Raw genomic sequence first — 226560 nt, 5'->3', positions numbered from 1 at the left:
CCGAATGCGTCGCCGGCCTCCAGCGCGGCGGCGAACCGGCGCTGCGCTTCCGTTCCGACGGAAGCCGTGCGGCTGGTCCGGGGCCGGGTGTGGTCGCGACTCTGTCTGGCAGGCTTGCGGGCGAGGGCGGGCCGCCGGCCGAACCGCTGGGCGGGGAACCTGGCCTCGGCGACGCGCGTGATGGCACCCGCGCGACCGGCACAGCGCCTCGTGCAACGGCCGGCCCCGGTGAAGTCACGTCCGACGGCGCGGTCCTGGCAGATCCACGTCCGGTGACGACCGGCTTCGGGTCCGACGACGACGCCCCCACCCCGGCGAGAAGCCTCGGCGGGATGGGGGCGTCCCACGCCAAGGCAACCAACCACGGGGATGCGCGCGACGACAACGCCCGCACCGAAACACGCACCCCGGCGAACGGCCCGCGCGGCCTGGACCCGGCGGCACCCCGCGTCGTGCTGACTGATCTTGGGGATGCGCGCGACGACAACGCCCGGGCAGAAACACGTACCTCGGCGAGCGGCCTGCGCGGCGAGGCCCTGGCAGCGCAGGCCGCCGAGCCAACCAACCTCGCGGATGCGCACGAAGGCAATACCCGCGCCGAAGCACGCACCTCGGCGAGGGGCTCGCGCGACGAGGCCCGGGCAGCGTCACACGGCGAGGCAACCAACCACGGGGATGCGAGCGACGACAACACCCGCACCTCGGCGAGCGGCCTGGTCCCGGCAGCACCCCGCGTCGTGGCGACTGATCTTGGGGGTGAGGCGGCGGGCCGGGTGTGGCTCGAGCGGGACGGGGAGCCGGGGCCGCTCGACGATCTTGTGCTGGAGCGGTTCGCCATCGCCGCGCGGGTGCTGGGACCTGCGCCGCAGGGTGCGCCGCCGCATCTGGCGGATCCGGCGTTGGTGGAGCTGGTGCTGGGCGAGCGGGCGGCGGAGGAGGACCGGGCGCGGGCGCTTGTGCTGCTGGGGCTGGACGTCGGGCGGCCGTTGCGAGTGGTCGCCGTCGGGACGGAGGACGGGCGTGACCCGGGCGCGGCGGCGGTCGCGCTGGTTGCCCGTGGAGGCACGTCGTTGGGGGCGCGCGTCGCGGTGGTCGGGGAGGTCGCGGCGGTGTTGGTGCAGCCGCGGGAGGGGCCGGGCACGGTGGTGAGGTTGTTGGAAAACGCACTTTCTCTGCGCGCTCGCGAACGTGGGTCGTCCGGAAATGTGCGGGTGGGCGTGGGCGACGCCGCCTCCGGGCTCGACGCGCGGCGGTCCTGGCTGCAGGCGCGGCTGGCCGAGCGTTTCGCCGTGCCCGCGACGGAGCCGCTCGTGGTCCACGAGAACCTCGGGTCGCTCACCCTGCTGGCCGAGATCCCCGCCGACCACCTGCGCGCCCAGCCCGACGTCCGCGCCCTCGACGCCCTCGCGCCCCCGGACCTCGAGGCGCTCGAAGCCTTCTGCCGCACCGGTTCCCTGCGCCAGGCGGCCGTCGCGCTGCACCGCCACCACAGCTCGGTCGCCACCCGCCTCGCCCACGTGGAGGACGCCCTCGGCTGGCCACTGGACGACCCCGCGAGCCGCTTCCGCACCCGCCTCGCCCTGCTGGCACGCCGACTGGCCCATCGCACCTGACCGGCCACGCTGGCTCACTCCGTTTGCGCAGCGATTGGCCCACCGCACCTGACCCGCCCCGCCGTCCCGCCCTTTCGGCACCCCGCAGCCGACCACCTTGCACTGCCGGCAAGCCGCCTCGCGCACCGCACCAGACCCGCCACGTCGGCCGCCCTTCTGGCACACCACAACCGACTGGCTGCGGCCAACTCGCCCTGCGGGCACGCCGTCTCACGCACCACACCTGACCCGCAGTGACCGCTGGGCCCGCTGGCACGGCGATTGGCACACCACACCTGAACCTCCGCGGCCGATCGGCGTCCCGGCACACCGCCTCGCCCACTGCACCAGACCCGCCGCAGGCACCTCGCCTCGCCGGCACACGGCGCCTGGTCCGCCGCAGCTGGCTCGCCGTGCTGGCACGGCGCCGCATCCGCCGCACCTGATCAGCCGCGCCTGCTCACCCCGCTTGCGCGGCGATTGGCCCACCGCACTTGACCCGCCCCGTGCTGGCCGACCGCAGCTGACCAGCCGCGGCAGGTCCTCGAAACCAAGCCGTGCAACGAAAACGCGGCGCCCAGGTCATCACCCGGGCGCCGCGTCATCTACAAGGTCGTCAGGTCAGTTCCACGCCCAGCGCCCGCGCCAGGACGGCGCGGGATTCGGCGGCCTCGCGGCGGGTGATGGTCGCGTGGCGGACCAGGGCGGAGCCGTGGAAGGTGCCGGGGAACAGGTGCAGTTCGGTGGTCACGCCGGCGGCCAGCAGGGCTTGCGCGTAGGCGATGCCCTCGTCGCGCAGGGGGTCGAACTCCATGACGGAGATGTACGCCGGCGGCAGGCCCGCCAGGTCGGTCGCGCGGGAGGGGGCGGCGTAGACGGGCACGCCGTCGGTGCCGCGGACGCCCGGGCCGAGGTAGCAGTCCCAGCTGAGTTCGGCGTTGGGGAGGTTCCACAGTGGAGTGTCGTCGAAGCGGCGCATGCTGGGCGTCTGCAGGCGGTCGTCGACCTCCGGGACGCCGAGGAACTGGAACGCGATGGCCGGCCCGCCGCGGTCGCGCGCCAGCAGGGCGAGCGCGGCGCACAGGCCGCCGCCCGCGCTGACGCCGTGGATGACCACGCGCTCGGGGTCGATGCCGAGCTCGTCCGCGTGCTTGACCGACCACACGAGTGCTGCGTAGCAGTCCTCGAGGCCCGCCGGGTACGGCGCCTCGGGCGCGAGCCGGTAGTCCACCGAGACCACGACCACCCCGAGGTCCCGCGCGAGCTCGACCACGCCCGCGTGATCGGTGTCGACGTCGCCGACGATGAAGCCGCCACCGTGAACGTTGAACAACAGCGCGGGCGAAGCGATGTTGTCCGGTGTGTAAATCCGAACAGCCACATCAGGCGCACCCTCGGGGCCGGGCACGGTGGTGTCGCGCACGGTCACGCCGGTCTCGTCGACGTCGCCGACCAGCTCGGCCGTCATCTCCTTCATCTTTTCCCGCGCCGACACCAGGTCCCGCAGATCGCCGGTGTCGGGGATCATCGGGAGAGCGGCGGCGATCTCGGGATCGAACGCGTAGTCCATACGCGCCTCCAGGAGTGCGGGTGCCGTCCATCCTCCCGGTTCTCACCCGCTGCCTTCATCCGCCAACCGTCGCCGACCGGCGACGTCGGGCCCGCCACGCGGCGGAGGTCAGCCCAGACGCCGGGACACGGCCGCGCCCACGCCTGTGAAATCGGCGATCGCCAGCCCGAGCGAACCGCGCCCCGTCGCGCAAGACCAGCCCAACCGGGGCGTCCGCGTAGCTGCCCGGCGGCGCCGGAACGCCACTGCGGTCACGCCCGTGAGGTCGGCGATCGTCAAGCCCGAGCAAACCCGCACCCCCGCGCAAGACCAGCCCGACCGCAACATCCGCGCCGCCGACCAGCGGGGCCGGGTCCGCCACGCGGCGGAGGTCAGCCCACGTGACGGAACACCGCTGCGCCCGCACCCCGTCGCGCAAGACCAGCCCGACCAGAACGCCCACGCCCCCGACCAGCGGGGCCGGGCCCGCCACCCGGCGGAGGTCAGCCCACGTGACGGAACACCGCTGCGCCCGCACCCCGTCGCGCAAGATCAGCCAGACCGGAACGCCCACCTCTCCGGCCGGCGCAACCAGGACCGCCACGCGGCGGAGGTCAGCCCACGTGCCGGAACACCGCCGTCGCCACTGCGGCGTCCGCCGCGCCGACGCCGGTGAGGTCGGCGATGGTCAGGCCGGTGCGGTCTGGCACGCCGTCGCGCAGGATGAGGCCGGCGGGGACGTCCGCGTCGGTGGCGGCGGTGCCGGCGCGGACGGCGGTGCCGAAGTCGCCGTGGGCGAGGCATTGTGCGTGGTCGTCGGTGGCGATGGTGGTGGCGTGGGTGAACAGGCCGGGCGGGAGTTCAGCCTTGCCGGGCAGGTCGGTGCCGATGCCGGTCACGTGGGCGGCGGTGAACGCCTCCGCCGGAGCCACCGGGGTGGTCGACGCCGTCGCGGTGATCACGCACGGTGTGGCCGCGGCTTCCTCCGCCGTCGCGGGCACGGCGGTCAGGCCAGCTTCGCCCAGCTCGGCGCACAGCTTGCGGACGGCCTCGGGACGCCGGCCGCACACCCGCACGCGGGTCAGCGGACGCAGATCCGCGAGCCACTCGACCTGCAGCCGCGCCTGCAGGCCCGTGCCGAAGACGGCCACCTCGTCGACGTCCGGCGGGGTCAGCGCGTGGGTGATCAACGCGCCGGCGGCGGCCGTGCGCCACGCCGTGAGCCAGCCCTCGTCCGCGAGGATCGCGGCGGGCACGCCGGTCGACGCGTCGAACACGAGCATGAGGCCGCTGTTGGTCGGCAGGCCGCGCTCGGCGTTGCGGTAGAAGCCCGACGCCACCTTCACGCCGAAGTGCGAGGCGCCGTCGAGATAACCGGCCTTCACGTGGCAATCACCCTCGGCCTCGGGGAACCACATCGCGATCGGGGCGGGCATCTGCGCGCGGCCCTCGGCGTGCGCGATCAACGCGCCGCGCACGGCGTCGAACACCAGCCCCCGCGTCGCCACGGCCTCGATCTCGGGCAGCCCCACCACGTCCGGCGTCATCGTCGCTCCTCCAGGAACTCCGCCCACGCGGCCAGCCCTTCGTCCGGACCACGACGGCCCACGCCGACGCGGAACCGGTCGTCCGGCGTCGCCGTGAGGTCGGATCGGTAGATGCTCGCCGGCAGCAGCAGCACTCCGCGCTGCTCGACGAGCTCGGTGCACATCGCCTCGACACCGTCGGCGCCGAGGTACCGCGGAAAGCACACGCAGCCACCCTGCGGAGGTGCCCAATCGAACAGATCTTGGTAATTTTCGAAAAACGCGTCGAACTTCGGCACGTTCTCCGCGATCACCGCTCGGTTGCGCGCCAGGATCGCGTCCCGCGCGCGCAGCCCGATCAACGCGAGCACCTCGCTCGGCGCGGAGTTGCAGATCGACGTGTAGTGCTTGGCCCGTTCGAGCCGCCGCAGGATTTCCGGGTCACGGCAGGCGATCCAGCCCACGCGCAGGCCCGGCAGCCCGTAGGCCTTGGACATCACGTTGAGCGAAAGCGCCGACGCGGACAGGTCGGCGGCCTGCGGCAGCGTCGCCGCCGGGTCGGACTCCAGCCCGCGGTAGACCTCGTCGCTGAACAGCAGCACGCCGCGTTCCTCGCACAGCCGCACGAGCCGCGTCCAGGTCGCAAGGTCCGGCACGGCGCCGGTCGGGTTGTTCGGGAAGTTCACCGACACCAGGCGCGTGGTGGGCCGCAGGTGCCGCTCGATCTCGTCGACGTCGAGCGCCCAGCCGTCCTCGGGCCGCAGCGCGACGCCGGACACCTCGCCGATCGAGAGCGGGATCGTCTCGGCCGCCTGGTAGTTCGGCGTGATCACCACGCTGTGGTCGCCCGGTTCGAGCAACGTCCGCATGGCCAGGTAGAGACCTTCTTCGGCGCCGGCGAAGCACAGCACGTGCTCGGGTCCGACACCCGCGTAGGTCGCCGCGATCTCCTCGCGCAGCGCGGGCAGGCCGTAGGTCTCGGTGTAGCCCAGCGCGAGGGTCTCCCAGCGTTCACGGCCGTCGTCGTCGGCCAGCGCCAGCAGTTCCGCGACGGTCATCGTCTGCACGTCGGACGCCGTGAGGTGGTGGCGGGCGGTGAACTCCCAGCGGGAGAAGTACGTCTCCAGGCGGAAGTCAGGAAGCGTCGGCATCGGGCTCCTTGCGCATCTCGGCGAGCAGTTGGTAGGTGGCCGAACGGGAGATGCGCAACGCGCGGGCGACCACGGGCACGGATCGGCGTTGCGCGAACACGCCGGCGCCGTCCAGACGTGCGAGAAGCACCAAACGCTGTTCGCGAGTCAACATCTCGGCCGGGGTCGCGTGATCGCGAACGAACTCGCCCACCACGTCGTTGAGCGTCTCGGTCCAGTCGCGCTCGAACAACGCCTGCGGCTGACCGGTCACCGGAGCCGCGAATCCGGACAACAGCTGCGCGGCCTGGTCGAACGCGGTGCGGTCGACGTTCACGCACAACACCACCTCGGCGTTGCCGTGTTCGTCTCTCACCACGGCGCTCACACTCGACAGCCGCCGCCCGTCGGGCAGCGACTTCGGGTACGGGCCGTAGACGTCCTTCCCGGCTGGGCGCAGGCCGTCGAGCTCGCCCAGCAACGACGGATCCCCGGGTTCCCGACCCGAGAACGCGTTCCAGATGCCGAGCACACAGTCCGTGCGCGGGTCGTGCAGCACCACCTCCGCGTGCGGCGAAAGCAGGCGCACGATCGCCTCGCACACCGGCGCCCAGCGCGCCGTCCTCCCATCCATGGCTCTGGACACTACATCCAGCGTGGACGAAGAGTCCAGCCGCCCACTGTACCGAACCGTACACTTCGTTCTGTACGATCCAGTACAGACAGTCAGGCAGCCGACGGAAGGAACACGCGTGCCCGGTCTCTGGAGTCCAGTCGACGTCGGCCGCATGCGTTTGCACCACCGGCTGGCACTGTCGCCGATGATGCGCAACCGCGCCCTGCCCGACGGATCGCCCACCCCGCTCGACGCCGAGTACTTCGCGCAACGAGCGTCGCTCGGCCTGCTGATCACCGGCGGCACACAGCCCTCGGCCGACGGCCAGGGGTTCCTGCTCAGCCACGGCTGCCACACCGACGCGCACATCGCCGGCTGGCAGCTGGTCACCAAGGCGGTGCACGACGCGGGCGGGCACCTGTTCGTCCAGCTCATGCACGCCGGCCGCGTCGCACACCCCGACAACACGCCGCACGGCCGGACTCCGATCGCACCCTCGGCCATCGCCGCGGGCGTCGGCATCCACACCCCGAGCGGCAACCAGCAGGTACCGCCACCGCGCGAGCTGTCCACGGCCGAGGTCCGAACGACCGTCGACGACTTCCGCCGCGCGGCCGCCGCCGCGATCGAGGCCGGCGCCGACGGCGTGGAAGTCCACGGCGCCAACGGTTTCCTCGTGCACCAGTTCCTCTCCGCCAACGCCAACCACCGCGCCGACGCCTACGGTGGATCCATCGCCGGCCGCACGAGGTTCGCCCTGGAGGTGACCGAGGCCGTCGCCGCGGAGATCGGCGCCGACCGCACGGCCGTGCGCCTCTCCCCTGGCCTGCGCGGCTTCGGCATCGACGAGGGCGAGACCGGGCCGGCGACCTACACCCACCTGGTCCGCGCCCTCGCCCGCCTCGACCTCGCCTTCCTCCACGTCACGCACCACGGCGACGACGCGCTCCTGGCCGAACTGCGCACCGCGTTCCCCGGCCCGCTGCTGCTGACCCGCCCGGGTGCCGCCGTCGAAGAACGCGCGGCCGACGTCGAAAGCGGCCTCGCCGACCTCGTCACCCTCGGCCGCCTGGCGCTGGCCAACCCCGACGTCGTCACGCGCCTGCGGACCGGCGCCGCCCTCACCGCCCCCGACCCCGCCACCTTCTACGGCGGCGGCGCCGAGGGCTACACGGACTACCCGACGCTCTGAACCAGCCCGGCGAGCTCCCGCCACTGCGGCAACGCCAACCCGTCGACGCCCACCACGTGCAGGGCCACGTGGTCCGCGCCCGCCTGGAGGTGTTCCGCCACACGCTTGCCGATCGCGTCGACCTCGCCCCACGCCAGGACGCTGTCCACGAGCCGGTCGCTGCCTCCGTCGGCGAGGTCGGCCTCGGTGAACCCCTGCGCCAGCAGGCTCTTGCGGTAGGCCGGCGCGCCGAAGAACCCGGCGAGGAATCCCCGCCCGGCCGCCCGGGCCTTCGCCGGGTCCCGCTCCAGCGCCACGGCCTGGTACGGCGCGAGCAGCGGCCCGGTACCCAGCAGTTCGCGTGCCGTCGCCGAGTAGTCCGGGGTGACGAGGAACGGATGCGTCCCGCCGGCCCGACGCCGCGCCAGGCCGATCATCTTCGGCCCCATCGCCGCGAGGATCAGCCGGCTCGCCGCGACCGGCTCCGGCTCGGCGTCGAGCTCGTCGAGGTAGGCGGCCATGTCGTGCAGCGGGCGGTACTCGTGGCCGTGCTCGGCGGCGGTGCCCGGATCGCTCACGCCGAGACCGAGCAGCACCCGGTCGCCGTACGCGCCGCTGAGCCGCGCGTGGCCCGCGGCCAGCTCCTTCGCCGGGTGGCGCCAGATGCTCGACACCGCCGGCGAGACCGTGAGCCCACGGGTGGCTTCGAGCAGCCGCTCGAGGTCTCCCACCATGTCGCCGCCGCCCAAGCCGGGGATCCAGAGCGCGCCGAAGCCCAGCTCGTCGAGCTCGGCCGCGGCGTCGGCGATCCCACCCGGCGCGGCCGTGCGCAGCTCGACGCTCCAGACGCCGACCCTGCCGATGTCGAGGGTCATACCTGGTTCGCCCCGCCGTCGGCGAAGAGCTCGGTACCGGTGACGAAGCTGCTTCCGTCGGTCGCCAGGAACAGCGCCACCGAAGCGATCTCCTCCGGCCGGCCCATCCGTCCCAAAGGGACGGTCGATGCCAGCGCGGACCCGAGCTGCACGGCCGCTTCACCACCGCCCACGAGCCCCGAGATCCCCGGCGTGTCGACCGGGCCCGGGCTGATCGAGTTGACGCGGATCCCGCGCCCGCTCAGCTCCTGCGCCCACGTGCGCGCGAACGAGCGCACGGCCGCCTTCGACGCGCCGTACACACCGAAAGCCTCGTTGCCCTTGGTGCCCGCGGTGGAAGCGGTCAGGATCACCGAAGCGCCGTCCACCAACAGAGGAAGCGCTTTCTGGACTGTGAACAGCGTGCCCTTCACGTTGGTGCCGAAGATGTCGTCGAAGTGCTTCTCGGTGACCTGCTCCAGCGTGGCGAACTCGCCGCCGCCCGCGTTGGCGAACAGCACGTCGATCGGCCCGCCGACGGTTTCGTACAGCCGGTCGAGGTCGGCCAGGTCGGAGCTGTCCACCTGGATCCCGGTCACGTCGCCGCCGATCTCGGCAACGGCGGCGTCGAGCACGTCCTTGCGCCGCCCGGTCACGAAGACGCGCGCGCCCTCGGCGGCGAACAGCCGGGCCGTCGCCAGCCCGATCCCGCTCGTGCCACCCGTGACGACGGCGGTCTTCCCCTGTAGTGCGTTCATCGCTGTGTTTCCCGTCCGTGTACTCACCCGGCCCAGGCGTGGTCGTTCCGCTCGGCCGGTCTCCGCGGGACAATGGGGCCCCTTCGCTCCACCGCCGACCACTACGACAGATTACGGGACATGTCACCTAAAAGCAAAGACAGCCCCTGGCTCGACGCACGGCAGCAGCGCGCCTGGCTCGCCTACATCCGCGTCCAGCTGCGGCTGAGCTACGAGATCAACCGGCAGCTGCAGACCGACAGCGAGCTGTCCATGCCGGACTACGACGTGCTCACCGCGCTCGCGAACGCGCCCGGCGAGCGGATGCAGATGACCGCGCTGGCCAACCAGATCGGCTGGGAACGCAGCCGCACCGGCCACCACGTGCGCCGCATGGCGACGCGGGGACTCGTCGACGCGCGCACGTCGAGCACCGACCGGCGCGCGACCGAGGTCACCTTGACCGCACAGGGCCGGGAGCTCGTGGAGAAGGCGGCGCCGGGCCACGTCGAGCTGGTGCGCAACCTGTTCTTCGACGGCCTCCCCGCCGAGCTGCTCACCCCGCTGACCGAGGCGATGGAGAACATCTACGCCAACATCCTGGAGCGCGGCACGCTGCCCCCGCCGTGAGACTGCCGCTGCCGCAAGGAAAAGCCGTCCCTGCCAGTGGCACACGGGTTTTCCCGTCCGGTGGACCAGCCCAACCGGCGTGAAGTAAATTCGGTTTTCACGCACGGTCCGCCAGCCTGCGCCCTGTTCTCAAAGTCGTGGACGAAGGGCAGCTCATGCACCGGAAGTTCGTTCGTTGCCTGGCGGCCGCGGCCGCCACCGCCGTGGTGATCGCCACCGGCCCGGCCGCCTCCGCCCGGCCGGCCACACCTGCGGCCCCGACCGCGCCGGCCACCTTCACGCACCCCGGCGTGCTGGTGAGCCGGGCCCAGCTGGACACCATGCGCCAGCGCGTGCAGGCCGGCACGCAACCGCAGAAACAAGCATATGACTCGATGATGGGCTCGAAGTACGCGTCGCTGTCCTACACGCCGCACCCGCGGGCCGTGGTCGACTGCGGGCCCAGCTCGATGCCCAACAACGGCTGCACCGACGAGCGGGAAGACGCGATCGCGGCGTACACGCAGTCCCTGGCCTGGTACGTGACCCGCGACGTGCGGTACGCCGACAAGGCCATCCAGATCATGGACGCGTGGTCGGCGACCATCAAGGACCACACCAGCGACAACGCGCACCTGCAGACCGCGTGGTCGGCCTCGACGTGGCCGCGCGCGGCGGAGATCATCAAATACGCCTACGGGACCTGGCCGAACTCCGGGCGGTTCGCCACGATGCTGCGCAACGTGTACTACAACGAGATCCAGGGCAGCGACGGGCGCACCGGCAACTGGGAGCTCAGCATCGCCGAGGCCATCGTCGGCATCGGCGTGTTCCTCGAGGACAAGACGATCTACGACCGCGGCATGTCGATTTACCGCAACCGCGTGCCGGCGTTCATCTACCTCAGCTCCGACGGCGCCCTGCCCAAGACCGTGCCCGGCAGCGGCCTGAACACCCGTGACCAGATCGTCGGCTACTGGCAGGGCCAATCCACCTTCGTCGACGGCCTCACCCAGGAAACCTGCCGCGACTTCGTCCACACCGGCTACGGCATCGCCGCGATCGCCGAGGTGGCCGAGACGTCCCGCATCCAGGGCCAGGATCTCTACGGCACCGACATCGGCGAGCGGCTGCGCCAGGCGCTGGGCTTCCAGACCAAGTACGAGCTCACCGCTCCCCCGTCGTGGCTGTGCGGCGGCACCGTCAAGCGCGGTCTCGGCCCCGTGACCGAGGTCGGGTACAACGCGCTGCACAACCGCCTCGGCATCGCCATGACCAACACCCAGGCCTACACGACGAGCCACCGCCCCCAGGGCAGCAACAACCTGTTCGTCTCGTGGGAGACCCTGACCCACGGCGACAACCCCGCCTGACCGGGCCCGGTTCCGGGGCCGCCTCGCCGGGCGCGGCGGCCCCGGAATCCGCGAAACTTCCGGCCGCCGGCCCGGCGAGGTGCTACCAAGAGCGCATGAGAAAAGCGCTCGCCTGCACGTTCTTGCGGCTCGCGGCGGGCTGCTCGATGCCGCCGCAACCACCTCCGCCGCCGCCCGAGCCGATCGTCACGCCGCCTTCCGTCTCGACGGTCCCGGCCGAGCCCACCACGACGACGTCGGCTGCACTGGCCGCGAAAGACGGGTCCGACCTCACCGCGTGCCGCGACGGCTCGTGTGACGTCCTCATCCACGGTTCGGTGACCGTGCCGCTGGACGCGCGGTTCGGCACGCGCCGGCTGACGCTCACGTTGTCCCCGCCGGACCGGCTGGACTTCGCCGTCGACCGCACCGAGCTGCCCGACATCAAGGGCCACTTCCGCGGCGAGGGGTACGTGAGCCTGGCCAACCGGATCACCGTCACCGTGCTGGACGTCGACCCCACCGGGGCCGTGATCCGCGTGTCGCCGTCGAGTGAATCGTCGCAGGACAAGGTCTGGGGAGACGACTCGAGCTTCGATTGAGCGGCATATGTAGTCGTTGACTAGATTGTTGTCGGTGACTACATTGGCGGACGTCTACCGAAAGGACTCCGTCGTGCTTGCTCCCACCCAGACCTGGTTCGTCACCGGCGCGGGTTCCGGCTTCGGGCTCGAGGTCACCGCCCAGCTGCTGGCCGGCGGCCACCGCGTCGCCGGCACGAGCCGCGAGCTGAGCCCGGCCTTGAAAGAGCTCGCGGGGCAGCACGGCGATCGACTGTGGACCGCGGAGCTCGACGTCACCGACTCTCGGGCCGTCCACGCGATCGTCGAGCAGGCCTTCACCGAGCTCGGCCGCATCGACGTCGTGTTCTCCAGCGCGGGCTTCGGTGCGCTCGGCGCCGCCGAGGAGCTGTCGGACGAGCTGCTGAACCGGCAGCTCGCCGTGAACCTGCTCGGGCCCATCCACCTCACGCGCGCGATCACGCCGTGGCTGCGCGCGCAGGACGGCGGGCGGATCATCCAGATGTCCAGCTCCGGCGGTCACGTGCCCGACCCGGGCATGAGCGTGTACAACGCGTCGAAGTTCGGTGTCGAGGGGTTCTTCGAGTCGGCGGCGGTGGAGCTGGCGGCGTTCGGGATCTCGGTGACGCTGATCGCCCCGGGCGGCACGCGCACGGCATTCAACGCGAACATCGCGCAGGCCGAACCGCTGCCCGCCTACGCGGACGGGGTGCTCGGCCAGGTGCGCGGCGCGCTCGCGGGCGGGATGGACGAGACCACGCTGCGCCACGCCGTCGCGGGCGATCCGGCGAAGATCGCGCGCGCGATCATCACCTCCGCGAGCACCACACCCGCGCCCCGGCGGCTGGTCTTCGGCGCTGCGGCCTACGAGGCCATCACCACGGCGTGGCGGCACCGCCTCGAAACGCTCACCGCGCAGCGCGACCTGGCGCTGAGCACCGACGCCGACGACGTGCTCGCCGACCGCACCTGACGCGTCAGTCTTCGAGAGCCCCCGGTCCGTTGCGGTAGGCGACCTTCGCCGGGTCGACGACGTGGCCGTCTTCGTCGACGAAAGCCAGGTGCACGGGCCGGTCGTCGGTGGTGTCGACGTAGACCGTCGCCGGGCCGTGGCCGGTCGGGAGGTACTCGTCACCCCACTCCGACAGCGCGGCCAGCACCGGCAGCAGGTCCTCGCCGACGGTCGTGAGCACGTACTCGACGCGGGCCCGCTGCCCCGGCTCCTGATACGGCCGCCGGGCCAGGATTCCGGCCTCGACCAGGGATTCCAGCCGCGACGCGAGCAGATCCGTCGGCACGCCGATCTTCTGGAACTCGGCGAAGCGGGTCCGCCCGCGGAACGCCTCGCGGACGATCAGCAGGCTCCACTTCTGCCCGAGCACCTCCAGGCTGCGCGCGATCGAGCAGCGGCTGTTGGTCGGGATCGCCATGGCCTTCATGACCCCATCGTACGTCACACTTGGCATTTCGGAGTCAGCTTGCTAGCTTGGAATTACCAAGCAAGAGATCCGGAGGAAGTCATGACACGTCTGCAGGATGCGGTTGTCCTGGTCACCGGGGCCAACGGCGGGCTCGGCATCGAGTTCGTCAACCAGGCGCTGGAGCGCGGGGCCCGGCGCGTGTACGCCACCGCGCGCACCCCGCGCCAGTGGGACGACGAGCGAGTGGTGCCGCTCGCCCTCGACGTCACCGACGAGGCCTCGGTCGCCGACGCGGCCGCGGCCGCCTCGGACACCACGGTGGTGGTGAACAACGCGGGTGTCAGCGGGCGGCAGAGCCTGCTCACCGTGCCGCTGGCCGAGGTGCGCTCGGTGTACGAGACGAACGTCTTCGGTGCACTGGCCGTCGCGCAGGCGTTCGCGCCCGTGCTGGCGGCCAACGGCGGCGGCGCGCTGGTCGACATCCACTCGGCGCTGAGCTGGCTGGCCAAGCCGGGCGCGTACTCGTCGAGCAAGGCGGCGCTGTGGCAGATCACCAACTCGCTGCGGCTCGACCTCGCCGACCAGAAGACCCACGTGCTCGGCGCGCACCTCGGCTACACCGACACGCCGATGACCAAGGCGCTGACGGTCGAGAAGGAAGACCCGCGCGACATCGTGGCGGCGATCTACGACGGCCTGGAAGCGGGCGCGCTCGAGGTGCTGGCGGACCAGACGTCGCGGGACATCAAGGAGAACCTGTCCGGTCCGGTGGAGGCGCTGTACCCGGAGCTGACCGCGACGGTGTGAGCCGGCGGGTGTGCGTCCTGTTCGAATCCGCACACTGGTTCCCACACCCAGGGCCACGCTCCGAGTCCACTGTGGAGCGGGTGATGTTCTAGATGTTCGAGGTGTTCGCAATCGGACGTTCGGAATCGCACGTGCGCTGTGCAACAACTCCCGGTGCGCTGTGAAGCAAGTCACAGGCGGCCTCCGTGCCTACGTTCGGTCGGCAACAACCGGCACCACGTTCCCCGGAGGCCACCATGACCCACCACGAAACGGCGGGGTGACGCCGTGGAATCCTCGATCGCCGAGCACTTGCGCGTCGACCGGGTCCACCCGCGCCGCAAGCCGGACAGCTTTCAGCCGCCGTACCCGTCGTTCTCCGCGCGCTTCGGCCCGGCCGTCGACCAGGTGGTGATGGCGTACCTCGGTGTGCAGTACCGAACACCGGAGCCACCGTCGGTGGTGGTCACCGCACTCGCGGCGCTCGATTCCGCACATTCGGGCGAGCACGCGCCCGATCACCACGACCGGGCGCGATTCGTGGACGAGGCCGGCTACGCGACCGTGCTCACCACGTTCTACTGGACCGACCCCGCCGAGTACGACCGCTGGGCGAAGGCCCGCGAAGCGTGGACCGGCCCGCAGCACCGGTCCCCCGACGCCGGGTTCTTCAGCGAGGTCGTGCGCCCCACCGTGCGGCGGTTCGAGACGTTGTTCTCCAGCGACCGCACCGAAGGCGTGTCCGTGGCCGCCGAGAAGCTCAGCGGCGAGATCCACGAACACGGCTACTGGGGCGGCGCCCGCGACCGGCTGCCGGTCGCCCAGACCGACCGGCTCGAACCCGGCGCCCGGCCGGCCGCGGCGACCGATCCGGAGACCGGCGTCGTCACCGTGCGGCCGCAGGGCAACCTGTGCCTCATCCGCTCCGGGCAGGAGTGGACCGAAACCGAGGGCGACGAACGCGGGATGTACCTCGGCGACGTGGAACCCGTGCTGCGCGCGGGGATGGAGTTCCTGCGCGACGACGGGCTCGGCATCGGCTGCTACGCCAACCGGTACGTGCGCGTCACCGACGAAACCGGTGCCGAAACGGACAAGAGCTACGGGATGAGCTGGTGGCACAGCCTCGCCGAGCTCGAGGCGTGGGCCGAATCGCACCCGACCCACGTCGCGATCTTCCGCGCCGCGATGAAGTACCTGTCCACGATGGGACCGGCGGCACGGCTGCGGCTCTGCCACGAAGTCACCGTGACCGACGCCGACGAGCAGGAGTTCCGCTACCTCGGCTGCCACGACCGCACCGGCTTGCTTCGCGCCCTCCGGTGAGCGCTCCCGGTGCGCCGCCCCCGGCCGGGCGGCGCACCGCGCAGGCCGTCAGGCCGGGTCTTTGTGGAACCGGCCGTCCTTCATGATGGCGTGGAGCTTTTCCTTGTCCTGCAACACGGTGATGTCGGCGAGCGGGTCGCCGTCCACGAGCAGCAGGTCGGCGAGGTAGCCGGGCTGGACCTTGCCGAGCTCGTCGCCGCGCAGCATGATCTCGCCGCCCTGCGCGGTGGCGGCGATGATGGTCTCCATGGGCGTGAACTCGAAGCGCTCGACGAAGTGCTGCAGGTCGCGCGCGTAGGTGCCGTGCGGCGTCCAGGCGAAGCCGTAGTCACCGCCGGGCAGCACGCGGATGCCGCGCCGGTGCATCTCGATCATCGCCGCCGTCGCCTTCTCCAGCTCGCGCTTGTAGCCGACGGCTTCGGCCGCCTCCTGCGGGAACCCGAAGTCGGCGGCTTCGTACAGCGTCGCGACGAGCCAGTTGACGCCCGGCGCCACGAACACCCAGTCCTTGGCCTGCTCCAGCAGATCCATGCCCTCCGGGTCGGTGAAGCTGGCGTGGTAGACGATGTCGACGCCGTGGCGCACGCACATCTTCACGCTCTCGGCGCTGCGCGCGTGGGCGCACACCCGCTTGCCCCGCCGGTGCGCTTCGGTGACGGCCATCGCCACCTCCTCGTCGGACATGTAGGTGTCCTCGGCGCGCTGCGTGCCGGTGATCTCCTCGCCGGTCATCGACAGCTTGATCTGGTCGACCCCGATCTCGATGAGGCGCCGCACGGCTTTGCGCATCTCGTCGGGCCCGTCGGCGAACCAGGTGATGCCCTTCACGAGCTCACCGCCCGTCACGGCGATCTCGGGTCCGTTGGCGAGGTAGCGCGGGCCGGGGATCCGCCCGGCGTTGATCGCGTCGCGGCACACGACGTCGAGTCGGTCCTTCGCCGACGCGGCGCCCAGGCACATCGTGTAGCCGGAGTCCAGATAGGACTTGGCCGACTCCACGGCGAACAGCAGGTGCTCCTCCACCGGCAGGGCGGCCAGGCCGTCGAGGTCGGCGCTGTTGTTCCAGGTGAAGTGGGTGTGGGCGTCGCACAGCCCGGACATGAGCGTGCGGCCGCGGCCCTCGATCACCCGCGAGCCCTCGGCCGCGGCCGTTTCCACGGTGCCGACGGCGGTGATGCGGTCGTGGTCCACGAGCACGTCGCCCCGGTAGGGCAGCGCGCCCGTGGAGTCCAGAATGGACACGTCGCGGAACAGGGTCTTGTCGGCGGTGAGCGGCACGGTGGTTCCTCCTCGTCGTTGAGGCGCGAAAACGGTGTGGTTACAGGAACTTCAGCAGCATCGAGGTGACGTCGGCGGCGGCTTCCAGCGCGGTCCAGTGCCCGACGTCCGGCAGCACCTCCACGTTCGCACTGCCGTGGGCGGCGGCGAGCGCCTCGCTCACGGCGGGCGGGCCGACCTTGTCGTCGGCGCCGGTGATCAGCAGCAGCGGCAACGCGGGGTCGACGGGCCCGGGGTCGGTCGCGGCCGCGAGCGCTTCGCAGTTGCGGGCGTAGCCCTCGGCGTCCTGGCGCATCACGAGCTCCCGCACGAACGCCGCCACCTCGGGCTTGTCGCGACGGGTGGCTTCCGACAACGCGTTGGCGACGACGCCCGGGGCCACCGCTGCGGTGCCTTCCGCGCGCAGCAGGGCCGCGCGGTCGTGCTGGGCCTTGCGGCCGGCCTCGGGCGGCTCCGCGACGGCGCCGAGCAGCGCCAGCGCGGTCACCTTGTCCCGGTGACGGGCCGCGAAGCTGCGGGCGACGAGCGTGCCCATCGAGTGCCCGACCACGGCCGCGGACGCGACGCCGACCTGGTCGAGCACGGCGGCCAGGTCGTCGGCGTGCGACTCGATGCCGATGCCCTCGCGCAGGCCGGAGCGCCCGGCGCCCGCGGAGTCGACGCGGATCACCTGGTGGCTCGAGGCCAGCGCGCCGGCCTGGACCTGGTAGAAGTTGCCGGTGCCGCCGAGGCCGTGCACGAGCAGCACGGCGGGGCCGCTGCCTTCGACCTCGACCGCGAGGTCCGTTCCGTTGATCTTCATGCGGGCTCCTTTCGGTACGGGATTCAGGCGACAGGGTTGGGGGCGACCCGGTTGCGCAGCACGCCGAGACCGGTGATGGTCACCTCGACGACGTCGCCGCCGGCCAGGAACTTCGGCGGGTCGAAGCCGATGCCGACGCCGGCGGGCGTGCCGGTGGCGATCACGTCGCCGGGCAGCAGCGTGATGCCGGCCGAGAGGGTCGCGATCAGCTCGGGGATGTCGAAGATGAGGTCCTTGACCCGGGCGTGCTGGCGGCGTTCGCCGTTGACGGTGGTTTCGACCTCCAGCGCGGTCACGTCGGGGATCTCGTCGGCGGTCACCGCGTACGGGCCCATCGGGCAGTGCGTGTCGAGCGACTTGCCGAGCAGCCACTGGCGGTGGTCGCGCTGCAGGTCGCGGGCGGTGACGTCGTCGAGGATCGTGTAGCCCCAGACGTGCTCCGCCGCGGCCTCGCGGGTGATGCCGCGGCCGCCGCGGCCGATGATCACGGCGAGCTCGCCCTCGTAGTCGAGCTCGGAGGTGAGGCCGGTGTGCGGGTCGATGTCGTCGTCGGGGCCGATCACGGCCGTGGTGGCCTTGGAGAACAGGATCGGCCGCGTCGGCAGGTCCTCCGAGCGGTCCGGGCTGTCGTAGCCGCTGCGGCCGAACTCCGCGGCGTGCTCGCGGTAGTTCTTGCCGACGCAGAAGATGTTGCGCCGAGGCGTGGGGAACGGCGCGCGGAGCCGCACGTCGGCGAGGGGTACCGGCGTGCGGTCCGCGGCCTGGTCGGTGAGGATGGTCCCGACCTCGCCCCAGCGTTCGACGGCGCCGAGGAGCGTTCCGCCCGGCACGAGATCGGTGACGTCCTGGACCTCGCCTTCGCCGGTCACGACCCCGACGCGGTCGGCGTCGCCGGTGGAGTTCCGGGCGGAGAAGGTCACCAGCTTCATGTGAGACCAATCTGAACCAATGTGAACCAATATGGACGTGATCGACCGTACGCGGTTCGGTACCTGTTGTCGATATGCAGGACTTGTTCTGGTCCCGACTGGGTTTATTGGTCTCGATTGGTCTCAATTCGTCCGGTAGAGTGCGCCCATGACCACGGTGGAACACGCCCTGCGCGCGCTGCTCGACGAAGGCGCGGCCGACGGCAGCCTCGGCCCGGGCGCCAAGCTGCCCACGGAGCGCGACCTCGTGCAGCGGCTTTCCGCCCCGCGCAGTGCCGTGCGGCGCGCACTCGACTCGCTGGAGCGCGACGGGCTGGTGATCCGGCACGTCGGGCGGGGCACGTTCCTCACCGACATCGCGGCGCAGCACGTCGAGCCCGCGCCCGCCGACACGAGCCCGGCCGAGATCATGCAGGTGCGCCAGCTACTGGAACCGCAGGTCGCGACGCTGGCCGCGCGGGTGGCCACGCAAGCGGACCTCGACCGGATCGGGACCGCGCTCGGCGCGGGTGCGGCGGCCGGGGACTTCGAGGGCTTCGAGCGCGCGGACGCCGGGCTGCACCGCGCGATCGCCGTCGCCGCCCACAACGGGTTGCTGATGAACATGTTCGACGTGATGAACACCGCGCGCTCACTGCCGGTGTGGGGCAGCCTCAAGCGGCGTACGTCCACACCGGAGCTGCGGTCGTGTTACCACGACGAACACACGTTGATCGTCGAAGCGCTGCGGGACCGGGATCCGGTGAGCGCCGGCGAACACATGCGGCGTCATCTCCAGCACGTGGCCGACACGCTGCTGGGGCGCGACTGAGTTTTACCGGACCGAATTCCCACGTGTGAGTCCGTGTTCGCCGGGTATCCGCCTCGTGTTCGAATCCCACCACGAGGAGATGGCGAAATGACGCAGACGGAACGGACAACCACCGACGCCGGTATCCCGGTGGAAAGCGACGAACATTCGCTCACCTTGGGCCCGGGCGGACCGATCCTGCTGCAGGACCACTATCTCATCGAGCAGATGGCGCAGTTCAACCGCGAACGCGTGCCCGAGCGCCAGCCGCACGCGAAGGGCAGCGGCGCGTTCGGCCGGTTCGAGGTGACGGCCGACGTCAGCGCGTACACGAAGGCCGCGGTGTTCCAGCCGGGCACGAAAACGGAGATAGTGGCGCGGTTCTCGACGGTTGCGGGCGAGCGCGGCAGCCCCGACACGTGGCGCGATCCGCGCGGGTTCGCGCTGAAGTTCTACACGAGCGAAGGCGTGTACGACATGGTCGGCAACAACACGCCGGTGTTCTTCGTGAAGGACCCGTTGAAATTCCAGCACTTCATCCGTTCGCAGAAACGCCGGGCGGACAACAACCTGCGCGACCACGACATGCAGTGGGACTTCTGGACGCTGTCCCCCGAGTCCGCGCACCAGGTCACTTGGCTGATGGGAGACCGTGGTGTTCCGCGAACATGGCGGCACATGAACGGTTACAGTTCGCACACCTATCTGTGGGTGAACGCACAAGGCGAACGGTTCTGGGTGAAGTACCACTTCAAAACCGATCAGGGCGTGGAGTTCTTCACGCAGGACGAGGCCGACCAGATGGCGTCGGCGGACACCGACTACCACACGCGTGACCTGTTCGAGGCCATCGCGCGCGGCGACCACCCGAGTTGGACGCTGTCCGTGCAGGTGATGCCGTTCGACGACGCCGCGGACTACCGGTTCAACCCGTTCGACCTCACCAAGGTGTGGCCGCACGGCGACTACCCGCTGATCGAGGTCGGCCGCATGACGCTCGACCGCAACCCCACCGACCACCACGCCGAGATCGAACAGGCGGCGTTCGAGCCCAGCAACCTCGTGCCCGGCATCGGGCCGAGCCCGGACCGGATGCTGCTCGGCCGGCTGTTCGCCTACGCCGACGCGCACCGCTACCGCATCGGGCCGAACTACAAGCAGCTGCCGGTGAACGCGTCGACCTCGCCGGTGCACAGCTACAGCAAGGACGGCGCGATGCGCTACACCAAGGTGTCCGACCCGGTGTACGCGCCGAACTCGAAGGGCGGCCCGAGCGCCGACGTCGAGCGCTACGGCACCCCGGCCGGCTGGCACGCCGACGGCGAGATCACGCGCTCGGCCTACGTCGACCACTCCGAGGACGACGACTGGGGCCAGGCGGGCACGATGGTGCGCGAGGTCCTCGACGACGCGGCGCGGGAACGTTTGGTTTCCAACATCGTCGGTCACTTGCTGAACGGGGTGAGTGAGCCGGTGCTGCAGCGGGCGTTCGAATATTGGCACAACGTGGACAAGGACCTCGGCGACCGCATCGAGTCGGGCGTGCGCGCGAAGGCCGACGAGAAGGACCCGAAGGCGGCGGAGCAGGGCAACCCGGCGCGCCGGACCATGCAGCGGAAGGCGTGATTCCGTCCACTTCGGACTCGTGAGGTTCACGGGGCCCGGCGGAAAATCGGACGGGGTCCGCCGGGCCCGGCCGGTAGAGTGCGCGTCCATGGGTCACCTGGAGGTCGCGCACCTCGACTACTCGCTGCCCGATGGGCGGCCGCTGCTCGGTGATGTGTCGTTCCGGGTTGCCGACGGTGCCGTCGTCGCGCTGGTCGGCCCCAACGGCGCCGGGAAGACGACGCTGCTGCGCCTGCTCTCCGGTGAGCTGAAGCCGCACGGCGGCACGGTGACGGTGTCCGGCGGGCTGGGCGTGATGGGTCAGTTCGTCGGCTCGGTCCGCGACGAGCGCACCGTGCGCGACCTGCTGGTGTCGATCTCGCCCGAGCGCATCCGCACCGCCGCGGCGGCCGTGGACGCGGCCGAGGAGCGGCTGCTGACCGTCGACGACGAGGCCGCGCAGATGAAGTATGCGCAGGCGCTGAGCGACTGGGCGGAGGTGCGCGGCTACGAGGCGGAGACGACCTGGGACGTTTGCACCACGGCCGCGCTCGGCGTGCCGTACGAGAAGGCGCAGTGGCGGCTCGTGCGCACGTTGAGCGGTGGCGAGCAGAAGCGGCTCGTGCTGGAGGCGCTGCTGCGCGGCCCGGACGAGGTGCTGCTGCTCGACGAGCCCGACAACTACCTCGACGTGCCCGGCAAGCGCTGGCTCGAGGCGCGCCTGGCGGAGACCCGCAAGACGGTGCTGTTCGTCTCGCACGACCGCGAGCTGCTCGCGCGGGCGGCGGAGAAGATCGTGAGCGTGGAACCCGGCCCGGCCGGCAGCGACGCGTGGGTGCACGGCGGCGGGTTCGCCACCTACCACGAGGCGCGCGACGATCGCTTCGCCCGCTACGAAGAGCTGAAGCGGCGCTGGGCCGAGAAGTACGCGCAGCTGAAGAAGCTCGTCCTCGACATGCAGCAGTACGCCGCCCGCAGCGACGAGATGGCGTCCCGCTACAAGGCCGCGAAGACGCGCCTGCGGAAGTTCGAGGAGGCCGGGCCGCCGCCGGAGCCGCCGCGCCGGCAGGACATCCGCATGCGGCTGCGTGGCGGACGCACCGGCCTGCGCGCCGTGACGTGCGAAAACCTTGAGCTCACGGGCCTGATGAAGCCGTTCTCGCTGGAGATCTTCTTCGGCGAACGCGTGGCCGTGCTCGGCTCCAACGGCTCCGGCAAGTCGCACTTCCTGCGCCTGCTCGCGGGCGGCGACGTCGCGCACACGGGCCGGTGGAAGACCGGCGCCCGCGTGGTGCCGGGCCACTTCGCCCAGACGCACGCCCACCCGGAGCTCACCGGCCACACCCTCGTCGACATCCTCTGGACCACCCACGCCAAGGACCGTGGCGGCGCCATGGCCGTGCTGCGGCGCTACGAGCTCGAACGCCAGGGCGACCAGCCCTTCGACCGCCTGTCGGGCGGCCAGCAGGCCCGCTTCCAGATCCTCCTCCTGGAACTCGGCGGCGCCACCGCCCTCCTCCTGGACGAGCCGACGGACAACCTCGACCTCGAATCGGCCGAAGCCCTGCAGACCGGCCTCGAAGCCTACGAAGGCACCGTCCTCGCGGTCACCCACGACCGCTGGTTCGCGCGCTCCTTCGACCGCTACCTGGTCTTCGGCTCCGACGGCGTCGTGCGCGAAACCCCGGAACCGGTGTGGGACGAACGGCGGGTGGACCGGGCCCGCTGATCAGCGCGGCAGCGGCGGCGCTGGGGCGGCGCCGAGGCCAAGCAGCCGACGTGGCAGCGACTTGCGGCCGGCAGTGCAGCCCGGCCGACCCGAAGCGCAGAGGCAACCGGCGGGCGGAGGCAAAGCCGGCCGCGCAGACCACGAGACCGAGCCAGAGTCGTGGCTCGACTGGCGGCGCGGCGGCCGAACGAACGGTGGGCGGAACCGGCCCGCTGGTCGGCGTGGCGAAGGCGACCGGTGGGCAGGCCAGACCGAGCCTCACAAGTCACGAGATCGAACCGAGGGTGCGGATCCGACGCCCAGACCCGCGGCGCTCGGCCATACCCGCGCTTCGGCGGGTGGACCGGGCCCGCTGATCAGCGCGGCAGCGGCAGAGCCAGCTCGGCGCGGGTCACCGAGATGGAGCCCAGCGTGTGGGACCACCAGGTCGACGCGAGTTCCTCCAGGAGGAAGCGGCCTTCGACGCGTTCCGGGGACATCCCCGTGGTGCTGGGCTCGTCGGGCTCGTCGGGTTCGTCGCGTTCGACGTCGATGCGGAGGCGGGGCGGGTGGGCGGCCAGGCCGAGGCGCAGGGCGCGGAAGGAGGCGCCGTCGCGGGTGGCGTCGGTGACGAGTTCGTCCATGAGCTGCACGGCGTCGCCCACCACGGGAGCGGGTACGTGGGCCAGCATGGCCCTGAGCGTGACCCGGGCGGCCTCCGCGGTGTCCGGGCCGTTGAACACGGCCGTGGCGGCGCCGGGCGGCCGCGAGTCCTCCGTCATGGTGGTGCCCCTCCCCTGTCGGGCGATGATCGAGCGCAGTGCAGGTACCCAGAGCCTCCAGGGTTCAACCGTCCGAGTTCAGACGCGGCCATATGCTGGAACGGACGACCGGAGGTGAGCAGGTGCCCGACAGGCCACGAAGCACCTGGTCGGCCGCGGATAAGGCCGCTTACCGGGAGTTCGTGCGCGCCCACCACCCCGACGCGGGTGGCGACGCGGAGGCGTTCCGGGAGGGGCTGGCCCGGTTCCACCAGGTGGACAGGCCCACCAGGCAGCCCGAGTCCCGGCCGGCCGAGTCCGTGAGTTTCGTCGTGCGCAGGCGCGGGCTGACGCGGGTGCTCGCCGCGCTCGCCGCCCGCCGCAGGCGCAAGCGGCGGACGCGCGTGCGCTGAAGCGGGACCGCACGGCGCGGTCCCGCCGGCTGTAATACTCAACCGGCGAGACCTGGGGCTCGACAGCCGGGCCCTGCCGCCGATGCCATGGGAACCGGATAGACCCCATTACCAGCCCGTAAACATCGGGTCCGCGAAAAGTCCACCACCGGCCACAGTGGACGCCCGCGCGTCACCGCAGCGGGCCGCGCGCCCGTTCGAAGGCCTCGGCCGCTCCCAGCAGCACGTCTTCCCGCCACGGCGCGGCGCTGAGCTGCACGCCCACCGGCATCCCGGACGACGGGTGCACCCCGCCCGGCACGCTCAGCGACGGCCCGCCGTACGCCGACCACGCGTAGGTGAACCGGGCGATCTCCCGCGTCGACGCCGCGAGGTCCACCCCCTCGCGCAGTGGTACGTCCACCGGGATCGTCGGGGTCAGGACCACGTCGACCTCGGTGAACACCGCGTCCACGCGCGAGCGGAACCCGGTCAGCCACGCCCGCGCCGCCTCGGTCTGCGCCGGGGGCACCTCGAGCCCGAGCAGCAACCGCCGCCGGACGTCGGGGTCGATGCTCTCCGGCGCGTCGCGCAGCCGAGCCGCGTGCACGGCCGCCGCCTCCGGGTACATCACGTCGAGCATCCGCCCCTGCGCCTCCGCGGCCGACGGCACCTCGACCGGCACCACCTGCGCCCCGAGGCCGCGGAACACGCCCACGGCCGCGAGCAGCACCAAAGCCACGCCGGGATCGACGTCCGCGGCGAAAAACCCGCCCGCCACGCCGATCCGCGGCAGGGCACCCGACGCGGGCAGCGGCTCCGCTCCGGTGAGGGCGGCCAGCACCGCCGCGGCCGTACGGACGTCGCGAGCCATCGGCGTCACCGTGTCGAACGACGGGCTCACCGGCAGCACGCCGCGGTTCGAGACCCGGCCGAGCGTCGGCCGCACGCCCACGATCCCGTTCACCGACGCGGGAATCCGGCCCGAACCGCCGGTGTCCGTGCCCAGCGACACGTCCGACAGCCCCGCCGCGACGGCCACCGCCGAGCCGCTGCTGGAGCCGCCGGCGATGCGCGCCGGGTCCCACGCGTTGAGGCAGTCGCCGAACGCGGCGTTGCGGCCGGTCGCGCCCATCGCGAACTCCGCCAGGTTGGTCTTGCCCACCACCGCGTACCCGGCCTCGCGCAGCGACCGCACGACGTCGGCGTCGGCCTCGGCCGGACCCGTCGCGAAGGACGCGGAACCGGCCGTGGTCGCCACGCCCGCGACGTCGATGTTGTCCTTCACCGTCGCGGTCGGGCCGCCGGCCGGGCCCGGGAGCACGGTGATGAGGGCGCGCAGCCGCCACGCGAGGTCGGTGTCCACCGTCAGCCTCCCGTCCGCGCCCCGCGCACGCGGGCCGTCGCCTCCTCGTCGAGCGCCAGTGTCCGCGCGTCGAGCACCACGCCGTAGTGCTCGCGGGCGTCGGCGGCCGAGAGGTAGTCGTCGAGCACGTCCTCGCGCACGTCGCGCGCGTCCCGCTCGAACGGGTCGCCGTAGCCGCCGCCGGAGGGCAGCTTGATCTCCAGCGTGTCGCCCGCGGCGCACTTCTCCTGGGTCACCTTCGAGTACAGCAGTTCCTCACGCTCGGTGCCCGCGTTGCGCACGAACGACCCCGCGACGCCGTCGTGCCCACCCGCGAGACCCCGCGGCGGGTCGGTGCGGTTGTCCGCCTCCGAGCCGATGAACGTGTCGGTGAGCATCTTCCACTTGCGGATGCTGCCGATGCCCCCGCGGTACCGGCCGGGTGCGGGCGGCTCGTCGCGCAGCTCGTAACGCTCCGCGATCATCGCGTGGTTGAGCTCGAGCTCTTCGATGGGGTTGTTGCGGGTGTTGGCCATCAGCGCGTCGACGCAGTCGAGGCCGTCCTTGCCGTTGCGCGCGCCGTAGGAGCCCTCGTTGATCTCGATGTAGACCCAGTACGACTGCCCGTCGGCGGCCAGGCCGGAGTACGCGATCGCGCACAGCGCCGCCGACGAGCCCGCGACGGCCCGGTCCGGCAGCACGTCGGCCAGCGCCAGGTTGATCGAGTCGAAGATCCGGTTGATCTGCGAGAACCGCGCGAAGCACGAAGCCGGGAAGTCCGGGTTGAACAGCGTGCCCTCCGGCGCGTACGCCTTGGCCGGGCGGAAACAGCCGTCGTTCTGCGGCACGAACTCCTCGGTGAGCGCCTCGTCGAGCAGCAGCGTGCGCACGGCGGACGCGACGGTCGGGAGCACCGAACCCTCGAAGGGCACGTTGAACGCGGTCGGCACCTGCTCGTGGGAACCCGTGAGATCGACGACGATGTCGCTGCCCTCGACCTTCACCGTCACCGCGACCTTGAGCGGGACGTCGCGGTTCTTGCCGTCGTCGTCCAAAAAGGACAGCGGTGCTTCGTAGCTGCCGTCCGGGATCTCCTGGATGCGGCGGCGCAGCATGTCCTCGGAGTAGTCCATCCACTTGTCGGTCGCCGACATCACCACGTCGAGGCCGTAGCGCTCCAGCAGTTCGAGGAAGCGCCGCTCCCCCAGCCGAGCGCACGCGATGAGCGCTTCGAGGTCACCGGCGTTCTGTTCGGGGGTGCGCACGTTGTCGAGGATGTGCTGGATCAGGGCTTCGTTGCGCACGCCGCCGTCGTAGATCTTCACCGCGTCCATGAGCTTGCCCTCGGCCCAGACGTCGACCACGTCCATGCACAGGCCGGGGAAGTTGCCGCCGATGTCGGACACGTGCCCGGTGCAGCCCGCGAAGCCGATGTGCTTGCCGCCGAAGAAGATCGGGATCATGATCCCGTAGTCCGGTGAGTGCGCCGCGCCGTGGTACGGGTGGTTGTGCAGCACCACGTCACCGGGCCGGTAGGTGCCGGCCAGCTTGCGGTTGATGCCGCGGATGTAGGCCGGGATCGAGCCGCAGTGCATCGGCGTGGAGTCGGACTCGCACAGCTCGCGCCCGTTGGCGTCGAAGATGCCGGCGCCGAGGTCCTCCGATTCCCGGATGAGGCTGGAATACGCCATCCGGTAGAGGATCTGGGCCATCTCCTTGGCGATGGAGTTGAGCGCGCCGCCGATCACGCGCAAGGTGATCGGGTCGACGTCGACGGTGGTGAAGTCGCCGGGGGCGACTCCGGCGAGCGAAACGCCGGCGGGGTCGAGAGCGGTCACCGCTGGCCTCCTTCGATGGCTCGGCCGGGCTGGGCCGCGGCGGTGTCGATGACGAGGTGGCCGACGCGGTCGACGGTGGCGCGCTGACCGGGGCCGATGATGGTCGTGGAGTCGAACTGCTCGACGATCGCGGGACCTTCGAGCACGTTGCCCGCCTTGAGCCGCGCACGGTCGTAGACCTTGGTGGGAAACGGCGTGGCTTCGCCGGCGCCGGACCAGAACACCGCGTCGGTGGTGGTCTTCACCGCGGCCGACGGGTCGGTGCCGCCCGCCTCGACGTCGGCCAGCGGCACGTGCCCGACCTTGCCCACGGCGGTCACGCGCACGTTCACCAGGTGAACCGGTTTGTCGTCGAACCGCTGCAGATACGTTCGTTCGTGAACATCGTGGAACGCCGCGGCCGCCCGGGCCACCCAGCCGGCGTCGATCTCCCCGGACGGGGCGGGCACGCGCAGCTCGTAACCCTGGCCGATGTAGCGGCAGTCGAGGCTGCGCTCGATCACGACGTCCTCGGGCGCGAGGCCGTCGGCGCCGAGCTGCTCCACGGCGTGCGCGGTGAGCCGGTCGAACTCCGCGGTGATGCGCGCCAGGTCGGGGTCGGCCGAGGAGGTCCACACCGTCGCCGGGGTCTCGCTGCGGATGTCGGTGGCCAGCAGGCCCATCGCCGACGCGATGCCCGGGTGGTGCGGCACGATCACGCGCGGGATGCCGAGCTGTTCGGCGATGTGCCACGCGTACAGCGGCCCCGCGCCACCCTCGGCGACGAGCGAGAAGTCGCGCGGGTCGTAGCCCTTGCGCACCGAGTGCAGGCTGATCGCCTCGGTCATCGCGTGGGCGGCGATCTGGAAGATGCCGATGGCGGCGTGGCTCACGGACGTGCCGAGCTTCTCGGCGATGTGCTCGTCGATCGCCTTCACCGCGAGCTGCGGTTCGACCTCCATGGTGCCGGACAGGAAGCTGTCGGCACGCAGCCAGCCGAGCGCGACCATGGCGTCGGTGCTCGTGGGCTCGGTGCCGCCGCGGCCGTAACACGCGGGGCCGGGCGTCGCGCCGGCGCTGCGCGGGCCGACGCGGAACATGCCGCCTTCGTCGATGAACGCGATCGAGCCGCCGCCGGCGCCGATGGTGTCGACCTCGGCCATCGGGACCATGGCGTGGTAGTCGCCGATCCGCGTGTCGAGCAGGTGTTTCATGCGCAGCTTGCCGTCGGGCGCCACGCCGATGTCGGCCGAGGTGCCGCCGACGTCGAGCGTGATCACGCTCGGGAAGCCCGACGCCTCACCGATCGCGCAGCCGCCGAGCAGCCCGGCGACGACGCCGCTGGTGAGCAGCAGCACCGGGTTGTCCACGGCGCCGCGCGCGGTGATCAGGCCGCCGGCCGACGTCATCAGGCCGACCTCGCCGCGCACGCCGGCCGCACGGGTCGTGTTCGCGAGGTTGTCGACATAGCGCGAAACCTTGGGGCCGACGAACGCGTTGAGCGCAGTGGTGGAGAAGCGCTCGTACTCGCGGTACTGCGGCGCGACCTCGCTCGAGAGCGAGATGAACACGTCGGGGTACTCCTGCTCGATGATCCGCTTCACCGCCTGCTCGTGGGCGGGGTTGCGGTAGGAGTGCAGGAAACAGACCGCGATGGCCTGCACGCCGTTGTCGCGCAGCACCCGGACCTGCTCGCGCACGGCGTCCTCGTCGAGCGGCACGAGGACCGCGCCCGAGGAGTCGATGCGCTCGGGCACCACGCGGCGGTTGCGGCGGCGCACGAGCTGCCACTTCTGCCACGGCAGGTCCTGGTAGGACGAGTAGTTCAGCGGCCGCTTCTTGCGGGCGATGTGCAGGATGTCGCGGAAGCCCTCGGTGGTGATGAGGCCGACGTCCGCGCCGTTGTGCTCCAGCACGATGTTGGTGGCCACGGTGGTGCCGTGCAGGAACTGGTCCAGGTCCGACACCGCGATGCCGAGGCGCTCGCTCAGCTGCCGGACCCCGTCCATGGTGGCCAGTGCGGGATCGTGCGGGGTGGACGGGACCTTGTGCACCGCGACGGCACCGTCCTCGTCCCAGTACATCAGGTCGGTGAACGTGCCACCGACGTCGACTCCGATGCGTTTCACTGCTGGTCCTCCTCGATCAGCTGATCGGCTGCTTCGGCCAGGGCGAGCACGCGGCGGGCACGGCGGACGACGGCCGCGTCGACCATCCGTCCCGCGACCACGGCGACCCCGGTGTTCCCGGTGTTCCCGGTGTTCCCGGTGTTCCCGGTGTTCTTGGCGTTTTCCAGCGCACGCAGGACGTCCTGCGCATGCGTGACTTCCTCGGTGGTGGGGACGAGGACTTCGTGGGTGAGGGCGACCTGCGCGGGGTGGACGCACAGGCGGCCGAAGAACCCGGCGCGCTGCTGCGCCAGGGTGTCGGCGCGGAACCCGGTGGGGTCGTCGAGTTCCGCGCTCACGGCGGCGGGTGGCGGGGCGAGACCGGCCGCGGCCGAGGCCACCACGACCTGGGCCCGCGCCCAGGCGAGTGGTCCGGTGTTCTCGGTGAGGCTCGGGGCGGCGGTGCCGAGCTCCGCGGCGAGGTCGTACTCGCCCAGCCCGAGCCGGGTCACGGCCGGGTGGCGGGCGAGTTCAGGCAGCTCCTGCAGGCCGTTCGCCGTCTCCACCAGGGCGAAGACGGGGACCTCGGTGCGGGCGGTGACCTCGGCGACGGCCGCCAGCTCGGCTTTCGGCAGGACGACACCGGCGATGCCCAGCGTGGTGACGGCGTCGAGGTCGGCTTCGAGGTGGCGGTCGTTGTTGACCCGCACCCACGTCCGCGGCGCGAGGTCCGGCCGTTCCCGCAGCCAGGCCGCCACCGCCGTCCGCGCGCCGGCTTTCGCTTGCGGTGCAACGGCGTCTTCGAGGTCGGCGATCACCGCATCGCCCACCGCGGCCGCCTTCGTGAGGCGGTCGGGGCGGTCGCCGGGGCAGAACAGCCCGCTGCGGGTCACCACCCGACCCGGCCCTTGCCCGCGATGAGCGACTTCGCGATGACAGTGCGCATCACGTCGCTGGTGCCCTCGCCGATCGTCATGAGGATCGAGTCGCGGTAGAGGCGTTCGATTTCGAACTCCGTGGAGTAGGAATAACCACCGTGCACGCGCATGGAGTCCTGCGCGGCCTGCAGGGCGACCTCGGAGGCGAACAGCTTGGCCATGCCCGTCTGCAGGTCGGAGCGTTCGCCGCGGTCCAAAGAGGACGCCGACCAGTAGGTGAGCAGCCGGGCGGCCTGCAGCTGCGTCGCCATCTCGGCGAGGCGGATCTGCGTGGCCTGGAACTCGGCGATCGGCTTGCCGAACGCCTTGCGCTGCGTGGAGTACGCGAGGGCCTCGTCGTACGCGCGCTGCGCGATGCCGAGGCTGCGGCCGGCGATGTTGAGGCGGCCGACCTCCAGCGCCGAGAGCACCTGCTGCAGCCCACGGCCTTCCACGCCGCCGAGCAGGTTCGCCGCCGGCACGCGGACCTCGTCGAGCACGACCTCACACGATTCGGTGCCCTTGTAGCCGAGCTTGGGGATGTCCCGGGTCACCTGGAAGCCGGGCGAATCGGCGTCCACGAGCAGCACGCTCATGCCCTTGTGTGCCGGTGTGGTGGTGCGATCGGTTTTCACCAGCACGGGCAACGGGTCGGCGTGGCGGGCGTTGGTGATCCACATCTTGGTGCCGCTGACCACGTAGCTGTCGCCGTCGCGGGTCGCGGTGGTGCGGATGCCCTGCAGGTCGGTGCCGGCGTCGGGCTCGGTCAGCGCGATGCCGGTGCGACGCTGCCCGGTCGCCAGTTCGGGCAGGTAGCGCTGCTTCTGCTCGGCGGTGCCGTGCCGGGCGAGCATCCAGCACGCGAGCGAATGGCTGCCCAGGATCCCGGCGATGCCCATCCAGCCGCGCGAGATCTCCTCGAACATCAGCGTGAACGAGACGAAGTCGGCTTCGCCGCCGCCGTAGGTGTCGGGGATCATCAGCCCGAACAGGCCGAGGTCGGCCATCTTCGCGACGATCTCGGCCGGGTAGCGGCCTTCGTGTTCCCAGTCGCGGGCCACCGGCACGATCTCCGTGTCGACGAAGTCGCGCAGGATCGCGCGGAACTGCTCCTGGTCGGGGCTCAGTGTGAAATCCACGGCGCGCTCCTGTCCGTTCCGAAAGCGCCTCGGCTCGCGAGCGCCTGGTAGTCCGCTTCGGAGGTGCCGAGCAGCTCGCTCAGCACGGCGGCGGTGTGTTCGCCCAGCAACGGAGCCCGGTGGTGCTCCGTCCGCGGCTCGCCGGCGCGCACGGGCGAGGCGACCTGGTGTACGGAACCGAACCGCGGATGTTCGGTTGTCACCACGAGACCCCGGGCCGCGGTGTGTTCTTCCACCAGCGCCTGCGGGATCGTGTTGATCGGCGCACACGGCACGCCGGCCGGTTCGAGCACGGACAGCCATTCGGCCGTGGTGCGCGTGAGGAGCTCCTTCTCCAGGTGCCCCAGGCATTCCGCCGAGTTGGCGTAGCGGCCGGCGGGCGTCGAGAACCGCTCGTCGGCCGCCCACGCCGGGGAGCCGACGGCCGCCACCAGGCGATCCCAGAACTTCTGCTTCGCGCAGCCGATGACGACCCACGAGTCGGCCGTCTCGAAGTTCTGGAACGGCACCAGGCTCGGGTGCGCGGAGTGGTGCGTGCGCCCGGGTTCGAAGCCGCGGTTGAGGTGCCAGGTCGCGAGGTAGGTGAGCATGCCGACCGCGGTGTCGTAGAGGCTCACGTCGCAGTCGGTGCCGACGCCGTCGCGACGGGCGGCGTGGATGGCCGTGACCATCGAGAGCGCGGCCACGATCCCGCCGGTGTAGTCCACCATGGACAGTCCCGATTTGGTGGGCGGGCCGTCGGGCTCACCCGTCACGGACATCCAGCCGGCCAGGCCCTGCAACAGGTAGTCGTACCCGGGCTGGGCGCTGCGCGGGCCGGTCATGCCGTAACCCGAGAGCGAGCAGCAGACGATCTTCGGGTTGAGGTGCTTGAGATCCTCGTAGCGGATGCGCATCTTCGCCGGCACGTCGCCGCGCAGGTTCGAGTACACGGCGTCGCTGACCTTCACGAGCTCCTCGAAGACCTCGCGGCCGGCGGGGTCGGTGAGGTCGAGGACCACGGACCGTTTATTGCGGTTGAAGGCTTCGAAGAACAGCGAATCGCCGTCCTCGGCGTAGGGCGGGGTGTGGCGGCCGACGTCGCCGCCGGTGCCGGGGTCCTCGATCTTCACGATCTCGGCGCCGAGGTCGGCCAGGTGCACGGAGCCGAACGGGCCGGCACCGTACTGCTCCACGGCGAGCACTCGGACGTCGGCGAGCGGCAGGGGGCGGGTCATGCGCGGTCCCCCAGCGTCAGCGGTCCCGACTTCGCGGTGGGGAACGAGTCGATGGCGTCGGCCTCGGATCGCTTGTACACCAGCACAGTGCGGTCGAACGACAGGCATTCGTCACCGTCGCCGTTGAGGCCGCGGGTGTGCACGGACACGAGCCCCGCGTAGGGCTTCGAGGCCGACTCGCGCTTCGCGGTGCAGATCGACTCGCCGTAGAGCGTGTCGCCGACGAAGACCGGGTGCGTCAGCCGCACGTCGGTCATCGCGAGGTTCGCGATCGCCCGCTGGCTGATGTCCGAGACGCTCTGGCCCAGCAGCATCGCGATCGTGAGCCCCGAGTTGACCAGGATCCGGCCGAACGGCGTGCGCTCGGCGTAGTGCGCGTCGAAGTGCGCGGGGTGGGTGTTCATGGTGAGCAAGGTGAACCACGTGTTGTCCGCTTCGCTGATCGTGCGACCCAGCGGGTGGCGGTAGACGTCGCCCACGGCGAAGTCCTCGTAGTAGCGCCCTTGCCGGCCGTCGTGCACCGTCAAAACGGCACCTCCGGGGTGTCGGCGGGTGGGAATCTGCGCTGAAGTATGCGCATCGGACCTGCGGTTGGCAATACCTCAGACATTTAAATCGCTCAGCTGGTGCCACGCTCGTTCCCGATGTCCTACGCTTCGAGGAGCACGCTTTTTCCGACCGAGGGGGAACCGATGACCGAGACCGCCGGCCCACAGGCCGGCCTGCGGGTGCGCCGCGTCCAGGCCGCGTACCGCCAGGTTGCCGACCAGCTCAAGGACCAGATCCTGACCGGTGAGCTGACCGCCGGCACGCGGCTGCCCAACGAGGCCGAGCTGGCGCGGCTGTTCGGCGTCAGCCGCAGCACCGTGCGCGAGGCGCTGCGGCTGCTCGCGAGCCAGCACCTGGTGGACACCACGCGCGGCGCGACCGGTGGGACCTTCGTGTCGAGCCCGGACGCGCTGAGCGTCGCCGAGAATCTCGGCGGCGCGCTGGGGCTGCTGGTGAACGCGCAGGGCATGACCGTGGAGAACCTGCTCGAGGCGCGGCTGATCCTGGAGCCGCTGGCCGCGCGGCTGGCGGCTTCCCGGGCCGACGCCGCGGGCCTGGAGTCCTTGGCGGGCGCGACGACGAGCACGTCCGCGCTGGCCCCGTCGAGCGGGTTCGTCGTGCACTGGGACTTCCACACGACGCTGGTCGCCATCACCGGCAACCCGCTGCTGCACCTGATGTGCCGCCCGATCAACGACGTGCTGCGCGGCCGGCTGCACCGCGACCGCATCCCGCGCGACGTGTGGGACCAGGTCGACGCCGACCACGTCGACATCCACCGCGCCGTGGCCGATGCCGACGCCGACGCGGCCGAGCGGCTCACGCGCGAGCACCTGCACAGCCTGCGGCCGCTGTACGAGAAGATGGAAGACTAAACGTCCGACATATGCCTTGCGGTGGCGCGGTGGGCACTGCACACTGCTGGGCATGCACCCGACCACCACGCTCGCCGGCCGGCTCGGGGAGTTCGCCGCCGGCGTCCGGTTCGAAGACCTGCCCGCCGCCGTCGTCGAGCAGGCGCGCCACCTCGCCCTCGACGCGGTGGGGCTCGCGTTCTGCGCCGCGGACGAACCGTTCGCGCGCAAGGCCCGCGAGGCGTTCTCGTTCCTGGGCTCCGGCGACCAGCCCGTGCTCGCGCTCCCCGACCGCCTGCCCGCGCGCGACGCCGCGATGCTGGGCGGGATCCTCGTGCACGGCCACGACTTCGACGACACGCACATCGGCTCGATCGTGCACGTGTCGGCTTCAGCGTTGCCCGCTTCGCTGGCCGCCGCGATCGCGTCCGGGCGCACCGCGCGGGAGCTGCTGGTGGCGTACGTGCTGGCGATCGAGGTGAGCGCCCGCGTCGGACTGGCGGCGCACGGCGGTTTCCACGACGCGGGCTTCCACCCGACCGGTGTCGCGGGTGCGTTCGGCGCCGCGGTGGCCGCGGCGAAGCTCGGCGGCCTCGACGCCGCCGGGATCGCGGGCGCGCAGGAGATCGTGGGCTCGATGGCGTCGGGAATCCTGGAGTTCCTGGAGGACGGCGCGTGGACGAAACGCCTGCACCCGGGCTGGGCCGCCGCGTCGGGCCTGACGGCGGCGGCGTTCGCCCGCGCGGGGTGGCCGGGCCCGGGGCGGGTGTACGAGGGCCGCTACGGGCTCTACGCCACGCATTTGGGCGCGCGTTCCTGGGATCCCGACGCGCTGACCGACGGCCTCGGCTCCCGCTGGGAACTCCTCACGACGGGCGTGAAGCCCTACCCGAGCTGCCACTTCAGCCACGGCTTCGCCGACGCGTTGCTCGCCCTGCGCGCAACCGAGGGCTTCACGGCCGACGACGTCGAGCACATCCGCTGCCTCGTCCACCCCACCGCCGCGGCGGCCGTCTTCGAGCCCGCGGAACGCAAACGCCGCCCGCGCGACCTGTACGACGCGAAGTTCAGCGTGCCCTACATCGCGGGCGCCTGCCTGACCCGCGGCCGGCTCACGCTGGCGGAGTTCACGCCGGCCTCGCTCGACGACCCGGCCATCCACGCGGTCGCCGACCGGGTGGACTTCGTCGACGACCCGGAGTCGCGATTCCCGGACGCCTACTCGGCCGCGGTGGAAGTCACACTGCGAGACGGGCGCCGGTTGTTCCGGCGGGAACAGGTGAACCGCGGGCATGCCGAACGGCCACTGTCCGGTGAGGACATTTCGGCCAAGTACGCCGAGAACATGGCCCTGGTGGTCGACGACGCCACTGCCGCACGGGTTCGCTCCGCCGTGCTGGCTCTGGGCACGGACGACACGACCTCGGCCCTGGAGTTCGGGGAGGCTTGCTCGCGCGTCGAATGACGGTGGATCAGTCCACGTGGGTGACTCGGACGTAGATCTGGTGGTTGTCGTGCCGGTGCCCGAGGACCTCGCCGGTGACGTGAGCCGAAAGAACCGGAAGCTCACCGCCGTCCGGAAGACCGGTGACTTCCGCCAGGGCAAGGGCGCCAGGCACTTCGTCGACCGCGAAAAACACACCGAAGGGCTGACGTGCGATGACCGAGCCCGTGATCCGGGCGCCGACGGGCAGTCGTGCGACGACGACATCCCAAGTGGCGCGCGCCCGCTCGGCCACGCGGTCTCCGTGCTCAGGCCACGAATAGTCGCTCACGAGCACAGTATGACCGGCGGATCGCGGTGATCGCGTAAGCGTCCTCACGCGGTCGGAGGCTGCCTTCGAGATAGTGTTGAATGATACTATTTCACTAGATACAAAAGGGGGCAGAATGGACGTCTACGACGCAGTCACGAGCCGGCGGGCGGTGCGGGGCTTCACGGACGAGCCGGTGGCGCCGGAGGTGCTTCGGCGGGTGCTGGCGGCCGCCGGCGCGGCGCCGTCCGGGTCGAATCTGCAGCCGTGGCACGTGTTCGTGGTGACGGGGGCGCCGTTGGCGGAGCTGAAGAAGCGCGCGGGCGAGCGGATCGCGACCGGGGACCCGTGGGACGAGGCCCAGTACGAGCAGTACCCGGCCACGCTGAAGTCGCCGTACGCCGAGCGGCGCGCCGCGTTCGGGAAGCAGCGTTACGGTGCGCTCGGCATCTCCCGCGAGGACGTCGAGGCGAGCCAGCGCGCCGCCGCCGCGAACTGGGACTGCTTCGGCGCCCCGGCCGCGTTGTTCTGTTACCTCGACCCCACCATGGGCCGGCCGCAGTGGTCCGACGCGGGGATGTTCCTGCAGACCGTCATGTTGCTGCTGCGCGCCGAAGGGCTGCACAGCTGTCCGCAGATGGCGTGGGCGAAGTTCCACAAGACCGTCGCCGAGATCGTCTCGCCGCCGGCGGACCTCATCCTGTTCTGCGGCATGTCCCTCGGCCACGAGGACATCACCGTCGACCTCGGCCGCACGGGGCGGGCGCCGCTCGAGGAGACGGTGACGTTCGTCGGTGGCTAGCGGGTTTCCGGCCGGCAATCGTCCGTTCGCAGTACCGGGCCGCAGCCGAACGCCCGACGCCGCCCGGCTGTCCACGCGGGGTCCACCGGATGTCTTCCTTTTCGCCGCAGGGGTTTGGTACTTCTTTTCACGGCCGGTGTCGTCCCGGCCGGAAAGGAACGGATGATGCGGTTCATTCCTCGTCGCGCCCTGGCGGTGGCCGTGCTGGTGCTGGGGGCCGCCGGCCTGGGGGTGGTGCCGGCGCAGGCGAGCGCGCAGAGCGGCAGCGGGACGCTGTCCGACCCGTGGGTGCCCACCCGGCCGGCGCACATCACGTGCGCGACCGCCACACTCTTCGGCAACTACACCTCGGGCCAGGGGCACTCGGACCCGATCGACACTTTGGTGCAGGGCAACTACATCGGCGTCCGCTACATCACCGCCGACCACTACTCGGCCGACGTCTTCTGGCACGGCAAGAGCAAGTGGGGCTTCCTGCTGCGCAGCTGCTTCAGCCTCGACTGAGCCGTCGCCCCCCGAATCCCCGGAACAGGAGAACCATGCCCATTCCCCGCCCTGCCCAGGTCCTGGCCGCCACCGCGCTCGCCGCGGCGGCCGCGGTCGGCCTCGCCCCGGCCGCCTCCGCCGGCACGGTGTACGAGATCTGCGCGACCGACCTCTACGTCCGCAACGAACCCGCCGGCGTCATCATCGGCACCCTCTACAGCGGCGACCACTTCGAACTCTCCCGCTACTCCCCCAGCGGCGGCTGGGCCGAAGGCTACGCCATGGGCCACGTCAACAAGCGCGGCTGGGTCCAGGCCGGGTGGTTCTGCTGACCGTCGGCGCACCGGGAGACCAAACACCTGGCCCGAGTCGCGCCAGTCGAGGTCGTGTGCCGTCCGGTCGTTGACGCGTGTCCGCCCACCCAGCCGCGCAGGTGGTAGGCATAGGCGGTGATCAGCCAACTACCTGTTGACGAACAACTCGACGCCTTCCGAAAGGTGCTCTCCCGCAACGAGGTGCTCACGGAGGTGCTGTCCCGGTCGGTGTCGCTGGGGCTGCCCGGCTGGTATCTCACGGCAGGCTGTCTGTTCCAGACCGTCTGGAACGCAGTCACCGACCGGGCGCCCGGCAACGGCATCAAAGACTACGACCTGTTCTACTTCGACGCCACCGACCTGTCGTGGGAGGCGGAGGACGCGGTGATCCAGTCGGCGAGGCAGGTCTTCGCCGACATCCCAGCCGAGGTGGAGATCCGCAACGAGGCACGCGTCCATCTTTGGTACGAGGAGAAGTTCGGGACGCCATGTCCTGCTCACACCTCCACCGAGGACGCGATCGACTCCTTCGCCGCGACCACCTGCTGCCTGGGGGTCCGCCTCGAACCAGGCGGGCACTGGCGCGTGTACGCGCCGCACGGGCTGTCCGACGTGTTCAACCTCATCGTCCGGCCCAACCCGATCCTGGCACCACGCGATGTCTTCGAGGCGAAGACCAGTCGTTGGCGCCGGCAGTGGCCAGAGCTCACGGTTCTGCCCTGGCCGAACGTCAGTCGTTCTGTGCCGGGTGAAGGATCGGGTTGATCCCGACGAGCATGACGGTCAGCGGTGGTGAGTGCGGTGGCGGCCGCTGCGAGCCCGGCCGAGTCCTGGCGCCGGAGCAGCGCCTCCGCCGTCGCGAGGGTGACGAACGTGTCACCGGCGTCAAGCACGAGCCCCCAGCAGTGGCCCACCGCGTTTCCGCGGGAACACCCGGCCTCACCTGAAGTCCCGTGACTTCTGGGCCAGGCCCGTCAAGTCCAGGGCCGCCAGGTGGTCCGCCACCACCGAGACGGTGCCCTGGCCGACCTGGGCGATGCCGCGCACCAGGAGCACCGAGTGGTTCTGCAGGAGGCGGCGGTTGCGGCGCCAGACGCCGACGGAGACGATGACGTTGGTCATGCCCGTCTCGTCTTCCAGGTTGAGGAACGTGATGCCGCCGGCGGTGGCGGGGCGTTGTTTGTGCGTGACGGCGCCGCCGACCTGGATGCGGGTGCCGTCGGGGACCGACAGGAGTGAGGCGGCCGGGAGGGCGCCCAGGGCGTCGAGGTGGCTGCGCAGGAACGAGACGGGGTGGCGGTCGGGCGTGATGCCCGTGGCCCAGAGGTCGGCGGTGGCCAGTTCGAACGCCGTCATGCCGGGCAGCGGGGGCGCGTGGTGACCGAGCGACAGGCCGGGCAGGTGGTCGGGCCGCGTGGCCGACGCGGGGCCGGCGGCCCACAGCGCCGAGCGGCGGTCGCCGAAAACGCCTGCCGTGGCGAGGGATTCGACGACCGGGCGGGCGAGCTGGACGCGTTCGGTCAGGTCGCCGATGGACGCGAACGGGCCGCCGGCGTCGCGTTCGGCGACGATGCGGTCGGCCACGTCCTGGCCCACCGAGCGGACGCCGGCGAGGCCCAGCCGGATCGCGACGCCGCCGGTACTGTCCGAACAGGACTCCAGTGTCGCGTGCGGCAGGGAGAGGTTGAGGTCCGGCGAGCGCGTGACCACGCCGTGGTGGCGCGCGTCGGCGACGAGGGACTGCGGGCTGTAGAAACCCATGGGCTGCGCGCGCAGCAGGCCGGCGCAGAACCCGGCCGGGTAGTAGCGCTTGAACCACGCCGACGCGTACACCAGCAGCGCGAACGACATCGAGTGCGCCTCGGGGAAACCGTAACCGGAGAAGGCGTGGATCTGCTCGAAGATTCGGGCGGCGAGGTCGGGCGCCACGCCGTTGGCCGCGGCGCCTTCGAAGAAGCGGCCCGCCAGCCGGCGCATCTTCTCACTGGAACGCTTGGCCCCCATGGCCCGGCGCAGCTGGTCGGCCTCGGCCGCGGTGAACGACGCGACGTCACGCGCCATCTGCATCACCTGTTCCTGGAACAGCGGCACGCCCAGGGTCCGCTCCAGCGCCGGCGCCAGCAACGGGTGCGCGTGCGACCACTCCTCCTCACCCCGCCGGCGCCGGATGTACGGGTGCACCGAACCGCCCTGGATCGGCCCCGGCCGGATGAGCGCGACCTCCACCACGAGGTCGTAGAACCTCCGCGGCCGCAGGCGGGGCAGGGTGCCGAGCTGCGCGCGGGACTCCACTTGGAACACCCCGACCGCGTCGGCCTCGCACAGCATGTCGTACACGGCCGGGTCGGCGAGGTCGAGGTCGTGTAGTCCGATGTGGACGTCGTGGTGCTCGGCGACGAGGTCGATCATGTAGTGCAGCGCCGACAACATGCCCAGGCCCAGCAGGTCGAACTTCGTGAGCCCGATCGCGGCGCAGTCGTCCTTGTCCCACTGCAGCACGCTGCGGTCGGCCGCCGTCGCCCACTCCACCGGCACGATCTCGGAGACGGGCGTCTTCGCGATCACCATGCCGCCCGAGTGCACGCCCAGGTGCCGCGGCGTGTCCTCCAGCCAGGCGGCGCACTCCAGCACGTCGTCGGGGATCTCGTGGCCCTGCTCCCCCGGCGTCGAGCCGCTCGCGACGGACGACCAGCGGTCCACCCGCTTGCCGAACGCGTCCTGCTGGCCGGTCGAGTAGCCGAGCGCCTTGGCGGCGTCTCGGATGGCAGAACGCGAACGATAAGTGATGACATTCGCAACCTGGGCCGCGTGAAAACGACCATGTTTCGCATAGACGTACTGGATCACCTCCTCGCGCCGGTCGGACTCGATGTCGACGTCGATGTCCGGTGGGCCGTCGCGCTCGGGGGCGAGAAACCGTTCGAACAGCAACCCCCACTTCACGGGGTCGGCGTGGCTGATCCGCAACGCGAAGCACACCGCGGAGTTCGCGGCCGAACCGCGGCCCTGGGCGAGGATGTTCGATTTCCGACAGAACCTGACGATGTCCCACACCACGAGGAAGTAGCCGGGGAACCCGAGCTGCCGGATGACCGCGAGCTCGTGGTCGAGCTGGGCGTAGGCCTTCGGGTTGTCCGCGCGGCCGCCGTAGCGCGCGGCGGCGCCCTCGAACGTCAGGTGGCGCAGGTAGTCGTCCTCGTCGGCGAACCCCTCAGGCACCGCGAACGGCGGCAGTTCCGGGGCCACCAAAGCGAGGTCAAACGCGCACTCGACCCCGAGCAGCGCGGCCCGCTGCACCGCGCCCGGGTACCGCGCGAAGCGGCCGGCCTGTTCGGCGCCGCTGCGCAGGAACGCCGTGCCGTCGGCGGGCAGCCAGCCCTCCAGCTCGTCGACGGACCGGCGCGCCCGGATCGCCGCCACGGCCGCGGCGTGGCGCGCCTGCTCGGGGCGCGCGTAGTGGACGTTGTTCGACGCCACCGTCGGCAGCCTCAGGTCCCGCGCCAGCTCGTCGAGCCGGTCGTTGTGCACGGCGTCGAGCGGCAGGCCCTCCTCCAGCAGCTCGACGGCCACGTTCTCCCGGCCGAACCGCTCGGCCAGCGTCCGCAGCGCCGTGGCCGCCCCCGCGTCGTCGCCCCGCGCGAGCGCGCTGCGGACCGCGCCCTTGCGGCAGCCGCTGAGCACGAGGACGTGGCCGCGCAGCTCGTCGGCGACGTCGTCGAGCGCGAGCACCGGACGGCCCTTCTCCCCCGCCAGCTGCCCGCGCGAGATCACCGAGCACAGCCGCCGGTACCCCTCGAGGTCACGCGCGATCACCTGCAGGTGCGTGCCGACGGGGTCGGCCACCCCGCCCTGCGGCGCCGGCAGGCCGAGCGACAGCTCCGCGCCGTAGCCCGTGCGCACCCCGACCTCGCGCGCGGCCTCGGCGAACCGGACGGCGCCGTACATCCCGTCGCGGTCGGTGAGCACCAGCGCGTCGAGCCCCAGCCGCACGGCCTCCTCGACGAGCGCCTCCGGCGAGGCGACACCGTCGAGGAACGAGAAGTACGAATGCAGGTGCAGCTCCGCGTACGGCACCCGCCGCACGTCGGCTTCCACGTCCGCCCACGGCCGCAACCGCTCGGGCGCCCGGTACCCCTCCCGCTTGCGCGACCACGCCGGCGAGTCCCCGCCGTCGCCCCGCACGGGCGCCCGCCCCGCCGCGATCCGCTCCAGCTCCGCCCACCGCATGAGGGGGTTGTTGAAGCCGCCTCGCCGGTGTTGCTGGTCCTGCTGGTCCACCGCACTGTCCTCGCTCGCGTGAAACCGCCGCGGGGAGACAGCGTGTCCGGACCCGAACCCGGGATGGGAACAGGTGTTCGAATGCCACCATACCTCGACTCGTGGCGAGGACCGGTCCCCCGGGGCCGCTTCGAGGCCCTCAGGTGAGCGGGCGGACCAGCGCGGTCAGCAGCCGCTCCAGTTCCGCGGCCGGGTCGGCGGCGAAGTCGGTGTGGACGGGACCCGCGCGGACGACCGTGCTGCGGGCCGCGGTGAGCCAGCGGAAGTGGCGGCCCGCGTCGGCGGCGGGGTCGAGGGCGTGCAGGCGCCGCTCGGTGCGCTCGTTCCCCGTTGACGCGCAGTTCGTGAGTCGCGTGCTGTGGTTCGACGCGCTGGTCAACAACGTCGACCGGTCGTGGCGCAACCCGAACCTGCTGTGGTGGCACCGCAAACCCGTGCTCATCGACCACGGCGCCGCGCTCACGCGGCCGTACGCTGCGGGTGAGCACGTGCTGGTCGGCTTCGCCTGGCGAAGTGGACTAGTCGAACGCGCCCGGCAGGAAGTCGACGCCGAGGTTCGGCCCGGTGCTCGCGCACAGCAGCTCCTGCACCTCCGGGTCACCCTCGAGCCGGCCGAACGCCGCGTCCAGCTCGGCCTCGACCAGCCGCGGCACCGGCAGCCCGAGCAACCCGGCGATCCCGGCGCACAGCACCTCGACCACCAGCACCTTCGGCCCCTGCCCGGCGCCGCGGAACTTGACCACGTAGGTGCCCTCGTCGTCGGCCTCCATCAGGCCGGGCAGCGAACCGCCCTCCCGGAACGGCGAGACGTAGCGCGTGAGCCGCGCCCGCTCGATCATGCGTCCTCCTCACGGACCGCGTAGCCCAGCACCCGCTCGCCGAGCAGGCCTTCGACGGTGTCCAGCAGCTCCTCGACCACGCCGGCGACGACGTCGGGTGCCTCGCCCGCGACGGTGCGCGCGCCGATCTCCCCGAACACGAGCGAGTGCAGCCAGCCGATCTGGCTCGCGACCAGCCGCGGCACCGGATCCCCCGCCGCCGCGCCGGTCTCCTCCGCGAGCAGGACGGCGAGCTCGTCGACCATCTGCGCCGCGAGGTCGCCGAGCCGCGCGGCCAGCGACGGCGTCGCCTGCATCAGCGCCAGCACGCGCCCGAACCCGGGCGTGAGCCCGACGGTCCGCTCGCGACCGCGGACCTCTTCCCGCAGCCGCGCGAGCACCGCGTGGGCGGCCGACTGGCCGGCGGCGCGCCCTGCCACGATGTCGGCCAGCCGCTTCGGCGACGCCTCGTCGGGCGGCAGGACCAGGTCTTCCTTGGTGCGGAAGTAGTTGTAGACGGTACCTTCCGAGACGTCCGCCGCCTCGGCCACCTCGACGATCGTCACCTCGCCGAAGCCGCGCTCGACGAACAGCCCGATCGCGACGTCGGAGATCCGGCGCGCGGTCTGCTGCTTCTTGCGTTCCCTCAGCCCGGCCACGAGCCCGAGTATGGCACGCTCTAAATTTGGAGTCGACTTCAATAACGAGGGGCGCGAGGCGGGCCACAGAACCAGGCCGCGCAGCCCGCACCTCGGCTACAGTCCGCCCTGGAACCGAAGCCAGCGCTACAGCAGACCGCGAGGAGACCGAGCATGCCCCAGCTCCAGGTGATCGCCCGCTACACCGTGTCCGCCGGCAAGGAGGACGAGGTCGCCGCGCTGGTGCCGCAGCTGGCGAAGGCGGCGCGCACCGAGCCGGGCAACCTCGCGTTCGACGTCTACCGCTCGTTCGACGACCCGCGCTCGGTGGTGCTGCTGGAGCGCTACGTCTCGCGGGAGGCGTTCGCCGAGCACCGCAAGACGGAGCACTTCAAGCGGCTCGTCCTCGACGGCATCGTGCCCCTGCTGGACGATCGCGCCGTGGAGCTCTTCGACGTCGCCGAGTAGGTCCACAGTGGACCTCGACGGCCCACTGTGGACAGACCGTCACTCCTCGGTCGAGGCGTATCGCCCCTGCACCGCTTCGGCCGCCCGGTGCCGGTCGGCGTCGGACCATTCGCCGAGCTCGTAACCGTGCCACGGTTCGGCCAGCGACAGCTCCGGCAGGCCGAGCTCCTGCCACAGGTCCTGCGCCCGGTCCATGAACTCCTTGGCCGGCAACGAGGTCGGCGGGTACGGGCGCTTGCGCGTGGCGTCGATCAGCAGCGCCGAGGACAGGCTGCCGTCCTCGGCGGCCGACGGGTCGAGGCGCGGCAGCTTGCCCGGCAGGATGGTGACGTCGCGGGCCGGCTGCATGCGGAAGCTCATCGCCCACACCACGGCGCTGAGGTCTTCGGGGTCGACGTCGTCGTCCACGGCGATGATCGTCTTGCCCATCGAGGCCTCGTACCCGGACGCGGCGTAGAGCGCCTGCCGAGCCTGGCCGGGCGTCGGGTTCTTCAGCTGGATCACGAAGAACATGTTGCACGTTCCGCTCTCGTGCGTGACGAAGCGCTGCACCGCGTTGATGTTGCACGCCTGCTTCAGGAACCGCAGGTACACGTTCTCGAACGCGATCTTGCGCATCAGCGTCGACTCGCTCGGCGGGAACTCGCTGATGAACGCCTGCACCACCGGCGCCGTGCGGTGGGTGATGCAGCGGACGCGGAACACCGGCGACGTCGTCTTCGCGCCCATGTAGCCGCTCGCCTCGCCGAAGGGACCCTCCGACTCGAGGTGCTCCGGGTCGATCTCGCCCTCGAGCACGATCTCCGCGTGCGCGGGCACCTCGAGGTCCACCGTCTCGCAGCGCACCACCTCGAGCGGCCGGCCCATGAGGCCACCGGCCACGGCGTACTCGCTGACGCCGAACGGGATCTTCTGCGCGCCGGCGAAGCCGACCGCGGGCACCGCGCCGAGCACGATCGCGGCCTCCAGCTTCTTGCCGAGGCGGCGCGCCTTGGCGAGGTGGATCGCGATGTGCTGCGTGGGCGTGTCCATCTGCAGCCCGATCCGGTCCGGGCCCTTCACCATGCCGCGGTAGATACCGACGTTGTAGGTGCCGTCCTCCGGGTCCTTCGTGACCCAGTACGGCGCGGTGAGGAACGGCGCCGGGTCGAAACCGGGCGTCGAGATCGGGTGCGGGAAGCCGTCGACGCCGCCGGCGTCCAGGAGGGACTGTCCTGTGAGGACGTTCTCCTTGCACGGTCCCGTCTCGACCACCACCGGCTCGACCGGGTTGCTCAGCGCCGCGGCCCAGCGCCCGGCCACCTCGTCGGGCTTCGCGGCCAGCGCCGTCGTGTAGACCGCCCGCGAGGACGCGAACGCCCCCATCACCACGGTGCCGTCGTAGCGCCGCCCGGACCCGTCGGTCACGTTCTCGAAGAGGAACGCCTTGCGCTCGGCCTCCGGCAGCCCGCGGAACTGCAGGCGCACCAACGGAACCAGCTCGGTGTCCTTGTCGACGGGCCGGCTCACGCGCACCAGCAGCCCGCGGCGGTCCAGCTCGGCCAGGTACTCCCGGAGGTCACCGTAGGGATAGTCGTTCACGGCTGTCGGTTCCTCTTTCGTCGACGGGAAGAACTCACGGACTCCTTGTTACAGAGGCCGTTAACAAACGCGTGCCGCGCCACTGGACCGCAGGGGCCCGGACACGGCGAGGTCACGATTTTCCTTGCCAGGAACGGTTTCCGGGCCGGTGGGAGTCCACATGATCGGCGAGCACTCCCGTAGTTCGGCGTTGACACATCCCTGGGCGCGACCTATCGTCTCCCGCATCATTTACGGCTGTCAAGTCAGGTACTAAAGTTAAATAAATCCCCCGTCAACCCGCGGCACCCGTCCCCCGCCCGCACTCGCCGGTGAGTGTCGTGGTGCTGGGTGCCGCCCGGGCCGAGGAGCGCGGATGCGACCCGCTGCCACGTTCGACCAGATCCTCACCGAAACCCCGATGCCCCGCCGGGTCCTCGCGATAGCCGCGATCGGCGGCAGCGCGGTGATCTTCGACGGCTACGACCTGCAGTCCCTTTCCTACGCGCTCCCCAAGATCGTCGCCGAGTGGCACATCTCGCCCGTGCAGGCGGGGTGGCTGGCGTCGTTCACCTTCATCGGCCTGTTCCTCGGGGCCGTCGGCCTCGGCGCGCTCGGCGACCGCTTCGGGCGCAAGCGCATGCTCGTGCTCGGTGTGTCCGTGTTCGCCGTTTTCATGGGCACGGCCGGGTTCGCGGGCGACTACACGCAGTTCGCGATCCTGCGGTTCTGCGCCGCCATCGGCATGGGCGGCGTGCTGCCCGCGACGATCGCCATGCTGGGCGAGTACGTGCCCCTGCGCCGGCGCGGCCGGATGACCGCCGTGTCGGCCGGGTGCTTCACATTCGGCTTCGTGCTCGCCGCCATCGCCGCCACGCTGCTGGTGCCCGACTTCGGCTGGCGCCCGCTGTTCCACATCTCCTACGCGGCGCTGATCGTCGCGGCCCTGATCGCCTGGTTCGTGCCCGAAACGCCGCAGTTCCTCGCGACGCGCAGCCGGTACGACGAAGCGCTCGCGACCGTCAAGCAGGTCTTCCCGACGATCTGGCCGGCGGCGCGAGACGCCGACCCCGCCACCTTCTTCACCGGCCCGCGCACCGAGAACGGCAAGATCCAGCTGCGCACGCTGTGGGCGCCGCACTACCGCAACTCCACCCTCACGCTCTCGCTGCTCTACCTGTTCCTGCAGTTCGTGGTCTACGCGCTCGACTTCTGGATGGTGTCGCTGCTCGTGAAGCACGGCCTGTCGCTGGTCGGCAGCTACTCCTACGCGATCGAGCAGGCCGCCGCGGCCACGATCGGCGGGTTCGTGCTCGGCTGGGTGCTCGACCGCATGAACCAGTACGTGGCGCTCTCCATCGCGTTCGCCGCGGGCGGCGTGTGCCTCGTGCTCTTCGGGTTCGCTTCGTCGGTCGTCGCGCTGTACATCCTCAACGCACTGGCCGGCGCGTTCATCATCGGCGGCCAGAACGTGGTGCACACGCTGGTGATGGCCACCTACGGTCCGGAGGCCCGCGCGACGGGCCTGGGCTGGGCGCTGGGCATCGGCCGGCTCGGCGGGCTGCTCGGTCCGCTCATCGGCGGTTACCTGCTCGCCGCTTCGCTGCCCTTCCCGGTGTACTTCCTGGTCTTCGCGGTGCCGGCGGTGCTGTGTGCGATCACCGTGGTGGTCCTGCGGGCCGTCAAGAAGCCGCAGCCGGCGCCCCTAGCGCGCCAGCTTGACCCAAAATACTAAGCTAAGTAAATTACTTGAGTACTGTTAATTTCTTGACCAGGAAGGCCACCATGCGCCTTGCCGTGCCCGACCTCGTCTCGAACTCCTACTTCCCCGCCATCGCGGCCGTGGAGCTCGGGTACCTTCGCGACGAGGGTCTCGACGTGGAATGGGAACTCCTGTTCCCCGTCACCGACGCAGCAATCGCCCTCCGCGAGGGGCGGATCGACTACCTCGCCGGGTGCGCCCACGCCCCGCTCTACGCCGACTCCACCTGGGGCGAGCAGAAGCTGCTGGCCGCGCTCGCGCAGAACATGTACTGGTTCCTCGTGGTGCGGCCCGACCTCGACGTCACCCGCGAGACGCTCGCCAAGCTCCACGACGTCCGCATCGGTGCCGCGCCCGGCCCCGACCTCGGCCTGCGCCGGCTGCTCGAGGCCGAAGGCGTGGATCTGACCGGGGCGGGCGTCACCATCGCCCCGGTCGCGGGTGTCGCCGGCGACGTCTCCTTCGGCGTCACGGCCGCCCGGGCCCTGGAAGAAGGCCGGATCGACGCCTTCTGGGCCAACGGCATGGGCACTGAGGTCGCCGTGCAGCGCGGGGTCGGCAAGGTCGTGGTGGACGCCCGCCGCGACGGCTCCGCCCACTCGCTGTACACGTTCCCGGCGCTCATGACCACGGACCGCACGGTCGCGGAACGCCCGGACGAGGCGGCCGCCGTCACCCGCGGCGTGCTGCGGGCCCAGCGCGAGCTGCGCCGGGACCCGTCGCTGGCCACCAAGGTCGGCACCGCGCTGTTCCCGGAGATGGAGGCCGGCCTCATCGCCGGCCTGATCGAGCGGGACGGGCCGTTCTACGAGCCGGCGATCTCCCCCGAGGCCGCCGCCGGGCTCGCCGGGTTCGCCCGCGCGACCGGGCTCACCGACCGCGAGCTGTCCTACGACGACATCGTCGCCGCGGGCGCCCGCGAGCTGTGGCAGGCCTCGTGAAGATCGCCCTCGTCCAGATCGGCAGCCCCGAGGACGAGCCCGTCGCCGCCCGGTTCGACCGGGTGGCCGGGCTCGTCCGCTCGGCGGCCGAGGCCGATCTGATCGTGCTGCCCGAGCTGTGGGCCACCGGGTACTTCGCGTTCGACGACTACGCCCGCGACGCCGAGCCGGCCGACGGACCGTCGCTGGCGCGGCTCGGCGAGCTCGCCCGCGAGACCGGCGCGTACCTGCACGGCGGCAGCTTCGTCGAGCGACTGCCCGACGGCGCCTTGCGCAACACGGCCGTGCTGTTCGACCCGGCCGGCGAGCTCGTGCACAGCTACAGCAAGGTGCACGTGTTCGGCTACCAGTCGAAGGAAGCGCAGCTGCTCAAGCCCGGTGACCACGTGTCCGCGGTGGCGACGCCGTTCGGCGCGGTCGCCGGCACCACGTGCTACGACCTGCGCTTCCCCGAGCTGTGGCGCTGCCTCGTCGACGCCGGCGCGGAGATCGTGATCGTGCCGGCCGCCTGGCCCGCGGCGCGGCTCGCGCACTGGCGCCTGTTCACCACCGCGCGGGCGGTGGAGGACCAGGTGCTCGTGGTGGCGTGCAACGCCACCGGGACCCAGGGCGGGGTCGAGCTCGGCGGGCACAGCCGCGTCGTCGACCCCTGGGGCACCGTGCTCGCCGAAGCCGGCACCGAAGAGGGGATCACCTGGTGCGACGTCGATCCCGGCGTCGTCCCCGCCACGCGCGAGCAGTTCCCCGTGCTCGACGACCGGCTCCCCAGCTACCGCGAACTGACCATCCGAGGAGCGCACGCATGACCGCACTCACCTTCACCGTGGCCGGGACGGGCGAAACCGTCGCGGTCGCCGACTTCGACCTCGTGGTCGCGGGCTACACCGGCCGCGACGAGGCCGCCGTGAAGCACCACATCGACGAGCTCGCCGCCATCGGCGTGCCGCCGCCCGACTCCGTCCCGGCGTTCTACGAGCTCGACGCGGCGCTGGCGACGCAGGCCGCGACCATCTCCGTGGCCGGCACCAACACCTCCGGCGAGGTCGAGCCCGTGCTCGTGCGCGCGGGCGGCAAGCTCTACCTCACCGTGGGCTCCGACCACACCGACCGCGACATCGAGACCTCCAGCGTCAAGGACTCGAAGGCGGCCTGCCCCAAGCCGCTGGGCACCACCGTGGTCCCGGTCGAGAACCCCGACTGGGACGCGATCGTCGCCGAATCCACTGTGGACGGCGTGCGCTACCAGTACGGCCCGCTCAGCGCCCTGCGCATCCCCACCGACGTGCTGGCCCTGCTCGACCGCCCGGCCGAGCGCGACCTGGTGATGTTCTGCGGCACCCTGACGCTGCTCGACGGCAAGTTCGTCCCCGGGAAGGCGTGGACGCTGTCGCTGGCCCTGCCCGGCGGCCCCGAGCTCACCCACGCCTACTCGGTGTCCTGACCCCTCGCACCTGGAGAGAGAAACCCCCATGGCCAAACCGGAACACGAGTTCTTCCCCGCCAAGACGGTGGAGTTCACGCCCTGCGCGGGCGTCGTGCCGCAGCTGACCGAACGCATCCTCGCCGCCGACGGCGACAGCGGCGTCGCGACGCGCATCCTGCGCTTCGAGCCCGGCACCGACACCACCCCGAACGGCGTGCAGGTGCACGACTTCTGGGAAGAGGTCTACATCCTCGAAGGCTCGTTCCACGACACGCGCCTCGGCAAGACCTTCTCCGCCGGCGACTACGCCTGCCGCCCGCCGGGCATGGAGCACGGCCCGTGGACGAGCGAGGAAGGCTGCCTCACGTTCGAGGTGCGCTACCGCGCGAGCTGAACCATCCACAGCGGACACACGAGAAAGGGCGCCCTGTCCCGGCCGGGCGCCCTTTCTCGTGGTCACGGTCCAGTGCGCACCATCATCATGCGGGCATGGAAACGGGGCGCCCGGCGTCCGCCGAGCGCCCCGCGGTCTGTCTGCCTCGCTTACGCCTGCACGGTCTCCGTGCGGCCACCGAGGTCGTAGCCGGCCAGCGCGCCGTCCACGAGGGCCTCCGCGCGGGCGAAGTCGTAGATCTGGCTCATGCGCGACTTCACCAGGAAGGGCGCGCCGGCGTAGAACATCTCGTACTGCTGGTGGCGGCTCGCGAACTCCGAACCGACGAGGTCCCACACGAGCTTGAGCAGCTTCACGCGCTCGATCGTCGGGTGGCCCGGCGACTGCACGTACCGCTCGAAGTCGGCGCGCGCCTCGGGGTTCTCGAAGTCGGCGGCCGAGGACGGCAGCTGGATCACGCCACCGCCGACAAGGTCACGCACCAGGTGCAGCAGCTTCGGGTAGAAGTCCGACTGCAGCGTCATGGTCGCGTAGCACTCCTCGCGACCCGGCCACGCCACGCCCTTCTCGTCGAGCTCGCAGTTCTGCTCCTGCGCGTAGACGAGACCGGACACCATGGCCGCGTGGGCGGCCAGCTCACCGAGCACGCCGCGCACCGGCGGGAACTTGTCCGAGCCGTTCATGCGCGCCACGCGCAGCGCCAGGCCCGCCAGCAGGTCCAGCTTCACGGAGAAGCGGATCTGGGCCTGGTTGTTGCCCAGCAGGTGGGCCGGCGTGCGGCTCCACTGGTCGCTGGTGATCTGGCGGTCGCGGAACACGAACACGTGCTCCCACGGCACGAAGACGTCGTCGAACACGATGAGCGAGTCGGTCTCGTCGAAGCGCGTGGCGAGCGGGTAGTCGTACACGCTCGTGGCGGCTTCGGCGTAGCTGCGGCGCGAGTAGATCTTCAGGCCCTCGGCACCGATCGGGACGGCGACGGAGATCGCCTGGTCCTCGTCACCCGGCTGCAGCGGCACGATGCAGCTGAGGATCAGGTAGTCGGAGATCGCCGCGCCCGTGCCGAGCATCTGCGCGCCGGCGATGACGATGCCGTCCTCGCGCTCTTCCTTGACTCCCGCGTACAGGTGCGGGTCGGCCTGCTGGTGCGCCGGCTTGCTGCGATCGATCTGCGGCGGCACGATCGCGTACGAGCAGTAGAGATCGTTGTCGCGCACGTACTCGTAGAACTTCGTGACGTTGTCGGCGAAGCGCTGCCCGCCTGCCGCGAAGACGTCGGAGCGGCCCGCCCAGCCGGCCAGGAAGCCCGCGACGTGCTCGGGGCCGCGGCCCATGAGGCCGAAGGTCGCCTCGGCCGTCCTGCGCAGCGCGACCCGGCGGCGGCGCAGGTCGTCCTCGCCGCGCGGGATGAGGTACGACAGGTTCACCGGGGCGCCGGTGGTCGGGGACGGGAACGTCATCTCCGCGGCGTTGGCCGGGTCGTGCGCGAGGTCGTACACGCGCGCGATGGACTCGACGGCCCCCTTGAACGCGGGGTGCGCGGCGACGTCGGAGACGTATTCGCCGTCGACGAACACCCGCCGGTTGTCGCGCAGTCCTTCGACGTAGTCCTTGCCGGAACGCGTCACGCCGATTCCTCCAAAGCGATCGGTAGCGGCCGGGGCCGCGGGTGGTGGACTCCTGCTTGCAACTGCCGGTATCTGCCCCGGAAGTGCAGGAGCGGTTCGTGGTGCGGCAGCGCCGAGCTGAGCCCGATGCCGCCGACGGTTGCGATGAGCACGGCGTGCGTGCCCGCGTGCACGTCCTGGTCGATTTCGCAGTCCAGGAACGCGAGGGCGCCGGAGAGGGCCGGGCTGTGCCAGCCTTCGCGGCGGGTGAGCCATTCCTCGGGCAGGGCCTTGTCCGCGCCCGGGCGGGCGCAGTGGTCCGAGATCTCGCGCGCCGGCGAGCCGAGGATGTTCACGCCGAACCGACGGGTTTCGGCGATCCGCTCGTACGTGCGGGTGGAACGGTTGACACAGACCAGGATCATCAGCGGATCGACCGACACCGACGAGAACGCGGTGGCGGTCATGCCGAGCGGGCGACCGGCCGCGTCCCAGAGGGTGATGACGTTGACGCTGGCCGCGAAAGAACCGAGCGCCGCCTTGAATCCGCTGGGATCACTGTCCGCGGGGTGCAGAGCCATGGGGTGACCTCCTGGGCCAGAAGGCTAACAAGAATACCTTACTTTAGTCAACTAAAATGGTGCGACGTATGATCGCCGGGTTCGCTCGCCGCCGCGCTCGTCCGAGAGGCCGTGCTCGTCCGAAAGGAAGCCGCTCCCCCATGAACGACGCAATGCGCGCCTACACGAAGTGGGCCGACATCGGCGACGCCAAGCGAAGCCGCGAGTTCCAGGCGTACGTGAAGAACATCGCCGACGCGCGCTACGTGACCCGCCGCGTGCTGCGGATCGTCGACGAGCAGGCGAAGACCCACGGCCTGGAACCCCTGCTGCACCAGGCACTCCTGCAGGTGTACGGATCCAACGAGGCCCGCGGCATCACCGTGAGCACGCTGGCGGCCAGGCTCGACGTGGCCGCCGCCTTCGCGTCACGCATGGTGCGCCGCCTGGAGGAGCTCGGCCTGGTGACCCGCGAGGCGTCGGAGAGCGACCGCCGCGCGACCAACGTCGTCGCCACCGACGCCGGCGCGGAGAAGCTCGCGGAGATCGACGACGAGGTGCACCACAGCGTCGCTTTCCTGCAGCACCAGCTGACCGAGGACGAACGTCTGTCGGCGTTGTCGATCTTCGCGTTCTACGTGGGCCTCGACCCCGACTCGGCCATCGCCGAAGCCATCCGCGCAGCTGCCGATTCCTGAGCCCTTCCCTGATATAGTGTCCTCAGGTCATTGACTTGGTGATGTTTTCGAGTGCCGACGTCATCATCGAGCGGGCCGGGGACACGGGGAGGAACACGGTGGAGGACGGGACCGCGGAGCTGCTCGCCCTGTGGGGCAAGGGCGCGGTCGCGTCGAGCGACCTCGACTTCGCCAACCACGTCAAGGCGATCGCGCACGCGCGGTTCGTGCTGCGCAAGATCCTGCGGCTGCTCGACGAGCAGGCCATCGCGGGCGGGCTGCAGCCGCTGCAGCACCAGGCGCTGCTGCAGATCTTCGGCGCCGAAGGACCCCTGCCGGTGAACAAGGTCGCCGAGCGGCTCGACATCGCCCCCGCGCTCGCGTCGCGCCTGATCCGCCAGCTCGAGGAGAAGGGGCTCGTGCACCGCGCCCGCATCCCCGACGACCGCCGGGTCATCGCCGTGCACGCGTCCGAGGCCGGCGTCGAGGTGCTGCGCACCATCGACAACGCCGTGCACCACCACGTGAACCACTTCCAGCGCCAGCTCACCGACGAGGGCAAGTTCGGCGCGCTGGCGACGTTCTCGTTCTACCTGGGGCTGGACTCCGACCCGCGGCTGGCACTGCTGCTCACCGCGGCCGGGCACCACGCGCACGCGCACCACCACTGACACCCCGCCGAACTGCGAACCGCCGAACCGCGGACGTGGAAAGAGGCTCCGGCCCGGGTGCGTCCACACCGGACCGGAGCCTCCCGGCCTTCGTCAGTTCTGCGGGCGGTACCGCAGCAGGAAACCCTCGATCCCCGACACGAGCATGTTGATCACGAGCGCCACCAGCCCGACCACGACCACGAGCCCGTAGACCTGGGCCGACTGGAAGTTCTGCTGCGCGGTCTCCATGAGCTTGCCCAGCCCGGACACCTGCGTGCTGATCTCGACCACGAGCACCAGCACCAGCGTGAGCGGCGCCGCGATCTTCACGCCCAGCAGCAGGCCCGGCACGATCGCGGGCAGGTGGATCTTGCGGAACGCCGCGAACTTCCCGAGCCGCAGCGTCGAAGCCACGTCGGAGAGCACGACGTCGGCCGACTTCGCCGACTGGCGCACCTGCAGCAGCACGGGCCACAGAGCGCCGAAGACCACCACGTACAGCTTCATCGACTCGGTGTAGCCCACGAGCAGCACGGCCAGCGGCACGAGCGCGACGCCCGGCAGGAACCGGAAGTACTCCAGGATCGGGCCGAGCAGGCGTTCGGCCAGCGGGACGTGGCCGATCAGCAGGCCCAGCACCGCGCCGAGCACGGTGGCGGCCAGCAACGAGATCACGAACGTCTCGAGCGTGGCGAGCAGCCCGTCGACCAGCGCGCCGCCGGAAGTGAGCTCCCACGTCTGGCTGAACCAGGCGGCCGGCGGCGGGAAGAACGTGCTCGAACTGTCGCCGATCACCTGCCACAGCACGAGCAGCAGCGCGAGCGGAAGCAGGCCGCGCAGGGGCGCGACGCCGGACTTGCGGGTTCTACGCGGCATCGTCGGCCCCCAGCGCGGCTTGACGGGCACCCGGCACGAACCGGAGTGTCCACACGAGAATGAAGTTGAGCAGGATGCCGAGCACGCCGGTCAGCAGGATGTAGGAGAACATCGCCGCCGGGCGCAACGACTGCTGCTGCTCCACGAGCGCGTAGCCGATACCCTGGGGGTCGCCGACGATCTCGGCGACGATGGCGAGCACCAGCGCGGCCGAAAGGCTCAGCCGCAGCGCCACCACGATCTTCGGCAGGGCCGTGGGCAGCGCGAACTTCACGACCTTGGCCACCGGCGAGAGGCCGAGGCTGCGCGCGAGGTCCTGGTGCACCGGGTTCACGCCGCGCACGCCGTCGATCGTGCTGATCGCGACGGGCCAGATCGCGACCCACGCGGCGATCACGATCTCCATCTCCACCGTCTGCGCCAGCAGGATCACCACGATCGGCACGAACGAGATCGCCGGCAGCGCGCGCAGCACCTCCACCGACGCCATACCGTACGTCCACGCGGGACGGACGAGCCCGAGCAACAGCCCGAGCAGCAGGCCCAGCACCGAACCGAGCGCCCAGCCGCCGAGGCAGGCGGCGAGCGTGTGCGCGGTGTTCGTGAGCAGCTCACCGGAGGAGGCGAGATCCACTGTGGACGACCAGATGTCCGACGGGGCCGGGATGTTGTCGTAAGGCAGTAGCCCGGCCGATTTCACCAGCTGCCACAACAGGATCACGGCCACCGGCACCGCGAACCCGATCAAGCGCCTCATTCGGCCGCCGCCTCGGATTCCGCCCGCAGCGCCTCGTACACGCGGTGACGGGCGGCGAGGTAGGCCGGGAGCTCCTTGGTGGCCACCTGGTCGCGCGGGCGCGGCAGGTCGATGCGCAGCTCGCGCCCGACGGTGGCCGGGCGGCCGGCGAGCACGAGCACGCGGTCGGACAGGTACACGGCCTCGTCGATGTCGTGGGTCACGAACACCACGGTCGCACCGGTGACCGCGGCGACCTTGAGCAGCTCGTCCTGCAGCTGCGCCTTGGTCATCGCGTCGAGCGCGCCGAAGGGCTCGTCCATCAGCAGGACCTCGGGGCGCATCACGAGCGAGCGCGCGATCTGCACGCGCTGCTGCATGCCGCCCGAGAGCTGCCACGGGTAGTCCTTGCCGCGGTCGGCGAGACCGACCAGGTCGAGCGCCTCGCGAACGCGTTCGTCGCGTTCGGCCTTGCTCGTGCGGCCTTCCAGGCCCAGCGCGACGTTGCGCTCCACCGTGCGCCACTGCAGCAGCGACGCGGCGTAGTTCTGGAACACGATGCCGACGCCGGCGGGCGGGCCGGTGATCTCCTTCCCGCGGAACCGCACGGACGAGCCTTCGCCCGGGGAGAGGAGCCCGGCGAGGATCCGCAGCAAGGTCGTCTTCCCGGTGCCGGACGGCCCGAGAATGCTGAGGAACTCCCCTTGGGCACAGGAAAAGCCGACGTCCTCGAGCACCCGCAGCACCTTGTTGCGCGTGCGGTACTCGACGAACAGCTTCGAACAGGAAAACGCATCCGCCGTCTCGGTGGCCGGCGCGGTGGCTTCTACGGTCACGGGATCGGGACCTCCTTCAGGGCTGGCGTTGGCCATGATGGGCGCCTAACCTTCCACACGTCAATGACTTGAGTAGTGCTTTTTGGTCTGCGATCCAGGCTTAACAAGGCCGTTACCAACGTTCTGAGCTGGACCATTGAGAGATTAGCTAACTTGAGTTACTGTCTCTGCTCAACTACTCCGGATAGTGAATCTCTCCCCGGATCCCCATCCCCATCCCCCCACTCCTACGGAGGCGCCATGAGGGGCACCCGCATCACCACGCTGGCCACCGCACTCCTGGCGGCCGCACTCGCCGTGTCCGCCTGTGGCGGCTCCAGCGGCTCGACGTCCTCGGCCGACGGCAAGATCCGCATCGCGCTGAACAACACCAACGACTCGCTCGCGGTGCTGGTGGCCGACCAACAAGGATTTTTCGCCAAGCACGGCGTGAAGGGCGTTTCCACCACGACGCTCAACGACATCACGCTGGTGCCCTCGTTGCTGGGCAAGCAGTACGACCTCGGGTTCAGCGTCGCGCCGATCATGCTGCGCGCGTCCTCGTCCGGCGTGCCGCTCGTGGCCGTGTCGGGCAACAACGGCGACTCGCCCGAGGACCAGAGCGTGCAGATCTTCGTGCGCCCGGACATCACGGACGTGAAACAGCTGCAGGGCAAGCGCATCGGCTCGCCGACGCTCACCGGCAACATCAACATCGCCACGAAGGCGTGGCTGTCGAAGAACGGCGTGAACCCCGCGGCCGAGCAGTTCGTGCAGGTGCCGACGCCGAACATGATCGACGAGCTGAAGGCCGGCCAGGTCGACGCCGTCGAGGTGATCAACCCGTTCATCACCGTCGGCAAGCAGGCCGGGATGCGCAGCCTCGGCGACCCGGAGCGGGCGCTGAGCCCGAACTACCTCGGTGGCACGTACTGGATCGCCTCGAAGGACTGGACCGCGGCGAACCCCCAGCTCGCCGACGGGTTCAAGGCGGCGCTGCAGGACGCGGCGCAGTGGATCAAGGCCAACAACGACAAGGCCTACACCGCCTTGGCCGCCTACACCAAGGTCACGCCCGAGCAGGCGAAGAAGTCCCCGCTGGGCGAGTTCACCACCGAGGTCTCACAGGACGACCTGAAGATCTGGGGCGACGCCATGAAGCAGTTCGGCGGCTTCGGCGGCACGGTCGACTACAGCAAGCTCGTCTACACCGGTTCGAAGTGACGGGAGCACGACAAGTGTCCACTGAGGACAAAACGGCCGCGGCGGTCACCTACCGCCCCGCGGAGACACCGGCGTCCCTGCTCGACTTCCACGCACCCGACGGCGTTTCGCTGCAGTACTACGAGATCACCTCGCTCGACGGGCGGTCCGGGCCGGCCGCGCACCTGGTGCCGGCCGAGCCGTTGCCCGACGCGCCGCTCGTGCTGAGCGTGCACGGCAGCGGTGGCAGCATCGGCAGCCTGCCGGTGCGCACGCTCGCCCTCGGCCTCAGCGGCCGCGGCGTGCCGGTGCTCGCGATCAACACCCGCCAGTCGGGCGACGCCGTGAACACCGACAACTTCTACGCGACCGTGCGCGACATCGAGGCCGCGTACTGGACGGCGCGTTCGCTGGGCTACTCGAAGATCGTGCTGCACGGGCACAGCCTCGGCACGTCGCAGGTGTCGTACTTCGCGGCCACGCACTGGCACCCGGAGACGGCGGGGATCGCGCTGACCGGGATGTTCGCGGACCTGCCGTGGAAGTCGCGCCACCTGCTGATCAACGACGAGGCCACCTACCGCGCGCTGACCGAGGAGGCCGTGGCCGCGGCGCAGGCCGGCGACTTCGGCCGCACGCTGTCCACGCAGATGTCGTGGCTCGGCGGGCGCACGGTTCCGGTGACCGCGCAGCACTTCCTCACCTACCGGCGCACGGGCACCGCGGGCGCGCGCAGCATCGAGTGGATCGCCCGCGTGCCCAACCCGATCCTCATGGTGCGCGACCAGCACGACACCGTGATCCACGACTTCGAGCCCGGCTGGCTGGAGGCGGCGCTGGAGCAGGGCATCTCGCCGTCGGTCACGTCGGTGTCGCTGCCGTCGCCGGAAGGCACGGAGGGGCACCGCTTCGACGGCTCGGGCGAGTCGCTGGTGGACACCGTGGCCGGCTGGCTCGCGAAACTCGGCTGAAAGGAACTGACGAAGACATGGGACAGAGCGTGGTGGTCGTGGGCGCGGGTCCGGTGGGCGCGGTGTTCGCGCTCGCGGCCGCCCGGCGGGGGTTCGACGTGACGCTGCTGGAAGCGGAGCAGGCCGTCGAGGACGCCCCGCGAGCCGCGACAGTGCACCCCTCCACCCTGGCGATGCTCGGCGAGCTGGGCCTGATGGACGACGTCGTCGCCCGCGGGCTCGTCGCGCGGTACTTCGACTTCTGGGACCGGCCGGAGCGTTCCCTCATCGCGCGGCTCGACCACGACGTGCTGCGCGACGTGACGCCTTATCCCTTCGTGGTCCAGATCGAGCAGCACAAGATCGTGAACATGGTGCTGGAGCGGCTGTCCGGAGTGGACGTCCGCTTCGGCGCCGCGGTGACGGGCGTGACGCAGGACGCGGACTCCGCCACCGTGCACACGGCCGAGGGCCCGGTGACCGCCGACTACGTGGTCGGCGCCGACGGCGGGCGCAGCACCGTGCGCAAGGCGCTGGGGATCGAGTTCGAGGGCTACACGTGGCCCGAGCGGTTCCTGGTGCTCACCACGCTGTTCGACTTCCAGTCCGAACTGGACTGCAGCTACCGCAACTACTGGGCCGACCCGCGCGAGTGGGTCAACCTGTTCAAGGTCGCCGGCGACGACGGCAAGGGCCGCTGGCGCGCCGTCTTCCCCACCACCGTGGGCGAAACCGACGACGAAGCCGTGGGCGACGAGGGCGCGCGGGCCCGGCTTTCGGGCCTGGCGCTCTCGGCGAACCCCGCGGACCAGCTCGTGCACCGCAAGCTGTACAACGTCCACCAGCGCGTGGCGGCCAGCTTCCGCTCCGGCCGCGTCTTCCTCGCCGGCGACGCCGCCCACGTCAACAACCCCATCGGCGGCCTGGGCCTGAACTGCGGCATCCACGACGCCGTCGAGCTGGCCTCCTCGCTGCACGCGTTCGCCTCCACGGCCGACGAGAAGGTTCTCGACCGCTACGACCTGCGCCGCCGCACGGTGAACATCGAGTTCGTGCAGCAGCAGACCGTGACGAACAAGCGCCGCCTGGAGGAAAAGGACCCCGTGCGGCGCAAGGAACGCCTGGCCGAACTCGCGGCGCTGGGCGACGACGCGGAGCTGGAGTTCAAGTTCCTGATGAACTCGTCCCTGCTCAACAGCGTGGCCCGGGCCGAGTCCCTCGGCTGACCCCCGCTCTCTCCCCCTCCCCCAGGCGCCCCCATGCGGCGTTGGGTGCGTCCATCGCACCGAACGCCGCATGGGGTGCGTCGTCCGCACCCCATGCCGTATGGGGAAGCGCTAGAGGCGGATGCCGGCGAGCTGGGTGCCCTGGGCGACCAGTTTGCCGGTGCTGTCCCAGATGTGGCAGGACTCGTCGACGCGGCTGTCGGTGATGAGGTGGGCGCGGTGGAGGACGCGGAGCGGGCCGGGGGCCGGGCGGGCGCGGACGTAGGCCGTGAGCTCGAGGGTGGGCACCCAGCCCGACGGGGCAAGGTCGAAGGTCGCGGGCGGGAAGGCGTCGACGGCGAACAGGAGGCTCACCGGGTCGAACGGTTCGCCGCCGGGGAGGGTGAGGCGGCCGAGGAGCTCGCCGCGGCCGGAGGGGCCGTCGGTGAAGACGCGGGCGCTGGCGGGGTCGAGGAGGACCTCGATCTCGTCCATGATGGCCACCGGCAGGCCGAGCGGTGTGACGCCCGGGACGCGGGACGCGGACTCGACGTCGAAGCGCGGGTCGGGCAGGCCGTCCTGCCAGTACGGCTCGCCCTCCGTGAGCGTGCCGACGGTGAAGAGGGCCTCGACCGCGGTCTTGCCGTTCTGGACGAGGCGGCCGCGCACCTGGCTGGAACCGCGGCCGGTGCGCAGCGTCTCGATCTCGACCTCGGCCGGGCCCGGGTCGGGCGGGCGCAGGTAGTGGGCGCTCGCGGCGAGCACGTCGGGGTGCTCGCGCTCGGCGACGGCGGCGCGCGCGATCAACGAGAGCAGGTAGCCGCCGTTCGGCTTGCCACCGATTGTCCACTGCGGGCTGATGTCCGCGTCGAAACCACCGGGCGACCGCCGTTTGACGGCGGACACCGCGGCGAAGGTCGTCGTGCTCACCGGGACCGCCTCCTCGCCGGGCAGAGGGTTGTTCCGCGCAACTTAGCTCGCCCGTCCCCTGCGCGCCCGTCGAGTGAGACGGACACCACCCCCGTCAGAACCCGTACAACCCGACCGGGTTGTCGACCAGGATCCGCCGGCCCACCTCCGGGCCGGTCCAGTCGAGCAGCCGGGCCAGTGCCCGCGCGTCGTCGACCGGCTCGAACGGCTCGACACTCAGGCGGTTGCCCGGAGTACGCGGCCGGCCACCGGTGTGGGGCCAGTCGGTGCCCCACAGCAACCGGTCCGGCGCCGCGGCGACCAAAGCGTTCACGAGCGGCCCGACGTCCGCGTGGTCGGCAGCCGTGGAAATCCGGTGCGGCGCAGAGAGCTTGACGTACGCCGCACCGGATCGCAGGAGGTCGGTCAGCTCCGGCAGGCCCGACTGACCGAGGTCGGGCGAAGCGAGCGCGAAGTGGTCGAGGACGACGGGCACCGGCAGCCGCGCGAGGTCGTCGGCCAGCGCCGCGACCACGGACAGCTCTGTGAACACCTGCAGGTGCCAGCCGAGGTCCGCGATGGCCGCCGCGGTCGCGCGCAGTGGCGCCAGGGCCACCGCCGGGTCGTCGACCGCGAACGTCGCCAGGTTCACCCGCGCCCCGCGCACCCCCAGGGCGTGCCACTCCCCCAGCGGCGCCGGGGCAGCGGGGTCGAACACCACCACCCCCCGCGCCCGGTCGCCCCGGACGCGCAGCTGCGCGAGCAGGCACGAGTTGTCCGTGCCGTACGGGCTCGGCTGCACGAGCACCGCCCGGCTCACACCGAGCCGCCAGTGCAGCTCGTCCAGCTGCTCACCGCTCGCCGGGCCGGCGGTGTAGGCCCGGTCCGCGGCGTAGGGGAACCGCGGGTCGAAGACGTGCACGTGACAGTCGCACGAACCGGAGGGCACCGTCGTCACCGCACGGCGCCCGCGAACTCGGACAGCCGGGCCAGCACCCCGTCGTCCACGGGGAGGCCGTCACGCAGCTGCCGGTGGTAGCGCGCGAGCTCGAACTCACCCGGCAGCCGCACGGGCTGCGCCGGGTCCGCGGGCGGCGTGGTGTGCAGGACGGAAGCGAAATCGTCCATCCGGGACGTCAGCTCGGCAGCGGGCACGAGCTTCGCCGTGTCGATCAGGAAGAACACGTGGCCCAGGTTCTGCGGCCGCTCCGGATCGACGCTCCACGAGCTGATGCGCGTGAGGTAGCCCGCGCCCGAGAGCACTCCGGCGAACAGGTCGACCATCACCGACAGGCCGTACCCCTTGTGCCCGCCCAGCGGCTGCAGGAAGCCGTCCAGCGCGGCCGCGGGATCCGTCGTCGGCTTGCCGTCGCGGTCGGTGGCCCAGGTGTCCGGAATGGATTCCCCCGCCGCCGCGGCCGCGCGGATCTTCGCCCGCGCCGCCACGCTCATCGCGATGTCCAGCAGCACCGGGTCCCCGCCGGGCGTGGGCACGCCGATGCCGAGCGGGTTGTTGCCCAGCCGCGCCTCGCGGCCGCCCCACGGGGCGATGGTGGTGGTCGCGTTGCTCGCGATGATCGCCGCGAACCCCTGCTCCGCCGCGCGGAACAGGTACGGCATCACCGGACCGAAGTGGTTGCTGCCGCGCACGAAGGCCGCGCCGAGGCCGGTCGCCCGAGCCGAGGCCAGCGCCGCGTCCAGCGCGTGCGAACCGACGAGTGGCCCGATGCCGTTGGCACCGTCCACCCGGGACAACGCCGGCGCGACCTGGTCCACCGCCACCTTCGCGTGGAGGTCGACGCCGCCGAGGCGCGCGCGGTCGAGGTACTGCGGGATCCGCGCGACGCCGTGCGTGCGGATGCCGAAGAGGTCGGCGAGCACCAGCACGTCGGCGACGCGCGCGGAGTCCTCTTCGGACATCCCGTTCCCCGCCAGCGCGCGGGCCGCCAGCCCGCGCAGGTCCTCGGCGGTGATCTGGGTGTCGCCGGTCATCGGTGTCCTTCTCCTTCGGTCAGGTCGAACTCGGTGGTCGCGGCGAGGTCTTCGCCGAACCACGAACGGATCCCGGCTCGCCGGGTGTCCGTGTAAACGGGGCCGTCGTGCCACAGCATCGGCACGTCGTGGCCCGGCACGAGCAGCGTGTCCGGGTGCTCCCGCCACAGGGTGAGGATCTTGTGCACGGACGCGCGGCTCGCCTCGCGGTCGAGCGTCATGTCGACATCACCGCCCAGCAGCTCCGCGCGGTTCTTCGCGGCGTCGCCGCTGAACAGCACGGAACCGGCCACTCGGAACACCAGCGAGCCCGGCGTGTGCCCGGCCGCGGCGAACGCCTCCACGCCGGGGAAGATCTCGCCGTCTTCGCTCACCCGCCGGGTGCGCGGATTACGAGCGAGATCGGCGGCGTACAGCTCCGGCAACGGGTCGAACCCCGGCTCGCGCCCGGCCGCCCACTCCAGCTCCGCCGCGCCCACCCACACGGTGGCCGACGGGAAGAGCAGGTAGTTCGCGGCGTGGTCGTAGTGCGCGTGCGTGAGCAGGATGTCGGTGACCTCACCCGGTTCCACGCCGTGTTCGGCCAGCCGCTGCGCGAGCAGAGAGCGCATTCCGAACGAGCCCGTGTCGGCCAGGATCAGCCGTTCGCCGTGGCGCACGAGGGTGACGCTGCTCCAGCCGAGCCCGCCGTGCTGCGTGCTTTTCCCGGGGTAGCCCTGGGTCAGCGGAAGGATGTTCACCGAGCCTCCGGGGAAACCGTGTCGGCGACGGGGACCACGGCCTCGTCGTGGTCGAAGGTCCGCCGGGCGTAGAACGAGACGACCGCCGTGATCAGGCCGAGCACCGCCAGGTACACACCGAGGCCGTACGGGCCGCCGGTCACGTCGTTGAGCCACACGCCGATGATCGGGCCGGTGCCGCCGAACACGGCCTGCGCCACGTTGTAGGCGAGCGCCCCCGCCGTGACGCGCACGGCCGTCGGGAAGATCTGGCTGATCGCGAGCAGCGCCGGCAATGCGAGCAGGCCCTTGCAGGCACCGATGAGCGCGCCGCCGGTGAACGCGCCGACCCCGCCACCCGCGGCGAGCGCCAGCGACGGCACCGCGAGGATCGCGACCACGAGCCCGGTGAGGCTCAACGCCTTGCGCAGCCCGATCTTGTCCGCCACCGGCCCCATCACGAGCGTGCCGATGATGACGAGCACGTTGCTCACGATCGTCGCGTTGTAGGCCTCGGTGCTGTCGAGCTTGCCGACGTTGATGAGGAACGTGGTGAGGAACGACGTGATGGTGGTGCTCAGCAGCGCGTAGCTCGCGGTGCAGACGATGAAGACGACGATCGGCACCCAGTGCAGGCGCAGGGCGTCGCGCAGCGGCGTGGCGGCGGCCTTCGCCTTCTCGCGCGCCTTGACCAGCAGCTCGAACTCCGGGCTCTCCTCGACCTTCGAGCGCAGGTACACACCGAACGCGGCCAGCGGCAGGCCGACGAGGAACAGGATGCGCCAGCCGAACGTCTGGTACTCGTCCTTGGTCAGGATGCTCGAGAACACGCGCGCGAGGAGTGATCCACAAAGGATCCCGATGAACGTGGTGGCGATCAGCGTGCTCACGTTGCGAGCGCGTTTGGCGGCCGGGCTGTGCTCGAACACGAAGCTGATCGCGCTCGCGTACTCGCCGCCCGCGCCCATCGACTGCGCGAGCCGGCACACGAGCAGCAGCACCGGCGCCAGCAGGCCGATCTGCGCATAGGTGGGCAGCACGCCCATGAGCGCGGTGCCGAAGCACGTGAACAGGATCGAGATCGACAGCGCGCGGCGGCGGCCGTATTTGTCGCCGATCCAGCCGAAGAAGATGCCGCCGATGGGGCGGGCGATGTAGCCGAGCGCGAACACGGCGTAGGTGTTGAGCAGCGCCACGGCGGGGTCGTTGCCGGGGAAGAACTTCGCGGCGATGATCGTGGCGACCACGCCGTAGACGCCCCAGTCGTACCACTCGGCGAAGTTGCCCGCCGAGGCCGCGATGATGATGCGGCGCCGGCGGGCGCCGGTGAACTCGAGCTCCGTGTTCATGACGGGTGTTTCCGTTCTCTTCATCGGGAAAGGAGTCAGGTGAGCCGCGCCGCGACCGCTTCGGCGACGGCCGCGGGACCGCCCGTCGCCGAGCCGTCCGGCCGGATGCGGATGTCGCCGGCCTCGAGCGCGCCGGCGACGGCCGCGCGCACGAGGTCACCCTCGGCGGTGTGGTGCAGGTGGTCGAGCATCATCGCGGCGGCGAGGATCTGCCCGATCGGGTTCGCGAGGCCCTTGCCCGCGATCGAGGGCGCGCTGCCGTGGATGGGTTCGAAGTACGCGCTGACGTCGCCGATGTTGCCGGAGCCGCACAGCGAGATGCCGCCGACGGTCGCGCCGCCGAGGTCGCTGAGCACGTCGCCGAGGAAGTTCTCCATCACCAGCACGTCGAAGTCGCCGGGGCGCAGCACCAGGGCCTGGGCCGCGGCGTCGGCGTAGAGGACCTCGGTCTCGATGTCCGGGAAGTCGGCGGCGACCTCGAAGAAGATCTCGCGGAACAGCGCGTGGCTGCGCAGCACGTTGCTCTTGTCCACGCAGGTCACGCGGTGCTTGCCGTCGCTGGGTGCGCCGCCGCGGGCGGCCGCGAGCTCGAAGGCGCGCCGGCAGATGCGCAGCGTGCCCTCACGGGTGGTCATGAGCGTGTCGGACACGGCCCAGCGGTTGCCGACGCCCTTGCCGCGCGAAGCGTAGAGCCCTTCGGTGTTCTCGCGGACGATGACGTAGTCGATGCCTCCGGCCGCCACCCCGCCCAGCGCCGACGTGACGCCGGGCAGCAGCAGCGCGGGGCGGACGTTGGCGTACGCGTCGAGCCCGATGCGCAGGATGCCGCCGAGCAGGCCGGCCTCGGTGCCGTCGGGGAAGCGCACGTCGGGCAGGCCGACCGGACCCTTGAGCGTGGCCGCGACAGCGGTGCGCAGGTATTCGAGGTCTTCGGGTGAGCAGGCCACGCCGGTGCGGCGGTAGGTGTCGGCGCCGGCGTCGACGTCGGTGTAGCGCAGCTCGAAGCCGCCCTTGGCCGTGACCGCGCCCAGCACGGTGAGCGCGGCGTCCACCAGCTCGGGACCGATCCCGTCCCCTCGGATGACGGCGATGTCGTGAACCTGCACTGGCGCTCCACCTCGAAAATCAATATAATCAACATTGAGCATCAACATTGACGAGAACGACGAGACCGTAGGCCGGTCCGGAATCCGTTGTCAACCCGATGTTTCTGTTCCGTGACAAGCATTGGCGGTCACTAGACTCGCCGCGAATCGTCACCGCGGCACGAGATCGCCGACAGAGGAGGGGGCACCAGTCGTGAGCACCGACACTGAGGTGCTGTCGATCGCCGAGGCAGCCGACGTCCTCGGGGTCAAGCAGAGCACGGTGTACGCCTACATCAGCCGGGGCCTGCTGAAGCGCCACCGGCTCCCCCGCGACCGGCGCAGCTGGCTCTCGCGCAGCGAGGTCGAAGGCTTCGGACAGCGGAAGGGCACCCGCACGCTCCTGCACGACGACGAGCCGGCGGTCTCGGCCGACACCAGCCAGGTCGCGCGCCTCGACGGCGACACGCTGCTCTACCGCGAGCGCGACGCCGTGGAGCTCGCGCGCACGGCGTCGTACGAAGAGGTGGCCGAGCTGCTGTGGGAGCAGCCCGACGTGGCGCCCGCACGGGACCTCGAACCGGAGCTGGTCTCGGCCATCCACCGGCTGCAGGACACCATGCCGGCGAGCAGCCTGCCGCTCGACCGGCTCAAGGTCACCGCGACGCTGCTCGGCGCGCGCGACTCGTTCCGCTACGACCTGTCCGTGCCCTCGGTGCTCTCCGCGGCGCGCACGATGGCGCCCGCGTTCGTGGAGTCGCTGCCGCAGCCGGGCGCGGTGTGCGAGGGCGGCCGGCCCATCGCCGAGCGGCTGTGGGGCCGGCTCACCGCGGAACCCGCGACACCGGAACGGCTCGCAGTGCTCTCGGCCGCCCTGGTCCTGCTGGCCGACCACGGTCTCGGCCCGTCGACGCGCGCGGTGCGCGAGGCCGCGGCCAAGGCGGCGGACCCGTACTCGGCCGTGCTCGCGGGCATGAGTGTCGCGAGTGGACTGTTGCTGGGCGGTGGGTCGTCACTGGCCGTGCAGGCGTGGCTGAACGACATCGCTTCGCCCGCTTCGGTTTCCCGGGTGCTCGAACAACGCCTGCTGCGCGGCGACCGGCTGTCCGGCTTCGGGCAACCGCGCTACCGCAGTGCCGATCCCCGCGCCTCGGAGCTGCTGCGCCTGCTGGCCGAGGCGCCTGCCGACCCCGAACGGCTCGCGATCGTCGAAGGGGCCATCGACCTCGTGCGCCGCCGCCGCGATCTCGAGCCGAACGTCGAGTTCGCGTTGGGCGCCTTGTGTTTCGTCCACGGCATGGCCGAGGGCGCCGGGGAGGCGGTGTTCGTGATCGCCCGCACGGCCGGGTGGATCGCGCACTCACTGGAGACCTACACCGTCCAGTGAGGACACTCAGCCGAGGCGGCTGCGGCGGTGGGCGGCCATGCGGACGGGGGCGTTGCCGGCACCGTAGCCCGCGTAGCCGTCGATGCGTTGCAGGACCTCGAAGAACACGCGCCCGCCGAGGATCTCGGTGAAGAAGTGCAGCAGGACGCCGTGTTCGTCGCGGTCGTAGAGGATCGAGTGGGCCCGCAGGGCGTCGAGCAAGTCCGGCGGCGGGGCGAGGCGGGCGTCGAGGTCGTCGTAGTAGTTGCCGGGGATCGGCAGGATCGGGGCGCCGAGTTCGCGCATCACACGGGCGCTGGCGAGCGCGTCGGCCGTGGTGAAGGCGATGTGCTGCGGTTCGCGCACGCCCGGGGCCCAGTCGCCGCGGCGCAGCAGGGCGGAGTCCAGGGCCAGGCGCACGGTGCCGCGCTCGGTTCCGCCGCTCACCGTGCGGCTGCGCACGAGACCGAACGGCGCGGCGAACTCCGTGACCGGGTCGGGTTCGAGGCCGAGCACCGCGCGGTAGAACAGCGCGGCCTCGTCGAAGTGGTCGAACGGCTGCGTCAGCGACACGTGGTCGACGCCCGTGACTCCGGCGTCCGCGGCTTTTCCCGCCACGGCGGCGAAATCGTCCAGCCAGCTGTCGCCGGGACCGGTGCGGCAGAAGAACACCGAGGTGCCGTCGGGCGCGGCGACCGCGGACAGGTCGGCCTCCCCCGCGCTGTGCGTGCGCGGCAGCACCGGCGCGAGCAGCCGCTGCGCGCGGTCGGCCGAGGCCACCGGGTCGGCGCTCTCCACCGCCAGCGCGGCCACGGAGGCCCCCGGGTCGGATCCGGCCGAGTTCACGAGGATCCGCGCTTCGCCCTGCTGCCACAGCGCGACGGGTTTGGTCCGGTGCTGCCCGGCGTGCGCGAAGCCGAGCGCCGCCAACGCCTGCTCGACGTCGGTGCCGGCCGTGGCGATCTCCGTGAACGCGTGGCCGCTCAGCGCCGGGGCGGGCGGCAGCGTCGTCGCGCCGAGCGATTCCTCCAGTGCCAGCAGCGATCGCATGGCGTCGACGGCGGCCGGGCCGGGGTCGGCCTGGCGGAACACGTCGTTGAACACCTCCAGCGACAGGGGCCCGTCATAGCCGGCCGCGCGCACATGGCCGGTGAAAGCCGTGAGGTCGAACGCGCCCTGGCCCGGAAAGAGCCGGTGGTGGCGGCTCCACTGCAGCACGTCCATCTCCAGCCGCGGCGCGTCGGCCAGCTGGAGGAAGAACAGCTTCTCGCCCGGGATCGTGCGGATCGCCGCGGGATCGCTGCCCCGGGACAGGATGTGGAAGCTGTCGAGGCACAGCCCCAGCGCGGGGTGCGCGGCGCGGCGCACGATCCGCCACGAGTGCTCGTAGGTGTTCACGAACCGGCCCCACGCCAGGGCTTCGTACGCGATCCGCAGCCCGCGCGCGGCGGCGCGCTCGGCCAGGGTGTGCAGCTGTTCGGCGGCGAGATCGTCGTCGTCGACGGCGTCCGGGGACACCGAGGAGCACACGAGCATCGTGTCGGCGCCGAGCTGTTCCATCACGTCGAACTTGAGCTCCGCGCGGCGCAGGTTCGCCGCGAGCACGGTGGGCGCCACGGCCTCGAAGTCGCGGAACGGCTGGTAGAGGTCCACCGTCAGGCCGAGGTCCGCGCAGTGCTCGCGCACCTGTTTCGGCGACCACGGCGAGGCGATCAGGTCGTTCTCGAAGATCTCCACGCCGTCGAACCCGGCAGCCGCGGCGGCGGTGAGCTTGTCCTCGAGCGTGCCGGACAGGCAGACGGTGGCGATCGCGCGGCGGTTTTCGAGGGCGCGATTTTCGAGGGCGCGGGTTTCAGTCGAGGACATCGGCGGGTTCCCTTTCCCCTGGGGAGGCGAGGCGGTCGAAGTGCCGCCGCATGCGGGCGGCGTCGGGTTCGGCGCCGGTGAACAGCGCGAGTGCGTCGGCAGCCTGGAACACGGCCATCCGGCCGCCGTCGAGCACGCGGCAGCCGCGCGCGGCGGCGACGCGCACGAGCTCCGTCTCCAGTGGCCGGTACACGACCTCCGCGACCCACAGCCGCGGATCGAGCAGCTCGGCCGGCAGCGGCAGGCCCGGGTGCGCGGCCATGCCGACGGGGGTGGCGTGGACCAGACCGTCGGCGCCGGCCAGCGCCGACGCCACCGACCCGCCGGCCGAAGCCCGCTGCGCACCGAACCGCTCCTGCAATGCGAGGGCGAGCGTCTCGGCCCGCATGGTGTCCAGGTCGAGCACGCGCACCCGGCCCGCGCCGAGCGTCAGCAGGCCGTGGGCGACGGCCGCTCCGGCGCCGCCCGCGCCCAGCAGCACGACGGACTCCAGCGGCACCCCCGGCAGCCCCGTTTCGAGGCCGCGGGCGAAGCCGGACCAGTCGGTGTTGTGCCCGGCCGCCGTGCCTTCGCGGAACACCACGGTGTTCACGGCGGCCAGTGCGGCGGCGTCGGCCGACAGCTCGTCGAGGTGGTCCAGCACGACCTGCTTGCACGGGTGCGTCACGTTGAGCCCGGCGTAACCCGCGGCGCGCGCGGCCGCCACCACCTCGCCGGCGGCGCTCGCGGGCAGGCCCCAGTCGTCGAGGTCGAAGCGGCCGTACGCGAGCCGCAAGCCGAGCCGGGCGGCCTCCGTCTCGTGCAGCGGCGGGCTCAGCGACGGGCCGATGCCCGAACCGACGAGCCCGGCGAGCACGGTGCCCGGGCCGGCGCGGCGGGCGTGCTCGCGGACCGCGTCCACGACCGTGGCTGGGTACACAGGTTTCCTTTCGACGGGCCGGTGGCGCCGGGCGGGTTTGTCGCGAAACGGCCTACAGTGGGGCGAGATCCATCCGGAGGGAGAAGGGACGTCCGTGGCCGCACCGTCGCCGGAAGACGCCGCCGGGAAAGACCGCACCCGCGACGCCGAGCGGACCAAGGCCGAGATCCTCGACGTCGCCGCCACGGAGTTCGCCGAGAAGGGCTACGACGGCGCCCGCGTGGAGGAGATCGCGGCGAAGACCCGCACCACCAAGCGGATGATCTACTACTATTTCACCAGCAAGGACCAGCTCTTCGTCACGGTGCTGGAGCGGGCCTACACGGTGATCCGGTCGCTGGAGCAGGAGCTCGACGTCGACCACCTCGACCCGGTCGACGCGATCCGCCAGCTCGCCGAGCTCACCTTCGACCACCACGAATCCCACCCCGGCTTCGTGCGGCTGGTGAGCATCGAGAACATCCACCGCGCCGAGCACATCGCGCGCTCCACCACGCTGTCGACGCTCGCCAACCCCGCGCTCGACGTGCTCACCCGCATCCTCGAACGCGGCCGCGCGGCCGGGCTCTTCCGCGACGACGTGGACGCGCTCGACGTGCACATGGCCATCAGCGCGTTCTGCGTGTTCCGCACCGCGAACCGCTACACGTTCAACGCGATCTTCGGCCGCGACCTGCTCGACCCGGCCACGCGCGAACACCACCGGCGCATGCTCGGCGACCTGCTCGTGAGCTACCTGACCGCGAGCTGAGGCCCTCACGCGATCCTCGCGATCCGGCCCGACGGGTCTGCCGGGTAGCGGTCGAGCACGCGCGGGTCGTGGCCGGGCAGGAAGATCCCCGACGGCCCGGCCAGCTCCCGGATGCGGTCGAACGCGCCGTACACGTCGGTGGTCGAGTGCAGCAGCGGCGCCGGGTGGTCGGCTTCGAGGTTCTCGTAGAAGTGGCTGGCGTCGGAGGCGACCACGAGCCGGCCGGCCGCGGTGGCGATCCGCACCACCTGCGTGCCGGCGGTGTGCCCGCCGACGAGGTGGACGCTGAGGCCGGGCACGACGTCGGCGTCGCCGTCGACGAGCCGCAGCCGGTCGCCGGCCTGGAGCCGGTGCAGCTCGACCTCGTCCAGCAGCCACTTCTCCCGCGTGATGCGCCGGGCCCACGGACCGGTCCAATAGTCCATTTCGGACTGCTGGACGACGTGGGTCGCGTCCGGGAAGGCGCTCGCCCGGCCGGCGTGGTCGTAGTGCAGGTGGGTGAGCACCACGTGGTCCACGCCCGTGGGCTCGACGCCGAGCTCCGCGAGCAGCTCCACCGGGTCGGTGTAGTCCAGCCCGGGCACCTCCGCCGCGCGTTCCGGACGCATCCCGGCGTCGACGAGCACCGTGTGCTGCGGGGAGACGGCGAGCCACACGTAGTACGCCGTCGGGTGCGGCTCGGCGGAATCCTTGCTGTGGCCCAGGAAGTGGTCTCCGCGGACGCCGTCGCGCCGGGCGTAGCACAGGGCGTGGACCTCGAACGTGCTCACTGCTGGACGCCGACCTCACTCGCCTGCCGCGCCGGCGTGTTCTTCAGGCCCAGCAACGCGGTCGGGACGCGGTAAGTCTCGCGGCCGGTGGCCACGGCGATCGCGTTGACCACGCACAGCCCGGCCGTGAAGGTCGCGACGCCGAGCCACGCGCCCCGCCCGTCCCCGGCGACGGCCGCCGCCACGCTCGGCAGGAAACCGCTGATGGCGAAGCCGATCTGCGTGCCGATCGCGGTGCCCGACAGGCGCACGCGGGCCGGGAACATCTCGCCGTAGAACGAGGGCCAGATGGCGCTCGTGGCCGTGTAGACGATGCCGAACATGCCGATGCCGAGCACGAAGATCCACACGTAGCTGCCGGCGGCGATCGCGCCGAGGTAGCCGAAGATGAGGACCGCGCAGCCGAGCGAGCCCGCGATGAAGATCTTCTTGCGGCCCTTGCGGTCGGACAGCTTGGCCCACAGCGGGATCGAGATCACGGCCGCGACGTTGGCGAGCACCCCGACCCACAGCATCGGCGTTTTGCTCAGCCCCACCGTGTTCACGGCGTAACTCAAGGCGTAGACGGTGAAGATCGTGCTCACCGAGGCGATGAGCGCGGCGACGATCACGCGCAGGACGTCGGCCCAGTGGTCGCGCAGCAGCACCGCCAGCGGCAGCCGGACGACCTCGCCGGCGGCGACCTCCTCGCGGAACACCGGCGTCTCCTCCACCGAGCGGCGGATGAAGTACCCGACCGCGACCATCACGGCGCTGAGCCAGAACGGCACGCGCCAGCCCCACGACAGCAGCGCGTCCTGCGGCAGCGCGGCGACGGGCAGGAACACGGCCGTGGCCACGATCTGCCCGGCCTGCGTGCCGCTGAGGGTGAAGCTCGTGTAGTACGCGCGGCGGTTCTCCGGCGCGTGTTCGAGGCTCATGGAGTTGGCGCTGGCCTGCTCGCCACCCGCGGAAAGTCCTTGCAGCAGCCGAAGAACGACGAGCAGCACCGGCGACGCGACGCCGAGTGCCTCGTAGCTGGGCAGGCAGCCGACGAGCACCGTGGACAGGCCCATGAGCAGCAGTGTCGCGATGAGCACGCGTTTGCGGCCGAACCGGTCGCCGAGGTGGCCGAGCAGCAACGCGCCGAGCGGGCGCGTGACGTAGCCGACGCCGAACGTCGAGAGCGCGAGCAGCGTGCCCGCGGCCGGTGAGGACGCCGGGAAGAAGATCTTGCCGAAGACCAGCGCGGCGGCGGTGCCGTAGATGAAGAAGTCGTAGTACTCGAGCGCGCTGCCGATCCAGGCGGCGAGCGCCGCTTTCGCGGGCCGGCCCGCGGCGGGCGCCGCTCGATCTGCTCGACCGTTCACGTTTGTCTCCTTCTGCGGTGCGCCGTTGCCTCGCCCGACGGCTAATGTACCGTGCGGTTAATTAGAGAGGGTGAAGGGCGCACCCGAGGTTGTCAAGGACGAGTTTCGGCGCGGGATCGGCGGCGGCCGGGTTCCACGGATCGCGGATCGATCCTTTGTGGAGGGTACGCGAAACGCCTCGGAAACCCGTGGTGGCCAGGGGTTTCCGGGGCGTGCTCGGGCTCGCGCTAGAGGTTCTCGACCTCGACCGGCTCGATGTCCTCGCCCTCGGGGAGGTCGAAGCCGAGGATCTGGCTGTAGAAGCTCAGCTCCGCGTCGAGTGACCGGTGGATGTTCTCCGCGCGGCGGAAGCCGTGCTGCTCGCCTTCGAAGAGGAGGTAGGCGACGGGCACCTTGCGCGAGCGCAGGGCGTCGACGATGAGCTCCGACTGGTTGGGCGGCACCACGGGGTCGTCGGCGCCCTGGAGGACGAGCAGGGGCCGGGTGAAGGCGTCGATGTGCTGGATCGGCGAGCGGTCGAGGTACACGTCGCGCATCTCGGGGTACGGGCCGATCAGGCGGTCGAGGTAGCGGCTCTCGAACTTGTGCGTGTCGGCCGCGAGCGCCTGGAGGTCCGCGACGCCGAAGAGATCGGTGCCCGCGGCGAACGGCGTGTCGGCGCGCGAGAGGGCGGCCAGCACCGTGTACCCGCCGGCCGAGCCACCGCGGATGAGGAGCTTGCCGCCGTCGACGCGGCCTTCGGCGGCGAGCCAGCGGACGGCCGCGATGCAGTCGGCGACGTCGAGGATGCCCCACGTGCCGTGGAGTTCCTCGCGGTAGGCGCGGCCGAAACCGGTGGAACCCGCGTAGTTCACGTCCACGACGCCGAAGCCGCGGCTGGTCCAGTACTGGATTCCGAGCGACAGCACGGGAACCGCGTGCGACGTCGGTCCACCGTGGACGACCACGACGACCGGCGGCTTCGACCCCGCGGGCCCCTCGAAGTCCGGGTTCGCGGGTGGGTAGAACAGCGCGTGGGACACGCGGTCACCCGACGGGAAGTCGATCGCCTCGGGCGCGGACACGTATTCGGCGCCGATGCCGGTGTCGCGGGGCTCGCGCACGGTGGCGACCTTGCCGTCGGCGGTCAGCGTGTACACGCTCGGCTCGGCGGTGGGTGAACCGGCGAGGAGGAGCAGCTCGTCGTCGCCGGCCGGCCGCAGCGCGCTGATCGCGGTGAACGGGGTGTCGAGGTCGGTCACGGTGCCGTCCGGGCTCGCGATCGCGAGCCCGTCGATGCCGCCGGACCAGCGGGCGAACACCACGCGGTGGTCGGCCAGCACCACGTACCGGCCCGTGCCCAGGCCCCAGGCCGGCACGCCGATCTCGGCGTCGAGCACGACCACCGGCTCGACGATGCCGCTCTGGCCGAGCCGGTAGAGGTTCCACCAGCCGGTGCGGTCGGACAGGAAGTACAGGGTGCCGTCGGCGTGCCAGCGCGGTTCGGACACCGACTCCCCCGGCCCGCCCGCGACCACGGTCTCCTCGCCGGTGGCCAGGTCGCGCACCCGCAGCTCGGTCGAGTCCCACGGCATGTCCGGGTGGTTCCACGCGACCCACGCGAGCTTCCCCGCGTCGGGCGAGAACCGCGGGCTCGCGACGAAGTCCGGGCCGGACACGAGCACCTCGGGCTCGGCGTTTTCGGTGAGCAGCACGATCTCGTTGCGCACATCGGCCGCGCCCTGGCCGGTTTCGGGATGGTGCTCCCGCACCACGGCCAGGCGCGTCCCGTCGGCGGTCAGGTCGCCGTCGGCGTACCGGTCACCGCGCGGCACCTCGGGCTCGGGGGTGACGGCTTCCGGCTCGCCATCGCGGCCGAGACGGTAGAGCCGCTGGTCGGCCCAGTTGGCGAACCACACCACGCCGTCGCGCACCCACCAGTCGGCCCCGCCGTACTCGTGCACGCTCGTGCGCGCCCCGAACCCGTCCGGCAGCAGGTCGGTGGTGCTCCCGTCGGCTTCGCGCCGCACGAGCTGCACCCGCCCGCCCTCGCCCGGCCGCGCCTCCGACCACACCACGGCGCCGGCGTCCGCCCGCACATCCGTGACGCGCACGGCGCTCTGCGTGATCAGGCTCGCGGTGAACGGCGTGGCCCAGGAACCGAACTCGGAGATCTGCACGGCGCCACGCTAGCCGATCTCCCGCACGCCGGGGGCCACGTTGCGCCCGTTGCCCCGCGGCGTTGCCGGATCGAACACAGCCGGATCGAACACAGCCGGTCGCACACTGCCGGATCGCGCATCGCCTCACACGGCGTACGTGTAATCCGGCACGTCGGTGACGAACATGTACCCCGGCGCGTGCGTGATCGCGAACGGCGGCTTCGACTGCATGATCGCGGCCTGCGGGGTGACGCCGCACGCCCAGAACACCGGAACCTCGCCCTCGCGGATCTCCACCGGGTCACCGAAGTCGGGCTTCGACAGGTCCTCGATGCCGAGCGCCTCGGGTGCTCCGATGTGGACCGGCGCGCCGTGCACGGCGGGGAACTGGCCGGAGATGCGCACGGCGTCGGCGACGCGGTCGGCGGCGATCGGGCGCATCGAGACGACCATGGGGCCGCTCAGGCGACCGGCGGGGGCGCACTCGCGGGTCGTCTTGTACATCGAGACGTTCTGGCCCTTGCTGATGTGGCGGACCTCGATACCGGCGGCGACCATGGGCGTCTCGAACGTGTAGCTGCAGCCGATGAGGAACGAGACGAGGTCGTCGTTCCAGTACTCCAGCACGTCGTCCGGCTCGTCGACCAGCTCGCCGTCGCGCCAGACGCGGTAGGCGCCGAGGTCGGTGCGCAGGTCGGCGCCGGGCGCGAGGTCGGTGTGGGGGCTGCCGGTGTCGGTGACGCCGATGATCGGGCACGGCTTGGGGTTGCGCTGGCCGAACAGGAGCGCGTCGTAGGCGTACTCGCGCGGCACGATGATCATGTTGGCCTGGGCGTAGCCGGGCGCCCAGCCTGCGGTGGGCACGCGCAGGCCGCCGCGGAAGGCTTCGCGGGATTCGGCCGGGCTCAGGGCAGGGGTGACAGTCATCAGCAGCTCCTCAGGAGAAGATCGAACCGAGTGAGGTGAGGGATTCGACGGCGGCGTACGCGGTGAACAGCCAGGCGGCGATGCCGACGCCGAGCAGCACCTTCGGGTAGCGGTAGCCCGCGATCAGGTCGCGGCGGCGCAGCGCCACCCACAGGATGATGGCCAGGCCGATGGGCAGCACGAGCCCGTTGATCGCGCCGGCGAACACCAGCATCGACTGCGGCGTCTGGCCCGCGGCGATGAACACGATCGTCGCGAGGCCGATCAGCACGATCACCGCGCGGTTGAAGTGCGTGCGCACGGGCTTGACGTAGGACTGCAGGAACGTGGCGGTGGTGTAGGAGTTGCCGATCACGCTCGTCATCCCGGCGGCCCAGAACACCAGGCCGAACAGGTGCAGCCCCACCGTGCCGAACGCCGACAGGAAGGCCGAGCCCGCGGCGTCGTTCTTGTTCGCCAGCGTCGCGCCGGTGGCGACCACGCCGAAGAAGCCGAGGAACAGCACGATCCGCAGCACGCAGGCCACGAGGATGCCGGTCCACGCGCCGCGGTTGATGCGCTTGAGGTTCGCCACGCCGGTGATGCCGGCGTCGATCAGCCGGTGCGCGCCGGAGTAGGTGATGAACCCGCCGACGGTGCCGCCGATCAGCGTGAGGATCGGCAGGAACGGCAGGCCCTTCGGGTCGACGGTGCCGACCGCGGCCTGGCCCACCGGCGGCGCCGTGGCCACGACCAGCGCGATGATCAGCGCGATCTTCACGAAGCCGAGCACCACCATCACGCGGTCCACAGCCGTGAGCACCGAGCGGACCAGGAAGATCGCGATGGCGAGGATGCCGCTGATCGCGGCGCCGATCCGCGGGTCGATGCCCAGCAGGTTGTGCAGGCCGAGACCGGTGCCGGCGATGTTGCCGATGTTGAACACGACCGCGCCCAGCACCACGAACACCGTGAGCACCTGGCCGGCGCCCGGGAACACCTTGCTCGCGATGTCCTGCGCGCGCTGCCCCGAGATGCCGAGGATGCGCCACACGTTGAGCTGCACGGCGACGTCGATGATCATCGAGACCACCACCGCGCACGCGAACGAGGCCCCGTAGAGCACGGTGAACGAGGCGGTCTGGGTGATGAACCCCGGTCCCGCCGCGCTCATGGCCATCAGCAGCGCCGCGCCGAACAACGGCGGCACGCGCAGCCGGCCCGGCCGGGCCTGCTGCGTGTCGGTACTGGTCACGCTGTCCATCCCACTCCTTGGTCCCGATTGGCGGGGGTTGCCGCGCAGCTTAAGTTAGACGTCTGACGTCTTACGACCTGTATCACCATTTGGGAGGCACCGTGGCGGAGAACCTGCCGTCGGTCTGGATCCAGGACCTGACCTGGGAAGAAGTGAGCTCGTACCTGGAAACCGAGCGGATCGTGATCGTGCCGATCGGCAGCACCGAGCAGCACGGCCCGGCCGGTGTGCTGGGGGTCGACTCGTACGTGGCCATCACGTTGGCCGAGGACGTGGCCGAGCGCAAGGGTGTGCTGGTCGCGCCCCCGATCTGGTACGGCGACTCGTCGCACCACGGCGCGTTCCCCGGCACCATCACGGTGCGCCCGGACACGCTGACGCTGCTGATCCGCGACGTCGCCCGCAGCCTCGCGCGCCACGGCTTCACCCGCATCATCCTGCTCAACGGCCACAAGGGCTCGAACCTGCCCGCGCTCAACAGCGCCGTGCGCGTCCTGCACGACGAGGAGCTGCCCGAGGTGCTCTTCGCCGTCGCGGACCCGCTGCACCTGGCGCGGTCGGCTTCGCCGACGATCAAGGAGACCAACGAGCACCACGCCGGTGAGCTCGAGCTCTCCCACGTGCACTACCGCTACCCGGGCAAGATCCGCACCGACCGCCTCACCGACGCCTCCGTCGACTTCGACGCGGTCTTCGGCGGCTTCGTCGGCAACGACCTGTTCGGCCCGGCGCCCGACGGCGTCGAGATCATCTGGTCGGGCGACGAGCAGCGGGCGTTCACCCCGACCGGCTCGTTCAGCTCGTCGAAGGGCCTCTCGGAGGACAAGGGCAAGCGTTACCACGACCACATCGTCGGGCGCCTGGGCGAGCTGGTCGACTGGCTGCGCACGTACGACGGCCCCATCGGCCGCCGCGAGGACTGACCCGTGGTCACGCGGATCCACCCCGAACCGGCTCTGCCGGCCGACCTCACGGCGATCACGTCCGACGCGTACCGGCAGGTCAAGGACCGGCTGCGCGAAGTGATCACGCGGCTCGGCGAGGCGGGCCGGCTGCGGCTGCCGTCGGAAGCGGAGCTGTCGGCCGCGCTCGGCGTGAGCCGGGCCACGCTGCGCTCGGCGCTGCAGTCGCTGCAGAAGGAGGGGCGGATCCGCCGGCTGCACGGCCACGGCACGTTCATCAACCGCCACGCGCTGGGCCTCGGCGCCAACCTCGCGGAGGCGGGCGCGTTCCTGGACCTGCTCGCAGAGGCGGGTCACGAGGCGTCGGTGCGCACGGCCGACCGGCGCCTGGTGGCACTCGAGGCGGACGTCGCGACGTCGCTGGAGATCCCGGCCGGCGAGCAGGCGCTGCGGATCGAGCGGGTCTTCGCCGCCTCGGGCGAGCCGGCGGTGCACAGCGTGGACCACTTCCCGGCCCGCCTGCTCGGCGCCGACCCGCGGGCGCTGGACCCCGCGCAGTCGACGTTCGAGTTCGTGGAGCGTCACCTCGGCCCGCCGGTGTGCTACTCCGTCGCCCAGGTGCGGCCGGTGCTGCCGCCGCCGGAAGTCGCCGCGGCGCTGAACATCCCGGCGACGCAGCCGCTGCTTCGGTTGCGCCACACCCACATCCGGGCCGACGAGCAGCCCGTGGCCGTCACGGTCGCGCACGTCAACGACGAATACCTGCGTTTTTCGGTGATCCGGACCTACCTCGATGAGTGAGAGATGACCACACTGGCCAACCCGCCGCGGCTCGACCGCAAGGCGTGGGGCGTGCTGGCGCTGACCCTGGTGTTCTGGGTCGCCGACGGCTACGACACGTTCGTGCTGCTGATCACCGCGCGGCCGACGCTCACCGAGCTGCTGCCGCACGACCAGCTGCCGCACCTCACGACGTACCAGGGTTACCTGGTCGCCATCACGCTCGCGGGCTGGGCCACGGGCGGGATCGTCGGCGGCGTGCTCGGCGACCGGCTGGGCCGGCGGCGGACCATGATCGTGGCCGTCGCCGTGTACAGCGTCTTCACGGCGTGCTCGGCGCTGTCCGGGAACTGGTGGGTCTTCGGGCTCACGCGGTTCCTGACCGGGCTCGGGATCGGCGCCGAGTGGGGCGTGGGCACCTCGCTGCTGCAGGAGGTGTGGCCGGAGCGGTGGCGGGCCCGGGGCGCCGGCTTGCTGCAGGCCGGGTTCTCCGTCGGCGGCGTGCTCGTGTCGGGCCTGTGGGTGCTGCTCGGCTCGACGCTCGGGCTGTCGTGGCGCTGGATGTACCTGTTCGGCGTGATTCCGCTCGTCGTCGTGCTGCTGGTGCGCCGCAGCATCCCCGAGTCCCCGCGCTGGGCGGCTCAACGCAAGCGAAAAGTCGGGATCGGCGAGCTGCTGGCGCCCGGCGTGCGGCGGAATTTCCTGGGCGCGCTGGCGGTTTCGATCGCGATCACCGGCGGCTGGTGGGCGGTGAGCTCGTTCCTGCCCAGCTTCGTCGGCGGGCTCGTCGACGATCCGAAGCGCATCGCGTTCTACACGGGCTGGGCCGGCGCCCTGTACAACCTCGGCGAGATCGTGGGCTGCATCCTGCTCGGGTTCCTCGCCGAGAGCTGGGGCCGCAAGCTCTCGATCCAGGTGTACTTCGCCGGGTGCGTGGCGATCGTGCCCATCGTGTTGCTGCTGGTGCACGACGCGGCGACCGCCACGTGGCTGCAGCTGATCGCCGGGTTCCTCACCGGCGGCGTGTACAGCTGGTACACCGTGCACACGCCGGAGCTGTTCTCCACGTCGATCCGCGCGACGGCGATCAGCGTGGTGTTCAGCGGTTCGCGTTATCTGGCCATGGCCGGCGCCGTGCTGATCGGCCCGCTGGCCTCGGCCGTGGGCGGGTTCGGCCACGCCGCCGCGATCTTCGCCCCGATCTACCTGCTCGGCATGCTCGCCGTGCTGTTCCTGCCCGAGACCAAGGGCAAACCCCTGCCGGACTGAGTGTTTCCCACCGGACCGAGTGCCTGTCGCTGGAAGAAAGGACCACCCATGACCGTGAAGGTCGACATCCGGGTTCCCGTCGGCCGCCCGCTGCCCGAGCTGACGAAGTTCATCGTGTCGTGTGAAGAGGCCGGGTTCAACGGCGTCGGCGTGCACGACCACCACCACTCGGGCCGCGACGTCTACTCCGCCCTGACGCTGGCCGCCGCTGCGACGTCGAAGCTGCAGCTGTACCCGGCCACCACCAACACGGTCACGCGCCACCCGCTCGTGCTCGCCGCGATCGCCAACTCGCTGGCCGAGATCGGCCCGGGCCGCGTGCTGCTCACGCTCGCGCCGGGGTTCCTCTCCGTCGAGAAGGCGGGGCGGCCGCAGGGGCGGCGCGAGCAGCTGAGCGAGGCGGTCACGGCGATCCGCAAGCTCGTAGCCGGCGAGACGGCCACTGTGGACGGTCACGAGATCAAGATGAACAACGTCGCCAAGCCCGCACCCGGGATCTTCGTGCTCGCGGCCGGGCCGAAGATGCTGGAGCTGGCCGGCGAGGTCGCCGACGGCGTGGTGATGCTCGCGGGCCTGCATCCGGACAGCATCGAAGCGGCGCGCTCGCACGTGCGCGCGGGTGCCCAGCGCGCGGGCCGCGCGCCGGAGTCGGTGCAGGAGATCCTCATCGTGCCCACGGCGATCGAGCCGTTCGACACCGCGCGCGAGTGGGTGCGGCGCTACTTCCGGCCGGACAAGCCGTTCCTCAACTACCCGAGCACCGCCAACCTGCGCTGGCTGCGCGCGGCCGGCCTCGACATCCCCGAGGACCACGACCCCACCGCGTTCACCTCGGCGCAGGCCAAGGAGATCAGCGAGGCGTTCGGCCTGTTCGGGCCCGCGGAGTACTGCGCGGAGCGGCTGCTGCAGGCTCAGTCGGAATCCGGAGTGGAGCACGTGTTCTTCTTCCCTTCGCACACGGCCGAAAGCGGCTACGACCTGCCGGAGGCCGACGTCGCCGCCTTCGCCGACGTCATCGGCCCGCGTCTGGCCGCGGGCTAGTCCCGCTTACGGGAACCGCTTCGCCCAGCGCCTGGACCACCGCGAGCGAGTCGAGGTAGTCGCGCCAGCGCACGACCTTGCCGTTCGCGACGGTGACGATGGAGACGAAGCGGTTCTCGTAGGGCCGGCCGGTTTCGACGACGCGGCCGTGCACTCCGTATTCGAGCGTGATCACGGACTTCTCGCGGTCGTGGTGCACGGCCAGGTCGCCGGCCCCTTCGAGCACGATGGCTTCGCCGTAGCCGCGATAGAGCTCGGCCAGCGCCCCGCGCCCCTCGACCCGCCTCGGATAGCCGGGCACCGTCACGACGAACTCGGTGACGACGTCTTCGGCGAGCAGGTCGAAGAAGTGCTCGCCTTCGACGTGGCCGGCGAGACCTTCTTTGACGACACCGAAAAACGGTTCGAGGGCGGCGAAATCTTCGAGGTGTTCCACGGTCATGGGCTGAGTTCCTGTTCTCGATCCGGGTTTGTCCGGTGTCGAGAACGGTAGGACCCGGCACCGACAGTTCCGGCTGCCGTGGCGTCCCTCGATCCGGTGAATGGGCCGCTGATTTTCGCTGGGCTCGGCGGCGTTTCGCTTCGGTGTTCGGTTCCTCGTGGCCGTGTCCACACCGGCGCCGGTAACCGCGGCCGGGAACCTAGCCCTGCCACTCCCAGGAAAACCGGGACCGTCCCTGCCGCCGGCCGGGCGGCGCATCGTGGAGGAGAGCACGGAAGACCCAGCAGGAAAGGCATCCGACCATGGCCGACAGCGTTCCCGGCGGCACCCTCAACCTCGCCGACGACCTCACCCTCAGCCGCATGGGCTACGGCGCCATGCAGCTGGCCGGCCCCGGCGTCTTCGGTCCGCCGAAGGACCACGACGAGGCGATCGCGGTGCTGCGCGAAGCGGTCGAGCGCGGCATCACCCACATCGACACCAGCGACTTCTACGGCCCGGTCGTCACGAACGAGCTCATCAAGGAAGCACTGCACCCCTATCCCGCCGGCCTGCACATCGTCACGAAGGTCGGGGCGCGCCGCGGCCCGGACGGCTCGTGGAACCCGTCGCTGGAGCCGGAAGACCTCAAGGCGCAGGTGCGCGAGAACCTGCAGCACCTCGGCCTCGACGCGCTCGACGTGGTGAACCTGCGCGTCGGCTCCCACGAGGGCACGGACGACACCCCGCTGAGCGGACAGTTCGGCGCGCTGGCCGAGCTGCGTGAGCAGGGCCTGATCCGCCACCTCGGGCTCAGCGGCGTCTCCGACGCGCAGCTCACCGAGGCGCAGGCCATCGCGCCCGTGGTCACCGTGCAGAACCTGTACAACCTGGTCACCCGCGCCGACGACGCCCTGGTGGCACGCTGTGCCGAGGAGAACATCGCGTTCGCCGCGTTCTTCCCGCTCGGCGGGTTCAGCCCGCTGCAGTCGGAGACGCTGGCCAAGGTCGCCGCGAACCTCGACGCGTCGCCGCAGCAGGTCGCGCTCGCGTGGCTGCTGCAGCGCTCCGCCACGACCGTGCTGATCCCCGGCACGTCGTCACGCGGGCACCTGCGCGAGAACATCGCCGCGGCCGACCTCGTGCTGCCGGCCGAAGCGGTGGCGGAGCTGGACGCCATCGGCGCCTGAACGTCCACTGTGGACTCGGACGCGATCGCGGGGTTAGGCTCACCGGCGTGATCACCACGGACGGATACCTGTACCTCGTCGACCGCGCGCTCGACGGGATGGCGGCCACGCTCACCGAGCTGGGCGACGAGCTCGCGAACGTCCGCCCCGAGGCGGCCGGGACGAACTCGCCGTACGCGATCGTCACGCACTGTCTCGGGGTGATGGCGTTCTGGGGCGGCCAGGTCGTGGCGGGCCGCGACGTGGCGCGCGACCGGGCGGCGGAGTTCGAGGCGGCGGGACCGGTCGCGCCGCTGGTGGAACGAATGCGGGCGGTCCGGGAGCGGTTCGGCGCCGACGTCGCCGGGTGCACCCCGGCCGCGCCGCCGAAGGGCGAGGTCCCGCCGAAGTACCGCGACACCCCGATCGGCGCAGCTCAGGGCCTCGCACTGCTGCACGTGTACGAGGAGCTGGCCCAGCACCGCGGCCACCTCGACCTCACCCGCGACGTAGTGCTCGGACCCCGCGACGAAACCGTGTAGAGGACACGGCGCCGGCTCCGTCCTTACAGTGAGCGTGCCGACGCGCGGCACGCCGGAAGGGGCGGAGGACCCACGATGACGAAGTACATGGTGATGCAGACGTACTCGGGCGGCGAGGCCTGCGACGCGCCGATGAGCGAGTGGTCCCCCGAGGACATCCGGGTGCACATCGCGTTCCAGCGGGCGCTCAACGAGGAGCTCACCGACAAGGGCGAGCTGGTGGACGCGCAGGGGCTGGCCGGGCCGGAGGCCGCGAAGAAGGTCGTGTCCGGTGGTGCGGGCGGGACCGTGGTGACCGACGGGCCGTTCACGGAGAGCAAGGAGCTGCTCGCGGGGTACCGGATCATCGACGTCGACTCGGAGGAGCGGGCGCTGGAGATCGCCGCGCGGCTCTCGGCGGCGCCCGGGCTCGGGGGCACGCCGATCCGCCAGCCGATCGAGGTCCGCCAGGTGATGAGCGCGCCGGCCTGATGGCGGCCGAGAGCGTCGAGGACCTGTTGCGCGCGCTCGCGCCGCAGGTCCTCGGCGTGCTGGCCCGGCGGTTCGGCGACTTCGACGCGGCCGAGGACGCCGTGCAGGAGGCCCTGCTCGCCGCGGCGCTGCACTGGCCGGACGAGGGCGTGCCGGGCAACCCGCGCGGCTGGCTGATCCAGGCGGCGGCGCGGCGGCTGACCGACGCGTACCGCAGCGACGAAGCCCGCGCGCGGCGTGAGCTGGCGGTGTTCGCCGAGCCGGTGGGCGCCGAGGTCCCGGACGAGGACGACACGCTCACGCTGCTGTTCCTGTGCTGCCACCCCGCTTTGACGTCGGCCTCGGCCATCGCGCTCACGCTCCGGGCCGTCGGCGGCCTGACCACGGCGGAGATCGCGGGCGCGTTCCTCGTGCCCGAGGCGACGATGGCGCAGCGGATCAGCCGGGCGAAGGGGAAGATCAAGGCTTCGGGCGTGCCGTTCCGGCTGCCGGCCGACGACGAGCGCGCACCGCGGCTGAAATCGGTGCTGCACGTGCTCTACCTGGTGTTCAACGAGGGCTACACCAGCAGCGCCGGGACGAGCCTGCACCGCACGGAGCTCTCGGGTGAGGCGATCCGGCTCGCGCGCCTGCTGCACGGGGTGCTGCCGGAAGACGGCGAGGTCACGGGCCTGCTGGCCCTCATGCTGCTCGTCGACGCGCGCCGCCCCGCGCGGACCGGGCCCGACGGTGACCTGGTGCCGCTGGAGAACCAGGACCGGACGCGGTGGGACCGGTCGCTGATCAGGGAAGGCGTCTCGCTCGCCACGGCGGCGCTTTCCGGCGGGCCCGCCGGCGAGTACGCGCTGCAGGCGGCGATCGCGGCGAGCCACGACATCGCGTTGCGCGCGCAGGACACTGACTGGCCCCGGATCCTGGCCCTCTACGAGCGGCTCGACACCTCGGCGGACAACCCGATGGTCACGCTGAACCGCGCGATCGCGACGGCGATGGTGCACGGCCCGGCTACAGGTCTGGACCTGCTCGCGACGCTCGACGGGCAGCTCGCCGGCCACTACCGCCTCGACGCCGTGCGCGCCCACCTGCTGGAACGCGCGGGCGAAACCCCGGCCGCGATCGGCTGTTACGAGGCCGCCGCGGCGCGCACCACGAACGCCCCGGAACGCCGCTACCTCACGGTTCGCGCCGCGCGGTTGCGGGCGGACCACCGCTGACCGTCCTCTTCGGACAGTGAGTCGATGTTCCACACTTCGCTCTCACAACGCGGCCCAGTAGGATCAGCACCGATCCTGACGGAAAGCGGAGTGGACCATGGCCACCACGGGTGATCGGCGGACGGGGTACGACATCACGAGCGTCCCCGCCGAGACGGTGCTCGCCGCGCTGCGGGCAGCCGTGCCGCCGTCGGCCACCTCGGGGGTCGTCTGGTGGATCTACGCCGGTCAGGGCCCTGGGACACCCCACCTCGTCGTCGGCCTGCGGGGTGACCGCGGCGCACTGGTGTGGCAGGAGAACGGCGCCGCGCACCTGCCCGCCGACGGCGCCGGCGCCGCGTCCGCCGACTACTTCAGCCTGCAGGGCGGCCACTTCCCGCAGCCCGCGGGCAGCGAGGTGCCGGCCGAACTCGTGCTCCGCGCGGTGGCGGAGTTCGCGGCGACCCGGGTCCGACCGGAGTGCGTCGCCTGGAAGCTGCCCTAGGCCGTCGCGGCGTCGAGGTGCATTAGCCTCACCACGGCGAGGTTCGCGACGAACAGGGCAGGTAGCAGGAGCCCGAGCGTCCGCAATCCCGAGAACCACAGGCCCGCGGCGGCGCCGCCGACCACGACGACGACGGTGAGCGCGTAGAGCAGCGGCGTGTGCAGCTTCGCGGTCGGCGCGGCGAACAGGGCCCACAGGCCGATGCCCACGGCGGGCGCGCCCAGGCCGAGCAGCAGCCTGCCCGCGGTGGACTCCCCCGTGTGGAACCCCCAGTACCCGAGCGCGGCGATCGCGGCCAGCTCCAGCAGGAAAGCCAGGCCCAGGTTTCCCCAGCGCCACACGGTCTCGATCACGGTCGCCTCCTTGAAGTGAGAGCAGTGCTCTCTGTCGGAAGCAGTGTTCACCCTTCTCGTTAGCGTTGTCAAGAGCACTGCTCTCGGATCGCCAGTGCCGCGGTCGCGAGGACGACGGCGAGCCACACCGGCGCGCGGTAACCGGTGCCGATGAGGCCGGCGGCGAGCCACGGCCCGGCGGCGGCGCCGACGTTGAGCGCCGCGGCGGCGAACGCACCCCTCAGCGCCGGCGCGTCCGGGGCGGCGCGCAGCACCTGCGCGACGGCGGTGGACCCGACGGCGAACGACAGCAGTGCCTGCACGGGGACGAGGACGAGCAGCACGGTCGCGTTCCCCGCACCGAACGCGAGGGCGAGCCAGCCGACGGCGAGCGCCACTTGCGCCTTTCGCGTGGCCGGACGCCGGCCGGCGAGCGCGACCCCGGCGGACGCCCCGAGGCCGAACAACGCGAGGAGGACGGGCAGCCGGCCGCCGTCCGAGTCCACCAGCAGGGCGAGGTAGGTGAACACGGCGAAGGTGGCGCCGTTGACGAGCGCGCCCCGGCCGAGCGCGGCCAGCACCCGTGGTCGCTTCAGCACCGCGAACTCGGCCATGACGGGTGCACTCGCGGTTTTCGTCCTGGGCGCCCACCGCGCGATGGCGGCGAACGCGGGCACGGACACCAGCGCGACCGCCCAGAACGCCGAGCGCCACCCCCACACCTGCCCGAGCACGGCGCCCGCCGGCACTCCGGCGATGCACGCCAGCGTCGTCCCGGTCAGCACCACGGCGGTCGCCCGCCCCTCGGCGCCGGGCGCGGCATCGGCCGCCACGGTCAGCGCGACGGCGAGAAACCCGGCCGTCGCAAGCGCGGCCAGCAGCCGCGTGCCGAGCAGGATGCCGAACCCGGGCGCCAGCGCCCCCACCACGTGCACCGCGATGAACACCCCGAGGTACCCCAGCAGCGCGCTCCGCCGCGGCCACCCCCGGCCGGCCACCGCCAGCACCGGCGCCCCGACCACCATCCCCACGGCGAACACCGCCGTCAGCGACCCCGCGGCGGCCGGCGAGACCCCCAGGTCCCGCGCCACGCCGGGCACCGGGCCCGACACCATGAACTCCGACGTCCCCTGGGCGAACACGGCCAGGGCGAGCAGATACGGCAACACAGACACTCCCGAGATCGACGTGACCGTCCTGTTCGGACGGTGAAAGAAGGCACGGTCGATCGGAGCGTCTGGCCTCGGCTACCGGGAAATACGGCAGCTACTGGAGAACACGGCCGCTAGGGAACACAAACTCCGCAACGCCACCGCTCGACCGGTGGCGCCACTCTGTTCGCCTCGGGACTGCTCATGGCGCGCACGGTAGCAGCGTCGGGGGGTGGCGCCGAACGGTTTTCGGCCGGGGCTTCCCGACGGCGTTCCAGGATCCCCGCATTACCCGCCGCAGCCCCGAAAGATCGCCTGCCAAGAGGACAAAGGCCACCCTCGGTGGTAGTTCCGGGCAGCGGTCACGAAGGGTAGCGCTCGAACGGAGCAGCGAGGCAAGATCGTGTCCTTCGTTCGGCGGCGTCGCTCTACCCTGAGTCTCAGTAATCTTCTCCGCCATGAACGACCGAAGGACCGGGATTCGCACGGTCCAGATGGCGGGCCTGGGCATCGTCGCCGGGCTGGGGTTCCTGGTGGCGAGCCTGTGGTGGTCGGCGGCCACGTGGTGGAGCTGGCTGGGCGGGAGCGTGCTGGTGGGGATACTGACGTGGATCTTCGTGTTCGAGCTGCTGCGGCTCGGGCGAAGGGGCGACGACTGATCCGCCTCGGGCAACAGCACAAAAAAGAGGGGCCGCCCTCGGAAAAGGGCGGCCCCTCGAAGAAAAACCTACTTCGTGAAGTACCAGTCCTCAGGGCTGCGCGCCGTCTGGACCGCGGGGAACGAGACGCCGCCGAGGTCCTTCGCGACGACCTCCATCGGGCCGCGCAGGGGCATGTTGATCTGGCCCGGCAGGGTCTTCGTGGCGTAGTCCTCGTAGGCGGCGAAGGCGTTCTTGTCGTCGCTGTGCAGAGTGGCCTCGATGAGCTTGTCCAGCTGCGGGTCGTCGTAGTTGCCGATGTTGCCGGTGGAGCCGGGGAGCAGCAGCTGGTCACCGGTGGGCACGGCGTTGTACTGCTGGTATCCGAAGTAGCCCATCTGCCAGTCGCAGGCGGGGCCGGAGCCGTGGCAGTCGCTGACGTCGCCCAGCAGCGCGTTGAACTCCTGGCCCTTCAGGTCGAACACGATGCCCGCCTCGGCGGCGTCCGACTTCCACTGCTGCATGATCCGCCCGTACGCGGGGTTGCCGGTCGAGTACTGCAGGTTGAACTCCAGCCGCGTGCCCGCCGCGACGCCGGCGCCGCACTGGTTCGGGGCGGTGCCGGGTGCGGTGCAGGTCATGGCGCCGTTCTGCAGGGTCCAGCCGTGTGACGTCAGCAGGGCCTTCGCGTTCGCCTTGTCGAACGGGTACGGGCCCGCGCCGCGCTCGGCGTCGGTCACGTAGGAGTTGTCCGGGTTGGTCGGCACCGGGCCGGTCGTCACGGTGGCGTAGCCGCGGTAGGCGACGTTCACGTCCGTCACCTGGTCCAGGGTCTGCTGGAACGCCTGCCGGACGTAGAGCTGCTTGAACACCGCCCCGAACTTCGGGTTGTCCATGTTCAGGATCGTCGAGCTCCAGCCCCACGCCGCGGCGGGCACGAGGTTGTAGTTGGCCTGCAACGGGTTCGTCGCCGGCACCTTCTCGCTCGCCTTCTTCTGCGGCAGGTCCGCACCCTGCACGCCGCCGACGGAGATGGTCCGGCCGCTGCGCAGCGTGTTGAATTCCGCGCTGGTGCTCGTGAATGGCTGCATCTTGTAGTGCGCCAGGTGCGGCTTGTCCGGCCCGCTGTACTTCGGGTTCGGGTCGTAGCTGATGTTGCCCTCGGCGTCGAACGACGTCAGGTGCCACGGCCCGTCCACGACCTGCCACAACGGATCCGTCGCGTAGGTCGAGAGGTCCTTGCTCTTGGTGAACAGGTACTTGTACACCGCGTCGCACTTCGCGCGGTCGTCCGCGCAGCCGCCGCTGCCTGCCGCCGCGGAGTCCGAGATCTTGTCCCACGCCATCGGCAGCGGTGCGATCTGCGCGAGCTCCTGGCCGGTGAACCACGTCGGCGAGTACGAGTCGGTGAGCTGCAGCGTCACCTGCTGCGGCCCGGTCGCCGTCGCGGACTTCACGTTGTCCGGGAACTGGCCCGGCACGTAGCCGTACCAGTTGGCCTTCTCCGCGAACATCATGTTCATCCAGAACACCACGTCCTTGGCGTTCACCGTCTCGCCGTTGGACCACTTGTACGGCTTGACGTTGATCACCACCTTGGTGTTGTTGTCGCTGAACACCGGCGGGTCGGCGAGGCTCTTGGTGGTGTTGACGCCGGTGCCGCCGTTCGCGTCGCCGAACCAGTACAGCTCGCGGTACATGAGCTGCTGCAGGTCGCCGGTCGCGTAACCGCTGTTGTGCGCCGAGTCCACGAACGGGAAGATCCAGTTCGGCTGGGTGCCCGGCGATTCGGCGAACACGGCCGTGCCGCCTTCGGTCGGGGTGCCCCCGCCCGAGCTCGAGCTCCCGCCGCTGCACGCGGTGGCGAGCGCGGCCGCGGCCAGCACCACCACCGGCGCCACGAGTGCCTTGCGCAGTCTCATCCGTTCTCTCCTTGGTAGACTTTCGTCGCGTCGTGCTCACGAGCGGCGTCGAGCGGGAAGTGGCAGGCCGCCTCGTGCCCGGCGCCGAACGGCCGCAGCACGGGCTCCTCTTCGGCGCAGATCTCCTGCGCGAACGGGCAGCGCGTGCGGAAGCGGCAGCCCGACGGCGGCGAGATCGCGGACGGCAGCTCGCCCGAGACGCCGCCGCTCTGGCGGGCCGCCCACGGATCGGCGACCGGGACCGTGTCGATCAGCCCCCGCGTGTACGGGTGCCGCGGACGGCCGTGCACCTCCGCGGCGGGGCCGACCTCCACGAGCTTGCCCAGGTACATCACGCCGATGCGCTGCGCCAGGTACCGCACCACGGACAGGTCGTGGGAGATGAACACGTACGTGAGCCCGTGGCGCTCGCGCAGGTCGTTCATCAGGTTCAGGATCTGCGCCTGCACGGACACGTCCAGCGCCGACACCGGCTCGTCGGCCACGATCAGCTTCGGCTCCAGCGCCAGGGCCCGCGCGAGCCCGACGCGCTGGCGCTGCCCGCCGGAGAACTCGTGCGGGTACCGCTGCGCCGCGTCGGCGGGCAGCCCCACCTCGCCCAGCAGCTCGCGGACCCGCGCGCTGCGCTGCGCCCGGGTGCCGGCGCCGTGGATCTCCAGCGGCTCGGCCAGGATCGCGCCGACGCGCATGCGCGGGTCGAGCGAGGCGTACGGGTCCTGGAACACCAGGTGCGTGTCGCGGTGGCGCTGCCGCAGCTCGGCGCCACGCAAGGAAGTCAGCTCCGTGCCGCCGATCCGGATGTGGCCCGACGTCGGTTCGTCGAGCCCGACCACGGCCCGGCCCACGGTCGTCTTGCCGCAGCCCGACTCCCCGACGAGCCCGAACGTCTCCCCCTCCGCCACGGAGAAACTCACCCCGGCGACGGCGGACACCGTGCCTGTGCGGCGCCGCAGCACCGCGCCCTTGGTGACGGGGAAGTCCTTCACCAGGTTCTCGACTTCCAGCAGCGGCGCGCCCGCCGTCGGCTCCGAAGCCGGCGCGCCCGCCCGCTCGTGCACGCGGACCACGGCCGACGGTTCCTCGACCGCCGCCGAACCGACCGGGTGGAAACACGCGTACTCGTGCCCGGCCACGTCGGCGCGCAGCTCCGGGTCCTTCTCGACGCACTCCTCGGTCGCGTAGCGGCAACGCGGCGCGAAGCGGCAGCCGGCCGGCGGTTCGCGCAGGTCGGGCGGCAGGCCGGGGATGCTGTAGAGCTTCTCCCCCGACTCGGCCGAGTTCTCCGGCAGCGCCTCGAACAACGCCTCGGTGTACGGGTGGCGCGGGTTGCCGAACAGCCGGCGCGTGTCCGTGAGCTCGGCGATCTTCCCGGCGTACATCACGGCGACGCGGTCGGCGCGGCCCGCGACCACGCCGAGGTCGTGCGTCACGAGGATCACGGCCATGCCCAGGCGGCGGCGCAGGTCGTCGATCAGCTCCAGGATCTGGTGCTGCACGGTCACGTCGAGCGCGGTGGTCGGCTCGTCGGCGATGAGCAGCTCCGGCTCGCACACCAGCGCGCGGGCGATCATCACGCGCTGGCGCATGCCGCCCGAGAGCTGGTGCGGGTAGTCCTCGGCGCGTTTGCGCGCGTCCGGCAGCCGCACCAGATCGAGCATCGCGACGGCGCGCTCGTGCAGCTCGCGCCGGGACAGCGTCGAGTGCAGCTCCAGTGGTTCGCTCACCTGGCGCCCGATGGGCAGCGACGGATTGAGCGAGGTCATCGGGTCCTGGAACACCGTGCCGATGCGCTTGCCGCGGACCTCACGCAGCTCGGCGGGGGTCATGGCCGCGACGTCGTCGTCGCCGAGCAGGATCCGGCCCGACGCGATGCGCCCGCCGGGCGGGAGCAGCCGCAGGATCGACAGGGCCGTCATCGTCTTGCCGCTGCCGGACTCGCCGACGAGCCCGAGCAGCTCGCCGCGGCCGACTTCCAGCGTCACACCGTCGACGGGGCGGACAACGCCGTCGCGGACGTCGATGGTGGTGTGCAGTTCTTCCAGGCGCAGAACGGGTTCCATGGGGTTCAGCGCCTCCGCAGCCGCACTTCGAGCGCGTCGCGCAGGGCGTCGCCGAGCAGGTTGAACGCCACGACCACGAGCATGATCGCGATGCCGGGCGGCAGGATCATCCACCAGTAGCCGTTCTGCACGAACTCGGTGCCGTTGGACAGCATGTTGCCCCAGTCGGCGTGCGGCGGCGCGATGCCGAGGCCGAGGTAGCTCAGCGCGGCCACGAGCAGGATCGCGTCGGCCACCTGGAAGGTTGCGTTGACCACGATGGTGCCGATCGCGTTGGGCATGATGTGGCGCAGCACCACGCGTTTCCCGCCGCCGCCCATCATCCGCACGGCCTGCACGTACTCGCGGGTGCGCAGCGAAAGCGTCTCGCCGCGCACGAGCCGGGCCGGGCTGAGCCACGCGCCGAACGACACCACGACGATCAGCAGCCCCAGCGTCGGCGTGAAGATCGCGGCGAGGATCAGCAGCAGGAACAGCGTGGGGATGGCCAGCAGCGTGTCGACGATCCGCATCATCACCGCGTCGACGAACCCGCCGACGTGACCCGCGATGGCACCCCAGAACGTGCCGAACACGGTCGCGAGCACCGCCGCCGCGACGCCGATTTCGAGCGACGACCGGCCGCCGACCATGAGCCGGCCGAGCTCGTCGTAGCCCACGTCGTCGGTGCCCAGCGGGTGGCCCGCGCCCGGTGGCTGGTTGGCGCCCGAGAGGTTCGTCGCGATCTGCTCGGTGTGGTAGACCAGCGGGCCGAAGAAGCAGAACAGCACGAACAAGACGATCAACACGAGTCCCGCGACCGCCAGGCGGTTCTCGAGGAAGGCCCGCAGGGTCGCCCGCGCCGTGGAGCGCGGGGGTGCCACCGGAGCCGCGGCTTGGTCGGTCATCAGTACTTCACCCTCGGGTCGAGCACGGCGTAGCCGATGTCGGCGAGCAGGGAGCCGGCCACCGTCGCGAGCGCGACGACGAGCCCGATCCCCAGCAGCACCGGGTAGTCGTGCACCTGGGCACCCTGGATGAACGTGAAGCCCATGCCCGGGTAGTTGAACACCTGCTCGGTGATGAGCGCGCCCGCGAACAGCTGCGGCAGCGAAAGCCCCAGCAGCGTGACGATCGGGATCAGCGAGTTGCGCAGCACGTGGCGCGTGAGCACCTTGCCCTCGCTCGCCCCGCCCGCCAGCGCGGTGCGCACGTAGTCCTGGCTGAGGTTCTCCATCACCGACGAGCGCGCGTAACGGCTGAACGACGCGATGGTGATCAGCGCCAGCGTGAGCACGGGCAGCACGAGCGCCGGTGCCTGCGACAGGATCTCGCCCAGCGAGTCGCCGCTCGGTCCGAGTGGGGAGAACCACTGCAGCTGCACCGCGAACAGCAGCACGAGGATCTCGCCGAGGAAGAAGCTCGGCATCGAGTAGAACGCGAACGACAGGCCGGTCGCCACGTAGTCGCCCAGGGTGTTGCGCTTGCGCGCCTGGTACACGCCCAGCGGCACCGCCACCACGAGAGCGACCAAAGTGGACAGTGTCATGAGCAGGATCGTCTTGGGCAGGTGATCGGCGATCACGTCGGTCACCGGCTGGTTGAGCTTGTACGAGTAACCGAGATCACCGTGCAGCACGCGCCCGGCCCACGTGAGGAACTGCGTGACCAGCGGACGGTCGTAGCCGTTGTCGTGGAGGAACGTCCGGATCTGCAGCTGCGTGGCCTTCGGCCCGAGGATCGCGCGGGCCGGCCCGCCCGGCAGCAGCTGGAGCAGCACGAACGTGAGCACCGCGACCAGCACCACCACCACGACCGACTGCAGGACGCGGCGCGCCAGGTACCCCGCCATCAACCGTCCCCAGGATCGTTCCAGTACTTGCCCGATGCATAGACCTACACGGCGGAAGCTCACGTGTCCACGGCGCCCACGGAAACTGACGTGCCGTTGTCCCACCTGGTGATCTTCCTACTTTCGGCGCTACCGCCGCCGCATTGTCCGATGTAGATGATCGGCAAACCGGACAATCCGGGGCACACCGTGATACACGGCCCGGCGTCCGCGTTGTACGGATCGTGTACGGATCGCGCACAGACTCCTCACCGTTCGCGACGGACGAGTGAAGGAGTTGGGTGTCGTGCTGGGGAAGACAGTCGGGAAGACAACGGCCCGCCGCGTGGTCGCGGCGGTCCTGGCCGCAGGCGCGGTCACCACGGGCGGGGTGGCGCTGGCGGCGCCCGCGAGCGCCGCGCCGGCCGGGTCCTGGCGCGCCGACCTGTCCCACGTCGACGGCGACGACGTCAACGTCGAGGCGGCGGGCGGAGCGCTGACGCTGAAGGATTCCGCTTGGCACAGAACGGATCTGCTCACCGCCGGTAGCCAGGGCTACCTGGTCTCCGCCGCGCAGCAGCTCGCCTCGCCGGTGAATCGCGTGACGACGAACGTCGCCGCGGACCTGCCGAAGGGCACCGACGTGCAGATCGACGTGCGCGGCCGCACCGGCGCCGACGACTGGACCGAGTGGACGCCGGCCGGCGCGCAGGCCGCCTCGTTCGGCCGCGCGGTGAGCGTGGTGCAGGCGCGGATCTCCCTGTCCAGCACCACCGACGGCGTGCGCCCGACCGTGCGCGAGGTCGACCTGACCGGCACCCTGGCCCCGCAGGCCAACGCACTCGCCGCGACGACCCCGCTGACCTACACGATCTACGCCACGCGCGAGGGCCTCACCGGCCACACCACCGCCAACGGCCACGTGATCACCGCCAACGACCACTTCGTCGCGCTGCCCTCGGGCAAGGCGACCTCGCCCAAGGGCACCGGGAACTACACGGTGAAGGTGTGCCGCACCGACGGAAGCCGCTGCGAGTACGCGCCGGTGTGGGACGTCGGCCCGTGGAACACCAAGGACGACTACTGGAACCCGGCCTCGGTCCGCTCCGAGTACAAGGACCTGCCGCAGGGCCAGCCGGAGGCGTATGCCGCCTACCACAACCACTACAACGGCGGTAAGGACGACCTCGGCTACACCGTGGGCAACCCGGCCGGCATCGACCTCGCCGACGGCGTGTTCAACTCCGGCCTCGGGCTCGCCGACAACGGCAACGTGAAGGTGACCTACCTGTGGACCGGTTCGGCCGCCGCGACCGGGGTCGTGAGCACCGCCGGCGACCCGATGAACGTGCGGGCGAGCGCGAGCACCACGGCCGCCGTCAAGGGCCTCGCGGCGAACTACGCCAAGGTCAACATCGAGTGCTACGTCAACGGTTCTTCGGTGACCGGAACATTCGGCACCAGCACGATCTGGGACCGCATCGGCCCGGACAACTTCATCTCCGACGCCTACGTGAAGACCGGGTCCGACCTCCCCGTCGCCCCGCTCTGCTCCTGAGCTCGACGGTGAACGGTCCGGCGGGGACACTCCGCCGGACCGTTCACCTTTGCCCGCAACGCTTTTTTCCACCCGGTTCAGCGACATCGGTTTCCCCTCGGCCCGGCTATCGTGTCTGCCATCGTTTTCTTTGCGCCGAGGGGGTTTTCATGCCGAAGACACGACTGCCCGGAAGACGTCCGAACGCGGTGCTCGCCGCGGCGGTGTGGGCCGCGGCGATGGTCGGTGCGGCGGCACTGACCACTGTGGCCACCGGCCCGGAGGCGGCCGCGCAGGGCGCGATCGTCGGCGGGGAAAAGGCCTCACTGGCCGATCACCCGTACGCGGTGTACCTCGTGGACGACGCCGGCACGCAGTTCTGCGGCGGCGTGATCGTGGGCAGCTCGGCGGTCGCGACCGCGGCCCACTGCGCGGAAGCGGTGTCCACGAAGGACATCCGCGTCGTCGTCGGCCGCGAGGACAAGCGCACGGACGAGGGCAGCACGCTCTCCGTCACGAAAGCCTGGGTGCACCCGGACTTCGAGAAGGCCGAAGAGGGCGACGACATCGCGGTGCTGACCGTGCGCGGCCGCCTGCCGGGCCGCGCGGCGTCGATCGCCCGCGACACCGACGTGTACGCCGCCGGAACGAAGGCCACCGTGCTCGGCTGGGGCCGCGTCGCCGACGGCGGCGACCGCTCCGACTACCTGCGCAGCGCCGTGGTGCCGATGGTGAGCGACTCGACGTGCAAGCAGGCCTACGACTCCTACGACCCGGCGAGCATGGTGTGCGCGGGGTACCAGCAGGGCGGCATCGACGCCTGCAAGGGCGACTCCGGCGGCCCGCTCGTCATCGGGGACACGCTCGTCGGGATCGTGTCCTTCGGCGACGGCTGCGCGAAACCCGGCAAGCCCGGCGTCTACACGCGGGTGACCACGTTCGCCGGCGCGATCGCGCAGCAGACCCGCGGCCGCTGACCGTCCACAGCGGACTTACCCGGCGCCGGCCGACGAGCGCAGTACCTCCAGGAAATCCGCCACCGGCTTCGACCGCTGCGCCTCGGGCAGCGTGACCGCAGTGACGCGCCGGGCGAAGCCGCGGCCGGCCAGCGGACGGTCGGCGAGGTCCTTGCGGTGCGCGGCCAGCGACAGCCGCGGCACGAGGCTCACACCCATGCCCGCGGCCACGAGTCCCTGCAGCGACTGGTAATCCGCCGCGCGGAAGGTGATCTGCGGTTCGAACCCGGCGATGCGGCACATCGTCTCGTACGCCTGCTCGTACGGCGCGCGGTGCGTGCGCGTCACCCACTGCTCGCCGGACAGGTCGGCCAGCGCCACCTCTTCGGCGTCGACGAGCGGGTGGTCCAGCGGCAGCACGACGTGCAGCGGGTCGTCCGGCAGCGCCACGTGGTGCAGCCCGCGGTCCACCGGCTGCGGCGCGAAGTCGTAGCCCCACACCAGGACCACGTGCGCGGCGCCCTCGCGCAGCCGGCTGAACGCGTCGTCGCCGTGGGTGGCCGACAGGCGCAGGCGCACGCCGGGGTGCTGTTCGCGGAACGCCTTCACCACCGGCGGCAGCAGCTCGACCCCGGCGGTCGCGAACGCCTCGATCCGCAGCTCCGCCGGCTCGGTGCCGGACGAGCGCACCTCGTGCTCGATCGCCGAGAGCTCGCCGAACAGGCTCTTCGCGTGCGCGGCCAGCACCTCACCCGCCGGGGTCAGCTCGACCCCGCGCGGCAGCCGTTTGAGCAGCGACATGCCGACCTCGCGCTCGATCACCGACATCTGCTGCGAGACCGCCGACTGCGTGAGCTGCAGCCGGTGCGCGGCCGCGGTGAACGAACCCCCTTCGACCACCGCGACGAGGATCCGCAGGCGCCTGACGTCCAGCACCGGCGCCTACTCGCCCGTGACGGCGTACTGCGGTGCCCGCCCGCCGAGGGTCGCGTCCACGAACGCGACGGCCGCCCGCGCGTTCTCGATCCGGAAGGTGAGCAGCACGGTGTCGAACCCGTCGGAGGAGCGCTGCTGCTTCTCGAGCCCGTCGACGATCCGGTCCAGCACCCGCCGCTGCTCGCCGAGCAACGGCGCCGGGTCGGCGCCGCGCCGCTCCAGCAGCGCGAGCTTGACCAGCAGCTCCGAACGCACGTCACGCACGTGCCGGGCCGGGCGGGCGAGCCACTCGCCGACGGCGGCGTGGCCTTCGGGCGTGGCCTGCACGAGCGCGCGCGGCGGGCCGGAGTCGCCGGGCTCGGTGCCCGCGCCGACGACGAACCCGCGGGCCAGCAGCCGATCGACAGCCCGGTAGACGACGGGCTTCGGCAGCCGCCAGACCCGGCCGACCTCACCGGCCTCCGACGTGAGCCGCACGAGGGCGAAACCGTGCGTCGGGGACTCCGCCACCAGGCAGAGCACGATCCACTCGCTCAGTGACAACCCAGCCGACAACCCGGCCGACAACCCGGCTCCGTCTTCCACGTCCGACACTGTAGCTCGTGAGTAGTCTCGGTGATACTAGTCGCGGAAGATCGGGCCGGGCCGCCCGTCGCCATCGGGTCCTGCCAGGCCTTTTCAGCCCCGCAGCGTGGCGCGGCCCGCGTACCGGGCCTCGGTGCCGAGCTCCTCCTCGATGCGCAGGAGCTGGTTGTACTTCGCCGTGCGGTCCGAGCGCGACAGCGAACCGGTCTTGATCTGGCCGCAGTTGGTGGCCACGGCGAGGTCGGCGATCGTGGTGTCCTCGGTCTCGCCCGAGCGGTGCGACATGACGGCGGAGTAGCCGGCCTTGTGCGCGGTCTCGACGGCGGCGAGCGTCTCGGTGAGCGTGCCGATCTGGTTGACCTTGATGAGGATCGAGTTCGCGATGCCGCGCTCGATGCCGTCCTTCAGAATCTCGACGTTGGTGCAGAACAGGTCGTCGCCCACGAGCTGCACGCGGTCGCCGATGGTGTCGGTGAGCTGCTTCCAGCCGGTGTAGTCGTCCTGGGCCAGACCGTCCTCGATGGACACGATGGGGAAGCGCCGCGTGAGGTCTTCGAGGTAGGCCACGTGCTCTTCGATGCTGCGCTTGCGGCCTTCGCCGGCGTAGTCGTAGACCTCGCCGGTGTAGAACTCCGACGCGGCCGGGTCGAGCAGCAGCGCGATGTCCTCGCCCGGCGTGTAGCCGGTCTGCTCGATCGCGCGCACCACGAACTCGAGCGCCTCGTCGGCCGAGCCGAGCTGCGGCGCGAAGCCGCCTTCGTCGCCGACGTTGGTGTTGTGCCCGGCCTCGTGCAGCGACTTGCGCAGCGTGTGGAAGACCTCGGAGCCCATGCGCACGGCGTCGGCGAACGTCTCGGCGCCGACCGGGCCGATCATGAACTCCTGGAAGTCGATCGGGTTGTCGGCGTGGGCGCCGCCGTTGATGATGTTCATCATCGGCATCGGCAGCAGGTGCGCGTAGACCCCGCCGACATAGCGGTAGAGCGGCAGGTGGTTGGCGGCCGCGGCGGCCTTCACCACGGCCAGCGACACGCCGAGCGTCGCGTTGGCGCCGAGACGGGCCTTGTTCGCGGTGCCGTCGAGCGCGATCAGCGCGCGGTCGACGTCGGCCTGCGCCTCGGCCGCCAGGCCGGTCACGGCTTCGGCGATCTCGCCGTTCACCGCGTCGACGGCCTTGCGCACGCCCTTGCCGTGGTAGCGGGACTTGTCGCCGTCACGCAGCTCCACGGCTTCGCGCGTACCCGTGGACGCCCCCGACGGCACGGCCGCGCGCCCGCGCGACCCGTCGGCCAGCTCCACGTCGACCTCGACCGTCGGGTTCCCGCGGCTGTCCAGCACCTCGCGGCCCTTGACCCGGACGATGCGTGTCATGTCACTCCTTGCGAAGGTCTGGCCGGAGCGCGTTCGACGAGAACCGTGGGCACTGCGGCGGCAGCGGCACCACGGTGAGCCGCGAATCACGGGGAGGCTAGCAGAAAGCACTGAATCGATCCTGAACTCCGGGCGACGACTCGAGCGGCGTACCGCTGAGCGGCACAGGATCAGAATTTGGTGGTCTCGCGGACGAACTCGAACAGCTCCGCGTCCCCCGTCACGGTCAGCCCCGCTTCGGCCGCGGATCGCCGGCCGTAGAGCACGAGCGCGAGGTCGGCGGCCGGGCCGTGCACCGTCACCGCGGGCGGCTCGGCCGGCTGCTCGTGCGTCATGGTGAGGCCCTCGGGCGTGCGCGTGAGCAGCCACTCGCCCGCGCCGTCGGTCGCCGACAGGTGCAGCACTTCCCCCGCGCCGGCCAGCTGCCCCACCGGCGAAGCGGGGTTGTACCGGATGCGGTCGGGCAGCAGCTCGACGAACTCGGTGATCGCGTCGGCGGCGAGGTCGGGCTCGACGGTGAACGGCACGCCGAGCGCGGCGGCCGCGTCGGCGCGGTGCACCACCAGCTCGTGGGTCATGCGGCGCAGCCAGAACCCGGCCCGCGGGTCACTGCTCCACGTCCACGTGTCCCGCTCGGCGCCGATCCCGGCGACGGCCGCGACGAGCGTCTCCCCCGCCGAGCGCACCCACTGCGCCGGCTCGGCGGGCACCGCCGCCTCCGGCACCAGCTGCGGCGGCACGAACTCGCCCTTCGCCGTCACGGCGGCGGCCCAGCGCACCGCTTGCCCGACGTGCCCCACAAGTTCACCGAGTGTCCACTCGTGACAGGTGGGAACCGTTACCGCCGGGTCGGCACCGTCGACGAGTGCCGCGAAAGCGTCGCTCTGCGCGAGAACTTCACGGGCGTAGCGGTCGTTCCCCAGGTTCATGGTCCCGATGCAACCACGAACCGCGGCACGATCACCACGGCTTTTGGCGGAGATCCACACGCGGGGCGAGGTCCCGGTCACCGGTACGGCACTCCTCCGACCGGGTTGAGCCAAGGGACGTGCGGAGTTCTACTCAGCGTAACCGCGGCTTCTCCTCACCTGCATCGACCGGAACGACTCTCAGGGCGTCAACACCATTCCGCCCTACCCGGGCGAAAAAAAGGAGAGTCCCCGATGTCCCGTCTCCCCCGGCGCACGGCCGCGGCCGTCCTCGGCGTGGCCGCCGCCTTCCTGCTGGCCGCGTGCGGCCAGAGCGCGGCGACGAACACCGGCAACGCAGCCGATGGTGGTGGTCGCAACCCCGACGAACTCACGTTCTCGGCGGTTCCGTCCGAAAACGCGCAGAGCCTCCAGCAGTCCTTCCAGCCGGTGATCAACCTCCTCGAGAAGGAAACCGGCAAGAAGATCAAGTTCCAGCCGGCCACCGACTACGCCGCGGTGATCGAGGCGCAGCGCAGCGGCAAGGTCGACATCGCCAACTACGGCCCGCTCTCCTACGTGCTCGCCAAGAACAGCGGTGTGAAGGCCAGCCCGGTCGCCGCCGGCATCACGACCAAGGGTGAAACGCCCGGATACAAGTCCTACGGCATCACCAAGGCGGGCTCGCCGATCAAGGGCATCGCCGACTTCAAGGGCAAGAAGATCTGCTTCGTCGACCCGGCGTCGACCTCGGGCTACCTGTACCCGAAGGCGGCGCTACTGCAGGCCGGCATCGACCCGGTCAAGGACATCACCCCGGTGATGACCGGTGGTCATGACGCGTCCGTGCTCGCCGTCAACAGCGGCCAGTGCGACGCCGGCTTCGCCGAGGACGTCATGGTCGACAAGATCCTGATCGACAAGGGCCAGCTGAAGCAGGGCGACATCAACACCGTCTGGAAGTCCGACATCATCGCCGGCTCGCCGGTCGCGATCGACGACGACCTCTCCGCCGACCTCAAGGCGAAGATCACCGACGTGTTCCAGAACAAGGCCAACGTCGACTACCTCAACGCCAACGGCTTCTGCTCCACCACCTGCAAGGCGGTCGACGACGCCGGCGACTGGGGCTACGCGAAGGTCGACGACGCGTTCTACGCCGGTGTCCGCACGGTCTGCGCGACCACCAAGGACAAGCAGTGCACCGCGTCGTGACCGACGAACCGGTCATCGTCTTCGACAGCGTCAGCAAGCACTTCGGGCCGGAGGTCCGGGCGCTGGACGAGGTGTCGCTGAAGGTCCACCCCGGTGAGGTCGTGGTGCTGCTCGGGCTTTCGGGCTCGGGCAAGTCCACGCTGCTGCGCCACGTCGACGGGCTGCAGCGGCCCACCGGCGGCTCGGTCACGGTGCTCGGCACCGACGTCGGCCGGGCGCGCGGCGGCGAGCTGCGGCGCCTGCGCCGGCGGATCGGGTTCGTGTTCCAGCAGTTCCACCTCATCGGCAGCCTCACGGTGCTGGAGAACGTGTGCGCGGGTGCCCTCGGGCGCCTGCGCGGCCCCCGGCTGGGCCTGTTCACCTACCCGAAGGCGGTACGGCTCGAAGCACTGGGCCACCTCGAGCGCGTGGGGCTGCTGGACCGCGCGTTCCAGCGGGCCGACACGCTCTCGGGCGGCCAGCAGCAGCGCGTCGCCGTGGCGCGGGCGCTGATGCAGCGCCCGGAGATCCTGCTCGCCGACGAGCCGGTGGCCTCGCTCGACCCCGAGTCGTCGGCTCAGGTCATGGCCCTGATCCGGGAGATCGGGGCCGAGCAGAAGCTCACGGTGCTCTGCAGCCTGCACCAGGTCGACCTGGCGCTGAGCTGGGGCGACCGCGTGGTCGGGCTGCGCGGCGGCCAGGCGGTGCTCGACACCCCGGTCGCCGGCCTGGACCGCGACGCGGCCATGGGCCTGTACGCCAAGGTGGCCGCGGCTCCGCTGCCCGTGCCCGCGGCCGTCGGATGACCGCCGCGCCGCCGCTGTCCACCGCCCGCGTGGCGCAGCGGACCCTGGCCCGGCCGCGCGCCGGTGGCACGGCGGCGTGGCTCGTCCTCGCCGCGATCGTCGCCGTCGGCGTGTGGGCCGTGGCGGACCTGAAGATCAACGTCGCCACGTTCGTCGACAGCGCCGACAACGCCGTCGACTTCGCGGGCCGGATGTTCCCGCTCGACTTCCCGCCCGTGGGCGAGCTGCTGGAGCTGTGCGGGAAAACGCTGGCGATCGTGGTGTCCGCGACGGTGCTGTCGGTGATCATCAGCGTGCCGCTGGCGATCCTCGCGGCGGTGAACACGACGCCGCACCGCGCGGTGCGCGCCGGGGCCCGCACGCTCATCGTGCTGGCCCGGGCGGTGCCCGACGTGGTGCTCGCCATTGTGTTCTTCCGCATCTTCGGCCTCGGCGCCATGACCGGCGTGCTGGCCATGGGCCTGCACTCGGTCGGCATGGTGGGCAAGCTGTACGCCGACGCGGTCGAGCAGATCGACGAAGGCGCCCGTTCCGCCGTGCGGGCGGGCGGCGCCGGGACGTTCCAGGAGCTCGTGACCGGCGTGCTCCCGCAGGTGCTGCCGGCGTTCGTCGCGACCGCGCTGCACCGGCTCGACATCAACCTGCGGGTCTCGGTGGTGCTCGGGTTCGTCGGCGTCGACGGGCTCGGCTACGCGATCGCCACGGCGTTCCAGCAGCTCGACTACCCGCGCGGGATGGCGCTCGCGCTCGTGGTGCTGCTGCTGTGCGTGGCGGTGGAGCTGCTCTCGGGCGCGATCCGCCGCGCGCTGCTGCGCGGGCAGGACACCCGCAAGACCGTGGCGATCCCTGTGCAGCGGGGGAACCAGGTCAGTCCCGGGTGGACGTTCCGCCGGGTCCGCCAGGCCGCCTACGCGCTGGTGACCGTGCTGGCGATCGCGGCGTCCGCGTGGGGTGCCGACCTCGACCCCGCGCAGTTCTTCGGCGCGCTGGGCAACCTCGGGCAGACGGCGGGGTTGTTCTGGCCGCCGGAAACGTCCGGGATCTTCGGGCAGCTGCTCGACGACCTGTGGGTCACCGTGCAGATCGCGCTGGGCGCCACGGTGCTCGGCGCGGTGCTGGCGGTGCCGATCGGGTCGCTGGCCGCGCGCAACGTGGCGCCGGCCGCCTGGGTCGCGCGCACGTTCCGGATGATCCTCGTGCTGATCCGCGGCATCCCGGAGCTGGTGCTGGCGATCGTGTTCGTGGTGATCACCGGCCTCGGCGCGGTGGCAGGCACGCTCGCGCTCGCCGTGGGCGCGATCGGGCTGCTGGGCAAGCTCGTGGCCGACTCGCTGGAGGAGGTCGACCCGGGCGTCGAGCAGGCGGCCCGGGCCACCGGGGCCGGGCGGTGGCAGGTGTTCTTCACCGGCACGCTGCCGCAGGCCGCGCCCGCGTTCGTGGCCCACGTGCTCTACCAGCTCGACACGAACATCCGCTCGGCGACGCTGCTGGGCATCGTCGGGGCGGGCGGGATCGGGTTCGACCTGCTCAGCGCTTCGCGGGTGATCGAGTTCGGCGTGGTCACCACCGTGCTGCTGCTGGTGTTCGCCACGGTGCTGCTCGTGGAACTGCTCTCGGTCTGGCTCCGGCACGTCGTGCGCTGAGCCGCGGGCAACAACTGTCGCTGATGTTCACCTTCGGGCGTGCGGGCGTTGGCCACGGCGCAGTTGTCCGGACAAGCCCGGCGAGCACTGTGGGTGACATGACCTCGACGAGGTACCTCGACATCGCCGACCAGCTGGCCGCCGAGCTGGTGGCCTACGCACCCGGGACGCGGGTGGCGAGCGAGCCGGAGCTCGCCACCCGCTTCGGGGTCGGCCGGGCGGCCGCCCGCTCGGCCCTGCAGGAGCTGGAACGGCGGCTGCTCGTGCGCCGCGTGCAGGGCGCCGGCACGTTCGTGAGCCGGCGGATCGACTACGTGATCTCGCACAGCCGGCCGCCCTCCTGGCACGCCACGGTGGCCGCGGCCGGAGCCACGCCCCGGTCTCAGATCAAGGACGTGGAGCGCGTCGAGGCCTGCGAGGCGGCGGCCCGGAAGCTGGAACGGCCGCTGGGCTCGCCCGTGCACCGGGTGATCCGCCACTTCTACATCGACGACCTGCTCGCCTCCTGGACCGAGGAGCTGATCCCGGTCGACGTGGCCCCGAACCTCGACCTCGCGCTGCACAGCGTGGAGTCGGTGGACCTGGTGCTGCGGCAGCTGGGCGGCGTGCAGCCGGTGCGCGCGTGGTTCCGGGCGAGTGTGGACATCCCGCCCGCCGAGGTGCTGCGCGGCCTGCAGATCGAAGCCAGGGTCCCGGTGTGGTGCATCGAAAGCGTCAACCGGGACGCCGAATCCGGCCGGGTCCTCATGACCAGCACCGCGTGGACGCGCATGGACGCCGTCCGCGTCGTGGTGGAGCTGGAAGACCCCGCCTTCCCCCCGAAACGTGAAGGAGAACAGGGTGACTGACCCCTTGGGCCGGGAGGAGCGCTGCGGCCTGCTGGCCGAAGCCGAACCCGGCGAACTGCGGGCGCTCGCCGACGCCTGCCTCGCCGACGGCGCCGACGTGCGCGTGCTGCTCGCACCGGAGGTCGGCACCGTGCAGACACAGGTGCGGGAACCCGTGGCGGGTGAACGGTTCCTGCTCGGCGACGTGCTCGCGTGCCGTGCCGAGGTGGAGCTCGCCGGCCACCGCGGCTGGGCCATGCGCCTCGGCGACGACCGCGCGGCCGTGCTCGCCGCCGCGGTGCTCGACGCCGAGGTCGAAGCCGGCCGGGCCCGTGCGGCCGAAGTGGACGAGCTGTGCCGGGAGGTCGCCCGCCGTCTCGTCGAGCGGGAAGAACGCGAATGGGCCGAGCTGGCCCCGACCGTCGTCGAGTTCGAGGAGCTGACGTGATCGCCATGACGTCCACCGCCACCGCACCCGCCGCGGTCCTGCGCCCCGCGGAGTCGCAGCAGGTGTTCCGCACCGTGCTGGAAGCGCTTTCCCGGCCAGGCGCGCCGCAGGATCTTCCGCAGGATCTGGTGCACCGCACGGATCCCGCGGTGCTGCCGGTCCTCGCGCTGGCCGACCTCGGCACCGGCGTCTGCGTGCTCGAAGAAAGCACGAAGTGGGCCGACGCCGTCGCGCTGGCGACGTCCGCGCCGATGCGGCCGCTCGAGCTCGCCCGGCTGGTCGCCGCCGTGCGCCCGGTGACCGCAGATGAGATCACGCGCCTGTGCCGCGGCACCGCCCCGGCCCCGGAGGACGCCGCACTGGCCGCCCTCGCGGTGTCCGATGTGGACGGTGGTGACAGCCGCTGGCGGATCTCCGGACCGGGCGTGCCCGGCGAACTGACCCTGGCCCCGCGCGGCCTGCCCGAGGGCTTCGTCGCCGCGCGCGCCGAAGCCGTGGCCGGCTACCCGGCGGGGATCGACGTGCTGCTGGTGACGGACGACGGCCGCGTCGTCGGCCTGCCGCGCACCACCACGATCATCGAGGAGGACTGATGGGGTACTCGGGAGCCCGGGGCGGGCTCGAAGCCATCCTCGCGGCCGAAGACCTGGTGCGCCGCGCCCGTGACCACGCGCCGGTGGCGTGGGCCGACACGGAGCAGATCGTCGCGCGGTTCCGGCTCGCGGTCGACCGCGTGATGGGCGAGGCCGGCCTGTTCGACGAGGACACCGCCGCCGCGGCGTTCCGCCAGGCCGAAGGCGACCCGCTGGAGGCGTCACACCTGCTGCGCGCCTACCGCTCCACGTTGCCGCGGTTGGCCGTGGGCGAGCCGGTGGACCCGGACGACATGCTGATCCTGCGCCGCATCGTGCCGGCGTTCCGCGAGCCGGACGGCCCGCAGCTGCTGGGCCGCACCACCGACTACACCGGGCGCCTGCTGGAGAAGCCGGCCGGGCAGCCCGGGGCCGACGAGCACGTGGCCGGCACTCCGAAGCCGCGCACCGACGAGCAGCGCCGGCCGCGGCGATTCCTCGACCTGCTGCGCGAGCTCGACCTCGCCGTGGACCACCGTGGTGAGGCCGAGGACGCCGAGCCGTTCGACCTCACGCGCAAGCCCGCCCGCCCGCCGGCCCCGCGCTCGGCCGCGCTGGCCGCCATGGCGCGCGCGGAGACCGGCGCGCTGGTGTCGCTGTGGTACCGCTCGATCCTCGGCCCCGACGGCAACCTCCACGAAGTCACGCTGGGCGAGGTCCGCCACGGCCGGCTGCCGCTGCGCGTGAAGCACCCGCACACCAGAAACCCCGTGTCCGTCGGGAACTTCCGCGTGACCGAGGCCGAGGCCATCGAGGACCTCAACGGCGCCGAGGAGGAACGCAGCCGCTTCGACGTGGGTTACGGCCTGTGCTTCGGCCACAACGAGCGCAAGGCCATCGCGATGGCGAACCTCGACATCGCCAACCGCCGCTTCGGCAAGTCCGGCCCGCTGGAACAGTTGCTGCTGCTGACCACCGACGGGCTCGACTCCGGCGGTTTCCTGGAGCACCTCAAGCTCCCGCACTACGTCACGTTCCGCTCGATGGTGGAACGCAAGCGGGCTCTGCAGGCCGCGGCCGCCGCCGGTGAAGGACCGGCGCCCCGGCAGTCCGAGCCCTTCGGAGGAGAATGCTGATGAGCACGACCGAACAACTGCTCACCGACCTGGAAGCCGTCGCCGAACCGGCGGGCATCCTCGACGAGGGCGGCAAGCGCGAGGTCCGCCGCGCCGCGCTCACCGCGGTGTGCGTGCCCGGCTACCAGGTGCCCTTCGGCTCGCGCGAGATGCCGGTGGCCCGTGGCTGGGGCTCGGGCGGCCTGCAGGTGACGCTCGCCGTCGTCGGCACGGCCGACACGGTGAAGGTGATCGACCAGGGTGACGACGCCGGTGTCAACGCCACCAACCTGCGCCGGATGATCGCCGCCACCACGGGCGCGACGGAGACGGCCGACACGCGCGAGGCGACGATCGTCCAAACGCGACACCGCGTGCCCGAGGAGGCGTTGTCGGAGGGCGACGTGCTCGTGTACCAGGTTCCGGTGCCGGAGCCCTTGCGCGGTGTGGAGAAGTCCATGGCCGAGTGCGGCCGGATGCACGCCGAGGGCGACTACTCGGCGATGTGGGTGAGCCTGTACGAGGACATCGTCCGCAACGGCATGATCACCCGCACCACCGGCTACCCCGTGCTCGTCGGCGGCCGGTACGTGATGGCCACGACGCCGATCCCGCGCTGGGACGTGCCTCGGCTGCACCAGTCGCCGCACCTGAACCTCTTCGGCGCGGGCCGCGAGAAGCGCATCTACGCCGTGCCGCCGAACACCGACGTGACCCCGCTGACGTTCGACGACGTGCCGTTCGAGGTCGAGTACACGCCCGGCGCGGTGTGCAAGCTGTGCGGCCGCGACGATTCGTTCCTCGTCGCGGCGGGCACCAAGGGCGACTACGCCTGCAGCGACACCGAATGGTGCGCCCGGGTGCGCGCCGGCGACGCCGACGTGAGCGCCCACTACCACCGCGCACCGCTGAGCCTGCTGCCCGATCCGAGCCGACGCGCCCGTGCCGCCGTGACGGCGGAACACCGCGAGATGCCGCGGCGCGAGATCGCCGCGGACGCACCCGAGTGGGCGCTGAAGGTCACCGGCATCGGCAAGGTGCACGGCGCGGGCGGCGCGGACGCCGTGCCCGGCACCGGCCCGGAGCACGGCACCGCGGTCAGCCCCGCGACGGGCGCGATCGTGGCGGCCTGGGACGTGTCCTTCGACGTCGCGCCGGGCGAGGCGCTGGGCGTGATCGGCGAGTCGGGCTCGGGCAAGTCGACCGTGCTGGCGTGCGTGATCGGCGACGAGCGCGCCACCGCCGGCGAGGTGCGGCTGGCCACTGTGGACGGTGGCCGCACCGACCTGCTGACCCTGCCGGACGCGCAGCGGCGCGGCCTGCGCGTGGACTCGATGGCCGTGGTGCACCAGAACCCGGCCGACGGGCTCGACCTGCGCGTGAGCGCGGGCGGCAACATCGCCGAGCGCCTCACGGCGGCGGGCTGGCGCGGCTACCACGACATCCGCCGCCGCGCGGCCGAGCTGCTCGACCGCGTCGAGGTGCCGCTGTCGCGAATGGACGATCCGGTGGGCACGTTCTCCGGCGGCATGCGCCAGCGCGTGCAGATCGCCAAGGCCCTGGCCACCGAACCGCCGGTGGTGCTGCTCGACGAGCCGACCACCGGGCTCGACGCGTCGGTGGCCGCGGGTGTGCTCGACCTGCTGCGCGGCCTGCTGTCCGAACGCGACATCGCGGCCGTGGTGGTGAGCCACGACTTCTCCGTGATCGACGCGCTCACCGACCGCACGATCGTGATGCAACTCGGCCGCGTGGTCGAGCGCGGCCTGACCGACCAGCTCTTCCACGACCCCCACCACCCCTACACCCAGCGGCTCGTCGCCGCGGCCCGGAGGTGACCCCCGTGTCCCCCGTCCTGTCCCTGCGCGGCCTGCGCAAGTCGTTCACGCTGCACACGATCGACGGCCGCACCGTGCACTCGCTGCACGGCGTCGACCTCGACGTGCGTGCCGGCGAGCACGTGGCGCTCGCCGGGCCCAGCGGCGCCGGCAAGTCGTCGCTGCTGCGCTGCGTGAACCGCACCTACCTGCCCGACTCCGGTTCGGTCGGGCTGCGCACCGCCGACGGCACCGAGCTCGAGCTGACGGAGCTGCCCGACCGGGCGATGGCGCGGGTGCGCGGCCGCGAATTCGGGTACGTGTCCCAGTTCCTGGCCGCGCCCCCGCGCACCGGGCCGCTCGAGGTCGTGGCCGCGACGGCCCGGCGCCGGGGTGTGGACCGCGCCGAGGCGCGGGAAGCCGCGGCCGAAGCGCTGAAGCGGCTCAACCTCGACGAGGCGCTGTGGGACATCGACTGCTCGGTGCTCTCGGGCGGCGAACGCCAGCGCGTGAACCTCGCGGCGGGCACGGTCCGCCCGCCGCGGCTGCTGCTGCTCGACGAGCCGGTGTCGGCGTTGGACCCGGCCAACCGCGAGTCCGCCCTGGAGCTCATCGCCTCGCTCACCGCGCAGGGCGTGGCCGTGCTGGCGGTGTTCCACGACCTCGACGCCATGCGGCGCCTGGCTTCCCGCGTCGTGCTGATGAGCGACGGCCGCATCGCTCGCGACGGCGCGCCCGATGAAATCCTGGAGGAAGTGGCATGACGACACCGGTTTTCGAGTCCAGAATGGACCAGTGGACGCTCGGCGCGCCACCGGCGAGCTACGTGCTCGGGCACGTGCGCGCGGTACTGGCAGACCGGGTGCTCGACGACGCACTGGTGGCTGTGCGCGACGGCGTGGTCGCCGCCGTGGAGCCGCACGCGCCCGGCGTCGAGGCCGATGTGGACGGTCAGGGGCTGCTGTGCATCCCCGGTCTCGTCGACGTGCACAGCGACGGCCTGGAGAAGGAGCGGTTGCCGCGGCCCGGCGCCGAGCTGCCGATGGAGTTCGCGTTGCTGTCCTTCGAGGGCAAGCTGCGCGCGGCGGCCGTGACGACCGCGTTCCACGGGGCCGGGTTCGAGCAGAGCCACGGCCGCGGGCTGGCCCGCACCGTCGAGCGCGCGCACGACGTGTGCCACGCGGTGGACGAGCGCTCGGCGAGCCTGGTCGACCACCGGATCCTGTACCGGCTCGACGTCCGCTCCCCCGAAGGCCTGCAGGCGTTGCAAGAGCGGATCGCGGTGGCCCCGGACACCGGCGTCGCGCCGCTCGTGTCGCACGAAGACCACACGCCGGGTCAGGGCCAGTACGCCGACCGCAGCTACTACGAGCGGTACCTCATGGGCGTGCGCGGGCTGTCGCAGCAGGAAGCGGCCGACCACGTGACCAACCTGATCACCGAGCGCGACGGTCGGCTCGGCGTGCGCGAGGACGCGATGGCGTGGCTGGGCGAGCAGGCCCGCGCGGGCCGGATCCGGCTGCTGGGCCACGATCCCGCGTCGGCGAAGGAGATCGGCGAGCTGGTGGACCGCGGCGGGTCCGTCGCCGAGTTCCCGACCACGGTCGAGGCGGCGCAGGAGGCGCGCGACCGCGGGCTGCCCGTGGTGATGGGCGCGCCGAACGTGCTGCGCGGTGGTTCTCACAACGGCAACGCCTCCGGGCGGGACCTCGTGGCGCTGGGCCTGGTCACGGCGCTGGCTTCGGACTACCTGCCTTCAGGGCTGCTCGCGGCGGCGTTCGCGCTCGTCGAAGACGACCTGGTGTCGCTGCCCGAAGCCATCGGGCTCGTCACGAGCGGTCCCGCGGCCGTCGCGGGGCTCGACGACCGCGGCCGGCTCGAACCCGGCCGGCGCGCCGACCTCGCCCTCATCGCGGCGGGCCCGCGGTGGCCGGTCGTCCACACCACCCTGGTGAGTGCCGCATGAGCTTCATCGGCTGGCCCGTGCCCGAGCCCGTGATCCCCGAGGGCACCCACCCCGCGCTCGCCGACGCCACGCGCGCGGCCGTCGCCGCGTTCGCCGCGGCCCGCGCGAAGCACACCCGCGCGGAACTGGCCGAAAAGGTGCAGATCGGCGCCGACGGCACACCGACGATGCGGCTGGACATCCTCGTCGACACCGCCGTCGCCGAGGTCGTGGACAAGCACCGCGTGAACCTGCTGAGCGAAGAGATCGGCGTGATCGACCACGGTTCGTCGGTGACGCTCGTGGTCGACCCGGTCGACGGCACCGCCAACGCGGCCGCCGGCGTGCCGCTCTCGGCGTTCGCCGGGGTCGTGGCCGTGGACGGGGTCGCGACCGAGGCCCTGACCTGCTGGCTCGACACCGGCCGCTGCTGGCACGCCGTCGCCGGGCAGCCCACGCCGTACCGCACCACCGGCCGCCGCGAGCTCGACGGCGCGGCCGTGAGCCTGCTGCGCCCGCACGGCTCCGACGACGACGCGTGGTGGCGGGTGGCCAAACGCGCCGCGCGCGTGCGGATTCTGTCCACCAGCTGTCTGGAGGCGGCCCTGGTCGCCGAGGGCTCCACCGACGCGTTCGCCGACGCGGGCTCCGACACCCACCGGATCATGGACCTCGCCGCGGCGATGGTCATGGTCCCCGCCGCCGGCGGCGCCGTGCTCGACGTCAACGGCCGTCCGCTGGAGATCGACCCCGATCTGACGCGCCGCTGGTCCGGTGTCGTCGCCGCCACCCGCGAGCTCGCGGAAGAGCTCGCGAGCACCCTGAAGGAGAAGCCGTGACCCTCACCCGAGAAGCGCTGGCCGGGCTCGTCGACGGGCTCGCCGGCCTGCCGTACGGCGGCGAGGCGGTGGACCAGCGCACCCACGCCCTGCAGGCCGGCTGGTTCGCCGCGCAGCACGGCGGGGACGACGAGCTCGTGCTCGCCGCGACGCTGCACGACATCGGCCGCGCCCGCGCCGTCCGCGAGGAGTGGCCGGGCCTGCCGCACGAGCTGTCCGGCGCCGAGTTCGCCCGCCGCCACCTCGGCGAGCGCGCCGCGTGGATCATCGCGCAGCACGTGCCGGCCAAGCGCTACCTCGTCGCCACCGACGCCGAGTACCACGACCACCTCTCCCCCGCGTCCGTCGCGTCGCTCAAGGTCCAGGGCGGCCCGATGACCCCCGAGGAGGTCACCGAGTTCGCGTCCCACCCGAACGCCGAGGAGGCCGTGCTCGTCCGCCGCTGGGACGACGACGCCAAGGACCCGGACGGCCCGGCTTTGGACACCGAGGACGTGCTCGCCGCGTACGACCGGTTCCTCGCGAGCCGCTGACGCGGTTCGCCGCCTATGCCCGAAAGTTCCGGTGCGCGGGTGTCCTGATTGGACCGTCCGGCCCAGCACGGACACCCGCGCTTCGGACACTTCACGCGGCTGACAGGTCTCGTTCATCGCCGCGTCGGGCGGCACGCCTAGGTTCTGCTGGCCGAAGCCGAGGAGGGTCATGTCCGAGACCAGCAAACACACCGTCAGCCGCAGAGGGGCTCTGGGCCTGCTGGGCGCGGGCGCCGCCGTGCCCCTGCTGGGCACCGGGGTGGCCGCCGCCGCGCCGCAGAGCGCCGCGTTCGTGCCGCAGGTCGGGTCCGGCACCACGCCGGTGCAGGGCCTGCACCTCACGTTCGGCCGCGACCCCGCGCGCCAGATGGTGGTCTCGTGGATCACCGAGGCCTCCGTGCGCAAGCCGCGCGTGCTGTACGGGACGCTCGACGGTGGCTTCGGCGCCGTGGCGCAGGCCGACACGCGCACGTACGTCGACGGCACGTCCGGCCGCACCGTGTGGGTACACCACGCGATGCTCGACCGGCTGCGTCCCGGCACCGAGTACATCTACGCCGCGCAGCACGACGGCGCGACGCCCGACGCGGCCACCTTCCGCACCGCCCCGAGCGGCCGCTCGGCCTTCACGTTCACGAGCTTCGGCGACCAGTCGGCGCCGCAGGTCACCTGGAACGCCGCGGGTGCCGTGGGCCTCGACGCGAACTCCACGCCGGCGACGAAGGACATCGTCACCGGCATCGAGACGGTCGCGCCGCTGTTCCACCTGCTCAACGGCGACCTGTGCTACGCGAACCTCGACGTGGACCGCGTGCGCACGTGGAACAACTTCTTCACCAACAACACCCGCTCCGCGCGCTACCGGCCGTGGATGCCCGCCGCGGGCAACCACGAGATCGAGAAGCTCAACGGCGAGATCGGCCTCGGCGCGTACCAGGCCTACTTCCAGCTGCCCTCGACCGAGACCGACCGTGAGCTGGCCGGCCTCTGGTACGGCTTCACCGTCGGCTCGGTGCGCGTGATCGTGCTGCAGAACGACGACAACGCCCTGCAGGACGGCGGCGACGTCTACATCAACGGCTACTCCGGCGGCCGCCAGCTCGCGTGGCTGAAGAAGGAGCTGGCCGCGGCCCGCGCGTCGAACGACATCGACTGGATCGTCGTCGCGATGCACCAGGTCATGATCAGCACCTCGGACGCCAACGGCGCCGACCTCGGCCTGCGCGAGAAGTACGGGCCGCTGTTCGACCAGTACGGCGTGGACCTGGTGCTGTGCGGCCACGAGCACGACTACGAGCGCTCGCTGGCCGTGCACGGCGTGGTGTCCGGCAGCGAGACGCTCACGCCGAACCCGGTGTCGAGCGCGACCGACAACATCGACGCCTCGCACGGCACCGTGCACATGATCCTCGGCGGCGGCGGGGTCTCCGGCACGACCAACGGCAGCTTCTTCAAGGACGGCACGGGCAAGGTCATCACCGCCGTCTCCGCGAAGGCCGACCCGGGCACGGGCAAGCGCGTGTCGACCTACGTGAAGGAGCAGGCCGTGTGGAGCGCGGTCCGCGACGAGGAGCACCCGTACGGCTTCGCGTCCTTCACCGTGGACCCGGGCCGCCACCGCGGCGACACGACGACCATGCACGTGACCTACTACAACGTGAACAAGCCGCACGGCGAGCTGTCGGTGTTCGAGAAGTTCTCGCTGCACCGCCGCCGTTCCGACGGCTGAGCGGAAATTCCAGGGCGGGGCGCCATCCGGGTGGGCCGGGATGGCGCCCTTTCCGCGTTCACGGCCGGGTCAACCCCTCTTGCCGCGCTTCACCCGGAATGATCATCCGCACCCCTTCCCGGGGCCCGGTCCGGGCCGGGCGCGCGCTACGGTTCCCGGGACCGGTGCCCGGCGAGGACAACCGTCCTCTGTGGACACACCGGCCAGCGAGGAGCGCCCGCCGATGGACCACACCGCGACCCCCTTCCCGCTCGACCCCGCCGCGCGCGACGTGCACGGCGAAGGCGCGCGGCTGCGCGAACGCGGGCCGCTGACGCCGGTCGAGCTGCCGGGCGGCGTGCGGGCGTGGGCGGTCACGAGCCCCGCGGTGTTGAAACAGCTGCTCACCGACCCGCGCGTGTCCAAGGACCCGCGGCGGCACTGGCCCGCCTACCGCGCCGGCGAGATCCCCGAAGACTGGCCGCTGCACATCTGGGTGTCCGTGCAGAACATGTTCACCGCGTACGGCAGCGAGCACCGCCGGCTGCGTTCGCTGGTGTCGCAGGCCTTCACGCCGCGGCGCATCGAGAGCATGCGCCCACGGATCGAAGACCTCACCGAGGCCCTGCTCGACGACCTCGCCGCCGGGCCCGCGCACACCGACCTGCGCGAGAACTACCGCTACTCGCTGCCGATCGAGGTGATCTGCCGGCTCGTGGGCGTGCCGGAGGAGTCACGGCCGGGGTTGCGCGAGGGCGTGGCGGGACTGTTCGCGACGTCGGCCACGGCGGAGGAGGCGACGGCCAACGTCACGCGGCTTTACGAGCTGCTGGGCGACCTCGTGGAGGCGCGCCGCACCGAACCCGGCGACGACCTGGCCACCGTCCTCATCTCCGCCCGCGACGACGACGGCTCCGCCCTGACCGACGCGGAACTGCTCGACTCGCTGATGCTCGTGATCACGGCCGGGCACGAGACCACGGTCAACCTCCTCGACCAGTCCGTGACCGCGCTGCTCACCCACCCCGCGCAGCTGCGCCTCGTGCTCGACGGCGACCGCGGCTGGCCCGACGTGATCGACGAAACCCTGCGCTGGCAGTCGCCCGTCTCCCACCTGCCGCTGCGCTACGCCCTGGCCGAGCTCGACGTCGCCGGCACCACCATCCACGCCGGCGACCCGATCTTGGCGTCGTTCGGCCCATCCGGCCGCGACGAGGCGTGTCACGGCCCCGATGCCGCGATTTTCGACGTGAGGCGGGAGAACAAGTCGTCACTGGCGTTCGGCCACGGCGTGCACTACTGCCTGGGCGCCCCGCTGGCCCGGATGGAGGCCGAGATCGCGCTGCCCGCGCTGTTCGCCCGGTTCCCGGAGCTGGCGCTGGCCGTGCCCCCCGAAGACCTGCGCCCGGTGGCCTCGTTCATCACCAACGGGCACGAGTCGCTGCCGGTGCGGCTGTTCTAGTTGTGATGTCCGGGGACGTTGTTCTCGGTTGAGGTGAGGTCGGCCTGTCGTGCAGACAGGCGAAGGCCTCCGGTTGTGAAGTGGAGCTGTTGAGGAACCGCTTCACCAACGGGAGGCCTTCGTGTCCCACCCTAATGCTGCGTTGACCCCGCGGGCCCGGTTGCGTCTTGCTCGGTTGATTGTCGAAGAGGGCTGGACCGCGACTACTGCGGCGAGAATGTTCATGGTCGCGCCGCGCACGGGCGGCAAGTGGGCCGCGCGGTATCGCGCTGAGGGTCGGGCGGGTATGGCCGACCGCAGCTCCCGGCCACACCGCAGCCCGGCTGCAACACCTGAGCAGCTCGTGCGCCGGATCGTAGGGTTGCGGTGGCGGCAGCGGTTGGGGCCCGTGCAGATCGGTGGCCGGCTGGGTATGCCCGCTTCCACCGTGCATGCGGTTCTGACCCGGTGCCGGATCAACCGGCTTGCCCGCATCGACCGGGTCACCGGAGAACCGTTGCGTCGCTATGAGCACGACCGCCCCGGCTCACTGATCCACGTCGACGTGACCAAGTTCGGCAACATTCCCGACGGCGGCGGCTGGCGTTACGTCGGCAAACGGCAGGGCAAGCGCAACCGCACGCAGACCGCTTACCGCACCGGAGAACGCGACAGGCACCACGGACCCAAACTCGGCACCGCCTACCTGCACACCGTCATCGACGACCATTCCCGGGTCGCCTACGCCGAGATCTGCGCGGACGAGACCGCCGCGACCGCCATCAGCGTCCTGCACCGGGCCGTTACCTGGTTCGCCGACCGCGGCGTCACCACCGAGCGAGTGCTCTCCGACAACGGCTCGGCCTACCGCTCGTTCGCGTGGCGCGACACCTGCACCGCTCTTGGCCTCACCCACAAGCGGACACGGCCCTACCGCCCGCAAACCAACGGGAAGATCGAAAGATTCCACCGCACCCTGGCCGACGGCTGGGCCTACGCCCACTTCTACAAGTCAGAAGCCGACCGTCGAGCCGCCCTACCAGCCTGGCTCCACTTCTACAATCACCACCGACCCCACAGCGCCATCGGAGGCCACCCACCGATCACCCGGCTGACCAACCTCCCTGGACATCACACCTAGTCCGAGTCTTCGAGAGTGGTGATGACCGGCGAGTGGAGAGGCTCGCGGTGTTCGGTGAGGACCCCGCGAGCCAGCCGGTAAACGCGGAACTCGTCGGCGTGGAGGGGATCCTCGTCGTCGTGGACGTGGAGGAGCCCGTACGAACCGGGGGCGAGCCGGCCAACCTTCCTGAACAGGTCGAGGATTGCCGGGGCCGTGCGTACCTCGATGGTTCGGTTTGCCCCCGAGGTGGATGGAGTACTGCCCGTTGAGCGGCTGGAGATCGAGCAGCGCGTAGCCGGCGAGCTCGTCGGTCGCAGCCCGGATCTCGGGCAAGCGCAGGGGCGGTTCGTCGTCGACCGCTTCGGCGGTGGAGCGCAGCGAGATCCAGCCGTGGTACTCGAACGTGCCCGGGAGGCTAGGTCAGGCCGCCGGGCCGTGCAGCCTAGTTTCTCGCCGACGGCTCACCGAGTGGGTGCGTCAGCCCATCGAGCCGATGTGCTCCGCCTCGATGCGCAGGATCAGCCGCACCTGGTCGCGGCCGCCGTACCAGGGGTAGGGGCGGCCGGTGTAGCGGTGGGCGAGCTTGTCGATGTGCTCGGCCGCGCCTTCGGTGGTCGTCTCGAGGACGCGGCCGCGGACGGTGAAGTAGCGGAACGGGTGCGTCGCGTCGGCGATGTTCAGCGCCACGCGGGGGTCGCGCGCGATGTTGCGCACCTTGCGGAAACCCTCGACCGTGTTGACGAGGATGTGCTTGCCGTCGGTGTCCACCCACGTCTGCGTCAGCTGCGGCGAGCCGTCGGGCATGGTCGTGGCGATGAAGCAGAGGCTCGGCTGTTCGAGCAGAGCGCGCAGGTCGTCGGGGAGATCCATGGGTCTCACGCTAGCCGCCGGTGGCGGGGGTGACCGAATCAGGTTCGGCGCTGGTTTCCCGGGTTCCGGGGACCAGGAGCAACGGGACGCTGAGAACACAAAGGACACCCGCGGCGGCGATCGCGACGCGGACGTCGGTGACGCTCGCGAGGATGCCCGCGGCGACGATGAACAGCGGCCGGACCAGGCGGCCGCCGGCGGACCAGCCGGCGAGGACGCGCGCCGTCATGTCCTCGCGCGTCAACGTCATGCGGTGGGCGCTGAACAGCGGGTTGAACACCCCGGCGGCGAGCAGCAGCAGGGTGTCGATCGCGAGGAACGCGAGCACGCCGCCGAGGCCACGCGGGACGAACGGGATGGCCAGCACCCATGGCGTCCGGGCGATCCCGGCCCAGATCAGCACCCGGCGCGTGCCGAAGCGGGCGGCCAGGCGGGGTGCGAGGGCGGCGCCCAGGACGCCGCCGAGGCAGGGCAGGCCGATGACGAGTCCGTACTGCCACGGGGCGAAACCCAGGTCGTCGAGCATGAACACGGTTTCGAGCGGCGAGATGGCCAGTACGGCGGAGCCGAAGAGCAGCGCGTTGGCGAACAGCAGCGCGAGTTCGCGGCTCTGCAGCACGTAGCGCCAGCCGTCGAGCAGGTCGCGGCCGGCGTGCGCCGGGGTGGTGCGCGCGGGTGGCGGAGGCTCCGGGGCACGGAGTGAGCGCACGCCGAGCGCGGAGGCGAGGTAGGAGATGGCGTCGATCAGCATCGTGACGGCCGGGCCGGTCAGCGAGACCAGCACGCCGCCGACGGGTGGGCCGGCGGAGTTCACCGTCCAGCTGGCGGCCTCGAACCGGCTGGCGGCTTCGGCGCGTTGGCGGACGGTGACCAGTGCGCGCAGGTGCGCTCCGCTGGCAGCGGTGAAGGCGACGAGCGCGACCGTCTGCACGACCCCGACCACGTACAGCTGGGCCAGCGACACCACGCTGAACCCGATGGCCGCCGGCACGCTCGCGAGGGCGGCGAACCGCACGACGTCGGCGGTGATCATGACCGGCCGCTTGCGCCGGAACTCCACGAACCCGCCGATCGGCAGCGAGATCAGCGCGCCGGCGAGGCCGGGGATCGCGGCGAGCAGCGACACCTCGGCGGCGGACGCGTGCAGGATCAGCACCGCCACGAGGGGCATCGCGCCGTAGCCGATCGCCGAGCCCGTCTCGCTCGCGGTGAACGCCCACCACAGCCGTCGGAAATCCGCCCCCAGCCCCCGCATCCGGTTGACGATAACGGGATCGGGCCGCCGAAATGACCATCGGGGCAGCGGCACCGGTACTTTCGGACCCGTCTCCCACATCGCCCGGCACTTCCATCGCCACTGGTGGAACGACATCCCGCACGACCAGGCGGAAAACGTGACATTCGCAGCGCCATCCGTCACCTCGGCCCTCGGCGGATAATCGGACGGGTGGACGACGGACGCGCCGGCAAGGTCACTTTCGCGGACCTGGAGCTGCTGCTGAGTTTCGCCGACACCGAGCACTTCGGGCAGACCGCCGCGGAGCTCGGCGTGAGCGTGGCGACGGTCCAGCGCGGGATCCGCGCGCTGGAGCGGAAGCTGGAGATCCGGCTGGTGGAGCAGGACGGCCGCCGCGTGCGCATGCTGCCGGCGGGACACGTGCTGGTGCGCGAGGCCCACGCCGTGCTGCGCGCGCGGTCCGACGCCGTCGGCGCGGCGCTCGCGGACGCCGGCGAGCCGCACCGGCTCCTGCGCATCGCGCACACGTACTCGCTCGGGCTGGGGTTCGTGCCGTGCGTGCTGGCCGATCTGCTCGCCGAACGCCCCGAGCTGCGCCTGCGCTGCACGCAGAGCCCGGCCACGGGTGTCGTCGAGATGCTGCTGCGCGGAGACGCCGACGCCGGCTTCTCGTCGGTGGCACCGACCGAGACGGACCTCGTGGTGGAGCCGCTGTTCACCGAGTCGCTGCTGCTGGCCGTCCCGGTCGGCGACGCCCTCGCCGGGCGCGAGCGTGTGTCGCTGCGGGAGGTGAGCGAGCGGCCGTTCGTCGCGATGGAACCGGGGTCCAGCAGCCGCACGCACATGGTGAACGCGTGCGCGCGGGCCGGCTTCGTCCCGCGGATCACGGTGGAGGGCAACGACCTGTTCGTCGTCGAATCCATGGTCGGCGCGGGGATCGGCGTGTCGGTGGTGCCCGAGGGCATGAACGACCACCAGCACCCCCGCATCACCCGCATCCCCATCGACGACCCGTCGTTCTCCGGCCGCACGATCTTCCTGGCGCGCCACCGCAGCTCCACCGTCGCCGACAGCGTGCAGACCCTCGCGCGCCTCGCCCGCGCCCACGGCCAACGCATGTCCCGACCGTTGCGTCGCGCGCAATGATCCCGCCGCGCGATGGCGTTGTTCGCCGCCAGACGTCTCCCTACGCTTCGTGATCATGGTCGCCGGTTTCGTTCACCCGAGGGCTCCCGAGTCCTCCGCACGGGTGCGCGTGACCCCTTCCGAGGCAACCCTGCGCAGCCTGCGGTCCGCCGACGGACTCCTCGCGGGAGTGCCCGACGTTCTCGGCCCCGGGGCGACACGGCGGTCCACCGCCGCGCGGGGCCAGGGCGCGGTACCCGATCGTGCGGTGCTGCTCGTGGCGGACCCGGCCGGCCGAGGGGGCCGACCGGTGACCGCGGGCAGGGCCGACGGGCGCGTGCCGCGGCCATGCCACCGTCTCCACCTCCCGCTCCGAGCTTCCCGATCGCGAGTTCTCCCCCGGGGAGACGCTGGTTCCGAACCCTGCGCACTGTCCCCGGGGAAACCGCTGATCCCGAGAGCACCCTCTCCGACACCTCGCTTTCGGAGACCTCAGCATCCGAGACCCCGCACCGCCCGCACCTTCCACACCGAGACTTCCCCTCTCCCCGCTCGTGCCCCATCCGCCGATCGAGCAAAGGAGCCTGTCCCGTGACGACGAACCTCATTTCCTCCGCCCGCAAGGCCGACTGGTGAACCCGCCGGCTCAACCCCGCGAGGCCGCCGAGCTCGCCGCTCTAGCGTGCGCGCTCGGGGCCGAGACCACGCCGCCCGTCGAGGTGGTGTCCGGCGCCGATTGGTGACCCCACCACCGCGCCCGGTCAGGTGCCGCCCCGCCACCACCCTCGGCGGGGCGGTACCGCGGTAACCGAAGCGGCCCCGGCACTTCCGCTTCGCACTGAGGTCCGAAAGGGACTGACGTGACGCTGCCCGCCCGGCTCGGCCACCTCCCGTGGACGCGCTACCACCGGAAAGTGGCCGGCACCCTCGCGCTGTGCTTCGCGTTCGAGCTGGCCGACATCAACTCCTTCGCCTACGTCGCCCCGACCGTCCACCACGCGCTGAACCTCGGCCTGCGCGGGATCTCCGTCGTGACGGCGGCGGGGTTCCTCGGCATGTTCGCCGGCGCCACGGCCGGCGGCCGGGTGGCCGAGCGAGCCGGACGCAAGCGCGCGCTGCGCGGCTCCGTGCTGTGGTTCTCCGTCTGTTCCCTGGCCACCGCGGGCGCTTTCGACACGGTCAGCCTGCTGGCCACCCGTTTCCTCACCGGCTGCGGGCTCGGCGCGATGACCGTCGTCGCGGTCACCTACCTGACGGAGCTCATCCCCGAGCACCAGCGCGGCCGGGTCCAGGCCGGCACGCTCGCCGTGGGGCTGCTCGGCATCCCGGCCATGGCGTTCTTCGCGAGAGCCGTGATCGGGCTGGGCCCGCAGAGCTGGCGGCTGGTGTTCGTCTTCGGCGCGCTCGGTGTCGTCCCGCTGGTGATCACCCGGTGGCTGCCGGAATCACCGGCGCCGCGGCGCGTCCCCGGCGCACCGCTGCGGCTGTTGCGCGGCAGCTTCGCCCGCCGCACGATCATGCTCGCGAGCGTCTGGATCTTCCTCACCCTCAGCTACTACGGGTTCGCCTCGTTCGCGCCGACCCTGTTGCACGAGCACGGTTTCACCGTCACCCACAGCGTCGGCTACACCGCGCTGACCACCCTCGGCGCGGTCCCCGGCGCGCTCCTCGCCTGGCCCGTCGCCGACCGCTTCGGGCTGCGCGGCCCCGTCACGGTGTTCAGCCTGATGTTCGCCGGCGCGGGTGTCGCGTATGGACTGACGTTCGCCCCCGCCGCCATCGTGGTCTTCGGCTTCCTCGTGGCCGCGCTGAACCAGACGCTCGTCGCGCTCCTCTACTCCCACACGCCGCGCCTGTTCCCCGGGGAGATCCGCGCGCGGGCCACCGGCCTCTGCTACGGGGCCGGCCGCCTCGCCAACGCGTTCGGCCCGCTGCTGGTCGGCCAGATCTCCCTGTCGCTGGGCTACACCGCGGTGTTCGTCTTCGTCGGCGCGTGCGGCGCCGCGATCGCGGTGGCCGTGCTGACGCTGGCCCCGCGACGCAGCGAGGAACCGGTCACACTCCCCAGTCGGCGATGACCGCTTCCGTGTCGGCGCCCGGCTTCGGCGGCGAGGACGGCAGATCCGGTGCCGTCCGCGAAAACCGCGGCGCCGGAGCCGGCTGCAGGATCCCGTCCAGCTCGACCAGGCCGGCGCGCGCCGCGATGTGCGGGTGCGCGGCGACCTCGTCCGGCTCCAGCACCGGGGTGACACACGCGTCGACACCGCCGAACACCTCGGCCCACTCGTCGCGGGTGCGCGAGAGGAACGCCTTGGTGAACTCGGCCCGCAGCGTCGGCCAGCTCGTTTTCTCCAGCTGCGGCGGGAGATCCGCGGCCTCCAGGCCGAGCCCGGCGAGCAGCGCCGCGTAGAACTGCGGCTCCAGCGCGCCGACGGCGACGTAGCGGCCGTCGGCGCACACGTAGGTGTCGTAGAACGGCGCGCCGCCGTCGAGCAGGTTCACGCCGCGCTCGTCGGACCACACGCCGAGGCCGCGCAAGGACCACACCATGAGCGCGAGCACGCTCGTGCCGTCGACCATCGCGGCGTCCACGACCTGGCCCAGGCCCGTGCGTTCGCGTTCCCACAGCGCGGAAAGCACGCCGACGAGCAGGAACATCGACCCGCCGCCGAAGTCGCCCACGAGGTTGAGCGGCGGCACCGGCCGCTCGCCCGCGCGGCCGATCGCGTTGAGCACGCCGACGAGCCCGATGTAGTTGATGTCGTGCCCGGCGCGCTGCGCGAGCGGGCCGTCCTGGCCCCAGCCGGTCATGCGGCCGTAGACCAGCCGCGGGTTGAGCGCGTGGCAGTCGGCCGGGCCGACGCCGAGCCGCTCGGTGACGCCCGGACGCAGGCCTTCCACGAGCACGTCGGCCTTCGCCGCGAGCCGCAGCACGAGGTCGCGGCCCTCGGGCGTCTTCAGGTCGGCCGCGACGGAACGCCGGCCGCGCAGCAGCGGGTCCGCCTTGCCGCCGGTGAGGTCGAGCGAGCCCGACGGGCGCTCCACGCGCACGACGTCGGCACCCAGGTCGGCGAGCACCATGCACGCGTGCGGACCCGGGCCGATCCCGGCCAGCTCCACGACCTTCAGTCCGCTCAGCGGTCCCGCCACGTGCCCTCCTCAGCTCCGGTGCCGATCGCCCGACCCTACCGGGCCTCAGATCGCCAATTTGGTGAGCAGCGCCACCAGCTGACGGCGTTCGTCGTCGTCCAGCGGGGCGAGCATCGACTCGTTCACCCGATCGACGACGGGCATCGCCGCGGCGAGCAGTTCCTCCCCCGCCGGCGTGAGCCGCAGCTCGCGGCGGCGCCGGTCGGTGCCCACCGTACGGGTGATCAACCCGCGTTCTTCCAGGCGCAGCAGCAGGTTCGCGAGCGTCGCCTTGTCCGTCGCCGCCCGCTGCCCCGCCGCGCCCTGATCGAGGCCCGGCGTCTCCGAGATCGCCACCAGCACGGCGTACTGGGGCTTCGTGAGCCCCGGCAGCTTCGCCTGCCAACGGGCGCCGTGCTCCTGCATCGCGCGCCGCAGCGCGTGGAAGACCGACTCGTCCATCCGGCTCGTCATGATCGCCATGTTAGTATGAATGCGAACGGTTCGTATACGAACTTATTGAGCCGGGGAACTGGAGGAGCCGCCGCCGATGCCGGCCTTCTCCCACCACCCGCAGGAGGACCCATGCCGCACGACGACCTCAGGTCGTTCCTGACCACGCTCGACAAGGAGGGTCAGCTGGTTCGGGTGACCGAGCCGGTCTCCCCCGAGCCGGACCTCGCCGCGGCCGCCAACGCCGCGCCGAAGCTCGGTGACGCCGCCCCCGCGTTGTACTTCGACAACCTCGAAGGCTTCACCGACGCCCGCGTCGCCCTCAACGTCCACGGCTCCTGGGCCAACCACGCGCTCGCGCTCGGGCTGCCCGCCGGCACGGGCGTGAAGGACCAGGTCGCGGAGTTCATCCGCCGCTGGGAGACGTTCCCGGTGCCCGTGGAGCGCCGCGAAAACCCGCCGTGGGCGGAAAACGTGCTCGAAGGCGACGAGGTCGACCTGTTCTCCGTGCTGCCCCTGTTCCGCCTCAACGACGGCGACGGCGGCTTCTACCTCGACAAGGCCGCCGTCGTCTCGCGCGACCCCGAGGACCCCGGCAACGACGGCAAGCAGAACGTCGGCATCTACCGCCTGCAGGTGAAAGGCCGCGCCGAGCTGGGCATCCAGCCCGTGCCGATGCACGACATCGCGCTGCAGCTGGCCAAGGCCGAGCGCGCGGGCGAGGACCTGCCGGTGGCGATCGCGCTGGGCAACGACCCGGTGATCCCCATCGTCGCCGCCACGCCCCTGGCCTACGACCAGAACGAGTACGAGCTGGCCGGCGCCCTGCGCGGCGCGCCCGCCCCGGTCACGGCCGCGCCGCTGACCGGCCTCGACGTGCCGTGGGGCGCGGAAGTGGTGGCCGAAGGCGTGATCGTCGGCCGCCGACGTGAGCTGGAAGGCCCGTTCGGCGAGTTCACCGGCCACTACTCGGGCGGACGCAGCATGCCCGTGATCCGCATCGACCGGATCTCGTACCGCACGAACCCGGTGTTCGAGTCGCTCTACCTCGGCATGCCGTGGACCGAGATCGACTTCCTCATGGCCGCCAACACCTGCGTGCCCGTCCACCAGCAGCTCACGGCGGAGTTCCCCGAGGTGCAGGCCGTGAACGCGATGTACACCCACGGACTGCTGGCGATCATCTCCACGAAGTCGCGCTACGGCGGTTTCGCGAAAACCGTCGCCATGCGCGCCATGACCACGCCGCACGGCCTCGGATACCTCAAGACGGTGATCGTGGTCGACGAGGACGTGGACCCGTTCGACCTGCCCCGCGTGATGTGGGCGGTCTCCACGAAGGTCAACCCGGCCGGCGACGTGATGGTGCTGCCGAACCTGCCCGTGGTCGCCCTCGATCCGGCGGCCGACCCCGCGGGCATCACCCACAAGATGATCATCGACGCGACCACCCCCGTCTCGCCGGACGCGCGCGGCCACTTCAGCCAGCCGGTGAAGGACCTGCCGGAAACCGCCGCGTGGGTGGACAAACTGCGCAGGCTGGCCGCCCGATGACCGCCCCGGAAGGAGCCCCGCCCGTGACCTGCCCCCGGTGTGACCACCCCGACATCCCGAAGCTCGCCGACTCCCCCGTGGCCGGCGTGTGGACCGTGCACCAGTGCGCGCGCTGCCGCTACACCTGGCGCAGCACGGAACCGGCCCGCCGCACCGAGCGTGAGCACTACCCCGAAGCGTTCCGCCTGACCGCCGAGGACATCGCGTCGGCCACTGCCGTGCCCGCGGTGCCGCCGTTGCTGATCCGGCCGGAAGCAAGCCGGTCCCCGCGCGGCACGTAACCGTTGCTGCGAAGCCATTCGGCCGTGACTGCGGTCGGATCGGCGACGATCGGCGCAGTAGAGTCGCGGCCATGAGCGACACACTGATGTGGGAAGTCCGCGCCGCGCCGGGCCGCCAGCAGGACCTGCTGGCGTGGGTCGAGGCCACCGCCGTGCCGGAACTCACCGCCACGGAGCACTTCGCCGGCGCCGACGTCTACCTGGGCGGCCAGGACCGCGTCGTGGTCATCGCGCGCTGGAACGCCACTCCCCCGCGGCTGCCCGACCCGCCCGAGGAGCTGCTGGCGCGTCCGGTGGCGCAATGGCCCTTCCAACACCACAGCACCGTGAAGCCCTGAACCCAGTAGGTTTGACGAGCCGGGAACACCCTCGTCTTGGAGGTCAGGAATGACAGTCGCGCAGATCGCCTACATCCGTCCCAAAGCGGGCAAAGAGGCGGAGGTGGAGCAGCTGCTGCGCGGGCTCGTCGACGCGGCTCGGCAGGAAGAGGGCACGCTGCTCTACCTGCTGAACAAGCGTGAGGACGAGTTCGTCTTCTACGAGATGTTCGCCGACCTCGACGCATTGAAGGTCCACAGTGGCAACGACGCGCTGCGTGGCCTGGTCGCGCGGGCCGACGAGCTGCTCGAAGGCGGGATCACCGTCGAAAAGGTGTCCTACCTCGACGGAGCCGGTCGCTTCAACTGAAAAACCTTCCGCTCCCATCTCACCCGATGAGGGGACAATGGGGCTGACCCGGTGAACTGCTGGGTACTCCTCGGAACGTCCACCCGAATTCGGCACGACGGAAGGGAGCGCGAGATGGACGGCATGTTCGACAAGGCCAAGGAGAAGCTGCAGGAGTTCGCGGGCCAGCACCCGGACAAGGTCGGCCAGGGCGTCGACAAGGCCGCCGACTTCGCCGACGAAAAGACCGGCGGCAAGCACGGCGACCAGATCCACCAGGGTGCCGACAAGCTGAAGGAACGCTTCGGCGGCGACGACCAGCAGCAATAGTAGTCGCGGCCGCACCACAGAGGGGCCTCCCCGCCGGTATCCCGAGCCGGCCTGGGGAGGCCCCTCGTGGTCATTTCCCGAGGTTTTTCAACGCCTCTTCGACATTCACGACGTCGGCGTACTTCGCGTCGAGATCCACCAGATTGTTGTCGTGCACGGCTTCCGTGCGGTCCGCGCACGCCTGGCGCACCACCTTGGGCCGGAACCCGTGGTTGAGTGCGTCCATTGCGGACGCTCGCACGCAGCCGGAGGTGGAAACCCCGGTGACGACGAGAGTGTCCACACCGCACGCGTGCAAAGTGGACGCAAGCGAGGTGCCGAAGAACGCCGACGCGTACTGCTTGGTCACGACGGCTTCCCCCGGTTCGGGTTTCAGCGGGCCGATCTCGCCCCACCCGCCTTCGGCGCCTTCCTCGAACGCTTTGAGCGCCGGGACTTTCTCCACGAACAGCCCACCGTCGGCGAGGCCGCGCGTGTAGACCACCGATGTCCACACCACCGGGTGCCCGGCCGTGCGCGCGGCTTCGAGCAACGCGCGGGTCGCCTCGATCGCGGGCCCCGGGCTGGGGAGTTCGAAAGGACCGCCGGCTTCGGTGTACGCGCGCACGAGGTCGATCACGAGCAGCGCGGGCCGCGCCCCCCAGCCGAGCCGGCCGGAGAACGCGGACCCGTGCGGCCCGCTCACGACGCCGACCAGACCGGGCGCTGCGGCGCCGGCAGGCCGGTCTCCGCCTCGCAGTTGGCCAGCAGCTCCTCGATCGGCGGGCCCATGTCGAACACCGGCAGCTCCGCCGGCCGCGAGGCGCGCAGCTGATCACGCAACGTCTTCGTCGCGTCGGCGTCCACCGTGCCGTCCGCCGCGACGACCACGCCGTAGGCGCGGGCACCGTCGGGCGTCACGAGGCCGCGTTCGACCTCCAGGCCCACCAGCGCGGGGTCGCGCTCCAACGGGTCGCCCCAGCCGCCGCCACCCCAGGTGACGAAGTGCAGCACGTCGCCGGTGTGCACCGGGACGTCGTGGCACTTGCTGGGCAGGACTTCCCTGGTGCCGTCGGCGCGGTCGATCCACTTCGTCCCGCGCGCGCCGGGTGCGCCGCCGTTGACGCCCCACGGGTAGGTGAGCCAGCGGTCGTCGTGGATGGCGATGGTGCCGGGTTCTTCGAAGACGTAGGTCACGTCGACACCGTTGCCGCCGCGGTGCAGCCCCGCGCCACCGGTGTCGGCGACCGTCTCCCAGCGTTCGATGCGCAGCGGGTAGTAGGACTCCAGGTACTCGCACGGGATGTTCACGAAGCTCGGCCACAGCGAGTGCCCGTCGGGCCCGTCGCCCAGCGGCCGGCCGGGGATGCCGCCGAAGCCGATCGAGTAGAGCTGGAACCACTCGCCCTTGCGCTCGCCGCTCGAGTAGTTGCCGGAGTACATGAAGTGCGGGCTGGACGAGAAGCCGGCCGCGTTGAGCAGCGCCGGGTTCGTCTGGCCGAGCAGGCCGCCGAACAGGTCGAACACGCGGCCGATGCCGTGGTTGCGGCCGTTGAGCGACGCCGGGTGCTTCGGCTTCCAGTAGGAACCGTCCGGAATGGTCACGTCGACCAGCGGGTAGAACCCGTCGTTCCACAGGATCTGGGGGTCGGCCACGGTGATCATGTAGATCCCGAAGAACATCCGGGTGAGGTTCTCGTTGATGTAGTAGTTGATCGGCCCCGCGGCCTGCGGCGAGCTGCCCGTGAAATCCAGGTGCACCTTCTCGCCGGTGCGGGTGAGCGAGAGTTTCAGCTCGTACGGGCCGAAACCCACGCCGTCGTCGCAGATGTAGTCGGTGAAGCTGATCGTCTTGCCGTCTTCGAACACCGTCTGCAGCAGGATCTTCATGGCGTCGTAATTGCGCTGCAGCAAAGCGTCCAAAGCGGACAGGTAGGTCGCCGTGCCGAACCGGTCGCACATCTCCACCACGCGGCGCGACGCTGTGCGGCAGGCGGCGACGAGCCCGTTGAGGTCGGCGCGGTTCCAGTCGGGCATGCGGACCTGGTTGAGGATGATCCGCAGGGCGTCCTCGTTGAGCTTTCCCTTGCGGTACAGCTTGAACGGCGGGACGACCACACCTTCCTCGTAGATCGTGCGTGCGTCGGTGGGCATCGACGACGGGGTCTTGCCGCCGACGTCGGACATGTGCCCGAACATCGAGGCCCAGCCGACGAGCCGGCCCTCGTGGTAGATCGGCATCACGATCAGCCAGTCGTTGGCGTGGCTGATCGCCGCGCCGCAGGCATACGGGTCCGACGTCATCAGCACGTCGCCCTCTTCGATGGTGTCGTCGAAGCCCTCGAGGAAGTCCGGGATGGACAGTCCGAACTGGCCGACCACCATCTTGCCGCTCGGGTCGCCGATGAGCGGGAACTCGTCGTGCTGCTCGCGGATGCCGGGCGAGAGCGCGGTGCGGAAGAGCACCTCGTCCATCTCATAGCGGGCGTTGCGCAGCCCGTTCTCGATGAGGTCGAGGGTGACGGGGTCCACTTCGGACTTGGTGATCGCGCCGGTGGCGGTCTCGATGATCTCAGCCAAGGTTCAGCCCTCCAGCGGGGTGATCAGCAGGCTGCCGGACGCGTGCACGGTGGCGGCGTGCTCGGGCAGCACGAGGGTCGTGGAGTCCATTTCGGTCACGATGGCGGGCCCGGCGACGACGTCACCGGCGAGAAGCTTCGCGCGGTCGTAGACCTTCGCGTCGAGCTGTTTGCCCGACACGTGGATCGGGTGCGTGTCCACCAGCGCGGCCGCCGGGTCGCCGGTGCCCTCGGCCAGCGTCACGGCCGCCACCGACGGGCGCGGGCCGGTGACGGTGGCGCGCGCGTTGACCAGCTCGTGGTCCACGTTGAGCAGGAAGGAGAACAGCCGGTCGTGCTCGGCGTCGAAGTGCTTGGCCAGCAGGTCGAGCGCGGTGCCGGGCGCGTCCAGCGACGCCGGGTCGACCTCGACCGGGATCTCGAAGCCCTGGCCGTGGTAGCGCACGTCGACCTGGAACCCGAGGGTCTGGTCGGCGCGGTCGAGCCCCTGCTCCACGAGCCGGCCGCCGGCCTCGTCGCCGAGCTCGCGCAGGATCTGCACGAGTTCGGCGCCGGTGAGGTCGGCGAAGCGGCGCAGCACCGTGCGGGCCGACACGTCACGCAGGCTCGTGGTCGCGTCGCCCAGCGCGCACAGCACGCCCGGCGACGGCGGCACGATCACGGGCCACGCGCCGGTGAGCTTGCCGAGGGCGTTGGCGTGCAGGGGACCCGCGCCGCCGAACGCGACGAGCGCGAAGTCGCGCGGGTCGAAGCCCTGCTGCACCGAGACCAGGCGCAGGCCGCCGAGCATGTTCTCGTTGACGATGTCGATGATCCCGGCCGCCGCGGCTTCGACACTGGGCAGGCCCATCGCGTCGGCCACCTTGGCGACCGCCGTACGAGCGGCCTCGACGTCGAGCGTGATCTCGCCGCCCGCCAGCTGCGCGGGCAGGTAACCGAGGACCACGTTGGCGTCGGTCACCGTCGGCTCGGTGCCGCCCTTGCCGTAGGCGGCCGGGCCGGGGTCGGCGCCGGCGGACTGCGGGCCGACGCGCAGCGCCTTCGTCAGTTCCGGTACGTGGGCGATGGATCCGCCGCCGGCGCCCACGGTCCGAACGTCCACACTGGACGCTCGCACGGTGAGGTCACCGACCTGCGTCTCGCGGCCGATGCGCGGGTTGAGGTCCTGCACGAGCGCGACGTCGGTGGACGTGCCGCCCATGTCGAACGTGATGAGGTCGCGGTGGCCGCACTGCTCGGCCACCCACACCGCGCCGGTCACGCCGCCAGCGGGACCGGACAGCAGCATCGTCACGGGGGCGGCGACGGCGGCGTCGGCGGCCGAGAGGCCTCCGTCGCTGCGGAGGATGGCCAGCTCACCGGCCACGCCGCTGGCGGCGAGCTCACTGGCCAGGGTCTCGACGTACTTTTTCACCTGCGGCTGCACGTAACCGTTGGCGACGGTGGTGACCGTGCGCTCGTACTCACGCAGCTCGGGCAGCACGTCCGACGACAGCGACACCGGCACACCGGGCAGCACCTCGGCGGCGATCTCGCCCACGCGGCGTTCGTGCGCGGAGTCGGCGAAGGAGTTGATCAGCGACACGGCGAGCGCCTGGATGTCACGGCCGCGCAGCTTCTCCAGCTGGGCCCGTACGTCGGCCTCGTCGAGCTCGCGGATCACCGCGCCGTCGCTGGCGATGCGCTCGTCGACCTCGACGGTGTTCTCCAGCGCCGCCAAGGGTTCCGGCTTCGGCCAGATGATCCAGCCGGCGAGCCCGCCCGGGACGTAGGAGCGCGCGATCTGCAGCACCTGGCGGAACCCGCGCGTGGTCACGAGCCCCACGCGGGCGCCCTTGCCTTCGAGGATGGCGTTGGTGGCCACGGTCGTGCCGTGCAGCACCTGCGCGACCTCGCTCAGCGCGATGCCCGCGTCGGCGCACACCTTCGCGATGCCGTTGCGGACGCCGACCGACTGGTCGGCGGGGGTCGACGGGGTCTTCGCCCGCCAGGTGCCGCCGGTCGTCTCCTCGACCAGCAGCACGTCGGTGAACGTGCCGCCGACGTCGACACCAAGTCTGTAATTTGGCCTCGGCTCCGCCGAGGCGTGCGAGATCGCCTTTGAGCCGGCGTCTCGATCAGGCGGTCGGACCGGCCGGGGGCCGATCGCACCGCCTGATCGAGACGCCGGCGCGATCTCGCTCTGTGGTCGCTGTTCAGAGGACGGGCTGTCCGCCGTGGCGGTGTCGCTGGGGAGATGAGTCATGCCTTCTCCTGTGTTGTCTGGTTCGCACCGTTACGGCGCGGGCGTTACGTCCGGCTACCACAGCGCGAGATCGCGCCGGCGTTTCGACTGGACGGTGCGATCGGCCCCGGCCGATCCGACCGTTCAGTCGAGACGCCGGCTTCCCGGCGATCTCGCACGCCCCGGCGAAGCCGGGGCCAACATTGCAGCGCGGGCGTTGCGGATGTGGGCGGTCATGGTGGCCCGCGCCCAGTCGGAGTCGCCGGCGCGGAGGGCGGCGACGATCTCGACGTGGTGCGCGAGGCTGCGCCGCAGGGACTGTTCGTCGTAGGTGTGGAAGTTGCGCAGCACGATCGGCGCGTGGATGGCGCTCGCGAGCGCGCCGGCCAGGGCCGGGTGGCGGGCGAGGTCCACGAGCTTGGCGTGGAAGTCGCGGTTCATCGGCACGAGCGCGTCGAGGTCCTGTCCCGGTCCGGGACAGCCGACCTCGACCATGCGCGCGGCGAGCTCGTCGAGCGCGGCCAGGTCGGCCTCGGTCGCGTGGGGCACGGCGAGCGCGGTGAGCTGGGGTTCCAGCAGCGTGCGCAGCTCGAAGACGCCTTCCAGCTCGGCGACGGTCCACCGGCTGACCCGCGCCCCGCGATTGGGGACGATCTCCACGAGGCCCTCGGCCGCGAGGCGGGTCAGCGCCTCGCGCACCGGGGTCCGGCTCACGCCGAGCCGGACGGCCAGCTCGACCTCGCCGAGCCGGGCGCCCGCCGGGAACTCGCCCTTCAGGATCAGCTCGCGCAGTGCGTCCACCGCGCGTCCCGATGAAGTCGCCGCCTGTGTCACCCGTCACCCCGTCTCGAAGATTGTGTGCAATCTAGGCCGGAGTCTTGTCCGCCGCAAGGCGTGCGGCGTAGTTTTGCTCTGGATGTATACAAGGAGGAATTCCGTGGGAAATCTGCTCGGTACCGCCGGAACCCCGCGCAAGCGCCTGCGCGAGCTGCTGGCCGCGGGCCCGCCGCTGGTCGCGCCCGGGGCGTACGACGCGCTTTCGGCCCGGCTGGTGGAGCAGGCCGGGTTCGACGTCGTGTACATGACGGGCTTCGGCACCACCGCGTCGCTCATCGGGCGCCCGGACGTGGGCCTGCTCTCCGCCGCGGAGATGATCGACAACGCGACGCGCATCGTCTCGGCCGTCGACGTGCCGGTGATCGCCGACGCCGACACCGGCTACGGCAACGCGATCAACGTCGTGCGCACCGTGCGGGCGTACGAACAGGCCGGCGTCGCGGCGATCCACCTCGAAGACCAGGTGATGCCGAAGAAGTGCGGCCACATGTCAGGCAAGGCCGTGATCTCGCGCGAGGAGATGGTCGGCAAGATCGCCGCGGCCGCCGCCGCGCGGCGCGACCCGGACTTCGTGCTCATCGCCCGCACGGACGCCGCCGCCGTCCACGGCCTCGACGACGCGCTCGGCCGCGCCAAGGCCTACGCCGACGCGGGCGCCGACGTGCTGTTCGTGGAAGCGCCGACGAGCGAGGAGAGCATCGAACGCGTGGCCACCGAGCTGCGCGGCGTCGCGCCCCTGGTGTTCAACTGGGCCGAGGGCGGCCGCACTCCGCCGCTGCCGCTGTCGCGTATCACGGACCTGGGTTTTTCACTCGTGCTGTACCCCATCGGCACCCTGCTCGCCGCGACGGCCGGCATCCGCTCCCTGCTGGACGTCATCCGCCGCGACGGCACGCCCACGGCGGCCCTGCCGGGCGTGCCGACGTTCGACGAGTTCACGACGCTCATCGGGCTGCCCGAGGTGAACGAGCTTTCGCAGCGGTTTTCCGGGGAGTGATCAGGGTTTCCGTGCGGTGATCAGGAAGTGCTCTTCCGGCTCCGCGCCGGGCTTGCCGGGCTCGAAGACCTCCGACCGCGTCCCGGTCACCTCGAGCCCGGTGGCCCGGACCCGGCTTTCGAGATCACCGGCCGCGAAACTGGTGAGACGCACGGCGTGGCCGAGGAACTCGAGCGGCACGTCTTTAATGTCCTTCGGCACGGTGATGAGCGAGAACCGTCCGCCCGGCTTCAGCCAGCCCGCGATCTTGCCCAGCACGGACTCCGTTTCCGCGCGGGTCATCTGCAGGAACGGGAAGAACGCGCACACCGCGTCCCAGCTCTCGGGTTCAGACTCCCACTCCCTCACGTCCACGTGCCGGAACTCCGCGGCCGGCACCTGCTCCCGCGCGATCCGGACCATCTCGCCCGACACGTCAAGCCCCGTGACGCGGTGCCCGGCTTTCGCCAGGTCCTCGGCGACCGGCCGGCCGGTGCCACTGCCGACGTCGAGCACCCGCGCCCCCGGCGGCAGCACCGCGACCAGCTCCCGCACCGCCGCCTCGACCACCGGCGGCCGGCCGAAGGCCTCCTCGTACCCGGCTCCGATGGCGTCGAACAGCTCCTGCGCCGTGGCGGCTTCCTCGCCCATTCCCGGACTCCCCTCGTTCGGGAATCCACTTTCGCACAACGCCGGCGCGAATTCCGCCAGCCGGCTCGCTTCGGGACCGGTCCCCGCGCGCCCCGGCTACGGTGCGGGCCGACCAGGGAGGAACCGGAGTGAGGCGACGCATCACGGCGGGCGGGGCGGCTCTCGCGTTCACGCTGGGCCTGACCGGCTGCGCTACCCCGCAGGACAAGACGAACGACGCGTGCGCCGACGTCAAGGACGTCGTCAACGCCCTGCCGGCCGTCGCCGGCGACGACGGGGCGAAGGAGATCGTGCCCCGGCTCGATCGGCAGATCGACGCCGCCGCCAAGGCGGACCAAGCCTTCGCCGACGCCGGTGCGGACGCCGCGTTCCGCACAGCATGGCAACACCTGACCAAAGCCCTGCGCGACGACCGCGCGGCTTGGCAGAACCCCTTGACGGGCACCGACGCCCTCCCGGGTCCCGGCAGCGACATGATCGCTGCCATGAACCTCGCCGGCTTCAAGGCCGTCGTGGACGACGCCAAAACCTCCCTCGGCGCCGCCGCGGCCAAAGCGGGCTACCCGAACTGCGGGGACGCGATCACCTGGCGGTATTAGTCGGGCGCTACTCGGCCCAGATTCCCCGCACGTGCCGGATGTGGCGGGTCATCAGGGCCTCCGCGCCGGCGGCGTCGCGGGCTTCGATGAGGTCCAGGAGTTCCGCGTGTTCGTGGGAGGAGGGGATGAGCTCGTCGCGGTCGGCGAGGCCGCGGAGACCGTAGATGCGGGAGCGGGAGCGCAGGGAGCGGACGGTCTCGACGAGGTGGGGGTTGCCCGCCTGTTCGAGCAGGCGTAGGTGGAACTGCATGTCCGTGGCGACGTGGGCGATGAGGTCGTGCGCGGCGGCCGCGTGTTCGATGCCGGTGGCCAGCGGGCGCAGCTCGGCGATCACGGCGGGGTCGACGCCGGTCTCGGCGAGGCGGCGGACGGTGGGCACCTCGATGAGGGCGCGCAGCTCGCTGAGGTCGTCGAGGTCCTTTTCGGACGGTTCGGTGACGCGGAAACCCTTGTTGCGCACCGTGTCGATCAAGCCCTCTTTGACGAGGTCGAGCATGGCCTCGCGCACGGGTGTCGCGGAGACGCCGAACTGCGTGGCGAGGCTGGGCGCCGAGTACACGACGCCGGGGCGCAGCTCGCCGGAGATGACGGCGGCGCGCAGCGTCTGCGTGATCTGGTCGCGCAGGTTCCGCTGCACGCCGAAGGTGGGCAGCGTCAGCGTGAGGTGCTCCTGGCTGGTCAACGTGACTCTCCCCGGGCGGCCTCGTAGGTGGTTGCGGCGACCACCAGATCCTCCCACGCCATTCCCACGCTCTTGAACAGCCGGGGCCCCGACCCGGGCAGCGCCGCCCCGCGGACCACATCGGACAGCGGCACCAGCGCGTCCGGCGCCAGTGCTCCTTCGGAAACCGCCAGCACGACGTCGCCGGCCTCGCGCAGGGCGGTGTCCACCGCTTCGACGACCACCGTGGCGCGGCCCATCAACGCGGCGTCGACCTCACGCACGTGCGGTTCGTGCGAACCGACCGCCACCACCGTCGCCCCGTCCGGAACCAGGGCGCCGTCGAACAACGGTGTCGACGAAGTCGTGCAGCACACCACCAGGTCGGCCGAAGCCACGTCCGCCGCCGTGCCGACGCGCGCGCCCTGAGCCGCCGCGAAAGCCGCGGTACGCGCGGCCGAACGCCCCACCACGACGACGTCGCGCACCGGCCGGACCTGCCGCAGCGCCTCGAGGTGGCTCGCCGCCTGCGGGCCGGTCCCGAACACCACCAGCCGCGACGCGTCCGGCGCCGCCAGGCAGTCCACGGCCAGGGCCGACACCGCCGCCGTGCGCACCGACGTCACCGCCACCCCGTCGAGCAGGGCCAGCGGCGTCAACGTCGCGCCGTCCAGCAGCAGGTACTCGCCCTGGATCCGCGGCAGGTCACGCGCCGGGTTCCCGGGCGCGACCGCCGCCACCTTCACCCCGGCGAACGCACCCCAGAACGCCGGCATCAGCAGGAACTGCCCGCTCGGCACCGGAACGACCGCGCGCGCCGGATCCGCCGAAGGGTCGAGACCGTCGGCCAGCGCCGCCCGCAGCGCCGCGATCGCCGCGGGCAGCGACGGCCGCGCGGCCAGCACCTCGATCACAGTTCGAACCCCGCCGGGAACGGGTCGTCGGGGTCGAGGAAGTACTGCGCCGTGCCGGTCAGCCACGCGCGGCCGGTGATGGTCGGGATCACGGCCGGCAGCGAAGCCACCGTCGTCTCCTCCACCAGCCGGCCGATGAAGTGCGTGCCGATGAACGACTCGTTGCGGAAGTCGGTGTGCAGCGCCAGCTCGCCGCGGGCGTGCAGCTGCGCCATCCGCGCGCTCGTGCCGGTGCCGCACGGCGAACGGTCGAACCAGCCCGGGTGGATCGCCATGGCGTGGCGCGAGACCCGCGCGTCGGAACCCGGCGCGGCGAGGTACACGTGGTGGCAGCCCGAAATCGCGGGGTTCTCCGGGTGCACAGGGAGGTCCTGGACGTTGATCGCGTCCATGATGGACAATCCCGCGTCGAGCAGCTTCTGCTTTTCCGCGCGGTCGAAGGGAAGCCCGAGCTCCTCGAGCTCCACGATCGCGTAGAAGTTGCCACCGAAGGCCAGGTCGTAGCGCACCTGGCCGAGCCCCGGCACGGCCACCTTGCGGTCGAGCCCGACCGAGAACGAGGGCACGTTGCGGATCGTCACCGACCGCGCGGCGCCGTCCTGCACCGCGACCTCCGCGACGACGAGCCCGGCCGGGGTGTCGAGCCGGATCGTGGTGACCGGCTCGACGACCTCGACCATGCCCGTCTCGACCAGCACCGTCGCGACGCCGATGGTGCCGTGCCCGCACATCGGCAGGCAGCCCGACACCTCGATGAACAGCACGCCCCAGTCGGCGTCCGGGCGCGTCGGCGGCTGCAGGATCGCGCCGCTCATCGCCGAATGCCCGCGCGGCTCGTTCATCAGCAGCTGCCGGAGGTGGTCGAGGTGCTCGACGAAGTACTGCCGGCGCTCGAACATCGTGGCACCCGGCACGACGCCGACCCCACCCGTGATCACCCGGGTCGACATGCCCTCGGTGTGGGAGTCGACCGCGTGGAACAGCCGCTTGGCGCGCATGGTCTAGGAAAGCCCTTCCTCGAGCGCTCGTTCGGTGGCCTGGCGGACGGCCTTCTCCTGCTCGGGCGTGAGCGGCACCCGCGGCGGACGGCAGGGCCCGCCGTAGCGGCCCGCGATGTCCATGCTCAGCTTGATCGCCTGCACGAACTCCGTGAGCGAATCCCAGCGCAGCAACGGGTGCAGCAGCCGGTAGAGCGGCACGGCCTTCTCCAGGTCGCCGGCCGACGCCGCGGCCCACAGCTCGCTGGTGGCCTTCGGGAACGCGTTGGGGTAGCCCGCGACCCAGCCGGGCGCGCCGGCGATCGCCAGCTCCAGCAGCACGTCGTCGGCACCGCACAGCACGTCGAGCTCCGGCGCGAGCTCGGCGATCCGGTACGGCCGGCGCACGTCGCCCGAGAATTCCTTCACACCGACGATCAGGCCCTCGGCGTGCAGCTCGGCCAGCAGCTCCGGCACGAGGTCGACTTTGGTGTCGAAGGGATTGTTGTACGCGACGATCGGCACACCCGCCTTCGCGACCTCGCGGTAGTGCTCGACCACCGCGCGCTCGTCGGCCCGGTAGGAGTTGGGCGGCAGCAGCATCACGGCGGGGCAGCCCGCCTCGGCCGCGCTTTCGGCCCAGCGCCGTGCTTCCGTCGCGCCGTACGCGGCGACGCCCGGCATCACCGTGAAGCCCTCGGGCGCCGCTTCGACCGCGGTGCGGACCACGCGCGTGCGCTCTTCGACGCTCAGCGTCTGGTACTCCCCCAGCGAACCGTTGGGCGTGACGCCGTCACAACCGCTCTCGGCCAGCCACGCGACGTGCTCGGCATACGCGTCGAAATCGACGGTCAGCGCGCCCGGCTCGGTCTCCCGCAAAGGAAGTGCGGCCGCCACCAGCACGCCGTGCCATGGCTTTTCGCGCCCGGTCATGAAACCTCCACGAAATCGATGTTACTCAGAGCCGTGCTCCCGAGCCGAACGTGTAAACGCTCGGAAATTCATCGTGCCATGTGTCATGTGACATTGTACAGTGTCCTGACCTCGTCCCCCATCGTGGGAGGCTCCATGTCAGAAACGACCGGCGCGCCCCCGAAGCTCACTTCGCACGTGCTGGCGGCCCGGCTCGAACGCCTGCCGATCTCCCGGTTCCACTACAAGCTGCTCTTCGCGGGCGGCCTCGGGTACACCTTCGACGCGATGGACGGCGCGATCGTCGCCTTCATCCTCCCCTCCGTCACCGCCGAATGGGGCCTGTCCAGCGGAGCCACCGGCATCCTGGGCAGCAGCCTGCTGATCGGCTTCCTCTTCGGCGCGTTCGGCGCCGGGGTGCTCGGCGACAGGATCGGCCGGCGCGCGGTCATGGTCAGCGCGCTGATCCTCTACGCGGCCGCGAGCCTCGTCGCGGCCGTCGCGCCGAACTTCGCGGTGCTGTTCGTCGCCCGCGTCGTGGCGGGCATGGGCACCGGCGCGGAGAGCGCGATCATCGCGCCCTACCTGTCGGAGTTCGTGCCCTCGCGCGTGCGCGGGCGCTACATCGGTTCCCTGGCCGGGTTCTTCGCGTTCGGCTACGTGTTCGCGAGCCTGCTCGGCTACTTCGTGGTCAGCGACGTACCGCACGGCTGGCGCTGGGTCCAGGTGCTCACGGCGGTGCCGATCGTGATGCTGCTGTGGTGGCGCCGCTCGCTGCCGGAGTCGCCGCGGTTCCTGCACGTCCACGGCCGCGTCGCCGAGGCCGAGCTGGTGGTCGCCGACATCGAGCGCCAGGTCGGCGCCCGCGTCGGCCCGCTGCCGGCCCCACAACCGTCCACACAGGACGAAGAGGTGCAGGTGTCCTCGGGCACGATCCTGTCGAACCTGCGCGCACTGGTGTCGTCCGGGCTGCGCAAGACCACGATCACGTCGTGGGTCTACTGGTTCGTCGCCATCTTCACCTACTACGGCTTCTTCACCTGGATCCCGTCGCTGCTGGTGAAGCAGGGCTTCGACATCTCGAAGAGCTTCCTGTTCTCCATCGTCATCTACCTCGCGCAGATCCCCGGCTACTACTCGGCCGCGTTCGTGAGCGAACGGATCGAGCGCAAGTGGACGATCGTGATCTACCTGGCGGGCGGCGCGCTCGGCGCGTTGGGGCTGGCGTTCGCGGGCAACAGCACGCAGATCCTGGTCTGGGGCATCGTGCTGTCGTTCTTCATGAACGGCAACGCGGCGCTCGAGTACTCCTACACGTCCGAGATCTACCCGACGATGATCCGCACCACCGGCCTCGGCGTCGCGTCGGCGGTCGGGCGGATCGGCGGCATCATCGCGCCGATCGTGATCGGTTTCTCCTACAGCAACGTCGGGTTCGGTGGCGTGTTCACCATGCTGCTGGTCCTGCTCGTGATCGGTGCCGGGGTGGTGGCCGTGTTCGGCCAGCGCACCACCGGCCGCTCGCTCGAGACGATCGGACAGGAGACGATCGGACGTGGCTGAACCCGACGAACCCTCTGGAGGTGCCCGCATGCCCGCCGACCTCAGCGTCCGGCACGTCAGCGTTGTGGATCCCGAGTCCGAGCAGGTGACCGGCGACCAGGTCGTCCGCATCACCGGCGGGCGGATCACGGCGGTCGAAGCCGATCCCGGTGGCCCGGCCGGGGACGGCGAGCTGGACGGCACGGGGTTGTTCGCCGTGCCGGGGCTCATCGACTGCCACGTGCACGTGAACGCCGTGAGCGCGGCGCTCGGCACGGTCGCGGACGAGTCGCCCGCGTATGTGGCCGCGCAGGCGTCGCACCTCCTGAAGGACATGCTGGCCCGCGGCTTCACCAGCGTCCGCGACGTCGGGGGCGCCGACTTCGGCATCGCCGCCGCCGTGGCCGAAGGCCTGTTCACGGGGCCGCGGATCTTCTTCGGCGGCAAGGCGCTTTCGCAGACCGGCGGGCACGGCGACCTGCGCCCGGCCGGTCGCGACGTGCACGACCAGCACTACGCGATCCCCGTGCTCGGCCGCGTGTGCGACGGCGTGGACGAGGTGCGCCGCGCCGCCCGCGACGAGATCCGCCGCGGCGCGCACCACCTCAAGATCATGCTGTCCGGCGGCTGCGCGAGCCCCACGGACCGCGTGGACTCCCTGCAGTTCTCCGACGAGGAGGTGACCGCGATCGTCGAGGAGGCGGCCGCGGCGAACCTCTACACGGCGGGCCACGCCTACACCGCCGACGCCGTGAACCGCGGCCTGCGCCTCGGCGTCCGCACGATCGAACACGGCAACCTCCTCGACGCGACGTCGATCGACCTGTTCCTCGCGCACGACGCGTTCTACGTGCCCACGCTGATCACCTACCAGGCCTTGCTGGAGCAGAGCCGCGAGCTGGGTTTCACGGCCGAGCAGTACGAAAAAGTCGTGCGGGTGACGGAAAACGGCTACCAGGCGTTGCAGCTCGCCGACGCCGCCGGCGTCCGCATCGCCTACGGCAGCGACCTGCTGGGCGCGATGCAGGCGCGGCAGTCGGAGGAGTTCTCGTTGCGCGCCAAGGTGCAGAAGCCGGCCGCGGTGCTGCGCTCGGCCACCACGGTCGCCGCCGAACTGCTGCGGCAGGTGGGCACAGTGGGCACGCTCGCACCCGGCGCCCGGGGTGACGTCGTGCTCGCACGAGCGAACCCGCTGGCGGACCTCGACGTGCTGGCGAACCCGGCGACGGGGCTCGCGGCCGTGGTGCAGGACGGGGTGGTGCGCGTGCGGCGGTGACGACGGTGTTCCGGCCTGGGTCCGGACCGGGCCGTGGAATTCCGGGCCAGAGGGGGCCTGACAGGTCCCCTCTGGGCGCCGGATCGAGCCTCGCGCGTCGTTAGCCTCGGTCGTGGATCGCAGCCACACCAGGAGGAACGCACCCATGAAGGCCATGTTCATCACCGCGTACGGCGACCCCGGCGTCATCGAGCCGGCCGAGGTCCCCGAGCCCGTCCCGGGGCCTGGGGAACTCAGTATCACCGTGTCCCACTCGGCCGTCGGGCTGGTCGATGCGATCATCCGCCGCGGCGAACTGGCCGACTACGACTACGCGCCACGACCGCCGGTGGTGCCCGGGCTCGAGGTGGCGGGCACCGTGCGCGCCGTGGGCCCGGGCGTCGACCGGTTCGCCGTCGGCGACGAGGTGGCGACGCTGACCCTGCCGCGGATGGGCGGATACGCGGAGGTCACCGTCGCGCCAGCCGACCTGGTGGTGCCGCTTGCGGGCACGGGTGTGAGCCGCGAACAGGCCGTCGCAGGGTTCGCGAACACGGTTACTGCATACCTGTCCCTCACCGAGGCGGTGCGCCCGCCGGTCGGCGGCAAGGTGCTGGTGCACGGCGCGCTCGGCGGACTGTCGTCGGTCTACCCCGAGGTGGCGCGGCTGCTCGGGGCGAACGAGGTGGTCGGCACCGTGCGCCGGGCCGGGCAAATCGACGCGGCGCTCGCGCTCGGGTTCGACCGGGTGGTCCTCTCCGGTGAGTTCACCGAGGCGCTGGGAGACGAGCGGTTCACCGTGATCGTCGATCCGGTGGGCGGCGACGTGCGGCGGGCCTCGGTCGGCCTGCTCGCACCGATGGGCCGGCTGCTCGCGGTCGGCAACGCGGGCGGCGAGCACGGCGCAGCGCTCGACTCGAACGCGGTGTGGGGCGGCAACATCGGCGTCGTCGGGTTCAACGTGGGCGGCTACCTGGCCGCCGGCACCTCACCGGCCGTGCCTGCGGCGCGGGCGGTGATGCCGCTGTTCACCGAGGGGAAGATCAGCCTGCCCGTGACGACGCTGCCGTTCGCCGAGGCCCGCGAAGCGCACCGGCGGATCGACGCCCGGGAGGTAATTGGGCGGCTGGTTCTCGCTTCGCTCTAGGCTCGGGCGCATGGAGCGGGATGACGAGCTGAGCGAGTTCCTGCGCTCGCGCCGCGCCCGGGTCACCCCGGCCGAGGCCGGGCTGGGTCCGGGTGCCGGCGTTCGCCGCGTCCCCGGCCTGCGGCGCGAGGAGGTCGCGCGCCTGGCCGGGGTGAACGTGGACTACTACGTGCGGCTGGAGCGCGGCCGCCGGATCAACCCGTCCGATTCGGTGCTCGACGCGGTGGCCCGCGCGCTGCGGCTGAACGCCACGGAGCGGGCGCACCTGTTCGCGCTGGTGCGCCCCGGGGGCACTCGCCCGGTGCGGCGCGCGGTTCCGCCCCAGCGGGTGCGGCCGTCGGTGCACCGGATCCTCGATGCCCACGAGCCGCTCCCGGCGATGGTCCTCGGCCGCCGGATGGACGTGCTCGCCGCGAACCGACCGGCCCGCGCGCTGTACACGGACTGGGAAGCCCTGCCCGGACCGTCACGCAACATGGTGCGGTTCCTTTTCACCGACCCGGCGGCGCGCAGCGTGCTGGTCGACTGGGCGGGCAGCGCGACCGAGGCCGTCGCGCACCTGCGCCTCTACCAGGGCCGTTACCCCGCCGACCCGCTGCTGGCGGACCTGATCAGGGACCTGTCGGCCGCGGGCGAGGACTTCCGCGGCCGGTGGGCCGACCACGACGTGCACCAGCACACCTACGGAGCCAAGAGCTTCGACCATCCGGTGGCGGGCCGGTTCACCCTGGCGTACGAACTGCTCGGCATTCTGGACGACGCGGACCAGTTCCTCACGCTCTACACAGCGGAACCGGGCTCGGCGTCGGAAGCCGCGGTGCGTCGCCTCCGCACGGCGTCTATCGCGGATGCCTGAACGCGTTGGGCCCAGCCGTCAGCCGAGCCGGATCGTCGCGGTTTCCGGACCCGCGCTGACTTCCACCGGGCCACGGGAAGCCGCGAGCCGGGCGTAGTCCGGCGGGGCGAGAACCACGATCGGCAACCGCAGGTCGTACAGCTCGGCCGCGACCCAGGCGCCGAGCATGAGGATGGCGTCGGGTTCGGTGAGCACGAGAGCGGCGGGCGCGGTGCCGCTGCGGATCTGCTCGGCCAGGACCGACGACGAGGAGCTGGAGCCGCGCGCCTGCGGCAGCACCAGAACGCGACCGGTGAGCGTGGCGCCGCGCTGGGGGTGGTGTTCGTCGACGATGCGGCCGGACAGGTCGGTGCCGCCCCAGAACGACAGCGGCGCGTCGAGCACGAGTGGTTCCCCCGTCGCTTCGCCGGGGAACACGGTGCGGCCGGTCAGCTCGCCCACAGCGCCTCGTCCCGCACGATCCGGCCGGCCCGCGCGGACGCGACGCATTCGGCGAGCGAGCCGAGGGCCACGTCCACGCCGATGTTGCCGGGCGCGTACCACGCCCATTTGCCGGAGTTCGTCATCGCCGTACGCAGGCCGGCGTCGAGGATCGGCGTGATGTAGGTGCAGGTGTCGACGACGATCCGGGCCCCGGCGGAGCGCACGGTTTCCGCGTAACCGAGCCGGTCGGCCTCCGCGAGCACGGCGCGGCTCGTGGTCACGTAGGCGCTCACGGAGTGGTGGAACGGCCCGCCGTCGGCGAGTAGTACGGCCAGGCGCTCGAACTCCGTGAGCGAGAAGTGCGGTGTGCCCAGGCAGAGCGCGTCGAGGTCCGGGCCGTGGGCCGTGGTCAGCTCGTCGCGCAGGGCGCGCACCTGGTCCGCGTCCACCACGTGCGTCACGAGGTCCGGCGACGCGACGGCCGCGAGCTCGGGCGCCTCCGGAGTCACGCCGACGGCGTGGAACAGCCCCACTCCCCCGCTCGACGCGGCGGCGGCACCGAAGGCCTTCAGCTGGTCCTCCGTCACGGTCACGGGCACGCCCGTCAGCACCGGCACCCCGCTGCCCGCGAGCCGGCCCGCGAGGTGGCCGAGCACGCCCCAGGCCGCGTCCTCGCCGAGCAATCTCCGGGACAGGCCCGCGCAGTCGAGCCGGATCGTCGCGCGACGGTCGGCGTCGCGGTGCAGGCCCGCGTCGGGCACGCGGCCCGTGATGGCGGCGCCGATGTCGAGGAAGTCGCCGTAGCGGTCGGTGCGGGCGCCGAGCACGGAGTTGGCGAACACGATCGCATTGGACTCCGCCCACGCCACGTGCGTGCCGAACGCCGGCCGGTGCGTGAGCTGGTACGGCGCGCAGGTCCACGTCGGCTTGCAGCCCAGCGCGGTGTACCCCGCCATCAGGCGGCGCGCGTTGGCGGTCGTTTCGGCATCGGCGTGCACGAGGTCGGGGTGGCGCAGGTCGAGGGAGCCGACGTTGAGCGTGGTCGGCACGGCGACGCGGCCACCGAGTGCTCCCAGGCGTTCGACGAAGTCCAGGCCGGCCTGACCGTGGTAGAGGCAGCCGTCGACGTGGGCGGACTCGACCGTCAGCAGCCGGGTGGCGCCCCGGACGCGCGCGAGTGCGACGACCATGCGCAGGCACAGTTTCGCCGCCGCACCGTGGTCACCGGCGAGCATCGCGTTGTCCTCTTCGGACAGTGCGAGGTCAGCCACGCGCGAGGTCCCCGAGCGGCACGGGCTGCGCGATCGGCCGGGACGCGACGCCGGCGAGGTCGGCAGCCGTCGGTTCACGGCCGCATTCGGCGGCGACGAGGCACGCGGTCGCGTAGCCGCACACGCGGCCCTGGCACAGGCCCATTCCCGGGCGGGCGAGCAGCTTCACCGTCCGCGCGTCCGTGGCGCCCAGGTCCTTGACGGCGCTGCGAACAGTGCCGACGGACACCTCCTCGCACCGGCAGGTCTGCGTCTCGGCGTCGAGCCACGTCTGCCAGCCAGAGCGCACGGGGTGGGCGGCGTGCATCGCGTTCGCGAAGGCGCGCAACGACTTCCGCTGCCGCAGCAACCGCGCGACGGTGTCCCGGTTCGGCTCGGCGCCGACCGTGGTGAGTGCCGCGTGCAGGCCGGCCAGCTCGCCCTCCACCAGCGACAGCGCGGAACCGCCGACGCCGCACACCTCACCGGCGAGGTACACGCCGGGGGTGGTGGCGCGCTGCCGGTCGTCGGCCACGGCGACGAGACTGCCGTCCGCGCCGAGGCGGGTTTCGCAGCCGAGCTGTACCGGCAGCTCCAGCTGGGGCGTGAAGCCGTAGCCGACGGCGACGGTGTCACACGCGACCGTCCGTTCACTGCCCGGCACGATCCGCCACTGCCGATCGAGCGACGCGACCGTCACGCTCTCGACCTCGTCGGTGCCGTGCGCGGCGACGACCGCGGTGCGCGTGCGGTACGGAACCCGTTGGCGCATCAGCGTTTTCAGGTAACCGGCGCCTTCGGCGAGCTTGCCGGCGTTGGCCAGCACGGCCAGCGGCGAGCGCGCGAACCCGGCGGGCGAACCGGCCTCGAACACCCCCGCCACCTCGGCACCCGACTCGACCAGCCCGGCGGCGACGGGCAGCAGGAACGGCCCCGTCCCCGCCACCACGACCCGGTGCCCCGCGCGCACGCCATGGCCTTTGAGCAGCGCCTGCACGCCACCGGCGGTGTAGACGCCCGGCAGCGTCCAGCCGGGGAACGGCACCTGCCGGTCGTAGGCGCCCGCCGCCACGATCACCGTGCGGCAGGTGATCTCGCCGCGGTCGGTGTGCACCGTGAAGCCGCCGTCGGTGCGCTCGACGTGCCAGATCGCGTGCCGCGTCCGGACGTCCACTCGGGACAGTCCCGCCCGCAGCCGCACGAGCGTCGGCCAATCGTGGTGGCCCACGCCGTCGTCACCTTCGCGGTGACGCCAGAACTGCCCGCCCACGCGCGTGCCGGCGTCGATCAACGTCACCCGCGCCCCGGCCGACGCGGCCGTCACCGCGGCGGCGAGCCCGGCCGGGCCGGCCCCCAGCACCGCGATCTCCGCCGCTTCAGCAGGAAAGCTCACCACGGCCCGCTCCTTCCTGCGGCTCGACGACGTCACCCGGCAGTACCTCGGTCAGGCACGCGCGCCGGCCGGGTTTGCCGTTCACCACGACCAGGCAGTCGAAACACACGCCGATCCCGCAGAACACCCCGCGGGGCGCGCCTTCGCGGCGCGTCGTGCGCCACGACCGGTGACCGGCGGCGATCAACGCGGCGCCCACGCTCTGCCCGGCTTCCGCCACGATCTCCTGGCCCCGGAAGGAAAACTTCACGCGCTCGCTCACGCGACCTCCTCGAACCGGTCCGCCCGGAACGGCGTCAAGTCCAGCTCCGGCCGCATCCCCGTGGCCACCTGCGCGATCAGGTGTCCCGTGGCCGCGGCCAGCCCGATGCCCGCCCCTTCGTGACCACACGCGTGCAGCAGCCCCGGCAGCCGCGGGTCCTCGCCGATGACCGGGAGGTGGTCCGGGCAGTACGGCCGGAAGCCGAGGTAGCTGCGCAGCAGGGAAACGTCGGCCAGGAACGGGAAAACCCCGATCGCCTGGGCCGCCAGCTTGCGCACCACGGGCAGCGAGAACTGCCGGTCGAACCCGACGCGTTCGCGGCTGGCGCCGATGAGCACCGTGCCGGCCTGGGTGCCTTCGACGACCACGGACGTTTCGAGTCCGGCATCGCCGCTGGAGACGTTGGCGACGTAGTCGGCGGTGTAGACCTTGTGCCGGATCACGCGCGGCAGCGGCTCGGTGACCAGCACGAACCCGCGCCGCGGCAGCACCGGGATCGGCGCGCCCGCGAGCTTCGAGACCTCGCCGCCCCACGTGCCCGCGGCGTTCACCACCCACGGCGCGGAGAACTCGCCGGCCGACGTGCGCACCCCGCCGACCGCACCGTCGGCGCGCCGCCGGAACGCCCGTACCTCCACACCCGTGTGCACCTCCGCCCCGAGCCGAACCGCTTGGCGCAGCAGCGAAGCGGCTGCGAGCATCGGCTGCACCTGCTTGTCCTGCGGGTAATACGCGCCGGAAGCGACGTCCGGCGTCAGGTTCGGCTCCAGCTCGGCGACCTCGGCCGGCGTCAGGTCGTCGACTTCGACGCCGCGCGCGCGTTGCTCGGCCGCCAGCTCCGCCAGGCCCCGGGCGGCGTCCGCGGACTGCGCCACGACCACGCCGCCCTTGTGCTCCAGCTCCAGCGAAGCGGGGCCGAACTCCTCCCCCAGCCGCGCCCACAGCCGGATCGACAGCAGCGCCAAGTCGAGCTCCGGCCCGAGCTCCTTGTCCGACACGAGGATGTTGCCCTCGCCCCCGCTCGTCGTCCCGCCGGCGACGCCGCCGCGGTCGACCACCGCAACGCGCAGGCCCGCGGCCGCGCAGTAGTACGCGCACGCCGCCCCGACCACTCCGGCGCCCACGACGACCACGTCGGGGGACCTTCCCGTCGCCACCATGGCCAGTAGTATGTCACATTGCACAACCTCGGGACGTGCGGTTCCCCACACCCGCCACCCCCACCGCACCCCAGGCGGCGTTCGGTGCGGTCAGTGCGCCGAACGCCGCGTGGGGGCGCTGGAAGCCCGGGCTCAGCAGCCGGCCGGTTTGAGGACGAAGTCCGCCGTCGCCGGCTGTCCCTTGACCAGTTTGACGGTGCGCGTCTGGGGCTGCCAGCCGTCGCGGGCCGCGATGAGCGTGAGCGGGTTGTTGCGGCGGTCGAGCCACAGTGTGTAGTGGCCCTCGGCGTCGGTCCGGAGCGTGTAGCTCGCCGTCCAGCTGTCGACCTGCACGGTCACCGCGGCGAGCGGTCCCGCCGTCGCGCCGCAGCGCGCGCCGGTGACGGTGCCGGTCAGCTTGCTCCACGTGGCCGGCGGCTTCACCGTGAACGACACGGGGATCGCCGCCACCGCCTTCGGCACCTGCGCCCCGACGACGAGCTGCGCCGTGTACGTGCCCGGCTGCGTGATCGCCGCGACGCTCGCGTCCAGCGTCACCGTGAACGTCGCCGTCTTGCCCGGCGCGATCGTGGTCACCGCGGGCGTGGCCGACAGCCACGGGATCGACACGTACTCCCCGCATTCGCCGTAGCCCGGCAGCAGCAGGTCGTGGCTGGTCGGGTTGAAGCTCGCGTTCGCCGAGCCGCCGATGCGGTAGAAGCCGCAGGTGCTGCCGCCGCGGAACAGCGTCTCGTTCGAGTTCGGCAGCGCCGACCACTGGTTGGCCGCCGGGTCGTACGCGTAGCCGGCGTTGGTGAGCTCACCGTCGGCGATGCCACCAGAGAGCAGCAACTGTCCATTCGTGACGGTCGAGGCCGAGCCCCACATCTGCACCGGCAGGTCGGCGACGCGCGACCACGTGCCCTTCTCGACGTCGAGCTTGTACGCGGTCTTCAGGTTGTCCAGGCCGCTGACGCCACCGGCGCAGTAGATCGAGCCGGCGATGGTGCCGCAGTTGGTCCAGCCGATCGGCGCGGGCAGCGCCGGGCCCGCCGACCACTTGTCCACGGCCGGGTCGTAGACCTGCACCCGCGTGACGCCGCAGTTGCCGCCGTCGCAGCCGCCGACCGTGTAGATCCGGCCGCCGGCCACGGCGACGCCCATCGCGGACGTGGCCGTGGGCATCGGCGCGCCCGTGGTCCACGTGTCGGTGACGGTGTCGTAGATGTCGGTGTTCGTCACCGGGATGCTGCCGTCGGCCCAGCCGCCGGTCACGTAGATCTTGGTACCGACGGCCGCCACCGCCGGGGTTTCCCGCGGCGTCGCGAGGTCGGCGATCGGGGACCACGCGAGCGTGCCCGGGTCGTAGACGAAGTTCTTGGTCGTCAGCTCCGCGCCGTTGAGACCGGTGAAGGAGTAGACCTTCCCGTTCACGCTCGCCACGCCGTTGTCCATGATCTTCGTCGGATAGTCGGCCACGGTCTGCCACGCGTCGCCCGCCGCCAGCGTCTCTGCCGGCGCCGCCTGCTTCACGTGGCCCAGCAACGGTCCCGTGCTGAAGTCGCCCTTGATCCGCTGCAGCGGCGCCGACTGCGCCACGGCCGGGGTGAACGCGCCGGACGACGGGTTCAGCCGCACGTCCACCGGTGCCGTGCCGGTGTTGCGCACCTTGACGTTCGCGGTCGCCGTTCCTTGCCACGCCACGGTTTTGGTCACCGCGCCGGTGGTCACCTCGAGCTGGCCGGCGTCGAGCAGGAAGTCGGCCGGGGTCACGGCGTCGGGTGCGACCACGGTCTTCTGCGTGCCCGGCACGAAGTTCGTCGCCGACGCCGTGACGGGGTGGCTGCCGGTGACGCTGGAGAAGAACCAGTACGAGCCGTCGGCCTGCGTCGTCGCGCCCTCGCCGGGCCGGTCGACGCTGTCCACCGAGGCCCCGCCGAGCGCGGCTCCGGTCACGTGGTCGTGGACCGTGCCGGTGACGAGCCCGCCGGGCACGACGTCGCACGCGTGGTCGCCGATCAGCACGTCGTCGACCTGCCACCAGAAGCCGAACAGCTGGTCGCGGTAGTGGAAGCGCACCTGCACGGCCTTCTGGCCCGCCGCGCCCGGCAGCGGCACGACCTGCGTCGACGGCCCCGCCAGAGTGTCGCTGCCGTGCTGCCACACGGTGGTCCAGGTGGCGCCGCCGTCGGTCGTGAAGTCCACGGCCGCCTGCTGGCCCTGCGTGCCCTGGTAGTCGGACGCGAACCGCACGGTCGGGTTCGCCGTGCCGCTCAGGTCGACGACGGGGCTGACCAGCGACGTGTCCTGGTCGCCGCCGATCGAGTTGCTGTCCACGGTGGCGAACGCCCCGGTGCCGCCGGTGTAGTTGTCGCGGCCGCCCGGGTTGTCGAACGCCCACGCGGCCGCGCCGTCGCCGAGGTTGTTCACGACCTGCCACGTCGAGGGCGCCTCGAAGTCCTGCGTGTCGCCGGTGAAGCGGTTGGTGTACCCGGGCGCGCCGCAGGTCACGGGATCGACGGCCACGACGGCGTCGTGCGTGGCGGCCGTGTCGCCGACCGGGACGGACGCGGAGGCCGACAGGTAACCGGGGTAGTCCGGGTCGACCTGCACGGAGTAGGTCGCGCCCTCGGGCACGGTCATCGAGTACCGCCCGGTGAGCGGGTCGGTCTGCACAACCGTGGTCGGCTGCCCGGCGACCTGGACGTGCGCGGCCACCGGCCAGCCGTGGCCGCTGCCGTCGCGCACGGTCCCGCTCAGCTGCACCGACGGCACGGACGCCAGCGTGAAGTCGGCGGTCGCGGTCTTGCCCGCCTCGACGGTCACGCTGCCGACCGTGGTGTCGCGGTAGGAGAACTTGCTCGCGGTCACGGCGTAGGTGCCCACCGGAACGCCCAGCGTGTAGTGGCCGTCGGCGTCCACTGTGGTGGCGAGGTCACCGGCCTTCACCTGCGCTCCGGCCAGCGGCGCCCCCGCGGAGTCGCGGACCGTGCCGGAGACGAGCCCGGTCGCGCCGGGCGTGAAGGCCGAGATGCCGCGCGGTGTGCCCAGCCCCGTGGGTCCGTCGAAGCCCGGGCCCGCGGTGCAGAGGTACGCCGGGGCGCAGGTGCCGTTGGCGCCTTCGGTGACGTCGTTGAAGGTCGCGCCGGAGCGGTAGGGCAACGCGTTCGGGTAGGTGCCCGCGGCGGGCGCGCCGGCCAGCGCGTAGGCCGCGGCGACGATCGGCGACGACGCGCTCGTACCGCCCGCGAGGCCCCACGCGCCGTGCACGAACACCGCGACACCGGTCGCGAGGTCCGCGACCGCGGAGACGTCGGCGATGGTCCGGTTGGCACAGCCGGAATCCGTCTGCGCCGCGGGCTTCGGCTCGTACGCGGAACAGCCGCTGCCGGTGCCGGACCACACCGTCTCGCGCCAGCCGCGGGCGTTCGCGTCGCGGTAGAGCGAGGTGCCGCCGACCGACGTCACGTGCGGCGACGCGGCGGGGAACTGCGGGCCGTAGCCGTAGTCGCCGGAGCTGGCGGTGACCACGACGCCGGGGTGGTCGTAGTAGGCCTCGTCGAGGTCGAGCTCGGCCGGGTCCTCGTCGGCGCCGTAGCTGTTGGACACGAACTTCGCGCCCATCGCGACGGCCTGGTTCACCGCGGCGCCCATGTTCGGCACGAGCGAGTCGTCGGCCTCGACGAGCAGGATGTGGCAGCGCGGGCAGACCGCGGAAACCATGTCGAGGTCGAGCATCGTCTCCTGCTGCCAGCCCGCGTTCGGAGCCGGGAAGTCCTGGCCGCCGCGCTGGTCCACGCGTGTGAAGCAGCCATTGGCGACGGTGCACGAGGGCAGGCCGAACTGCGCGCGGTACACGCCCATTTCGGCTTCCGCGTCGGGGGTGTCGTAAGCGTCGACGATCGCGACCGTCATCCCGTCGCCGCCCGTGGCCGTCGGGAGCTCGTACGCACCGGCGAGGTCCGCCGGGCCGTAACCCTGCGGCGCCGCGGCGCGCTGCATCCCGTGCGCGTCGCCGCGGAAGAGCGCGAAGCACGTGACCTCACCGGGTTTCGGCTGTTCGGGGCACGCCTTGCGCCCGACCACCGGCGCCGCGGCCGCAGCGGCGGCCGGCGCGGCTTGGGCGGCCGCGGGCACCACCGCGAACGCGACCACCGCCAGGAGGACCGTGAGGAGGATCTTCAGTGCCGCTTTGGCGAACGACATGCGCGTCCCTTTCGCTGACGAACCGGCCTCGGCTGCTCACCCGACGTCGCGGAATTCTGGCAGCGCCGCCCCGGGAACGATCACGCCCGAACGGACAGAAAGCCGGACAGGATCAGGGTTTTCCCGGTGTCCGGGACCTTCGCCCGGCGAAGAGAGCAATGGTTCAGACCATAAGGAGCAGCGCGTTCGCGGTCCCTCGTGGCGGTGGACAACAACGAGACAAGGCAAAATCGCGCGGACGGGCCCCGGAGAGAGGACGGCGAGGCATGCGGATGGACCTGACGCGGTGGACGGTGCGGGCGACCGGAGACCTGGGCGAGGTGCCCGCCGAGCTCGTGGAGACGCTGCGCGCCGGGGTACCGGCGACCGTGCCCGGCTCGGTGCACACCGACCTGCTCGCCGCCGGCCTGATCCCCGACCCGTACCTCGACCGCAACGAGGACCTCGTACAGTGGATCGGGCTCACGGACTGGCGCTACGAGACCGAGTTCGACCGCCCGGCCGCCCCCGGTGCGGCCGCGCTCGCGTTCGACGGCCTCGACACCATCGCCAGGATCGAGCTCAACGGCAACGTGCTCGGCGAGACCGAGAACATGCACCGCTCCTACCGCTTCCCCACCGGTGAGCTGCGGTCCGAGGGCAACGAACTGTCGGTCACCTTCGCCTCCGCCGTGCGCTACGCCCGCACCCGGGCCGAGGCCCACCCGCTGCCGCGCACGAACGACGGCGAGCCGTCGAACTTCATCCGCAAGATGGCCTGCAACTTCGGCTGGGACTGGGGCCCGTCGCTCGTCACCGCCGGTCTCTGGCGCCCGGCACGCCTGGAGGTCACCACGGGCCGCCTCGCGTCGGTCCGCCCGGTGATCACCGTCGACGGCACCGACGGCGTGGTCACGGTCCACACCGAGGTCGAGGGCGAAGGCACCGTGCGCATCCGCGTGGCCGGCGTCGAGGCGACCGGCGACACCGTGCGAGTGCCCTCGCCTGAGCTGTGGTGGCCGCACACGCTCGGCGAGCAGCCGCTGTACCCGCTGGAGGTGACGCTGGAGGCCGCCGACGGCAGCGTGCTCGACACCTGGACCCGCGAGATCGGCTTCCGCACCGTCGCGCTCGACACCACCGACGGCGCGTTCACCCTGTCGGTCAACGGGACGCCGCTGTTCGTCCGCGGCGCCAACTGGATCCCCGACGACTGCTTCCCCCACCGCGTCGACGCGCAGCGCTACGCCCGCCGCATCGAGCAGGCCAAGGACGTGAACATCGACCTGCTGCGCGTGTGGGGCGGCGGGATCTTCGAGAGCGACGAGTTCTACGCCGAGTGCGACCGCGAAGGCGTGCTCGTGTGGCAGGACTTCCTGTTCGCCTGCATGCCGTATCCCGAGGACGTGCTGGCCGAGGAGGTCGAGGCCGAGGCGCGCGAGAACGTCGTCCGGCTCGCACCGCACCCGTCGCTGGTGCTGTGGTGCGGCAACAACGAGAACTACCTCGGCTGGTTCCACTGGGACTGGCAGGAGCGCCTGGCCGGGCAGCCGTGGGGCGCGACGTTCTACGAGAAGCTGCTGCCCGCGGTCGTCGGCGAGCTCGACCCGACGCGGCCGTACGTGCCGGGCAGCCCGTGGGCGCTCTCGCCGGAGCGCGACGCACTGGACCCGGACTACGGCTGCCAGCACGTGTGGGACATGTGGAACGAGCGCGACTACCTCGGCTACCGCGACACCGTGCCGCGGTTCGTGTCGGAGTTCGGCTGGCAGGCACCGCCGACGTTCGCGACCCTCACCGAGGCCGTGCACGACGAGCCGCTCGCTGCCGACTCCCCCGGTGTGCTGCACCACCAGAAAGCCTTCGACGGCAACGGAAAGCTCGCCCGCGGCCTCGCGCCGCACTTCGCCGAGCCGGAGACGTTCGACGACTGGCACTTCCTCAACCAGGTCAACCAGGCGCGCGCGATCCGGCTGGCCGTGGAGCACTACCGCTCGCACGCGCCGCGCTGCATGGGTGCGATCGTGTGGCAGCTCAACGACTGCTGGCCCGTCACGTCGTGGGCCGCGGTCGACGGCGCCGGCCGGCCGAAGCCGCTGTGGTACGCGCTGCGCGAGGTCTACGCCGACGAGCTGCTGACGATCCAGCCGCGCCCCGCAGGCCTCACGGTCTTCGCGCTGGGCTTCACCCCGGAGACGGTCGACGTGCGGCGGATGTCGGTGACCGGCGAGGAGCTGGCATCGGCCTCGGTCGCGCCCGGCACCGCGCTGGGCCCCGAGTTCGCGGCCGGCGACCCGGCCCGCGAGTTCCTCGTGGCCGACTCCGGCGACGAGCGCGCGTTCTGGTTCTTCGCCGAGGACAAGGACTTCGCCTATCCCCAGGCCGAGTTCACGCAGTCCGTCACCGGCTTCGACGGCGGCTACGAGGTCACCGTCGTCGCCGACACGCTCATGCGCGACGTCTGCCTGTTCCCCGACCGCCTCGCCGCCGACGCGACCGTGGACTTCGCCCTCGTGACGCTGCTGCCCGGCGAGTCGGCCACGTTCACCGTCGAGACGGAGGCCACGCTCCAGCCGGGCGCGCTGACGTCGGCTCCCGTGCTGCGCTGGATCGAGTGAGCCACAGGTCACAACGCCTTAGATACAATCTTGGACGCATGCTAGCTTCGCCTGTGTGACACCTGCCAAGTACACCGCGCCCGGCGCTGCCGACCGCGCGTACCGGCTCACGAAGGAGCTCGTCCTCACGGGCGAGCTCCCCGGTGGGCACCTGTTCAGCGAAGGGGAGATCGCCGAGCGGTTGGGGGTGAGCCGCACGCCCGTGCGCGAGGCGTTCCTGCGCCTGCAGGTCGAGGGGTTCCTCAACCTGATCCCGAAGCGCGGCGCCGTGGTGGTGCCCGTGCCACCGGGTGAGGCCGAGGACGTGCTCGACGCGCGGGAGGCCGTGGAGGGCGCGGCCGTGCGCCGCCTCGTGCGCCGGCCCGACCTCATCCCCGACGCGCTGGAGCAGCTGCGCGAGGTGCTCGGCACCCAGCGCGGCCACGCGGACTCCGGCGACCTGCACGGCTTCGCCGAGGCCGACGAGCTGTTCCACCGCACCATCGTCGCGGCGGGCGGCAACGCGTTGCTGCTCGACTTCTACGCCACGCTCGCCGACCGGCAGCGCCGGATGAACGTGCACGCCCTGCGTCCGATCCCGGACGTGCTGCCCGTGGTGCTGCGCGAGCACGAGGACCTGCTCGCCATCATCGAGCGCGCCGACGGCGACGCGTTCGGCCCCGCGCTGCGCGCCCACCTGGACCAGGTGCACCGCCGATGACCGCCACCGCCGAAAGCACCCCGCTCCCCCGTGAAGCCACCGCGCGCCCGGCCTGGTTCGGCGCCGCCGCCGCGGTGTTCGTCGTCGGCTGGGGCGGCAACCAGTTCACCCCGCTCCTGGTGATGTACAAGGAAGCGGGCTACTCCACCTTCACCGTCGACGCGTTGCTGGGCGCGTACGTGGTCGGGCTGGTGCCCGGGCTGTTGCTCTCGGGTGGACTGTCCAATCGCTACGGTCGCCGGCCCGTGATGCTCGCCGGCACCGTGCTGTCGCTGCTCGCCAGCGTGCTGATCGCGCTCGGCCCCGAAGGCGCCGGCTGGATCGCCGCGGGCCGGTTCCTCACCGGCGTGGCGGTGGCGGCCGCGATGGCCGTGGGCTCCACCTGGATCAAGGAGCTCGCCGACGCCGACCCGCGTGGCGCGGCCGACCTCGGCACCCGCCGCGCGGCCCTGTGCCTCACGCTCGGGCTCGGCATCGGGCCCGGTGCCGCCGGGGTGCTCGCGCAGTGGGCACCGTGGCCGATGGTGCTGCCGTTCGCCGTCCACATCGGACTGACGCTGGTGGCCTTGCCGTTCATCCCGCGCAGCCCGGAGACGCTCGGTACTGAAAGCCGCAAGCCGGCACTGAGCCGGCTGCCCGTGACGACCCGGCACCCGCGGTTCCGCCGGATCATCCTGCCGATGGCGCCGTGGATCTTCGGCTCGTGCGGGGTCGCGTACGCGATCATGCCGCAGCTGGTGCAGGACAAACTCGGTTCGTGGTCACTCGCCTACTCAACGCTGCTGACGGTGTGCGCGATCGGCGCGGGCGTGGGCATCCAGCCGATCGCCAAACGCGTGGACCGGACCACCAGCGCCCGGGCGGTGCTCGTCGGGATGGCCGTGATGTGCACTGGTCTGGTCCTCGCCGCCGTGGCCGCGGACCTGCGGTCACCGTGGCTCGCGCTAGTCACGGCCGTGGTGCTCGGCACGGCGTACGGAATCGTGGTGGTGTCCGGACTGCTGGAGCTGCAACGGCTCGCGCGGCCCGAGGAAATCGCGCAGCTGACCGGGGTCTACTACGCGCTGGCCTACATCGGCTTCCTGCTGCCGTCGCTGCTCGCGGCGCTCAGCGGGTTCGCGAGCTACCCGATGCTGCTCGGCTGCCTGGCCGTGGTGGCGTTCGCGGGGACACTGACCGTTGCCCGAAACTCCCGCAGTCACCTTCCCGTGACCTGAGCGGGAATTCGCTTCACCGACAAATGGGACACCGATTCCGGGCATTCCGGAAATGGTGTCCCATTTGCGTGGATATCTTCACCACTATTGTCGCTTGTGGATCGTCGAGGCGCGCGAAATAGTTCTCCGGCATGGGAAATCGGGCCGGCACGACCGTGCTCGATTTCGTCGGGGCCGGTAACTTTCGAACCCTTCGAGAAGGAAGTGGGAGCTGCACATGCGGCGTTCCTCGCGATCCGTTCGCGCGCTCGTCATAGCCGCGACAGGCGGTCTGGCACTGGCCGGGGTCACCCAGCTCGGCAGTCAGGCCGCCGTCGCCGCGCCCACCGCTCAGGCGAGCACCGCACCGCAATCGGTGATCGTGGTCCTCAAGGACCAGCTGCCCGACGCGCCCGCCACCAAGGCGGCCTCGGGCACCCGGCGGGCCAAGGCGACCCAGCAGCAGGAGTCGGTGCTGGCCAAGCTGGCCGGCACGGCGCCGGCCAAGGTCAAGCACTTCGCGCTGGGCAACGCGTTCTCCGCCACCGTGACGCCGGACCAGGCGGCGCAGCTGGCGGCCGACCCGGCCGTGGCACAGGTGCTGCCGGACAGCAAGGTCACGCTGCCCGACGCGAACCCCGCGAAGTCGACGGACGCGAACGCGCCGAAGGCCGGCGGCGGCACGGCGCAGAACCAGGACCCGAACGCGATCTGCCCGACCGACCCGGCGAAGCCGTTGCTGGAGCCCGAGGCGCTGACCTCGATCCACGCGTACAGCACCGACGGGTCCAAGGCCGCTTCGGACCTCGCCGACGGCTCGGGCGTGAAGGTCGCGTTCCTCGCCGACAACATGGACCCGAACTACGCGGACTTCATCCGTCCCGACGGTTCCCACGTCTTCTCCGACTACCAGGACTTCTCCGGCGACGGTCCCGCCACGACCGAGTCGGGCGCCGAGGCGTTCGGTGACGCGTCGTCCATCGCCGCGCAGGGCGTGGTGGTGCACGACCTGTCGAAGTTCGTGAACGAGAAGCACCCGCTGCCCGCGGGCTGCAACATCGTGGTCAAGGGTGTTTCGCCGGGCGCGAGCCTGGTGGGGCTCAACGTGTTCGGCTCCACCGCCACGAACTCCGCGGTGCTGCAGGCGATCGACTACGCGGTGACCGTGGACCACGTCGACGTGATCAACGAGTCGCTCGGTCTGAACCAGTACCCGGACGCGAGCTCGCGCAACCTGTTCCAGGTGTTCAACGACGAGGCCGTGGCCGCGGGCGTCACCGTCACCGCGTCCAGCGGCGACGCGGGCATCACCTCGACCATCGGCAGCCCGGCCACCGACCCGCTGGTGATCTCCGCCGGCGCGACCACGGACAACCGGCTCTACGCGCAGACCACCTACGCGGCTTTCCCGTTCTCCAACGGGAAGTGGACGAGCGACAACATCTCCGCGCTGTCGTCCTCGGGCATCACGCAGAACGGGCGCACCATCGACCTGGTCGCCCCGGGCGAGGGCAACTGGGCCGACTGCGCGCCCGCGTACGCCGAATGCCGCGACTTCAAGACCGTGCCGCAGCCGACGGACCTCGAGTCCTTCGGTGGCACCAGTGAGTCGGCCCCGCTGACCGCGGGCGTCGCCGCGCTGGTGATCCAGGCCTACCGCGGCACGCACCACGGCGCGTCGCCGACGCCCGCGCAGGTGAAGCAGTTCATCACCGGCACCACGCGCGACCTCGGCCTGCCCGCCGACGAGCAGGGCTCCGGCCTGCTCGACGCGCGCGCGGCCGTGGAGGCGGCGCTGACCTCGCCCGGCACTTCCGGTGCCCCGGCGGGTGTCTCGTCGAACATCGCCCTGTCGGCCGACCAGCTCACGCTGGAAGGCGCGCCGGGCAGCACGCAGAAGGCCACGGTCAACGTGACCAACGTCGGCACCAAGCCGCTGACGGTCACGGCGGGCACGCGCTCGTTCGCGCCGCTTTCGGCGCAGACGCAGACCACCGCGTTCGACTCGACGAAGCTGCCGACGTTCCCGTACTACAACGGCACGGACTGGGCGTACAAGAAGGTCACCTTCTCCGTGCCGGCCGGTGCGCAGCGCCTGCTCGCGCGGATGGCGTGGCAGGGCAGCCCGAAGACGGTGAACGGCCAGTCGGTGACGCCGGTCGTGCGCGTGTCGCTGCTGGCGCCGGACGGCACGTTCGTGGCCAACAGCCGCCCGCAGGGTGGCGCGGCCACGGCGAACTACGCCAATGTGGACGTCACGCGCCCGGTCGCGGGCACGTGGACCGCGGTGCTGTACTCGGCGAGTGGCCCGACCGGCTACATCGGGAACATCCAGCTCGCCACGTCGACGCAGCGGGCGATCCCGTACGGCCAGGTCTCCCCGGCCGTGCTGTCGCTGAAGCCGGGCCAGACCAAGCCGGTCAAGGTTTCGCTGCAGACCCCGGCGACGGGTGGCGACGCGGACTACTCGATCACGTTCGGCAGCTCCGACGGCCACCAGACCACGGTGTCCGCCGTGCTGCGCGCGCTGATCCCGACCAAGAACGGCACGGGTTCCTTCGGCGGCACGATCACGGGCGGCAACGCCCGCGCCGTCTCGCCGGCGCAGACGTTCAGCTACGAGTTCGACGTGCCCAAGGGCAAGAAGGACCTCGACGTCGCGGTGAAGCTGCAGGACCCGGGCACCGTCGTCGACGGCGTGCTCGTGGACCCGAACGGTGAGCTCGCGGACGTGAACAGCAACGTGTTCCTCAGCTCCGCGAACCAGCTTTCGCAGGGCACCACGCTGCAGCTCACCGACGCGAACCCGCTCCCGGGCCGCTGGCACTTCGTGGTCGTGGTGCAGAACCCGGTGACGGGCAAGCAGATCGAGCAGCCGTTCACCGGCACGGTGGGCTTCGACCAGGTCGTGGTGAGCGCTCCGGCGCTGCCGAACTCGGCCTCGAAGAAGCTGGCCGCCGGCCAGGCCGTGAAGGTGCCGGTGACGGTGCGCAACACGGGTGTCGAGCCGATCGCGATCGGCGTGGACGCGCGGACGAACGCGCAGCAGACCCTGCAGCCGCAGCCCATCCAGGGCTCGACCGAGGTCGACCTGCCCGAGCTCGGCGCCAACGCGCCGATCTACTCGATCCCGCCGGACACGAGCAAGTTCACCGTCGCCACGTCGTCCTCGGTGCCGGCTCAGGTGGAGCTGCAGGGTTCCGCCGCGGGCATCGACGTGCTCGGTGACCTGAAGGCCGCGCAGGCCGGCAGCACCGTGTCCGTCGCGACGATCGGCGAGAAGCAGGGCTACGTCACCAAGGGCATCTGGTTCGCCGACGTGCAGGAGATCGGTCCGTTCGGCCCCTCGGGCGCCCCGGCCGGCCACGCCTCCTACACGGCGTCGATCAAGACGGCGGGCTTCGACTCCGCGGTGACCTCGTCCACGGGCGACCCGTACGACCAGTCCGTCGACCCCAACGGCACGGGCGGCACGCCGCTGCTCGTCCAGCCGGGCCAGACGGTGACCGTCACCGTGACGATCACGCCTTCGGGCAAGCGCGGCGCGTCGGTGGCGGGTCACCTCAACCTGGTGACCGTCCCGACCCTGCCGACCGGCGTGACCGGCCTGCCGCAGGTCGGTACCGGTGAAGTGATCGCGACGCTGCCGTACAGCTACAAGATCGGCTGAGTGTCGCAGTAGGACAACCGGGCCGTCAGTCCTTTCCGGACTGGCGGCCCGGTTTTCTCTGTCCGCGGGGGAAGGATCACTCCGCCGGTTCGGCGGTTTTGCGCCGGTTGGCGTTGAAGCGCGCCTTCTTCTGCCGGTTCCCGCACGTGTTCATGTCACACCACCTGCGAGTGCGGCTTTGGCTGGTGTCGAAGAAGGCGGCCTGGCAGGTCGGCGAGGCGCACAGGGCCAGCTTGCCGTCGCGTTCGCCCGCGAGGATGCCGATCGCGTCGGCGGCGATCACACTGAGGGCGTCGTCCACGAGGGAACCCGAGCCGAGCTGCCATCGCCGCTCGCCCTCGGGCGTCAGGACGGCCGAGGCCCGGCCCTGAGCGCTGCGGTCGTTGATGACCTGGACCGCCGACGCGGGGAGCGGTTCCTGGTTCGCGGCCGCGGTCGCGGCGGCGTGGATCGACTCCCTCAGCTCCCGGGCGAGGTCGAGCTGGGCGGTGGTGCAGGAGTCCACGGCGAGGCCGTTCACCGCCAGCCAGTCGACGAGGCGCTGCGGCGTGGGAATGCGCTCCACGGCATCGCCACGACGCTCCGTGAGAGTCCCCGTGAAGCTGGTCGCCAGCACGGCACCGAGGCGAAAGTCGGGGAACTCGGCACGCATGGAACCAGCTTAGCAGGTTGTGCTCAGGCCGGACGGCCTGTTAGAACCGTCTAAGCCGGTTCCACGATGGCAGGAGGTCTCATGCCCCGTCCCACCAGCGACGTGCAAGCATTCGAAACCCACGCACCTGACGCCGACCTCGACGAACTGCGCGCGCGACTGGCCGCGGCGCGATTGCCGGAGCCCGAGACGGTCCACCGCGCCGCGCCCGGCCCACGCCGATGGGATCAGGGCGTTCCGCTCGCCGACCTCGTCGAGGTCGTGGACTACTGGCGCACCGGATACGACTGGCGGTCGTTCGAAGACCGCCTCAACCGGATCGGGCAGTTCCGCACGACCGTCGACGATCTGGGCATCCACTTCCTGCACCGCCGATCCGCGCGCGCGGACGCCACTCCGCTGATCTTGACGCACGGCTGGCCGGGCAGCATCGCAGAATTCGTCGATGTGGTCGACGAAATCGCCGATCCGAAAGACGCGGACGCGCCGGCGTTCCACGTCGTGGTTCCTTCGCTGCCCGGCTTCGGTTACAGCGACAAACCGGCCACCACCGGATGGGGAACCGAAAAGATCGCGGCCGCCTGGGTGGAACTGATGGGAAAGCTCGGTTACCACGAATTCCTGGCCCACGGCGGTGACTGGGGTGGCAATATCACCACGGTTCTCGCGGGCCGGTTCCCGGAGCACGTTCTCGGCATCCACACGACGTTCGCGGAAGGACCGCCCGGGCTGACCACGGACGGGCTGACGGCCCTCGAGCGCCAGTGGACCGAGGAAACCCACGATTTCTGGCACCACCGCGCGGCCTACGCGAAGCAGCAGGCGACCCGGCCGCAGACCATCGGCTACTCGCTCGTCGACTCACCGGTCGGGCTGCTCGCCTGGATCCTCGACAAGTTCGCCGAGTGGTCCGACACCGAAAACAGCCCGTTCGAGACGATTTCCCGGGACCGCGTTCTCGACGACGTCACCCTGTATTGGCTGACGCGGACCGGCGCTTCGGCGGCCCGCATCTACTACGAAAGCCACAACTCGCTCGATCCCGAACTCCGGGTCGACGTCCCCTCGGCGATCACCGTGTATCCGCGCGACATCGAGAAATATCCGCGGCCCTGGGCACAAGAGCGGTTCCGGCAGATCGTCCGGTGGCGGTCGCCCGAAAACGGGGGACATTTCCCGTCGCTGGAGGTTCCCGGGTATTTCGTCCAGGATCTGCAAGAAGGACTCGCGGCGGTGCTGGCCGTTCATCGGTGAACGCGGCTCGCCGGTTTCCGTCAGCCGGTCGCCGCGGCGTGGCCGGCGCCGAACCCTTCGGCACGGCGCACCACCCGCCCGGACGTGATGCGCACAGCCGTTTCCGTCGCGTCGCTCACCGCCGAAACCCCCGCCGCCGACGCGACCGCGCCTGTGTCGTCGCGCAGCACCTGCAGACGCGGCCAGGCCGAAGCCGGGAAAGCCTGGCGCAGGTGACCGCGCAGCTCGGCCAGCGCGAGGTGCGTCAACGGCGCCAGTTCCGGCGCCGAACCCGTGACCACGGCGACCGTCACGGCGGCGTCCGGCGGAGCGGCCCGGACGGCCTCCTCCGCGGCGGAAAGCCGGTGCAGCCCCAGAATCGCGACCACGCCGTCACCGGACAGCTCGGCCGGCTGCGAACGCAGTGAGTCGAACGCCGCGGGCGGAACCCACGGCTCGTCGACGGCCTGCGCGTGCGCCACGATCGGCGGCACCGCCGGCCACGTGTCGGCCAACCCCAGTGCGGGCAGGGCTTCGCAGGCGCGCACGACGTTGAACGGTTCCCCGAACCCGGGCGCGGCCGCGGCGAGGCCCGTGGCGCCGTGCAGCGTGGTCAGCGCGAGTTCGGCCACGCGCATGAGGCGGCCGGCGGACGGGGCGAGCCGCTCGAGGGCCAGGCCGAGGACGACGGCTTCGAGGCGCAGGAGCTGGGCGTACGGGCGGTGGGTGAGCTCGTCGGCGAGGATCTCCGGCCCGAGGTCCACACCGAGGCGCGAGCCGGGGTCGGTGGCGAGCGGCAGGCGGGCAACCCAGGCGCGGGCGAGGGCGCCCAGGGCCTCCGCGGTCGTCAGCCCGGGATCCGAGGCCGGGGGCTCCGCGGCGAGGCGCTCGGCCTCCTCCGCGAGCACGGCGAAGTACAACGCGCGCTTGCCGGGGAAGTTCGAGTAGACGGCGCCGCGGGTGAGCTCGGCGCGTTCGGCGATCACGTCGATCTTCGCCTCGCGGAAGCCGCGCTCGGTGAACTCGTCACGCGCCGCGGCGAGCACCTTCGCGCGGTTGAGCTCCTGCGCCTCCGCTCTGGTCAGCCGGGCCATCGTCCTCCTCGTGCTCCCGTGCTGGTCAGGATAGCGTCTGTGTACATATGATGAGACCATCTGATTTCACCATCCATAATGAGGAGCGCTCGTGACCGACGTCCCCAAGATCGACCTGACCGACCCCGCGGTGCACCGCGACCCGTTCGCCGTCTACGGCGCCGCCCGCGAGCACGGCCCCGTGGCCGAGCTCGTCGGCCCCGGTTTCGGCCCGCTGTGGGTGCTCCCCCGCCTGGCCGACGCGCGCGCGATGCTCACCGACCCGCGTTTCGCGCTCGGCCCCGGCAGCTACCAGGCGCTCGACGTGCCCGACCACTGCCGGCCGTACCTGCGGACCATGCAGGAGATGGAGGGCGCGGAGCACCGGCGGCTGCGGGGCCTCGTCTCCCCCGCGTTCACGGCGCGCCGCGCGGCGGACTTCCGGCCGCGGATCGAACCGATCGTCGGCAAGCTCCTCGACGGTCTCCCGACCGGCGGCGCCGACCTGCTGGCCGCGTTCGCGCAGCCGTTGCCGATGGAGGTGATCTGCGAGCTCGTCGGCGTGCCCGAGTCGGATCGGCCGCGCTGGCACACGTACGGGCAGAACGTGGTCGCCGGCTCGGGCGAGAGCTTCGCCGCCGCGGTGCCGGGCATCATCGACGGCGCGCGCGGCCTCACCACGCCGCCGGCGAGCGAGTTCCTCGCCCTGCTGGCCGGCACGGACGGGTTGTCCGAACCCGAGCTCGTGACCCTGGTCTGGCAGCTCGTGCTCGCGGGGCAGACGCCGGCGAACTTCGTCGCCAACGCCGTCGAGGCACTGCTCACCCATCCGGACCAGCTCGCCGTGCTGCGCGCGGAACCCGGGCTGTGGCCGACGGCGGTCGAGGAGCTGATGCGGTGGTGCGGACCTCAGCTGCTGACGATTCCTCGGCAGGCCACCGAGGACCTCACCCTGCACGGTGTCGCGATCCGGGCGGGCGAGCCCGTGTCGGCCGCGATCGCGTCGGCAAACCGCGACCCGCGCGTGTTCACCGATCCCGACCGGCTCGACGTGCGCCGCGCCGAGGGCGGGCACCTCGGGTTCGCGTACGGGCCGCACTTCTGCCTCGGCGCGGCGCTCGCGCGCGTGGAGGCGGAGGTGGCGTTGCGGGGGCTGCTGGAGCGCTTTCCCGCGCTGCGCCTGGGCGACGTGCGGCGCGCGCCCGACCCCGGCACGTGGCGGCTGGCGGCGCTGCCGGTGAGCTTCTGACGTCCTCTTCGGACACTTCGTCACCGATCGGGTGAACAACGAAGCGGTGTGTCGATCTTCTTGCGCTGCTAACGTTTTCCCAGGTCAGCATCGTGCTCGGGAGGCAAGCATGTCCGCACACATCTCCGCCGGAGCCGGCGGTCTCGTGATGGACCCGCGGCAGACGTGGCCGCTGGTGCTCGTGCGCGGGGTGCTGGCGGTGGTGTTCGGCGTGATCGCGCTGATCTGGCCCGGCGGCACCGTGCTGGCGCTGGCGTTGGTGTTCGGCATCTACGCGCTCGCCGACGCGATCGGTGCGTTCATGCAAGCGTTCCGCCCGGGCGACGGTGCGCACCGGTTCGCGTACGTGTTGCTGGGCCTGCTCGGGCTCGCCGCGGGGGTGCTCGCGCTGGTGTGGCCCGGCGCGACCATCCTCGTGCTGGCGACGCTGGTCGGCGCGTGGGCGGTGGTCACGGGCATCGCCGAGATCGTCGCCGCGATCCGCCTGCGCAAGCAGATCACGGGCGAGGCGTTCCTCATCCTGGCCGGCACGGTGTCCGTCATCGCGGGGGTGCTGGTGCTTTTCCACCCGATCGCGGGGGCGTACGGACTCGCCTTGCTCGTGGGCATCTACGCGCTGCTGTACGGGATCATGCTCGTCGTCCTGTCCTTCCGCCTGCGGCGCGTCGCGAAACTCGAGCAGGCGAACGAGCCCGCTTAGGGCGACAATCGAGGGGGACAGCTTCGTTGACGGAGGGATCCGTGATGGCGCAGAACCCGTACGACCAGGACACCCGGCCCGGCATCGACGCGGCGCGGCTGTGGGCGGGCGGCGTCGCCACGGCGGTGGTGGCGGCCCTCGTCGCCATCGTCGGCCTGCTGATCGCCCGCGGCATCTTCGACGTCCCCGTCCTCGCGCCCAAAGGCGAGGGTGCCTGGGGCAGCGCCAGCACCACCACGTACGCCCTCGCCGCCGCGGCCGCCGCCCTGCTCGCCACGGGCCTCATGCACCTGCTGAGCATCGCGACCCCCGCGCCCAGCCAGTTCTTCGGCTGGATCATGGTGCTCGTGACGCTCATCGCGGTCGTCCTGCCCCTGACCCTCACGGTCGAACCCAGCGCCAAATACGCGACGGCCGCGATCAACCTCGTGATCGGCCTGGTGATCGCCATCGTGGTCAACAGCATGGCGGCGAACGCGCGGACTTTGCACCGTCGCAAGCGCGCTACGCGCCCGGACGCGCCGACTCAGCAGTGGAATGAACCACCGTCGAACTTCTACGACCGTTAGAGGCACGGTCGTCGGCGGATGTGGTCCGCACACAGCCCCGGGGAGGGCGCAATTCTCCGCCGACTTCGTCTCGGCCCAAGCCCCAACGGGTCCAGCCGCAGGTCGTAGTCCGGCCGGTGGGCGCCGCAAACGGGCCGTGGCGGGTCGGCAGGTTGGTTCGCGGAATGAATGTCCACTGAGGACAAATCCCACGGCGACACCCGGGTTTCGGGTTCATCATCCGATAGCGCGTCCCGTTTCCGGTAACGGCGACCATGGGGCCGACGAGGACGACCGGGTTCTGGGCCGGCATCGAGCTCGACCTCTCCGGGGCCGTGCTCATCGACTTTCCGCTCAACGGCTGTGAGTTACACGACCTTCGTGGACGCCACGTTCGACGGTGACATCAGGTTCGAAGGCGCGCGGCTCGACGAAATGCCCTACCGGCCACCGCAGTTGCAGGCGGATGACATCGAGTTCGCCGACGAGAGCTGAATCGTCAGCCCACCGAGACCCGGCTCCGCGGAATCCACGGCACCACAGCCGAAGTCCGCTTCTGGTACTCCGCGTACTCCGGGTACCGGCCGCGCGTGATGGTCTCGGTGAAGATCGTCGAGCCGACGAACAGCAGGGTCAGCAGGACGGCCCCGGCGATCGTCCAGGGGATGCCGCCGAAGGACAGGGCGCCGAAGGCGAACACGAGCCACCACTGGGCCTGCTCGAAGAAGAAGTTCGGGTGCCGAGAGAAGCGGAACAGACCAGTTTGCAGGAAGCGCGGCGAAGGCTCGCGCCCGGCGGACTGCTCGCGCTTCTTCCACTGGTGGAAGTTCCACTGCTGCTGATCCGCCACCGTCTCCCCCGCCAGGCACGCGACGAAGATCACCGCGACGATCACGTCACCCGCACCGAAGGCCGAGCGGCGCGAAAGAGCCGTCCACGCCGGCAGCGTGATCAGCAGCAGAATGGCGTTCTGGTAGATCGTGATGAAGAAGAAGTTGAAGACCTGGAACTGCCAGGGCGCCATCTTCCCGCGCAGCACCACCCAGCGGTAGTCCTCGCCGCCGCGGGTGTAGCCGCCCTTGCGGGCGAAGTTGAAGGTGAGGCGCAAACCCCAGAGCAGCACCAGGACGAGCATCACGTCGAGGCGTGCGTCGGCGAAGCCCGCGAAGGCGGCGAAGATCGCGACGTACGCCACGGGCACCAGGGACCAGATCCGGTCCACCCACGAGTACTCGCGCGTGATCACCGACAGCACCCAGCACAGGGCACAGACGCCCGCGAAGACGCAAAGGCAGACCTGGAACGCGTTCATGCCGGCACTCTAGCGCTCGAGACGTCCGCTTAGGATCATCACATGAACCTGCCGCTGCGCCGACGCGGGATCGACATCTTCTTCGCGATCGTGTTCGCCGCGTTCACGATCACCTCGCTCATCAGCGACCTGCTGCCGACCGTGGGCGTCGACTTCTCGCGCCCGTCGGACAACTTCTTCGTGAACTCCAACTACTGGTACGCCCACGACGCCGACATCCTCTTCATGCACCCGCCGGACTGGATGCGGATCGTCACGGGGCTCTCGGCGTTCGTGTACATGCCGTTCTACGTCGTGCTCGTCGTGTGCCTGCTCGCGGGCAAGAACTGGATCCAGCTCTTCGCCGTGATCTACGCGACGATGATCGTCACGCTCACCGGCGTGGTCGTGTTCGGCGTGGAGTTCTTCGGCGACCCGGCGATGCGCACCGGCAACCCGGTCAAGTTCCTGGCCTTCAACATCTGGTACGTCCTCGTGCCCCTGCTCCTGCTGATCCGCATGCGCAAGCCGATGCCGTTCACCCGGCGGTTCTGACCAATACGGCCGCGCCCGGGTACGGCAGGCGGATCGGGAGCGTGTCGGCGTGGTACTCGAAGTGCCACCACTCGTTGTCGTAGTGGCGGTGCAGGCGGTACGCCGCGCCGTGGCGCTCCAGCCAGGCCGCGCCCTCCGTGGGCCGCACGTCGAGCGCGAAGCCGCCGACGTGGGCCGACTCCTCGGGCGGCAGCACGAGCCGGCGGGCCGCCCACGCGGAACCCGTGCGCCGGACCTCGGCGGTGAACATCGCGTGCTGCTCGGCAGCGTCGCGGTGGCCTGAAGTGAGGCCGATCAGCTGCCCGTCGCGCCAGAACGCGTCGGTGCGCGCCGCCACGAACGCCTCGCGCGCCGCGGGCGTGAGGCCCGCCAGGTCCTCCGCCGGGTAGCGCAGCGCGAGCGCCCACTGGCAGGCGAGCCGGCGGGTGTGGCGGGGCGAACGCACGAAGGCCACCGGCAGCAGCAGCACGGCCAGCAGCCGGGCGGCCGCCGCGTAGGCCGCGGCACGGGAGCGGAGCAGTTCGGTCATGGTGTCCACGGTCGCGGCCCCGTGTGCGCCGACGGTCGAAGCCGTGTCCCCGGAGCCCGACAGTTCTGTAACAGCTGCGCACGGACCAGGCTGTTACGCAACCATGACATTCCGCGCACCCGGCGATGAGACCGGACGCGGATCCTCTCGGAAGGTGTCCGCTGTGGACTGTCCGGGGAATCCGGACGGGCGGACGCGGAAGTGCGCTGCGATAGTGGGAGACATGCCCCGGGTGCTGTTGATCGAAGACGACCAGGCCGTGCGAGACGGCCTGCAGATCGCGCTGACCTACCAGGGTCACACCGTCGACGCGGTGGAAAGCGGTGAGGAAGGGCTCGCGCGGCTCGGCGCGGGCCCGGCCGATGTCGTCGTGCTCGACCTGATGCTGCCCGGGATGGACGGGTTCGAGGTGTGCCGGCGCATCCGCGCGACCGGTGACCTGCCGATCATCATGCTCACCGCGCGCAACGACGACATCGACGTGGTCGCCGGGCTCGAGGCCGGAGCGGACGACTACGTGGTGAAACCCGCCCAGCCGCGCGTGCTCGAGGCCCGGATCAAGGCCGTGCTGCGGCGCACCGGCGGCGAGCAGCGCCAGGCGGGCACGCCGAAACCCGAGGTCGAGCGCCACGGCGACCTCACCATCGACCGCGACGGGCTCGTCGTGAGCAAGCACGGCCGGCCCGTCAGCCTCGCGCCCACCGAGATGCGGCTGCTGCTGGAGCTGTCCGCGTCGCCGGGCCGGGTGCTCAGCCGCCAGCAGCTGCTGGAATCCGTGTGGGACCAGGGTTACCTGGGCGACTCACGGCTCGTCGACGCGTGCGTGCAGCGGCTGCGCGCGAAGATCGAGGACGACGCCGCGGCCCCGGTGTACGTGCAGACCCTGCGCGGGTTCGGGTACCGCTTCGGGCCCCTGTGACCGGGCTCCGCAAGCTCTGGCCCGGCTGGGGCCTGCGCACGCGGCTGCTGCTCGCGTTCGTGCTGCTGAGCGTGCTCACGACCATCGCCGTCGCCGGGGTCGGCTACCGGACCGCGCGCAACACCATCCTGAAGAACACGCAGGACAACGCGGTGCGGGAGCTGACCAGCCGCATCCAGCTGCTCTACCCGCTGCCCGCGCGCGAGCCGTCGAAGGGCATGCTCCTGAACGCCGCGGGCAAGCTCGCGGACCGCGATTCCACCGCATTCGTGACCGCGGGCACGGTCTCCGGCGGCGACCTGGACGGGGCGGTGATCTCCGATGAGCTCAAGGAGCTCGTGGCCCAGGGCAGAATCGCCTGGCAGCGGGTGGACGTCGGCGGCGAGACCCGGCTGCTGATCGGCACCCAGCTGCGGCTCACGACCAGCACGTCGCACGAGACGGAACCGTCCGGGATCGAGATCTTCGTGCTCGAGCCGTTGCAAACCGAGAGCGCGGACATCGCCTCGCTGGCCCGCAGCGCGTGGCTGACCGGCACCGGCGCGGTGGTCCTGGCGCTGCTGCTGGCGTTCGCGGCTGCCCGCAGTGTGCTCGGGCCGGTGCGCGAGCTGCGTCGCGCGGCCCACCGCCTCGGCGAGGGCGACCTGAACACCCGCCTGACCATCCACGGCACCGACGAGCTGGCCGAGGTCGGCAAGACGTTCAACACCACGGCGGAGTCGCTGCAGCACCACGTCGGCGAGCTGGAACGCATGGAGTCCGACGCGCGGCGGTTCGTGGCCGACGTGTCCCACGAGCTGCGCACCCCGCTCGCCGCGATGACCGCGGTCACCGAGGTGCTGGAGGCCGAGGTCGCCGGCCTGCCCGAGATCGCCGGGCGCGCGGTGCGGCTGGTGAGCCAGGAGACCCACAACCTCACGCGGCTGGTCAACGACCTCATCGAGGTCACCCGCTTCGACTCCGGGTCCGCGTCGCTCGCGCTCGACGAGGTGGACGTCGCCGAGGCGATCGGCGCCACCCTGCGCGCCCGCGGCTGGGTCGACGAGGTGACCACCCAGCTGCCGCCGGGTGTCCGCGCGCGGCTCGACCCGCGCCGGCTCGACGTCGTCGTCGCGAACCTCGTCGGCAACGCGCTGCGCCACGGAGCGCCGCCCGTGCGGCTGCGGTTGAGCACGGCGGAGGGATCGCTCATGATCGAGGTCACCGACGAGGGTCCGGGGCTGAAGGAAGAGGTGCTACCCCACGTGTTCGACCGCTTCTACAAGGCCGACACCGCGCGCAGCCGCTCCGAGGGCAGCGGCCTCGGGCTCGCGATCGCGTGGGAGAACGCCAAGCTGCACGGCGGCGAGCTCACCGCGGCCAACCGTCCGCAGGGCGGTGCGATCTTCACGCTGCGGCTCCCGCTGGACCCCGGCGGTGACGCGTGATCCGGCGCGTCGCGGCGGCGCTCGTGCTGGTCGCGCTGGTCGCCACCGCGTGCGGCGTGCAGCCGAGCGGCGCGATCTCGGGCGACCTCGCGCCGAGCGGCCCGGCGTCCACCGTGCCCGGCGCGCCGGGCGTCAGCTCGATCTACCTGGTGGCCAACGGCGTGGTCGTCCAGGTCCAGCGCCCCGGTCTGGACCAGACCGACGACGCGCTGATCGACGCGCTGGTGCAAGGGCCGACGTCCGCGGAGAAGGCGTCCGGCTTCACCACCGAGGTCCCGCAGTCCGCCCTGCCGGCCGCCGTGTCGGTCTCCGCGTCGGAGGTCACCGTGCAGCTGGCCACGGACGTGCTGACGCTGTCTTCCTTGGCCGTGTCGCAGATCGTGTGCACGCTGCACCTGCGCGACGCCCCGGACGGCAGCGTGTTCACGCTCGTCGGCGGGGGCAACGTCCGCAGCGGCGAACGCTGCGGCTGAACCGCCTCAGCCCACTTCGGCCGGTTCGCGGGCCTGCCGCGGGGCGATGACCGGCGCCGCCACCACCGCGATCACGCAGAGCGCGAACGGCACGGCGAACGCGACGTTGAGCGGCATCCACCGCGTGAGCCCGCCGATGAGGGCGGGACCGGCGAGCAGCCCGACGTAGCCGAGGCCGACAACCCGGGCCATCAGCGCACCCGACGCCCGCGTGTCGAGGTTGCCCGCCGCGGTGAACAGCTGCGGGACGCCACCCGCGAGACCCAGGCCGAAGATCGCCCAGCCGGCCAGCGCGAGCGGCACCCACGGCGACAGCGATGCGGTGGCGAGCCCGACGGCGGCGAGCGCCGACCCGTAGCGCACCACCGCGACCGGGCCGGCCAGCGCGGCGACGCGGTCGGTGGCGAAGCGGCCGACGGTCATGGCCACGGCGAAGGAGCCGTACGCGAGTGCGGCGGTGCTCGCCGACGTACCCAGCACGTCCTGCAGATGCAGCGCGGCCCAGTCGTTCGCGACACCCTCGGCGAGCATCAACGCGAACGCCAGCGCGCCGAGCAGCCAGACCACCCGCCCCGGCGTGCGGCTGCGGACCGGTGCGACCGGCGTGGTTTCGACGGGCGCCGGACGTCCGGAGTCGAGCAGGAGCCGTCCGGCGGCCAGCGAAGCGACGACGCACAACGCGCCGGTGGAACTCAGCGTGACGGCCGTGGGAACGCCCGCGCCCAGCACCGCCGCGCCGACCACCGCGGCGAGCGCGCCGCCGATCGACCACATCGCGTGGAACGCCGCCATGATCGGCCGCGGGTAGGCCCGCTCGACGACCACGGCCTGGGCGTTCATGGCGACGTCGAGGGAACCGTTGAAGAAGCCGAAGACGAGCAGCGAAAGCCCGAGCGCCCACCAGCTGGTGGCCAGCCCGGGCAGGAACAGCGCGAGCCCCAGCAGCACCCCGGCCGCCGGCACCACGCGGCGGTGCCCGAACCGATCGGCGAGCGGCCCGGACACCTGCATCCCGACGAAGGCCGCCCCGCCGAGCACCAGCAGCAACGCGCCGAGCGTGGTGTGCGAAATCCCCGTGGCCCGCTCCACGACTGGGATGTGCACCACCCACATGCCCACGGCGAACCCGTTGAGCGCGAAGAAGCTCCACGTCGCAACACGAGCGGCGCGCGGCAGCGCCCGCGCGGATGATTCGGTCATATCAGACGGGTCCTCCTGTGGCTCGGCCCTCGCATGGTCGCACAGCAGCCAAGGAAACGCACAATCCTTTTGTTCGAACGATCACGTTGGACGATCGAACACGGTATTTTCTGCCCCGGCTCCGCCGAGGGGTGCGAGATCGCCTTTGAGCCGGCGATCTCGCGGGTGGGCCAAGGGGCAGAGAGTGAGCGGGCCGGCGCAACACGCGGGCACGGCCCATCTCGTCATCGCGCCTGCGGCACAATGACGAGATGGCCGCCGAACCGAGCTCGCTCCCGTGACCGGGGGTTACCTGAAGGGCCGGATCCGCCGCGAGGACATCATTTCCGCGGCCGCCGTGGTGTACGGCGAGGCCGGGTACCACGGTTCGTCGTTGCGGGAGATCGCCAAGCGGGTCGGGATCAGCCACGCCGGGCTGCTGTACTACTTCCCCACCAAGGAGGCGCTGCTCGCCGCCGTGCTCGAGCGGCGGGACGCGGAGGACTCGGAGCGCGAGCAGCTGACCGTGCCGCCCGGGCTGGAGGTGCTGCGGCACTTCGTCGCGCTGGCCGAGCACAACGTGCGCCACCCGGGCATCGTCGACCTGTACTCGCGGCTGGCGGCCGAGGCCGTGGCGCCCGACCACCCCGCGCACGAGTACTTCGAACTCCACTACCGGCAGGCGCGCGAAAGCGTGATCGGCTCCTTCCGGCTGCTGGCCACGACGGGCGAGCTGCGCGAAGGCGTCGACCCGGACTTCGCGGCGCTCACGTTCATCGCCCTCATGGACGGGTTGCAGGTCCAGTGGCTCACCACCCCCGGCGACGTCGACCTCGTCGGCTCCTTGCGGTTCTACCTGCGCACCCTGCTGACCGTCCCCCTGGATCCCGAGGACTGACCGCTAGAGCGTGCGCGCGTAGGGGTCCCAGCCGTCCGGCAGGGCGGGCGGGACATCGACCGTGCCGGCCACCTCCACGGACTGGCCGCGCGTGATCGACTCGTCGATGGCGAGCATCGCGTCGAGCACGTGGTAGGCCAGCTCCCCGGACGCGCGTTCGGGCACCCCGGCCCGGATCGCGCGGGCCAGCTCCAGCGCGCCCGTGCCGCGCGAGGCCGCGTGTCCTTGCGCCGCAAGCTCTTCCGGCTCCGCCGCACCCAGCAGGTGCAGCTTCGTGGAGCCGTCGAAGCGGTTCGGGTCCGGCAGCACCGCGGTGCCGAGCACGCCCGACACCTCGACGAAACCCGTGCGCGCCAAGGCGGAATCGAAGCTCAGCACGATCTGCGCGCTGCCGCCGCGGGTGAACTCGACGAGCGCGGTCACCGTGGTCGGCACCGTCACCGCGAACTCCGTGCCGGCCCGCGGACCCGAGCCGATCACGCGCGTGTCCCGCGCGCGGCCGCCCGCGCCGGTCACCTTGCGGATCGGGCCGAACAGCTGCACGAGCTCCGTGAGGTAGTACGGCCCCATGTCGAGCAGGGGGCCTCCGCCGTGCTGGAACAGGAACTCCGGCGCCGGGTGCCAGCTCTCCGGCCCCGGTGTCTGGAACAGCGCGAGAGCCGTGCGCGGTTCGCCGATACGACCGGCCTCGATCGCGCGCCGCGCGGTCTGCAGGCCGGCGCCGAGCACGGTGTCGGGCGCGCTCGCCACCCGCAAACCCTTCTCCCGCGCGCGATCCAGCAGTTTGCGGCCCGTCTGCCGGTCGAGCGCGAGCGGCTTTTCCGCCCACACGCTCTTGCCCGCGTCCAGCGCCGCGAGGCCGACCTCGACGTGCGCGGCCGGGACCGTGAGGTTCACGACCAGCTCGATCTCCGGGTTCGCCAGCAGATCGGCGACGGTTTCCCCCTTCGGCACACCGTGTTTCTCCGCCTGCGCCCGCGCGCGGGCCACGTCGAGGTCCGCGACGGAGAGCACCCGCACGTCGGGGAAGCCCGTGAGGTTCTCGAGGTAGGTGTCGCTGATGACCCCCGCGCCGATCACGCCGACGCCGACGGGGCCCGTGGTCACTTCGCGCCCTCGGTGAGGTAGGCGAAGCTGGCGGCGATGCCGTCGAAGATGTCGCCGTCGAAGCGGTCGAACTCCACCACGCGCAACGCGTCGGGCGCCGCGGCCAGGACCTCCGGCAGCGGGACGCTGCCCTGGCCCGCCGGAACCTGACCGGACGCGTCGGTGGCGAGCGCGCCGTCCTTCACGTGGATGGCGTGCACGCGCGAGCCGAGCCGGGCGAGCAGCTCCGGCGCGTTCGCCCCGCCCGCCGTGGCCCAGTAGGCGTCGACCTCCAGCGCGACGGCCGGGTCGAGCTGGTCGGCGAACACCTCGAACGCGTGGCGGCCGTCGATCCGGGACTCCAGCTCCCACCAGTGGTTGTGGTAGCCGACCCGCACGCCGTGCTCTTCGGCGATCTTCGCGGCGGCGTTGAGCGCTTCCGCGGTGGCCGTGATGTCCGCGGCGTTCTGCCACTGCTCGGGCTTCACGAGCGGGTCGATGACCACGGCGATGCCGAGCTGCTTCGCCGCGGCGAACACGGCGTGCTGGTCCTCGCCGATGAGCTTGGCGTGGGCCGTGGGCGCGGTCAGCCCGTTGGCCGGCAGACCGGCGCCGAGCGCGGCCACGTTCTCGACGACGCCGTACGGCTCGACCTGCGTGAACCCGATCGCGGCGAGGCGCCGCAGGGTGTCCGCCGGGTCGGCCGCGAACGCGTCGCGGACCGAGTACAGCTGCACGGAAGGCTTGCCCATTCCAGCTCCTTGGCTTCGCGGTTCGGCGCCCGGAGCGCCGCGTCGCCTGAATTTCTACCACCTGGTCAAAATTGACACCAGGCGTTTGCGAGAGGTCCACACGTTCGCCCGCCCGTTTGAGGAGAGCCCGCGGCGGGCAGCAGTCACCAGGGGCCGAAACCACGGAAAGGGACGGCGATGACCCACCAGGGCATGGACGACTTGATGGTGAAGGGTGAAGAGGAGAGTTTCTCCGCGCTGAAGTCACGGCTCGTCGACGAGTACGGCAGCGCGCGCGAACCCGAGATCAACCGCACGATCACCGCGCAGCGCCGCCACTTCGACGACGCCGGCGTGCGCAGCTTCCTGCCCGTCCTCGTCGAGCGGCAGGTGCGCGACCGGCTCGGTGAGCCCCAAGGGCGCTGACCTACGGGAGGATCGAGTCGACGTACCCGCCGTCGACGCGGAGGGCGCCGCCGGTGGTGGCGGAGGCGAGCGGTGAGCTGAGGTACACCACGAGGTTCGCGATCTCCTCGGGCTCGATCAGCCGCTGCAGCAACGACTGGGGGCGGTGGGTCTTCATGAACTCCCGCTGCGCCTGCTCCCACGGCAGGTTCTTGTCCACGAGCTGGTAGACGAAGTCCTCGACGCCACCGGTGTGCGTGGGGCCGGCGATCACGGAGTTGACCGTGACGCCGGTCCCCGCCGCCGCTTTGGCGAAGCCGCGCGAGACGCCCAGCAGGGCCGTCTTCGACATGCCGTAGTGGATCATCTCGGCGGGGATCACCACGGCCGAGTCGCTCGCGATGTTCAGCACGCGGCCCCAGCCCTGCTCGGTCATCGCGGGCAGCGTCAGGCGCGTGAGCCGCACGGCCGCGAGCACGTTGACCTCGAAGTAGCGCCGCCAGTCGTCGTCGGTGATCTCCAGGGGCTCCTGCGCACCGAAGATGCCGAGGTTGTTCACGAGGACGTCGACGCGCCCCGCGCGGTCGAGGACCTGGTGCGCGCCTTCGTCGGTGGTCACGTCGCCGGCGCCCGCCACGAACTCCCCGTCGGGCACCTGGGTCCCGAGTTCCTCGATCGCCTTCGCGACTCCGGCGTCGCCGCGCCCGTTCACCACCACGCGCGCGCCCGCCTTGGCGAGGCCCGCGGCGATCGCCGCGCCGATCCCCTGCGTGGAACCGGTGACGAGGGCCGTCCTGCCGTCGAGGTCGAGCTTCATGGGGTTTCCTTCCGCTCGGGTGATCTTCGGAGCCCATCATGCCCGCGCCGGCTCAGCTCAGCAGGGCGGCCAGGTGGCCGGTCTCCTGCGCGAGAGTGACGTGGAAGGCGCCTTCGAGGTCGCGTTCCCAGGCGGTGACGGAACCGTTGGGGACGTCGGTGCGCGCGGCCGTGACCAGCAGTTCCGGCTCCGGGACGGACTCCAGGACGTACCGCAGCGCGAACACCGTCATCTCGTGCGCCACGAACAGCACGCGCAGGCCCGGCGTCTCGGCGCTCAGCTCCGCGAGCAGCGACCGAACCCGCAGCACGACGTCGGCCCAGGACTCGCCGCCGGGCGGCCGGTAGTAGAACTTGCCGAGCCGCTCCTTGCGGCGCAGTTCGTCCGGCAGGCGTTCGGCGACGCCGTGGCTGGTGAGCAGGTCGAGCACGCCCAGCTCCCGGTCGCGCAGGCGCTCGTCGACGCGCAGCCCGCCGGGGACCTCCACGCCGCGTTCCTTCGCGACGGCCAGCGCGAGCCGCGCCGTGTCCAGGGACCGCAGGTACGGCGACGCCACCACGAGCTCGGGCGGATCCGTCGCGAGCCACTCCCCCACCGCGTGGGCCTGCCGCACGCCCAGCTCGCTCAGCGGCACATCGGCGTCGCGCTCGGCGATGTCGATGACCTCGTGGCCCGCGGCCTCGGCGGCCTCGCGGGCGACGTTGCCGGTGCTCTGGCCGTGGCGTACCAGGCCCACCCAGTCCAGTCGTGTCGTCACAGGTCCTCAGTACCCGAAACGCGCCGGTTTCACAGCAGCACCGGGCCCCCCGGCGTGTCACGAGGCCGGCTGGTCACAGGTCCTTGCGGTACACGAGGAAGTCGCACTCCGTCGCCAGCAGGGGCGCCAGGTGCGGGTAGGCCTCCTCGATCGTCGACTTCTCCTCGAGGCGGTAGCCCAGGCGCGTGTACCAGGCGGCGAGGAACGCCTTCGACGGGTGCGTGAACGACCGCGGCACCAGCAGCTCGAGCTGCATCCGCCGCCGGCCCAGCGCCCGGCAGCGGTCTTCGGCGAAGCGCACCAGCTCACGCCCGATGCCCGCGCCCTGCAGCTGCGGCGCGGCGGCCAGCAGGCCGAACTCGCCGACGCCGTCGGCGACCGTCCGCACGCGCACACAGCCGACCACGCAGTCCGCCTGGCGCGCCACGGCGATCTCGCCGGCCGCGACGAGGCCCGCCACCTCGGCCGCGCTCGTCCGGTCCGCCTCGCCCGCCCACAGGCCGGCCTCGGCGGTCGCGTACACGGCGTTCACCAGGGCGGCGACTTCGGCCGCGAGCACCGCGTCGGCCGCGGCGGACTGCGGCAGCATCTCGACCTCGACTGCGTCCAGGGCGCACCTCCTCGTCGGCCGCCCAGTGTACGAACCGATCAACGCCCGGCCGCACTGCCGACGAGCTACGAGTTCACCGCCGCGGAATCGGCCTCCACCGGCCGCGCCTCGCCGAACCCGCCGTATCGGCCGGCCTTCGCGCGCTTGCGCACCTCGTCGAAGTGCCGGTGCACGGCTTCGGCCGCGGCGTCGCCGTCTCGGGAGACCAGGGCGTCGACGATCACCTGGTGGCGCTTCGCCGTGCTCGCCGCCGACGACACCGGCCCGCCGAGCTCGCCCTCGGCCGCGCGGTAGACGTCCCAGAACAGCCCCGTGAGCTCGCGCGCCAGGTCGAAGCCCGCTTCGGCGCAGATGAGGTCGTGGAACTCCCGGTCGGCGACCGCGGCGTCAGGGCCTTTTCGGCGCATCCGCGCGACGCAGGCCTCCAGCTCGGCGATCAGCTCGGGGCGGTGCTCCAGGGCGACCCGCCGGGTCAGCTCCGTCTCGATCATCTCGCGGACCTCGAGCAGGTCGCGCAGGCGCCCGGCGTCGCTGGCGCCGCGGGTGCGCGTGCGGAACAGCAGCCACGTCTGCAGCGCCTCGGAGCCGGCCGAGCCGACGAAGGTGCCGTAGCCGTGGCGGATCTCGACGATGCCGAGCGCCTGCAGCGCCTTGATCGCCTCCCGGATCGAGTTGCGGCTCACGCCGATGTCTTCCATCAGGCTGAGTTCCGTGGGCATCGGCGCGCCCGGCGGCAGGTCGCGGTCGATGATCAGGTCGATGATCCGCTTGGTGATCTCTTCACTGCGTTGCGGGCGCGCCAAAACAGTCTCCCCGGATGTTTCTTTCCTTCGCTGGCACGTCGCCATCGGAGGACATCCTACGTCATACCTCGCCGATCTCGGCCCGGCGGCGAAAAGCCGGGTCCCCTTGACCGGTACCCGGAGGAGTTCTAGGGTTCGGCGCAGTCATAGGACGTCCCACGTCCTATGACCTCTGGTGGGCGAAACACACAGTCAGGAGACACCGATGTCCCGAACCGCCATGGGGACCGGCCCCTCGTTCGACCGGCGCACGCTGCTGCGCTACGCGGGCCTCGTGGGCGCCACCGCCGCCTTCTCCTCGACGCTGGCCGCGTGCGGCGGCCCCGCGTCGACGAACAAGACGGGCAGCTCCACCGACTCCCTCACCGCAGTGATCGGCTACGGCAACAACCAGTCCTGGGACCCGTTGCAGACCGCCTCGGCATTCTCCATGGCCGCCATCCTGCACAGCTACGAATCGCTCGTCGAAGGCGACCCCGTCACGCGCGCCCCGTTCCCCGGCCTCGCGAAGGCACTGCCGGCCGACGTGAGCGGCACCAGCATCAAGTTCGAGCTGCGCGACGGCGCCAAGTGGCACGACGGGCAGCCCGTGACCGCCGACGACGTGGTGTTCACCTACGCCCGCGCCCTGGACGCGAAGGAGAACGTGCTCATCCACAGCTTCTTCGCCCAGTGGCTGCAGGAGGTGAAGAAGGTCGACGACCACACCGTCGAGTTCGTGCTGAAGTTCCCCTTCCCGTACGCGCTGCAGCGGATCCAGATCTGCAAGATCCTGCCGAAGCACGTGTACGAGAACAACTGGCCGCTCGCCGCGGGCGGCAAGGTCGTGGGTTCCGGGCCGTACAAGGTCACCGAGCAGGCGCCGCTGTCGCACACCTCGTTCGAGAAGTTCGCGGACTACAACGGCCCCCGCCCCGCCGCGTACCAGAAGATGCTGTGGAAGTCCATTGTGGACTCCGCCCCGCGCGTGGCCGCGATCTCGGGCGCGAAGCCCGACGCACAGATCGTGGAGAACATCCCGGCCGCCAACGCCGACCAGCTGCGCAAGGCCGGGCGCACCGTCGAGTTCGCCGACGGCGGCAACAACCTGTACCTGATGTTCAACACCGCCCACGCGCCCTTCGGCGACAAGCGCGTGCGCCAGGCGCTGCACTACGCCATCGACAAGAAGAAGATGATCGACATCGGCCTGCGCGGCACCGGCACCGCGGGCACGTCGTTCATCAACCCGAAGCTGCCGCAGTCGCAGCCGGCGTCGCAGAGCTTCACCTACGACCCGGCGAAGGCCAAGCAGCTGCTGGCCGAGGCCGGCGTCAGCAACCTGAAGATCTCCCTGTCCACCACCAACACCTCGCTCGTGCTCGACTGCGTGAAGGTGATCAAGGAGGGCTGGGACGCGATCGGCGTGGAGACCACTCTGGACTCCCAGGACACCAAGGCGCTGTTCTCCAAGCTGGACAACGGCAACGACTTCCAGGTCGTGTCCACCACGAACAACCCGATGCAGTTCGGCAACGACCCCGACCTGCTGATCCGCTACTACTACGACGCGCAGTCGCTGATGATGACGAAGTACGCGCGCTGGAACAACGCGGACACCCAGGCCCTGCTGGGGCTGCAGAACCAGGCCGCCGCGGAGCCCGACGAGACCAAGCGCAACGGGCTGTACAAGCAGCTGCTGGACCTGATCTCCGAGCAGGCCGTGATCTACCCGATCGTGTTCACCCAGCTCGGCACGGCGTGGGACCCGACGGCGATCACCGGCGTGCGCGCGCAGGGGTACCCCGGCATCTACCTCAACCAGGCCAAGCCGGTCTGACGCGGGAGGACCACCCACCGTGATCGTCGTCGTGCGGATGCTGGCCTCTCGCATCCTCGCCCTGATCCCGCTGCTGCTCGGCGTGATCCTGTTCGTGTTCATCGTGATGCAGTTCTCCCCCGTGGACCCGGCGCTCGCCGCGTTCAACGGGGCGAACGCGACCGAGGCGCAGCTGGAGCAGTTCCGCCAGGCCAACGGGCTGCTCGATCCCCTGCCCCTGCAGTACGTGCACTTCGTGTGGCACCTGCTGCAAGGCGACTTCGGCACCAGCGTGATCACCAAGGAGCCGGTGGGCCAGACCATCGCCACCGCGCTCCCGCTCACCGTGCAGCTCACGCTGTTCGGGCTCGTGATCGCGCTCGTGCTCTCGGTCGTGCTCGGCGTGACGTCGGCGCTGTTCCGCGGCCGCTGGCCCGACCACCTGATCCGGGTGGTCACGCTGGCGGGCGTCGCGGCACCCGCGTTCTGGATCGCGCTGCTGCTCGTGCAGTGGCTCGCCGTGGGCAAGGGCCTGTTCCCCACCAGCGGTTACGTGAGCCCGGCCGACTCGGTGTCGGGCTGGCTCAACTCGCTGACGCTGCCGGCGATCTCGCTGTCGCTGCCGGTCGCCGCGCAGCTCACGCGCGTGATCCGCACGTCGATGGTGGAGGAGCTGGACAAGGACTACGTGCGCACGGCCCGCGGCGGCGGTCTGCCGCCCGTGGTCGTGGTGGGCCGCAACGTGCTGCGCAACGCGCTGGTCAACCCGCTCACCGTGCTCGGCCTGCGCGTGGGCTACCTGCTCGGCGGCGCGGTGGTGATCGAGACGATGTTCGCGCTGCCCGGCATGGGCCAGAACATGATCCAGGCCGTGCAGGACGGCGACACGGCGAAGGTCCAGGGCTTCGTGATCACCATCGCCGTGGGCTTCGTGCTCGTGAACCTCATCGTCGACGTGCTCTACCTCATCGCCAACCCGAGACTGCGGAGCCACTCCTGATGCGCCCCGTCCTGCACGCGAACCTCACCGACCGGCTCTCGCGGCCCGGGGTGCGGTTCCGGAAACTCCCGCCCACGTCGTGGCTCGCGCTCGGCCTGCTCGTGGTGCTCGCGCTCGTCGCGATCCTCGGCACGCTGCTGGCAACGCACAACCCCGACGCGCTCAGCACCGACACCGGCGGCCCGAGCGCCGAGCACTGGTTCGGCACCGACCAGTCGGGCCGCGACATCTTCTCGCGCCTGGTGGCCGGCACGCGCTGGTCGCTCGCGATCGGCCTCGGCGCCACCGTGCTCGCGCTGATCGCGGGTGTGGTGATCGGCTCGTTCGCCGCGACGTCCGGGCGCAAGACCGACGCCGTGGTGATGCGCGTGATGGACGTGATCATGGCGTTCCCCGGCATCGCGCTCGCCGCGGTGCTGGTGGCCGTGTTCGGCCGCGGCATCCTCGTGCTGATCCTCGCGATCGGGTTCCTCAACATGGCCCCGGTCGCGCGGGTGGTGCGGGCCAACGTGCTCGCGCAGTACGGCGAGGACTACGTGGCCGCCGAGCGCGTGCTCGGCGCGAAACGGCTGTTCATCCTCGCCCGCCACGTCGCGGTCAACTGCGCGGCGCCGATCCTCGTGTACTGCACGGTGACGGTGGCCGACGCGATCGTGTTCGAGGCGTCGCTGTCGTTCATCGGCGCCGGCATCCAGCCGCCCAACCCGTCGTGGGGCTCGGTGCTGGCCGACGGCAAGGACGTCGTGCTGACCGGCGGCTGGTGGGCCACGTTGTTCCCCGGCCTGCTGATCTTGATCACGGTGCTGGCGCTCAACATCCTGTCCGAAGGCATCTCCGACGCGTGGGCCGCGCCTTCGGCCCGCAACGCGAAGGCCGGCGAGGTCGCCAAGAAGATCGAGGCGGAGAAGGCGGCCGAGAACACCGCACCGGTGCTGCCGCTCGCGGGCCTGCGCGAGGCCGGCGAACGGCTGGCGGCCAAGGCCCGGGACCTCACCGGCCGCCGGGCCGTGCTGGAGGTCAAGGACCTCGCGATCAGCTTCCCCGACCGCCACAACGGCGTGAACGTGGTCGACGGCGTGTCCTTCACCGTGCGGTCCGGCGAGGTGCTGGGGCTGATCGGCGAGTCGGGGTGCGGCAAGTCGCTCACCGCGCTGTCGATCATGGGCCTGCAGCCGGCGGCCGCGCGGCTGTCCGGGGAGGTCCTGTTCGAGGGCGCCGACCTGCTCACCATGAAGGCGGGCACGCGGCGGCGCCACCTCGGCCACGACATCTCGATGATCTACCAGGACGCGCTGAGCTCCCTGAACCCGGCGATGACGATCCGCGCTCAGCTCAAGCAGTTCACCCGCCGCGGCGGCACGCGCACGCCGCAGGAGCTGCTGGAGCTGGTGAACCTGGATCCCGGCCGCACGCTGCGGTCCTATCCGCACGAGCTGTCGGGCGGACAGCGCCAGCGCGTGCTGATCGCCATGGCCCTGTCGCGCAGCCCGAAGCTGATCGTGGCCGACGAGCCGACCACGGCGCTCGACGTGACCGTGCAGGCGCAGATCATCAAGCTGCTGCTGCGCCTGCAGGAAGAGCTCGGCTTCGCGCTCATCCTGGTGTCGCACGACCTGGCGCTGGTCTCCGACGTCGCCGACCGCGTGGTCGTGATGTACGGCGGGCAGGTGGCCGAGACGGGTGCCACGGCGGAGGTCGTGGGCTCGCCGCGGCACCACTACACGCGCGGGCTGCTGTCCGCCGTGCTGTCGCTGGAGGAGAACGAGGCCACGCTCACCCAGATCAAGGGCGTCGTGCCCGCCCCGGCGGACTTCCCGCCCGGGTGCCGGTTCGCCGACCGCTGCCCGGCCGCGCGCGGCCACTGCTTCGAGGTGGCGCCGGAACCGGAAGGGAACGGCCACCTCGTGGCTTGCCACTACCCCGCCGAACGCACGACCCCGGCCGTCGTGGAAGGAGCCCAGGTATGACGCTGGTCGAAGTCGACGGCGTGCACGTGGTCCACCGCGTCCGCGCGGCGAGCCTGTTCGGGAGCGACAACGTCTACGCGCTCACCGACGCGGACCTGGAGATCGCCGCGGGCGAGACGGTGGGCGTGGTCGGCGAGTCCGGCTGCGGCAAGTCCACGCTCGCCAAAGTGCTCGTCGGGTTGCAGAAACCGACCCGGGGCACCGTCCGCTACGGCGGCAAGCCGCTGTCGGGGCTGCGCCCGGGCGAGCTGGGCCGCCAGGTCGGCATGGTGTTCCAGGACCCCGCCACGGCGCTCAACCGGCGGCTGCCCGTCGCGAAGATCCTGCGCGACCCGCTCGACGTGCACCACGTGGGCACGCCCGCCGAACGCGCCGAGCGCGTGCAGGAGCTGATGGGCCTGGTCGGCCTGCCGAGCAGCGTCGCGGACGCGTTGCCCGCGCAGCTTTCCGGCGGGCAACGCCAGCGCGTGGCCATCGCGCGGGCGCTGGCGCTGCGGCCGGCGCTGTTGGTGGCCGACGAGCCGACGTCGGCGCTCGACGTGTCGGTGCGCGCGCAGATCCTCAACCTGCTCATCGACCTGCGCGAGAAGCTCGGTCTCGCCATGGTGTTCGTGTCGCACGACATCCAGACCGTGCGGCGCATGAGCGACCGGATCGTGACGATGTACCTCGGCCGGATCGTCGAAGAAGCCGTGGCCGAGGACCTGCCGGGCGACGCACGGCACCCGTACACGCGGGCGCTGTTCTCGGCCACGCCGAGCCTGCTGCACCCCGTCGAGCCGATCGTCCTCAGTGGACCCGTGCCCTCGGCGACCGCGCCGCCGAGCGGCTGCGCGTTCCACACCCGCTGCCCGAAGGCCACGGCCGAGTGCGCGTCGGCGCTGCCGCCGCTCACCGAAGCCGCCGGGCACAGCTACCGCTGCATCCACCCAGAGATCACCACCGGAGTGAACGCCTCATGACCGCGACGAAGTTCGCCGGCATCATCCCCCCGCTGTGCACGCCGTTCAACGACGACTTCACCGTGGACACCGACTCGCTGCGGCGCCACATCGAGTTCCAGCTCGACGCCGGCGTCCACGGCGTCTTCGTGCTCGGCTCGTCCAGCGAGGTCGCCTTCCTGCCCGACGCACAGCGCCGCGTGACGATCGAGACGGCCGTGGACCAGGTCGCCGGCCGCGTGCCGGTGCTGGCCGGCTGTATCGACATGACGACCTTGCGCGTGGCCGAGCACGTGAAGACCGCCGAGGAGGCGGGCGCCGACGCCATCGTCGTCACCGCCCCGTACTACACGCGCACGCACGTGGCCGAGATCGACCGCCACTTCCGGCTGCTGCACGAGAAGACGGCACTGCCGATCTTCGCCTACGACATCCCCGTGGCGGTGCACACGAAGCTCGACCGCGAGCTCGTGCTGAGCCTCGCGGCCGACGGCGTGATCGCCGGCCTGAAGGACTCCAGCGGCGACGAGGCCGGCTTCCGCTACGTGCTCAAGGAGCGGCGCGAACGCGGCCTCGACACCTTCGCCGTGTTCACCGGCTCGGAACTGCTCGTGGACTCCGCGCTCGCGCTGGGCGCGGACGGCGCGGTGCCCGGGCTCGGCAACGTCGACCCGGTCGGCTACGTGCTGATCCACGACCACGTCCGCTCCGGCAACCCCCACGCGGCGCGGCGCGAGCAGGACCGGTTGCTGACGCTGTTCACCATCACCGACGTCGCGCCGCCGAGCCGGATGGGACGCGGCTCGGCGGCGCTCGGCGCGTTCAAGGCGTCGATGAAGATGCGCGGGTTCATCGACAACGCCGTGATGGCGCCGCCGCAGCTGCCGCTCAACGGCGACGAGCTGCTGCGCATCAAGGAGAAGCTGGCGGAAGCGGGGCTGCTCTAGATGGACCGCGTCTACTACGGCGGCGACTACAACCCGGAGCACTGGTCCCCCGAGGTGTGGGACGAGGACCTGAAGCTCATGGCCGAGGCGTCGGTCTCGATGGTCACGGTCGGGATCTTCTCCTGGGCGCAGGTGGAACCGCGGCCCGGCGAGTACGACTTCGGCTGGTTCGACACGGTGCTGGACAAGCTCGCGGCCGGGGGCGTGGACGCGTGCCTGGCCACCATGACGGCGTCGCCGCCGCCGTGGCTTTCCCACCGCCATCCCGAAATCCTGCCCGTGCGCGTGGACGGGACCCGGCTTTCGGCGGGGGCGCGGCAGCAGTTCTGCCCGTCGAGCCCCGTGTACCGCGAGCACGCGGCCCGGCTGGTGGAGCAGGTGGCCACGCGATACGCCGGGCACCCGGCGCTGAAGATGTGGCACATCGGCAACGAGTTCGGCTGCCACATCCGGGCGTGCTACTGCGACGTCTCGGCCGCCGCGTTCCGCGAGTGGCTGCGCGAGCGGTACCAGAGCGTCGAGGCGCTGAACGCGGCCTGGAGCACCACGTTCTGGTCGCAGCGTTACGACGACTGGGCCGAGATCGAGCCGCCGCGCGTGGCCCCGACGTTCCCGAACCCCGCGCAGCAGCTGGACTACCACCGGTTCTCCTCCGACGCGTCGCTCGGCTGTTACCTCACCGAGCGCGAGGTGCTTTCGCGGGTGACGCCGGACGTGCCGGTGACGACCAACTTCGTCGGCCTGGTGCAGAAAGCGCTCGACTGGCATTCCTGGACACCGCACGAGGACGTGGTGAGCCTGGATTCCTACCCCGATCCCTACGATCCACGCGGGCACGTCGAAGCGGCGTTCGCCTACGACCTCGTCCGGTCCACGAAGGACGGACAGCCGTGGCTGCTGCTGGAGCAGGCCCCGAGCGCGGTGAACTGGCGCACGCGCAACGGCCCCAAGCCACCGGGCTCGATGCGGCTGGGCAGCTGGCAGGCCGTGGCGCGCGGCGCCGACGCCGTGCTGTTCTTCCAGTGGCGCCAGACCGTCGGCGGCGCCGAGAAATTCCACTCCGCAATGGTGCCGCACGGCGGGCGCGACACCCGCACGTACCGCGAGGTGGCCGACCTCGGCCGGGAGCTGGCGTCGGTGCCGCAGCTCGCCGGCAGCCGCGTGAAGGCCGACGTCGCGATCCTGCACGACTGGAACAGCTGGTGGGCCCTGGAGCTCGACTCGCACCCGTCGGACGACCTGCGCCAGCTCGACGCGCACCTCGCGCACTACGCGCCGCTGTTCGACGCCAACGTGACGTGTGACGTCGTGCGCCCGACCTGCGAACTGTCCGGGTACAAGCTCGTGGTGGTGCCGAACCTGTACCTGATGGACGCGGGCGTCGCGGAGAACCTGCGGTCCTATGTGGCCGGTGGCGGGCACCTGGTGGTGTCGTTCTTCTCCGGCATCGTCGACGAGAACGACCGCGCCTACCTCGGCGGGTACCCGGCGCCGTTGCGGGACGTGCTGGGCCTGAAGGTCGACGAGTTCCGGCCGCTGCCCGAGGGCGGTTCGATCGGGCTCTCGCTCGAGGGGTCTTCCGCCACCATCTGGTCGGAGTGGGTGGAGACCGAGGGCGCGGTCGTGGTCGCGACCTTCGGTGAAGGTGAGCTCGCGGGCCACCCGGCCGTCACGAGGAACCCCTTCGGCGCCGGCGTCGCCTGGTACCTCGCCACCCGGCCCGACGCGGCCGCGATGCGCGCGTTGTTCGACCGGATCACCGCCGAGGCCGGGGTTTCACCCGTGCTGCCCGGCCTGCCCGAAGGTGTCCAGGCCGTGGTCCGGCACGGCGCCGAGGGCCAGTACCTGTTCCTGCTCAACCACGGCGCCGAGGCAACGACGGTCACGTTGCCCTCGCCCGCGCCCGATCTGCTCACCGATCCCGGCCGCCCGACGGAAGCGGTGCTCCTCGCGCCGCGTGGCGTGGCCGTTCTACTGGGGAGTTTCACTTAGCCGAAGGGAAGAACGGGACATGAGACCGATCATCCGCTGGGCACTCGCGTTCGCGGTGCTGGTGTCCGGCGTGAACGCGGCGGCGGCCGCGCAAGCCGCGCCGGCACCGGTTCCGCAGTTCGACCAGCAGGTGCTCTTCAACCCGCACCAGGAGACGGGCTACGCCTGTTTCCGCATCCCGGCCATCGTCCGCAGCACGCACGGCACCCTGCTCGCTTTCGCCGAGGGCCGGCGCGACAACTGCGGCGACACCGGCGACATCGACCTCGTGCTCAAGCGCTCCACCGACGGTGGGCAGACGTGGTCGCCGCTGCAGGTCGTCAACCCCGGTGGCGGCGACACACACGGCAACCCGGTGCCCATCGTGGACAGTCGCACGGGCCGGATCGTGCTGATCACCACGTACAACAAGGGCCGCGACGACGACAAGGCCTGCGACGTGCCGTGTCCGCGGACGCCGCACTCGCAGTACAGCGACGACGACGGCCTGACCTGGTCGGCGCCGGTCGACATCAGCGCGCAGGCGAAGCTGCCCGCGTGGGACTCGTGGTACGCCTCGGGACCGGTGCACGGCATCCAGCTCGCGAAGGGCCGCCACGCGGGCCGGCTGGTGTTCGGCGTGAACGCGGAACGCAGCGACGGCACCAATTCCATCGAGAACCTCGCGGCGCTGATCTACAGCGACGACTCCGGGCGCAGCTGGCACGTCGGCGCCGTCGACAGCTACCCGCATCCGGTGGGCGGCACGTATGCCCAGAAGCCTTCGGAGGTCAGCGTCGTCGAGCTGCCGGACGGCACGATCTACGCCGGCGGGCGCGAACAGGGCGGCACCGACGTCGGCAACCGCGACTACGCGCTGAGCCGCGACGGTGGCCAGACGTTCAGCAAGCGCTTCACCACCATCCCCGACCTGGTGACACCGATGGTGCAGGGGTCCCTGCTGCGCCTGCAACGGCCGGGCGGCGAGCGCATCCTGTTCGCCTCGCCGTCGGACACCGACCGCCGGCGCTGGATGATGGTCCGCTCGTCCTACGACAACGGCCGCACGTGGGAGGACGCGGAGCAGGGCACCCGGGTGACCAGCGACTGGTCCGGCTACTCCGACCTCGTGCAGCTGAGCGGCCCGCTTGAGCGTGACGCGAAGATCGGCCTGATGTACGAGGGCGGCGCGGTCGACGCCCGTGACGAGATCCGCTTCGCGCGCTTCGACGAGAACTATCTGGGGTGGCAGCGTTCCGCCGGCCCGACGACCCCGGACGTGGCCCGGCCCGGCGCCGTCGCATACGTGCTCGGGGGTGCGTCGGTGTCCCACGGCGCGCTGCAGCTCGACGGGGTCGACGACTTCGTGCGGGTGCCTTTCGATTGGTCGCAGCTGCCGGGTTCGGGTGACTTCACCTTCACGACGTCGTTCGACTACGGCGCTTCGAAGGACCCGCAGGCGTTGCTGTGGCTCGGCGGCATGGGCACCACGGCGCCACAGCTGTGGCTGCGTGGTGAACCCGCGTCGCACCGGCTCATCGCCATGATGACCACGGCGGCGGGCAGCAAGTCGGTGACCACCACGCAGGCCTACGACGACCAGCAGTGGCACCACCTCGCGCTCGAACGCACCGGCGGCCGGCTGAAGATCTGGGTCGACGGCGTGCTCGCCGCGGCCGGACCGGACTCGCCCGGTTCGGTCAGCGAGACCGTCTCGTTCCAGCTCCAGCTCGGCGAACGGCTCGACGGCGCCTACCACTTCGCCGGCTCCCTCGACGACACGCGGCTCTACCGCCGGGCGCTGTCAGAGTCCGAAGTGGACGCTGTCGCGGCCGGCCGGACGGTGCGCCCGGGTCCGGTGGTGCAGCTGCCGTTCGACCGGTTGCGCTGAGGTTCTGTTCTGGTGAAGGGCGCCTTGAGGGACCTTCCTCAAGGCGCCCTTCACTGCTTCAGCACCAGATAGGGCGCCACGGCGACCAACGCGACCACGAGCGCGATCCGCAGCCGTTTCGTCGGCAACGCGTGCGCGATCTTCCAGCCGACGACCACCCCCGCCAGCTCCGGCACCCCGACGACGGCCGCCAGCCGCCAGTCGATGGCCCCGCTCGCGAGATACCCGACCGCCCCGGCCGTCGCGATCACCACCGACTGCACCTGCGCCGCCGCCAGCGCCTCCAGCATCGGCAGCCCCACCACCACCAGCACCGGCACGGTCAGCATGGGCCCACCCACACCCACCAGCCCCGCCGCAACCGCCACCGCCGCGCCGATCCCCAGCACCAAACCCGCCGACGGCTCCCGCTCCGCCGCCGGCCGCCGCACCACCACCAACGCCGCCACCACAACGGCGAACACCCCGAGCACCACCCCGAACCACCGCGCGGACACCAGCGAATTCAGCAGCACCCCCACCGGCGTCCCGACAACGGCGACACCCGCCAGCAGCACCGCGACCCGCCTCGTGTGCCGCTCCCGCAACTGCCCGGACCGCACATAGGCCGCGCTCCCGGCCAGCCCCGTCGCCACATGCGTCACGATCGCCGTCCCGGCCACCTGCGCCGGCCCCAACGGCGTCAGCAAGAACAACGCGATCGTCGGCAGAACCCCACCCGGCCCGATCGCCGTGATCCCGATCCCGCCGGCCAGCCCGAAAAGCGCCAGCAGAACGTCGGTGGTCACGCTCGTCATGCCCGTCCCCCGGCCAGGACCGCACCCGACCGCGCCGGCAGCCACACCCCGCCGCCCACCGCCTTGCGCGCGGGGGCCGGCCGCCGCGCGCCAGATCGAACCGCAAAGCGAGACCATGCACGGCAGCCGATCGCCAAACGCCCCATGCCAGCATCCCGGGCAAGACCTCGGAACGCCCGCGGCACTGCGCCGCCGGCCGTCCTGCGGCGCGCAACCGGCCGCAGCGAACCGAACCGCGCCGCGAATCGAAGCCATGCGCGGCAGCCAATCGCCACACCCGTCATGTCGGTCCCCCGACCAGGACCGCACCCGACCGCGCCGGCAGGCGGACCGACCGCGTTCCACCGCTCGCCGTCGTGCGGCGCGCGACCGGTCGCGGCGAGCCAGGCCGAGCCGCGAAACCAAGCCGGGCGTGGCAGCCGATCGTCGTGCTCGTCATGCCGGGCCCCGGTGCAGTGTCGCGCGCAAGGTGAGCCGGTCCGCGCGGATGTGGAGGGTTTCGGCGTCGACGGGGCGGCCGTCGTCGAGGTGGGTGAGGCGGTCGAGGGCGAAGACGGCCGTGCCGGGGGTGATGTCCAGCAACGCGGCGGTGTCCGGGCCGGCGGTGACGGCGTGGACCACCACGTCGGCGCGGCCGAGGCGGCGGCCGCTGGTTTCCTCGATGAGGGCGAACAGGTCGCGGCCCGCGAGGTCGTGGTCGAGCAAGGGGACGCCGATGTCGGCGGTCAGGTAGGTGGTGTCCAGTGACAGCGGCGCTCCGCCGAGGCGGCGCAGGCGTTCCAGGTGAACGACGGGCGCGCCGGGGACCAGCGCCAGCCGCTCGACGATGGCGGGCGGGGGCGTGACGATGGCGGCCGAGCGGACCTCGTTCACAACGTCGCCGTAGCCGTCGAGGGCTTCGGCGAGGCCGGCGAGCCGGTCGAGTCCGTGGCCGTACTTCGGGTGCACCACCAGCGTGCCGACGCCCTGTCGACGCTCCACGAGGCCTTCGGCACGAAGCAGGCCAAGGGCTTCGCGCACAGCGTTGCGGGTGGCGCCGAGCTGGGTGCCGAGGGTGTGCTCGTCGGGCAGCGGGCCGTCGTCGAAGGCGCCCGCGGTGATGCGCTGGCGCAGGACGTCGGCGATCTGCCGGGCACGCTCGGCGCGGGGCCGCGAAGACGAAGGTTCCACCTGCGCGACCGTACCCGGATCCGCATTACGCCAGAGTTACGCCACCCACCCTGACCTGCGTAAACTCGGTGACCAGCGGCAAAGACCGAAACCTGAGGAGTTCCGCCACCGCCGCCGGATCGCAACCCGGCAGACCTTGCGAAAAAGATCTATCTGTGCTATCCTTGCACTATTCTTGAGCTAGGGTCGGCCCGTGACCGAACCCAGCTTCACGGCCCTCACCGCGGCCGCCGCTCGCGCCGCGCACCTGATCGTCGACGCGGAGCCCAAGATCTTCACCGACGAGTTCGCCGCACCCCTGCTCGGCGACTACGGCGACCAGCTCCTCGCCTACCACCGCGCCAACCCCGAAGACCCGATCCTCGCCGGCGGCCGCACCCAGGTGCTCTGCCGCAGCCGCTACGCCGAGGCCCAGTCAGCGCCCCAGAGCGTGGTCCTCGGCGCCGGCCTCGACACCTCCGCGTACCGCGCGCCGCACACCCACGTGTTCGAAGTGGACCTCCCGCGCACGCAGGAGTGGAAACGCGCACAGCTGGCGAACGCGGACCTCCCCGAACCCGCGAACCGCACCTTCGTCCCGCTGGACCTCACGACCGGCGACCTCCTCGAAGCCCTCGTCAAGCACGGCTTCGACCTCGCCCGCCCGGCACTGGTCAGCTGGCTCGGCGTCACGATGTACCTCACCGAAGCCGCCATCACCCGCACGCTGCGCGCCGTCGCCGGCCTCGCCCCGGGCACGCAGCTCGTCGCCGACTACGTGCTCCCGGCGCCCCTGCGGGACGACGCCGGCGCGCACTACGCCGACGCCGTCTCCCAGGTTGCCGAACGGGCCGGCGAACCCTGGCGCAGCTGCTTCTCCCCCGCCGAGCTCACGGACCTGCTGCGGGACAACGGCTTCGGCACCGTCCGGCACGTCCACCAGCGCGACCACGACGTGTGGCCGCGCCGCGACGCCCTGCGTCCCACGGAGCTGTTCGTGCTCGCCCACGCGAGGGTCCAGCTGTAGTGCCGCCGGGCGCTGGGTGGGTGGCCGTCGAGGGCGGTGCGTGCCCGGTGGTGGTTGCAGGCGTGGAGGAAGCCGGGTACTGCTTCGACTCGTTCGTGTGAGCTGGTGAAGGGTTGGGCGTCGGCCCATTCTTCGGTGAGGGCGTCGTGCCAGGCGCGGGAGCGGCGGTAGGTCAACGCGTTGCCGGTCATGAGGCGTTCGATGCGACGGTGGGCCACGAAGACCTCCGGTGTGATCGCTGATGGCGTCAGACACCAGCACCCCACACGGAGGTCTTCGTCGTGATCGACCCGACGCGCCGCTCGACCGTCAACAACGTCCATGGTCACCACAGCTGGCGGAACCTCAACCGCAGATGCTGCCCAGGCTCGAGGTCCAGCCCCACCACATGCCGTACTCGGCGAGGTTGCCCGCGTCGTTGAGGTGGATGTTGTCCGACGTCCACGGGCTGGGGTTGGGCAGGTTCGCCGAGCCGGCCGGCGGGATGTACTGGCGCATGTCCACGAGCGCCGTGCCCTTCGCGACCGCCGTCTGGTAGATCACCGACGCGTACTGGTCCCAGGTGTACTTCTGGGTGTTGCCGCCGTACGGGTTCGGCGTCCACTTGAGCTGGGCGTAGATCGACATGAGGATGTCGACACCCCCCGGACGGGAGGCGCGGATGCCGTCGATGACGTTGTTCAGATCGGTCTGGAACTTCGCCGGGTCGACCTGCGCCCACAGGTCGTTGCCGCCGAGGTCGACGAGGACCAGGTCGGGCTGCTTGGCGGCCATGTCGGCCATCGCGCCGGTCGTGCCTGCCCAGCGGCCGCCGGGCAGGTAGTCGGCGGCGAGGGCGCCGTTGTGCGAGTAGTTCTGCACGTTGGTCTGCCACTGGGCGCGGAGGCTGTCCGCGAACTTCGTGGTCCAGCCGTAAGTGGTGGAAGACCACGTGTCCGTGGTGGACTGGTAGCCGGTCGAGCCGTAACCCGTGTCGGCCGAAGTGCCGATGATGGCAACGTTGGCCTTACGGGCGCACCAGCTTCTTTCCTGGGCGGCGTCGGCGGAGGTGACCACCGTGGACATGCCGATGCCGAGAACGATCAGGGTCAGGACCGCGGTGAATCTGGCGATCGTGGTTTTGCGCATCGTCGGGGGACCTTTCGGGGATGCGGGAGCGTCTGCGCCTGAATCGCTCCACACCGGACAGTTGTTACCCGATCAGGTGAGCTTCGGCTGCGAACCGCGATCGTCCGGGCAGCCGGTATGCCCGCGCGTGACCCCGAACGAAGTGCACGAAACGTTTTCTTTCCGGGGTCACCCACCGGCACAACGGAGAGTTGCCGTGATCGACGACACGTCCGACGGTGGAGATCACCAGCGGAAATCCCCGTGAGAGAGGACGTGAGTGTCATGGCCGGCACCCTGCAGCCCCAGCAACTGATGGACAGCGCGGTGGTGGACCCGGATGGCAACAAGATCGGCAAGGTCGGCAACGTCTACCTCGCCGACACCACCCGGGAACCCGAGTGGATCACCGTGAAAACCGGGTTGTTCGGCAGTAAGGAGAGCTTCGTGCCGCTCTCGGGCGCGAACGTCGACAACGACGGGATCCACGTGAACGTCGCGAAGGACCAGGTCTCGGAGGCGCCGCGGATCGACGCCGACGGGCACCTGTCGTCCACGGAGAGCGCCGAGCTTTACCGCCACTACGGCCTGCCGATGCCGCGCACGGCACCCGACGCGAATGCGGGCCGGAGCAACCAGGACAGGGCCGCGGGCCGCGGGAAGCAGGACACGGCGGCCGGCCGGGGCAAAATGGACACCGCCGATCGCGGGAAGCAAGGCATGGCGCCCGGTCGGGACAAAATGGACACTGCCGCCGGCCGCGGCACGCACGGTCGTGGCGAGCGCTCGATGGCCGACGCCGGCTCGGGCACCCGCGGCGAGGAGATGATCCGGTCCGAGGAGCGCCTGCACGTCGGTACCGAGCAGGTGGAGACCGGGCACGTGCGGTTGCGCAAGTACGTCGTGACCGAAGAGCAGCAGGTCACGGTCCCGGTGAGCCACGAGGAGGTCCGCCTGGAGCGCGAGCCCATCACCGAAGCGCGCGGCGGGACCGGTCGCGCCGAGGTGGGCGAGCAGGAGCAGGACGTGGTGCTGCACGCCGAGAAACCGGTCATCAGCAAGGAAACCGTACCCGTCGAGCGCGCGCGGCTGAACACCGAGACGGTCACCGAGGAGCAGACCGTGACGGGCGAGGTCCGCAAGGAGCAGTTCGACGTGCAGGACGACGCCGGGAAGCGCAAGCACTGACGCCCGGAATACCCGCCTCCCGCTCCCGGTTCAGTTGATGCATCAACTTCGGGAGCGGGAGGCGGTCATGCAGTTCGGGATCTTCACGGTGGGCGATGTGGCGCGCGACCCCGTGTCGGGGCAGACGCCGAGCGAGCACGAGCGGCTCAAGCGCATGGTCGAGACCGCCGTGCGCGCGGAGCAGGCCGGGCTCGACGTGTTCGCGATGGGTGAGCACCACAACCCGCCGTTCGTGCCGTCCTCGCCTACGACCGTGCTCGGGTTCATCGCCGCGCAGACCAGCCGCATCCTGCTCTCGACCTCCACGACGCTCATCACCACCAACGACCCGGTGAAGCTCGCCGAGGACTACGCGATGCTCCAGCACCTCGCCGACGGCCGCGTCGACCTCATGATGGGCCGCGGCAACACCGGCCCCGTCTACCCGTGGTTCGGCAAGGACATCCGCGACGGGATCGCGCTCGCGGTGGAGAACTACGCCCTGCTGCGCCGGCTCTGGCGGGAGGAGCTCGTGGACTGGGAAGGCAAGTTCCGCACCCCGCTGCAGGGCTTCACCGCCACCCCGCGCCCGCTCGACGGCGTGCCCCCGTTCGTCTGGCACGGCTCGATCCGCAGCCCGCAGATCGCCGAACAGGCCGCCTACTACGGTGACGGCTTCTTCCACAACAACATCTTCTGGCCCGCGGACCACACGCGGCGGATGATCGAGCTCTACCGCACCCGCTTCGAGCACTACGGCCACGGCACGGCCGAGGAAGCCATCGTCGGGCTCGGCGGTCAGACGTACCTGCGCCCGAACTCCCAGGACGCGATCCGTGAGTTCCGGCCGTACTTCGACCACTCCCCCATCTACGGCGGTGGCCCGTCGCTCGAGGAAACGATGGACCAGACCCCGCTCTCGGTCGGCAGCCCGCAGCAGGTCATCGAACGCACCCTCGCGTTCCGCGACTACGCCGGGGACTACCAGCGCCAGCTCTTCGCCGTCGACGGCATGGGGCTGCCACACAAGGCGGTGCTCGAACAGATCGACATCCTCGGCGAGCAAGTGGTTCCCGTGCTGCGCGCGGAGTTCGCCAAGAATCGACCGGCGAACGTCCCGGACGCCCCGACGCACGCCTCCCTCGTGGCGGCGGCCGACCGGGCCTAGATCGCCGATTCTCCCTTGCCCAGCACCACGATCCCGCCCGGGCTCACGTGGTAGTGCTCGCGGTCGCGGGCCAGGTCGACGCCGATGTGGGCGCCCGGCGGGACGACGACGTTCTTGTCGAGAATCGCCCGGCGCACCACGGCGCCGCGGCCGATGCGGGCGCCGTCCAGGATCACCGAGCCCTGGACGACCGCGCCGTTTTCGACGACGACGTCCGGGGAGAGCACGGAGTCCACGACCTGCGCGCCGGAGATGATGCAGCCGTTGCTGATGATCGACTGCCCGGCGGTGCCGCCCTCCACGAACTTCGCCGCGGCGCGCTGTCCCGGGTAGGACAGGATCGGCCACTTGCGGTTGTAGAGGTTGAAGATCGGGTACGTCGAGATCAGGTCGGTGTGGGCGTCGTAGTAGCTGTCGATGGTCCCGACATCACGCCAGTAGCCGTGGTCGCGCTCGCTCTCACCGGGGACGACGTTGCCGCTGAAGTTGTAGACGGCCGCCTGGCCCTTGTCCACGAGCGCGGGGATGATGTCGCGGCCCATGTCGTGTTTGGACCCGACGTTCTTCGAGTCCGCGTGCAGCGCGTCGAGCATCACCTGCGTGGTGAACACGTAGTTGCCCATCGACACGTACGCCTCGTCGGGCGAGTCCGGCAGGCCCGGCGGGTCCTGGGGCTTTTCGAGGAACGCGTCGATCTTCGTGCCGTCGCCGGTCTGGATCACGCCGAACGCGCTCGCCTCCGCGCGCGGCACGCGGATGCCCGCCACGGTCACGCCGGCGCCCGACGCGATGTGCTCGTCGATCATCTGGCGCGGGTCCATGCGGTAGATGTTGTCGGCGCCGAACACCGCGATGTAGGCGGGAGACTCGTCGTAGACCAGGTTGAGGCTCTGGTGGATCGCGTCGGCGCTGCCCTGGAACCACCGCGGGCCCAGACGCTGCTGCGCGGGCACCGGCGTCACGTACTCGCCGGTCAGCGAGGAGAGCCGCCACGTGGTGGAGATGTGGCGGTCGAGCGAGTGCGACTTGTACTGCGTGAGCACGCAGATCCGCCGGATCCCGCCGTGGACGAGGTTGGAGAGCACGAAGTCGATGAGGCGGTGCACCCCGCCGAAGGGCACCGCGGGTTTGGCCCGGTCGGCCGTGAGCGGCATCAGCCGCTTGCCCTCGCCACCGGCCAGCACGATCCCCAGGACATCCGATCCGTCGATCACGAAACCCTCCCGCACGCCTCGTAGATCGCGACCGTCCTCGCGGCGATCGCCGCCCAGCCGAACTCTCCCACGGCGCGGTCGCGCCCGGCCAGGCCCAGCGCGGCGGCCCGGGCGGGATCCGCGACCAGCTCGTTGATCCGCCGCGCGAGCCCCGCCTCGAACGCCGCGGTGTCGTTCTCGTCGTAGTGCACGAGCAGTCCCGTCGCGCCGTCGTCGACGACCTCGGGGATCCCGCCGACGTCGCTGGCCACCACGGCCGTGCCGCACGCCATCGCCTCGAGGTTCACGATGCCCAGCGGCTCGTACACCGACGGGCAGACGAACACCGTCGCGTGCGTCAGCAGCTGCACGACCTCGGGGCGCGGCAGCATCTCGGGAATCCAGTGCACACCGGTGCGCTTCTCCTGCAGCTGCGCGACGAGGCCGCGGAACTCGGCGTCGAGCTCCGGTGTGTCGGCTCCGCCGGCGCACAGCACCAGCTGCACGTCCTCGGCGAGCTCCGAGCCGGCGCGCACGAGGTGCGGCACGCCCTTCTGCCGCGTGATGCGCCCGACGAACAGCGCGTACGGCCGGTCCGGGTCGATGCCGTGCTTGGCCAGCACGTCACGGCCGGGGTCGGGACGGTAGAGCGTGGTGTCGATCCCGTTGTGCACCACGTGCACCCGCGAGGGGTCGACGGCCGGGTACGCGGTCAGCACGTCTTCGCGCATGCCCGCGCTCACGGCGATGATCGCGTCGGCCGCCTCGTACGCGTCCTTCTCGATCCACGAGGACACGCGGTAGCCGCCGCCCAGCTGCTCGGCCTTCCACGGACGCAGTGGTTCGAGCGAATGCGCGGTGATCACGTGCGGGATGCCGTGGGCGAGCTTCGCGAGGTGGCCGCCGAGGTTCGCGTACCAGGTGTGGCTGTGGGCGAGGTCGTGCCCGGCCAGCGCGTCGGCCATCGACACGGCGATGTCCATGGTCGCGAACGCGGTCTGGGCGTAGCCGTGGAGGTCGCGGTGGCCGTGGGCGCCGTCGTCGCGGTCCGGTCCCCAGCAGTGCACGTCCAGGTCGACCAGCGACCGAAGTTCGCGGGCGAGGAACTCGACGTGCACCCCCGCTCCACCGTAGACGTCCGGCGGGTACTCCCGGGTGAGCAGGCCGACCTTCATGCCCCGACCCTAAACGGCGCGGCCCGGGAAGTGCAGTACGGGGAAGCGACCAATCCGTGTCGTGATCGACTCACTTCGCGTTCGTCCCGATGACCGGACCGATCCGGTCGGCGGCGGGCAGGCGCAGCCCGTGGTGCGCGAGCTCGCGCGCGGCCAGGTCCGCGACGACGTCGGGATCGCGTTCGCGCCAGCCCGTGGTGAGATCGCCCGCGCGGACCTTGCGCGGCAGGGGCCGCGTGACGAGCGCCCGCAACGCGAGCAGGTCGAGTCCTTCGGCGCCCTGGCGACGCAGCCGGGCCGCCGCCGTGGCGCCGCGCGTGAAGCGCCACCGCAGCGGCAGCCACGAGACCAGCAGGAACACCAGCGGCACGGAGACCACCAGCACAGCGAGCCACCACGCGAGGTCCTCGACGGCCGTGATCTGCCAACGGCCCGCGTCGGCGAGTTCGGTGCCCGCGGCCGAGCCGGAGTGCAGCGCGTCGGCGAGCGGGTGGCCGATCAACGGCACCTGGCCGGCCTTGTCGGCGGCCGAGTCGAACGTGGCGCGCAGCCCGGAACCCGCGTCGACGAGCCCGTCGCCCGGCGCGCGCAAGCGCATCACCTCGTCGTACACGCGCACGGCCAGCCACACGGCGAACGCGAGCAGCCCGAACGCGAACACGTCGCTGAGCACTTGCGCGGTGCGGCGGACCGGGCGGTCGGCGTAGACCTTCATCGGGGCCCCTCACTCTCGCGGCCCCGGCCAACTACCCGGGCCGCCACCCGGCGAATCACGATTACTCCTTGTGCAGCAACGGCTTCCGCTCGCCGACGACCACCGTCGCCCCGAGGTCTTCCGACTCTTCGACCCACGCGCGCAGCCCCACCTGCGCCAATGCCGCGACGGCCGGCTCCGCCTGCCGCTCGCTCGTCTCGAACAGCACGCGGCCGCCGGGCGCCAGCCACTGCGGCGCCTCCGTGACGACGCGCCGCAGCACGTCGAGCCCGTCGGCTCCCCCGTCCAGCGCCACGAGCGGCTCGTGCTCACGCGCCTCGGGCGGCAGCAGCGCGACCTCGCCGCTGGGCACGTACGGCACGTTCGAAATCAGCACCTCGACGCGGCCGCGCAACCGCTCGGGCAAAGGTTCGAACAGGTCACCTTCGTAAACCGCACCGTCGACGTTCGACCGCGCACACCGCACCGCCACCGGATCGACATCTGCTGCGTGGAGTTCCACACCGGGCACCTCGGCCGCCACCGTCGCCCCGAGCGCGCCGGACCCGCAGCACAGGTCGAGCACGACCGCGCCCGGCCGCGCGAACCCGGCCGCCAGCCGCACGAGCAGCTCCGTGCGGTGCCGCGGCACGAACACGCCCTCGGCCACCACGAACCGCCGCCCCGCGAACTCCGCCCAGCCGACCACGTACTCCAGCGGCTCGCCCTCGACGCGCCGCCGCACCAACGTCTCCAGCGCCGCCGCGTCCCCCGCCGCCGCCTCGCCGAGCACCCGCGCCTCCTCCTCGGCGAACACACAGCCCGCCGCCCTCAACCGCGCGACCACCGACTCGACATCCCCGGACCCGAACAACCAGAAGCCTTTCCACCACACGAAGAAACTGCTCGAACCCCGGCAATCGACCACTGTAGTGACCCTCGGCCTTCGGCAGTGGCGTCCCCTGGCGGGTCGCAGCGGCCTTCGGGATCGAGCGCAGCACGATCACCGGGCTCGGCATCGGCACCGATCCCGCGAACGCCCGGCGGAACTGGAAATCTCGATGCTCTGAAACGCTCAGCCGCCGGCACGAAAACGTCCGGGGAAATTCAGCCAGGAGGCCTTGCCAGGAGAGCAACCGTTCTCCCCCGGGTCGCACGCTCAGGCACCGTCAACCGGGTAATCTGACCAGACGCTTGTACCAGTTTTTCTCCCGGAAGGCGGTGATCCGCAGGTGGCGGCCACCCGGCCCACCGTCTCGCGACGGCGCGAACTGGCGCACACGAGTGCGCGGTCGCTGCTCATGACGGTGCTCGGCGAGTACGTGCTGCCTCGCCAGGAGCCGGTCTGGACGTCGTCGCTGGTCGACGCCCTCGCGTTGTTCAAGGTCGAGGAGAAGTCGGCCCGCCAGGCGCTCGCCCGCGCGTCCGGCGAGGGCTGGCTGAAGTCCGAACGCGCGGGCCGGCGCGTGCGCTGGCTGCTGACGCCGCCGGGGCGCCGTCTGCTGAGCGAAGGCGCCGAGCGCATCTACGGCTTCGGCCGGCAGACCGGTGAGTGGGACCGCACGTGGCTGGTGCTGCTCGTGTCGGTGCCCGAATCCCAGCGCGACCTGCGCCACCGCATGCGCACGCGGCTGAGCTGGGCGGGCTTCGGCTCGCCCGCGCCGGGTGTGTGGATCAGCCCGAACGTCGGCGCGGAACCCGAGGCCGCCCGCCTCGTCGCGGAGCTGACCGACGGCGGCCAGGCCATGTCGTTCGTCGCGAGCTACGCCGAGATCGGCGACGAGCAGCAGATGGTCGCGCGCGCCTGGGACCTGCGCGAGCTCGAACACCACTACGAGCGCTTTATCGACGAGTTCACCGGCCTCGCGCCGCGCTCGGGCGAGGCCGTGCTCCTCGCGCAGACGCGCCTGGTGCACGAGTGGCGCCGCTTCCCGTTCCTCGACCCGGACCTGCCGCGCACCCTCCTGCCCGACCGCTGGAGCGGCACGCAGGCGGCCGAGCTGTTCCACACCCGCCACACCGAGTGGCGCGACGAGGCCCAGCACCACTGGGACTCCTTCGTCGAGAGCGGCGGCTAGCGCGGGTCGTACTCGGCGACCAGCGCCGTGTCCGCGCCGGTGGGGCCGAACGACATCGCGCCGCCGGGCTGGCCGATCGGCGCGTCGCGGCCGGGCAGGGCTTCGGTGAAGAAGCGGCGGTTGTCCTCGGCGAAGGCGGCGTACTCGTCGGGCACGTGCCGGTCCTGCGAGATCGCCTCGACCGGGCACGCGGGTTCGCAGTTGCCGCAGTCGATGCACTCGAACGGGTTGATGTAGAGCTTGCGCTCGCCTTCGTAGATGCAGTCGACCGGGCACTCCTCCATGCAGGAGCGGTCGGTGACGTCGATGCACGGTTCGGCGATGACGTACGGCATGTTGTTCTCTCCCAACGGTTTTCAGACGCGAGCGGGGGCGGGCTCGTCGGTGGAGTGGCCGGGGAAGACCGGCGCGGCGGGGTCGAGGTGGTGCGCGGCGTTGTTCACGGCCGTCGCCGCTTCGCCGAAGCCGACGGCGATGAGCCGCACCTTGCCGGGGTAGTCGTTGATGTCGCCGGCGGCGAAGATGCCGGGGACCGAGGTGGCCATGGCCGCGTCGACCGGGATGTGCCGGCGGTTCTCGACGTCGATGCCCCACTTCAGCAGCGGCCCGAGGTTGGCGGTGAACCCGAGCGCGGCGATGATCCGCCCGCACGGCAGCGTCCGCGCGCCTTCCTTGCTCTTCAGTTCGACGCCGAGGACTTCCGGCCCGCCGAGGACCCGCGAAACTTCCGCGTTGACGACCAGCTCCACGCCGAGCTCGCGCACGGCGGCGACGGTCGCCCGGTGCGCGCGGAAGGTTTCGCGCCGGTGCACGAGCTTCACGGACTTCGCGACCGGGTGCAGTGCCAGCGCCCAGTCGAACGCCGAGTCGCCGCCGCCGACGATCACCACGTCGGTGCCGGCGTAGTCGTCGAGGTGGCGCACGAAGTAGGCCAGGCCGATGCCCTCGAATTCGGCCGCCGGGACGAGCGGGCGGGGGGTGAAGGTGCCGATGCCGCCGGTCACGATCACCGCGCGCGCCTCGACGCGCGTGCCGAGGTGCGTGGTCACGGCGAAGCTGCCCGGGCCGCGCTCCAGCACGTCGGCGCGATGGCCGAGCAGGTACCGCGGCCCGAACGGCGCGGCCTGCGCCAGCAGCCGCTCGATCAGGTCGCGCCCGCGGACGGACGGGAACCCTGCGACGTCGAAGATCTGCTTCTCCGGGTACATCGCGGTGATCTGCCCGCCCGGCTCGGGCAGCGAGTCGACGACCGCGACCGACAGGCCGCGGAAGCCGGCGTAGTAGGCGGCGTAGAGGCCGGTGGGTCCGGCGCCGACCACGAGCACGTCGGCGCGGACGACCGGCGGAGTGTCCGGAGTGGACATTCTGCGCTCCTCGGGGGTGCCTCAGGGAAGGTGGACGTACTCGTACTCGAACGGCCGGCCGTTGATCCCGTTGCCCGGCGGCGCGACCCAGCTCGCGATCTTGCCGCGCTCGTACACCGGGTGCATGAGCGAGCGGACGAACGCGAGGTCCTCGTCCGTCGGCAGCCAGTTGCGGCGGTTGGCTTCCCACGCGGCCTCGTCGACGATGGTGCCGTCGGGCGTGATGTGGTGCCCGGCATTGAGGCCGACCTGGCGGTTGAAACCGGGGTGCGGCAGGGCGAAGCGGAAGTCGATGCCCGCGTCGGCGAGGATCTTGTTCCAGCGGTTGAGGCCGTTGCGGCAGTCGGCGATGTACTCGCCGCGCAGGTCGAGGTTGAGCGCGAGCAGGGTCTGCACTTCCTCGGTGTCCCAGGTGCCGTCGGCGCGCGGGCGGTCGAGGAAGGTGCTGTCGGCGGTGAGCTGGTGATCGTCCTTGCGGCGGGTCTCGTGCCAGCGGCCCTTGAGCCCGGCGGTGTAGTAGTTCGCCGCGTTGGTGGAGGTTTCGCTGCCGAACAGGTCGAGCGAGACGGTGTAGTGGAAGTTCAGGTAGCGCTGGATGATGTCGAGCGGGATGCCGCCGTGCGAGGCGATGTCGAGCGTGTCGTGCTCCCGGATCAGCTCCGCACTGCGGGTCACCACGCGGTCGATGCCGGTGGTGCCGACGAACATGTGGTGCGCTTCCTCCTTCAGCATGAACTCGCAGGTGCGCGAGAGCGGGTCGAAGGAGGATTCCTTGAGCGTGCCGAGCTGGTACTTGCCGTCGCGGTCGGTGAAGTAGGTGAACATGAAGAAGGCCAGCCAGTCGGCCGTTTCCTCGTTGAACGCGCCGAGGATGCGCGGGGTGTCGGGGCTGCCGGAGTTGCGGAAGAGCAGGCCTTCGGCCTCCTCGCGGCCTTCGCGGCCGAAGTAGGCGTGCAGCAGGTAGACCATGGCCCAGAGGTGGCGGCCTTCTTCGACGTTGACCTGGAAGAGGTTGCGCAGGTCGTAGAGGCTGGGCGCGGTGAGGCCCAGCAGGCGTTGCTGCTCCACGGACGCCGGTTCCGTGTCGCCCTGGATCACGATCAGGCGTTGCAGATCCGCTCGGTACTCCCCCGGAACCTGGTGCCACACCTCGGTTCCCGCGTGCTCGCCGAACGCGATGCGCCGGTCCGGGTCGCGCTCGGCGAGGAAGATGCCCCAGCGGTAGTCGGGGACGTTGACGTGCCCGAAGTGGGCCCAGCCTTCGCGGCCCACGCTCACGGCCGTGCGCAGGTACACGCCCTGGGTCTCCAGCGTCGGGCCCATCTCGCCCCACCAGTTGAGGAACTTCGGCTGCCAGCCCTCCAGCGCGCGCTGCAGCCGGCGGTCGTCGGCGAGGCCGACGTTGTTGGGGATCTTGCCGGAGTAGTCGATCTTCTCGGGCACGGTCAGACTCGCTTCCGGTCGAAGGTCGCCTTCTGGCCCGTGCCGTAGCGGCGCAGCGCGCCTTCGGGACCCGAGGCGTTCGGTCGGGTGAAGATCCAGTTCTGCCACGCGGTGAGGCGGCCGAAGATCTTCGTTTCGATCGTTTCGGGGCCGACGAACCGGTGGTTCGCCTCCATGCCCGTGAGGGAGTCGGGGCTCAGCGCGGCGCGGCCCTCCACGACGATGCGGATCTCGTCCTCCCAGTCGAGGTCGTCGGGGGCGTCGGTGACGAGGCCGAGCTCGACGGTCTCCCGGGGCGTCAGCGGGCGGCCCTGTTCCCGGCGGAGCCACGCGAAGTGGTCGTGTTCGCCGTAGAAGCGGGATTCCAGGCGGGACAGGCCGTTGCCCATGGGGAAGGTGCCGAAGTTGGCTTCCGACAGAGTGATCGCGGCGCGTTCTTCGGATTGTTCGTCCTCGAGCGGCGGACCGTCCAGAATGTACTGCCGGTCGGCCGCGAGGGCGAGCTCCAGCAGGACACCGGCGAAGCAGCTGCCCGGTTCGATGAGCGCGATGAGGCTGCGGCTGGTCACGTCGAGCCGTTTGAGGACCCGCTTGGTGTAGTGGCGGATCTCGTTGCACAGCCAGTCTTCACCGGCGCGGCCGAGGACTGCGCGCTCGTGGGCCAGCACCTTTTCGGCGTCACCGCTGGTGCGCAGGAGCCAGGTGCCGAGGCCGGATTCGTTGGTGCGCAGGCGGAGGATGAGGTCGTCGAGCTCGCGGGTGACGGCCAGCAGCCAGTTCGCGGCGCCTTGCTCGTGGATCTCCTGGGTGGTCTGGGGCCCTGCTTCCTCCGGCCCGTGCACGGTGATCTCGACGGTGCCGGCCGGGCGGTCGAACACGGCGGTGACGTGCGGGTAGGTCAGGCCCGACTCCGTCGCGCTGCGGTCGAGCGGCGTCAGCTCGATGCCCCGCGCGTCGGCGGGCCGTGTGCTGTTCTCGGCCAGCTCCAACGCCCGCTTCTCGACCGCCTGGCGGAAGTCGCGGCGCGGCGCCAGCTCGTCGACGAGCTTCCAGTCGACGGCCGTTTTCCCCTTCACCCCGTCACTTCGCGTGGCGAACACGTCGGCGCGGTCCTTGCGCACACCGCGCTTGTCGACCACCCGCGTGAGCCCACCCGTCCCGGGCAGCACGCCCAGGAGCGGGACCTCGGGCAACGCGACAGTCGACGAATTGTCGTCGATGAGGATGATTTCGTCACATGCGAGCGCGAGCTCGTAGCCCCCGCCGGCGCACGCCCCGTTGACGGCCGCGAGGTACGTCTGGCCGGAGTTCTCGGTCGCGTCCTCCATGCCGTTGCGCGTCTCGTTGGTGAACTTGCAGAAGTTCACCTTCCACGCGTGCTCCGACGCCGCCAGCATCCGGATGTTCGCTCCCGCGCAGAAGACGCCGTCCTTGCCGCTCGTCACCACGACCGTCCGGACGCCCGGGTGCTCGAAGCGAAGCCGTTGCGTGGCGTCGTAAAGCTCGTAGGAGTTGAGCTTGAGCTCGTAGCCGGGCACCAGCCCGCCGTCCTCGGCCACGTCGAGCTCCAGCCACGCCACGGGCCCGTCCACGCGCAGCCGCCAATGCCGATACTCCTCGGGCCTCCGGTCGAAGCCCACGCCGCCTTCTGCGACGGGAGTCGCCACCTCGGCACCCTGCGCGACAACCGTCATGGCGAACGCCTCCTCAGTCGGTTCGGTGGACATAGTTTCTACACAAGTCATTATGTTCGTCAAGCTTGTGTAGAACATTGCGCTCGACCCGCCGCTGCTCCGTCCGGGCAAATCCCCTGGCCTGCCCCTGCCCGGCGGCGCTACTTTCTTCCCTGATCGCAGTCACCACTGCGCAACCACGCCGGCCCGGCAAGCGTGCGTCGGGGGACGCCCACGGACGGCCTGTTTCCAGGGGGAAACACTTGTCCCGCAGATCCCCGCGCGGGGTCTTCCGGCTGCTCGCCGGACTGACCGCCGCGCTGACCCTCGGTGCCCTCGTGACACCCGCCGCGTCCGCGGACCCGGCGAAGCTGGTGATCACGGCTTCCGTCGACAGCGGCGTGCACCTGGTCGGGAAGCCGTTCCCGATCACGGTGACGGTGCACAACGCTTCGGCTGAGACGCTGACCGCAATCAGCCTGTACACCGACCAGAACTCCGGCTCGTACGTGTCCACCGACGGCTGGGGCGACTTCGGCTACCCCGGCGCCACACTTGCCCCGGACGAGACCCGGACCCTCGCGCTCAACGCGACCGTCTACAGCTGGGGAGGCGGCTCGCCCGAGTTCGACATCACCAGCACGAGCATCCCGTCGTGGGACGTGCAGCCGGCGCATCTGAGCGTGCCGTTCGCGGACCCGACCACGACCACGGGCACGCTGCACGGGGTCGTGTACGGCGACGCCAACGGCAACAACGCGTTCGATCCGGGCGAAGGCCTCGCCGGGATCCCCGTGACGATCTACGGCGACCGGACGCTCGACACCGTGACCGGCGCGGACGGCAGCTTCACCTTCGCAGACGTGCCTGCTCGGCACTATCAGCTGTTCTCGCCGAAGCTGCCCGACGGCTGGGTCCTCCCCGACACCAATATCGGTGTCGATGCCACCGGTGGTGACCAGAACCTCGAGGTGCGCGCGGTACGGCCGTTGTCGGACCAGCTGAAGGCGACCGCGTCGGTGGATCGCGAGACCTACGCGCCGGGTGACCAGGCGCAGGTGACCTTCACGCTGACCAACACCGGATCCCAGGCGTTATCGGGGATCAGCGGGGACTGTGACCGCATCGGCGGCAGCCAGTACCAGCTCACGGGTTGGCAGTCGTGGACCGACCTCGTGTACCCGGCTTCGCTGACGTTCGCACCCGGTGAGACCCGCACCTTCACCGAGACCGGAACCGTTCCGCCCCTCGCGGACCAGTACGGCGGGTTCGCCGTCGACTGCGACTTCGGTCCCGAACTCGGAAACCCCGACAGCAATCCGGAAGTCCGGCTGTGGGCGCGAGTGCCGGGTGCACCGGGCACCACCAGCGGCTGGATCTACCACGACGACAACAAGAACAGCACCCAAGACCCCGGTGAAGCCATCGCGGACACCGCCGCGAGCTTGGTGGACATCATCTCCGGCCAGACCGCGGCGACGGGAACCACCGACGCCGACGGGCACATCTCGTTCGGATCGGTGCCCGCCGGGCGTTACGACCTGAAGGTGGCCGACGGCTGGATCCCGGCCTACGCGGGCAGCTTCCAGGTCCAGGCGGGAACGTGCCAGAGCTGTGTCTGGGAGTGGTCGCAGGTCTACACGCGTAGCTAGCCCGCAACCGGGCCCGGGTCAGCCTTCGTGGTGGCCCGGGCCCGGTTCCGGCGTCACGTTGGCCGTGGTGATCTCGTCGCCGCAGTGGGTGCACGTGAGGCGCGGGGCGACGGGGTGGCCGCAGGAGTGGCGCAGCACGAGCGGGGGGCCGTCGGGGAGCGGGAGGTGCTCGTCGCCCCAGCGCATGAGGATGACGAGCGCCGGGAAGATCTCCTTGCCGGTCGGGGTGAGGCGGTATTCGTGGCGGTCCGGGTCGGTGGCGTAGACCGCGCGGTCGAGCACGCCCTGGTCCACGAGCTGCTTGAGCCGCGCCGACAGCGTCGGGCGGGGGATGCCGAGGTTGCGGGCGAACTGGGCGTAGCGGCGGACGCCGAAGAACGCTTCGCGCAGGATGAGCAGCGTCCAGCGTTCGCCGAGGACGTCGAGGGCCCGGCCGACGGACTCGCCCGGGAAGCGGTGCGACCCGGCGGTCACGGGGCCAGCTCGCGCAGCAGCGTGCGGCCGGCCGGGTCTTCCGCGGTAGCCGGGACGAGGCCGACGTGGTCCGCGCCCGCCGCGTGGTAGGCCGCGATGCGTTCGCGCACCTGGGCGGCGGACCCGATCGCGCCGACGTCGGCGACCAGCGAAGGCGGCGCAACCAGCGCGGAACGCTTCGCACCGGCACGCGCCGCGGCGACGAGCTCGCCGTACCCCAGCTCGGCGAACATCTCGCCGTACCCGGGCGGGCTCAGGTAGACGCTGGCCTGCGCCGCGAGCTGCCGCAGCGTCGCCTCCCCCGGCTCCAGCGCAACGGGCACCCACACCGCCAGCCGCGGCGGCGTCCGGCCCGCGGCGTGCGCCTGGCCGTCGATCTCCTTGCGCACCCGCGAAACATGCGAAGGCGGCACGAGATTCAGCACGACCTCGTCCGCGATCTCCGCGGCCACCCGCGTCATCGCCGGCCCGAACGCGGCCACCGTGATCGGCACCGGCGCCGGCTCCCGCAGGCGGAACCCGTTGCTGCGCACGTGTTTCCCGTGGACAGACAGCCGCTGTCCCTCGAGGACGGTCCGGACCGCGGCCACGGTCTCCCGCATCCGCAGGGCCGCGTGGTCCCACGGCCGATCGTGCCAGCCGGCCACGATCGCCGGGCTCGACCCACCCAGCGCCAGCCCCACGGGCCGGCGCGCCAACGTCGCCACTGACCCCACGCCCAACCCCAGCGCCACCGGCGTCCGCACCCCGAGCGGCAACGGCCCCACCTTTACGCCGATCCGCTCCGTCTGCAGACTCACGGCCGTCGCGAGCGCGAACGCGTCGAACGTCGCCATCTCCCCGACCCACAACTCCCCGAACCCGTTGTGCTCCGCCTCCACCGCGATCTCCACGGCCTCCCCCGCGGGCCGATCCAGCCAGAACGGCGTGACCACTCCCAGCGCGGTCACGGTCGCACCACTTCACTCGCCCAGCCGAGCAACACTGACCCGGTCGCCGGGCAACCCGGCGAAAACCGCTTCGCCACACCTGTCACGGTCACGGTCATCGCCGCACCACCCCCTCCACCGAACCGAGCCACACCGACCCGGAAACCATCCGAACCACCCTGATACCGGGCCACCACCGCCAGGCAACCCGGCGAAAACGGCTTCGCCACGCCTGTCACGGTCATGACCATCGCCGCACCCCTCCACCGAACCGAGCCACACCGGCCCGGGCACCGCGCGACCCACCCCCATACCGGGCCACCACCGCCGGGCAACCCCGCGAGAACAACCCGAGCGCGGTCACAGCTGCGCCGTTTCGGTGGGCAGGCCCAGTAGCAGGCGGCCGGTCAGCTCGAACGTCGCGGGGTTGACCTGGAAGTGCGCCGTGGCGGTGTGGGCGTCGCGGAAGCGGCGTTGCAGCGGGGATGTTTCGTAGATCGCCGAGCCGCCGCCGAGGTCGTAGAGGGAGCGGGTGACGTCGGCCGAGGTGCGGACCGCGTGGGTGCACGCGAGGCGCAAGGCGAGGCGAAGGTCTTCCGGCACAACCGAAGTCCCGGAAGCCGCCTGCCAGGCGTCGTCGATGGCGCGGTAGTACAACTCGCGGGCGGCGCGCAGCGAGGCCTCGGCCTCGGCGACGGCGCTCTGCGTCGCCGTGCGTTCGGCGAGCGAGCGGCGCGAACCGCTGGGGTGCTTGGCGCCGGCGAGTTCCACGAACTCCGTGATCGCACCCCGGGCGTTGCCCAGGGCGGCGGCGGAGATGGACGCGGCGAAGAACCCGAACAGCGGGAACCGGTGCAGCTGCCCGGCGCCGGCGGGCGGACCGTCCACAACGGACAGCAGCCGGTGGTCCGGCACGAACACCGCGTCGGCGCTCGTGTCGTGGCTGCCGGTGCCGCGCAGGCCCGACGTGTGCCAGGTGTCGTGGATTTCCAGCTCGGCCGTGGGGATCGCGGCGACCACGAGCTTCCCGTCGAGCACGACGCCCAGGAAGATCCAGTCGGCGTGCGTCACGCCGCTGCAGAACGACCAGCGCCCCGACACCGTGATCCCGCCGTCGACGGCGACGGCCTTGCCGCGCGGCGCCCACACGCCGGCAGCCACGGCATCAGGGTCACCGAAGACCTCCTGACCACCCTTCTCCGGCAGGTACGCGCCGAGCAGGCTGCTCGTCGCCGCGATCGACACGCACCAGCCCGCCGACGCGTCGGCCTCGGCCACGCGCTCGGCAGCGCGCAGGATCGCCGCCGCCGAAGGTTCCGCGCCGCCCAGAGAAGCCGGCAGCCCGGCGCGGAACAGGCCCGAGGCGCGAGCCGCGGAGACCACCTCGGGCGCCAGTGCGCGACGCCGTTCGGTTTCGCCGGCGTGCTCCGCGGCCGCCGCGGCCACCGGTTGCGCCTTGTCGAGCAGGTCGTCGCGAGTGCCCACTGTCGTCCTCCGACCGGTTCAGGAAACTTACCGGTTCAGAATTTTTACCGACCCGCGCGCGCCTGTCAACTCAGGGCACCACGACCACGGGCCAGATCCCCGCGCGCACCAGCCGGTTGCCCACCGAGCCGACGAGCCGGTGGCCGCCCTGCTCCGACGCCCCGACCACCACCATGTCCGCACTCACCTCGAGCGCGGCCTCCTTCAGCTCCGGATACGCCTCGCCGCGCCGCACCACGAACGTCACCGGCACCCCGAGCTCGTCCGCGCGGCCGTGCAGCTCGGACCGCAGCTGCGCGATCTCCTCGGTGAACGTCTGCTGTTCGACGTCCACCACGGCCGCCGCGGCCAGCCCGGCCCACATCGACGGCGCCGCGACGTACACGACCACCAGCCGCGCCCGCTGGCGCCGGGCCAGACCCGCCGCGTACGAAGCCGCGCGCAACCCCGTCGGCGATGTGTCCGTGCCGACCAGGATCACGCGCGGTCCGTCGGTTCCCCGTTCGTACGGCCCGGATTCCCACCGCGGGCCGTACTCCTCGACCAGATCTTCCACGAGCCCCATTATGTCCGGAGCGATCAGCCTTCCCCGGCCACGTTCTCCACCGAGCGGCCCGTGGTGCGCGGGCCGAGGATCGCGATGTCCAGCGCCACCAGCACGAGCGCCGCGCCGATCACCACGAACAACGTGGTCGCGCCCGAGCTGTCGAGCAGCGGCACCAGCACGAACGGCATCACGCCACTCGCCAGCCGCGAGATCGAGTACGTGCCGCTCGACGCCGTGGAGCGCAGGCCCGTCGGGAAGATCTCGGCCTGGTAGATGTGGTACGCGTTGGAGAACACGTTGCTGATCGCGGTGTAGATGAACCCGAAGACGATGGCGAGCGCGATGGAGTTCGCGAGCCCGAACGCGAGGCCGAACACCGCCATTGCGAGCACCGAGCCGATGACCAAGTGCTTGCGCTCCAGGCGTTCCACGAGCGGCAGCGACAACGCCGAGCCCACCGGGTAGCCGAGGAACGTCAGCGCGGTGAACAGCAACGACTGCGAAACCGGGTAGCCCTTCGCCGCGAGCACGAGCGGGACCATCGTGCCGAAGCCGTAGTAACCGATGGTCTGCAGCACGTGGAAGAGCGTCATCATGATCGTGCGGCGGCGGTACGTCGGCCCGAACAGGTCCCGCACCGGCGCGGCCTTGCGCACGGGCTTCCCGACCGGCGCGGGCACGGGCTCGTCGGACGGCGGCTGGCCCGCCTCGGCCTCGAGGCCCCGGATCACGGTCTCCGCCTCCTGCGTGCGTCCCACCGAGTGCAGCCAGCGCGGCGACTCCGGCAGCCCACGGCGCAGCAGGAACACGACGCCGGCGCCGAGCGCGCCGATCACGAACAGCCAGCGCCAGCCGGCGACGCCCAGGAACGACCCCTCGGTGAGCCCCTTCGCGAGGAACCCGACGACCGGCACCCCGCAGAACGCGAGCGTGTACGCCCACGCGATCAGCTTGCCGCGCTTGCGGGCGGGCAGCAGGTCGGTGAGGTAGGTGTCGGCCAGCGGCGGTTCGGCGCCGAGACCCACGCCGGCGAAGAACCGGGTGATCAGCAGCATGATCGCGTTGCCGCTGAACGCGCCGAGCAGCGAGAAGAACGAGTACAGCGCCAGGTTCAGCAGGAACGCCCCGCGCCGGCCGAAGCGGTCGGCCAGGCGGCCGAGCAGCAGCGCGCCGAAGAACATGCCGAGGAACGTCGAGGCCAGCAGCGGCGGGAGCGCCGGCTTGCTGAGCTTGAACTCGCTGACCAGCACCGCGCTGATCGTTCCGGTCAGGAACACCTCGTAGAACTCGAAGAACAGACCGAGCCCGACGGCGACGGTCGCGCGCCGATGGGTGCGGGTGACCGGCAGCCGGTCGAGCCGCGCCGCGACCGCGGCCGTCCCCGGCTCCGCCGTGTCGAGGGGGTTCGCCATCCGTCGTCTCCTTTGACAGTCATGGCCGCGCGGATCGAGCGCCAGCAGGATCCACTATGTGATTCGTGCCCCCATGATGTGGCGGGATGTGCGCGGGCGTCAAGGGTGGCGGAGCGTCGTGGATCAGCCTGAGGGGTCCACCGATCGGGACGCATCCGCCCCCGCCGAGCCGCTCACCAGCACGAAGGGTGGTCAGTCGCGCGATCGGATCGGTCGACAAGAAATCTTCACCGCGCGACGAACCCGGCGAACCCGCCACAGCGGACGCCGAGACCGATCGTCCAGGCACCGGCCAGCGCGAACTGACGGACAGATGAGGGAATCACGCCCGTGACAGTGCCGCGCACGGACGTGACGCGGCCGGAAAGGGTCAGCCGGTGACGTCGTGCGCCATGCCCGCGCGGTAGCCCAGCCGTTCCGACGCCGCGGCCGCCGCCGCGAGCACCAGCGGCGCCAACCGCGGCACGTCCGCCGACGTCATGCGCTGGGTCGGCGCGCCGATGCCGATCACGGCGCTCAGCTCGCCCGTCAGCCCGAACACGGGGGCGCTGAGCGAGGCCGCGCCGAGGTCGCGTTCCTCGAAGCTGCTGGCGTAACCGTCGGCGCGGACCTGGGCGAGCTGCCGGTTGAGCTGGTCGATGTCGACGATCGTGTGCTCGGTGAAGCGCGCGAGGCCGTGACCGACGGCGTCGCGCAGCGCGAGGCGGTCCCAGGCCAGGAAGACCTTCCCGGCCGAGCCGGCGTGCAGCGGCATGACCATGCCGACCACGAACAGCCGGATCACGGGGTGGCGCGACTCGGCCAGCGAAACCACCGTGCGGAAGGCGCCGTCGCGCACGTACAGGCAGGCCGTCTCGCCCGAGTCGTCGCGCAGTTTGTGCAGCACGGGACGCACGAGCCGCACCAGGTCCAGTCCGAAGGTGCCCGGCGCGGCCCAGCGCACGAGGCCGAGCCCGACGCGGTAGGTGTCGTCGTAGCGGTCGAGGAAGCCTTCGCGCACGAGGTTGTGCACCAGCCGCTGGCACGTGCTCGCCGGCAGGCCGGTGGCGCGGGTGATCTGCTGCAGGGTCAGCTCGGGCTCTTCGATCGTGAACGACTCGAGGATCTGCTTGAACTTCCGCAGCACCAGCACCGGCGCGGTGCCGCCCCGCTCTTCCACCATCGCCGCCCCGCTTCTGTGACCCACCCGACTGTTTCGCCGAGTGTAGTCAGCCTCGATCGTCTTGACGGCGACACGCGCACCCGTATTCTGGGTCTGCAACTCACTATGTGGTTGGAGCGTGATCATGAGCGATCGAGGCCCCCTCACCGGGGTGCGGGTGGTCGAGCTGGGGAACTTCATCGCGGCGCCCACCGCCGGCCGGCTGCTGGCCGACTTCGGCGCCGACGTCGTGAAGGTCGAGCGCCCGGGCAGCGGAGACGAGCTGCGCCGCTGGCGCCTGCACGCCGGCGACACCTCCCTGCTCTTCCGGGCGCTGGGCCGCAACAAGCGGTCCGTCACCCTCGACCTGCGCTCCTCCGAGGGCCAGGACGTCGCGCGCAAGCTCATCGCCAAAGCCGACGTCGTCCTCGAGAACTTCCGCCCCGGCACGCTCGAACGCTGGGGCCTGGGCCCCGAAGAGCTCAAGCAGCTCAACCCCGGCCTCGTCCTCGTGCGCGTGTCCGGCTACGGCCAGACCGGCCCGTACCGCGACCGGCCCGGTTTCGGCGGCGTCGCCGAGGCCATCGGCGGCTTGCGTGCGCTCACCGGGTACCCCGATCGCCCGCCGACGCGCGTCGGCGTGAGCCTGGCCGACTCCGTCGCCGGTCTCTACGCCGTGATCGGCGCGCTGATGGGCCTGCTGCGCCGGGAACGCGAGGGCGGCGGGGGCGAGACCGTGGACGTCGCGCTGTACGAGGCCGTCTACTCGCTGATGGAATCGCTGGTCCCGGACTTCGACGCGTTCGGCGTGGTCCGCGAGCCCGCCGGCTCCGCGCTGCCCGGCATCGCGCCGTCGAACACCTACCGCTGCGGCGACGGCAAGTACATCGTCGTGAGCGGCAACGGCGACGCCATCTTCCGCCGCCTCGCCCACGCCATCGGCCGCCCAGACCTCGCCGACGACCCGGCATTGGCCGACAACGCCGGCCGAGTCGCCAACGCCGCCCGCCTCGACCAGGTCATCGGCGACTGGGCGCAGGGCCGGTCGCAGGAAGCCGCCGAGACGACGCTGCGCGCCGCCGACGTGCCCTGCGGCCCCATCCTCACCGCCGAGGACATCACCAAGGACCCGCACTTCGAGGCCCGCGGCATGCACCAGCGCCGGACCGTGCGCATCGACGACGAAGACGTCGAGGTCACCTTCCCCGGCGTCGTCCCCGCGCTCGGCGAGCACCCGGGCAGCGTGCGGACGCTCGGGCCGGAGCTCGGCGAGCACACCGAAGACGTGCTGGCCGAGCTCGGCTTCGACGACGAGACCCGCGCGCGCCTGCGCGCCGACGGCGTCATCTGACCCCTGCACAGAGAACAAAGGAGACCCACCATGGACAAGGTCCTCATCACCGAGGTCGTGCTGCGCGACGGCCTGCAGGACGAAGCCCGCACCGTGCCCACCCCCGACAAGCTCCGCCTCGCCCGCGGCCTCGTCGACGCCGGGTTCCGCGCGCTCGAGGTCGGCTCCTTCGTCTCGAAGCGCCGCGTGCCGCAGATGGCCGACACCGACGAGCTCCTGCGCACGCTCGACCCGGCGACCAGCCCCGCCACCCTCCACACGCTGGTATTCACCGAACGTGGCGCGCAGCAGGCCGTGGAGGCCGGCGCCCGGTCCGTGCGGCTGGTGGTCTCCGCCAGCGACGGGCACAGCACGGCCAACGCCGGCGTGCCGACCGAAGGCGCGCTCGCCCGGCTCGAGAGCTGCGCCGAGATCCTCACCGCCGCGGACGTCGCCCTCGAGGCGACCATCGCGACGGCGTTCGTCTGCCCGTTCGACGGCGACACCGACCCCGCACGCACCGCCGCCACCGCGGAACGCCTGGCCAAGCTCGGTGCCGGCGTGCTGCACCTCGCCGACACCATCGGCGCGGCCAACCCGAGCCTGCTGCGCCGCGGGATCGAAGCCGTGCGCGACGCGGTGCCCGACCTGCCGCTCGGCCTGCACCTGCACGACACCTACGGCTTCGCCGCCGCCAACGCGTGGGAGGGCCTGCGGCTCGGCATCCGCCGCTTCGACTCGTCGCTCGGCGGGATCGGCGGCTGCCCGTTCGCGCCCGGGGCCTCGGGCAACATCGCCACCGACGATCTTGTGCACCTGCTGCACCGCGAAGGCATCGCCACCGGGATCGACGTCGCGAAACTGGCCGGCCTGCGCGACGAGGTCCGGCTCGCCGTCGGCCACGAACTCGGTTCGGCGCTCTCGTCGGTTCCTGCCGTTCCCGCCGCACTCGTCTGAAAATTCCCGTCCCGTCGAATTCCTGGTGATTCGGAGTACCGGAGCCGAGCCGATTGCTGGTAGCGTGCCCGGCACCTGAACGCGCGTCCGGTACGTACCGGGGAGCGCAACGCGCGCGGCGGTGAGGCGGATCGCAATGCGAGACGATGTGGTCGAGGCGACCTCGACCGTCGGGCACCCGCCCGACGCGGTGTGGCAGATCATCGGCTCCCCCGAGCTCTACCCGAGATTCCTGCCGGCGATCAGTTGGTGCGAGGTGACCGAGGCGCCGTTGCGCGGCCGCGGCCCCCGCTGCCTGATCAGGCTGGCTCCCGACCGGGAAACGTTGGTCGAAGGCACCATCCACGCGGTGGTGTACCGGCCCGGCGAACACGTGGTGTGGTGCGGGCTGCCCGACGAGCGCAACTGGGTCTCGTTCGAGCTGCGCGCGCTCGCGGGCGGGACTGGCGTGCAGACGGAGATCGTGCTGCGCCTGATGCTCCCGTCACTGCCGGCCGAGCACCACGACCTGCTCTCGCGCTCGGCCGTCAAGGGCATGCTGAAGGAGCTGACGCAGCGGATCGAGCTGCAGCTGTCCGGCGAAGCCGCCGAGCCGCCCGAGTACGACCGCGCCACGGCGCTGCGCACGGCCAACACGCTGGTGCGCGCGGGCGTGCTCGTCGCGGGCCGGCCGGACAAGGTCGCGAAGCAGCTCAACTCGCTTTCGCAGTGGGGCGCCACGATCGCCGGCGGCTACCTCGCGGCGACCGCGCGCGGCGCCGACGACATCGCGGTGCACGACGAGCGCAACAGCCGCTCGTTCCGCGACATCGACGAGCGCAGCAACCAGCTGGCCAACTCCCTGGCGAAGCTCGACGTCCGGCCGGGCCAGCGCGTGGCGCTGATGTGCCGCAACCACGCGGCGATGGTCGAGGCGTTCGTCGGCTGCAGCAAGCTCGGCGTCGACGTGGTGCTGCTCAACACCGGCCTCTCCCCCTCTGCGGTCGAGGACGTGCTCACCGAGCACCAGCCGGCCGCGGTGCTGGCCGACGACGAGTTCGCGCAGACCATCGCGGGCGTGCAGGGTGACTTCCCCCGCGTGAGCACGTGGGACGACGCCGAGCAGGGCTACCGCACCGTCGACGAGCTCATCCACGACGCCTCCGCCGCGCGGCCGAAGCCGGTCAAACGGCCGGGCCAGATCGTGGTGCTGACCTCCGGCACCACCGGCACGCCGAAGGGCGCGCGCCGGCCGACGCCGAAGGGCCTGAGTACGGCGGCGAGCATCCTCGCGCGGATTCCCTTGCGGGCGCGGGACAAGATCGCCGTCGCGGCGCCGCTGTTCCACAGCTGGGGCCTGGCCGCGTTGCAGGTCGGGATGTCGGTGCGGGCGGAGCTGTCGCTGATCCGCCGGTTCGACGCCGAGCAGACGCTGCGGATGATCGCCGAGCACCGCTGCGACGCGCTGTTCGCCGTGCCGATCATGTTGCAGCGCATCCACGAGCTGCCCGAGCGCGTGCGCAGCCGCTACGACCTGTCGTCGCTGCGGATCGTGGCCAGCAGCGGTTCGGCGATGCCGGGCTCGTTCGTGACGTCGTTCATGGACACCTTCGGCGACGTCCTCTACAACTTCTACGGCTCCACCGAGGTTTCCTGGGCCAGCATCGCCGACCCGGTCGACCTGCGTGCCGCGCCGACCACCGCCGGCCGCTGCCCGCCGGGCACCCGCATCGCCATCCTCGACGACGAGCGCCGCCCCGTGCCGCCCGGCGACGAGGGCCAGATCTTCGTCGGCAACGACATGCTCTTCGACGGCTACACCAACGGCTCCAGCGTGCCGCGCTCGAAGGACCTGATGGCCACCGGCGACGTCGGCTACCAGGACGCCGCGGGCCGGCTCTTCGTGACCGGCCGCGCCGACGAGATGATCGTGTCCGGCGGCGAGAACGTGTTCCCGCGCCCGGTGGAAGAGGCGCTGGTCGCACTGCCGGGCGTCTACGAGGCGGCCGTGGTGGGTGTGCCGGACGAGGAGTTCGGCCAGCGCCTGGCCGCCTACGTCGTGCTCCGCCGCGGCGCGCGCATGCACGCCGAGGACGTGCGCCACTACATCCACCAGAAGCTGGCGCGCTTCGCCGTGCCGCGTGACGTGTACTTCGTGCCGGAGCTCCCGCGCAACGCCACGGGCAAGATCCTCAAGCGGATGCTCAACGACGACCTGTGGCCGTTGCCGCAGGCGTGAATCGTCGGTGGGCTTGAGTCTCAGTCGTCGTCGCGCCCGCTGAACCGGCGGCGGGCGATGATCGGCGGGATGACGAGCAGCAGCAAGGCGTAGTAACCGAGGGCCGGGCGGACCGCGCCGATGACGAACGCGACCGCCAGCGCCACGACGGACAGCACGTTGTTGGCCAGCCAGCGATCCGTCACGCCCCCTTGGCGCAGGGCCACCTCCGGGTCCCGCCGGACGATCAGCACGAGCACCGTCTGGCACGCACTGCTGACGAGGATCGTGCCGATGTAGAAGAGCGTGGTGAAGCGGTCCGTGCCGTACTCACCGGTGAGCTCCGTCGGGAACGGCAGCACCGCGATGGTGAAGAGCCAGCAGAAGTTGGTGAGCGCGAGCGCCCCGCTGTAGGCGCGGACCTCCTCGAAGATGCGGTGGTGGCCCCACCACATCCGCGCGATCACCACAAAACTCAGCACGAAGCTGAAGAGCTGGTTCCAGTGCTCCAGAACGGCGTCGACGGCGTCCTTGTGCTCCGCCGCCAGCTCGGGCACCAGATCGGTGAGCGGCAGCACCAGCAACGTCAACGCGATGGCGACCACGGCGTCGCTGAAGAACACGAGCCGCTCGGGCGACTTCGTCCGCGGCACGCTCTGATCCGGGCTTTGATCCACTCCGAGATCCAACCACAGCGGGAAGTCCCGGGTGGCCACTTGCGCCGACGCGGGCCGCCCGGCCGGGAAATCCGGCCGAGCGGGGCCGTTCATCCCGCGAAGAACTCCGCAGCCACGGTGCCGATCGCTTCCTGCGCGCCGGTCACGACGCGTCCGGGGCGGAGCCGTGGGCGAGGCGGGAGAGGTGGTCCCACTTCTCCCAGCCGTCGAGGCGGCGGGCGTACTCCGCGCGAACCAGGTCCAGGCCGCCGGCGCCGAACAGCACGCGCAGGGGCGGTTCTTCGGCGTCGGCGAGTGCGAGGACGGCCTGGCCGGTGGCTTCGATGTCGCCGGCGACGAAGTTCGTGGCCCGGTCGTCGTGCGCCTCGCGAATGTGGGCGTACGCGGCGTCGGGCCGGGTCTGCGGGGAGTTGGCGGCCAGGCCGGTCTGGAAGACGATCGGCTCGATGAGCGTCACCTTGATGTTGTAGGGCGCGACCTCCGCCGCAAGCGATTGGCTCACGCCCTCCAGCGCCCACTTCGACGCGTGGTAGAGCCCGAGCGCCGGGTAGGCGACCACACCGCCGAGCGAGGAAACCTGGAAAATCCGGCCGCCGCCGCGGGCACGCATCCCCGGCAGGACGGCCCGGGTGGTCCACATCGCCCCGAGATAGTTCGTCTCCATCTGCTCACGGACCTGATCGTCCGTGGCTTCCTCCACCGCGCCCACGAGCATGTGGCCGGCGTTGTTCACCAGCACATCGATGCCACCGAACCGCGCCTCCGCCGCAGCCACGGCTTCCCGCACCGCCGTCACGTCCTTCACGTCGAAGCCCAGCGGCAAAACCTGGTCGCCGTACTTGTCAACCAGCGGCTTCAACGACGACGCGTCCCGGGCCGTCGCCGCGAGCCGGTCGCCGCGCTCCAGAACGGCCCGGGCCCACGCAGCGCCCAGCCCGCGCGACGCCCCGGTCAGGAACCAGGCCTTCGGGCTGTGTTCGGTCATGACGTACTCCTTCGTGGCACCGGGGCCGGCACTTCCGGCCCCACCCACGACTTTCCGACGCACGGACCCGGGCAGGCAGAGCGAACCTCACCCTGGGACTGCCAGTCCCTGGCTGGCTCGGGCCACCGGCAGGACACTGGACCGATGGATTCCGGACCGCTCTCCCACTTCCTGCGGGTGCGCCGCGAAGCGCTCACCCCCGAAGAGCTCGGGATCAAGTCCACCACCCGGCGCCGCACCCCCGGCCTGCGCCGCGAAGAGGTCGCCACCCGCGCCGGCATCTCCACCGACTACTACACCCGCCTCGAACAAGCCCGCGCCCCACAACCAACCCCGTCGGTCCTACGCGGCCTGACCCGCGCACTACGCCTGACACTCGACGAACGCGACCACCTCTTCCGCCTCGCCGGCCACACCGCACCCGACCGGCTCCTCGCCGACGACCACGTCTCCCCGGTGCTCCTCGGCTTGCTCGACCGCCTCCACGACATGCCCGCCCAAGTCATGACCGACCTCGGCGAAGTCCTGGCACAAAACGCGCTCGCCACCGCCGTCTTCGGCGACCACACCCGGTTCGCGGGACCGGAACGCAGCGTCATCTACCGGTGGTTCACCTCGCCGGAGCTCCGGGCGGCCTACCCGCCCGAGGACCAGGCCCAGGAGTCCCGGGTGATCGCCGCGGACCTGCGGGCGGCCCTGGTCCGCCGCAACGACGCCCGGGCCCACGCACTGGTCGACCGGCTGCTCGCAGAGAGCCCGGAGTTCGCCGAGCTGTGGGCCGACCACGACGTCGCCGTGCTGCGCGGCCGCCGCAAACGCTTCCGGCACGCGGAAATGGGGCTGCTCGAACTCGACTGCCAGGCGCTGCTGGAGGAGAACCGGTCCCAGATCCTGGCGCTGTTCGTGCCGGCGGCCGGCACGGACACCGCGGACCGGCTGGCGTTGCTCGGGGTGCTCAGCGCGAGCCAGGAGCACTGACGTCCGACGGTCCACACGGGACACCCAGGACACTCAGCACACGCTGAACGCTCACTGCCGCAGCGCCGTGGCCGCCGCCGCGACGACCGCGGCGGCCACCGTCGCCAGGGCGGGCGAATCGAGTTTCCACTGCTGCCAGTACAGCGGCACGTCGGCGGGGTGGTCCGGGGCGAGGTCCACCAGCTCGTCGGCGCGGTGCTGCAGCTCCGGGACCATCCCCCAGCCCAGTCCGGCGGCCACGGCGTCCACGAAGGACTCCGAGGAGGGCACGAAGTGGCGCACCCCGGTCGCGCCGCGGCGGGTGAGGCCGCGCAGGAAGCGGTCCTGCAGCTCGTCCTTGCGGCCGAACAGCACGGCGGGCGCCGCCGGGAGGGCCTCGGGCAGCGGGCGGTCCGTGAGCCACCGCGCGACGAACGCCGGGGACGCGACGGCGCGGTAGCGCATCCGGCCCAGGCGCGCCGAAGTGCAGCCCTGCACAGGGTTCGGCGCCGACGTGACGGCGGCCATCACCAGGCCCTCGCGCAGCAGCGTCGCGGTGTGGTCCTGGTCTTCGCTGTGGAGGTCGAACGCCACGGCCGGGGCGGAGCCGACGGCAGGCACGGCGGCCAGCGCGGGCAGGAACCAGGTGGCCAGCGAGTCGGCGTTCACGGCGATGGGCAGGGTCACCGGCTCGGCCGCGCCGACCAGGCCGAGCTCCGCGCGGGTGTCCTCCTCCAGGCGGGTGAGCTGGCGGGCGAAGCGCACGACGACCTGGCCCGAGCCGGTGAGCCGCACGGGTTTCGTCCGCAGGATCAGCACGCGGCCCAGGCGTTGTTCGAGCGCCTTCACGCGCTGGCTGACCGCCGAAGGCGTCACGTGCAGCACGGCGGCCGCGCGGTCGAAGGACTGCTCGTCGACCACGGCGAGGAGCGTCCGGACCTGGTCGAGCGGGAGATCCGACATCACGAGAGCTAATGTTACGTAAGAATCTTTAGCTGGCCTAACGCGGAAACCCCGCCTTACGGTCGAAGGCGTGGTTCCCGCACTCGCCGCCGGCTTCGGCACCGGCCTCTCGCTCATCGTCGCCATCGGGGCGCAGAACACGTTCGTGCTGCAGCAAGGGTTGCGCGGTGGGGCGGTCAAACGGCTGATCGTGGTGTGCGCGCTGTCGGACGTCGTGCTGATCGCCGCCGGCGTGAGCGGGATCGGCGCGGTGCTGCGGCGCTGGCCGGCGGCGATCACGGCGATCGGGGTCGTCGGCGGGGCGTTCCTGGTGACGTACGGGTTCCTCGCGGCCAGGCGCGCCCTGAAGCCCGGCGCGCTGACGACCGGCGCGCTCGAGCCCGTGTCCCCGCGGCGCACGGTGCTCACCGGGCTCGCGCTGACCTGGCTCAACCCCCACGTCTACCTCGACACGGTGCTTCTGCTCGGCTCCGTCGCGGCGGGCCAGGGCGGCGGCCGCTGGGTCTTCGGCGTCGGCGCCGCGCTGGCCAGCGCCGTCTGGTTCAGCGCGCTGGGCCTGGGGGCGCGCCGGCTGGCGGGGGTGTTCGCGCGGCCCGCGGCATGGCGAGTGCTCGACGGGCTGATCGCCGTGACGATGACCGCGCTCGGCGTTTCGATGGTCGTCGCGCAGCTGGCGTGAACCGCAAAGCCGACCAACCCGACAATCAGCGTTGCTAATAACTCTGACTCAGAGCTAATCTCGGAGGCATGACCCCACCTCCCGACCTCGCCGAGCGGCTGATGTCCGCCGTGCAGGGCATCCGGCGCGTCGTGCGGCGGCGGGTGCGCGCGGAAGTGCCCGGCCCTCCCCTGCCCGGCGCGCAGGTCGAGCTGCTGCGGGTGGTCGACCGCCTGCCCGGTATCGGTGTCGCCGCGGCTGCGCGCGAGCTGAGCCTCGCCGGCAACTCGGTGAGCACGCTCGTGAACCTCCTCGTCGAAGCCGGGTTGCTGCGCCGTGAGGTAGACCCGGCCGACCGGCGCGCCGCACAGTTGGAGGTGACCGAGGCCGCGCGCGAGCGCATGGCGATCTGGCGCAAGGCACGCACCGGGCTGGTCTCGGCCGCGCTCACGCAGCTGTCCGAAGAGGACACCGCGTCGATCACCGCGGCCCTGCCCGCGCTGGAGAAGCTGATGGACGTCCTGAAGGAGGAGGCATGACCGCCGCCGAAACCGACCGCGAGGCCGAGCCCGCCGTCCGGTGCACGGACCTGCACCACTCGTTCGGCACCACGAAGGCCGTGGACGGCGTCGACCTGGAGATCGTGCCGGGCGAAATCTTCGGCCTGCTCGGGCCGAACGGCGCCGGCAAGACCACCACCATCCGCATGATCACCACCCTGCTGCCCCTCGAAGCGGGCGCCATCTCCGTGTTCGGCGTCGACGTCACGCGGCGCCGCATGGCCGTGCGCCGGCTGATCGGCTACGTGCCCCAGCAGCTCTCGGCCGACGGCGCGCTCACCGGGCGCGAGAACGTGTCGCTGTTCGCGCGGCTGTTCGACGTCCCGCGCGCCCGCCGCTCCGACGAGGTCCACCGCGCGCTCGACCTGGTGGGGCTGCTGAACGAGGCCGAACGGCCCGTCGGCGGCTACTCCGGCGGCATGATCCGGCGCCTCGAGCTCGCGCAGGCGCTGGTGAGCTCCCCGCGGCTGCTGGTGCTCGACGAGCCGACCGTGGGCCTGGACCCGGTGGCGCGCTCGGCGGTGTGGGACCGCATCACCGAGATCCGCGAGCGCACCGGCATGACCGTGCTCGTCACCACGCACTACATGGATGAAGCAGAGCAATACTGCGACCGCGTCGCCCTCATGCACAGCGGCCGGATCCGCGCGCTCGGCACACCCGCCGAGCTGGAGGCCGACCTCGGCCCCGATTCCACTTTGGACGACGTGTTCCGGTCGATGACCGGCGACGCGCTGCAGAGCGAAACAGGAGGGATGCGCAATGTCCGCGCCACTCGCCGCACCGCCCGCCGTCTCGGCTGACCCGGGACCACTCGAACAGCTCCGCATCCTGCTCTCGCGCATCGGCGCGATGTGCCTGGTGGAGCTGCAGAAACTGCGCCGCGACCAGTCGGAGCTGATCACCCGCGCGATCCAGCCCGCCCTGTGGCTGCTGATCTTCGGCGAGACGTTCACGCGGATCCACGCGATCCCGACCGGCTCGATCCCCTACCTCGACTACCTCGCGCCCGGCATCCTCGCGCAGTCGGCGTTGTTCATCTCCATCTTCTACGGCATCCAGATCATCTGGGAACGCGACGCGGGCGTGCTCGCGAAGCTGCTCGTCACGCCGACGCCGCGGGCCGCGCTCGTGGCGGGCAAGGCGTTCGCGGCCGGGCTGCGCGCGCTGGTGCAGGCGCTGATGGTGCTGGTGCTCTCGGCCATCCTCGGCGTCGGTCTCACGGCGAACCCGCTGCGGCTGCTGGGCATGGTCGTGATCGTGATCCTCGGTTCGGCGTTCTTCTGCTGCTTCTCCATCGTGATCGCCGGCATCGTGTTGTCCCGCGACCGGCTGATGGGGATCGGGCAGGCCATCACCATGCCGTTGTTCTTCGGGTCCAACGCCCTCTACCCGGTGGACCTCATGCCCGGCTGGCTGAAGGTGCTCAGCCACATCAACCCGTTGAGCTACCAGGTCGACGCCCTTCGCGGACTTCTCATCGGCACTCCGGCCAACCTCGGGCTGGACTTCGGCGTCCTAGTGGGTGCGACCGCACTGGCGATCGGCGTCGCATCGGCTCTGCTCGGAAGGTTGGCTCGATGACAAGTTCCGCTTTACCCACCGTATTCACACGAGCCCGGTCGTAGGTTGGGGACCGTGGGAAAAGGCAAGGGGGTAGCCCCGTTCCTCGGATTGTGCGTGCTGGCAGGCGTTCTGGTCGCCGGCACAATGGCTCCGGTCGCGATCGGCGCGGGCGTTTTGTCCAATCAGGTCAGTGATTCCGTCGACGCGATCTCCGCGGACCTGGAGCACGCGGACCCGCCACTGGTGACGACGGTGACGGACCGGAATGGCAGCACGATCGCGACTTTGTACGCGCAGTACCGCATTCCGGTCACCGCGGCGCAGATCTCGCCCGCGATGAAGGCCGCGATCGTCGACATCGAGGACCGCCGCTTCTACACCGAAGGCGGCGTGGACCCGCAGGGCATGCTGCGCGCGGCCGTGAACGACAGCTCGGGCGGAGACCTGCAGGGCGCGTCGACGATCACGCAGCAGTACGTGAAGAACTACCTCATCAACGTCGTCGACCGCAACGACAAGACGGCGCAGGAGAAGGACCGCGAAGACTCGCTGGCCCGCAAGCTGCGCGAAGCCAAGATGGCCGTGCAGATCAGCCAGACCGTGCCGAAGGACGACGTGCTGGCCGACTACCTGAACGTGGTCGAGTACACCGGCACCGTCTACGGCATCGGCGCGGCGGCGGAAGCGTATTTCGGGACGACAGCGGACAAACTGACCGTGCCGCAGGCGGCGTTGCTGGCGGGCATGGTGAACAACCCCAGCGTCTACAACCCGTACACACATCCGGACAACGCGCTCAAGCGGCGCAACACCGTCATCGACTCCATGGTCACGGCGAAATCCATCCCCGCTTCCTTCGCCGCCACCGCGAAAGCGACGCCGCTCGGCGTGGTGGGCACCCGCCCGGCCGCGCCGTCGAGCACGTGCCTGGGCGCGGCGCCCGACGCCGGGTTCTTCTGCGCGTACGCGGTGAACTACCTCAAGCAGGCCGGGTTCACGGTCGACCAGCTCGACACCGGCGGCTACGTCGTGAAGACCACGATGGACCCGCACGTGAGCCAGGTCGTGAAGGACGCGGTGGACGCCAATGTGCCGACGACGCAGGACGGCGTGGCCAACACGTTCGCCGTGGTGCAGCCGGGCGCGAGCGGGCACCAGGTGCTCGCGATGGTCGCCAACCGCAACTACGGCACCGATCCCGCCCAGGGTGAGACGTCCACGAACATCGTGGCCGACGCGAGCAACAAGTTCGGCGCCGGTTCGTCGTTCAAGATCTTCACCTCGGCCGCCGCGATGGTGGCGGGCAAGGCGGGGCTGAACACGCCGCTGCCCAACCCGTTCAGCAACTGCTTCACGCCACCGAACGCGAACAAGTACACGCCGTGCTACTCGGTGAGCAACGACGGCACCAGCTACCCCGACCCGATCTCGCTCGCCAGCGGCCTGGCGACGTCGCCGAACGTCGCGTTCGTCGGGCTGGAGTCGCAGGTCGGCATGCCCGCCGTGCTGGACATGGCCCGCAAGCTGGGGCTGCGCAACACCCTCGCGACCAACGACGCGGGCAACCCGCCCATCACCGACCCGTCGGACTCGCGATCGAAGAACCCGCAGTACGACGAGCCACAGTCGCAGTACTTCCAGAACCTGCTCTCGTTCACCCTCGGCAACAGCCCGGTGAGCCCGCTGGAGATGGCGAACGTCTCGGCGACGCTGATGAGCGGCGGCATGTGGTGCCCGCCCGACCCGATCCTGTCGGTGACCGACCGCAACGGCCAGGCGGTGCCCGTGAAGCAGCAGGGGTGCGAGCAGGTGATCCCGACGGGCGTCGCCAACACGCTGGAGGCCGGGCTCTCTCAGGACACCACCGTGGGCACCTCGGCCGCCGCCGCGCACTCGGCCGGCTGGACGCGCCCGGACATCGGCAAGACGGGGACCACGCAGCTGTCGGAGTCCGTCGCGTTCGTCGGCGGGGTGGACAACTTCGCCGTGTCGTCCATGGTGTTCGCCGACGGGCCACACCCGGAGGAGATCTGCCCGGGCACACCCGTGCACCTCGGCCGCTGCGGCCACGGCGCTTTCGGTGGCACGGTGGCGGCCCCGCCGTACTTCCACGCGATGAGCACGCTGCTGGCGGGCGTCCCCGACACCCCGATCCCGCCGCCGGACCCGCAGTACCTCGACGCACGCAACTGACCCGGCCCTGAACACCCCAATGTGGCGTTCGGTGCGCTCAACGCACCGAACGCCGCATCGGGTGCGGTGGACGGGAGTCAGCCGAAGAGCGGCGGCGGCAGTTCCTCCGCCAGCACGATCGACTTCAGCTGCGTGTACATGTCCAGCGTTTCCTTGCAGTACTCCCGGCCGAGGCCGCTGCCCTTGTAGCCGCCGAAGGGCGAGCCGTCGACGAGGTTGAAATACTGGTTGACCCACACCGAGCCGGCGTGGAGGCGGTCGGCCGTGCGCATCGCGTTCTTCAGGTTGGTCGTGTAGACGCCGGCGGCGAGGCCGTACTCGACGTCGTTGGCCTGGTCGATGAGCGCGTCGTAGTCCTTCCAGCGGATGACCGACAGCACCGGGCCGAAGATCTCCTCCTGCGCGATGCGGCTGGAGTTCTCCGTCTCGAACACGGTCGGCTCGATGAACCAGCCGTGCTCGCTGCCGGACACCGTCGCGCGGCCGCCGCCGGTGACGAGCGACGAGTCGGAGCGGCCGGAGTCGATGTAGTCCAGCACGCGCCGGCCCTGTTTCTCCGACACGAGACAGCCCAGCCGCGTGGCCGGGTCGAGCGGGGAGCCGAGGCGGACGCCCTGGAAGCTCGCGGAGAGCTTGCCCAGGAAGTCGTCGTACAGGTCGTCGTGCACGAACAGGCGGGTGCCGGCGAGGCAGGACTGGCCGTTGCAGTAGGTGGCGGCGAACGTCGCGTTGTCGATCACGCGGTCGAGGTCCTCGATGTCGGGGAACACGATGTTCGGGCTCTTGCCGCCCAGCTCCAGCGACACCGGCACGAGCCGCTCGGCGCCGGCGTGCGCGACGAGCCGGCCGACCTCCGCGGAGCCAGTGAAGGCGAGCTTGTCCACGTCCGGGTGCGCCGTGAGCGCCGCGCCGGACTCGTCGCCGAAGCCCGGCACGACGTTCACCACGCCGGGCGGGAAGAGCTCGGCGAGCTTCGTGCACAGTTCCAAAGTGGACAGTGAAGCGTTCTCGTCCGGCTTGAGCACCACCGTGTTGCCCGCCGCGAGCGCCGGGGCGAGCTTGAACGCCGTCATGATCGCGGGCACGTTCCACGGGATGATCTGCCCGACGACGCCGATCGGCTCGCGCTTCGCGATGGCCCAGCCGCCGGCGACGGGGTGGTTCCAGCCGTCGTGCGTGACGGCGGCCGAGGCGAAGAACCGGTACTGCCCCACAGCGATCCGGTGGTCCAGCGGCGTTTCGAAGATCGTGCGGCCGATGTCCATCGTGTCGATGGCGGCCAGGCGCTCGGCGTTGGCCTCGATCCAGTCGGCGAGGCGGTGCAGCAGCAGCGACCGCTCCTCGGGCCGTGTGGCGGCCCACTTCGGGAACGCGGCGCGGGCGGCGGCCACGGCGGCGTCGACGTCGGCCGCGCCGCCGCGGGTGATCGTCGCGAGCTGCGCGCCGGTCGCGGCGTCCACCGCCGGGAACGTCTCGGTGGAGATCGAGCGGAACTCACCGTTGATCAACGGTTCGTAGTGGGAAGCGAGCGCCGGTTCGAGCTGGTCGACGGTCACGGGGGTCCTCCTCCGGCAGTGACGTGGCTTACATCTCCTGCGGAGTATTCGGGAACGCGACGGGCAGTCAACGCGCCGTGCGTTCCCCGGCCCCCGCCGTGCGCGAACCGGCTTTTCCCGGACAGCGCGGCGCGGTTATCCCTTGCCGCGCAAGGTGTCCGACGGCCCACAGCCGTAGAGGCGCCGGTGCTCGGCACTGAACCGCCCCGCGTTGCCGAAGCCCCATCGCGCCGCGACGGACGCCACCGTCGTCTCCTCCGGCGACCGCTCGCGCAGCTCGGCGTGCGCCCGGCGCAACCGCGTCTCCCGCAGGTACGCCACGGGCGACGGCCGGCCCGCGCGGCTGAACGCGGCCTGCAACCCGCGCACGCTCAGCCGCGCGGCGGCCGCGATCTCGAGCAACCCGATGTCCTCGCCGGCATTCAGCTCGATGAACGCCTCGGCCCGCCGCACGGCCGCCGGCGCCACCGGGCCGGCCGGCTCGGCCTCCGGTTCGCCGAACGTGCTCGGGTACGCCTCCAGCAGCGCGGTCGCCGCGAGCCGGAACAGCTGCGCGGCGAGCAGCGGGCTGTTCGCCATCCCGTCGTCCGACCGCGTTTCCTCCAGCAGCAGCCGGGTCACGGTGTCCCAGCGGCGCGCGGCGGCGGCCGACGCGGGCGCGCCGAGCGCGAACCGGACCGGCCGCGGTTCGTCCCACCCGCGCAGCTCGGCCGCGATCCGTTCGAGCCCGTCGCGGTCCAGCACGGTGTTGAGCACCTCGGCGCTGTCGTACCACCGCAGCTGGTACGAGCCGTACGCGTCCATCACGAGCGCGCCCGGCCCGGCGCCGACCAGCCCTTCCACGGTCGAGCGGACGGCGAAGCGGCCCTTGAGCGGACGCGTGACGAGCACGAAGTCGTCGAAGGGCACCGGGTCCACGCGCACCTCGGGCCCGCCGTACACGAGGTCGAACAGCCGCACCTTGGCGAACCCGCGCGAGCTCTGCCGGCAGACGAACCCGCGTGCGCCGCCGACGAGGTCGAGCCGGTGCGGGCAGTAGACGTCGCTGAGCCGCGACCGAGCCTCGTCCGGATCGCGCGTGTCGACCTCGGGTTTCACGACCGCACCCATGGCCCGGCCCCCTTCGGCCGCTCTAGCGTCTTCCTGACGATCGTAAATTGTATTACAGTGGCGTTCTCTTGACGGCCGCCACGGGAAATGAGGTCAGCCGTGCAGCTCACGCCCAGTGCCCACTCGGATACGTTCTGCCGGGACAACTTGCCTCCCTTCGACCAGTGGCCGCACCTGCTCTTCGAGCTTCCCGAACTGCACTACCCCGATCGGCTCAACGCCGCAACCCGCCTGCTCGACGGCGCGGTCGCGCAGTGGGGCCCCGACCGGCCCGCGGTGCTCTCGCCGACGAGCAGCTGGACCTACGGCGAACTCCTCGCGCGCGCCAACCAGATCGCGGGCACGCTGGTGAGCCTCGGCGTGGTGCCGGGCAACCGTGTGCTGCTGCGCGGACCGAACACACCGTGGCTCGCCGCGTGCTGGCTCGGCGTGCTCAAGGCCGGCGCGGTCGCCGTGACCACGATGCCGATGCTGCGCACGCACGAGCTGACCAAGATCGTCGACGCGTCCTCCCCTGCGCTCGCGCTGGCCGACCACCGCTACACCGAGGACCTGCTGCCGTTCGCCCTGCCGCTGCTCGCCTTCGGCGGCGACTCCCCCGACGACCTGGCGGCCCGCTGCGCGACGCGGCCCCCGACGTTCGCCGACGTCGAGACGGCCGCCGACGACGTCGCGATCCTGGCCTTCACCTCCGGCACCACCGGGCGGCCCAAGGCCACCATGCACTTCCACCGCGACCTCATCGCCATCGCGGACACGTTCTCGCGCCACCTCGTGAAGCCCGAGCCGACCGACCTGTTCACGGGCACGCCGCCGCTCGCGTTCACGTTCGGCCTCGGCGGGCTGCTCGTTTTCCCGCTGCACGCGGGCGCGGCCACGCTGCTGGTCGAACGCGCGACCCCGGCGGAGCTGGCCGACCTCGCGACGGCCCACGGCGTCACGGTGCTGTTCACCGCGCCCACGGCCTACCGCGCGATCCTCGCCTCCGACCGAAGAGCCTCGCTGTCGGCGCTGCGCCGCGCGGTCTCGGCGGGCGAGGCGCTGCCGGAGAGCGTGGCCGTCGACTTCCACGAGGCCACCGGCCGCTGGCTCATCGACGGCATCGGCAGCACGGAAATGCTGCACGTGTTCATCTCCGCCGCCGACGAGGAAACCCGCCCGGGCTCCACCGGCCGGGTCGTGCCGGGGTTCCGCGCGCGCATCGTGGACGACGAGGGCCGCCCGGTGCCCGACGGCACGCCCGGCCGGCTCGCCGTGCAGGGCCCCACGGGCTGCCGCTACCTCGCCGACGACCGCCAGACCGTGTTCGTGGAGGACGGCTGGAACCTCACCGGCGACACGTATGTGCGCGACTCCGACGGCTACTTCCACTACCGCGCCCGCAGCGACGACATGATCGTGTCGTCGGGGTACAACATCGCGGGCCCCGAGGTCGAGGAAGTCCTCATGGCCCACCCCGACGTGCTGGAATGCGCCGTGGTCGCCGCGCCGGACGAGGCGCGCGGGTCGATCGTGGCGGCGTACGTGGTGCTGCGCGAAGGCGCGGACAGCAGTGCCGCGATGGTCAAGCAGCTGCAGGACTTCGCGAAATCCGTTGCGGCGCCGTACAAGTACCCGCGCCGGGTGGAGTTCGTGAGCGAACTGCCGCGCAACCCCAGCGGCAAGGTGCAACGGTTCCTCCTGCGCCGGCGGGCGGCCGGGCAGCCCGCCGAACCGCAGCCGGTCAACCCCTGAGCCGTCAGGCCGACCGGGCCGGGGCGAGATTCCACGCGAGGGTGACCACGGTGCCGTCGACACCGGGCGTGATGTCGGCGTGGTCGGCGCTCGCGCGCAGCAGCAGAAGCCCGCGGCCGCGCAGCGACACGGGA

Annotated in this window: 215 protein-coding genes and 1 pseudogene (2 of these 216 cut by a window edge); 108 read left to right on the top strand and 108 right to left on the bottom strand. The window is 71.3% G+C overall.

Translation table 11 applies throughout. The features are described from left to right. On the top strand, nt 1-1613 hold the 3' portion of the coding sequence (locus ACQPXB_RS17155) for a PucR family transcriptional regulator (protein WP_432853166.1). Its footprint begins 136 nt before the window's first position; the window shows 1613 of its 1749 coding nt (coding positions 137-1749); its start codon lies off the left edge, out of view; the stop codon is at nt 1611-1613. 595 nt (nt 1614-2208) lie between these two features. Here ACQPXB_RS17155 and ACQPXB_RS17150 read toward each other — a convergent pair. The 4 genes from ACQPXB_RS17150 to ACQPXB_RS17135 form a co-directional block, all read right to left on the bottom strand. Continuing rightward, entirely contained in the window at nt 2209-3162 is a 954-nt protein-coding gene (locus ACQPXB_RS17150) for an alpha/beta hydrolase (protein WP_366586839.1), read from the bottom strand. Between the two features lie 593 nt (nt 3163-3755). Continuing rightward, a complete protein-coding gene (locus ACQPXB_RS17145; protein WP_432853163.1) occupies nt 3756-4688 on the bottom strand; it encodes an ornithine cyclodeaminase family protein in 933 nt (310 codons plus the stop codon). Then, nucleotides 4685-5818 carry an aminotransferase class I/II-fold pyridoxal phosphate-dependent enzyme gene (locus tag ACQPXB_RS17140; RefSeq protein WP_432853160.1) on the bottom strand — a complete coding sequence of 378 codons (1134 nt, stop codon included), beginning with the start codon at nt 5816-5818 and terminating at the stop codon, nt 4685-4687. Before ACQPXB_RS17140 ends, ACQPXB_RS17145 begins: the two co-directional genes overlap by 4 nt. Beyond that, on the bottom strand, nt 5802-6431 hold the full coding sequence (locus ACQPXB_RS17135; RefSeq protein WP_366586846.1) for a helix-turn-helix transcriptional regulator: 630 nt from the start codon (nt 6429-6431) through the stop codon (nt 5802-5804). Before ACQPXB_RS17135 ends, ACQPXB_RS17140 begins: the two co-directional genes overlap by 17 nt. 118 nt (nt 6432-6549) lie before the next feature. Between ACQPXB_RS17135 and ACQPXB_RS17130 the strand changes: the two genes are divergently transcribed. After that, nucleotides 6550-7605, top strand: coding sequence for an alkene reductase (locus ACQPXB_RS17130; protein WP_432853157.1), 1056 nt, complete (start codon nt 6550-6552; stop codon nt 7603-7605). Here ACQPXB_RS17130 and ACQPXB_RS17125 read toward each other — a convergent pair. Together ACQPXB_RS17125 and ACQPXB_RS17120 are read right to left on the bottom strand one after the other, a co-directional pair. Beyond that, complete coding sequence (locus ACQPXB_RS17125) at nt 7590-8459, bottom strand: TIGR03620 family F420-dependent LLM class oxidoreductase (RefSeq protein WP_432853154.1); 870 nt, start codon at nt 8457-8459, stop codon at nt 7590-7592. The genes ACQPXB_RS17130 and ACQPXB_RS17125 overlap by 16 nt on opposite strands. Then, nucleotides 8456-9196: an SDR family NAD(P)-dependent oxidoreductase gene (locus ACQPXB_RS17120; protein WP_386953173.1), complete on the bottom strand. Its 741-nt coding sequence runs from the start codon at nt 9194-9196 to the stop codon at nt 8456-8458. The genes ACQPXB_RS17125 and ACQPXB_RS17120 overlap by 4 nt, the downstream gene beginning before the upstream one ends. A 120-nt stretch (nt 9197-9316) precedes the next feature. Between ACQPXB_RS17120 and ACQPXB_RS17115 the strand changes: the two genes are divergently transcribed. From ACQPXB_RS17115 to ACQPXB_RS17100, 4 genes are all read left to right on the top strand, one after another. Further along, on the top strand, nt 9317-9805 hold the full coding sequence (locus tag ACQPXB_RS17115; protein WP_366586856.1) for a MarR family winged helix-turn-helix transcriptional regulator: 489 nt from the start codon (nt 9317-9319) through the stop codon (nt 9803-9805). 137 nt (nt 9806-9942) lie between these two features. Next, the gene (locus ACQPXB_RS17110) at nt 9943-11157 is read left to right on the top strand and encodes an alginate lyase family protein (RefSeq protein ID WP_432853150.1); all 1215 of its coding nucleotides are present in this window, start codon (nt 9943-9945) and stop codon (nt 11155-11157) included. Between the two features lie 95 nt (nt 11158-11252). Beyond that, nucleotides 11253-11738, top strand: coding sequence for a hypothetical protein (locus ACQPXB_RS17105; protein WP_432853147.1), 486 nt, complete (start codon nt 11253-11255; stop codon nt 11736-11738). 73 nt (nt 11739-11811) lie between these two features. Next, nucleotides 11812-12690 (top strand): SDR family oxidoreductase, encoded by an 879-nt coding sequence (locus tag ACQPXB_RS17100; RefSeq protein WP_432853144.1) that lies wholly within the window; start codon nt 11812-11814, stop codon nt 12688-12690. Between the two features lie 4 nt (nt 12691-12694). Here ACQPXB_RS17100 and ACQPXB_RS17095 read toward each other — a convergent pair whose 3' ends face one another. Beyond that, nucleotides 12695-13156, bottom strand: a complete 462-nt coding sequence (locus tag ACQPXB_RS17095) for a winged helix-turn-helix transcriptional regulator (RefSeq protein ID WP_432853141.1) — start codon at nt 13154-13156, stop codon at nt 12695-12697. Between the two features lie 81 nt (nt 13157-13237). On the opposite strand from ACQPXB_RS17095, the gene ACQPXB_RS17090 reads away from it, so the two are divergent. Further along, nucleotides 13238-13945, top strand: coding sequence for an SDR family oxidoreductase (locus tag ACQPXB_RS17090; protein ID WP_432853138.1), 708 nt, complete (start codon nt 13238-13240; stop codon nt 13943-13945). Between the two features lie 267 nt (nt 13946-14212). Further along, entirely contained in the window at nt 14213-15250 is a 1038-nt protein-coding gene (locus ACQPXB_RS17085; protein WP_432853135.1) for a phenylacetaldoxime dehydratase family protein, read from the top strand. Nucleotides 15251-15298: 48 nt separating this feature from the next. Here the strand turns inward: ACQPXB_RS17085 and ACQPXB_RS17080 are convergent, their stop codons facing one another. Genes ACQPXB_RS17080 through ACQPXB_RS17070 form a run of 3 tightly spaced genes read right to left on the bottom strand, consistent with a single transcriptional unit; the run spans nt 15299 to nt 18259 of the window. Continuing rightward, the gene (locus tag ACQPXB_RS17080) at nt 15299-16528 is read right to left on the bottom strand and encodes a metal-dependent hydrolase family protein (protein WP_366586877.1); all 1230 of its coding nucleotides are present in this window, start codon (nt 16526-16528) and stop codon (nt 15299-15301) included. 40 nt (nt 16529-16568) lie between these two features. Beyond that, nucleotides 16569-17330: an alpha/beta fold hydrolase gene (locus ACQPXB_RS17075; RefSeq protein WP_432853132.1), complete on the bottom strand. Its 762-nt coding sequence runs from the start codon at nt 17328-17330 to the stop codon at nt 16569-16571. A gap of 23 nt (nt 17331-17353) precedes the next feature. Beyond that, entirely contained in the window at nt 17354-18259 is a 906-nt protein-coding gene (locus tag ACQPXB_RS17070; protein ID WP_432853129.1) for a fumarylacetoacetate hydrolase family protein, read from the bottom strand. 148 nt (nt 18260-18407) lie between these two features. On the opposite strand from ACQPXB_RS17070, the gene ACQPXB_RS17065 reads away from it, so the two are divergent. The 3 genes from ACQPXB_RS17065 (at nt 18408) to ACQPXB_RS17055 (ending at nt 22383) form a co-directional block, all read left to right on the top strand. Beyond that, on the top strand, nt 18408-19070 hold the full coding sequence (locus ACQPXB_RS17065) for a FadR/GntR family transcriptional regulator (RefSeq protein WP_366586883.1): 663 nt from the start codon (nt 18408-18410) through the stop codon (nt 19068-19070). A gap of 87 nt (nt 19071-19157) precedes the next feature. Then, nucleotides 19158-20675 (top strand): catalase, encoded by a 1518-nt coding sequence (locus ACQPXB_RS17060; RefSeq protein ID WP_432853126.1) that lies wholly within the window; start codon nt 19158-19160, stop codon nt 20673-20675. Nucleotides 20676-20763: 88 nt separating this feature from the next. Continuing rightward, nucleotides 20764-22383 (top strand): ABC-F family ATP-binding cassette domain-containing protein, encoded by a 1620-nt coding sequence (locus ACQPXB_RS17055; protein ID WP_432853123.1) that lies wholly within the window; start codon nt 20764-20766, stop codon nt 22381-22383. Nucleotides 22384-22739: 356 nt separating this feature from the next. Here the strand turns inward: ACQPXB_RS17055 and ACQPXB_RS17050 are convergent, their stop codons facing one another. Continuing rightward, the gene (locus ACQPXB_RS17050) at nt 22740-23144 is read right to left on the bottom strand and encodes a hypothetical protein (protein WP_432853121.1); all 405 of its coding nucleotides are present in this window, start codon (nt 23142-23144) and stop codon (nt 22740-22742) included. Nucleotides 23145-23266: 122 nt separating this feature from the next. On the opposite strand from ACQPXB_RS17050, the gene ACQPXB_RS17045 reads away from it, so the two are divergent. After that, nucleotides 23267-23536 carry a hypothetical protein gene (locus ACQPXB_RS17045; protein ID WP_432853118.1) on the top strand — a complete coding sequence of 90 codons (270 nt, stop codon included), beginning with the start codon at nt 23267-23269 and terminating at the stop codon, nt 23534-23536. 172 nt (nt 23537-23708) lie between these two features. On the opposite strand, the gene ACQPXB_RS17040 is transcribed toward ACQPXB_RS17045, so the two are convergent. The 7 genes from ACQPXB_RS17040 to ACQPXB_RS17010 are packed head-to-tail and all read right to left on the bottom strand — an operon-like array spanning nt 23709 to nt 32579. Next, complete coding sequence (locus tag ACQPXB_RS17040; RefSeq protein WP_432853116.1) at nt 23709-24881, bottom strand: amidase; 1173 nt, start codon at nt 24879-24881, stop codon at nt 23709-23711. Between the two features lie 2 nt (nt 24882-24883). After that, nucleotides 24884-26698, bottom strand: a complete 1815-nt coding sequence (locus tag ACQPXB_RS17035; protein ID WP_432853114.1) for a hydantoinase B/oxoprolinase family protein — start codon at nt 26696-26698, stop codon at nt 24884-24886. Continuing rightward, a complete protein-coding gene (locus tag ACQPXB_RS17030) occupies nt 26695-28806 on the bottom strand; it encodes a hydantoinase/oxoprolinase family protein (RefSeq protein ID WP_432853111.1) in 2112 nt (703 codons plus the stop codon). Before ACQPXB_RS17030 ends, ACQPXB_RS17035 begins: the two co-directional genes overlap by 4 nt. Continuing rightward, nucleotides 28803-29681, bottom strand: coding sequence for an HpcH/HpaI aldolase/citrate lyase family protein (locus ACQPXB_RS17025; RefSeq protein ID WP_432853108.1), 879 nt, complete (start codon nt 29679-29681; stop codon nt 28803-28805). The genes ACQPXB_RS17030 and ACQPXB_RS17025 overlap by 4 nt, the downstream gene beginning before the upstream one ends. Then, nucleotides 29675-30841, bottom strand: a complete 1167-nt coding sequence (locus ACQPXB_RS17020; protein ID WP_432853105.1) for an acyl-CoA dehydrogenase family protein — start codon at nt 30839-30841, stop codon at nt 29675-29677. Before ACQPXB_RS17020 ends, ACQPXB_RS17025 begins: the two co-directional genes overlap by 7 nt. Then, nucleotides 30826-32058 (bottom strand): CaiB/BaiF CoA transferase family protein, encoded by a 1233-nt coding sequence (locus ACQPXB_RS17015; RefSeq protein WP_432853102.1) that lies wholly within the window; start codon nt 32056-32058, stop codon nt 30826-30828. The genes ACQPXB_RS17020 and ACQPXB_RS17015 overlap by 16 nt, the downstream gene beginning before the upstream one ends. Beyond that, a complete protein-coding gene (locus ACQPXB_RS17010; protein WP_364046666.1) occupies nt 32055-32579 on the bottom strand; it encodes a MaoC family dehydratase in 525 nt (174 codons plus the stop codon). Before ACQPXB_RS17010 ends, ACQPXB_RS17015 begins: the two co-directional genes overlap by 4 nt. A gap of 171 nt (nt 32580-32750) precedes the next feature. Between ACQPXB_RS17010 and ACQPXB_RS17005 the strand changes: the two genes are divergently transcribed. Both ACQPXB_RS17005 and ACQPXB_RS17000 read left to right on the top strand, forming a co-directional pair. Then, nucleotides 32751-33482, top strand: a complete 732-nt coding sequence (locus ACQPXB_RS17005; protein WP_366586914.1) for a FadR/GntR family transcriptional regulator — start codon at nt 32751-32753, stop codon at nt 33480-33482. Nucleotides 33483-33534: 52 nt separating this feature from the next. After that, the gene (locus ACQPXB_RS17000) at nt 33535-34926 is read left to right on the top strand and encodes an MmgE/PrpD family protein (RefSeq protein ID WP_432853099.1); all 1392 of its coding nucleotides are present in this window, start codon (nt 33535-33537) and stop codon (nt 34924-34926) included. Between the two features lie 7 nt (nt 34927-34933). Here ACQPXB_RS17000 and ACQPXB_RS16995 read toward each other — a convergent pair whose 3' ends face one another. After that, on the bottom strand, nt 34934-35200 hold the full coding sequence (locus ACQPXB_RS16995; protein WP_432853096.1) for a hypothetical protein: 267 nt from the start codon (nt 35198-35200) through the stop codon (nt 34934-34936). Between the two features lie 151 nt (nt 35201-35351). On the opposite strand from ACQPXB_RS16995, the gene ACQPXB_RS16990 reads away from it, so the two are divergent. From ACQPXB_RS16990 to ACQPXB_RS16975, 4 genes are all read left to right on the top strand, one after another. After that, nucleotides 35352-36017, top strand: a complete 666-nt coding sequence (locus ACQPXB_RS16990; protein ID WP_432853093.1) for a nitroreductase — start codon at nt 35352-35354, stop codon at nt 36015-36017. A 165-nt stretch (nt 36018-36182) separates the two neighbouring features. Continuing rightward, nucleotides 36183-36521, top strand: coding sequence for a hypothetical protein (locus ACQPXB_RS16985; protein WP_366587983.1), 339 nt, complete (start codon nt 36183-36185; stop codon nt 36519-36521). A 35-nt stretch (nt 36522-36556) separates the two neighbouring features. Further along, a complete protein-coding gene (locus ACQPXB_RS16980) occupies nt 36557-36835 on the top strand; it encodes a hypothetical protein (RefSeq protein WP_386953136.1) in 279 nt (92 codons plus the stop codon). Nucleotides 36836-36952: 117 nt separating this feature from the next. Further along, the gene (locus ACQPXB_RS16975; protein ID WP_432853088.1) at nt 36953-37582 is read left to right on the top strand and encodes a nucleotidyltransferase family protein; all 630 of its coding nucleotides are present in this window, start codon (nt 36953-36955) and stop codon (nt 37580-37582) included. 174 nt (nt 37583-37756) lie between these two features. Here ACQPXB_RS16975 and ACQPXB_RS16970 read toward each other — a convergent pair whose 3' ends face one another. From ACQPXB_RS16970 to ACQPXB_RS16955, 4 genes are all read right to left on the bottom strand, one after another. Further along, the gene (locus tag ACQPXB_RS16970) at nt 37757-41044 is read right to left on the bottom strand and encodes an error-prone DNA polymerase (protein ID WP_432856681.1); all 3288 of its coding nucleotides are present in this window, start codon (nt 41042-41044) and stop codon (nt 37757-37759) included. Between the two features lie 190 nt (nt 41045-41234). Next, complete coding sequence (locus tag ACQPXB_RS16965) at nt 41235-41558, bottom strand: DUF3037 domain-containing protein (protein WP_432853085.1); 324 nt, start codon at nt 41556-41558, stop codon at nt 41235-41237. Between the two features lie 55 nt (nt 41559-41613). Then, nucleotides 41614-41934, bottom strand: a complete 321-nt coding sequence (locus ACQPXB_RS16960; protein WP_432853082.1) for a hypothetical protein — start codon at nt 41932-41934, stop codon at nt 41614-41616. Next, entirely contained in the window at nt 41931-42572 is a 642-nt protein-coding gene (locus tag ACQPXB_RS16955; RefSeq protein ID WP_432853079.1) for a TetR/AcrR family transcriptional regulator, read from the bottom strand. Before ACQPXB_RS16955 ends, ACQPXB_RS16960 begins: the two co-directional genes overlap by 4 nt. Nucleotides 42573-42725: 153 nt before the next feature. Between ACQPXB_RS16955 and ACQPXB_RS16950 the strand changes: the two genes are divergently transcribed. Continuing rightward, the gene (locus ACQPXB_RS16950; RefSeq protein ID WP_432853076.1) at nt 42726-43019 is read left to right on the top strand and encodes a putative quinol monooxygenase; all 294 of its coding nucleotides are present in this window, start codon (nt 42726-42728) and stop codon (nt 43017-43019) included. 39 nt (nt 43020-43058) lie between these two features. Here ACQPXB_RS16950 and ACQPXB_RS16945 read toward each other — a convergent pair whose 3' ends face one another. Beyond that, complete coding sequence (locus ACQPXB_RS16945; protein WP_366587965.1) at nt 43059-44600, bottom strand: UbiD family decarboxylase; 1542 nt, start codon at nt 44598-44600, stop codon at nt 43059-43061. A 355-nt stretch (nt 44601-44955) separates the two neighbouring features. Here ACQPXB_RS16945 and ACQPXB_RS16940 point away from each other — a divergent pair, with 355 nt between their 5' ends. Genes ACQPXB_RS16940 through ACQPXB_RS16920 form a run of 5 tightly spaced genes read left to right on the top strand, consistent with a single transcriptional unit; the run spans nt 44956 to nt 49099 of the window. After that, nucleotides 44956-46314, top strand: coding sequence for an MFS transporter (locus ACQPXB_RS16940; protein ID WP_366587963.1), 1359 nt, complete (start codon nt 44956-44958; stop codon nt 46312-46314). A gap of 32 nt (nt 46315-46346) precedes the next feature. Further along, entirely contained in the window at nt 46347-47282 is a 936-nt protein-coding gene (locus tag ACQPXB_RS16935; protein WP_366587961.1) for an ABC transporter substrate-binding protein, read from the top strand. Beyond that, a complete protein-coding gene (locus ACQPXB_RS16930; RefSeq protein WP_366587958.1) occupies nt 47279-48088 on the top strand; it encodes a carbon-nitrogen family hydrolase in 810 nt (269 codons plus the stop codon). The genes ACQPXB_RS16935 and ACQPXB_RS16930 overlap by 4 nt, the downstream gene beginning before the upstream one ends. After that, nucleotides 48085-48723, top strand: a complete 639-nt coding sequence (locus ACQPXB_RS16925) for a DUF2848 family protein (RefSeq protein WP_366587955.1) — start codon at nt 48085-48087, stop codon at nt 48721-48723. The genes ACQPXB_RS16930 and ACQPXB_RS16925 overlap by 4 nt, the downstream gene beginning before the upstream one ends. Nucleotides 48724-48751: 28 nt before the next feature. Then, nucleotides 48752-49099 carry a cupin domain-containing protein gene (locus ACQPXB_RS16920; protein ID WP_220239106.1) on the top strand — a complete coding sequence of 116 codons (348 nt, stop codon included), beginning with the start codon at nt 48752-48754 and terminating at the stop codon, nt 49097-49099. A gap of 149 nt (nt 49100-49248) precedes the next feature. Here the strand turns inward: ACQPXB_RS16920 and ACQPXB_RS16915 are convergent, their stop codons facing one another. Both ACQPXB_RS16915 and ACQPXB_RS16910 read right to left on the bottom strand, forming a co-directional pair. Then, nucleotides 49249-50727: a 4-hydroxyphenylacetate 3-hydroxylase family protein gene (locus ACQPXB_RS16915; protein ID WP_366587953.1), complete on the bottom strand. Its 1479-nt coding sequence runs from the start codon at nt 50725-50727 to the stop codon at nt 49249-49251. Next, on the bottom strand, nt 50724-51287 hold the full coding sequence (locus tag ACQPXB_RS16910) for a flavin reductase family protein (protein ID WP_366587951.1): 564 nt from the start codon (nt 51285-51287) through the stop codon (nt 50724-50726). Before ACQPXB_RS16910 ends, ACQPXB_RS16915 begins: the two co-directional genes overlap by 4 nt. Nucleotides 51288-51427: 140 nt before the next feature. Between ACQPXB_RS16910 and ACQPXB_RS16905 the strand changes: the two genes are divergently transcribed. Both ACQPXB_RS16905 and ACQPXB_RS16900 read left to right on the top strand, forming a co-directional pair. Further along, the gene (locus ACQPXB_RS16905) at nt 51428-51964 is read left to right on the top strand and encodes a MarR family winged helix-turn-helix transcriptional regulator (protein WP_285968433.1); all 537 of its coding nucleotides are present in this window, start codon (nt 51428-51430) and stop codon (nt 51962-51964) included. Nucleotides 51965-52062: 98 nt separating this feature from the next. Continuing rightward, nucleotides 52063-52614 carry a MarR family winged helix-turn-helix transcriptional regulator gene (locus ACQPXB_RS16900; protein WP_366587949.1) on the top strand — a complete coding sequence of 184 codons (552 nt, stop codon included), beginning with the start codon at nt 52063-52065 and terminating at the stop codon, nt 52612-52614. A gap of 93 nt (nt 52615-52707) precedes the next feature. Here ACQPXB_RS16900 and ACQPXB_RS16895 read toward each other — a convergent pair whose 3' ends face one another. Genes ACQPXB_RS16895 through ACQPXB_RS16885 form a run of 3 tightly spaced genes read right to left on the bottom strand, consistent with a single transcriptional unit; the run spans nt 52708 to nt 55044 of the window. After that, nucleotides 52708-53472, bottom strand: a complete 765-nt coding sequence (locus tag ACQPXB_RS16895) for an ABC transporter permease (RefSeq protein ID WP_366587946.1) — start codon at nt 53470-53472, stop codon at nt 52708-52710. Further along, on the bottom strand, nt 53462-54229 hold the full coding sequence (locus tag ACQPXB_RS16890) for an ABC transporter permease (RefSeq protein WP_366587944.1): 768 nt from the start codon (nt 54227-54229) through the stop codon (nt 53462-53464). The genes ACQPXB_RS16895 and ACQPXB_RS16890 overlap by 11 nt, the downstream gene beginning before the upstream one ends. Beyond that, nucleotides 54226-55044 carry an ABC transporter ATP-binding protein gene (locus tag ACQPXB_RS16885; RefSeq protein WP_366587941.1) on the bottom strand — a complete coding sequence of 273 codons (819 nt, stop codon included), beginning with the start codon at nt 55042-55044 and terminating at the stop codon, nt 54226-54228. Before ACQPXB_RS16885 ends, ACQPXB_RS16890 begins: the two co-directional genes overlap by 4 nt. A 240-nt stretch (nt 55045-55284) precedes the next feature. Here ACQPXB_RS16885 and ACQPXB_RS16880 point away from each other — a divergent pair, with 240 nt between their 5' ends. The 3 genes from ACQPXB_RS16880 to ACQPXB_RS16870 are packed head-to-tail and all read left to right on the top strand — an operon-like array spanning nt 55285 to nt 58402. After that, nucleotides 55285-56247 carry an ABC transporter substrate-binding protein gene (locus ACQPXB_RS16880; RefSeq protein WP_366587939.1) on the top strand — a complete coding sequence of 321 codons (963 nt, stop codon included), beginning with the start codon at nt 55285-55287 and terminating at the stop codon, nt 56245-56247. 14 nt (nt 56248-56261) lie between these two features. Next, entirely contained in the window at nt 56262-57197 is a 936-nt protein-coding gene (locus ACQPXB_RS16875) for an alpha/beta fold hydrolase (protein WP_366587937.1), read from the top strand. 17 nt (nt 57198-57214) lie between these two features. Next, entirely contained in the window at nt 57215-58402 is a 1188-nt protein-coding gene (locus ACQPXB_RS16870) for an FAD-dependent oxidoreductase (RefSeq protein ID WP_366587934.1), read from the top strand. A gap of 111 nt (nt 58403-58513) precedes the next feature. Here the strand turns inward: ACQPXB_RS16870 and ACQPXB_RS16865 are convergent, their stop codons facing one another. The 6 genes from ACQPXB_RS16865 to ACQPXB_RS16840 form a co-directional block, all read right to left on the bottom strand. Further along, nucleotides 58514-59311, bottom strand: a complete 798-nt coding sequence (locus tag ACQPXB_RS16865; RefSeq protein ID WP_432853064.1) for a thioesterase family protein — start codon at nt 59309-59311, stop codon at nt 58514-58516. A gap of 94 nt (nt 59312-59405) precedes the next feature. Next, on the bottom strand, nt 59406-60248 hold the full coding sequence (locus ACQPXB_RS16860; protein ID WP_432853061.1) for an amidohydrolase family protein: 843 nt from the start codon (nt 60246-60248) through the stop codon (nt 59406-59408). Continuing rightward, on the bottom strand, nt 60245-61282 hold the full coding sequence (locus ACQPXB_RS16855; protein WP_432853058.1) for an Ldh family oxidoreductase: 1038 nt from the start codon (nt 61280-61282) through the stop codon (nt 60245-60247). The genes ACQPXB_RS16860 and ACQPXB_RS16855 overlap by 4 nt, the downstream gene beginning before the upstream one ends. Further along, on the bottom strand, nt 61279-62022 hold the full coding sequence (locus ACQPXB_RS16850) for an MBL fold metallo-hydrolase (protein ID WP_366587924.1): 744 nt from the start codon (nt 62020-62022) through the stop codon (nt 61279-61281). The genes ACQPXB_RS16855 and ACQPXB_RS16850 overlap by 4 nt, the downstream gene beginning before the upstream one ends. Beyond that, nucleotides 62019-63350, bottom strand: coding sequence for an MFS transporter (locus ACQPXB_RS16845; protein WP_386953105.1), 1332 nt, complete (start codon nt 63348-63350; stop codon nt 62019-62021). The genes ACQPXB_RS16850 and ACQPXB_RS16845 overlap by 4 nt, the downstream gene beginning before the upstream one ends. A gap of 35 nt (nt 63351-63385) precedes the next feature. Beyond that, the gene (locus ACQPXB_RS16840) at nt 63386-64456 is read right to left on the bottom strand and encodes an isocitrate/isopropylmalate dehydrogenase family protein (protein ID WP_366587920.1); all 1071 of its coding nucleotides are present in this window, start codon (nt 64454-64456) and stop codon (nt 63386-63388) included. A 193-nt stretch (nt 64457-64649) separates the two neighbouring features. Between ACQPXB_RS16840 and ACQPXB_RS16835 the strand changes: the two genes are divergently transcribed. Next, nucleotides 64650-65822: a citrate/2-methylcitrate synthase gene (locus tag ACQPXB_RS16835; RefSeq protein ID WP_366587917.1), complete on the top strand. Its 1173-nt coding sequence runs from the start codon at nt 64650-64652 to the stop codon at nt 65820-65822. Between the two features lie 6 nt (nt 65823-65828). On the opposite strand, the gene ACQPXB_RS16830 is transcribed toward ACQPXB_RS16835, so the two are convergent. Beyond that, nucleotides 65829-67667 (bottom strand): bifunctional sugar phosphate isomerase/epimerase/4-hydroxyphenylpyruvate dioxygenase family protein, encoded by a 1839-nt coding sequence (locus ACQPXB_RS16830; RefSeq protein WP_432853053.1) that lies wholly within the window; start codon nt 67665-67667, stop codon nt 65829-65831. Continuing rightward, nucleotides 67654-68523, bottom strand: coding sequence for a shikimate dehydrogenase (locus ACQPXB_RS16825; RefSeq protein ID WP_432856678.1), 870 nt, complete (start codon nt 68521-68523; stop codon nt 67654-67656). The genes ACQPXB_RS16830 and ACQPXB_RS16825 overlap by 14 nt, the downstream gene beginning before the upstream one ends. A 157-nt stretch (nt 68524-68680) precedes the next feature. Between ACQPXB_RS16825 and ACQPXB_RS16820 the strand changes: the two genes are divergently transcribed. Further along, nucleotides 68681-69337 carry a TetR/AcrR family transcriptional regulator gene (locus tag ACQPXB_RS16820; RefSeq protein ID WP_432853050.1) on the top strand — a complete coding sequence of 219 codons (657 nt, stop codon included), beginning with the start codon at nt 68681-68683 and terminating at the stop codon, nt 69335-69337. A 5-nt stretch (nt 69338-69342) separates the two neighbouring features. Here ACQPXB_RS16820 and ACQPXB_RS16815 read toward each other — a convergent pair whose 3' ends face one another. The 5 genes from ACQPXB_RS16815 to ACQPXB_RS16795 form a co-directional block, all read right to left on the bottom strand. After that, nucleotides 69343-70107, bottom strand: a complete 765-nt coding sequence (locus ACQPXB_RS16815; RefSeq protein WP_432853047.1) for an N-acyl homoserine lactonase family protein — start codon at nt 70105-70107, stop codon at nt 69343-69345. Continuing rightward, a complete protein-coding gene (locus ACQPXB_RS16810; RefSeq protein WP_432853044.1) occupies nt 70104-71456 on the bottom strand; it encodes an MFS transporter in 1353 nt (450 codons plus the stop codon). Before ACQPXB_RS16810 ends, ACQPXB_RS16815 begins: the two co-directional genes overlap by 4 nt. Before the next feature lie 227 nt (nt 71457-71683). Further along, nucleotides 71684-73615, bottom strand: a complete 1932-nt coding sequence (locus ACQPXB_RS16805; protein ID WP_432853041.1) for a S9 family peptidase — start codon at nt 73613-73615, stop codon at nt 71684-71686. Nucleotides 73616-73741: 126 nt separating this feature from the next. Beyond that, complete coding sequence (locus ACQPXB_RS16800) at nt 73742-74506, bottom strand: putative hydro-lyase (protein ID WP_366587997.1); 765 nt, start codon at nt 74504-74506, stop codon at nt 73742-73744. Between the two features lie 28 nt (nt 74507-74534). Then, nucleotides 74535-75767 carry an NRAMP family divalent metal transporter gene (locus tag ACQPXB_RS16795; RefSeq protein ID WP_366587898.1) on the bottom strand — a complete coding sequence of 411 codons (1233 nt, stop codon included), beginning with the start codon at nt 75765-75767 and terminating at the stop codon, nt 74535-74537. 92 nt (nt 75768-75859) lie between these two features. Here ACQPXB_RS16795 and ACQPXB_RS16790 point away from each other — a divergent pair, with 92 nt between their 5' ends. The 4 genes from ACQPXB_RS16790 to ACQPXB_RS16775 are packed head-to-tail and all read left to right on the top strand — an operon-like array spanning nt 75860 to nt 79750. Next, entirely contained in the window at nt 75860-76681 is an 822-nt protein-coding gene (locus ACQPXB_RS16790) for a creatininase family protein (protein WP_364046235.1), read from the top strand. 3 nt (nt 76682-76684) lie between these two features. Further along, complete coding sequence (locus ACQPXB_RS16785) at nt 76685-77461, top strand: GntR family transcriptional regulator (RefSeq protein WP_432853036.1); 777 nt, start codon at nt 76685-76687, stop codon at nt 77459-77461. A gap of 3 nt (nt 77462-77464) precedes the next feature. After that, entirely contained in the window at nt 77465-78709 is a 1245-nt protein-coding gene (locus ACQPXB_RS16780; protein ID WP_432853033.1) for an MFS transporter, read from the top strand. Between the two features lie 48 nt (nt 78710-78757). Then, complete coding sequence (locus ACQPXB_RS16775) at nt 78758-79750, top strand: LLM class flavin-dependent oxidoreductase (protein ID WP_366587890.1); 993 nt, start codon at nt 78758-78760, stop codon at nt 79748-79750. Here ACQPXB_RS16775 and ACQPXB_RS16770 read toward each other — a convergent pair. Next, entirely contained in the window at nt 79722-80192 is a 471-nt protein-coding gene (locus tag ACQPXB_RS16770; protein ID WP_432853030.1) for a nuclear transport factor 2 family protein, read from the bottom strand. The genes ACQPXB_RS16775 and ACQPXB_RS16770 overlap by 29 nt on opposite strands. A 302-nt stretch (nt 80193-80494) precedes the next feature. Between ACQPXB_RS16770 and ACQPXB_RS16765 the strand changes: the two genes are divergently transcribed. From ACQPXB_RS16765 to ACQPXB_RS16745, 5 genes are all read left to right on the top strand, one after another. After that, nucleotides 80495-81361 carry an oxidoreductase gene (locus ACQPXB_RS16765; RefSeq protein ID WP_432853027.1) on the top strand — a complete coding sequence of 289 codons (867 nt, stop codon included), beginning with the start codon at nt 80495-80497 and terminating at the stop codon, nt 81359-81361. A gap of 47 nt (nt 81362-81408) precedes the next feature. Then, nucleotides 81409-81882 carry a DUF664 domain-containing protein gene (locus ACQPXB_RS16760; RefSeq protein WP_366587882.1) on the top strand — a complete coding sequence of 158 codons (474 nt, stop codon included), beginning with the start codon at nt 81409-81411 and terminating at the stop codon, nt 81880-81882. Nucleotides 81883-81957: 75 nt separating this feature from the next. Next, nucleotides 81958-82353, top strand: coding sequence for a YciI family protein (locus tag ACQPXB_RS16755; protein WP_386953077.1), 396 nt, complete (start codon nt 81958-81960; stop codon nt 82351-82353). Beyond that, nucleotides 82353-83567 (top strand): RNA polymerase sigma factor, encoded by a 1215-nt coding sequence (locus tag ACQPXB_RS16750; protein ID WP_432853023.1) that lies wholly within the window; start codon nt 82353-82355, stop codon nt 83565-83567. The genes ACQPXB_RS16755 and ACQPXB_RS16750 overlap by 1 nt, the downstream gene beginning before the upstream one ends. A 97-nt stretch (nt 83568-83664) precedes the next feature. After that, nucleotides 83665-84051 (top strand): Imm1 family immunity protein, encoded by a 387-nt coding sequence (locus tag ACQPXB_RS16745; RefSeq protein WP_432853020.1) that lies wholly within the window; start codon nt 83665-83667, stop codon nt 84049-84051. On the opposite strand, the gene ACQPXB_RS16740 is transcribed toward ACQPXB_RS16745, so the two are convergent. Further along, nucleotides 84048-84404 (bottom strand): DUF2568 domain-containing protein, encoded by a 357-nt coding sequence (locus ACQPXB_RS16740; RefSeq protein ID WP_432853017.1) that lies wholly within the window; start codon nt 84402-84404, stop codon nt 84048-84050. The two genes, ACQPXB_RS16745 and ACQPXB_RS16740, sit on opposite strands and share 4 nt — an antisense overlap. Nucleotides 84405-84472: 68 nt before the next feature. Continuing rightward, nucleotides 84473-85558: an MFS transporter gene (locus ACQPXB_RS16735; RefSeq protein WP_432853014.1), complete on the bottom strand. Its 1086-nt coding sequence runs from the start codon at nt 85556-85558 to the stop codon at nt 84473-84475. Between the two features lie 434 nt (nt 85559-85992). Here ACQPXB_RS16735 and ACQPXB_RS16730 point away from each other — a divergent pair, with 434 nt between their 5' ends. Continuing rightward, a complete protein-coding gene (locus ACQPXB_RS16730; protein ID WP_366587869.1) occupies nt 85993-86193 on the top strand; it encodes a hypothetical protein in 201 nt (66 codons plus the stop codon). A 68-nt stretch (nt 86194-86261) separates the two neighbouring features. Here the strand turns inward: ACQPXB_RS16730 and ACQPXB_RS16725 are convergent, their stop codons facing one another. The 4 genes from ACQPXB_RS16725 to ACQPXB_RS16710 are packed head-to-tail and all read right to left on the bottom strand — an operon-like array spanning nt 86262 to nt 91985. Then, a complete protein-coding gene (locus ACQPXB_RS16725; protein ID WP_432853010.1) occupies nt 86262-88094 on the bottom strand; it encodes an ABC transporter substrate-binding protein in 1833 nt (610 codons plus the stop codon). Then, nucleotides 88091-90154 (bottom strand): ABC transporter ATP-binding protein, encoded by a 2064-nt coding sequence (locus tag ACQPXB_RS16720; RefSeq protein WP_432853007.1) that lies wholly within the window; start codon nt 90152-90154, stop codon nt 88091-88093. Before ACQPXB_RS16720 ends, ACQPXB_RS16725 begins: the two co-directional genes overlap by 4 nt. A gap of 5 nt (nt 90155-90159) precedes the next feature. Then, complete coding sequence (locus ACQPXB_RS16715) at nt 90160-91041, bottom strand: ABC transporter permease (protein ID WP_432853004.1); 882 nt, start codon at nt 91039-91041, stop codon at nt 90160-90162. After that, nucleotides 91041-91985, bottom strand: a complete 945-nt coding sequence (locus ACQPXB_RS16710; RefSeq protein ID WP_366587859.1) for an ABC transporter permease — start codon at nt 91983-91985, stop codon at nt 91041-91043. The genes ACQPXB_RS16715 and ACQPXB_RS16710 overlap by 1 nt, the downstream gene beginning before the upstream one ends. Before the next feature lie 286 nt (nt 91986-92271). Between ACQPXB_RS16710 and ACQPXB_RS16705 the strand changes: the two genes are divergently transcribed. Beyond that, nucleotides 92272-93522: a hypothetical protein gene (locus ACQPXB_RS16705; protein WP_386952139.1), complete on the top strand. Its 1251-nt coding sequence runs from the start codon at nt 92272-92274 to the stop codon at nt 93520-93522. Nucleotides 93523-93671: 149 nt separating this feature from the next. Continuing rightward, entirely contained in the window at nt 93672-94478 is an 807-nt protein-coding gene (locus ACQPXB_RS16700; protein WP_366587854.1) for a S1 family peptidase, read from the top strand. 15 nt (nt 94479-94493) lie between these two features. Here the strand turns inward: ACQPXB_RS16700 and ACQPXB_RS16695 are convergent, their stop codons facing one another. The 4 genes from ACQPXB_RS16695 to ACQPXB_RS16680 form a co-directional block, all read right to left on the bottom strand. Continuing rightward, on the bottom strand, nt 94494-95393 hold the full coding sequence (locus ACQPXB_RS16695; RefSeq protein WP_432852999.1) for a LysR family transcriptional regulator: 900 nt from the start codon (nt 95391-95393) through the stop codon (nt 94494-94496). 6 nt (nt 95394-95399) lie between these two features. Continuing rightward, on the bottom strand, nt 95400-95978 hold the full coding sequence (locus ACQPXB_RS16690) for a PadR family transcriptional regulator (protein ID WP_366587850.1): 579 nt from the start codon (nt 95976-95978) through the stop codon (nt 95400-95402). A gap of 93 nt (nt 95979-96071) precedes the next feature. Beyond that, on the bottom strand, nt 96072-97349 hold the full coding sequence (eno, locus tag ACQPXB_RS16685; RefSeq protein WP_366587847.1) for a phosphopyruvate hydratase: 1278 nt from the start codon (nt 97347-97349) through the stop codon (nt 96072-96074). A 170-nt stretch (nt 97350-97519) separates the two neighbouring features. Continuing rightward, nucleotides 97520-98278 (bottom strand): maleylpyruvate isomerase family mycothiol-dependent enzyme, encoded by a 759-nt coding sequence (locus ACQPXB_RS16680; RefSeq protein ID WP_432852994.1) that lies wholly within the window; start codon nt 98276-98278, stop codon nt 97520-97522. Nucleotides 98279-98512: 234 nt separating this feature from the next. On the opposite strand from ACQPXB_RS16680, the gene ACQPXB_RS16675 reads away from it, so the two are divergent. The 15 genes from ACQPXB_RS16675 (at nt 98513) to ACQPXB_RS16605 (ending at nt 114286) form a co-directional block, all read left to right on the top strand. Continuing rightward, nucleotides 98513-99472 carry a phosphate/phosphite/phosphonate ABC transporter substrate-binding protein gene (locus tag ACQPXB_RS16675; protein ID WP_432852991.1) on the top strand — a complete coding sequence of 320 codons (960 nt, stop codon included), beginning with the start codon at nt 98513-98515 and terminating at the stop codon, nt 99470-99472. Further along, nucleotides 99469-100257, top strand: coding sequence for a phosphonate ABC transporter ATP-binding protein (gene phnC / locus ACQPXB_RS16670; protein WP_432852988.1), 789 nt, complete (start codon nt 99469-99471; stop codon nt 100255-100257). Before ACQPXB_RS16675 ends, phnC begins: the two co-directional genes overlap by 4 nt. After that, nucleotides 100254-101900, top strand: a complete 1647-nt coding sequence (gene phnE, locus ACQPXB_RS16665; RefSeq protein WP_432852985.1) for a phosphonate ABC transporter, permease protein PhnE — start codon at nt 100254-100256, stop codon at nt 101898-101900. Before phnC ends, phnE begins: the two co-directional genes overlap by 4 nt. A gap of 98 nt (nt 101901-101998) precedes the next feature. After that, on the top strand, nt 101999-102748 hold the full coding sequence (locus ACQPXB_RS16660) for a GntR family transcriptional regulator (protein ID WP_366587835.1): 750 nt from the start codon (nt 101999-102001) through the stop codon (nt 102746-102748). Then, nucleotides 102741-103175 carry a phosphonate C-P lyase system protein PhnG gene (locus ACQPXB_RS16655; protein ID WP_366587832.1) on the top strand — a complete coding sequence of 145 codons (435 nt, stop codon included), beginning with the start codon at nt 102741-102743 and terminating at the stop codon, nt 103173-103175. Before ACQPXB_RS16660 ends, ACQPXB_RS16655 begins: the two co-directional genes overlap by 8 nt. Before the next feature lie 5 nt (nt 103176-103180). Further along, nucleotides 103181-103768 carry a phosphonate C-P lyase system protein PhnH gene (phnH, locus tag ACQPXB_RS16650; protein WP_432856675.1) on the top strand — a complete coding sequence of 196 codons (588 nt, stop codon included), beginning with the start codon at nt 103181-103183 and terminating at the stop codon, nt 103766-103768. Then, on the top strand, nt 103768-104883 hold the full coding sequence (locus ACQPXB_RS16645; protein WP_432852980.1) for a carbon-phosphorus lyase complex subunit PhnI: 1116 nt from the start codon (nt 103768-103770) through the stop codon (nt 104881-104883). Before phnH ends, ACQPXB_RS16645 begins: the two co-directional genes overlap by 1 nt. Continuing rightward, nucleotides 104883-106700, top strand: coding sequence for an alpha-D-ribose 1-methylphosphonate 5-phosphate C-P-lyase PhnJ (locus tag ACQPXB_RS16640; protein ID WP_432852977.1), 1818 nt, complete (start codon nt 104883-104885; stop codon nt 106698-106700). Before ACQPXB_RS16645 ends, ACQPXB_RS16640 begins: the two co-directional genes overlap by 1 nt. A 5-nt stretch (nt 106701-106705) precedes the next feature. Next, nucleotides 106706-107443, top strand: coding sequence for an ATP-binding cassette domain-containing protein (locus ACQPXB_RS16635; RefSeq protein ID WP_432852974.1), 738 nt, complete (start codon nt 106706-106708; stop codon nt 107441-107443). Continuing rightward, nucleotides 107440-108645, top strand: coding sequence for an alpha-D-ribose 1-methylphosphonate 5-triphosphate diphosphatase (locus ACQPXB_RS16630; RefSeq protein WP_432852971.1), 1206 nt, complete (start codon nt 107440-107442; stop codon nt 108643-108645). The genes ACQPXB_RS16635 and ACQPXB_RS16630 overlap by 4 nt, the downstream gene beginning before the upstream one ends. Then, nucleotides 108642-109463 carry an inositol monophosphatase family protein gene (locus tag ACQPXB_RS16625; RefSeq protein WP_366587819.1) on the top strand — a complete coding sequence of 274 codons (822 nt, stop codon included), beginning with the start codon at nt 108642-108644 and terminating at the stop codon, nt 109461-109463. Before ACQPXB_RS16630 ends, ACQPXB_RS16625 begins: the two co-directional genes overlap by 4 nt. Next, the gene (locus ACQPXB_RS16620; RefSeq protein ID WP_432852968.1) at nt 109460-109996 is read left to right on the top strand and encodes an HD domain-containing protein; all 537 of its coding nucleotides are present in this window, start codon (nt 109460-109462) and stop codon (nt 109994-109996) included. The genes ACQPXB_RS16625 and ACQPXB_RS16620 overlap by 4 nt, the downstream gene beginning before the upstream one ends. Before the next feature lie 169 nt (nt 109997-110165). Further along, on the top strand, nt 110166-111725 hold the full coding sequence (locus ACQPXB_RS16615; protein ID WP_432852965.1) for a purple acid phosphatase family protein: 1560 nt from the start codon (nt 110166-110168) through the stop codon (nt 111723-111725). A 223-nt stretch (nt 111726-111948) separates the two neighbouring features. Next, nucleotides 111949-113166: a cytochrome P450 family protein gene (locus tag ACQPXB_RS16610; RefSeq protein WP_432852962.1), complete on the top strand. Its 1218-nt coding sequence runs from the start codon at nt 111949-111951 to the stop codon at nt 113164-113166. 121 nt (nt 113167-113287) lie between these two features. After that, nucleotides 113288-114286 carry an IS481 family transposase gene (locus tag ACQPXB_RS16605; protein WP_432852959.1) on the top strand — a complete coding sequence of 333 codons (999 nt, stop codon included), beginning with the start codon at nt 113288-113290 and terminating at the stop codon, nt 114284-114286. Here ACQPXB_RS16605 and ACQPXB_RS16600 read toward each other — a convergent pair. The 4 genes and pseudogenes from ACQPXB_RS16600 to ACQPXB_RS16585 all read right to left on the bottom strand — a co-directional run bounded on the left by ACQPXB_RS16600 (nt 114283) and on the right by ACQPXB_RS16585 (nt 116393). Further along, on the bottom strand, nt 114283-114462 hold the full coding sequence (locus ACQPXB_RS16600; RefSeq protein ID WP_432856672.1) for an Imm7 family immunity protein: 180 nt from the start codon (nt 114460-114462) through the stop codon (nt 114283-114285). The two genes, ACQPXB_RS16605 and ACQPXB_RS16600, sit on opposite strands and share 4 nt — an antisense overlap. Before the next feature lie 85 nt (nt 114463-114547). Continuing rightward, nucleotides 114548-114646, bottom strand: a pseudogene (locus tag ACQPXB_RS16595) (immunity 7 family protein); the annotation flags it as partial. Between the two features lie 99 nt (nt 114647-114745). Then, the gene (locus tag ACQPXB_RS16590; RefSeq protein ID WP_432852956.1) at nt 114746-115138 is read right to left on the bottom strand and encodes a PPOX class F420-dependent oxidoreductase; all 393 of its coding nucleotides are present in this window, start codon (nt 115136-115138) and stop codon (nt 114746-114748) included. A 10-nt stretch (nt 115139-115148) separates the two neighbouring features. Continuing rightward, nucleotides 115149-116393, bottom strand: a complete 1245-nt coding sequence (locus ACQPXB_RS16585) for an MFS transporter (RefSeq protein WP_432852953.1) — start codon at nt 116391-116393, stop codon at nt 115149-115151. 192 nt (nt 116394-116585) lie between these two features. Between ACQPXB_RS16585 and ACQPXB_RS16580 the strand changes: the two genes are divergently transcribed. Continuing rightward, nucleotides 116586-117521: a LysR family transcriptional regulator gene (locus ACQPXB_RS16580; RefSeq protein ID WP_366585507.1), complete on the top strand. Its 936-nt coding sequence runs from the start codon at nt 116586-116588 to the stop codon at nt 117519-117521. A gap of 839 nt (nt 117522-118360) precedes the next feature. Beyond that, entirely contained in the window at nt 118361-119578 is a 1218-nt protein-coding gene (locus ACQPXB_RS16575) for an MFS transporter (protein WP_432852950.1), read from the top strand. Here the strand turns inward: ACQPXB_RS16575 and ACQPXB_RS16570 are convergent. Both ACQPXB_RS16570 and ACQPXB_RS16565 read right to left on the bottom strand, forming a co-directional pair. Then, complete coding sequence (locus ACQPXB_RS16570) at nt 119556-120650, bottom strand: CaiB/BaiF CoA transferase family protein (protein WP_366585503.1); 1095 nt, start codon at nt 120648-120650, stop codon at nt 119556-119558. The two genes, ACQPXB_RS16575 and ACQPXB_RS16570, sit on opposite strands and share 23 nt — an antisense overlap. A 45-nt stretch (nt 120651-120695) precedes the next feature. Then, on the bottom strand, nt 120696-121103 hold the full coding sequence (locus ACQPXB_RS16565; protein WP_366585501.1) for a MarR family winged helix-turn-helix transcriptional regulator: 408 nt from the start codon (nt 121101-121103) through the stop codon (nt 120696-120698). 111 nt (nt 121104-121214) lie between these two features. On the opposite strand from ACQPXB_RS16565, the gene ACQPXB_RS16560 reads away from it, so the two are divergent. The 5 genes from ACQPXB_RS16560 to ACQPXB_RS16540 all read left to right on the top strand — a co-directional run bounded on the left by ACQPXB_RS16560 (nt 121215) and on the right by ACQPXB_RS16540 (nt 123913). Beyond that, complete coding sequence (locus ACQPXB_RS16560; RefSeq protein ID WP_432852945.1) at nt 121215-122636, top strand: non-oxidative hydroxyarylic acid decarboxylases subunit C; 1422 nt, start codon at nt 121215-121217, stop codon at nt 122634-122636. A gap of 23 nt (nt 122637-122659) precedes the next feature. Then, complete coding sequence (locus tag ACQPXB_RS16555) at nt 122660-122917, top strand: non-oxidative hydroxyarylic acid decarboxylases subunit D (RefSeq protein WP_386952086.1); 258 nt, start codon at nt 122660-122662, stop codon at nt 122915-122917. Nucleotides 122918-122988: 71 nt separating this feature from the next. Further along, nucleotides 122989-123255, top strand: a complete 267-nt coding sequence (locus ACQPXB_RS16550; RefSeq protein ID WP_366585495.1) for a hypothetical protein — start codon at nt 122989-122991, stop codon at nt 123253-123255. A gap of 49 nt (nt 123256-123304) precedes the next feature. Then, nucleotides 123305-123604, top strand: coding sequence for a putative quinol monooxygenase (locus ACQPXB_RS16545; protein WP_386952082.1), 300 nt, complete (start codon nt 123305-123307; stop codon nt 123602-123604). Nucleotides 123605-123718: 114 nt separating this feature from the next. Next, nucleotides 123719-123913 (top strand): antitoxin, encoded by a 195-nt coding sequence (locus ACQPXB_RS16540; RefSeq protein WP_432852940.1) that lies wholly within the window; start codon nt 123719-123721, stop codon nt 123911-123913. A 70-nt stretch (nt 123914-123983) separates the two neighbouring features. On the opposite strand, the gene ACQPXB_RS16535 is transcribed toward ACQPXB_RS16540, so the two are convergent. From ACQPXB_RS16535 to ACQPXB_RS16520, 4 genes are all read right to left on the bottom strand, one after another. After that, nucleotides 123984-124598 carry an isochorismatase family protein gene (locus ACQPXB_RS16535; protein WP_432852937.1) on the bottom strand — a complete coding sequence of 205 codons (615 nt, stop codon included), beginning with the start codon at nt 124596-124598 and terminating at the stop codon, nt 123984-123986. Next, nucleotides 124595-126472 (bottom strand): hydantoinase B/oxoprolinase family protein, encoded by a 1878-nt coding sequence (locus ACQPXB_RS16530; RefSeq protein WP_386952076.1) that lies wholly within the window; start codon nt 126470-126472, stop codon nt 124595-124597. Before ACQPXB_RS16530 ends, ACQPXB_RS16535 begins: the two co-directional genes overlap by 4 nt. A gap of 3 nt (nt 126473-126475) precedes the next feature. Beyond that, nucleotides 126476-128566: a hydantoinase/oxoprolinase family protein gene (locus ACQPXB_RS16525; RefSeq protein WP_432856669.1), complete on the bottom strand. Its 2091-nt coding sequence runs from the start codon at nt 128564-128566 to the stop codon at nt 126476-126478. Between the two features lie 273 nt (nt 128567-128839). Further along, the gene (locus ACQPXB_RS16520; RefSeq protein WP_432852933.1) at nt 128840-129496 is read right to left on the bottom strand and encodes a GntR family transcriptional regulator; all 657 of its coding nucleotides are present in this window, start codon (nt 129494-129496) and stop codon (nt 128840-128842) included. Nucleotides 129497-129632: 136 nt separating this feature from the next. Here ACQPXB_RS16520 and ACQPXB_RS16515 point away from each other — a divergent pair, with 136 nt between their 5' ends. Then, nucleotides 129633-130529, top strand: coding sequence for an isocitrate lyase/PEP mutase family protein (locus ACQPXB_RS16515; protein WP_366585483.1), 897 nt, complete (start codon nt 129633-129635; stop codon nt 130527-130529). On the opposite strand, the gene ACQPXB_RS16510 is transcribed toward ACQPXB_RS16515, so the two are convergent. After that, the gene (locus ACQPXB_RS16510; protein WP_432852930.1) at nt 130530-131159 is read right to left on the bottom strand and encodes a class I SAM-dependent methyltransferase; all 630 of its coding nucleotides are present in this window, start codon (nt 131157-131159) and stop codon (nt 130530-130532) included. It lies immediately after the preceding gene. A gap of 128 nt (nt 131160-131287) precedes the next feature. Between ACQPXB_RS16510 and ACQPXB_RS16505 the strand changes: the two genes are divergently transcribed. Beyond that, a complete protein-coding gene (locus tag ACQPXB_RS16505; protein WP_432852927.1) occupies nt 131288-131758 on the top strand; it encodes a hypothetical protein in 471 nt (156 codons plus the stop codon). Nucleotides 131759-131765: 7 nt separating this feature from the next. Here the strand turns inward: ACQPXB_RS16505 and ACQPXB_RS16500 are convergent, their stop codons facing one another. The 4 genes from ACQPXB_RS16500 to ACQPXB_RS16485 are packed head-to-tail and all read right to left on the bottom strand — an operon-like array spanning nt 131766 to nt 135243. Beyond that, a complete protein-coding gene (locus ACQPXB_RS16500; protein WP_432852924.1) occupies nt 131766-132440 on the bottom strand; it encodes a GntR family transcriptional regulator in 675 nt (224 codons plus the stop codon). Next, the gene (locus ACQPXB_RS16495; protein WP_432852921.1) at nt 132437-133333 is read right to left on the bottom strand and encodes an ornithine cyclodeaminase family protein; all 897 of its coding nucleotides are present in this window, start codon (nt 133331-133333) and stop codon (nt 132437-132439) included. The genes ACQPXB_RS16500 and ACQPXB_RS16495 overlap by 4 nt, the downstream gene beginning before the upstream one ends. Next, complete coding sequence (locus tag ACQPXB_RS16490) at nt 133330-134331, bottom strand: proline racemase family protein (RefSeq protein ID WP_432852918.1); 1002 nt, start codon at nt 134329-134331, stop codon at nt 133330-133332. The genes ACQPXB_RS16495 and ACQPXB_RS16490 overlap by 4 nt, the downstream gene beginning before the upstream one ends. A 3-nt stretch (nt 134332-134334) precedes the next feature. Continuing rightward, complete coding sequence (locus ACQPXB_RS16485; RefSeq protein WP_366585469.1) at nt 134335-135243, bottom strand: dihydrodipicolinate synthase family protein; 909 nt, start codon at nt 135241-135243, stop codon at nt 134335-134337. A 135-nt stretch (nt 135244-135378) separates the two neighbouring features. Here ACQPXB_RS16485 and ACQPXB_RS16480 point away from each other — a divergent pair, with 135 nt between their 5' ends. The 4 genes from ACQPXB_RS16480 (at nt 135379) to ACQPXB_RS16465 (ending at nt 140022) form a co-directional block, all read left to right on the top strand. Continuing rightward, a complete protein-coding gene (locus ACQPXB_RS16480) occupies nt 135379-136785 on the top strand; it encodes an MFS transporter (RefSeq protein WP_366585467.1) in 1407 nt (468 codons plus the stop codon). Between the two features lie 28 nt (nt 136786-136813). Next, nucleotides 136814-138040, top strand: coding sequence for an amidohydrolase family protein (locus ACQPXB_RS16475; RefSeq protein ID WP_432852914.1), 1227 nt, complete (start codon nt 136814-136816; stop codon nt 138038-138040). Between the two features lie 145 nt (nt 138041-138185). Then, nucleotides 138186-139166 carry a quinone oxidoreductase family protein gene (locus tag ACQPXB_RS16470; protein WP_432852911.1) on the top strand — a complete coding sequence of 327 codons (981 nt, stop codon included), beginning with the start codon at nt 138186-138188 and terminating at the stop codon, nt 139164-139166. A 10-nt stretch (nt 139167-139176) separates the two neighbouring features. Then, nucleotides 139177-140022: a helix-turn-helix domain-containing protein gene (locus ACQPXB_RS16465; RefSeq protein WP_432852908.1), complete on the top strand. Its 846-nt coding sequence runs from the start codon at nt 139177-139179 to the stop codon at nt 140020-140022. 18 nt (nt 140023-140040) lie between these two features. On the opposite strand, the gene ACQPXB_RS16460 is transcribed toward ACQPXB_RS16465, so the two are convergent. The 6 genes from ACQPXB_RS16460 to ACQPXB_RS16435 form a co-directional block, all read right to left on the bottom strand. Next, the gene (locus ACQPXB_RS16460; protein WP_432852905.1) at nt 140041-140463 is read right to left on the bottom strand and encodes an aconitase X swivel domain-containing protein; all 423 of its coding nucleotides are present in this window, start codon (nt 140461-140463) and stop codon (nt 140041-140043) included. Next, complete coding sequence (locus tag ACQPXB_RS16455) at nt 140451-141716, bottom strand: aconitase X (protein WP_432852902.1); 1266 nt, start codon at nt 141714-141716, stop codon at nt 140451-140453. The genes ACQPXB_RS16460 and ACQPXB_RS16455 overlap by 13 nt, the downstream gene beginning before the upstream one ends. Further along, complete coding sequence (locus tag ACQPXB_RS16450; RefSeq protein ID WP_432852899.1) at nt 141709-143088, bottom strand: FAD-dependent oxidoreductase; 1380 nt, start codon at nt 143086-143088, stop codon at nt 141709-141711. Before ACQPXB_RS16450 ends, ACQPXB_RS16455 begins: the two co-directional genes overlap by 8 nt. Beyond that, on the bottom strand, nt 143072-143350 hold the full coding sequence (locus ACQPXB_RS16445) for a (2Fe-2S)-binding protein (RefSeq protein WP_366585453.1): 279 nt from the start codon (nt 143348-143350) through the stop codon (nt 143072-143074). The genes ACQPXB_RS16450 and ACQPXB_RS16445 overlap by 17 nt, the downstream gene beginning before the upstream one ends. Further along, nucleotides 143347-144510, bottom strand: coding sequence for an NAD(P)/FAD-dependent oxidoreductase (locus ACQPXB_RS16440; protein WP_432852896.1), 1164 nt, complete (start codon nt 144508-144510; stop codon nt 143347-143349). The genes ACQPXB_RS16445 and ACQPXB_RS16440 overlap by 4 nt, the downstream gene beginning before the upstream one ends. 132 nt (nt 144511-144642) lie before the next feature. Beyond that, complete coding sequence (locus ACQPXB_RS16435; protein ID WP_432852893.1) at nt 144643-148695, bottom strand: carboxypeptidase regulatory-like domain-containing protein; 4053 nt, start codon at nt 148693-148695, stop codon at nt 144643-144645. Nucleotides 148696-148961: 266 nt separating this feature from the next. On the opposite strand from ACQPXB_RS16435, the gene ACQPXB_RS16430 reads away from it, so the two are divergent. The 4 genes from ACQPXB_RS16430 (at nt 148962) to ACQPXB_RS16415 (ending at nt 156858) form a co-directional block, all read left to right on the top strand. Further along, nucleotides 148962-151292 carry a glycoside hydrolase family 2 protein gene (locus tag ACQPXB_RS16430; RefSeq protein ID WP_432852890.1) on the top strand — a complete coding sequence of 777 codons (2331 nt, stop codon included), beginning with the start codon at nt 148962-148964 and terminating at the stop codon, nt 151290-151292. Nucleotides 151293-151347: 55 nt separating this feature from the next. After that, nucleotides 151348-151992: a GntR family transcriptional regulator gene (locus tag ACQPXB_RS16425; RefSeq protein WP_366585445.1), complete on the top strand. Its 645-nt coding sequence runs from the start codon at nt 151348-151350 to the stop codon at nt 151990-151992. Then, nucleotides 151989-153209, top strand: a complete 1221-nt coding sequence (locus ACQPXB_RS16420; protein WP_366585443.1) for an MFS transporter — start codon at nt 151989-151991, stop codon at nt 153207-153209. Before ACQPXB_RS16425 ends, ACQPXB_RS16420 begins: the two co-directional genes overlap by 4 nt. A gap of 217 nt (nt 153210-153426) precedes the next feature. Beyond that, complete coding sequence (locus tag ACQPXB_RS16415) at nt 153427-156858, top strand: S8 family serine peptidase (RefSeq protein WP_432852885.1); 3432 nt, start codon at nt 153427-153429, stop codon at nt 156856-156858. Nucleotides 156859-156934: 76 nt separating this feature from the next. Here the strand turns inward: ACQPXB_RS16415 and ACQPXB_RS16410 are convergent, their stop codons facing one another. Beyond that, nucleotides 156935-157510 carry a CGNR zinc finger domain-containing protein gene (locus tag ACQPXB_RS16410; RefSeq protein ID WP_432852882.1) on the bottom strand — a complete coding sequence of 192 codons (576 nt, stop codon included), beginning with the start codon at nt 157508-157510 and terminating at the stop codon, nt 156935-156937. Between the two features lie 81 nt (nt 157511-157591). Between ACQPXB_RS16410 and ACQPXB_RS16405 the strand changes: the two genes are divergently transcribed. After that, nucleotides 157592-158764, top strand: a complete 1173-nt coding sequence (locus ACQPXB_RS16405; protein WP_432852879.1) for an epoxide hydrolase family protein — start codon at nt 157592-157594, stop codon at nt 158762-158764. A gap of 20 nt (nt 158765-158784) precedes the next feature. Here ACQPXB_RS16405 and ACQPXB_RS16400 read toward each other — a convergent pair whose 3' ends face one another. Further along, on the bottom strand, nt 158785-159837 hold the full coding sequence (locus ACQPXB_RS16400; RefSeq protein ID WP_432852876.1) for a TetR family transcriptional regulator: 1053 nt from the start codon (nt 159835-159837) through the stop codon (nt 158785-158787). Between the two features lie 91 nt (nt 159838-159928). Between ACQPXB_RS16400 and ACQPXB_RS16395 the strand changes: the two genes are divergently transcribed. The 4 genes from ACQPXB_RS16395 to ACQPXB_RS16380 all read left to right on the top strand — a co-directional run bounded on the left by ACQPXB_RS16395 (nt 159929) and on the right by ACQPXB_RS16380 (nt 162808). Further along, nucleotides 159929-161065, top strand: a complete 1137-nt coding sequence (locus ACQPXB_RS16395) for a cytochrome P450 family protein (protein ID WP_432852873.1) — start codon at nt 159929-159931, stop codon at nt 161063-161065. Between the two features lie 109 nt (nt 161066-161174). Next, nucleotides 161175-161765 (top strand): HdeD family acid-resistance protein, encoded by a 591-nt coding sequence (locus tag ACQPXB_RS16390; RefSeq protein WP_432852870.1) that lies wholly within the window; start codon nt 161175-161177, stop codon nt 161763-161765. A 44-nt stretch (nt 161766-161809) separates the two neighbouring features. Then, a complete protein-coding gene (locus ACQPXB_RS16385) occupies nt 161810-162334 on the top strand; it encodes a DUF6069 family protein (RefSeq protein ID WP_366585523.1) in 525 nt (174 codons plus the stop codon). 342 nt (nt 162335-162676) lie between these two features. Further along, nucleotides 162677-162808 (top strand): hypothetical protein, encoded by a 132-nt coding sequence (locus tag ACQPXB_RS16380; protein WP_366585429.1) that lies wholly within the window; start codon nt 162677-162679, stop codon nt 162806-162808. Nucleotides 162809-162812: 4 nt separating this feature from the next. On the opposite strand, the gene ACQPXB_RS16375 is transcribed toward ACQPXB_RS16380, so the two are convergent. Further along, nucleotides 162813-163625, bottom strand: a complete 813-nt coding sequence (locus tag ACQPXB_RS16375) for a DUF1295 domain-containing protein (protein ID WP_432852866.1) — start codon at nt 163623-163625, stop codon at nt 162813-162815. A gap of 42 nt (nt 163626-163667) precedes the next feature. Here ACQPXB_RS16375 and ACQPXB_RS16370 point away from each other — a divergent pair, with 42 nt between their 5' ends. Continuing rightward, nucleotides 163668-164159 (top strand): EXPERA domain-containing protein, encoded by a 492-nt coding sequence (locus ACQPXB_RS16370; RefSeq protein WP_364046391.1) that lies wholly within the window; start codon nt 163668-163670, stop codon nt 164157-164159. Here ACQPXB_RS16370 and ACQPXB_RS16365 read toward each other — a convergent pair. Further along, a complete protein-coding gene (locus ACQPXB_RS16365; RefSeq protein ID WP_432852863.1) occupies nt 164143-164688 on the bottom strand; it encodes a D-alanyl-D-alanine carboxypeptidase in 546 nt (181 codons plus the stop codon). The genes ACQPXB_RS16370 and ACQPXB_RS16365 overlap by 17 nt on opposite strands. Nucleotides 164689-164911: 223 nt before the next feature. Between ACQPXB_RS16365 and ACQPXB_RS16360 the strand changes: the two genes are divergently transcribed. The 3 genes from ACQPXB_RS16360 to ACQPXB_RS16350 are packed head-to-tail and all read left to right on the top strand — an operon-like array spanning nt 164912 to nt 167507. After that, entirely contained in the window at nt 164912-165607 is a 696-nt protein-coding gene (locus ACQPXB_RS16360) for a response regulator transcription factor (RefSeq protein WP_366585422.1), read from the top strand. Beyond that, nucleotides 165604-167034 (top strand): ATP-binding protein, encoded by a 1431-nt coding sequence (locus tag ACQPXB_RS16355; RefSeq protein ID WP_386952003.1) that lies wholly within the window; start codon nt 165604-165606, stop codon nt 167032-167034. Before ACQPXB_RS16360 ends, ACQPXB_RS16355 begins: the two co-directional genes overlap by 4 nt. Then, a complete protein-coding gene (locus tag ACQPXB_RS16350) occupies nt 167031-167507 on the top strand; it encodes a hypothetical protein (RefSeq protein ID WP_432852858.1) in 477 nt (158 codons plus the stop codon). Before ACQPXB_RS16355 ends, ACQPXB_RS16350 begins: the two co-directional genes overlap by 4 nt. A gap of 6 nt (nt 167508-167513) precedes the next feature. Here the strand turns inward: ACQPXB_RS16350 and ACQPXB_RS16345 are convergent, their stop codons facing one another. Continuing rightward, on the bottom strand, nt 167514-168707 hold the full coding sequence (locus ACQPXB_RS16345) for an MFS transporter (protein ID WP_432852855.1): 1194 nt from the start codon (nt 168705-168707) through the stop codon (nt 167514-167516). A 277-nt stretch (nt 168708-168984) separates the two neighbouring features. Here ACQPXB_RS16345 and ACQPXB_RS16340 point away from each other — a divergent pair, with 277 nt between their 5' ends. Continuing rightward, nucleotides 168985-169584: a TetR/AcrR family transcriptional regulator gene (locus ACQPXB_RS16340; protein ID WP_366585414.1), complete on the top strand. Its 600-nt coding sequence runs from the start codon at nt 168985-168987 to the stop codon at nt 169582-169584. 3 nt (nt 169585-169587) lie between these two features. Here ACQPXB_RS16340 and ACQPXB_RS16335 read toward each other — a convergent pair whose 3' ends face one another. Beyond that, entirely contained in the window at nt 169588-170691 is a 1104-nt protein-coding gene (locus tag ACQPXB_RS16335) for a Gfo/Idh/MocA family protein (RefSeq protein WP_432852852.1), read from the bottom strand. Next, nucleotides 170688-171422 (bottom strand): sugar phosphate isomerase/epimerase family protein, encoded by a 735-nt coding sequence (locus ACQPXB_RS16330; RefSeq protein ID WP_366585410.1) that lies wholly within the window; start codon nt 171420-171422, stop codon nt 170688-170690. Before ACQPXB_RS16330 ends, ACQPXB_RS16335 begins: the two co-directional genes overlap by 4 nt. A gap of 177 nt (nt 171423-171599) precedes the next feature. On the opposite strand from ACQPXB_RS16330, the gene ACQPXB_RS16325 reads away from it, so the two are divergent. Further along, a complete protein-coding gene (locus ACQPXB_RS16325) occupies nt 171600-171827 on the top strand; it encodes a three-helix bundle dimerization domain-containing protein (protein WP_366585408.1) in 228 nt (75 codons plus the stop codon). Nucleotide 171828: 1 nt separating this feature from the next. Here the strand turns inward: ACQPXB_RS16325 and ACQPXB_RS16320 are convergent, their stop codons facing one another. The 4 genes from ACQPXB_RS16320 to ACQPXB_RS16305 form a co-directional block, all read right to left on the bottom strand. After that, nucleotides 171829-172623, bottom strand: a complete 795-nt coding sequence (locus ACQPXB_RS16320) for an SDR family NAD(P)-dependent oxidoreductase (RefSeq protein WP_432852847.1) — start codon at nt 172621-172623, stop codon at nt 171829-171831. A gap of 52 nt (nt 172624-172675) precedes the next feature. Beyond that, nucleotides 172676-173380, bottom strand: coding sequence for a histidine phosphatase family protein (locus ACQPXB_RS16315; RefSeq protein WP_366585404.1), 705 nt, complete (start codon nt 173378-173380; stop codon nt 172676-172678). 73 nt (nt 173381-173453) lie between these two features. After that, nucleotides 173454-173969: a GNAT family N-acetyltransferase gene (locus tag ACQPXB_RS16310; protein ID WP_432852844.1), complete on the bottom strand. Its 516-nt coding sequence runs from the start codon at nt 173967-173969 to the stop codon at nt 173454-173456. A gap of 86 nt (nt 173970-174055) precedes the next feature. Continuing rightward, the gene (locus ACQPXB_RS16305; RefSeq protein ID WP_366585400.1) at nt 174056-174793 is read right to left on the bottom strand and encodes a FadR/GntR family transcriptional regulator; all 738 of its coding nucleotides are present in this window, start codon (nt 174791-174793) and stop codon (nt 174056-174058) included. A gap of 205 nt (nt 174794-174998) precedes the next feature. On the opposite strand from ACQPXB_RS16305, the gene ACQPXB_RS16300 reads away from it, so the two are divergent. Genes ACQPXB_RS16300 through ACQPXB_RS16270 form a run of 7 tightly spaced genes read left to right on the top strand, consistent with a single transcriptional unit; the run spans nt 174999 to nt 185308 of the window. Continuing rightward, nucleotides 174999-176612: an ABC transporter substrate-binding protein gene (locus ACQPXB_RS16300; protein WP_366585398.1), complete on the top strand. Its 1614-nt coding sequence runs from the start codon at nt 174999-175001 to the stop codon at nt 176610-176612. A 19-nt stretch (nt 176613-176631) separates the two neighbouring features. Next, complete coding sequence (locus ACQPXB_RS16295) at nt 176632-177591, top strand: ABC transporter permease (RefSeq protein WP_366585396.1); 960 nt, start codon at nt 176632-176634, stop codon at nt 177589-177591. Beyond that, nucleotides 177591-179558 carry a dipeptide/oligopeptide/nickel ABC transporter permease/ATP-binding protein gene (locus tag ACQPXB_RS16290; protein WP_432852839.1) on the top strand — a complete coding sequence of 656 codons (1968 nt, stop codon included), beginning with the start codon at nt 177591-177593 and terminating at the stop codon, nt 179556-179558. The genes ACQPXB_RS16295 and ACQPXB_RS16290 overlap by 1 nt, the downstream gene beginning before the upstream one ends. Further along, nucleotides 179555-180520, top strand: a complete 966-nt coding sequence (locus ACQPXB_RS16285; protein WP_432852836.1) for an oligopeptide/dipeptide ABC transporter ATP-binding protein — start codon at nt 179555-179557, stop codon at nt 180518-180520. Before ACQPXB_RS16290 ends, ACQPXB_RS16285 begins: the two co-directional genes overlap by 4 nt. After that, nucleotides 180517-181446, top strand: coding sequence for a dihydrodipicolinate synthase family protein (locus tag ACQPXB_RS16280; protein WP_366585390.1), 930 nt, complete (start codon nt 180517-180519; stop codon nt 181444-181446). The genes ACQPXB_RS16285 and ACQPXB_RS16280 overlap by 4 nt, the downstream gene beginning before the upstream one ends. Further along, nucleotides 181447-183438, top strand: coding sequence for a beta-galactosidase (locus ACQPXB_RS16275; protein WP_432852833.1), 1992 nt, complete (start codon nt 181447-181449; stop codon nt 183436-183438). Between the two features lie 19 nt (nt 183439-183457). Beyond that, nucleotides 183458-185308: an exo-alpha-sialidase gene (locus tag ACQPXB_RS16270; protein ID WP_432852830.1), complete on the top strand. Its 1851-nt coding sequence runs from the start codon at nt 183458-183460 to the stop codon at nt 185306-185308. A 50-nt stretch (nt 185309-185358) separates the two neighbouring features. Here the strand turns inward: ACQPXB_RS16270 and ACQPXB_RS16265 are convergent, their stop codons facing one another. Both ACQPXB_RS16265 and ACQPXB_RS16260 read right to left on the bottom strand, forming a co-directional pair. Then, nucleotides 185359-186105 carry a sulfite exporter TauE/SafE family protein gene (locus ACQPXB_RS16265; protein WP_432852827.1) on the bottom strand — a complete coding sequence of 249 codons (747 nt, stop codon included), beginning with the start codon at nt 186103-186105 and terminating at the stop codon, nt 185359-185361. A 435-nt stretch (nt 186106-186540) separates the two neighbouring features. Continuing rightward, nucleotides 186541-187275, bottom strand: coding sequence for a GntR family transcriptional regulator (locus ACQPXB_RS16260; RefSeq protein ID WP_432852824.1), 735 nt, complete (start codon nt 187273-187275; stop codon nt 186541-186543). Between the two features lie 193 nt (nt 187276-187468). Here ACQPXB_RS16260 and ACQPXB_RS16255 point away from each other — a divergent pair, with 193 nt between their 5' ends. Further along, the gene (locus ACQPXB_RS16255) at nt 187469-188281 is read left to right on the top strand and encodes a class I SAM-dependent methyltransferase (protein WP_432852821.1); all 813 of its coding nucleotides are present in this window, start codon (nt 187469-187471) and stop codon (nt 188279-188281) included. A gap of 345 nt (nt 188282-188626) precedes the next feature. Here the strand turns inward: ACQPXB_RS16255 and ACQPXB_RS16250 are convergent, their stop codons facing one another. After that, the gene (locus tag ACQPXB_RS16250) at nt 188627-189409 is read right to left on the bottom strand and encodes an SGNH/GDSL hydrolase family protein (protein ID WP_432852818.1); all 783 of its coding nucleotides are present in this window, start codon (nt 189407-189409) and stop codon (nt 188627-188629) included. Nucleotides 189410-189673: 264 nt separating this feature from the next. Between ACQPXB_RS16250 and ACQPXB_RS16245 the strand changes: the two genes are divergently transcribed. After that, entirely contained in the window at nt 189674-190576 is a 903-nt protein-coding gene (locus ACQPXB_RS16245) for a PRC and DUF2382 domain-containing protein (RefSeq protein ID WP_432852815.1), read from the top strand. Between the two features lie 67 nt (nt 190577-190643). Continuing rightward, entirely contained in the window at nt 190644-191723 is a 1080-nt protein-coding gene (locus ACQPXB_RS16240) for an LLM class flavin-dependent oxidoreductase (protein WP_432852812.1), read from the top strand. Here the strand turns inward: ACQPXB_RS16240 and glgC are convergent. The 4 genes from glgC to ACQPXB_RS16220 all read right to left on the bottom strand — a co-directional run bounded on the left by glgC (nt 191720) and on the right by ACQPXB_RS16220 (nt 195680). Beyond that, entirely contained in the window at nt 191720-192937 is a 1218-nt protein-coding gene (gene glgC / locus ACQPXB_RS16235) for a glucose-1-phosphate adenylyltransferase (protein WP_366585371.1), read from the bottom strand. The two genes, ACQPXB_RS16240 and glgC, sit on opposite strands and share 4 nt — an antisense overlap. Beyond that, nucleotides 192934-194091, bottom strand: a complete 1158-nt coding sequence (glgA, locus tag ACQPXB_RS16230; protein ID WP_432852809.1) for a glycogen synthase — start codon at nt 194089-194091, stop codon at nt 192934-192936. Before glgA ends, glgC begins: the two co-directional genes overlap by 4 nt. Nucleotides 194092-194161: 70 nt before the next feature. After that, complete coding sequence (locus ACQPXB_RS16225) at nt 194162-194806, bottom strand: hypothetical protein (protein ID WP_386951952.1); 645 nt, start codon at nt 194804-194806, stop codon at nt 194162-194164. A gap of 61 nt (nt 194807-194867) precedes the next feature. Further along, nucleotides 194868-195680 (bottom strand): putative protein N(5)-glutamine methyltransferase, encoded by an 813-nt coding sequence (locus tag ACQPXB_RS16220; RefSeq protein WP_366585365.1) that lies wholly within the window; start codon nt 195678-195680, stop codon nt 194868-194870. Between the two features lie 376 nt (nt 195681-196056). Here ACQPXB_RS16220 and ACQPXB_RS16215 point away from each other — a divergent pair, with 376 nt between their 5' ends. After that, nucleotides 196057-196863, top strand: a complete 807-nt coding sequence (locus tag ACQPXB_RS16215) for a PaaX family transcriptional regulator (protein ID WP_366585521.1) — start codon at nt 196057-196059, stop codon at nt 196861-196863. Here ACQPXB_RS16215 and fdxA read toward each other — a convergent pair. From fdxA to boxC, 4 genes are read right to left on the bottom strand one after another with little or no spacing between them, the layout of a single operon-like run. Further along, nucleotides 196860-197198: a ferredoxin gene (gene fdxA / locus ACQPXB_RS16210; RefSeq protein WP_432852805.1), complete on the bottom strand. Its 339-nt coding sequence runs from the start codon at nt 197196-197198 to the stop codon at nt 196860-196862. The two genes, ACQPXB_RS16215 and fdxA, sit on opposite strands and share 4 nt — an antisense overlap. Nucleotides 197199-197219: 21 nt before the next feature. Further along, nucleotides 197220-198227 (bottom strand): NAD(P)/FAD-dependent oxidoreductase, encoded by a 1008-nt coding sequence (locus tag ACQPXB_RS16205; protein ID WP_432852802.1) that lies wholly within the window; start codon nt 198225-198227, stop codon nt 197220-197222. Between the two features lie 21 nt (nt 198228-198248). After that, a complete protein-coding gene (gene boxB / locus ACQPXB_RS16200; RefSeq protein ID WP_432852799.1) occupies nt 198249-199670 on the bottom strand; it encodes a benzoyl-CoA 2,3-epoxidase subunit BoxB in 1422 nt (473 codons plus the stop codon). A 2-nt stretch (nt 199671-199672) separates the two neighbouring features. Next, a complete protein-coding gene (gene boxC / locus ACQPXB_RS16195) occupies nt 199673-201364 on the bottom strand; it encodes a 2,3-epoxybenzoyl-CoA dihydrolase (RefSeq protein ID WP_432856666.1) in 1692 nt (563 codons plus the stop codon). A 242-nt stretch (nt 201365-201606) separates the two neighbouring features. Between boxC and ACQPXB_RS16190 the strand changes: the two genes are divergently transcribed. Continuing rightward, nucleotides 201607-202995 (top strand): hypothetical protein, encoded by a 1389-nt coding sequence (locus ACQPXB_RS16190; protein WP_432852796.1) that lies wholly within the window; start codon nt 201607-201609, stop codon nt 202993-202995. Nucleotides 202996-203013: 18 nt separating this feature from the next. Here the strand turns inward: ACQPXB_RS16190 and ACQPXB_RS16185 are convergent, their stop codons facing one another. The 6 genes from ACQPXB_RS16185 to ACQPXB_RS16160 all read right to left on the bottom strand — a co-directional run bounded on the left by ACQPXB_RS16185 (nt 203014) and on the right by ACQPXB_RS16160 (nt 209004). Next, nucleotides 203014-203469: a winged helix-turn-helix transcriptional regulator gene (locus ACQPXB_RS16185; RefSeq protein ID WP_432852793.1), complete on the bottom strand. Its 456-nt coding sequence runs from the start codon at nt 203467-203469 to the stop codon at nt 203014-203016. Then, nucleotides 203466-204419 (bottom strand): LLM class F420-dependent oxidoreductase, encoded by a 954-nt coding sequence (locus tag ACQPXB_RS16180; RefSeq protein WP_432852790.1) that lies wholly within the window; start codon nt 204417-204419, stop codon nt 203466-203468. The genes ACQPXB_RS16185 and ACQPXB_RS16180 overlap by 4 nt, the downstream gene beginning before the upstream one ends. A gap of 339 nt (nt 204420-204758) precedes the next feature. Next, nucleotides 204759-205883 carry an acyl-CoA dehydrogenase family protein gene (locus ACQPXB_RS16175; protein WP_432852787.1) on the bottom strand — a complete coding sequence of 375 codons (1125 nt, stop codon included), beginning with the start codon at nt 205881-205883 and terminating at the stop codon, nt 204759-204761. A gap of 70 nt (nt 205884-205953) precedes the next feature. Beyond that, nucleotides 205954-206448 carry a universal stress protein gene (locus tag ACQPXB_RS16170; RefSeq protein WP_366585349.1) on the bottom strand — a complete coding sequence of 165 codons (495 nt, stop codon included), beginning with the start codon at nt 206446-206448 and terminating at the stop codon, nt 205954-205956. Nucleotides 206449-206462: 14 nt separating this feature from the next. Continuing rightward, entirely contained in the window at nt 206463-207842 is a 1380-nt protein-coding gene (locus tag ACQPXB_RS16165) for an MFS transporter (protein WP_432852783.1), read from the bottom strand. A 370-nt stretch (nt 207843-208212) separates the two neighbouring features. Next, complete coding sequence (locus ACQPXB_RS16160) at nt 208213-209004, bottom strand: IclR family transcriptional regulator (protein ID WP_432852780.1); 792 nt, start codon at nt 209002-209004, stop codon at nt 208213-208215. A gap of 118 nt (nt 209005-209122) precedes the next feature. Between ACQPXB_RS16160 and ACQPXB_RS16155 the strand changes: the two genes are divergently transcribed. The 3 genes from ACQPXB_RS16155 (at nt 209123) to ACQPXB_RS16145 (ending at nt 213488) form a co-directional block, all read left to right on the top strand. Beyond that, on the top strand, nt 209123-210334 hold the full coding sequence (locus ACQPXB_RS16155; protein ID WP_432852777.1) for a CaiB/BaiF CoA transferase family protein: 1212 nt from the start codon (nt 209123-209125) through the stop codon (nt 210332-210334). A 30-nt stretch (nt 210335-210364) separates the two neighbouring features. After that, a complete protein-coding gene (locus tag ACQPXB_RS16150) occupies nt 210365-211270 on the top strand; it encodes a hydroxymethylglutaryl-CoA lyase (protein ID WP_432852774.1) in 906 nt (301 codons plus the stop codon). Nucleotides 211271-211406: 136 nt separating this feature from the next. After that, the gene (locus ACQPXB_RS16145; RefSeq protein ID WP_432852771.1) at nt 211407-213488 is read left to right on the top strand and encodes an AMP-binding protein; all 2082 of its coding nucleotides are present in this window, start codon (nt 211407-211409) and stop codon (nt 213486-213488) included. Between the two features lie 20 nt (nt 213489-213508). On the opposite strand, the gene ACQPXB_RS16140 is transcribed toward ACQPXB_RS16145, so the two are convergent. After that, nucleotides 213509-214120, bottom strand: coding sequence for a TMEM175 family protein (locus ACQPXB_RS16140; RefSeq protein WP_366585339.1), 612 nt, complete (start codon nt 214118-214120; stop codon nt 213509-213511). Between the two features lie 166 nt (nt 214121-214286). Beyond that, entirely contained in the window at nt 214287-215129 is an 843-nt protein-coding gene (locus tag ACQPXB_RS16135) for an SDR family NAD(P)-dependent oxidoreductase (RefSeq protein WP_432852768.1), read from the bottom strand. 144 nt (nt 215130-215273) lie between these two features. Here ACQPXB_RS16135 and ACQPXB_RS16130 point away from each other — a divergent pair, with 144 nt between their 5' ends. Beyond that, the gene (locus ACQPXB_RS16130; RefSeq protein ID WP_432852765.1) at nt 215274-216107 is read left to right on the top strand and encodes a helix-turn-helix transcriptional regulator; all 834 of its coding nucleotides are present in this window, start codon (nt 215274-215276) and stop codon (nt 216105-216107) included. Nucleotides 216108-216158: 51 nt separating this feature from the next. On the opposite strand, the gene ACQPXB_RS16125 is transcribed toward ACQPXB_RS16130, so the two are convergent. Then, nucleotides 216159-217049, bottom strand: a complete 891-nt coding sequence (locus ACQPXB_RS16125) for a LysR family transcriptional regulator ArgP (RefSeq protein ID WP_432852762.1) — start codon at nt 217047-217049, stop codon at nt 216159-216161. 70 nt (nt 217050-217119) lie between these two features. Here ACQPXB_RS16125 and ACQPXB_RS16120 point away from each other — a divergent pair, with 70 nt between their 5' ends. From ACQPXB_RS16120 to ACQPXB_RS16100, 5 genes are all read left to right on the top strand, one after another. Continuing rightward, complete coding sequence (locus ACQPXB_RS16120; RefSeq protein ID WP_432852760.1) at nt 217120-217728, top strand: LysE/ArgO family amino acid transporter; 609 nt, start codon at nt 217120-217122, stop codon at nt 217726-217728. Nucleotides 217729-217796: 68 nt separating this feature from the next. Further along, nucleotides 217797-218246, top strand: coding sequence for a MarR family winged helix-turn-helix transcriptional regulator (locus tag ACQPXB_RS16115; protein WP_432852757.1), 450 nt, complete (start codon nt 217797-217799; stop codon nt 218244-218246). Next, on the top strand, nt 218243-219070 hold the full coding sequence (locus tag ACQPXB_RS16110; protein WP_432852754.1) for an ABC transporter ATP-binding protein: 828 nt from the start codon (nt 218243-218245) through the stop codon (nt 219068-219070). The genes ACQPXB_RS16115 and ACQPXB_RS16110 overlap by 4 nt, the downstream gene beginning before the upstream one ends. After that, nucleotides 219030-219851 carry an ABC transporter permease gene (locus tag ACQPXB_RS16105; RefSeq protein WP_386951911.1) on the top strand — a complete coding sequence of 274 codons (822 nt, stop codon included), beginning with the start codon at nt 219030-219032 and terminating at the stop codon, nt 219849-219851. The genes ACQPXB_RS16110 and ACQPXB_RS16105 overlap by 41 nt, the downstream gene beginning before the upstream one ends. A gap of 126 nt (nt 219852-219977) precedes the next feature. Next, entirely contained in the window at nt 219978-222026 is a 2049-nt protein-coding gene (locus ACQPXB_RS16100) for a transglycosylase domain-containing protein (RefSeq protein ID WP_366585517.1), read from the top strand. 77 nt (nt 222027-222103) lie between these two features. Here the strand turns inward: ACQPXB_RS16100 and ACQPXB_RS16095 are convergent, their stop codons facing one another. Together ACQPXB_RS16095 and ACQPXB_RS16090 are read right to left on the bottom strand one after the other, a co-directional pair. Beyond that, nucleotides 222104-223582, bottom strand: a complete 1479-nt coding sequence (locus ACQPXB_RS16095; protein ID WP_432852750.1) for an aldehyde dehydrogenase family protein — start codon at nt 223580-223582, stop codon at nt 222104-222106. 135 nt (nt 223583-223717) lie between these two features. After that, nucleotides 223718-224692: an AraC family transcriptional regulator gene (locus ACQPXB_RS16090; protein ID WP_432852747.1), complete on the bottom strand. Its 975-nt coding sequence runs from the start codon at nt 224690-224692 to the stop codon at nt 223718-223720. Nucleotides 224693-224791: 99 nt separating this feature from the next. On the opposite strand from ACQPXB_RS16090, the gene ACQPXB_RS16085 reads away from it, so the two are divergent. Continuing rightward, nucleotides 224792-226426 (top strand): AMP-binding protein, encoded by a 1635-nt coding sequence (locus ACQPXB_RS16085; protein ID WP_432852744.1) that lies wholly within the window; start codon nt 224792-224794, stop codon nt 226424-226426. 4 nt (nt 226427-226430) lie between these two features. On the opposite strand, the gene ACQPXB_RS16080 is transcribed toward ACQPXB_RS16085, so the two are convergent. After that, nucleotides 226431-226560, bottom strand: partial view of an ATP-binding protein gene (locus ACQPXB_RS16080; RefSeq protein ID WP_432852741.1) — the 3' end only. The gene runs 329 nt beyond the window's last position; the window shows 130 of its 459 coding nt (coding positions 330-459); the start codon falls outside the window, past its right edge; the stop codon is at nt 226431-226433.

The organism is Amycolatopsis sp. CA-161197 (assembly GCF_050942255.1).
Taxonomy (GTDB): Bacteria; Actinomycetota; Actinomycetes; order Mycobacteriales; family Pseudonocardiaceae; genus Amycolatopsis.
This window is presented reverse-complemented; position numbering and strand designations above follow the sequence as displayed.

Bases quoted from the DNA above. Each gene is read 5' to 3' on its own strand.
- ACQPXB_RS16150 (WP_432852774.1), top strand. From the start codon at position 210,365: ATGGACAAGGTCCTCATCACCGAGGTCGTGCTGCGCGACGGCCTGCAG.
- ACQPXB_RS16925 (WP_366587955.1), top strand. From the start codon at position 48,085: ATGACCGCACTCACCTTCACCGTGGCCGGGACGGGCGAAACCGTCGCG.
- ACQPXB_RS16985 (WP_366587983.1), top strand. From the start codon at position 36,183: ATGCGGTTCATTCCTCGTCGCGCCCTGGCGGTGGCCGTGCTGGTGCTG.
- ACQPXB_RS17060 (WP_432853126.1), top strand. From the start codon at position 19,158: ATGACGCAGACGGAACGGACAACCACCGACGCCGGTATCCCGGTGGAA.
- ACQPXB_RS16320 (WP_432852847.1), bottom strand. From the start codon at position 172,623: ATGAAGCTCGACCTCGACGGCAGGACGGCCCTCGTCACCGGTTCCACG.
- ACQPXB_RS16330 (WP_366585410.1), bottom strand. From the start codon at position 171,422: ATGGGCAAGCCTTCCGTGCAGCTGTACTCGGTCCGCGACGCGTTCGCG.
- ACQPXB_RS17050 (WP_432853121.1), bottom strand. From the start codon at position 23,144: ATGACGGAGGACTCGCGGCCGCCCGGCGCCGCCACGGCCGTGTTCAAC.
- ACQPXB_RS16250 (WP_432852818.1), bottom strand. From the start codon at position 189,409: ATGCGCAAAACCACGATCGCCAGATTCACCGCGGTCCTGACCCTGATC.
- ACQPXB_RS16990 (WP_432853093.1), top strand. From the start codon at position 35,352: ATGGACGTCTACGACGCAGTCACGAGCCGGCGGGCGGTGCGGGGCTTC.
- ACQPXB_RS16375 (WP_432852866.1), bottom strand. From the start codon at position 163,625: ATGAACGCGTTCCAGGTCTGCCTTTGCGTCTTCGCGGGCGTCTGTGCC.
- ACQPXB_RS16895 (WP_366587946.1), bottom strand. From the start codon at position 53,472: ATGCCGCGTAGAACCCGCAAGTCCGGCGTCGCGCCCCTGCGCGGCCTG.
- ACQPXB_RS16325 (WP_366585408.1), top strand. From the start codon at position 171,600: ATGACCCACCAGGGCATGGACGACTTGATGGTGAAGGGTGAAGAGGAG.
- ACQPXB_RS16870 (WP_366587934.1), top strand. From the start codon at position 57,215: ATGGGACAGAGCGTGGTGGTCGTGGGCGCGGGTCCGGTGGGCGCGGTG.
- ACQPXB_RS16710 (WP_366587859.1), bottom strand. From the start codon at position 91,985: ATGGCGGGGTACCTGGCGCGCCGCGTCCTGCAGTCGGTCGTGGTGGTG.
- ACQPXB_RS16755 (WP_386953077.1), top strand. From the start codon at position 81,958: ATGACGAAGTACATGGTGATGCAGACGTACTCGGGCGGCGAGGCCTGC.
- ACQPXB_RS16585 (WP_432852953.1), bottom strand. From the start codon at position 116,393: ATGCGGGGGCTGGGGGCGGATTTCCGACGGCTGTGGTGGGCGTTCACC.
- ACQPXB_RS16765 (WP_432853027.1), top strand. From the start codon at position 80,495: ATGGCCGACAGCGTTCCCGGCGGCACCCTCAACCTCGCCGACGACCTC.
- ACQPXB_RS17000 (WP_432853099.1), top strand. From the start codon at position 33,535: ATGCACCCGACCACCACGCTCGCCGGCCGGCTCGGGGAGTTCGCCGCC.
- ACQPXB_RS16640 (WP_432852977.1), top strand. From the start codon at position 104,883: ATGAGCACGACCGAACAACTGCTCACCGACCTGGAAGCCGTCGCCGAA.
- ACQPXB_RS16910 (WP_366587951.1), bottom strand. From the start codon at position 51,287: ATGGCTCTGCACCCCGCGGACAGTGATCCCAGCGGATTCAAGGCGGCG.
- ACQPXB_RS16540 (WP_432852940.1), top strand. From the start codon at position 123,719: ATGGACGGCATGTTCGACAAGGCCAAGGAGAAGCTGCAGGAGTTCGCG.
- ACQPXB_RS16700 (WP_366587854.1), top strand. From the start codon at position 93,672: ATGCCGAAGACACGACTGCCCGGAAGACGTCCGAACGCGGTGCTCGCC.
- ACQPXB_RS16265 (WP_432852827.1), bottom strand. From the start codon at position 186,105: ATGACGAGCGTGACCACCGACGTTCTGCTGGCGCTTTTCGGGCTGGCC.
- ACQPXB_RS16360 (WP_366585422.1), top strand. From the start codon at position 164,912: ATGCCCCGGGTGCTGTTGATCGAAGACGACCAGGCCGTGCGAGACGGC.
- ACQPXB_RS16880 (WP_366587939.1), top strand. From the start codon at position 55,285: ATGAGGGGCACCCGCATCACCACGCTGGCCACCGCACTCCTGGCGGCC.
- ACQPXB_RS16615 (WP_432852965.1), top strand. From the start codon at position 110,166: ATGTCCGAGACCAGCAAACACACCGTCAGCCGCAGAGGGGCTCTGGGC.
- ACQPXB_RS16100 (WP_366585517.1), top strand. From the start codon at position 219,978: ATGGCTCCGGTCGCGATCGGCGCGGGCGTTTTGTCCAATCAGGTCAGT.
- ACQPXB_RS16920 (WP_220239106.1), top strand. From the start codon at position 48,752: ATGGCCAAACCGGAACACGAGTTCTTCCCCGCCAAGACGGTGGAGTTC.
- ACQPXB_RS16285 (WP_432852836.1), top strand. From the start codon at position 179,555: ATGACGCTGGTCGAAGTCGACGGCGTGCACGTGGTCCACCGCGTCCGC.
- ACQPXB_RS16170 (WP_366585349.1), bottom strand. From the start codon at position 206,448: ATGGGGCTCGTGGAAGATCTGGTCGAGGAGTACGGCCCGCGGTGGGAA.
- ACQPXB_RS16630 (WP_432852971.1), top strand. From the start codon at position 107,440: ATGACGACACCGGTTTTCGAGTCCAGAATGGACCAGTGGACGCTCGGC.
- ACQPXB_RS16280 (WP_366585390.1), top strand. From the start codon at position 180,517: ATGACCGCGACGAAGTTCGCCGGCATCATCCCCCCGCTGTGCACGCCG.
- ACQPXB_RS16365 (WP_432852863.1), bottom strand. From the start codon at position 164,688: ATGACCGAACTGCTCCGCTCCCGTGCCGCGGCCTACGCGGCGGCCGCC.
- ACQPXB_RS16970 (WP_432856681.1), bottom strand. From the start codon at position 41,044: ATGCGGTGGGCGGAGCTGGAGCGGATCGCGGCGGGGCGGGCGCCCGTG.
- ACQPXB_RS16310 (WP_432852844.1), bottom strand. From the start codon at position 173,969: ATGCTGCCGCAGTCCGCCGCGGCCGACGCGGTGCTCGCGGCCGAAGTC.
- ACQPXB_RS16720 (WP_432853007.1), bottom strand. From the start codon at position 90,154: ATGGAACCCGTTCTGCGCCTGGAAGAACTGCACACCACCATCGACGTC.
- ACQPXB_RS16490 (WP_432852918.1), bottom strand. From the start codon at position 134,331: ATGCGCGCCAAGCGGCTGTTCCACGCGGTCGACTCCCACACCGAGGGC.
- ACQPXB_RS16115 (WP_432852757.1), top strand. From the start codon at position 217,797: ATGACCCCACCTCCCGACCTCGCCGAGCGGCTGATGTCCGCCGTGCAG.
- ACQPXB_RS16750 (WP_432853023.1), top strand. From the start codon at position 82,353: ATGGCGGCCGAGAGCGTCGAGGACCTGTTGCGCGCGCTCGCGCCGCAG.
- ACQPXB_RS16415 (WP_432852885.1), top strand. From the start codon at position 153,427: ATGCGGCGTTCCTCGCGATCCGTTCGCGCGCTCGTCATAGCCGCGACA.
- ACQPXB_RS16410 (WP_432852882.1), bottom strand. From the start codon at position 157,510: ATGCGTGCCGAGTTCCCCGACTTTCGCCTCGGTGCCGTGCTGGCGACC.
- ACQPXB_RS17005 (WP_366586914.1), top strand. From the start codon at position 32,751: ATGACCGAGACCGCCGGCCCACAGGCCGGCCTGCGGGTGCGCCGCGTC.
- ACQPXB_RS16205 (WP_432852802.1), bottom strand. From the start codon at position 198,227: ATGTCCACTCCGGACACTCCGCCGGTCGTCCGCGCCGACGTGCTCGTG.
- phnH (WP_432856675.1), top strand. From the start codon at position 103,181: ATGACGTCCACCGCCACCGCACCCGCCGCGGTCCTGCGCCCCGCGGAG.
- ACQPXB_RS17120 (WP_386953173.1), bottom strand. From the start codon at position 9,196: ATGAACGCACTACAGGGGAAGACCGCCGTCGTCACGGGTGGCACGAGC.
- ACQPXB_RS16940 (WP_366587963.1), top strand. From the start codon at position 44,956: ATGCGACCCGCTGCCACGTTCGACCAGATCCTCACCGAAACCCCGATG.
- ACQPXB_RS16560 (WP_432852945.1), top strand. From the start codon at position 121,215: ATGCCGCACGACGACCTCAGGTCGTTCCTGACCACGCTCGACAAGGAG.
- fdxA (WP_432852805.1), bottom strand. From the start codon at position 197,198: ATGCCGTACGTCATCGCCGAACCGTGCATCGACGTCACCGACCGCTCC.
- ACQPXB_RS16145 (WP_432852771.1), top strand. From the start codon at position 211,407: ATGCGAGACGATGTGGTCGAGGCGACCTCGACCGTCGGGCACCCGCCC.
- ACQPXB_RS16420 (WP_366585443.1), top strand. From the start codon at position 151,989: ATGACCGCCACCGCCGAAAGCACCCCGCTCCCCCGTGAAGCCACCGCG.
- ACQPXB_RS16110 (WP_432852754.1), top strand. From the start codon at position 218,243: ATGACCGCCGCCGAAACCGACCGCGAGGCCGAGCCCGCCGTCCGGTGC.
- ACQPXB_RS17015 (WP_432853102.1), bottom strand. From the start codon at position 32,058: ATGACCCGCCCCCTGCCGCTCGCCGACGTCCGAGTGCTCGCCGTGGAG.
- ACQPXB_RS16550 (WP_366585495.1), top strand. From the start codon at position 122,989: ATGAGCGACACACTGATGTGGGAAGTCCGCGCCGCGCCGGGCCGCCAG.
- ACQPXB_RS16165 (WP_432852783.1), bottom strand. From the start codon at position 207,842: ATGGCGAACCCCCTCGACACGGCGGAGCCGGGGACGGCCGCGGTCGCG.
- ACQPXB_RS16565 (WP_366585501.1), bottom strand. From the start codon at position 121,103: ATGACGAGCCGGATGGACGAGTCGGTCTTCCACGCGCTGCGGCGCGCG.
- ACQPXB_RS16240 (WP_432852812.1), top strand. From the start codon at position 190,644: ATGCAGTTCGGGATCTTCACGGTGGGCGATGTGGCGCGCGACCCCGTG.
- ACQPXB_RS16830 (WP_432853053.1), bottom strand. From the start codon at position 67,667: ATGTCCTCGACTGAAACCCGCGCCCTCGAAAATCGCGCCCTCGAAAAC.
- phnE (WP_432852985.1), top strand. From the start codon at position 100,254: ATGACCGCCGCGCCGCCGCTGTCCACCGCCCGCGTGGCGCAGCGGACC.
- ACQPXB_RS16225 (WP_386951952.1), bottom strand. From the start codon at position 194,806: ATGAAGGTCTACGCCGACCGCCCGGTCCGCCGCACCGCGCAAGTGCTC.
- ACQPXB_RS16245 (WP_432852815.1), top strand. From the start codon at position 189,674: ATGGCCGGCACCCTGCAGCCCCAGCAACTGATGGACAGCGCGGTGGTG.
- ACQPXB_RS16770 (WP_432853030.1), bottom strand. From the start codon at position 80,192: ATGACCGTGGAACACCTCGAAGATTTCGCCGCCCTCGAACCGTTTTTC.
- ACQPXB_RS16715 (WP_432853004.1), bottom strand. From the start codon at position 91,041: ATGACCGACCAAGCCGCGGCTCCGGTGGCACCCCCGCGCTCCACGGCG.
- ACQPXB_RS16725 (WP_432853010.1), bottom strand. From the start codon at position 88,094: ATGAGACTGCGCAAGGCACTCGTGGCGCCGGTGGTGGTGCTGGCCGCG.
- ACQPXB_RS16980 (WP_386953136.1), top strand. From the start codon at position 36,557: ATGCCCATTCCCCGCCCTGCCCAGGTCCTGGCCGCCACCGCGCTCGCC.
- ACQPXB_RS16300 (WP_366585398.1), top strand. From the start codon at position 174,999: ATGTCCCGAACCGCCATGGGGACCGGCCCCTCGTTCGACCGGCGCACG.
- ACQPXB_RS16510 (WP_432852930.1), bottom strand. From the start codon at position 131,159: ATGGGCGAGGAAGCCGCCACGGCGCAGGAGCTGTTCGACGCCATCGGA.
- ACQPXB_RS17125 (WP_432853154.1), bottom strand. From the start codon at position 8,459: ATGACCCTCGACATCGGCAGGGTCGGCGTCTGGAGCGTCGAGCTGCGC.
- ACQPXB_RS16290 (WP_432852839.1), top strand. From the start codon at position 177,591: ATGCGCCCCGTCCTGCACGCGAACCTCACCGACCGGCTCTCGCGGCCC.
- ACQPXB_RS16890 (WP_366587944.1), bottom strand. From the start codon at position 54,229: ATGAGGCGCTTGATCGGGTTCGCGGTGCCGGTGGCCGTGATCCTGTTG.
- ACQPXB_RS16730 (WP_366587869.1), top strand. From the start codon at position 85,993: ATGAACGACCGAAGGACCGGGATTCGCACGGTCCAGATGGCGGGCCTG.
- ACQPXB_RS17135 (WP_366586846.1), bottom strand. From the start codon at position 6,431: ATGGATGGGAGGACGGCGCGCTGGGCGCCGGTGTGCGAGGCGATCGTG.
- ACQPXB_RS16130 (WP_432852765.1), top strand. From the start codon at position 215,274: ATGGATTCCGGACCGCTCTCCCACTTCCTGCGGGTGCGCCGCGAAGCG.
- ACQPXB_RS16105 (WP_386951911.1), top strand. From the start codon at position 219,030: ATGTCCGCGCCACTCGCCGCACCGCCCGCCGTCTCGGCTGACCCGGGA.
- ACQPXB_RS17090 (WP_432853138.1), top strand. From the start codon at position 13,238: ATGACACGTCTGCAGGATGCGGTTGTCCTGGTCACCGGGGCCAACGGC.
- ACQPXB_RS17150 (WP_366586839.1), bottom strand. From the start codon at position 3,162: ATGGACTACGCGTTCGATCCCGAGATCGCCGCCGCTCTCCCGATGATC.
- ACQPXB_RS16960 (WP_432853082.1), bottom strand. From the start codon at position 41,934: ATGATCGAGCGGGCGCGGCTCACGCGCTACGTCTCGCCGTTCCGGGAG.
- ACQPXB_RS16090 (WP_432852747.1), bottom strand. From the start codon at position 224,692: ATGGGTGCGGTCGTGAAACCCGAGGTCGACACGCGCGATCCGGACGAG.
- ACQPXB_RS16435 (WP_432852893.1), bottom strand. From the start codon at position 148,695: ATGTCGTTCGCCAAAGCGGCACTGAAGATCCTCCTCACGGTCCTCCTG.
- ACQPXB_RS16400 (WP_432852876.1), bottom strand. From the start codon at position 159,837: ATGGCCCGGCTGACCAGAGCGGAGGCGCAGGAGCTCAACCGCGCGAAG.
- ACQPXB_RS16370 (WP_364046391.1), top strand. From the start codon at position 163,668: ATGAACCTGCCGCTGCGCCGACGCGGGATCGACATCTTCTTCGCGATC.
- ACQPXB_RS16590 (WP_432852956.1), bottom strand. From the start codon at position 115,138: ATGGATCTCCCCGACGACCTGCGCGCTCTGCTCGAACAGCCGAGCCTC.
- ACQPXB_RS16390 (WP_432852870.1), top strand. From the start codon at position 161,175: ATGTCCGCACACATCTCCGCCGGAGCCGGCGGTCTCGTGATGGACCCG.
- eno (WP_366587847.1), bottom strand. From the start codon at position 97,349: ATGACACGCATCGTCCGGGTCAAGGGCCGCGAGGTGCTGGACAGCCGC.
- ACQPXB_RS16775 (WP_366587890.1), top strand. From the start codon at position 78,758: ATGACCGTGAAGGTCGACATCCGGGTTCCCGTCGGCCGCCCGCTGCCC.
- ACQPXB_RS16385 (WP_366585523.1), top strand. From the start codon at position 161,810: ATGGCGCAGAACCCGTACGACCAGGACACCCGGCCCGGCATCGACGCG.
- ACQPXB_RS16645 (WP_432852980.1), top strand. From the start codon at position 103,768: ATGGGGTACTCGGGAGCCCGGGGCGGGCTCGAAGCCATCCTCGCGGCC.
- ACQPXB_RS17140 (WP_432853160.1), bottom strand. From the start codon at position 5,818: ATGCCGACGCTTCCTGACTTCCGCCTGGAGACGTACTTCTCCCGCTGG.
- ACQPXB_RS17055 (WP_432853123.1), top strand. From the start codon at position 20,764: ATGGGTCACCTGGAGGTCGCGCACCTCGACTACTCGCTGCCCGATGGG.
- ACQPXB_RS16610 (WP_432852962.1), top strand. From the start codon at position 111,949: ATGGACCACACCGCGACCCCCTTCCCGCTCGACCCCGCCGCGCGCGAC.
- ACQPXB_RS16745 (WP_432853020.1), top strand. From the start codon at position 83,665: ATGGCCACCACGGGTGATCGGCGGACGGGGTACGACATCACGAGCGTC.
- ACQPXB_RS16680 (WP_432852994.1), bottom strand. From the start codon at position 98,278: ATGAACCTGGGGAACGACCGCTACGCCCGTGAAGTTCTCGCGCAGAGC.
- ACQPXB_RS16625 (WP_366587819.1), top strand. From the start codon at position 108,642: ATGAGCTTCATCGGCTGGCCCGTGCCCGAGCCCGTGATCCCCGAGGGC.
- ACQPXB_RS16845 (WP_386953105.1), bottom strand. From the start codon at position 63,350: ATGAACACGGAGCTCGAGTTCACCGGCGCCCGCCGGCGCCGCATCATC.
- ACQPXB_RS16440 (WP_432852896.1), bottom strand. From the start codon at position 144,510: ATGGTGGCGACGGGAAGGTCCCCCGACGTGGTCGTCGTGGGCGCCGGA.
- ACQPXB_RS16485 (WP_366585469.1), bottom strand. From the start codon at position 135,243: ATGACCGGGCGCGAAAAGCCATGGCACGGCGTGCTGGTGGCGGCCGCA.
- ACQPXB_RS17105 (WP_432853147.1), top strand. From the start codon at position 11,253: ATGAGAAAAGCGCTCGCCTGCACGTTCTTGCGGCTCGCGGCGGGCTGC.
- ACQPXB_RS17115 (WP_366586856.1), top strand. From the start codon at position 9,317: ATGTCACCTAAAAGCAAAGACAGCCCCTGGCTCGACGCACGGCAGCAG.
- ACQPXB_RS17095 (WP_432853141.1), bottom strand. From the start codon at position 13,156: ATGAAGGCCATGGCGATCCCGACCAACAGCCGCTGCTCGATCGCGCGC.
- ACQPXB_RS16465 (WP_432852908.1), top strand. From the start codon at position 139,177: ATGGAGCGGGATGACGAGCTGAGCGAGTTCCTGCGCTCGCGCCGCGCC.
- ACQPXB_RS16675 (WP_432852991.1), top strand. From the start codon at position 98,513: ATGTCCCGTCTCCCCCGGCGCACGGCCGCGGCCGTCCTCGGCGTGGCC.
- ACQPXB_RS16950 (WP_432853076.1), top strand. From the start codon at position 42,726: ATGCCCCAGCTCCAGGTGATCGCCCGCTACACCGTGTCCGCCGGCAAG.
- ACQPXB_RS16795 (WP_366587898.1), bottom strand. From the start codon at position 75,767: ATGGACAGCGTGACCAGTACCGACACGCAGCAGGCCCGGCCGGGCCGG.
- ACQPXB_RS16135 (WP_432852768.1), bottom strand. From the start codon at position 215,129: ATGACCGAACACAGCCCGAAGGCCTGGTTCCTGACCGGGGCGTCGCGC.
- ACQPXB_RS16270 (WP_432852830.1), top strand. From the start codon at position 183,458: ATGAGACCGATCATCCGCTGGGCACTCGCGTTCGCGGTGCTGGTGTCC.
- ACQPXB_RS16160 (WP_432852780.1), bottom strand. From the start codon at position 209,004: ATGGTGGAAGAGCGGGGCGGCACCGCGCCGGTGCTGGTGCTGCGGAAG.
- ACQPXB_RS16480 (WP_366585467.1), top strand. From the start codon at position 135,379: ATGTCAGAAACGACCGGCGCGCCCCCGAAGCTCACTTCGCACGTGCTG.
- ACQPXB_RS16405 (WP_432852879.1), top strand. From the start codon at position 157,592: ATGCCCCGTCCCACCAGCGACGTGCAAGCATTCGAAACCCACGCACCT.
- ACQPXB_RS16855 (WP_432853058.1), bottom strand. From the start codon at position 61,282: ATGACCGGCGACACCCAGATCACCGCCGAGGACCTGCGCGGGCTGGCG.
- ACQPXB_RS16470 (WP_432852911.1), top strand. From the start codon at position 138,186: ATGAAGGCCATGTTCATCACCGCGTACGGCGACCCCGGCGTCATCGAG.
- ACQPXB_RS17075 (WP_432853132.1), bottom strand. From the start codon at position 17,330: ATGAAGATCAACGGAACGGACCTCGCGGTCGAGGTCGAAGGCAGCGGC.
- ACQPXB_RS16125 (WP_432852762.1), bottom strand. From the start codon at position 217,049: ATGTCGGATCTCCCGCTCGACCAGGTCCGGACGCTCCTCGCCGTGGTC.
- boxC (WP_432856666.1), bottom strand. From the start codon at position 201,364: ATGACGGTTGTCGCGCAGGGTGCCGAGGTGGCGACTCCCGTCGCAGAA.
- glgA (WP_432852809.1), bottom strand. From the start codon at position 194,091: ATGAAGGTCGGCCTGCTCACCCGGGAGTACCCGCCGGACGTCTACGGT.
- ACQPXB_RS17145 (WP_432853163.1), bottom strand. From the start codon at position 4,688: ATGACGCCGGACGTGGTGGGGCTGCCCGAGATCGAGGCCGTGGCGACG.
- ACQPXB_RS17065 (WP_366586883.1), top strand. From the start codon at position 18,408: ATGACCACGGTGGAACACGCCCTGCGCGCGCTGCTCGACGAAGGCGCG.
- ACQPXB_RS16905 (WP_285968433.1), top strand. From the start codon at position 51,428: ATGAACGACGCAATGCGCGCCTACACGAAGTGGGCCGACATCGGCGAC.
- ACQPXB_RS17070 (WP_432853129.1), bottom strand. From the start codon at position 18,259: ATGAAGCTGGTGACCTTCTCCGCCCGGAACTCCACCGGCGACGCCGAC.
- ACQPXB_RS16545 (WP_386952082.1), top strand. From the start codon at position 123,305: ATGACAGTCGCGCAGATCGCCTACATCCGTCCCAAAGCGGGCAAAGAG.
- ACQPXB_RS16430 (WP_432852890.1), top strand. From the start codon at position 148,962: ATGCGGATGGACCTGACGCGGTGGACGGTGCGGGCGACCGGAGACCTG.
- ACQPXB_RS16475 (WP_432852914.1), top strand. From the start codon at position 136,814: ATGCCCGCCGACCTCAGCGTCCGGCACGTCAGCGTTGTGGATCCCGAG.
- ACQPXB_RS16660 (WP_366587835.1), top strand. From the start codon at position 101,999: ATGACCTCGACGAGGTACCTCGACATCGCCGACCAGCTGGCCGCCGAG.
- ACQPXB_RS16275 (WP_432852833.1), top strand. From the start codon at position 181,447: ATGGACCGCGTCTACTACGGCGGCGACTACAACCCGGAGCACTGGTCC.
- ACQPXB_RS16345 (WP_432852855.1), bottom strand. From the start codon at position 168,707: ATGACCGAATCATCCGCGCGGGCGCTGCCGCGCGCCGCTCGTGTTGCG.
- ACQPXB_RS16780 (WP_432853033.1), top strand. From the start codon at position 77,465: ATGACCACACTGGCCAACCCGCCGCGGCTCGACCGCAAGGCGTGGGGC.